Below are 229,523 nucleotides of genomic sequence, written 5' to 3' on the forward strand. Positions count from 1 at the left end.
AAAATTCGTATTCGACGCCACCGAGCGCCAACAGCATATGTACCGCACTCATCGTCGAGAGAGCACCAACCGGACCGAAGAGAATAGCGGCCAAGGCCGCGGACACGACGATAGCACCGTCCAACAGGGCAAGAACGGCGACGACCATCACCCCCGCTACACCCACCCGGATCATGAACTGTCTCCAGTGCCCGAAGCGGTCGTCGACGACACCGCCGGTCGTCATCGCGTTCACGACCGCTGCGGCGAGGATAGACGCGCGAACCGGCGCCATCGTCTCCCGCGGTTCTCCGTCCGGAACCGGCGGCAGCGACGGGACGGACGTGTCCCGCTTTACGCGGGGATTCGACCGTTCTTGGGGCCCCGCTCCGTCACTAGACTCGGACGTGGCGGCTGTCCCCTCGTCGTCGGGAGGAACACGCGACACGTACCAGCCGTACGCGAAACGCGACACGATCAGCACGGCCGCAGAACTCGTCATCCCGGCGCTTGCGGTCTCCGGGCCTTCCTGTGAGAGTGTCCTGAGCGTCCACTCCGAGGCGAGCCACAACGATCCACCGTAGACGGCGAACACCAGTATCCGTTTCCGGGGAGTGACCGCGGAGGCGGGGGTGACCTCGTGTTTCCCAGAGGCCACGTACGATTTCAGCGCCAGCCACGATTTCGTCGCCGCTGCGACGAGCCCACCACAGACTAAAAGCGGTGTAGTCGGCGAACGCCACAGTTCTCCGGGGACGTCGACAGCCGCGACGTACGCCGTCGTGGTCGCCGAAAGGGTCAGTATGAACGCCGCTCCCCAGACCCCTGGAACGTTTCGCAGATAGATATCAGGAAGGCGGTCAGTCACGGTGACCGACCCACGCTTGTGGGCTAGGAGCCGGAACGGACGCTGAAAAAGGTCGAACGACGGTCCGTCTCGGGCCGGGAGAGCAACTGTTGGACCATCGTTCGGAGCGTCAGAAAGAGCAGGTCGATCCAGTACAGGACGGCGACGGCTAGCAGCGAGAGGTGTCCGTACGACAGGGCGGCTACCCCGGCGACGGTCTCGACACAGACCGTCCCCACGAGTACTCTACGATCCCCGATCAGACGCATGGATTCCGTGATTCGGGACGCTCGAAGCCGCGTACGGATCCGTTTTGGTGGGCGACGTATGAGTCGAGCGTAACGCGCGACATCGGTCGAACGCACGACCGCGTGGCGGAATCGTTACTCGAACGCGCACCGAGAGACGCGTCGTCCGTGAAGGGGGTCTCCACACCTGCGACAGGGGCACGAAACGATACAGCGATACTGTACAGCCAGCCGAGGGTGACGAACGCTACCGGTGACGTATGCACGTCTCGCACGGACAACTACACATCGACGACATGGAATAAGTGCGGGGGGCGTATTTCGCGGCCCGAAACGCGACAGCGACCGAGTGACCGAACCGTAGCGGTATGTCTCGGCTCGGCGCCGGTTTCTCGCGTGGAAACAGGAGCCCGCATTTATTCACGGTCAGCCGGACGTTCGAGTATGGTCACCGCTGGCGAGGACCCCGCCCGTTCGAGCGGCGCGAAGACACGGACTGCTGTCGCAGTCGTCGCCACTGCTCCGCGAGGCAGGGGACCCGGTACGTCAGCGACGTGGTCGATAAATCGGGGGCGTTCCTGACTGATGCTGGCTGGCAACTGGACTCCCATCACCAGCTGGTCGGAAGCGCTGTCACGGGAGCAGCAATCCATGGTTCACGGGTCGCTCTGGTTCGTCGTCGTTTCGGTGACAGCGTTTTTGCTCACCGGGAGAACAGGTGTCGAGGCTCTCTCGGTCGGAGCGGTAAGTGGCATCCTGTACGCGGGGGTGGTGTACGTATGGAACCCGTACTGAGCGGGAGCAGCCGACCTGTCGAACCGCCCACCTTCGAACCATGACCGAACGCGCACCCAAGGTAGCACTCCCCGTCGCCGGCCTGTTCGGGGCGGTGAGCGGTGCCGTCGTCTACTATTTTCTCCTTCCGGATTGGTTCCCGGCACTCGCCACGGCAGCAACCTACGCCGGGGCGTCGTATTTCTACCTCGCGTTCGACATCCCCCTTCTCGGGACGCACGTCAAGTTCACCGACCGCACAGACAGGGTCGGTTACGCAGTCGGACTGTTCGGGGTGAGCGTCGGGCCGTTGGCGCTCAGCGAGTACGCCGGACTGTCCAGCTCGGCGGTGATCGGCGTCGTCGCGTGGCAACTCGGGCTGCTCGCGTTCCTGCTCCTGTCGGCGACCGCTGCTCACAGGGCGTCCTGAATCGACGGGGCCACACCGTTCGGATGACTGTTCGATCCGGCTCGAATCCACGGGAGACGGCCGCCCAGATGCGTCTCAGCTCGCCGTATAGAGGAGTTGTACGAGGACGGCGGTCATCCCGGTGGTGATCAGGAACGCCCAGCCGGTCACGCGGACGCGCCGTCCGTACTCGGGTAACTCGTCGCTAGCCGTCCCGAGTATCGTAACCAGCCGATTCGGGTGTGTGAACGGACTCGGCGGCCGCGGCTCGGGGAGCCGCCGCCGAAGCCGTCGGTACCGACTGAACGACTGGACGCCGTACAGACACAGCGAGAGGATCATGCCGACCCAGAACCCGGCCGCCGCGAGCAGCGGGATGCCGACCGGTCCGAGGAGGTCGGCCTCGACCGGCCGTGCCGACCCCTCGCTGAGGCTCAGGATGCCGAACGCCAACCCGACCATCGAGAGCCAGAACGCCACGAAGCAGACGAGGAGTGCCCATTTCGACAGCCGACGAAGCCGCTCGTCGTTGCGTTCGACCCACGTTCGGGACGGCGGCGACCGCACCTCGCGCTCCGGGCGGAGCTCGTGTCGGCCCGGGCGTTTCGCCCCCAGTCCGGCAAGCACGACGAGGCCGAGCAGGACGCTCCCGACGGCGAGCGCTCGCGTCGGCCACGGGGTCCGCTCCCTGATCAGGAACGCGTTGCTCGGAGCCGATGGCCGCACGTACGCTTGGACCGTCGTCCCCGGCTCGTACGACCGAACGACGGACTGTGCTTCCGACCGATCCGAGTAGGTTCGAATGGTCGGCCCCGGGAACACCTGCTCGCTGGTGTACGTCTCGCCCCGATACTCGTACGTATACTCGATCTCCGGTTCGTAATCGATGCTTCGCCGGCTATCTATCCGCTCCACTTGTGCGCTGTCGACCGTCGCCTGGACGGTGACGGCGTCGTCGACCGCCTGTCCTTGCTGGACGTAGCTGTACCCACCGGCTCCGACGAGGGCGACCGCCAGGACCAGCAGGTACACGCTCTTTCGTGAGAGGTGGAGGGTCGTGATTCCCACGGGGAGTTTCATTTCGGTCGCGAGTATGGCAATCCAACAGTATGAGAGTGATGTCTGCCGCTCGCATATCCGATCCTCAATCTACTCTGCGAGCGGCAGCCTCGGCCGCGAGTGCGGTCAGGGTAAACGCCACCGCAGCATCGAGGAGACTCCCGTCCCGTCCGGAAACGACGATCAACAACCCGACGTAGACGACGAAGGTGGCGGTACACGCGGCGCCCGTGCGGACGACCGCGGAGGCGAACCGTGTCCCCAACAGGCCGTGTGACGTGAGCGTCGTCGGCGTCGAGACGCCGAGAACGATCAGCCCGAAGAACGCGGCGACGCCCGTACTGACACGGAGTTGGATCACGTACGCGCCGACGACCGAGAGGACAATAGCGACGGTGATACCTACATTCTCCGGCGTGAGGAGTCGGGTTCGAACGTCGCGGATGGAGGGCACGTCCCGGGCTTCGTGTGACGCATTATAAACCCTGTGCGGTGCGGGTCGCCATCGTAGGGTTCGGTCGGGATTCGTTGCTGTCACCGGGCATCCCACGGGTCATCGCTCCCGTGCGCTGACGCCGACGGATCAGACGGTCAGGTCGTGGGTAGTTCCGCGTGAGGAACCGTAACGAAATTCCGCAGCGATATCTCGGATTGGGTGGCTGTCACGGATCCGGATCGCCGGCCGCGGCCTCGACGTCGCCGCGCTCGCTATGCTCCTCGTGGGGGCCTCGTTACAGACGGTCGGGTACGGGCCACGGCGTTCGTGCTCGTCGCGGTGTGGCTCCTCCTCGGTCCCGTCGTGGTGAGCCTCGGTCACGCACACGAAGCGGACCGTCTCCTACACCACCTCACGTTTGCCGCCGTCTTCGTCGCAGCCTCGCTTTTTTTCAGACACTCCCCGCTGATCCAACAACTCGGCGTATGCGGACTGCATACCAGTACCCCCTTGCGTTTGTGATTTGAAATACGGGTCGTGGACGCCCTCCAGAAGAACTGGAAGACACCGACACTCTCTGAGTCGAGCATTGTCCTGATTGGTCTCCTCTTAGCAATTGTTGGTCTTGCATTCCGAGATACAGTCGGCGTTACGTCGCTGCTCGTTGCAGTAGGAATCGGACTCATGATTGCTGGAACGGTCTATCTCGCTGTTGAGGGGCGCGAAGTCCTCCGGTTATCGCTGGCTTTTATCGCACTCCTTGCGCTACCGCTGTTTGCCTATGGTGGTATTGTTCAGTGGATTGGCGGATTCATGACTGGTACTGTCGTCGTTGGTGTGCTGTACAGCCGGGTCTCGTGGGAAACAATCAGGACACGTGTTTAGACAGCGTTGCGCCAATCGTATTTTTGAGAGTCATATACTGCAGATATGCACCTCGCTAGCAGTCAAGTAGACGAAATCGAGCGTCCATAATTACCAACTGCCAGTCGATCCCACGACCGAATCACGATCCGATTACTTCGTTTTCACGATACTATCGGCGTCGGGCACCGAGAATTTCTTCGATACGATTCGTCAGAAGTCTCAATCAGCAATAGTACGGTGTCTCGTGACCAACCACTCCCAGCTCTCGATGCTGCTGGGGTCCAGTTGATTGCAGCCGAGAGACATCAACGACCCAATGATTAGCGGCCACGCGCCACGCCGTAGCGGTAGCGAACCACGGGACGGACCCGCTGTTGTTCGGACTCGTTCAGTGACCGAACGAAATCAACGGCGGTGCACTCAGAGCCGATGGTCCCGGCGTCCCATCCGCCGTTGTCGTGCGATTATGATCGAGAACTCGGCGATGGGCGCTGCAGGCGCTCAGTCGATGGGCGAACGAACTCCCTTGCTGGGACTGCGACGGTCGAAATCGAGGGGTCCGGGACACACCAAAAAACACAGTATTCTGTGATCCAATAGGTTTCTGTATGCCTTCGCTCACGGTCAACGTGGACGACGACCTCAAAGAACGGATGGAGGAGCACCCGGAGATCAACTGGAGTGAGGTCACGCGACAGGCCATCCAAGAGAAGATCGACGCGCTCGAAGTGATGGACGAACTCACAAGCGAGAGCGAACTCACCGAGAGCGACGTGCGAAACATCGCCGACAAGATCAACGAGCGCGGACGCGAGCGCATCGACGAGGAATCGGCGTAGGCGACCTACCAATGCCTGATCTTCCAGAACGCCTGTCCGATATTCAGCTCTCTCGTCGGGATCGGATTGTCGTCTATTATCTCACCGGGCTAGCTGCACTGATTGCCGTGTACACGGTCACGTACAACGTTGCACTGGCACGGTTGGAGGGCGTCCATCAGTCGATATTCGCTTCGTTCGAGTTCGTCGTCCAGACGATGACCACGACCGGATACGGACAGGACTCCGGGCTGTGGAGTCATCCGCTGATGTTCTTGTTCGTTGCTGGAACGCAGATCTCCGGTATCGCGATCGGGTTCTTCACACTCAGGCTCATCATCATCCCGTTGTTCACGGGGGCCGAAGTCAACCTCGACAACCGGCTCTCTCCCAAATCCGACCACGTCATCATCTGTGAATACCGGCGTGACTCCGCCGTACTCCTCGATGAACTCAGGGAACTCGATATCGAATACGTCTTGATTTCCTCGTCCGAAGAGAACGCCAAGGAACTGTCCGACGACGGGTATTCAGTCATTCACGGCTCTCCACAGGACGCGTCGGCATTCGAACGAGCCAGCATCGAGACGGCACGAGCAGTCATCACGGATACTGGGGATGCAACCGTCGACACGATCCTGACCATACGGTCACTCGATTCGGATATCGACATCATTACGCTGACCGACGACAGTGATATGCGAGACATCTTGTTAGATACGGGTGCGGATACCGTCTTGTCCCCGCATGGAGTGCTCGGACAGCGACTCGCCGAGAAAGCAGTCTCTTCGTTCAGATCGGAGTTGACGGATACGATCAAGCTCGGGGGTGAATTAGAAGTTACAGAGGTACCGATTCAGCAGGGAAACCGACTGATCGGAACACGAATCCGCAACTCGAAAATCAGAGAAGAAACGGGAGCTAACATCATCGGTGCATGGATCCATGGGGAACTACAGCTCCCTCCCGATCCGGACGCAGTCATCCGCTCGAATACGGTACTGCTCCTCACAGGCGCACACGATGCGTTGGAGGCGTTCAGTGACTTCACTCAGCCGTCCCGCATGCTCCGGGCCCACGAGCGCATCATCGTTGCCGGACAGGGAGAAGTCGGTGAAGCCGCACGGGAGTTTATCTCCGAGGAGGAAATCGATGTCGTGACCGTCGATATCGAAGACCGCGAGGGCGTGGACGTCGTCGGCGACTCCAGATCGGACGAAATCTTGAAAGAGGCAGGGATCGAAACTGCCGGTGCAATTATTATCGGACTTCCGGATGATTCTGCAACACTACTGACAACAGTGTTAGCACGGTCGCTGAATGGCGATATCGAGATTCTCGCCCGAGTGAGTGATACCGGTGCGACCCGGAAGGCGCTGAGTGCTGGCGCGGACTACGTGCTGTCCGTTCCACGGGTGAGTGCTCGAATGGTCGCCAGGGAACTCCGCGACGAGGACGTCCTCGCACCAGCGAGCCAGATTCGGCTCCTCCGCGCCCCAGCAACACCGATTTCGGGGTCGACACTTGCCGAGTCAGGCATCTACGAAAAGACGGGGTGTCGCGTCATCGCCATCGAAGACGAATCCGGGCTCACCACCACGGTTGACCCACAGCGGGAGTTCAAGGGGACCGAGCACATCGTCCTCGTCGGCTCCGACGAAGCGATACAACAGTTTAGAAAACAGTTTGATCTCTCACCGATCGAGTCCGAGAGCTGACCGGCTGGAGTTCGTCACCCCCTCATCAGATTCATCACTTCGTCGGCAACGTCCGGTTCGACGGCAACGACGTAACGGTTGCCGGGGGTCAACGTCGTGTCGGGGCGGGCGATTCGATGGCCGTCGTCATCGGAAACAACTAACGTTCCGGCCGGAAATCGGACTTCAGTCAGTTGTTTGCCGGCGGCCGGGGCCCCTTCTGCGACGCGAACGAGCATAATGTCGAGGTCGCCGGTCACGTCTGCCAGCGTCTGGACATCGCTGCCGACGATCTCGTTTGCCGCCACGCGCGCGCCGGCCCGCTCGGGAAAGAGCACCGCGTCGACGAACCGGGTGTAGGCCGTACCGGCCGCCCGTTCGATGCGAACTATCGTCCGAATTCCGGGATTCAACTCCGAAGCGGCCAGACAAACCGCGAGATTCAACCCGGTTTCACCCGTGAGGGCCGCGATCGCGTCGGCTCGCTCGATGCCAGCCTGTTCGATGATGTCGGGGTTGGTCGCATCGCCTTGGATGACGGTCGCGATCCACTCGTCGGCGATTTCCGAGACAATTCCCTCGTCGCGTTCGATGATTGTTACGTCGTGGCCACGGTTGGCAAGTATCTCGGCTGTCTGGAAGCCGACTCGCCCGCCGCCAGCGACGATGATGTCGAGATTGCTGGTCATGTGTTTCAGTCTTCAGCCTCCGGTGTCATTTCGGTGTCGGCGTCTGTCGGGCCACGATTCGGTTGCGCTCGCAGTCGGTTGAGTGCGAAGTAGGCGATCCCTCCGAGCAGGATCCATGCCGCGCTGAGGACCAGCGCCAGTGGATCCGTCCGGATCAGGTACTCTACGAGCACTCCGGCCAAGATCAGGTTGAGAGCGACGCCGATCAGCGGGGGTGCCGGGTAGAACGGCATCTCGTAGGGGCGGTTCATATTCGGACGCTCGCGGCGAAGCCTGATCACGGCGACGTTGACGATGATAAACGAGAGCAGGAAGAACAGGCTCGACATGTTGCCGGCGCTCTGGGTCGGCAACGCCACCGACCCGAGCATGACCACCGCGCTGGCGAGGATTGCCACGAACGGCGTCCCGTAGCGGTGGTGCAGTTGACCGAACGAGGGCAACAACTGTCCTTCGCGTCCCATCGAGAACGCCACCCGCGAAGAGGCAATCACGACCGCGTTCAGCGCAGTCAGTGTCGAAAAGACCGCCCCGAAGACGATGAGCGCGCCCCCGTTCTGGATGATCGGCAGTCCGGTCGGCATGAACGACGTCGCCGCCGCGGCGATCCCCGCCTCGCCGGCATCGGCGAGTCCGTCGGCTCCAAGCGTTGCAATAGCGACTGTCACGACCGCCAAGTAGACAATCACGGTCACGATGAGGCTCAAGAAGATCGCTTTCGGAATGTTCTCACGTGGATTCTTGACCTCCTCGGTGACGGTGGTGATGAGGTCGTATCCCTCGAAGGCGATGAACGTGAGCCCCATCGCTGGGAGTATCGCGGCCGCCCCGCTGCCTCCGGGGAACAGTGGCTGGAACTCGGCGCTGGAGAACATCGGCGAGGCGAGCCCGAACGCGACGAACACTACCAAGATGCTCACCTTGATGATCGTAAAGATCGTCTCGACGCTACCGCTGGCAGCCGTCGAGACGGCGTTGAGTGCCACCAGCCCGAGGACCGCCACGAACGCCAGCAGGAAGGCGAGTGGTACCGCCGCATCGATGACCGGCAGCGCGACAGCACCCACCTGCCCCGGCGGTGGGACGATCCCATAGACGTGCAGCAATTCGAGGAAGTTCGGCGCGAAACCGAGCGCGTACAGGGCCCCCGCGATCATATAGGCGAACCAGAGCATCCAGCCCATGATGAACGAGGAGAGGTCGTCGAAGATCTCCCGGACGAAGGCGTACCCGCCGCCGCTTTTGGGGATCGAGGCAGCGAGTTCGGCATACGAAAGACCGGTGAACGCGGTGACGACCCCGTTCAGGGCGAAGACGAGAATCGCGGCCGGGCCAGCGATCTCGGCAGCCAACCCCGTCAAAACGAAAATGCCGGCTCCGATCATCGCCCCCATCCCGATCATCGTCGCGTCGAGCAGCCCGAGTTCGGCCTCTGGAGCGCGAGTCTGACTCCCGCTCATTACTCCCAACCGCCGTTTCGCTCGTTGTACATCGTACGCTTCCGGTGATCCGTGTGACTCACTTTATTACCGGGGTGAGTTCCCCTAGTGCAGGAATTGCACTGGCATTTGATAAGTCCTTACAAGAGTTCTCGATGGCGCCCGGCAGCCGCGTTCCAGAGACGAAAGAATCGAGGCGACCGTTGAAACCAACGCGGTCCGAAGTAGCAAACTATGACCGAAACCAAACGGTTCGTAATCGCCGGTGGGGGACGGGTTGGCCTACAGACGGCCGAGAACCTCACGGACCAAGGCCACGAGGTAGTGTTGATCGAATCCGACGCGGAGCGTGTCGAAGAACTGTCGGATGCTTACCTCGGTCCCGTCATCCATGGCGATGCCACGCGCCCCTCGATCCTGAAACAGACAGACCTGAACCGAGCTGATGCTATCGCGGCACTCACCGACGAGACGGGAACGAATCTGGCAATCTGTATGGAGGCTCAACAACTCGCTCCATCAGTTCGAACGCTCGCCCGCGCCGAGACACAGACCGGTCACGAATACGGCGAGGTGGTTGATGCAACCGTTCTGCCACAGCATCTTGGTGGCGACCACGCGGCGGATATGCTCACCGGTGAGGACATCCGAACACTGATCTACCCGACCGCCGACCTCGACATCATCGAGGTAACTGTCGCCGAATCGTCACCCGTTGCGGGGCGACGTCTCGACGAGGTTGCCCTTCCAACGGGCAGCCTCCTAATCTCGACCGCAGAGCGTGAAGCGCTCGCGGGAGCCGATACGATTCTAGAGCCGGGCGAGCGCTACATCCTCGCCGTCGAATCCGGTGTCGTTGACGAGGTATTGAATCTCATGCGCGGGTAGCACCCGCACGTCGATTCCGGTGGTCGACCGACCTGTCTTCCACGAATCCAAGCTAACGATAACCTCTATCACGATTCTAACGGTTCCCATCCGAGTGCGGTACGCCCCTACTAGACGGGGTAAAGGCGCTACGGTACCCGAAAATTCCCGATGAAACGGGAGTGGCCCCGGTGTGAATCCGTGACCGGGCGGTCTTATTACACCAGCGCAATGAACGTTGGACACGAACTCCAATGGCAGATCCGGATCCGTTACGAGTCGAGTACACCACAGTGAGAGAGCTGACTGATTTTCTGATGTATGCGGTCGAGGACATCAGCCTTCGCTTCGACCGGTGGGAGGAAGAGCACGTCCGCGGTCCAGGATCGTATTTCGTTATCGTAACTGGAGTCCACTCCGGAGCATATGCTGACTCGCTGGGCGAGAATAGATGGCCAACCGAAACCTGTCGAGTCGTATCGGAAGATCTGGATAGATTCGTTGAGGCGGCACGTACGGTTGCGTTCACACGCGATGGTGCCGTTATCATCAGCACGGACGGTACCATCCAAGAGCAGATGGTCCGGATCAAAAGCCAGAGTGACGTCGGGGAGGGCAATACGATCGAGTATGCCGACTGGATGGGGACGAAGCATCTGAGCGCCATCGAGGTCTCGGTTCGTTCAGAGGTGGTCGCGGCTGTCACACTCAGCGAGGAAAATGGCCGCGTGTCGATTTTTCAGGATGGGAATTACGAGGACTACAAGCGCAACGAATTAGGTGGTGTGTGGCGCCCATCGGAGTGAAATAGTGGATACTTCCGATCAATTCTCAACCGAAGAATCGGAGAAAACCTTCGAAAGTCGTGGGACAATAGCCCCCTCGATCGGAGTCGAATACTGCATCAGCATCGTTCCGACGATACTCATGACTAGGACGTAGCCGACGGCAAATGCATAGATCGTCTGGGCGACCGTCTCAGTCAGCGTGGTTCCCGAACCGGATAGTGCCAGCGTCGCGATGATGAGCGAGAACTCGCCTCGGGTAGTCATTCCGAGTCCAACCCGCGTCGACTGACGGATATCCAGGTCGTATATCCGACCGCCGAGATACCCGCTCACCAGCTTCGTCGGGACTGTTACCACGACCGCAACGAGGATGAGCGTGAGAACGCCAGCGAACACCAGCGGGTCGGTCACGAGACCGATCCAGACGAAAAAGACCGCAGCGAAGAGGTCACGAATCGGCTCGAGGAGCCGCTCCAGTTGCTCGATGTGCTCGGTCGAGGAGAAGGCCATTCCGATGAAGAAGGCGGCGACCGCTTCACTGACGCCGAGCGCGAGTGCTGCACCGGCAGCGAGGACGGTGATTCCGACGGCTCGAAGGACGATAAATTCGTGCGAGTCAGCGTCGAGTACTCGCTGGAAGAACGGCGTCCCGAACCACACGACTGCCAACAAGACGAGAATGACGCCCAGTGCGACCCCGATCGACTGAACAGCGGCTCCGAGATCGCCACCCCCCAGCAACAGTGCCGAGGCGACGACGAGGTACACCGCGATTACGAGGTCCTCGTAGACGAGCGTGCCAAGCATCGGCTCGGCCTCGTCGTTGGCGATCCACCCGAGGTCAATGAGGGACTTCGTGATGATGGCTGATGAGGAAATGTAGACGATTCCCGCTACCAGAAACGCTGGCAGGAACGCCCGAAAGAGGACGAATCCAAGTACCATCCCACCCCCGAAGTTGACGACGAGGTCGACCGTCCCGGCCTTGCCGATACGACTCCGATTGGCTAGCAGGCGGTTGAGGTTGAACTCGAGTCCGAGAAAGAACAACAAAAACACGATGCCGAGTTCAGCACCCAGTTCGACGAACTCGGTCGCTTCGAGCGCGTAGGGGGTGAGTCGGCCGATGACGAACGGACCGAGCAGGATGCCCGTTGCAATATAAAACGGGATGACCGACTGACGGAGGTGACTGGCGATACCACCGACGAGTGCAGCCGCGGCAAACAACACCCCGAGTTCGAAAAGCGCCACCTCACTCGCCACGCCACGTCACCTCCAGTTCGTTCGCCATGGAGTCACTCGGGAGTACCCGCGTCGTTGGAGACGAGTACATCGAACTCGTTCAAATCCTCCTGAGAGCCGATGACCACGAGTGTGTCACCAACCTCGATAACCGTATCCGCCTGTGGTGATGGCACGACGGACCCGGCTCGTTCGATGGCGGCAACCGACACACCCGTCCGCTCACGGACACGCGCGTCTGCTAGTGTGTGGCCGGCAATCTCCGATCCATCTTCGACGTTGTACCACTCTAGGAACGTCCCCTCTGCGAGCATCGTCTCGACCTGTTCGGATTGCACCGGCTGGAAGTACGCGCCTTCCAGAATAGTCCCGACAGTACGAGCTAGGCGGTCGGGGAGTTCGAACAGTTTCTCGGAGTCAGCACCCTCAGAGGTCTTGAGAAACACTTCCCGTTTGCCAGTGTTGTGCGTGACGATGACGAGTCGCTCTTCGTCCCCGATTTCGATTTCGAATTTCTTCCCGACACCGGGAAGGTCACTCTCGTAGACGGTCATACTGGACTCGTGTTTAGGAAGCGTATTAAAAGGGCCGAGCGCACCCTGAGAACCAGACTGGGCGCTCTGTCGGTGTCGCCGGACGGGATAGACTGGCGTCTCCCCGTACGCTATCCGGGACGGGATACATACTCTTAACAGATAGTACAAGAATCACCCAGTATGAGCAGTGAGTCCGACGACGAAGACATCCTCACCCACGTGCTTCTTCCCGTCGCTCACGAAGCCGACGCGTTAGCGACGGCAACCGCGCTCGAACCCTACGGGCCGGCCCACGTGACCGCCCTTCACGTCGTAGAGAAGGGGGGTGGCGTGCCGGACAAGACTCCGGTCGAGCAGTCCGAGGACTTGGCCGCGGAATCGTACGCCGCCGTCCGGTCGGTGTTCCCTAACGCCGACGAACGCACTGCCTACGGACGGGACGTGGCCGCCAAAATCTTCGAAGCGGCCGACGAGGTCGATGCCAGTGCCATCGCGTTCCGCTCCCGCGGCGGGAACCGACTCATGCAGTTTCTCTCCGGCGACGTTTCGCTGAAACTGGTGACCGGAGCAGATCGCCCGGTCATCGCCCTCCCCAGTGAGGGCGAAACATGAGCGAGGAAGAACTCGCCAAGGACCTCGGACCGCTCGCGGCGCTGACCATCGGCGTCGGGACGATGATCGGCGCGGGTATCTTCGTTCTGCCGGGCGAGGCCATCCTCAAGGCCGGGTCGCTGGCGTCCGTGGCGTTCGTCTTGGGCGGCGTCATCGCCATGTTCACGGCGCTGTCGGCCAGCGAACTCGGCACCGCGATGCCCCGATCGGGCGGGGCCTACTACTACGTCAACCACGCGCTGGGGCCGATGTTCGGGTCGATCGCTGGCTGGGCCAACTGGCTCGGGCTGGCGTTCGCCAGCGCGTTCTACATGGTCGGGTTCGGTCGGTACATCGCCCGCATCTTCGGTCTCTCGGGCAGTGTCGGTGCCGGCCCGGTATCGATCACCGTCGTGAAGATAATCGCGCTCGTCGGTGGTGCATTCTTCATTCTCGTCAACTACGTGGGCGCGAAGGAGACCGGGCGACTCCAGAACGTCATCGTCGCCCTGTTGGTCGCGATCCTCACCGTGTTCACGTTCCTCGGGACGCTCCGAGCCGAACCGTCGAACCTTCCGGCCGCGACGGACGTGGTCACCACCTTGGAGACGACGGGCCTCATCTTCGTCTCCTATCTCGGCTTCGTCCAGATCACGAGCGTCGCCGAGGAGATCAAAGATCCCGGCAAGAACCTTCCGCGGGCGGTCATCGGTAGCGTCGTAATCGTGACAGTCATCTACGCGTTTGTCCTGGTGATTATGAGCGCGGCCGTCCCCCCGGGATTCATCGCGGATATCATCAGCTCGAATGCCGAGAACCCCATCGCCGTCGTCGAAGTGGGCGATTACATTCAGGGTGCCGTGATGGGCGGTGCATTGCTGTTCGGTGGCCTCCTTGCGACGGCCTCTAGCGCGAACGCCTCCATCCTCGCCTCCTCGCGGATCAACTTCGCGATGGGCCGTGACCGTATCGTCACGCCGGCACTCAACGAAATCCACGAGCGGTTCGGAACCCCCTACCGCGCTATCGGCATCACTGGCGGGCTCATTCTCTTGTTCATCGTCATCGGCGACTTGACGCTGCTGTCCGGGGCCGCATCGGGATTGCACCTCATCATCTACGGCCTGCTGAATTTGGCGCTCATCGTGATGCGCTACGTCGCTCCCGAGGAGTACACCCCAGATTTCGTCGTTCCGTTGTACCCGCTGCTGCCCATCTTAGGCGTCGTGCTTTCTTTTGCGCTACTGATCTTCGTCGCCAGTGACGCACTGATACTGTCGTTCGGCATCGCAATCGCGGCGATACTGTGGTATTTCTTCTATGCTCGAACCCGAACGGAAAAACAGGGAATCCTCTCGAAGCACATCATCTCACGGTCCGAAGAGATGCCCGACGCTGCCGTTAGCGCAGCTACCGGTGTTCAGCCTGATGGCGGGGAGTACCGCGTGATGGTGCCATTGGCCAATCCCGCACACGAGCAGGAACTCATCACGCTCGCCAGTGCCATCGCCAAACAGCGCGGTGGCACCGTCGTCGCCACCCACATCATCACGGTGCCCGACCAGACGGCGCTGGCGGCCGCCGCCGACCGATCCGACGACATAGACGAGAGTTCACAACACCTGCTCGACAACGCCCGCGAAGACGCCGAAACGTTCGGCGTCGACGTCGAGACACACACCATCCTGTCGCACAAATCCTACGAGGCCATTTTCGATGCGGCCCGAACCCACACGGCCGACCTCGTCGTCATGGGTTGGGGACCTGATTCGCATGGCTCACCCGGGCGAGCGGAGTCGGCGATCGACGAACTCACCGAGGCAGTCCCCTGTGACTTCCTGATTCTCCGCGACCGTGGGTTCGATCCCTCGCGGGTTCTACTCCCGACGGCCGGCGGCCCGGATTCGGAGCTCTCGGCCACCATCGCGAGATACCTCCGCTCGGAGTTCGACGCCGAGGTGACCTTGCTCAACGTCGCGGAGGACCGCGAAGCAGGCGAGCAGTTCCTCAGAGAGTGGGCAGTAGACAACGGGTTGGAGGACGCTGACCTGCTCGTTAAATCCGGAGATGTAGAGACGGCTATCCAGAACGCTGCGGACGATGCGACGCTTCTGCTCCTCGGTGCGACCGAAGAAGGGCTCCTTCGCCGCCTCGTCTCCGGATCGATCGTATTGGACGTTATCGACGACGTGAAGTGTTCGGTCCTGCTTGCGGAGAAACACCGCGACCGTGGCCTCCTCGAACGGCTGTTCTGAGGCGGGAAGTCCCGCTACCCCTTCGGGGTTCTCCCTCTCGAAAATCGTTCTGCCACTGGGGCGAATTCGGGACCGCTCGTGGAAGACCCGCTGTCTCGATCGTCGTTATAGTCCCTGAACTCACACGCCGACGAAACACGTGTTCCCACCGTGGTCGGTCCGGTCCCCAACGGCAGTGCGGAGTTCCCGTAACCGAGGTCCACCAACTCCCGATTTGCTGGGGACAGTCGACCGTGATCGGGGGACGTTCAATGGGCCAACGATTAGCGGCCGTGCACCACGCCGTAGCGGTAGCGAACCAGAGGACGAACCCGCCGTCGATCGGAATCGTTCAGTGACCGAACGAAATTAACGGTAGTGCACTCAGAGACGGTGACACCGACGATTATCCCGCCACTGTCGTGCGATTAGGACCGAGAAATCGGCGATGGGCGCTGCAGGCGCTCGGTCGGTGAACGGAGCCCCTTGCTGGGCTTGAGACGGTCGAAATCGGAGGGTGCAAAATACACCGTATTCTGTGATCACATAGTATCCTGTATGCCTTCGAGCATAGACCACTCAAACTTTTGACCGCCTCGTTCCTTATCGCAACGCTACCTATTGAAACCTTCAATCAGTGATAGATTCAGGAAGCCGTGCTGAATACAGCGTGCGAATCTGTCATAATGAAGTTCCCGATTGAGAGCTACGGAGAGCATCAATACGACCTAATTCAGCGGTGTAGGGGATGACCAGATTCAGGCCGCAGTAGATTCCTCGTCGTCGTCAGTGCAACATCATCTGATAACGTATTAGTACACCGATAGCTACCGAGTGGAGATAGCTACTCCAGTAAACGGACTGCGCCTGCAATTTAACCGAGCAGAACGTCTATGTGATCGGCTGAACCCAACCTGGATGGATCCCCCATGCAGGATTGTTCGGCTCGCCAGCGTCCGAAGTGAAGGTCAGAGCATAGAAGTCATACCGAGTATATTGGCCCATTAACCAGCGATTAGAATAATTTATACAGAATTTAAATGCAATAAAAGGGAGTTAACTAATGGATGTTAGTTGCGTGTAACACAGTATTCCACCTCATCAGTGGAAAGCAACCATGCAAGACGACTTCGAGCTTTCGCGGCGAAAGGCACTGGCTGCACTCGGTACGATCGGGGTCGCGTCGGCGGGCGCTGGATTGGGGACGAGCGCGTACTTCAGTGATCAGGAAACGTTCGAAAATAACCGGCTGATGGCCGGAACGCTCGATATGAAGGCTGCCTATTCGGCTCACTACTCGGACTGGTCGACGGACGAAGACGGGGGGGATACGGACTCTCCGGACGACGACGTGGACGTCGTCATGTGGGACGGACCCCCTGGCTCGACCGGCGGTCCGACCGACGCGCCCGTTTCCGACGACTACACGGGACTCCCGTCGAACGACGCGTGGCTCATCGCGGTCGACGATCCGGATCAGTTCCTCGCGAATACACAGACCAACTCGGCTGGCAACACGAGCTGTCCCGACGGCACGGACGCCGAGGATCTCGCCCAGCCGGTGATCGACCTGTCGGACGTGAAGCCGGGTGACTTCGGCGAGGTAACTTTCGACTTCACGCTCTGTGACAACCCCGGCTACATCTGGCTGCAGGGCGAACTCGTCTCGTGTGCCGAAAACGGCACGACCGAACCCGAAGAGGATGACCCGGACGAGGCGTCGATGCTGCCGCTGGCCGCGGTGGGTGGTGCGTCGGCATCCTCGCTGCTGGACACTGACACCCGACAAGAGGTGGTCGAAACGGTCGGAGAAGCGATCGAAGGTGACAGAATCACTCGGAAAAGCCTCCTGAAGACAGCCGGTGCCGGGGCGGCGGGCGTCGCCAGCGCGGGAGCGATGACGGGGACCGCGGCAGCGGCACCGGGTGACAACTTGGGAACGGTGAGCTTGAGCAACGGGACCGGTGTCGGAATGACCTTTACCGGTACGTATGTCATCACGCCACGAGGTTTCAGCTCGGACGTCGTCGATATCTGGGAACCTCCCACCGCTCCGAATGGATCGGCCACTCTCGTTGCGAGCAAAACGCTTCCCAGTAGTCTGCCCGGCGAAGGCACCGACACGATTAGTGGGGTCGACTGGGACCCCGACCGACAGGAACTATGGGCGACGTACGACGGCGACCCGTTCCTGCTCATCGACCTCGGCGATTTGACGGTGACCGAGACCCTCGACAGTGGCGACGTTTCCAACGAATTCAGTGCCCCATCCGATACCACCGGCTGGCCTGCGGACGGCGTCGCTTACGATAGGCGCGACGACACCATCTGGTGGTCGTCGGACGCGTCGCAGGAAACGGTGCAAATTAACACCGATGGGACGGTAGCGAACAGGATTACGCCGGAAGTCAACGCCGCCGGCGATCTGTTCGACAACAACAGTGGAATCGCCGTCGGGGGCGATATGGACGGTCGAAAGACGCTCTATCTGGGCAACAACCCGTCGGACGCGAATGGAGGTGTCATCCGGGTCTTCGCCGACACCGGTGAGTACATCTCCGACTTCGCCACGGGAACCGGATTCCGGGTCGAAGCACTCGTCTGCGACCCTGTGACGTACGATTTCGAGGCGCTCTTGATTATGGACGCTGACACTAACGAATACCGAGTCTTCGAAGCACCCGCTGGAATCTGTCCGATCGGCGGCGATCCGGATCCCGAACCGGAACCGGAACCGGACCAATGCGCCGATGTTGAGCTTCTGGACGCTGTCGAAGCCGCCGCTTGGGTTGACGACGGCAACAACTATCAGAACGACGGCGAGTCGTTTGTAGTCCGCGGATCGCTCCGTTCTGTACTCAACGAACTGAGCAGCGGCACCGGCGTTACACTACCGGGCACCATTCCGGCCGAGCAGGGTGGTGGAACTGGCTCGCAGGGGTGCTTCCCGGCCGAGACGACGGCCTCGGTCGCGTTCGCATGGTGGGTTCCCACCGACCACGGGAACGAAATCCAGACCGACTCCGCGACGTTCAACCTGAATTTCTACACCGAACAGTGCCGTCACAACGACGGCTCCGGAATGAACAACGCGATGGTGAACGACGACGAAATCGACGACTCGTAGCGGAGCGATCCACTGGTTCAATCCATCTACCTCAATCTTAATGAACCGATCAGCGAACTTCCACTGCCAACTCCGTATTGAACGATGGTACTCACAGTTTGATATTCCGCACAGAGTGATTACGCAGACTCACTGAACCAGCGAAATACATGAACGGGCTGTGCTGAACTTATCCTCTACATTCGGCACGAGGTTCCTGACAGCCTCGGGGTAGATTTCACGGGCCGTGCTGCATAGAGGGCGCGTATCTCCCACGGTGCGCGTCCGGAAGCTCATTTTTTCGAGCAAGGAACGAAGCACATATACCCGGCACCCACATATGTAAATCGTGGATAAAATCAACGTTACTGACATTGCGGACCAACTGGCCGAGGACGGGGAGATGGAAACCGAAGCGATGCGTGCAGTGTCGTTCAGCCTCCAAGTGATGCGGTTTGAGCCGGGCGACGAGGACCCGATGCACGCGCACGCCGAGGAAGAGATTTACCGTATCGATATGGGCGAGGCGACGCTCGTGACCGACGACGAGTCGGTGGCGGTCGAGCCGGGTGACGTTGTCCATCTCCGTCCCGGGACAGACCACCAGTTCACCGATTTCGACGGCGAGTTCGTGGTCACGGTTATGTACGCACCCGCCGAAGGCTCTCAGGCAACGTAACGACAGGTCGCACCCTACGCCTGTAGTCCCGTCGAGTACGACCTTTCTGCGTCGTTCCGAACGGCCAGTTCGATCCTATCTACCGAACCAGAGCCGACGGTCTACTGAGTACACCCTCTATATGCAGCAGTCAGTTCCTCTCGGAATCACGGACAGTCGCCCCCCTCTTGTGAAATGGTGAGGCTTCGCTCCAGATTGTGAACGATACACTTGATGACGAGTTCGCGGAACTGCTTCCATCAAAGGCGTGACCGAATGCACCGAACTTCTGTTTGATCGCCGCGTTGACTGTCTCGTTCATGTTCCGCCTGTGGTATAGATCGCTGTCCAGTCGCGCATTCCACGATTTGTGGAGAGGGGTAAACTCCCGATGCTTGATGAGTGGTCGAATATCGTGGTCATGGGTGAGCCGCCGGAGTTTCTGATCGTCGTATCCCTTGTCACCGGTCAACACCGAGATGGACTGTCCGTTCCGTTTCACTATCTGCGGCGCGATCTGCGTATCGTGTTTCCGCGTTGTCGTCACGTGAACATCGAGAATGGCGTTGGTCGCTGTATCGACCAACAGCGTGGTCTTCAACTGTTGGATGGTGAGGTTCGTTCGCTTCGTGTAGTGAGTTGAGGCATGCGCCCGCTCAAAGCCGGACGCATCGATACCGGTGACACCGTTCAGTGGTAAATCCGCGAGTGAGACGTTCAGTAACACCCGCCAGACGGCCATCTCCAGGCGGTCGAACGCCTTGCAGAGGAGGGGGCAGGGATCGAATCGAGGCCGATAGCATCACGGATGCGTGGCATCTCGATGAGTTCGTCAACGAGGTCGCGGTACGTCGTTGTCTTCACCCTTCGGACAGAGCAAGACGACGTGTTGGCGGAGCATGAACCGCTTCCGTGAATAGCGAGTCGAAAACCGAGAAACAGCACGACGAGCCAACACGATAGCACGTTCAACGAACTGGAGGAGGCGTGACTTCGGAAGGGAATCCATTCTGTCTCGTGCTACTCATCAGTCGTGTTTGTCAGCAAGGGTTTCAACAAGGCCGAATATTTGAACGCGTTACTGCTGCCCCTCACAACAGGAACGTCGGCACGACTGGCTGATCGCCTCCAAAGCGCCCGCTGCCTACTGCAATAACGCTCTAGGCCCCAAACGAGGGTGTCATAGAAGGATTCACAAGATGTTGTTTCCACTCAAATCCCCTGTGAATTAGCCGATACGTGAGTATACGAACGTACCGTCCACCTACGAAGACTCGGGATTTTCCAAGTGATAGAGCAGTTCGTAGTCACCGACGTTTTCTCCGCTTTCGAGCACATCAGACAGTACCTGCTTGTGTTCTTGATCGATGTCGTGCGATGAGTCCTCGAACGATTCATACACCTGTTCGATGCTGTCCGCTTTCATATAGTAAATCAAAAAGTCGCTCTCCTCCGTATGTTCGATAAACGCAGTCTCCGAATGCATTCCCTCGCTCTTGAGTGTTTCAACCGCCTCTGCTTCTCTCTCGGTGATTTCCTCCATCCATTCCCTGAGCCGCTCCGTCTTCCCCCTCTCTATTTTTTGCTTCGCCAGCACTATTTCGGCCATATCTCGAAATGATATGTTGGAAGATTAGTTCTATCGTCCGTCTCTACCGATAGCTCGGACTCGAAACCGTCGGTGTGTGAACTCTTCTATGACACCCTCCCCAAACGCGTAAATTATCAACTGTAGTGTATTGTGTATGGGCTTAGTGAGGGGCAGTTCCTACTCTGCGAAGTAACTGATAATCCGGGTCCCGGGTGTCTCCCCACGGGATTATAATCGACCACAATCACATCCTGTCCCTCTGAGGTGCTCGATCGGCTCTGCCCTTTTGAGTTCTTCCCCATCCGTTCTGTCGCTCTAATCGATTTTTTGACTCTCCCTACCGCGTCACGCCTACTCTTCGTCGCGGAACACATGATACCAGACTAAGATAATCGATCCCAGTCCTGATGCGATCGTGCCCAATTTTGACCAGGGAGTTAAATTGAACAGCCAGGTCAGCGGACCGGATCCAGTACCAGGGGCCGGGGTCGAGTTTTGGTTCTTTGGGAGGGACGGATCCGCAGTTCCCGGCTGCTCAGTCCCCCCAGATCCCGCCGACGAGTCGGACGATTCGTTCGATATCGAAGACTCGGCCTGTTGGGGGCCGAATGAAGCGATCCAATTGCCGTCATTTGAGCTCCCGCCCACAATGTAGTGGTCGCCAACCTGAGTCGGCTTCGTGAAACTGTAGCCGCCGACCCCGCCACTAAGCAGGTTCTCCGGCTCGCTGAGCGGTACCTCCCACTCGAAAGCTTGCGTTTCGATGTCTCTGGATCGAATGTACCCGTCGCCACTGTCACGACCGATTACGACCAACTCCGTGCCAAACACGTCGAAGGAGAGCTTTGTCGCCTCAAAGTTCAGTTGCCACTCGATCTCACCAGTCGTCTCTCGCATCGCATTGATGCCCTCCGAATCACCGATGAAGAACAGCCCTGCTGCGGGACCACAGGAGCTGATACCGGAGCCAGTGTACTGGAGTTGTCGCGTGGTGCCAGCCTGCAAATCAAAAATATAGGCCGCATTAGAATTCCGCTCAACGACACAGGCAGTGGTATTATTATTACTAATCGTCCCGGTCCACTGTCCAAACGCCCCTTGGTAGACCGCAGTTTGGGTTATCTCTTCGAGGACGGTGCCGTCGGTCGGATCAACAAAAAGCAACCGGCCACCACTCTGTGTGATCACAAGTCCATTCTCGCCTGCGAGCGGCGTTTGTGGGTTCCGAGCCCGACCGTAGCCGAGATCCTCTTGCCAGAGTGGTTCCGGGCCGCTGGCATCGAATTTTTTCAGTGTCGCATTCGTATCGACGACGTAGAGATACTGGCCAAAGCTGGTCATTCCAGCGGGCTGTGCGCCAATGGGAAATCGGCCGACTGGCTCCTGTGTTGCCAGATCGAAAAACCGGACACTCCCAGATTGTAGCGTGACAGCGAGGATCGAATCCGCCACAGTGAGCCCGTAGGCTGTAATACTCCCATCCACGCTCTGCTTGAATTGTGACTCGCCGGAGCTGGCGTCATAGCCGAAGATGTTCCCATCTGAGTCGGCGACGTACGCGACCCCATCATGCGCGACTGGCCACGTTGGTGAGCCATTCAATGGCCGATACCACGCCGTTCCAATGTCGTTTGACGTGGTCGCGGATTGGGCGTTACCCCGCTGTGAGGTGGCCCCAGCCACTCCGGCCCCTGCGATCATCGACAGTGCCGTACGACGGCTCACGGCGGGCACCCCCGGCGGACGGTTATCCGATGTGTGGTTTGGTACCATACAGACTACTTACAAATATGACAGTATTGGCTAATAATTTGCGTTGGTGACGACTCGTCGCGGTTGATCGGCTGCTGGCTCTGTGCGTGAGGCTAACGTATGGAAACCAGTCACCCCGCAATCGGCATGAGGACGTGGCGTAGCCTCCCTCCGGCCGATAGCCGATAGCGGGGTCAGCCGCTGGTGTCGTTTACCACTGTCCTGTTCGACTCGTTGAGGTTGATGGTGATGTTCTTCGTCTGGGCGGTCGTGTTGTCGGCCCCAGCTGAGCTGTCTTCGTCAACCATCTCAATATTCGAGTCATCGATCTGTAGTTCGACCCACGAGTGCACGACGGTCTCCGCGCTGAGATCGACGGTCAGCATAACTGTACTTCCGTTCCCGTCGGGGCGCTGGAGTTTGATGTCGACGTGGCCGTCAGCGGTTGCCTCCGTGACCGTTGCATCCAACTCCGTGGCGTCGAGGTGCGCCCGAACGTTATAGCTCGTCTGCTTGTCGGACACGACGAGACGCTCGATCAGCTCCCGGTCGGCCTGGTCCAGTACTCCCATATCGTCGGTGTAGTTCAGGCTTACCGCCTGGACATCCGGACGGACTGTCTGGACCGTCACCGACTCGTTAGTGTGGTTTACCGTCCCCCGAACTAATGGGAGGCAATCGTCAGCCGGTCGAACGCGAATCCCCGCGATATCCAGCGGTTTGTCGCGGGCTGTGGATTCGTAGTACTGATTGATTTGTATCTCAAGCTGGCGGTACTCACTGAGGCCGGCACGAGTACCCACCTTTGTAACGACGAGTTCGGCAAGCCGCTGGCGTCCGATCTCCTCGATCACCGCTCCATCATGATGGGTGACCAACGTGACAGTCACGTTTCCGACCCGATGGGTGGTGCTGTTGCGCGCCGAACTGTTGAGGCGGAGGGCACCACTACAGGTGCGCTGGGCTTGCTGCAGGGTGTACTTGCCCTGGTCAGTCCGGGTCTGTGTCACGTTGAACTGCTGATCTGCCTCTAGTTGTGTCGTGTTGGTTCCGTCAGCGGGGCTGGCTATCGGATCGGAGGGTAGACTGGCACCTGCGATGACGACGACGCCACTGGCTACAAGCAGGACAGCCGAGATGCCGAGGGCGTACAGTGCGAGTCTGTAGTCACGTTGCATGGTTCTTGCTCCCATCATATCGAGTGTGTTGTCTCATCGGTTGCTCCAGCAACAGCCGGGCGGGGACCAACGGGCGGCCACGAGCACCGTGGAGCCGGATCGCAGTCGATTGTGGGCAGCCGGCCGACTGCTGCACTCGTGGCTTGCAGGAAAGTCCTTGTAAATCACCGTTGGAAACGGCTATGAAACACGACTGAAACGCGCCTGAAACGCGTTTCAGCCGCTGAAAATACTGAAAATCATCAGATACATACTGTCGATGTGTCGAGAACGAACTATGCCCTTGGTCCCCCCATCCCGACTGGCACTGGTCCTCTCGCTGGTCGTCCTCGGCAGTAGTCTTGCGGTGTTTGGCAGCGCTGCCGATATCGTCACCAGCGACCCCCACGAATTCACAATCAAGGACGGTGCCCTCGTCGCTACGACCGATGGGAGCCAGCAACACGTACTGGTCGAAGACGTACGCACAGTCACTCGCATCGAGATCAGCCATCAAGACCGCTATTATGCGATCCAAACGGTCACCCGTGGGCCTCCACCAGTGGATACGCAGACACGCCTGCGTGCACAGCAGGCTGTCACGTCCGCACAGACCGTCGGCAGTGACATCCCAGCGCCAAGCAGTGCCGCGTATGCTGTCCGTCGGATCCCAGCCCGTCTCTCCAGCGACCGCGCAGCGGCCATCGGAGCCACACCGAACACGTCGCTGCAGACGGCGCTTACCGCCAACGCGTCCGCCTTCACTGTCCGACAGCACGACGATACGATCGTCTTTGCACGGCGTGAATCACGGTGGAGCGACGATCGCGTACTCGTCGTCGTGACACCACACGCGTCTGGTGTCCAGTACAGTGCCGTGGTCAATCTTCGTACCGAGACCGTGGAATCGCTCGTTCGACTCGATAGGAGCGGCCGATGAAAGGCGGCTGTTCGCTCCTCCATCGGACTCATATCCGTACTCGGACGTGGGTGCCATCCCTCCGCGCTGTCGCCCCGACTGACCTCCGAGGGCGTCTGAGACACTGGTTGTACGACATGCATCTCGGTGATAAGCCATGACACAGCGACGCTCCCGCCCACGCTTTGAGCTACTCGCTGCCGGGATTCTCGTCACTGCCATGGCGGTCCTCGTCGCCCAGTTCATGAGCGCCACGCCAGCTATCGTCGTGGTCGCCGACGAGAGTACGCGAGTTGGGACCTTTGGCTGGCAGTTCACGTTTCACGATGTGGTCGTCATTGCCGTGTCAGCATGTTCCGCCGGAGCGAGCGCGACGGTCCTCCTCGATAGAGCAGATTCAATGTCGGCAATCGCAGTGGATATTGAGCGCCTGGACTCGGATGCACAGCAGCCCACCGGCGAGTCCAGCAACGAGCTACTGCAGGCCCGCCGGCAGGAGTGGGCCACCATCTCAGAACGGCTTACGAGCAACGAGGAACTGGTCTATCAGACGGTACTCGAAGCTGACGGCGTCCTTCCACAGAGCGAGATCGTTGACCAGACAGATCTCTCGAAAGCGACTGTCAGCCGCACGCTCGACAGTCTGGAGGCCAAAGATCTCGTCGAACGCAAGCGCCGCGGAATGGGCAATACCGTGTTGCTCACGTAACGTGTGTCGAGTGTAACACGTCATCTTATATCGGCCTCTCGAAGGGCTACGTGCTACAACGAGCGGTCACGGCGCCCACTGTGTTCTTTCTGTGGTTGGCGTTCGCTGTCGCAACGAGCTCACAAGGAGAGTCAACTCGGAGTGCAGTCGCAGTCGGCGCCGGCGACGACCGATGCAACACAATCGAGTCCACATTGGCAGTGAACGAGACTGCAACGCGCGTTACAGCTTCCGGAATCGATTTTTCGGGGTGCAGGCTACTGTTGAGTGCCCCTGCTGTCCTCCCCGAGACTGGCAGGGGCTGCCATCCCCCTCCGCGTCAACACGTTGCATGGTGCCGCCCATCCAAGGGCGGCAATTCGTCCCTACCGTGTTACAACGTAGGTGCACACCACCCCGCCCTGGCGGTGACGCGCAGCCTGATGACTGCGCTACTGCCGTCGCCATCTCAGTAGCGAACCTGCAGATCAGTTGGAGTGGAAAAGATCCAGAAGCAGGGAGGTGTGATCGTTATCGCTCCAGCTTCGATAAGCTGGCTTCAGTCTTGCTATACTGTGAGGTCGAATCGCCTCGACGAGAGCGGATGCTGCAGACATTGCGCGTACGTGCCACGGTATGCCTGAGGCGGCCTGACCCGTTCTATAGAGGAGTGTGTGACCGATCTGCAGTATCTTCTTGCGGGACTTCGCCCCGCTTCGTATCGAAATTTCTGCCTTTCGTGACGACGTGTTCGTCTCTGTCCCACTCGAGTACTCTTCTCGTCTCCAATTCCCGAAACGAGTGGTGGGAAAACCAGAGATGGAGCCTCGCAGCAGCCCCACTGCGACTCCCACGCCGGTGCATCCGTATCCAAGTCGGTGAAGTCGCTCGTTGGATGGTCATGCTGGGTGCGGGCCGCTCGCTGGCATGCTTCAGTTCGTTGCTGGCGTCCTTGCTCCATCGCTCGGCCGCAACGCGTCCGCTACCTGCTGCAATAACGCTCCAGAGCCCCCAAACACGTAAATTATCAACTGTATTGTATTCTGTATGGGGCTTCCCGAGTGGATCGGGTCGGTCCGCAGGGCGCTGCGTCGCCGGTTCGGTCGTGACCGCGACCCCGACACTCGCACGGTGGAGACGACCGATCTTGAGCTCAGCCTGTATTTTCGCGTTGACCGAGTCCGGTTCGAGTCGGCTGATCAGAGTCCGAGTGCCCAAGCCAGAGTTGAAACCTCGGAGCTAACCACCGAGTTAGCCGACGATCCGCACATCCGAGAGGTTCGGACGGATCGCTACTGCCCGACGCCGTCGCTGTCGCCTGTGTTTGGTGATGTTGTTGAGATGGCGTTCACCACGGGCACGACGATCACACTCGGCGCACTTGCGAACCTTCTGTACGACTATCTGAAGCATACTTCAGGGGTGCGGTACATCGAGATTGGAAGCGTCCGCATTCCATTCTCTGAGGAGATGGATAAAGAAGAATTCAAACAGCGACTCGATGACGCGTGGGATCAATTGGACAAGTAACGACGGGTCGCGGCGGGTCCCTGGTGATCCACTCGCCCGGGGATACATGTCGGGTGTCATCGGGTGCTGTTCCCTTTCTGGAGTGAGCGTGACGGCGCTGTTGAAACCCTCTGCAATTGATAGATACAGCGTCCGAGATACAGAGGTTGCACCTCGCACAAGGGGCTCAGCATGGTACGCGGTTCAAATTCCTCGATGCAGTCGCTCGACACACCATGATATCGGTCCCGGGTGGCCCGACGAATAACTACGGCCGTCGGTTACCGGCCCGAGGACCGTCAGGATGATAACCGTCGCGGTATATGTCATTATATGCCATGTAGGATCCGCTGTAACGAGTGTGATCTTGATCGATGGCTGGAGGATTGTGTGATCGCTCACAAACAGGCAAAGGAACACGAGGCTCGGTACACCGACCACTGGATCACCCTTCACAACCCACCCGACTACGGTTCCGATTCGAGCGGTGAATAACCGACGTGTTCGGGACAGCTGTTACGGTCGATCGAAGCGCTTCGGATTATCGGTTACTGTCCCGACGACTCCTGATTTGTACCGACTGGTAAAGATGGACCGTGGAGTACGCTCTATCCGAACGAATCCAAGGAGCGTGCCAGCCTCCCCGAATTCGTCGTCTGACGGACGTTCGGCCACGGACGAGAGCGCCCGTAGCTCGGGTGTCGCATGACATCCGCGATCCCGTTCGTGCGAGAGGAGCGCTGTGTATGCAGCAATGCTGTTTGGAACCACTTAGTGTCCGATAGTCGCTACGTGACCGATACAGAGAGAACATCGGCCGGTTCGTATTCAAAATAGACAGGATTTGATCCATATTAAATAAAATTAAGGAAGTAATAATCCCATTAGTATTAATAACAGAGCATTTTTGACTCCGAACGTGTACGTGTAGTTGAGGCGGTCGGGGTTGGCGGGCGCTGGGAGTGGGTAACATCCACGTTTGCGACATGCCATACGTGACAGGAACTTCACAACCCGTCCACGAAAGCCATGTTACCGCCTCATTGCCTCATCAGGGATAGTAAACTACCCTGGCGAGGTTGCTTTGTAAGATATGTGCTCTACATTCAGCACGCAGTTCGTATCAACTGCTGAGGGTTTCAACAGAGCCATGTTGTCCTATGAATTGTTAAACGCTGGGGAGTCAGCCTGCCACGGTCGCGTGGTTTGGCTCCCAGTTGTCGGCTTCATCCCACGGCTAAAGCCGTGGGTTTTCGCTTCGCACTTTCTATCTCATTGGAACTGATTACGTTCGTCTCTCACCGTTCTACGCCTCAATCGGTGCATTCCTCATCACCGACCTTGGAAATCTCGCCTGGCTCTCCATACGAACGCGCAACTAACGATCCAATCAAGCGTACCCACCTAGTATTCGATCCCGGACGTACGAATGCCAGGACGATCATCCCCGTCACGAACACTCCAATTCGTTGGAGCCATCACGGCCGTCGTTGCGCTGATCGGATACATCGTATTTGGCTGGCGATTCGGTGACACTAACGCATCACTCCCGTTCCTCCTCGGTGCTCTCTGTGTCGTCATCGCCGTTGGATGGGAACTCTATCGACGGTCCTGAAACCAGACCCCACTCGGAATCGTCTCCACCCAATCAGAACTCCTCGTCGATCATTCCGCGTAGGTTCCACCCGCCGTCAGTATCTCCTCTGAGGATCAGCCTGTATGCGAGGGACTAGTTGATGTGCGTAAGAAAATGCTCGTTGACAAATCCTCGACCATACTGTCTCATCGCTCGAAGCAGTGGTTGTGCGGACACGCGTTTGAGTATCGATTTATCTGGCGGGGTACTGCCGGCGAGCGACGTCTCCCAGCCGGTACGCGCCTGCAGGCGCTCACGCTCTCGTGTCGCGGCTGCACGAACGGCCTCGACGTCCATCGATGTGACCGATTGCTCCTCCATGAGTACCTCACCGTCGACGACAACCGTTTCGATATCTCCCGCAGTCACCGAGTTCGCCAGCACCGACGGGAGGTTGCTGAATGGCTGGAGACGTGGCGTATCGACGTCGATGACGAGTAGGTCGGCGCGTTTGCCGGGTTCGAGACTGCCGATTTGATCCTCGATCCCGAGTGTGCGTGCGGCGTCGATGGTGAGCATCTTGAGGAGATCATACGAGGACCACTGCTGGGCTCCGTACTCGAAATTCGACAACAATCGAGCGTGTTTGGCTTCCTGGAAGAGATCCCAGGAATCGAACCAGAACGGATCATCGAGGCCGATGACGACGTTCGCGCCGAACTCCTGGAGGGCCGGAAGCGGAAACCAGGTTCGCTTCCCAGCTTGGAAGTAACTGTACACAGTCGGGCAGTGAAGCACGTGCGCACCGGCCTCGGCGATGCGTCGTGCATCTTCCCGATCTGCATAGAGGAGATGCGTCAACAGCGTCCGTTCGTCGAGCAGTCCGTAGCGGTCTAACAAGTCGAGCGGATCGTCAGCACCGCTTCCAGCCGCCATCGTATCGGCTTCGGCCGAGTCATAGAGGTGGGTGTGGAGTCGCAAGTCTGGATAGTCATCTCGGAGTTCTGCAACACCTTCCCAGAGTTCTCGCGAACACCCAGCCTCGCCACCCGGTGCGATGCTCGCCATGATACGGCCATCGTACGTGTCGTGGTGGGTTTCTATGAACTCACGTGCGTCTGTGAGCTGTTCGTCTGCGGACGCGGGGTTGAGAAAGTCCGCGAGTTCGGGACCGATCACACCACGTAATCCGGCCTCGCCGATGGCTTCTGCTCCGAGTGCTGGCGTGAAGTCCATCGCGTTGACCGTCGTGACGCCATGTGTGAGCTGCCGGAGGCAGGCGAGTTGCCATGCGGCCTCGAAGAACGACTCGCCGAGTGCCGGCTCAGCTGTGTGGTACAACGCGAAGGCTTCTTTCAGCAGTTCGGTTCCGTCGAGTTCGCTGAATAGGCCTTGGACGAGGGTGAAATCGGTGTGGCGGTGGGTGTCGATGAGGCCGGGTATCACGACCTTGCCGCTGGCATCGATTACGTGCTCCGCAGTTGAGACTTGGTCTCCAGGCTCGGTCGTTTCGACGGCCGAAATGGTCCCGTTTGTCACCCGAATAGAACCGTTTTGTAGAATCTGGTTCTCTTGGTTCACCGTGACAACGATTGCGTCGTGAATTAGGAGATCAGTCATTATTCGATGGGCAGGATTTAAATCGGGAAAGCAATTCGGGGGAATGACTCCCCTGTAGGCGAGCAGTAAGTCTATCTGACCGTTGAGAGATCGTCAACATTGCGTCAGGCAGCCTGAGGTGACCACGTGTTCAGTCGGTAGATCATTCGTAGCACGTCCAGTACAATCACGCCTCCGACTAGGGCGCCAAGATACGATGGGGTATTCATCAGAGATATAAGTGTACCAACGACAAAAGCGGCGATACTGATGCGGAGGGTAGTGTTCAGATTAGCTGGTTCCATGCGAAGGCGAACGCCTGAAGCCAATTTTCGACAGTGTCTGCTTCGGCGTGACTAAAACAATTTGAGAACTGATTTGTTCGACGTTTTAGTTCTCGAAAGACACGTTCGACGGCATTCCGATTACCATGCTTTTCGTATCTGTAATCGAGGCCATGTCGGTGAAGCGCCGCTTGCAGCCACGGTGCAGAATCGACGAGAAAGAGCGCGTCGTCGACGAGATGTTTCTTGCGGAGTTCGGAAAGGAACATCTCGGTAATCGCTTGATTTCTCGTCGGAGAGAGCTTCACATGTAGCAAGCGGTTCGTCTCAGGGTCGACGGCAGCGTACAGCCAGAACCGTTCGTCATTGAGCTGGATCACAGTTTCGTCGACCGCAACGTGATCCGGGTCGGCACCATCGGTGGGCTGTAAGTCAGCCTTCTGCACCCAGTTGTGAACGGTGGATCGACAACGCTCGACACCCAAACTATCAAGAATCGAGATGGTATTCGAAAGTGATAGTCCAGCCAAATGGAGTCGAATACCGAGCTTCATCGCTGGCTCGGGTGTCGACTCGCGCTCCACAAATCCTAACTCGAAGCGGTTGCTACCGTCGCTGAGGCGTGCGATTTCGAGCATTGACCACTCAAAAATCGCACCGCCTCATCCTTCATCCTTATCTGAACACCGCCGATGCGGAGAACGGTATTCCCTGCTATATTCTGTATCACGTCGTCTGGGACGGAAGCAGACTCGTCGTAGCCTGCGAGGAGAAACAGCCACCCGCGGGACCTGATTAGTACGCCGAGGATCAACAGGAGGATTCCGGCGGCGAACCATAACAACGTCCCTGAGGATAACTCTATCATCGTTCAACACCCCGGTCAGGAGTCATCTCGAAGGTAGTGATCGTACCGAACAATCCCGTTGTCGTTTTTCTGACTGAGAGTCCTGCTGCTTTGACGACCTCGCTCGGTTCTTGTGTCCAGCGACAGCCACTTTTCGCGTAGTGGGCATCAGCGCGCCATTCCTGAAACCGAGCAATAGCTCCCACGTCACTCCGACCGTGTTCGACGAGGCGGATCGTCCCGTCCGGTTTGCAGACTCGTTCCATTTCCCGTAGTGCAGCAATCGGGTCGGGGAACGTACACGTCGACAGTGCGGAGATCACCGTATCGAAACTGTTGTCGGGAAATTCGAGATTCTGTGCGTTCATCTCTCGAAGAGTTCCATCCATACCTAACTTGGCAAGGCGCTTCTCAGCGTTTACCAGCATGTCCGGGCTGATATCGATGCCAACGAGTTCAACAGGATCGGGCAGATACCGGAAGTTCGTTCCGATGCCGCATGCGACATCGAACAATCTTCCGTCAACGTCTCCAAATTGCGCTTGACGGTAGCGACCGATGAAGAGACGGTCAACCCATTCAAACCGGTGCATTCGGTCAGCGTACTCAGCGTACCATTCCTCGATCTCCGAGACCGACATCGGGTGGTTCGATACTGGATCGGTATCGTTTCTGTGGTGTTGGTGGTTGGATTTCATCTGTTTCGATTTCTCAGTTGAGGCCCGTGTTGTCGGCCGTCAGTTCGCAGTACTGTCTGAGGAACGTCTTGTGGTCGGTTCGGCCGGCGTCGGCCGCCACGAGCGTCTCCTCCAGCCCGTCTCGGTTCTGATGACAGCAATCCCGGTGACAGGGTTTGCAGAGGTACTCAAACGTCTTGTCCTCACGGCTCCAGCGGTCGCCGTGTTTGTCGTACTCACGAGCATCCTCACGGGCGACCTTCTCGCCGCAGGCAATACACGTTACCTGCTGGTTAGAGTTGCTCCCCAACAGTGTCGAGACAGTCATGGTCACCGATCCACCTCTCCTATAATAGTGTCGAGACTCCCGAGGGTCGCGACAAGGTCGGGAACGTACTCACCCTCCGCCATTGCCGACAGCGCTGACAGATTCGAAAATGACGGCCCGCGGATCTTGAACCGGGCAGGGGTCTCGGTGCCGTCGGCACGGATGTAGATCCCGAGTTCGCCCTTGGCCCCTTCCACAGCTTTGTAGCACTCGCCAGGGGGCTTCAGCGTTCGCGGAACGTTAGCTTGTACGGTACGCTCCTCGTTCGGCCAGTCTTCGAGAAGATCCACGCACTGTTCCACGATGGCTGCTGACTCCTCGATCTCCCGCAGGCGGACGAGTACGCGGGCGAAGTTGTCGCAACCGTCCTCGGTGACGACGTCCCACTCTAGCCGGTCGTAGTAGCCGTAAGAGTCGTCTCGTCTGAGATCGTAGTCGATGCCGGAGCCGCGAGCGACTGGGCCCGTGCAACCGTACTGCTTTGCAACCTCCGGCAGTAACTTACCGGTGTCGACACAGCGGACCTGGAGGACTTCATTGCTCGTCAGCAGGTCGTGATACTCGTCGAGCCTCTGTGGAAGATCGTCAATGAAAGAGCGCACGTTATCAAAGAACTCCCCGCGGGGTTCGGGGATGTCCCAGACGACGCCGCCGACCCGGGAGTAGTTGAACATCATCCGTTGGCCGGTGAGGTCTTCTAAGAGGTCCTGAACGATTTCCCGGTCTCGGAAACCGTACATAGAGGTAGCGTTGAACTCGCCACTGACGTCTAGTGCATACATCGCAGTGAATAGCAAGTGCGAGAGGATGCGTGACAGCTCGGCGCTCATCGTCCGGATGACCTGCGCGTACTCGGGGACTTCGATATCGGCTAGGTCCTCGATGACGCGGGCGTAGGCCCACTCGTTGAGCAGGCCCGCCCCACCCCAATCCCATCGGTCGGGGTACGGCATAATCTGGTGGCGGTAGGTACCCTTCTGGCACATCTGTTCCTCACACCCATGGATATACCGGATATCCGGCTCGACATCGGCCACCTGTTCGCCGTCGAGAACCACCTCAAGGTGAAGCACGCCGTGGGTGGACGGATGGTGGGGCCCGATGTTGAGGAACATCGTGTCTCCCTGCTGAGTATCATCTTGAACAGGGTTGGCGTGCTCGCGCAGCGTCACGATCTGCGGCTGGGCCTGATCGTGGTCGTTCTGGAGCGGGTGCCCCTGCCACGTCTCTGGGAGCAGAATGCGCCGGAGGTTAGGATGGTCTTCGTATTCGATACCCACGAGGTCGTAGGCCTCCCGTTCGTGCCACTCCGCTGTCCGGTAGACCGGCGCAGCGGACTCGCTGACTGGGTTGTCCTTCGTCGTCGGAACGATGACCGATAACTCACGCGCCCGGTCATCGTAGCTGGTAAGATGATACACCGTCTCGAAATGGTCGTCGTACTCCTGGGCGGTTACACACGAGCAGTGGTCAAACCCGACTTCCGAGCGAAGCGTCGAGGGTGCCTTCTGGACGTGATCGGCTCGAATCACGAGCGCGGGGGCGTTCTGGTGTGAGTCACGGTTGACGATGACATCGTCGGGGAGGGCTGTGACCGCCTCGTCCACGAGGCGGTTGGCGGTCGAGGACTGTTGCTGTTGCATCGTCCTTCGGCTGTCAGTTCTCAGTATAGTTCCGTAGCCACGCTGCCTCACTAGTGGTGTGATTTAAACCTAGATCAGCGAGGTATTTTATTGCGCGCAGTTTTGGCTGACGCTATGCGATACCTCACCGCGTTAGTCAAACCAGATGGAGGGGCAGCATTCCATCCACTCGGAGAGGAACTGACGGATGACCCGTCGATCAGGCGGCGGGCTATCCATCATCTTGAGCTTCTTGAAGATGATACTGTCCTCCTGTTTGCCGAGGCAAGCGGCAGTAAGGAACGGTACAAACAGATTATGGAGGATTCATCGTATGTCCTCAGTTATCTTACTGCGGGCGAAGATCGGTGGATGGCTGTGAGCCAATTCGAACCGACAGAAGCGGTTCACCGATCCCTTAAACTGCAACAGGAATCGCTGCTGGTGATCGAGACTCCGATTCATTTCACGTCTGAGAATCATCTTAAAGTCACCTACCTTGGAACTGACGAAACGTTCAGTAAATTATACGAATACGCCGAGGAGATGGATCAACTCACGTTCGAAGTCCTTGGGATGGGTGATTATGAGTCCGACAAATCATCGCTCAATAGGATGATTACACCGAGGCAGGAAGAAGTGCTTGAGGCAGCCGTTGATTTAGGATATTATCGTGAACCCCGCCAAGCGTCGCTCGAAGACATCAGCGAGATTGTTGGGATTTCTCCCGGAACAGTCGGTGAGCACCTTCGGAAAGCTGAAGAACGCGTGTTCAGCGAACTCGTTCACTAATCGTAGCGTCGGTGAGATCCTCACCGTACAGTAGACAGAAGCTTCGGGATATATAAGCAGCCACACCCATGCGGCAGTCCTCGTATTCAGCTTTGTCGCGTATTTCCCTCCACGGGAACACGATGTCTACGACGAAACCCAGACCCATAACCACAGAGGCGGTTACAAAGACTGATGCATCGTTGTTCAGTGGGCACGATGTCGAATCGACCTATCGTAACATCAACGGCGTGCAGTTACAGTTGTTCAAGGCGAAAGCCCACGGCTTTAGCCGTGGGATGAAGCCGACACGATGGGAGACAAACCACCAGATAGCCTGACGGGAGTTGTGTCCCGAATTGTTAAGTTCGGCCCTCCCATACTATGTGGTGACGGCGTTCCCCAGTTGTGGCATGGGGTCTTCGACCCCAACGGACGCTTCGCGTCCACAGCCCGCCGGGTAAGAAAGCCGAAGAACCACACCACCACGTCCCGGCCTACGGGTCGGACGCGACTGGTGGTACCCAGTCGGCTGAATACCCGACCGTGGAGGAACGGACGGTATTCCGTTCCACCGAAGCGCTCGGCGCGTCCGGGTGGGAAGGCCCGTTTGACCGGGCTGTACGCGCTGAAAAGCACGCTCGGGGTCGTAACCGATCGGCCACCGTCGAACGCCCCACGCGAAAGCGTACTTGAGGGCCGAGGAAACGCGCAACCTTGAACTCCCCTTCGGGGAATCCCACCCCTTCAGGGGTGGGAGGAGGTCAAACGTCGTCACTGCCGGTGATTCCGACGCACCTCTATAGTAGCGATTGAAACTGTTTGCACAGCCGACCGTACGCAGTACTGCGATCGGCTGTGTAATGACTTTCAATCGCTACTATAGTTGTCCTTCTGCACGGACATCCCGATTTCTGGTACGGCTGGCGTGATCAGATCCATCCGCTCGTTGAGGCCGGCTTTCGTGTGGTTGTTCCGGATCAGCGAGGCTGTAATCTGAGCGACGCACCTGATGAGGTTGATGCCTATCGACAATCGAAATTAGTCGCTGACGTGCGCGAATTGATTCACAGCGAGGGACGCGACTCGGCCCACGTAGTCGGACACGATTTCGGCGGGTTCGTCGCTTGGAACGTGGCACTCCGCCATCCATCTGTCGTTGACCATCTTTCAATTCTAAACGTACCACATCCAACGGTGTATCGAGAGACCTTACGGTCTAGCCTCGAACAAATCGTCCGGAGCTGGTACGTCTGGTTCTATCAGGTACCGAAGCTCCCCGAGTGGATGCTGCGTCGGAACGATATGGCCAATATGGTTGACTCGCTTGAAATAACTTCGAACAAAGGAACATTCGACGAAGAAACGATTAACCGCTACAAGGCGGCTTGGCAGCATTCAGGCATTGAGCCGAGGATTAACTGGTATCGTGGATTCCGTCGGTCGGAACGCTCATCACGCGACACCGTTACCCAGCCGATGCTGATTTGTTGGGGAGAAGATGACATCGCACTTCGTCCCTCGATGGCCGAAAAAAGCCTTGACTACTGTGAAGACGGTCAGTTAGAGATGTTTCCTGACGCATCACATTGGGTACATCATGAGCGTGAAGAGGTTACTGATGCGCTAGTCCGTCATCTCACGGGGAACAACAGACTCGAATCAACCGAGTCGGTGAAACCGCACTATTAGTCTCCGACGGGAGCGACATTCGCTCTGTTGGCGAAGTCGTTCTCGATCACAAAGCAATTTGAGATCCGTATGCATTGAAACTACCAGCCTCAACTTTGGTTATCCTGTGAGGTTGAGACTACAGCGGGATTAGCAGGGCTGTGATGCGTGGTTTCGGCCGAATCGATGAGCAGAAACTGGTTCAGATCGCTTTCTGAACGGCCGTTATTGTTGGATGGTCAATTTATTCGGGGTGTTTCCGAGACCGCGGATAGTGTAGCCACTCAGACGCCGCTTTACCACGGGTAAAGACCCTCGCTATCCGATTCCAGTTCCCTTCTTCAACAGCGTAAGAGTGTTGTCGGCCGTCACGATCGGCGAATGGTCATATTCACCGGTCAAATCGACCTGTACCAGCAAATCGACCGCTCGCCAGATAGAGTACAGCAGACAGGCAAAGGCGAAGTAGAAGAATCGAAGTCCGAAATCCTTCGACGTCGTCGCCGCCATGAATCGCTTTATCGACTTGTAGCCGCTCTCGATCTCCCATCGGTAGCCATACTCGGTGAGGTGACCACTCCCGCAATTCGACATGAACACCGAATACTGCCGGTGATCGTCGTGCTCAGAGTCTTCTTTCCGGCGGTAGATCAGCGTCGTCTCGTGCCACTCGTTCTTGCCGAGGTGGAGCTTCCGGTCGGTCTCGTACCGATCCTGGTCCCGCTGGAGCAATCGCTTCGCCTGGGCTTTCTCGCTGGTCTGCATCCGCTTGGGAACGACGTAGGGGTGCCCGCGCTGGCTGATCATCTTTAGGACGTGCTGGCTATCGAACTCCCGGTCCATCAGCACGTTATCGACGTGAAAGAGGTCCTCTGCCGAATCTAGCAAATCCTCGACGATTTCCAGTCGTGTCTCCCCCTTTTGGACGGGGCGCGCGTCCAGCACGATTGGGACGGCATTCCCGACCAGCTGCACCGTCGCCCACTGGTAGGCGTATTCGTCGGTCTTCTCCTTCGTCCCGATGATCTCATCCTCGTAGTCCGTTCTATCGCCTGTGAAGGGGTCAGCTTCGGTAATGTTGATCGCGACGATCCCGGCGCGGAAGAACTCCTTCGTCCCCCCGACCTCGTCGATGAGTTGCCGGACCGCCTGGCGGTACATCTCGCGAATTTGCTCGATAGGGAGATCACGAATCTTGTCGCGATGCCCGTGCCCGAGTGGTGTTCGATCACGCGTCGACTCGTGGATGAAGCTCCGAGCGCCCTCGTTGGCGGCCAAGTTCTCACGGAGCCCTAAGTAGGTCTGTAAGCCCCAGTAAGCGTTCTCGGAAATTTCACAGCCCTCGCACGATCGAGCGAGAAAGCGGGGAACACGACGCGACTGACGTGGTCAGTGATCCTCCCTGCCTTGTCGAGGAGGGCCTGATCGTCAGAGTCCGATCCGGTAGCGTGGGGGCCTCGATCCGGGAGGTTCCGTTCTGGTTCGCGTGGTACGGCGACATCCGCGTTTTGTGCTTTGATCAGGATCGTTCGAGCTGCTTTCTGGACCGTCTCGCGGATATCTCGCGTGAAGCGCTCGTTCCAGCTGCGCCATAATGTCGACTGATCGGGCACCATCTCCAACTCTAGGCGTTCGCAGAGTGCGGGATGGCTATCGAGGTAGTTGAGGGGTTCTGTTTCGTGCTCCCATCCGTAGAGTTCTTTCAGCACGAACACGCGAAAGAGAGTGTCCATCTCGTAGCGTGTCGACCTTCCACAACAGTCGTGAGCCTCGAATCTGAAGGAGGCTAGCGGGAGTACGCAGACGAACTTCTCAACGGAGTTGTGGCTCTCGTGGTCAAACCACGCCTCTGAGACTGTCCGCATATCTGATTCCAGTCCAGCGAGCGACGTTCGATCGTACAGCGGTGTCGAATTATATACCGGTCACTCAACATTGGACCGACGCGAAATTTTCCGGAAAACAGTACGATGAGACAACTCATTTACTCCCATGAGAATTGGTGGAGTAGGCATGCCGCAACGCGCCGGTCTCGGTCTGACGAGGAAGCGGCGCAAGATACCGGGGGTGGGCCTCAGTTGTGTCCGCGCCCATCTGGAGAGGGTATCTGCGTGGTTTCCAAGTTGCTGGCTTCTGTGAGGAGCGCCACCAGATCCGCTTCCGTCACTGGCTGTGCGGTCGTCCCCAGCCCTGCATCGCGAGCCACACGGACCGCACTCGGCGGGTGAAGGTTCGCGTCCGACAACAGCGCGTCGTCGTAGAACACCGCTTTGGGCGTTCCACTTCCGACGACGTTGCCGTCGGCCATCACGCAGACTCGGTCTGCGACTTCAGCGGCAAATTCGAGGTCGTGCGTCGACAGGACGACGCTGATACCGTCCTCGTGAATCTGCTTGATCCGGTCGGCGACCAGTTGGGACCGCTCGGGGTCGAGCCCTGCGAGCGGTTCGTCCAGCACGACCACGCTCGGTTCGAGGACGAGCACGCCGGCGAGGCCGACGAGGCGTTTCTCGCCACCGCTCAGATAGTGAGGAATCCGGTCTTCGAGGTGGCCCGCGTCGACAGTCGCGAGCGCCTCACGAGCGCGTTCTCTCGCTTCGTCACCGGGGACGCCGTAGTTCTGGAGGCCGAACATCACGTCATCGAGGACCGTGGGCGCGACGAGTTGCGTATCGGCGTCCTGGAAGACGAACCCGACTTCCCGCCGCGCGTGTGCCTTGTTGTCTTCGGTGATCGGCGTGCCGTCGACGACGAGTTCGCCGTCGTCGGGAACGAGCGTCGCGTTCAGGTGTTCGAGGAGCGTCGACTTCCCGGCACCGTTGCCACCGACTAAGGCGACGACTTCGTCGGGGTACACCGAGAAGTCGACGTCGTGCATGCCGACCGTCCCGTCGGGGTAGGTGTGGGCCTCACACCGCAGGTCGACGAGCGGTGAATCGTCTCGACTCACAGTCTCACCCCGTAGACCGCGACCGCTGCGTAGCCGACGACGGCGACGTACGAGCCGGCGACGACGAACAGTTCGTGGATCGGTGGCCGCGAGACGTCGCCGTACAGCGTGATGTCGCCGTTGTAGCCACGGGCTTCCATCGACTTGACGAGTCGTTCTGACTGTTCGATCGCCGACAACATCGTCATGCCGAGGATTCTCGCGTACAGCCGTTTGTTCGACCAGAACTCCGAGAAGTTCGCACCACGGGAGAGTGCGGCTTTCACGAGGTCCTCGAGCGTCTCGATCATGACGAACGTGAACCGGTAGGTGAGCAACGCGATCTGGTCGATTGGCCGCGGGAGTAGTCGTCCGAGCATGTACGCGACGTCCGTGTATTTGGTCGTCATCGACGCCGTCAAGGCAAACGTGACGACCGTGAGTGATCGACAGCTGAGCTCCCCGAAGAGCACGAGCCCTGCCCACGTGACAGAAAGTTCACCGAGCGGTGTCGAGAGCGCGCCACCGATCGGTGTCCCCGGTTCGAGGAACGCCAGCGGCCCGGCGACCGAGACGATGAACAGCATCGGGAGCGTGTACCAGCCAGCGAGTCGTCGGTATGGCAGTCCTGCGAGTCCGTAGACCACCAGTACGGCTCCGTACAGTCCGGCCAAGAGCGCAAGGCGGTCGAACACCGTGACGGCGAGGACGAGTGCACCGACGACGCCGACCTTCGTCCATGGGTTGACGCGGTGTAACGGTCCGTCTCGCCGTTCGGCGAACGCCGTGATGAGCCGCGGATCGGGAACGTGGTTCGAGAGTGTCGTCACGGTTACCGAGCCGGGCGTTCTCCGTCCTCGAAGCCACCGTAGCGGTCGACGTAGACGTACAATCCGATACCGAGGACAACCAGTACGAGGACGATCGCGCCGAATTCGAGCATCATTCCGCCCTTCCGAATGGGGCCGGCCACCACGATACCGCGGCCGAAGTCGACAAGCGAACCGCCACCCTCCTGCACACCGCGCTGGAGTGCCTGTGCGGAGCGTTTGGCCCACGGCAGTGCGCCGCCGGTTGCGGTGAAGCCCCAGTACCCAGCGGCGAGAAAGGTAACGAAGAGGCCAGCAAGACCACCGTACTGCTTCCAGCGCTGCATCAGGCCGTCACCCCGGTCGGCTCCTCCTGGGTGTCACGGTCGGCGAGGCCGACGAGGTCGGGGCGGACGGACGCGAGGAACTGAACGATGAAGCCCGTCAGGATACCCTCGATGACGGCGACGCCGAGGTTGAGTCCGACGAGACCGGCGACGGCAATCGTCAGATCACCGCGCGGCAGCGCGCTCCCGTTCACGCCGCTGATGACGATGATCGCCCCCATCAGGAACGCGCCTGCGGAAAGGCCGAGCGTCGCGGCACTGGCGCTGGCGGGGAAGACGTCCCAGTCCATTCCCATCAGGGTCTTGAACGCGTAGTAGGCGACGATAGCTTCGCTCGCGTTGACGAGCGTATTCGCGCCGATCAGACCGACCGCACCGTGCCCGAGCGCCGCCGAGAAGATGTTGACGACCAGCGCGATCAACGCACCGAGCAGCGGCCCGGCGAGAATCCCAACGAGGCCGGTGAGGTTCATGTGGATGCCACCCCAGACGGGGATATTCAGCTGGAAGATTGCGAAACTCGCTGCCGCACCGATTCCGGCGAGTGCGATCTGGTGGGTCTTGATTCCGCCCTTGCGGATCCGATAGACGACTGCACCGACGAGTGCCACGCCGAGGGTCGTCCACAGCACAAGTGCCCACAGGGGGAACGAGCCTTCACCGAGGTGGATGTGTGCCATCGTGTTATTAATAACAATAGCTGTTATATTAAATCTGGCCATATCTAATCTGTCAGTTAATATCTCGGCGGATAGCTAATATGAGAGCTTAGTAAGGAGGGCATATTGACACGGACACTCTCGACGAATCGGATACTGGCCAAGACCTGAACGCTTGCAGAAAATGACGACCATCTCACCGTAGGTTCGCTTAGTGGTTCTTGGACTCAATCGATCTCGATGAGATCGTATGCATTCAGAAGAAGAGTCGCAACTTTTCACGACAGAAAGACGACAAGGCAAATCCGCCCGGCTACCGGAAACATGGCGACGAACGACCACGTTCCACGGTTACGTTCAAAGAAGACGGGTTCAAACACGACTCCGAGAACAATCGAGTTCGACTCTCGAAAGGCGCGAACCTGAAGAAACACTTCTCGGACTTCTTGCTCTGCGAGTACCAGACTCGTCCTGACGTTGACCTCTCGGTGCAGAACGTTCGTACGGTCTGGAACGATGACGAGTGGGAACTGCACTTCGTCTGTAAATATAATATATATTTGGGCCGTATGCATAAATTTGATTTCTAAATTTAATGTATTTTCCAGCTGCATCCCATTCTCAGACGTTTATTATATTAAGTACGTTAATATCAGAAAATATTGTTTGCATAAGTCACCGAGTCACTATCATAATCCTCTGTAACGACCGATTTGTTCAATCGTCTACTGGCCCGAAGTCGCTGACCGATACGCGCTCTATATTCAGCACGACGACTGAAACCCCACAACGAATGAGAATTTCAACGAAGTAGCCGACGTGTTGCGAAGATAGAGGGTGTCATAGAACAGTTACCACACCAAAGAGCAGGGTGAACGCTGAGTTGGAATGAGTTCAGCGACCCTGCAAGATGATCCTTCGGTAGAGTCGTTCTTCAATGTCGCGGAGACCGAGACGTTAGCGTTGTTTGAGCATCTTTCCTTCGAGTTTCTCGAAGAGTTCGACGTGTTCGCCCCGGCGGAGACGGGGCGAACACGAGATCACGAGCCACCAGAGTTGATGCGCGGCTTCCTCCATTGCTACTACCACGGTGTCTATCGACTCCGTCCGGTTGAGCGGGAGCTTCGGAACACGGTTGTCTGGCTTAGCTGCGGGTTCGATCGACCGCCGTCGAGAGACGCGGTCGATCGCCTTCTCACCGATCTTGAACACGTCGTTTACGAAGTGTTCGAGAGACTCGTCGAGCAGGCCGCGCCGGGCGGCCTGCTCGACTTGACGTACTCCATCGATTCAACCGATGTGAGAGCGATGGCGGCCGATCCAGACGCGTCGACATGCTACGATCCAACCGCTGAAGAGTACTACTACGGCTACGGCTGTACAATCGTCTCGACCGGACAAAAAATCCCGATTGCAGCCGAGTTCACTGAGAGCAAACAAGCGCTGGAAGAGACGGCGATGCGCGTCACGCGTGACGCACTCGCCGTCGCCAGGCCGGTGTGGATGCTTGGAGACAGCGCCTACGACACGCTCGACTGGCACGACCACCTGCTGGCCGCAGGGGTCGTGCCAGTCGTTCCGTACAACCCACGAAATACTGACGCCCCGAAAGACATCGAGTACAGGGTCGAAGACCGCATCAACGAACACGGTGAGGATGTTCAGCTGAAGCAATCGATCTTAGACGAGACGTACAACCGGCGGACAGGAGTAGAACGAACCAACGAAGCAGTCAAAGACTGCGGCCTCGGGCGCACTCACGCTCGAGGCCGCGTCCACGCACGAGCGCAGGTGTTCCTTGCGCTGTGTCTTCGCCTCGTCGTCGCAATCACCAACTACGAACGTGGTGACAATCCGGGAAGTACCATAATCATGGTGTGAGAGGTCTTCTATGGCACCCTCTATACCGAATGAATGGTCCGAGACTAGCGTCGGGACGACGCCCACCACACAGACTTTCGGTCACCAACCCGAAACAGTACCCCCCATGCCCGCGGACTTCGAATCCCGCTTCGATGTCGACTACGAGGGTGAACTACCGGCGAGCCTCGACGAGACCGCGCTCAAGCGGATGGAGACGGTCGCGTATATACTCGACGAGAGTGTGCGCGTTCCCGGCATCGGTTTCCGCATCGGAATCGACCCCGTTCTGGGGGCACTCCCCGTTGCTGGCGACGTGGTGAGTGGCGCCTTCTCCTTGTACATCGTCGCCGAGTCGGCGCACCTCGGAGTCACCTTCACGACACTTGTGGAGATGCTCGCCAACATCACCATCGACGTGGCGGGTGGATCCATCCCCTACGTTGGTACTGTGATCGACGCGCTCTGGAAGGCGAACAAACGCAACGTCGCGCTCGCACTGGAGGACCTCGCCGAAGTGGTGGAGACGGACGGGTCCGGCGACAGGACAGGCGGCGGCGTCGAAATCCCCGTCGAACCTGACAACTGAGTGGGACCGCTGGGCTATACGTGCTCGTCAAGGAAACCGAACTGTAAGTTGCTACTACAAAATACGTTGCCGACCTCAACGACAAATACGCGATAACGCTCCCTCAGAGATAGAACCCAAACAACCCCACCGCGTCGTACGGCCTACCTGAGCGCGTTCAGCGCGTCCTCGTGCTCCCCCCATCCCAGTCACCGCTGTCGGACCGCAGGCCTGCGCCGGCGCGCACCGCGATGAACGCCGAGACTGCGACGAGGCGGGCGCCGCCACAGCGGCTCCGGTGCTGAGGGTTCGGCGGACATGGCACCACGTCTGCCGATGTCCTGCCTTTGAGCGGGTCGAGGGTCGGTTCTACGTCAGACCGCCAGGTGCCAGAACGGTCTGCTGAGGTATGCCAGGGGGTTCGACGCCCGGCGGCTTATCCGTCACGGGACGTGGACGCGTCCAGACCGACGAGTTCGTCGCCCGGAATTTTCAATCGTGAGCGGAATACGGACGGTATGAGCGACAGTGAAGGAAGTCGCCCAAGCGACACGATGCGGGAGCGCGTACCGGAGAGCAGTCGGAAATTCTGGCTACTGTTGAATGCGAACCGGTGGCTGGTCGCCGCCGGAATCTCGGGCGGCGTGTTCCTCGCACTTGCCATCGTTGGGCAACTCCACCCGATCGGGACGCTGGCGCTGTTCAGCCAGGCGGACCCCATCGAGACGCTGTTCCAGGGGTTGCTCACGTCCATCATCACGGCCGTCACGCTCGTACTCACGCTCAGCCAGCTCGTACTCTCCCAGGAACAGGGGCCGATCGGGGACCAGCGTGAACGCATGGAGGGTGCGATGGCGTTCCGGAAGGACGTTGAGGACGTCATCAAGGAACCCGTCAGTCCCGCCCAGCCCTCGGCGTTCCTCCGGTCGCTCGTGAAACTCACGAAGCGCCACACGGACGCCCTCCAAGACGCCATCGCAGACATCGACAACGACAACCTGAACGACCAGGTGGCCGCGTTCACAGAGAACGTGAAGAAAAACGCGGACGCCGTCCAGAATAATCTCGAAGGGTCCCAGTTCGGGGAGTTCGACGTGGTCTTCTCCGCGCTGAACTACAACTACTCGTGGAAGTTGTATGCGGCGCGCCGCATTCGCGCAGAGAACGAGGACCTGCTCACCGAGGAAGCGCACCACGCGTTCGACGAACTCATCAACGCGCTCGAACTGTTCGGGCCGGCACGCGAGCACTTCAAGACGCTGTACTTCCAGTGGGCGCTCATCGACCTTTCCCGGACGATGCTGTACGCATCCATACCCGCGCTCCTCACGGCGGTCGCGGGCATCGTCTACCTCGAACCGGCGCTGTTCCCAGGGACCGTATTCGGCGTGCGCACACTGGTTGTGGTGGTGAGCGCTGGCGTGGCCATTTCCCTGTTGCCGTTCGCGTTCCTATTGTCCTACATCCTCCGCATCGTCACCGTGACGAAGCGCACACTCTCCATCGGGCCGTTCATCCTCCGGGAGACTGACCGGTCCCGCGACCTCGACTGGGGAGAAACCGAAGCGAAGAGCGGGGAGAACTCGGGTGTCGGCGACAAGGGTGAGTAAAGCAGATGTCGGCCGTTCGCTCGGCTTAGTGATCCGTCAACCGAGGACTGACGAGTTAGTGATCACGTGGTTTGAACCGGCGTTTCGATGATAGAATGGCCGTCCATATCAACGGCACCGCGATGTCTCTCAGGAGACACAAGACTCGTCGAGACACGGGATCCCGAACTGAGTGAGCTGCCGGACCAACGGTCAAACATCGACACAGTATGTCCGTCGACCACTTGATTACTGTCGGGGAGTCGTGACCCATACAGAGTACGAATACGCGTAGCGGGACAGACTGCGGAGAGACTCTCCCGATGGAGAGAAGCACAGTCTCCGATTTATCGGTCGAGGAAAGAGGTCACCTCCGACGAGATCAGTCCCGGTGCTTCGCCGGGGCCGCTGTGACTAACACCGTCAAACTCGACGAAGCGGCTGTGGGGTAGCGTCTCGTGGACGTCGCGAGCGCTTTTCCGCAGAAAGGCCGGACCGTCGGTACCAGACATAACAAGTACGGGAGCGTCGATGTCGAAATGGGTGGGCAGTTCGTATCTTTCGACGGCGCGGTTCATTCGGACGACTTCTTCGGCGAGGTCGACGCAATCCGGCCAGACCGGCCATCCTGCCAGCCATCCCTCGAGATCGTCGATTCCATCCGGGTGGAGAACCGTCTCGATGTATCGTTTGACTGCTTCGCATCGCTGTCCATCCTTGATGAGTTGCTCCATTCGATCGGCGAGATCTGCCTGCTCGCGAAAGCCATCGGGGAGGATGGCCGGTTCGTAAGCGAGGACAGCCTCGACCTCTGCATCTCTCGCAGTCTCGAGTGCAGTCAGCGCGCCGAACGAGTGGCCGAACAGGATCGATTTGCCGTCGACAGCGTCGACAAGTGAGCATACGTACTCGGTTTCGCGATCAAGCACGTCAGCGGCACTCGTCGTCTCAAGACTGTCCAGACAGGTTCCGAACCCCGGCCGCCGAGGAAGAACAGCACCGAAGTCATCGAAGTGCGGCACGACTGTGTCCCAGTACTCTCGCGGAGCCATGCCGCCATGAAGTAGTATCAGCGGCCGACCGTCGCCACGACGTTCGTAGGCAACTTCTGTGCCATCTGCAGACTGTGTCATCGACATGTATCATCACGTTGCCGGAGGAGTGAGCTAAGACATTCTCTCAGTCATGCGGCTTTTTAAATAAGGGTGGCAATCTTGGGCCTATTTTCGAGCAGAGAGGAGCTAATCCCGAACGAGTTGTTGAGACTGGGAGGACACAACGAGGCTATCGTATATCCGGCGATTTTCGGCAGTCCCTTTAGCGTCCGCATAGAGGATTATGTATGGGCCTCGTCGCCGAATTCGAGATCCACTGCGAGGCACTTCCTCTGACTGGGGTCGCAGCGGATGTCTCCGAAGCGACATTGATTTTGGAGTTACAGTTCAACCATGGGAACCGGCCCCTGTTTCTGGTCACCGCGAGGGGCGGGCCCCAGAGAGACCTTGAGCACGCCCTCAGTGCCGCCCACGATGTAGAGAGATGGACGTTCATCGGTCAGGCCGAAGATACGCGCCGGTATCAGATACGGCCAGCACTGAGTTTCGAAGAACAGCTTGGAGACGAGATTGATGAACTCACTGGGCTCAAAGCACTTGCGACAGCTGAGGCCATCATCGAGCGGATCGAGGTGAGGGACTACGGATGGAACCAAACGGGTTGGTTCGCCAGTCGAAACGCGTTCACCGATTTCTCGCATTTCTGGCAGCACAACGCCAGTTTTCAATTGCGCCGTCTCACGCAGGATGGGGAGACTGAACCACCGGGCGAGGGACTCACTGACCGCCAACACGAGGCGCTCCGAACGGCCTACGAATTGGGCTACTTCGACATCCCTCGACGAACGTCTCTGGAAGATGTTGCCACAGAGTTGGATCTCTCTGCCTCCTCCGTCTCCGAACGACTACGGCGTGCTCAAACCCAACTCATCGAGGAGACGGTGGCACCGACGTGGCCACCACTCTCCACCTGAGGGCGAGACCCCGGCAATGAGCGACGTTATCGTGTCTATCCGCGCCGTTGTGGCACTGACCGAGTCGCCTGCTAGCCACCCGGAGAAAGCACCAATCACGAGCGACTTACAACAGTCAATCTCGACCGAGAAAACACTCGAGTTACTAACCAAACCGCAGCGACGACAGGTTCCAAGATCGGTTATTCGAACGAGAGCCTGCTAATGTCCACGTGTTGACGGTAGACCTATTGACTCAGATGTCGGAATCGGCATTGAATTCGAGCTGCCCGTTGAGGACAGCCGTGTGGTCGGGTGCCTCCGTCTCAATGAGTTCCACAGTGTTCTCGATGACGAGTCCGCGGGCTGACTTGGGCCAGTGGCTGATAGTGAGCGTAATAAACACACTTTCATCGGCGAGAGTACCGAATTCATCTACCTCCAAGACCGCGCCCCTCTCGTTTTGGGATAGTGATATGGGTGGATTCGGACTTTCATTATCCTCAGGAGGCTGAACTGAGAGTCGTATCGGGGTCCCGTTACTGTCCGGAGTCACGAACCGCTGTGTAAGTGACTGGAGACGGGTGTCTACACGGTGGGAGATGGATATAAAAAGGCTTCTCGGCGTGATATCCATATTGGGATCGACACCCACGATGGCGAATTCAGTGTTATCGCCGCGGAATTCGAGGTATTTCGCGTTATCGTGGTTGTCGTGTGTTACGGTCGGGTTCGTGTATTCATACGGATTATTGTAACTGGTTGCCGGTGGTTCGCCGGACCGTCTCGGCGAACCACCGGTAATGATTTACAATAAACAGTATCAGTCCGTAAGCCGGGTGAGCCACAACCCGCGATGATGGTGGAGGTTGCGGTCAAGCCAGTCGCGAGGAATGCACGGCGGCGCATAACTGTGAATTTGTTCGCGATATTCCAAAGTTCTCTTGGAAATCTGTTGTGAGCCGCGTGCTGGATACGCGCATTCAATTCAGCACGGAGGATGAGAGTTGATGGATGTTAGACCGGTTTCATCGGTGATGGACTTGCCGAAGAGCGTCAGCCGTGGCTCGTCCGGAGATGCGGATGTACTTCTGCGCTGTGGCCAAGTCGCTCCACCCCATGAGCGCTTGGAGTGGAACCGGCGCAACCCCTTGGTAGGCGTGGTAGCTGGCAGCGGTCGCACGGAGACAATGCGGATAGACCCGGCCATCAATGTCTGTTGCCTCGGCGGCAGCTGTCACTCTTCTATTGACAGTAGTACGGGATCGAGGGAACGAGTCGTACCGGTCAGTGAACCGCTCCAAACACAACTCCAACCGGAGCGACAGATCAATCGGTATCGACCGGGCGGAAGCAACCGTCTTCGGGTGCCAGCGAGTGTCCATCGCTTCTTCATGTGTGAGTTGCTCGTTGTGAGTCGTCTCTTGTGCTGCTTGCCGACGACAATAGCCGCACTCACAGGGTTCGTGTTGTGGAATGCGAAGCAGCATCCGATCCCAATCGAGCCAGTCTGCCCGGAAGTGTGCGATCTCGCCAGCCCGGAGCCCGAGTCGGCCACCAGCTAGACACACGAATCGTGCCTGCAAGTCTCGCGGTTCCGGCAGTGAACTACACGCTTCCAAGAGGAGTTCGAACTCCCGGTCCGTGAGGACATCCTCGTGAGTGTGCCGCGTCGTCAGGGATTGTCGATGCTGCTGAGCCCATTCATTCGACTGCTGATAGTTGTCCGTCATCCACCACAAGAACGCTGTTCCCCCGAATTCAAAGGTGGCATATCAGTGACAAGTCAACAGAGTGCCCGCTGAATTAGAGGCAAGAGGCTGGCGGCTACATCGGGAGTCATACAACCTCAGAAGCCCCTATTCAATTACCTCGAAGTGTTGGCCTGATGGTACAGTGAAACCGCTACCTGAACACGTCTGTGTTCGCTAATCGAGTATGTCGGGGTCGTCTTGATCAAGTGGGTCTTCGACCTCACCAATAATGGTCTCTAGCAGGTCGGTGACAGTCACCTGCCCGACCACATCGCCCTCCTCGATGACGAGCGCGAGTTCCTGCCCTTCCGTCTGGAACTGATCGATCGCATCACTCACGTCGGTATCGGGTGAGAGCGTCATCGGCGGTGCTGCCAGTTCAGTGAACTCGCGGTCACCGGCGAACAGTTCTTCACGGTGGTTGAACAGCGCCGGACTGTAGACGACTCCACGGAAGTCGGTCAGGTTCTCACCAATCAGCGGATACCGCGTATGTGGGTGCTCTTCGAGTTTCCCGAAGTTCGATTCGAGATCGTCTTCAGTAGACAGTGCCACGATATCCTCGGGCGGAATCATGACCTCTTCCACCGATTGTTCGCCGATGGTCAAGGCGTTCATCACTTCCTCACGGCGGTCCTCAGCCACCTCGCCCTCTTTGAGTACCGATCCAAGCTGGTTCCGGAGGTCTGCACGGGTTTTGATGATTTCCTCACCGGTTTCTGTCCATGATTGGGTCATCTCGATGCCGAACAGGCCGAGTGTTGCCTTTGCAACCGAGTCACCGACCCAGATGGCCGGAGCGAGTATTTTGGCAAACCAGTACAGTGGTCGTGCTCCATACTGGGCGACCTGTTTGGAGCGTTCAACGCCGAGGTACGTCGGTGTCTGTTCGCCGTGGGTGAGATGGACTAGGTTGATAAGAAGAAATCCGAGGAGCGAACCAGCCCCGATCGATGCCAGGGTCGTGTTTTCGAACAGCGGTTCGAACAGGGCTGCGAGTCCGGGTTCGGCGATAATCCCCAGTGCAATACTGGTCCCGGAGATCCAGACCTGACACGTCGTCAGGTAAAACTCCAGGTCGTTAGTCATCTCCCATGCGAGTTCGAGTCCGGGTGTGTTGAGCTCCGATTTGGGGTACTGCCTGAGACGGGTCAGGGCGAATTCGATTGCAACAAAGTAGGCGTTCACCCCGATAAGAACGATTCCACCGAAAATCCGTAGTCCGACCTCGAGCGGTTCCATCATGGGACCGTACTGACAGTAGACAGAAAATAGTGTTCACATCGAGACAATGACGAAGACACAAAAAGCACGGTACACAGGCACAACCAGGTCACAAGATACGCGCCCTGTATTCAGCACAGACTCAACAAACTATCAGTGAGCGAGGGTTTCAACAGAGCCGGTCAAGCATATCATCCTCCTTGGTGGAGGGCTATTTTGTCTCTCAACGATCGTCGGAGCACTCACAATCCCATCACTCACGTTCTTCTCTATTCTCCAATTACTCTTCTTTGGAGGCATCATAGCCACCGCCCTTCTACCATACGGTCTGCTCAGAAGAAAACCCACACCCCACTTCTCCAGAACCGGCATAGGAATTCATTTTCAAACATCCCAGCGCTTCACGAATGAGGTTAAGATAGTAGACGGTGGGTCGGGTGTAACAGACCGTCCTACACCCCAACCGTCGAGTGTGAATCTGCCAAAATAGGGCGTTACAACTCTCATTGCTACAGATCTATTTTGGCCGGAGGAGAACCAACCGTCGAATGAATAAAATAGTCCCGCTAGGACAGATACACCCCGGCCGTCGAGTGTAAATTCGTCCAACTCAGCTGTCACAAATCTTCTTACTACAAATGTCTCTTTATGAGACATCGACCGGCCGTCTAATGTATATCATTGTTTTGTTGGTCTACGCCCCGCACAGTAGTTGAGGCTGGCCGTCTCAATTTATAGGACATCTGGCGGAGTTCATAAATAGTATGAAGACGTACTCTGGGATAGAACGATGGGACGAATCACTGGTTCCTATCCTGACGACCTCGACCTCCTCATTGAGGGCGCTGTGGAGGCTGGTGTGTTCGGAGGCAAGAGCGACGCGCTGCGCGAGTTCGTGCGCGAATATTTCGAGGACCACGAAAACGAACGCATCGCTGCGGCAGTCGCCCTCTACGAACGCGAACGAATTACGCTCGGTGATGCTGCACGACTCGCTGCTGTCGACCGCTGGACAATGCGGGATATTCTCCGTGAGCATGGTGTGGAACTCCGGCTCGGGCTCGTGGATGAGGAGGATGCGGCCTACGAAGCGGAGACGGCGACAGAACTCGAATTCGATGATGAGCCTGCTGATAACGAGACATCGGACTCGCAATGACGACTGCCGATATTCCAGCGGACCCAAGCGTTCTCAATACGACTGTTCTATCAAACTTTGCCTACATCGACCAGTTGTGGGTAGTAGCTGGACTCTCAAGAATCTGTACAGTACCGGTCGTTCGCGAAGAACTTCACAATGGTGTCGACGATCATCCCTACCTCCAGTCGGCATTGGACATACTAGATAATGAGATCCCGGTCACGACGATCTCGGACACTGTTGCAAATAGAGAAGCGGTTGTCAGCGACCATCTTGATCCCGGAGAAGCACAGGCGTTTGCACTTGCTGACGCACACGATGGTCGGTTACTGACGGACGACGGTCCACGTGACAGACGAGGGTGAGAACCTTCGGATCGACCGCATCACGTTCGACGTGAAGTTCGATACCCAGAAGCCGACACAGTACGTTAGCGCGTACGCAGTACTGGACCACGCACATTTCAACACGATGCACAGAGACCCGACGCTGGGCGGACAAGTTCCGATCGAGGGGTCCGGTACCGTCGAACTCCACGGTGGCACGGTCTCCTTGCCGCTTGACAGTACGATCTTGAAACTGATAGTGATGCAGAACGCGCCGCTGTACGTCGAGCACAGAGATATCCGAGAACTTCTATAGTCGCCACGTCCACAGACTCCTTGCTAGCGGGGAAAACACCTCACAATCACGTTCTTGCTGGTGGTCGAACGTGTCATAGAATTTGGTTTGGGTGAACACACGCCCGTTATTGGCCCCAGTGAAAGCGGCCCCAAGTTTCCGTGTCCGACGAGTGTTGCTCGTGTCGGAACCGAAAAGCAAACGAGGCGAGAGTAGTTCGCATCGGCTTCGGCGGGTATACTATGAGTACTCATGAAAGACGAATAACTAGTATCACCTTATTGTCAGTAAGCAGTCCGTCTACAGGTCGAGCCGATGGACTGCCATCTGCATAACAGAATTTTTTAGTTTGCTCTTACGAGCGGTCGATATGGAACGACGTGAATACGCGACACTGCTCGCTACTATGGGGATCGCACCTCTCTCGGGGTGTGGAGCAATCGAGGCGGTTCTGGGAGGCAAAAGTGAAGAGCAAGAGAGAATCGAGCGAATCAAAAACGAAGCCAAATCCCCCAGTTGGAGCGAATTAATGGAGAATATGGACGAGTGGAAAGGCGAGCCAGTCCATTATTCGGATGTCGACATCTCCGCGATCGACGAGACGAACAATGGGTCATACCACATGTCCGTCGCCCATCCAGACCATGGCGGTTCTGGCGATAAAGTGCTGCGATGTACCTGGTTTGGAGATCAGGTCGACATCGAGAACACGTTCGACATCTGGGGCACCGTCGAAGGGACTCATACCTACTCTTTCGGTGAGGAGAGAACGGTCCCCGACATCAGGTTGGTCGAGATACAACCGAGTGAGTAACGCTACAGAGATTTATGCTATCAGTGGTTGAGTTTTCGGGTTTCAGTCTTCAAAACCTCAGCCATAGCACTCACTCAACTCAGCAGCCGCTCAAAACCCATAGAGCGTGTCATAGAACCCTTCTATGACACGCTCTATATGATCTATAGTCAGTAGCGGGTACAGCCCAATCCGACTTATCCTTTGGATTCCTGTTCAGCCAGTCGGCGTTTGATGAGATAGCCCGCAGTCCCAAGTGTCGCGATGCTACTTGGAATCCCGAACCCCGGCCCTGTCGTAGATGTTTGGCTATCACCCGTCTCCAGCGGTCCGGTCACACGCGAACCCTCACTTGACCCGCTGACGCCGGCATCAATTGCATAGAGATTGCCATCCCAACTCCCAACGAAGACAGTGCCATCGGCGACGATGGGTGACGAGTGAACTTCATCGCCGGTCTCGAAGGCCCACTGTTTCTCCCCACTCTCGGCGTCCACTGCGTAGAGATGTTTATCATCACTCCCGACGAAGATGGTTCCATCAGCCACCGTCGGCGACGACTCGACAAAATTGTCAGTTTCAAAGGCCCACTGTTGGTCGCCGCTCTCGACGTCGACCGCATAGAGGCTGACGTCGAGACCCTCTTCGAGATCAGTGCCACTTCCGACAAAGACGGTTCCATCGGCAACCGTCGGGGAAGAATAGATTGCGCCCGCTGCTTCGAAGGCCCACTGTTTCTCACCGCTCTCGGCATCAATTGCGTAGAGATGGCTGTCAGCACTCCCGACGAAGACGGTGCCATCAACTACCGTCGGCGACGAATAAATCATCTCGTCGGATTCGAAGGCCCACTGTTTCTCGCCGGCATCTCCGAGGAATCCGGTATCGGTACCAATCGCGTAAAGTTTGGTACCACCCCCGACGAAAACGGTGCCATCAGCCACTGTCGGCGCCGAATATTTATTGGTAGAAATGGTGTCGATGCTCCACTTTTTGTCACCACTCTCGACATCTACCGCATAAATCGAGTCGTAGCCGCTTGAAACGAAGACTGTGTCATCGACTACCACCGGCTTCGAACGATATTGAACACTGACTGATGAAGGGAAACTCCACTTTTGTTCGCCACTCTCAGCATCAACTGCATAGAGGGTGCTGTCACCGCTCCCAATAAAGACGGTGCCATCGGCCACCGTCGGCGACGATCGAATCTTCCCACGGGTCTCAAAGATCCACTTTCGCTCTCCACTCTGTGCATTGACAGCGTAGACATTTTCATCGTGACTCCCAAAGAAAACGGTGCCATCGGCTACCGTGGGCGACGACACAACACGGTCCCCAGTATCGAATGCCCACCGTTGGCGAGAAGTCGATGAGGTATTCTGCGCTGCTGCGGGTGTCGTTGCCAGTATTGATGCCCCAATCGCACTACCGCCGATTTTGAGTGCTTCTCGACGAGTAGAAGTAATGTCTCTGGGCTGCCCACAGTCGTTTGTATTCATCAGGAAAACACAGATTTTTCCTCTTGTAAAAATCTTCTAATCATGTTGGCCTTTCCTGACAGCCACTACGTGGACTCTCTGTACTGAGCGCTTCGTGGGTCTCCTGTCACTATCTCACGATTCGTCTGATGACTCATGGGTGGGCGGTATCGAGCAGTTAGATGAATTCTTGACCCTCTCGTGGCCACTCTCCTCCCGTGGCCCTGACACGTGAGTCTCGCCGCACTGTCTTCCGGCAGATCGCCCAGCGATCTTCCGCCGACGGGCCCACCTACGAGTCGAGCCCGCTGTTCGATCGCTCATCCCTCCCAGCGCTGGAATCGGACGTTCGCCTCGTTGCGGAACCATGGTTCCAGCATGACGATCACGAGGCCGTCGAACCATTCGTCCACGCAGTGCCGCTGGCATACGTCCAGTTCGATGCCCACGACCGATACACAGGCTCAACGAGCTACGAGATGGAGACGCTGTTTCGCCTGTTCCTCCTGAAAGAATGCCATGGCTGGAATCACGAAACCGCGCTCGTCGAGTCCCTCACCAAACATCCCAATCTCTGTGATCAACTTGGCTTGGAGTCGGTCCCCGATCAGTCAACCCTATGGCGCAGTTGGCACCATCGCTTCACTGCTGAACTCCAAGCTACAGTCGAGACCGCAGCGCGAACGATCCTCATCAAAGCACAGAACGCAGGTGTAACAGTCCCGCGCGAACCAGACCGACAGAGCCGCAGACACCATGACGAAAATAACGAATCGGACCCCGATGATCAGACCGTATTAGAGCAGGCCGAGACCCTCACTGATCGCGTCAGCGACGCTGCGTTCCCTGCGTTCTCACTGGACCGAGGCGAGGGCTGTGAGATCCACGAGAACGCCTACTGGGACCTCCAGACCTATCTCGGGCTTCGAGAGAACTTGGCTGTCAACGAAGGCGCTCGGAGTTTCATTCATGAGTCCAATAGGGAGCGGACACCACTTGGCCACGCACACCGTGATCACCTCCGTGATCTCTCGGTCAAGCAGATACGCGAGATGTATCGACAGGCGGTGAGTCGACTGCTGGACCGGGTAGCAGAGACAGAACAGTTCTTCCGAGCCGGCATTGTCGCGATCGACATCACTGAATCTAGCCCCTTCACGGGCGATCGAGCCGGCCACGAAGACGAGATTATTGGGACAAAGGAGAAAACCGATGAATACGCCTACCAGTGGGCGACCGTCCAACTGGTTGGGACAGAAGTTGAGATCGATCTTCTCAATGCATATGGCTCGTCTCTCGGTACGTCCACGGATTAGTGAGGCGGGGAAAGAGTTATTTATGAATAACAGAGACAATATGAATAATGAGTAAGTCAGAACACTCGAATACCTCTGAGAAGGAAGTCGTTGCTGTCACCAAGCATGGTCAGGCGACTATTCCGAAGCGGTTCCGCGAGAAGCTCGGGATTGAGGCTCCCGGAAAGGTGCTGTTCCGGGAGACCGAGGGCGGCGAGGTGATCGTCGAACACGTCCGCTCGCCGGGTGAGATGCGCGGCTTTGCCGCCCGCAGCGAAGCGTCCACCGACAGGCCCGCGACCGAGATCCTCCATGAGAAGCGCGAACAGGATCGGGAGGGACGTGACGCGCAGTTCCCTTCGGAGGAGTGATGGTGGTCCCTGACAGCGTCGTCTTCGACGCTGAGCCGCTGATCGCACACGCTGATGATGAACCCGGGAGCGACGTGGTTGAGGAATATCTCGACGCAGTCGCCGTCGAGGACACCGCCGGCTATGCCAACTGCGTGAACCTCGCCGAAATCCGCTATACCATCGCCCGGAAGTACGACCGGACCACCGCTGACGAGTATCTCGACTGGCTCACCGATATCGGAATCGAGACCGTGGAGGTCGCTGACTCCTGGCAGGAGGCCTCAGAGTACATCCTTAGGTACAACCCGGCGCTCGGCGACTCCTTTGCGCTGGCGACCGCTGAAGAGGTTGGGGCGACGCTTCTGGTCGGCGGTGACGACGACTATGACGAAGTCTCGGATGTCCCATTAGAGCGGTTCCGTGACGGCTCTGCATAGATGACTGAAGACGTCGATCCTGAGGCTCCCCGACCCGAGAGGCACTCCAAATCGCTCGGGGCGCGGAGTGGCACTAAGTGACTGACGACTTCGCGGAGACGATATCACTCGGCCCGGCGACGGACGGCGAACCCGACGACGATTGGGTCCTCCCGTCCACGCCTGAAGATCGGATCGGAAGTTAAGACCAAACGTCCCAAGTAAAGTCGCTCAGCCATTAAGAACCGTGAGGAACCAAGCGATTATCTCTGACGTTGTATCTTCAAGCTGTAGCAGTAGTTGAGACTGGCTCTCTCAATGCATATGGACTCCGTATTCAGTTCCCTCGGCGAATTCCATCTTGACATTCTTGAAGCTGTTCGCGGCTTTGTCCGTCGCCATAAGATATGCGAAGGCGATAACGACACACCCAATCACAGCGGCCCAAACCGCGATTACGGTCCTGCCAGTCTGTGCTGACGTGAGTGCGAACTGTTCGATGTACAGTCCCGCCACGGACAGGCCTGCTGAGCCGAGTCCGAACACGACGAGTTCGAGTAGTTCCGGGAGGACCTCGAGTACTGAGCTCATAATTGATTTTGAATCCGGAATCAGTGGGCTTCACTTTTTCCAAACAAAAATCTACATGCCGCTGAGGAAATGACTCACGGATATGCATGGACGATACGGTAATCTCGACTACTCACGGCTCACGAAGCTGATTTTCTTAGTCGGCGTCGGGATGTTCGTGGTAGATGAACTCGGTGAGTTCGGGATTGAAAAAGCCGGGATGTCCGTTCCGGCCTGGGAACACAGCCTGTTGATGACGATGGCGGCGATCGGCGTTCTTGTCGCGCTTCTCTCGCCGTTTGTGTTCGGTATCGTGCTCCCCCTGACCGAGTAGACAGCCCGACGCGATCACCAGCCGTCTCCCGTTCAATATTCCTTCTGATAGCGAGCTACATCTGCTCGTTCGCGGGTCGGGGCTCACTGTCGAAGGCGTTGACGAGTTGCTCCGGGAGCGTTTCCGGCGAGAACACCGATACAAGATCACCCGGCTTGATTTGGGTATCACCATTCGGTGTAATGTGGGTGCCGTCCCGCTCGATCCCCACGACAAGAATCTCATCCGGTAGCAGACCCTCCTGATTGGCAGCTTTGAGTGTCAGCCCGGCGATGTCTGCAGTCTCCGAAACGGTAAACTCCACGACTTCACCACCACCCACGACGGTCTGGAAGTCGGTCACTGCCGAGGGAGCCCGATCCTCTTCGGGAGCGAACTCGTGGTACGGTTGGAACGTTTCATCGAGGACGATGTCCTCGCGTTCGATCGTCACACCTGCTGCCGAGAGCTGCTGGGCGATGCGGTTGATGTCGGTTGTGTCCTCACCGACAGCGGTGATTACGAGGTTTTCCTGCCCGGCGAGGAGTTCCCGGACGTGAATTACCCCCGGGGTCGACAGCGCCTCGTTAGCGAGCGCTGAGCGCTTGCTGACGGGAGCCGTACAGGTGAACTGTGTCGTGACCTTGCCGTTGGAGTTCTCGTAATCGATGTCGGCATGATAGCCCCGAATGATTCCGTGTTCTTCCAATCGATTGATGCGGTTGCGCACCGTCGCCGGGGTGACATCCACCTCTTCGGCGATCATCGGAGCGGACGTGTCTCTCGCGTTCATTCCGAGGTAGTAGAGGATCCGCCGATCAATCTCGTCGGGGCGGTAGGTCATGCCTCTAGTTTCTGGCTATCCGGGCAAAGACGTTGTGCCCTCCACTCGATATTGATGATTTGCGAACTGATTTTGAACACACGCTTCTAAGCACTCTTGAATACTGATTCGATAATATAGTGGGTCACTTTTTTGTTCTTCGAAAGAATATTGAGTAGTATGACAGCGAATGGTAGCCGCTCCCCGTTCGAACGGCTCAAAGAGCATTACGACCACGAGGAGTTAGTCTGTCGAGAGTGTGGATTCGAAGACGAAGACGGCACGTGGGATGCTGAGGCCGACGGTGCCGACATCGTGTACACTCACACCTGCCCTAGATGTGGTGCGAAACGGGAACACGCATTAGGGCTTTCGGACCGCGAAACTGCACAGGAGCACGTACAAGAACAACGGTGAAATCCCGTCAGTATCTGTTGAGCGAGAGTCCCTCTTCAACGATCAGCTCTCCTCGTGTGACTCTCCCAGATAGGTCCAGTGGGTTTCTTCGGATCCGTCAGGCCGTGCTTCAAGCGTAATTAGATACGTCTCAACGATTCCCTCCTGTTCGATTCGGCAACGATTCCGCCGGCCTCGGCGTCCCGGAGTTCAAACGCTGTAACGTCCTCTCGTTGTTCGAGGTCAGCTCGCACGAGTTCTTCGAGCTCTTGGCTCCGAGCCGACTCATCTTCGCCCGTCATCGAATCCGCCTCCGTTTGATTCGGTCTCGTGCTTCCGTCTCGTCTAAACGACACTGACTGGCACAGTGAAGATGCTCAGTCGTCAGGCGTCCGGATCGTACGCTGTCTGTCACGGACCGCTTCCATCGCTGACCGCGTCGCTGCTGCGTCGTACCATCTATTGGGTGTTTGCGGGACATTTCCTGTGTTGATGTGGTTAGTCGGCCTCCATCGAGGATCCGTCAGCGGATGCCTCTGTACGCTGGCGACCAGTCAGTGAGCGGTAGATAGGGTAGAGGTAATCCTCGATCGGCCCCTGGACGCCGCGAGCGCCGGCATAGACGATGACGGGGACACCGGCCCCATCTGCGAGGTCGATGACACGGTCGGGCGTACTCCCGAATACCCAGCGTCTGAGTCTGCGGGTCCGGGTCGCACCGATAACGAGGATGCCCCCGTTCGAAGCAGCCGTCTCGACCAATCCCTCCGCCACGGTCGGTGCCTGCACGTTGTGGACCTGTACTTCGGGTGTGTCGGAGAGTCCAGCAACGGTCGCGTCTGCGGACTCCGCACGGCCGCCGCCACCGTTGGGATCGACACTAATGACGTGGAGTTCTGCGCCATTCCGCCCGAGCTGCTCAACCATCGGCAGCAACGCCTTGTGGTGGGGGCCACCACCCGCGCCGACGTTGACGACCGAGGTGTCCGTCTCGTCGGTGAACCCGCGAACGAACATCACGCCACAGGGTGTTTTGTATTCGATTGTCTCGGCGACGTCGGTGTGCTCCTCGGGATATCCCATAAGAATCTGATCGACGTCACCCTCTCGGGCAGTCTGCAGGATGTCGAAGGCGATGTTCTGGCAGATGTGCCCCTCGACGGTGTAGTCAGCTTCGAGTTGCTGTTCCGACAGTAGTTCCTGGATTCGAGTGACGCGCCCCTCCGCGGTCTCACGGACTGCCTCCGACGGCGTCTGCTCCGGGATCTGTGTGACGTTCAGCACACGGATGTGGGGATCGTCGTGTTGCAGCTTCCCCAAGGTATCAGCGAGCTTGATGTAACGCGCGGCCCTGTCCGGTCGGGCGACCGCGACGAGCACCTGATATCGGTCTCCCTCGCTCTCCTCGGCATCGCTACCACCACCTGTTCCCTCGGTAGTCGCTGGTTGTGGTTCGACGACCTGTTCGAATAGTTCGTCGACAGCCGGCGCGCCGCCCCACGCCAAGTACGCTACCAGCAACACACCGACGAGGAAGACACCGACCACGACACCCTTCAGTGGAAGGTTGTAGATCAGCGCGAGGTTCGCGAGAATGCCCACCACCGGCACGACAGGCACCCCGGGAACCCGGAAGCCGCGCTTGATGTCCGGGTAACGCCGGCGCGAATAGATGAGTGCGAGGTTGACGACCGAGAGCGGCAACAGGAGGTTCAGCGTCGCGAACCCGGTCAGCGTCGTCAGTCCCAGCTCAGTGAGCGTTAGCGAGCCAACTATGGGAGCGGGAACGGTGACCTGAAACGGGAGGATGCCCCCTTCAACCGGGAATAGCATGATGAATGTGACGATCAGGAGGACGATGGTGCCGGTCGCAGTGGCGACACTCCAGAACGGGGTGTTGTACTGCGGATGAATTCGCGAGAACGGCCGTGGGGCCTGTCCCTGCCGGCCCATCAGCGAGCCGATTCCGCTGGCAGCGAGAATCGACGCGTTCGAAGCGCTGACCATACTGAAGATGGCGCCGGCGACGATGAGCGACCGCCCGATGGGGCCGAGGAAGCCGGCAGCGACACGCCCCATAGCGGTTTCGCCCTCGCGGGCGATGACCTCCGCGGGCACCGGCGAGTTGACCATCGCGACGATCACCAGCGCATACAGCACGGTGACGGTGATGATGGAGGCGGCAATCGCCCGCGGGACGGTGCGCTTCGGTTCGATGATCTCGCCGGCGCTGGCGGCGATTGCGGAGAAGCCAAAGAACGTGATGAACGCTAGCGCGGCGATGGTGACGATGCCGACTAGGTCCGTCGAGAAGTTCGTCGCAAACGTGCCCACCGCCGTCGACGGCCCTCGGAACGACAACGCGCCGCCGATGAACGCAAACAGCACCGCCACCTTCGCACCGGTCACGAGCAGCTGGAAGGTGCCGCTTTCCTCGGTCCCCCGGGCATTCAGTGTGCCCAGCAGGAGGGCAGCGAGTACTCCTGTCGTCCCGTGGGGTAAGACGTGAAGTGGTTCGGGGAGCACGAACCGGAAGAACCACTCGTCCATCGTCGCGAGATAGAACGCCGTCGTGCCAGTGTATCCGAGGAACAGCATCGCGCCGATGGCATAGACGAGTGTGTCGTTCTCGAACGTACGCGAGGAGAACAGGTAGCCACCACCGTTCTCAGAGTAAATCGAGGCAAACTCGGAGTAGCCGGCGGCGGTGATGCCGGCGACGATGGCTGCGATGACGAACGCGATGACTGCACTGGAGCCGATCGCCGCGACAGCAGTCCCGGAGAGGGAGAAAATACCAGCGGCGATCATCGTCCCTAAGCCGATAGCGAAGGCGATCTTGAAGTCCAGCGTTCGGGTGTGCTCAACCATCGGTGTTAAAAGGGGTTAGTAAAACCAGTTGTCCGCGTCGGCCAATCGTAGCGGGTTGTGGTCTTGTCTCTATTCCGGCGAACATTCGTACCTCTTCGTCCGCCCCCCAGAAACAAAATAACCTTTGATTCTATTTATGTATGGGGCCTCTATGTGGGGGCTAAATTATCGAATCAAAAATAACGAGGTAGTCCAGTAGTCAAGCTCTTTCAGTGGCACCGACCCAGGAGTCTCGGCAAACTGTTTTTCGACGGATCGCTCGATGGTCGTGCACGGAGTGGCCAGTGTACAATTCGACGCCGCTATACGATCGGAGTTCACTCGCTGGGCTGGAATCAGACGTTCGGGTTGTCTCGGAATCGTGGTTCGAACACGTCGCTTACAACTCGGTTGATCAGTTCGTCTACGCACTCCCGTTGGCTTACTTTGATTTCGATGGACACGACAGTTACTCAACTTCCACACGCTACGAAATGGAGACTCTCTTTCGGCTATTCCTGCTGAAAGAACTCCACGGGTGGACCCACGAAACGGCCCTTGTCGAATACCTCGAAACCTCGCCAAAAGTACATCAGAACCTTGATTTGAAATCGGTTCCCGACCCGTCGACATTTTGGCGGAGTTGGCACAAGCGGTTCACCACTGCCCTCCGTGAGACAGTGGAGACGGCGGCTCGAACGATCCTCATCAAAGCCCAAAATGCGGATGTCGCTGTGCCACGCAAACCAGAACGAAACCTGCAGGATCGAGGCCACGACGCTACTGAATCGGACCTTGACGATCAGGCCCTCCTCGATAAGGCAGGGACGGTTACCAAGCACGTCAGTCGCGTTGTTTTCCCGCGTTCTCGCTCAATCGTGGCGAGGGCTATGAGATTCCCGAGAACGCCTACTGGGGCTTACAGACCTACTTGGGGCTCCGTGAGAACTTGGCCGCCAACGAGGGCGCTCGGAGCTTCGTCCACGAGTCGACGCGTGATCGAACACCACTCGGACACGGTCATCGCGACCAGATTCGTGATCTCCCTATCGAGCAGATTCGCGAGATGTACCGACAGGCAGTCCAGTAACTTATCAACGAACTCGCGGAGACAGGGGAGTTCTTCCGGGCGGGTATTGTCACCATCGACATCACCGAGGCCGATCCCTTCACGGGCGACCGCACCGGCCATGAGGACGAGATCATCGGAACGAAAGAGAACACTGACGAGTACGCCTATCAGTGGGCGACAGTCCAGCTGGTCGGGAACGCTGTCCCACTCGTCCTCGATGCCCGCCCGGTACGAAAAGGCGAGAGTCGGAAGGAGATCGTCGAGGACTTGCTCGATTCGGCTGAAGAGCTCGTCCACGTCGATAACGTGCTGATGGACCGGGAGTTCGATAGCCAGCACGTCCTAAAGATGATCAGCCAGCGCGGGCTCTCCTACGTTGTTCCGAAGCGGATGCAGACCAGCGAGAAAGCCCAGGCGAAGCGATTGCTCCAGCGGGACCAGGATCGGTACGAGACCGACCGGAAGCTCCACCTCGGCAAGAACGAGTGGCACGAGACGACGCTGATCTACCGCCGGAAAGAAGACTCTGAGCACGACGATCACCGGCAGTATTCGGTGTTCTGTCGAATTGCGGGAGTGGTCTCCTCACAGAGTACGGGTTTCGCTGGGAGATCGAGAGCGGCTACAAATCGATTAAGCGGTTCATAGCGGCGACGACGTCGAAGAATTTCGGGCTCCGATTCTTCTACTTCGCCTTTGCCTGTCTGCTGTACTCTATCTGGCGAGCGGTCGATTTGCTCGTCCAAGTCGAGTTGACCGGTGAGTACGAACACTCACCCATTGTGACGGCCGACAATACGCTCACGCTGCTGAAGAGGGAGACCGGAATCGGATAGAGAGATACGCTGTCCGGGGCAATCCGGATTCCTGAGTGGCAACGCTGTCGGAGATCTTGAAAAGTCACTGGTCTAGTTGGTAGTACGACATGAGAAGACTATCGAGAGTAGATCCGAACCAGCTTCGTCTCGAAAATTCGCCCGAAACCACGCATCACAGCCCCGCTAAACCCACTGTAGTCTCAACTTCACTAAAGCCCACAATAGTTGAGACTAACAATCTCAATGCATGGACGACAGGGCGCGTCTGAGTACTAGCCATCCCTCCTATTGTGACATCACGAGCTCGAACCGCGCCCCGCCCTCTGGCCCGTCTGTCACAGACACCGTCCACCCGTGAGCCTCTGTGATCCGTTTTACGTCGCCGTCAGTGAGTACTGGCGCGAGATTCGTCTGCCAGATGTGTGCCTCCTCATCGATTTCTAGCTCTTCCTGATACGAGATCGGCTCACGAGCCTTGGCACACCGGTGATAGTTCGCTTCGAGTTCTGCTCCCGCTTGCTCACCGAATACATCACGAGGCGTTTCTCCCCGGACCTCTTCGGTCGTAAGGCCGGTCTGTCGCTCGTATGCCGGGCTGATCCGGTCGAATTCGAACGTAACGTCGCCGTCTGAAGCGTCGACATCGACGAAGAAGATTGCGTCCTCTGTATTGTTGAGGAGGGCCTCGTACTCTCCAGCCAGTTCGCGGAGTTCGCGTTCCTGTTCTTTCCGCTCGGTAATCTCCCGGCTGTTGAGTAGAATACCGTCGATGACATCGTCTTCGAGCCGGTTCCGCATCGTGGCTTCGATCCAGCACCACGACCCGTCGGCGTGTTTGAATCGGACTTCGACGGTCTGGGGTTCGTCCGGAGTCTCAAGAACAGCTTCGACCGCCTCGGCGTTTTTCTCCCGGTCGTCGGGATGGACGTATTCGTAGCCAGAGTTCCCGACTAACTCCTCGGAATCGTAGCCGAGCACTCGGGTGACCGCGGGGCTCACGTATGTCATCGTTCCGTCAGTGTCGATGATCGTGGCGAGGTCGTTCGACTCTTCGACGAGCATCCGATACCGATCCGCCTGATTCTCGCTCCGTGTGTCCGAAGTCGCAGTGTCTTCCATTGGTCAGTGGTGTTCGACGGGCGTTCCCCGAACGGATGAGTCTGCGGACATCCGAGGAAGGTTCAATACGACGCCTGTTCCACGCGGTGAGTTATCCACGAATGTGACTTCGCCACCGTACAGCGAGACAGTCCAGTAGACGATCCAGAGCCCGAGTCCGGTCCCGTGCTGGAGCGGCGTTTCCTCGCCCTGTTTGATCGTCTCCAGTTCTTGGTCCGGGATGCCCGGTCCGTTATCCACAATTTCGATGTCGATCCACTGTTCAGACTGCTTTTCTCTGGACGGTCTGGTGGTGACCGTCACCTCGGGTTTGGGTTGGTCGTTGTGGACGACGGCGTTGTCCAGTAGTTCCTTCACTGCCATCTTCAACTGGCTATCCGCTCGAACGTAGAGTGGGTCAGAATCATCGACATCGAATGAAGCGGTCGAATACTCTTCAGAAACGGTGGTGACGACATCGCTAACTAACTCCGTCACGTTGGTAGCGGTCTCAGCGGACACTTCGTTTTCGAACAGCGAGCGCACAGTTCCGGCTTTGTCACCCAGCGTCGCCAGAGCGTCCGCCCGTTCTTCGATCGCCCGGACGTCCGCCCGATGTTCGTCATCGCCCAGCGATTTACGGAGTAGTTCTGCCCGGCCCTGAATAACATTCGTTCCGTTCCTGAGATTGTGGCGCAAGACGCGATTGAGAACGTCGAGTTGCTGTTTGCGCAACCGACGATTCGTCACGTCGGACTCGATCGTGACGAAGTGCGTAATCTCTCCGTCGCCGTTCGCGATGGGCGAGATCGTCTGGTCGACGTGGTACAGCTCCCCGTTTTTGCGCTGATTGATGAGATTTGCATTCCACTGCTCGCCCGAAAGGATCGTCTGCCACATCCGGTCGTAGAACGCCGCGTCCTGTTTGCCCGACTTGATGATGCGAGGGGTTTTACCGACAGCTTCCTCACGAGTATAGCCGGTTCGGGCTTCGAATTTCGGATTCACGTACTCGATAGTGCCCTCCCTGTCAGTGATGAAGACCGCATGTCCTGCGCTCTCGACGGCTTTTTTGAACAGCTGTAAGTCCATTTCGCGCTCTTTGCGCTCGGAAACGTTCTCCTGGAACCCGACGTAATTCTCGACGGTTCCGGCGTCGTCTCTCACCGGCGCGATACTGACGCGGTTCCAGAACTGACTGCCGTCCTTCCGGTAGTTCCGGAGTTCCACGGATACCGGCTCGTCCTTCTCAACTGCCTTCCGCATTTCGGCGACTGGTTCCTCCCGAGTGGCCTCACCCTGGAGAAACCGACAGTTGCGGCCGAGCGATTCCGACTCAGAATACCCAGTCAGCGCTTCGAATCCCTCGTTTACGTAGATCATCGGGTTATCATCTCGGTTGGGATCGGTGATGGTGATCCCGACGGGCGCTTTGTCCATCGCCTGGGATTTCAGTTCGAGCTCGCGGGCGTACGTTTTCCGGTCTGTCACGTCGCGTGCAGAGAGGATTATCGGTGACTGGTCGGAATCCTCAAGCGTCGCAGCCGACACCTCCAACTGTCGCGTTTCTCCTTCCTTCGTCTGACACGTGAGGTCGTCGGTCGATCCCTGCCCCGCCTCCTGTACCTGCTGGAGGAAAGACCGGAACCGCTCGCGATCGTCGGCGTGGATTGTCTGGGTCGGCGAGATAGAGAGCAATTCGTCACGTGAGTATCCCACGAGGTCACACGCCGCGGGGTTGCACTCGGTGATCTCGTCGCCAGATGGAGCAACAACGAAGATTGCGTCGTTCGTCGAATCGAACAGCCGCTGAAATCGAATCTGCACGTCCTCGTAGCGCGTGGACAACTCCACCGACTGCTCACGCCTCGCCAACAAATTCCCCACACGACGAAACAGGGTCGTCCGGTCGACAGGTGCTGACACCACTTCGTCAACGAGCGGTGGCCCGTTGCCGTTCTGCTCGGACGGCAACGGGACCGTTCCCCTCGACCCTTCCTGTTGAATCAACAGGACGGGCGTGAAGGTCGGGTGGGCCTCTTTTTTGTGCTCTCGCAACGCGTCGCGGTACGTCGGTACCATCTGTTCACCAACGACATAACAATCGACGGGCTGGAGGGTGTCATCGGCGACGACGTCGTGCCGTTCGTCAAGAAATTCTTCGAGCGCTTCCCGGTCGTTATCTCCGTGTATCAAGAGTTGTATGGTGTGTCGCTCACTCACTTCGCGACTCGACTGGGCGGTCATGATTGGTCCGTTGTCTGGTGGGACTCATTTGGAACGCGATGCGTTGAACTACCCTGCATGATCCCCCGAACGGTATCGAATGGTCCTTCGATAACCAGCCCCTCGCCGGACTCGATCGCGAACCGGTGGAACCGGCTGTCGAAATCCCCGAGTCGCTTTTTCACGACTCCGATCGCTCGGTCCAGTTCGCCGTCGACTTCCACATAGGTGAGAAACACGATGTTGTCCGCGATGTAACTGGTGTTCGTGCTCGTGGCTTCCGGGATGCCGGTGAGGCGGTCCGCCTCGTCCGTGATAATGACTGCAATACCGCGATTCTTGAGAACCCTGGTGAGGCCGTGTAACCGGCGAACAAGTCGCTGGTCGTCGCCCTGGAGCGAGATCTTGTAGCCCGAGAGCCCGTCGACGAACACTGCGTCCGGCGCGTGCTCGTCGACCTGGTCGAGGACGTGCCGATCGAACTCCTCGGCCGAACGCACGAGCGGTTCGGTCTCTGTCAGCGCCAGTGATCCCTGCGCCCGCATCTCCGAGATCGGGAGTCCGAGTGTTTCCGAGCGATGGACGAACTGGTCGATCGACTCCTCGAAGAGGTATCCGAGCGCTGTCCCACCGTCTTCGACGATGCCCGAAAGTATCTGTGCGCCGGTGGTCGATTTGCCGATGCCGGTCGGCCCGCTGATAAACGAGACGGTCCCGCGTTCGATCCCGCCACCGAGGAGTCCGTCGAGAGCTTCGTGTCCGGTCGGGATCAGTTCCGGGTCGAACGTTCGGTTCTCGTGTTTCGGGATGGTCTGTGGATAGACTTCGATCCCATGCTCGCGGATTTCCAGTCCGTGGGTCCCGTCGCTCTGGCCGAGACCACGGTGTTTCGGCACGGCGATCCGGCGCTCGTGCTCGTCGAGAGACAGGTTGACGACGCCGTCGCTCAACGATTCGAAATCGTCGTGTCTGGTCTCGCGAGTGCGCTCCCTGTCGAGCGTTCGCGTCGCGACTGTCGTGACCTGTCGGTCCCGAAGGAACCGGATGAGCGACTGCAACCGCTTCCGGTACTGGTATTCGTCCCGTTCCACGTACTGGAGTTGGGTGATCGGGTCGATGAGAATCCGGGCCGGATCCACCTCCTCGATTACGTGTTTGATATCCTGTGTGAACTGTTCGGATTCGACTTCGCTCGCTTCGACCAGGTTGTAGGACTTGTCCTCGGCGAAAAAGTCCGTCCCGGGCCCGATGTCTAAAAACTCGGCGTCCCGAATGTCGACGTCGAGCCGTGCTGCGTTGACGAGAATGTCGTCTCTCGACTCCTCGCCGTGGATGTAGACGACTGTCTCGTCGGCATCGAGTCCCGCTCGCAGGAAGTGCTGACCGAGCAGCGACTTCCCCGTTCCCGATGCGCCCTGGACGAGGTACGTACGGCCCCGAACAAGCCCTCCGTTGAGCAGTTCGTCCAGTTCGGGGATACCCGACGCTACCAGATCGATTTCCTCGGTCGCCGGATCGCGAGAGTGATCAGACATCGTGTATCATGTCTTGTCAACCGGCCCCGAGGGAGATAAGACGACAGTCTAGATAACGGGATTCGGCGGAGAAGCTAAAAAATGGGTTCGCTCAATGTGCGGTTTTGATGCCGATAATCTCGAAGCGGGTGCCGCCGGTCTCGCTGTCGGTCACGCGGATTTCCCAGCCGTGTGCCACCACGATCTCCTTGACGATTGCGAGGCCGAATCCAGTGCCATCGTCAGCGGTCGAGTAGCCAGCCTCGAAAATATCGTCGCGTTTTTCGTCGGGAATTCCCGCTCCATCGTCCGCGACGTAGAACCCGTCAGCTATCTTTCCGACGGTCACCGTTACCTCACTGCCTCCGTGGTTGACGGCGTTCCTAAAGAGATTCTCGAACAACTGCTGAAGTCGGCTCCGATCAGCCGATATCGTCAGATCGGTTTCGACAGCGAGCGTTGCGTCCGCACTCGGCGTCGTCCGCCAACACTCCTCAGCCAGTTCGGACAGGGTGACCGGTTCCGTCGTTCCGAGTGAGTTCCCACTCCGAGCAAGCGCCAATAGATCATCGATGAGCGCCTGACAGCGATCGACTGCGTCACCCACTTCATCTAGGTGAGGGGAGTCACAATCGGCCTGTGCCAGTTCGAGGCGGCCCTGGGCAGTCATGAGCGGATTTCGGAGATCGTGGCTGACGATGCTTGCGAACGCTTCGAGACGGGCGTTTTGCCGTTCAAGTTTCCGTGCACGCTCTTTGCGCTCTGTGATATCTCGGAGTGTCCCGACTGACCCGTCGAACTCGTCACCTTCGTAGGGAAGGACACCTATGTGATCCGCACAGACGATCGGGTCGCCGTCACATGGCTGGATCGACACTTCGAATTGTACCGTCTGCGGGCCGTCACTCGACAGCAACCGACCCAAGTGGTGTTTTGCCCGTTCGACGGCATCCTCGTCCTTGATGAGTGACGGCGTGCTTCCGAGAATGGTTTCCCGGTCGTAGCCGACCAACTCGACGAGTTCGTCGCTGACAAATGTGAATCGCCCCTCCTCGTTGAGCACGTACACGGCGTCGGTCAACGCCTCGATGATCGTCTCGTACTTTTCGAGTTCCTGCCGACGCTCCTTGCGGTCGGTGATATCGTGACCCGCTCCACGGAGTTTCGTTACCCTCCCACCGGATTCTACGACGGGAGTGATCGTCATTTCTATCAGACGCTCGTCGCCGTCCCCTGACTGAAGTCGCCACGTGTTGTGCAGTTCCTCGCCCGTCTCGAACGCCCTGGTGAGTGTGTGCCGAATGTCTTCGCGGTCGTCCGGGTGGAACAGTGCTATCGCCTCCTCCAGAGGGATTTCGGCTTGGCCAGGGCGGCCGACCGCTCGCTGGGCGCCGGCCGTCAGCAGGACAGTATCACTCCCTCGATCCAGTTCCCACCCACCGGTGTCGCCGACGAACTCCGTCAGTCGCATCAGTTGTTGCTGTCTGTCGGCCCGCCGTGCCTCGCGTCGTGTCCGGACGGCGTTCCGGATCCGGTTGGCCAAGAGGTCGTACCGGTCGGTGGCGGACCCCTTCTGGAGGTAGTCGGTAACGCCAGCAGAGAGTGCTTCGCTGGCGATGGTCTCGCTGCCCTTGCCAGTAAACAGGATGAACGGAAGGTCGGGATACCGCTCTCGGACAGCTTCGAAGAACTCGAGGCCGTTCATGCCGGGCATATTGTAATCCGAGACGATGCAGTCGGGTCGACGCTCGTCGATCCTCTCCAATCCACCGTCGGCGCTACTCGCCGTCTCGACGGTGAACCGGTCGTCCGCTCGCTCGAGGAACGTCGCAGTGAGATCGGCGAAATCGGCTTGATCGTCCACGTGAAGAACCTGTATCAACTCTTCAGTCTCGATCAAGGCCTTCGCCTCACTCATGCTTCTGCCGAGGTCGGTTCCGGATCCGTTCCTCCGAACAGTCGACAAGGTCGCAGACAGTTCCCATACCGATAGCGTACCGCCCTCCCACGAGCGTGGACTCGGGAACGTGACGTGCCCTCATCGGCTTACGTTTCTCCATCGTCCTCCGGCGTTCGAGCATCGCGCTCGGAGATGTGGTGTCCGCCGTCGGCCGCGGCCGCCGATCCCGCTGTCGCCTTGGCTCCTGCACCGACACCTGATCCGGTGTCGAAATCCGACACTTGGTCGTGTAGTTCCTCAGCGAGCGCGGACAGTTGTTGCACGTTCTCCGAGGCCTCGGACAGTGAAGCGGTCTGCTCTTCGGTCGCGGCGGAGACGTTGCTCGCCTCGGCCGCCGTCTGCTGGCTGACGCTGGAGACTTGGTCGACCATCGACACCACCTCTTCCGACGAGGCCGCCTGGTCGTCGGTGGCGTCGCTGATTTCCCGGATGCCGCTTTCGGCCTCTTGGACGGTATTGGCGATTTCGTCGAACATCTCGATGGCGTCTTCGATCGTGTCGGAGCCGCGTTCGACGCGATCGCTCATCTGTTGTATGCCCTCGACGGTCTCGTCCGTCGTCGCCTGGACCTCTTCGATGCGCTGTTCGATGTCGGTGGTCGCCTCGGCTGCCTCCCCTGCCAGGGACTTTATTTCATCTGCCACGACACCGAACCCCTCGCCCGCTTCTCCAGCCTTCGCGGCCTCGATCGAGGCGTTCAATGCCAGCATGTTGGTCTGTTCGGCGATGTCGGCGATCATCTCGACGACCTCGCCGATCCGGTCCATCTTCTCGTCGAGCGCCTCGACCTGTGTGGCCGCTTCGTCGGCCCGCGTTTCGATCGACTGGATCTCATCGGTCGCTTCCGAGGCGTACTGTCGGCCAGTCTCGCCGCGCTCGACGGCCGTACTGGCGGTTGTAGCCACCTCCTCTGCCGAGGAGGCGATTTCCTCGACGGTCGCCGACATGTCGTTCATCTCGCCGGCCACCTCGTCGAGGTTCTCGCTCTGTGTGTCCGCACCGCGCGAGATCTCTTCGACGGACTCCGCGACCTGCTTGCTGGCCTGTTCGATCTCTTCCGAACTGCTCGCCACGCTCTGACTCGACGTTGCGACGTCGTCCGCGATGGACTGGACACGTGCGACGCTCGTATCCAGCTGCTCGATTCCGTTTTCGAGGTCACTCAGTGTCGATCCGAACGTTCCCGGGTAGTCCGTGTCGACGACCTGATCGAGTTCCCCGTCCTTTAGACCCCGACTCACGGTCGATATCTGTGCGAAGCTCTCCGATAACTGGGTCGTCCCGGTCGCGAGATCGGTGAGCACTTCGCCGTACTGGCCGGGGCGGTTCGCATCGACGTCTCCGTCCAGAACTCCCTGCTGGAGGTCGTCACTCACACCTCGAATCTCGTCGAAACTCTCCGCGAGTTCGTCGGCACCCGCTTCGAGATCGGCGACGGTTTCGCCGTACCGACCGGGATAGCTGGACTCGAACTCCCACCCGAGGTCGCCCTGTCGCAAGCCACGGCTGGCGGTTCCGATCTGCGAGAATACGCCCCGGAGGTTCGTCTGCATCTCGGTGAACGCCTCGATCATCCGGCCGAGTTCGTCGTCTTCGACGTGGGCCTCGAGGTCGTTGTCGAGGTCGCCGGCACTGACGGCCTGTGCCGTTTCCTCCAACTTGGTGATCGGCGGGATGATCCGTCCCGCGACGAACAGCCCGAGAGCGATAGCCAAGACGAACGACCCAGCAGTCAGTCCGAGAAGCAACCACTGAACCGTCGACGTGGTGCTGTCTGCCGACGCGACCGCTGTTTCCTTGTCCTCGACGGCGCGTTCTTCGAGCGTGTGTGCGTCCTCGCGCATGTCGGTCAGTATCGGGTCCAGTTCCGCCAATCCTCGTCTGGCACGCGCCGTCTCACCGGCCTCCGCCGCGTCGAACACCTCCTGAGCGACGGCCGTGTACTCCCGGTGTCTGGACCGCAAATCGGCGAAGGCTTGCTGTTCTTCCTCGCTCAGGTCGGTACCCTCCATCCGCCCTGCCCACTCTTCGAAGTGGGAATTGGCTTTCTCGAAGTCGGCTCTGGCATCGTCCTCACCGAGCAGGGCTGCTTGGACTGCCACCTGCTGTTCCTCGACGGCGACCAACATCTCCATCGACGCGTCGATCTTGTCGGCGTCCTCGGAGATGACGTGGGCCTCGCCGTCGACGGCGCCGACCGCTTGGTATCCCATCAGTCCCGTCGCACCCACCAGCAACGCCACGAGCACGAAGGCTAGGATGAGTTTCGGCCGCAGGTCGAACCGATCGAGTTTCACCTGTTCTAACATGGACTATTCTCCCGTGGCAAACCCAATAACTGACCATTCTAGATAACAGTATGAGTATCGCAGCTGAGAACCGGCGGCCGTCTCGCTCGCTTCGCTGTTCGAACCGTTCCTGAGGGACGCCATCCGGGGTATGATTCCGGGCGTCTCCCGTTATCTAGATGGGTGACTTATCTTCTCCGTCAGTGTTTGTACGTCTATGCCCGATTCGACCCAGCACGACGGAAATCGTTTCCGACAGGAAGAAATCGACGGTGACCCCCCCGTTCGGTCGCTGACGTTCGACGCCAGTGAGGAAACATACGTTGCGGAGTTCGACGGTGGCGACGTGTCACCGAGTGTAACGGTTATTTTGGTGGTTGCGAAAATAACCGGACAGTCGGCGACTGATCTCCGACCACTGCACCACGTCGTCGACCCGGACGCTCTCGACCGAATCGTGAGACACCGTCCGTCCGGACCATCCCGTAACGAACGGCTCGTCGAGTTCACTTATCAGGGGCTCACGATCCAGCTCTCGAGCGGCGGCGTGATCGAAGTGGGCCTTCCGCGTGCGGGGAATACGGAATAACTGGATGATCAGAACGGACGACCGGCTCGATATCCTCTTGTGCCCGAAGGCGCAGGAATCCCGAACGGTGGGATTTTCGAGATTACCACTATAGCTCAGGTTTCATTTCGGGGATCCTCTTTAAGCCATCGCGAAACGGTGCCAAACCGCCAGTGCTCCTATGGTCGGTGTTGTCGACTCAGCTGTTTTTGTTATGCGGGGTTCGTGGGCACGATTCCGTGCCGAAATCGAGCGTTTCGGTACGGAAAGCTGACGGACACTGGATCGCAGGGACCGGCGTGAGCGTCCCGAAACACGGTGATCAGCAACGCGTTATTTATATCTGGGTGAAAAAGTTCGACGTGCGATGGACGAACAGGATCGGCAGGAGAACGATGGAGGGAGCCGTTCAAGTCGCGCCGACTCCGTCGAAGCCGATCCCGGTGCGTCCCGCGACGGTTCCGAGTCAGACGCGCACACGCCGGACCAAGACGACGGGGCGGACGAGAACCCCGTGTACGGAGAGGGGGCCGAGGGAACACTCCAAGAGTGGACGAGTGCGCTCAACGCGCTCGAACGGGCAAGTGAACTCTTCGTCGGCCTGCCTGACGATGTTGACGACAGTGTTCGGACGTACGTCTCGGAACTGCCACAGTGGTTCCGGGACTCGCAAGCGATCGAGGCCAAGATTCGGGTGGGAGACGACGTGTTCGAAACCGACAGCTTCCGCCCGACACTAGACACCCTGAATGCGAAGGCTCACACACGCATCGGAACAGCCGTCTCGATGACAGTCGTCTCCACGGACCGGCGACCGGGCACGGGCCAGCGAGCGTGGCTCGCAAGCGAACGAGAACTAGCCGAGACGACCATCTCACTCATTACATCCGCCATCGAACGATGGGAGATAGACAGTCTGAAGCGCGTGTCGGACGGCGTTGCCGTGCTTGATGACGACCTCGCGTATAGATACGTGAATCAGCAGGCCGAGCAGCTTCTCGGACGAGACAACGAGGAACTGCGTGGTGAGTCCGTCTGGGAGGTCTTTCCCGAAGCGGCTGACACCATTGCCGAAGAGAAAATCCGGACGGCTCTCGACACGGGGTCATCGACATCCTTTGACCGATACAACACACAGAAGGAACAGTGGGTCGAAGCTAGCGTCCACCCAAGCGACGATGGCGTCATCATCGTCTTCACCGAAATCACCGACTCGAAGGTTGCCGAACGAAAACTGGATCGCGTCTTGGAAACGGTGCCCATCGGCATCGTCCTCCTGACCCCCGAGGGAGAGATTACCCGCGCAAACCCCCGTGCAGAAGCGTTGCTTGGCCTGTCCGAAAGCAGGATGGACGGCGTGGCGTACGATCACCCGGACTGGGATATCTGGGACGAAGCGGGTAATCCGATTCCACGCGAAAACCATCCCGTCATGCACGTCCGCAGAACCGGCGAGACTATCCAGGGGTGCACCCACGGGATCACACTCCCGGACGGCTCCGAACGGTGGCTATCGAGCAACGTTGCTCCAGTCAAGGGTGAAGACGGATCGATCGAGCAAATCATCGTTGCACTGGAAGACGTGACCGTCCACAAACGGCTCGAACAACTCACCGAGACGTTCCAGCCGGTTAGCGAACTACTCAATAGCGCAACTGCTGACGAGGAGATCGAACGACCCATCTGTGAGTTACTGACGGACACGCGCGAATACCAGTACGCACGGATTTACGAGTACACCCCGGAAACGGAACTGACCGAATCGGATCTCGAGGAGGGGTCGGGGGCTGTCGCGGCCAACGAGTCCGTAACTCGTCCGATACAATCGCGGACTGAGGTCGCTCCGGCAGCGGTCGCTGTTGAAACGGCCGAGATACAGGCAGTTCGGAGGAATCAGTCGGACTCGCAGTTCGAGCGATGGCGAGCATACACACTGGAACAAGGGTTCCAGGGTGGCGCTATCGTTCCGCTCGCGCACAGAAGCCGCGTCTACGGGCTGCTCGTCTTGTATACGGACCGTGGAGAGGCGTTCGGGAGCCGCGAGCAGACACTCCTGACGACGCTCGGCGAGCGGATTGGGCAAGTTCTTCACTCACTTGCGACAGAGCGCATTCTCCATGCCGACAACGTGGCCGAGCTCACGTTCGAGAGCACTGACTCGGCGTCGTTTTTCGTCTCCGCTTCCGAACAGCTGGGTTGTACGATCGAGATCAGGGACACGATTCCGGCCTCGGACGAGATGCTCGTCCACTATGTGTCCGTTCAGGATGCTTCGTTGGATGCTCTGGAGGATATCGCGGAGAACGGAGATTGGGCCGCCCAGGTGCGACAGATCCGTCACACTGAGGACCCGCCAGGTGGAGAGGTCGAAATCGGACTGTGCCGGCAATCCTTGGCACAGACACTCGTTACAGAGGGGGCAGTCGTCACGGCGGATACGGTAACTGACGGCCGGGCCGAAGTCATCTGCGAAGTACCACTTGGCAACGATATTGGTTCGCTCGTGACGCGTGTCCAGGAGTCGTTTCCAGACACGACGTTGGTCTCGAAACGTGAATACACTCCCGCTGTGGAGTCGAATACACACACAGTCGGTCGGATGCTGGGAGAAATCTTCGAAACCGAACTCACGGACCGTCAACAACAGGTCCTGCGAGCTGCACTGTACGGTGGGTATTTTCAATCACCGCGACGAAGTACGGCAACCGAGATTGCCAACGCGCTCTCACTGACCCAATCAACCTTCTCCTACCATCTGCGAAACGCACAGCAAACACTTTTCGAGCAACTCTTCGACCGAATACAGCAGTAGTGAATAGCGTCCCGGCCGACATGCGTGATACCCTGAAAAACCAAAGAAACTCTCTTTTCACGATGACGACAAGTACACGTCTAGCTGACTGTTGTCACTGCTACCATCCCCGCCTCGACATTATTACCGCAACCGGAGGCTGACCTTCCAGTGGTGCAGATTCAGATTTGAACGCAGAGGAATGACGGCAAAGTTTGGATTAGCCCGTTGCGGACAGTGCCGCACATCTTTCGATGGACACGAGTCAGAGGCAGGGTGTTCTAGTGACCCCGAGTGACACTTCCCGTCGTGATGTCTTTCGACGAATCGCTCAACGCTCACACGTCAACTGGCCAGCATACGACTCAACCCCACTATACGACCAAAGTTCACTGACAGCGCTCACAGAGGATATTCGGACCGTCTCGGGGATCTGGTTTGAGCACGACGCCCACGACTCGGTTGAGGGGTTCGTCTGTCAGTATCCACTGTCCTATGTGGAGTTCAATTCTCACGACCAGTACTGCGGTCCGACTCGATACGAGATGCCACAGCTCTTCAGAGCGTTCCTGCTGAAAGAAGTGTACGGCTGGGGCCACGAAACCGCGCTCGTCGAGTATCTCCGGCAACACTCAGAAACTCGTTGCTCGCTCGGGTTCGATGCCATTCCCGATCAGTCGACACTCTGGCGCAGTTGGAACAAGCGCTTCAGTGCCGACCTCCGTGAGACAGTCGAGAGAACTGCTAGAACGCTCCTCATCAATGCACAGAACGCCGGTGTTGCGGTTCCTCGTGACCCGGAACCGAAGCTCCAGTACCATAATGACGAGCCTAGTTCGACCGATCCGGACGACCAGACTGTTTTGGAAGAAGCAGCGAAGATCACTGACCACGTCAGCCGCGTCGTCTTTCCGGCGTTCTCGCTGGACCGTGGCAAGGGCTGTGAGATCCACGAGAACGCGTACTGGGACTTACAGACGTATCTCGGACTTCGCGAGCGGTTGGCTGCGAACGAAGGGGCCCGCAGTTTCGTCTACGAGTCGACCCGGGATCGAACACCGCTGGGCCACGCCCACCGTGAGCAGATTCGGGACCTCTCGGTTGAACAGGTGCGAGCGATGTACCAGCAGGCTATCACTCGGCTCCTGAACGAAGTTGCCGAGACAGAGCAGTTCTTTCGAGCCGGAATCGTCGCGATCGACATTACCGAAGCTGACCCGTTCACAGGTAACCGCACGGGCCACGAGGACGAGATCATCGGGACAAAGGAGAAGACCGACGAGTATGCTTACCAGTGGGCGTCCGTCCAGTTAGTCGGCAACGCCGTCCCGCTGGTCCTCGATGCCCGCCCCGTCCGAAAGGGGGAGACACGACTGGAAATCGTCGAGGACTTGCTCGATTCGGCTGAAGAGTTGGTCCACGTCGATAACGTGCTGATGGACAGGGAGTTCGATAGCCAGCACGTCTTGGAGATGATCAGCCAGCGCGGGCTCTCCTACGTCGTTCCCAAGCGGATGCAGACCAGCGAGAAAGCCCAGGCCAAGCGATTGCTTCGACGTGATCAAGACCGCTACGAGACCGACCGGAAACTCCACCTCGGCAAGAACGAGTGGCACGAGACGACGCTGATCTACCGTCGGAAAGAAGACTCCGAGCATGACGACCACCGGCAGTACTCGGTGTTCATGACGAATTGCGGGAGCGGTCACCTCACCGAGTATGGCTACAGGTGGGAAATCGAGAGTGGGTACAAGTCGATCAAGCGGTTCATGGCGGCGACGACATCGAAGGACTTCGGACTCCGCTTCTTCTACTTCGCGTTCGCGTGTCTGCTGTACTCGATCTGGCGGGTAGTTGATCTGCTCGTCCAGGTTGAATTGACCGGGGAATACGAACATACGCCAATCGTGACGGCAGATAATACGCTGACGCTGCTGAAGAAGGAAACTGGAATCGGGTAGTGAGGAACTCTGTTCGGGTTAGCGTGCCGTCTGAGTGGCTACGCTGCTGGAAGTCTCGAAAATTTGCCCATATAGTTGGATGGATGACAAGAATAGCCGCTTGGAGGGCCATCTGGGGCAGTACCCACTGACCGAATCGGTCAAATTCACGCATCACAGCCCTGCTAAACCCACTGTAGTCTCAACTTCCAAAAGCCCAATTTTGGTATAGCGATATAAAATTTATAGAGGCCGAATCTGGACCATTGAGACTGCTAATGCCGGAATTCGCCATTTCGTACGAACGGCAATATGGCCGTGATTACACCAATAATCACGACCACTTTGAAGTACCCCGGCGCCGTCGGTGAAGCACGAATGCTGTAACCGTCTCACGACGCCGATTCCCCCAGGGTAGAGCCGCCAAGACCGAGGTTCGGGATTTCTCTGAGTCTCCTCAGCTGAACTCGGGACGATACCGAGGAAAATTCGATATAGGACTAATGGCCTCAATCTATATTAAGACGCAGCTCGAACGATGTTGTATGACCGAAGATGGATCGAACTCCGAGAGCCTGATGGAACGCCAGACTACGGGTGAAGACCGAGTTCGGATGACCGCCCGGCAGCTGTCGGAGCCGCGGACGGCAAACTGGATCGCCTCCGAAGCGGGCTGGTCACACGAACCAACCAAGCGCGTCCTCGAACGGCTCGTCGACGACGGTATTCTCCACCGTGACGAGAACGGCACCCACACGACGTACTACCCTGATTACCGCCGTCAGGCGATACAGGAGGCGATGCGTCTTCGGGACAGCGGGCACACTGTCGAGGAGCTCACGGACCGTCTCGCCGATATGAAGACGCAGATCCGCGACTGGGAGGACGAATTCGGCGTTGAGTCACCGAACCAGCTTCGCGGGACGCTCGCTGACGAGGCCCTTGACGCTGACGAGGAAGACCGTCGCCGTGAGATTGCCCGTGAGTGGGAGCACCTTCAGCGACGTATCCAGATCGTTGGCTTCGCCATCCGCGAATGGGACTTCCTCGCTCCGACGACAGAACCTGCCGAGGCCAACAGCTAACGGATGTCTGTCCCGCATCCAGGTGGTGATCCGAACGCGAACCTCTATGCGCAGCTAAAGCGGGATGTCCTCGATCGTGTACCACAGATCACGGCGGTCGAGTTCGTTCCGGATGATATCGAGGCCAAGCAGCTGCGAGCGATTTTCGATCCGGGCCGTCTTGCTCCCTCGACAGGCCCTGATTCACCGGAACTCACCATCAAGTGGTGTCGACAGGATCCAGACGATTGGTTCCGTATCAACTACACGGATCCGAACACGGGCTTTCACGCCGGCTGGCACCAGGATGAGCACCATCCCGGTCTCGGACAGGCGCATTTCCAGTACTCAACCGCTAGTACGGAGGACCGCTGGGAGATTACATTCGAGCACGAGACCCCATCCCTGATCCTTTGGGAAGTCATCGAAGAGCTTCTCGAGGACGTCCGTCCGACCTACCAGTACGCGAACGAAGAATCATGACTCCGGGTACACCTCGAAACCGTTCCGATCAGACACTTGCGGGTTCCTTCGAGCGCTACCTCCAGGACAAGGGGAAAGGCCGCGGTGGGGACGGCGGGAACTATCGACGAAACGCTGCGCGTGAGCTTGAGCGGTTCGCCGAGTGGGCCGCCGGCAACCGCGGCGACGACGACTGGACCGGAATCGTCCCCGACGACGTCGACCGTGACCCCACCTTCGAGGACCTCGACGAACGTGTCTTCCGCGAGTACGCCCGCCACCTCGCCGGCGACCGCGGACTCAAGCAGAACACGGTCCGGACCTACTACGCGTACATCTCTGCGTGGTGTGGCTGGTGTGTCAACGAGGGCTATCTCGAAGCCCATTACGCGCAGCGGGCGAGTGCGATGGCGCCGCTGCCGGAGGACGACGGCCGCAAGCCCGGTGACCAGCAGGCTTGGACGTCCGAACAGCGCCACGCCCTCACCCGCTACGTCGACGAACGGGCGCGTGAGGCCATCGAGGGCTACACCACCCTTTCCGACGTGGACCCGCTCGACGAGCAACGAGCCAAGTATACGGCGCTGAAGGCGGCTCGTGACCGGGCTCTGGTGTTCGTCCTCGCGTACACAGCTGTCCGCGTCGGGGAACTACTCCGAGATCCTGACGACCCGCGCCGGCGCGGCGTCCGGTGGGAGAACCTCTCGCTCGAGGACGGAAGCATGGACGTCTATCGGAAGAAACAGCAGTGGGACGCTGCGTCCCTTCCCGATCCTGTTATTGAGCAGCCATCCGTATCGAGGCGAGTCGGAAGGACTCGGTGAAGCTGCCCCCGTGTGCGATATGAATTTGGCGAGAGGGGGTGGACGAACCATCCGAAGAACTCGGGATTCGGGGATGTTCCCCTTCGAAATCCATTCTCCGTTCGACGGGGAACGCCGACTCCCGTTGGTTCGTGACGTTCGACGAGCACCCTCACCCGAAGCCCTCAGCGTCGTCGATACGACGCAGCCCATCGAGGTCCGCCACGAGCGTCGCCACGACGTTCAACACCGGGTACGTCCACGACTGGTCGCGATAGAGATACTCGTACAACCCGTCCGGGGCCGAGCGAAACTGGGCCCGAAGGACTTCCTGACGCTCGCGGGCGACGTCGTCACATCGTCGCCGTAGCTCATCGATCCTCGGGGACGGTGCACTGCCGTCCCGTGGGACGGTGTCGACGACATCGCCGAGCGTCTCTCTGGCAGCGGTCAGCGACTCCATCTCCGTCCGCAGGCGTTCCAAGAACCGCTCACGTTCCGCCCGTGCATCCGTGACCGCATCGTGGAGTTTGGACTTGAAGGCGGGTGAGAAAGGGACACCTCCACGGAGCGCCGTCGCGAGGTCGGCTCCGAGTTCGGTCGCGGCGTTTTCGAACAGGGATTCGTCGTAGACGGCGTCGTAGTGGTCGACACGCATCACCGTCTCGCGGTAGGCCCGTCGCAGGCGCTCGGACGGGTCGACGTCAACGGCGGAACCGACGGACGAGACACCGACGCCTTTCACGGTGGTGCCGGCGTCGTGATCGGGTGCCATCGGCGGCGAGCGAGCTGGACAATCCGCGATCCGATCGGCCAGCGCCGCGAAGGCGTCGCGTTCGGCGGCGACTTCCGACCGCTCGTCGCGGACGACATCCATCGCCGTATCGAGGGGCGCGAGCGTGTGAGTGTGCATCCCTGCGTCGGCGAGATTACAGGACGATGCTCTTGCTGGTGACGAACTCCTCGACGGTGTGACCGAGACCTTCACGGCCGATTCCGGAGTCGCCGACACCGCCGAAGGGGATGTCGCCGAGGCCGTGACTCGGCGCCCCGTTGATGCGGACTGCGCCGGCCTCGACGGCCTCGGCAACCCGCATGGCCCTGTCGTGGTCGTCGGTGAACACCGCGGCGTCGAGTCCGAGGTCGTCCGCGTTCGCGAGGGCAAGCGCCTCGGCCTCCGACTCCACCTCGGCGATGGCGGCGACGGGCCCGAACTGTTCTTCGTGCAGGATGCGGGCGTCCTTCGGGACGTTCGACAGGACGGTCGGATCGAACCACCGACCGTCGCGGTCCCCGCCGGCGACGAGGGTCGCGCCCCGGTCGACCGCGTCGTCGACGAGCTCCGCGACCCACTCGGCTTGCGACTCCGAGATGAGCGGGCCGACGGCGGTGGACTCGTCGAACAGCGGACCGGGTTGCCACTCGTCGAGGCGAGCAACGAGACGGTCGACCAGGTCGTCGTGGACCGCCTCGTGGGCGAGTATCCGTCCGACGGCGGAGCAACGCTGCCCGGCGAACTTGAACGCCCCCTTCGCACAGGCGTCCGCGGTGGCAGCCAGGTCGGCGTCCGGGAAGACGATGGCCGGGGCGTTCCCCCCGAGTTCCATGTGGAGCCTCACGAGGCCGCTCTCGCGCGCGATGTGCTTTCCGGCGTCCGACGACCCCGTCATGGCGATGGCGTCGACCCTGTCGTCGCCCGCGATGTAGTCCCCGATGGTCGACGATCGGCCGGGGACGACGTTGAAGCCACCGTCCGGCACGTCCGTCACCTCGTGGACGAGGCGGGCCAGTATCGCCGAGCAGACCGGCGTCTTCGAGGAGGGCTTGAGGACGACGCTGTTGCCCGCCGCGAGCGCCGGCGCCACCTGGAGCGCCGTCGTCGCCAGGGGGTAGTTGTAGGGGGCGATACAGGCGACGGTGCCGACGGGACGTGGCTGAACGACGGCGTTCCACCCCTCGTGACCGGCCGTCGTCCCCTCCAGATACTCGCCCTGGAGGTCACGTGCCTCGGCGACGGCCCGCCGGAACCGCTCGGCGGCCGCCGCCACCTCGCTCCGGGCGCTAGCAACGGGTTTGCCCGCCTCGTGGACGATAGTCTGCGTCAACGTCTCGGACTCCGCTTCGATCGCTTCCGCGATGGCCTCGAGCCAGCGGGCCCGTTCGACCACGGTGGCGTCGGCCATCGGCTCTTGGGCCCGTTGGGCGGCGGCCAGGGCCCGCTCCGCCTCTCGCTCGGTGGCGGCGGCCACCCGAGCGAACGTCCCACCGTCGGCCAAGTCGTCGACGGTGAGAGACCCTCCCCCGTCGACCCAGTCGCCGTCGATGTAGAGCGCGTGGTCGTAGCTCGTCGTCGTCGCTGTCATGCCACCACCTACCAGGCCCAGTGAAATAAAATTTACTCTGATGTGAAAACCAATTTCTCGAGGTGCATCGAACGCGGACGGCCGGCGTGTGGGACATAGTCTCTTATGCGAGGGCGTCGAACCGGGCGGGTATGCCATCGGACGAACTCCGGTCGTCGCTGACCAGCCTCGACGACCGCTTCGATTTCGGCGAGTACGAAATCGAGACCTACTTGGCGGTGCTGGAACACGGGAAGCTCTCGGCGGGGGAGATCGCCGACCTGACGGACGTCCCCCAATCCCGCGTCTACGACACCGCCCGGGCACTGGCCGAGGACGGGCTCGTCGAGATTCACGAGACCCGGCCGATGCAGGTCGTTGCCGTCGACCCGACGGAGTCCCTAGCCGGGTTTCGGTCGGCGCTCGACGACCTCATCTCGGCCCTGCAGCGCCAGTACACCGAACCGGCACGGGATACGGAGGCGATCAGCCTGGTCAAGTCCAAATCGACCATCCTCCGGTATCTCTCCGAGATCCTCGAATCCGCGGAGTACGAACTCTTAGCGTCGCTGTCGCCGGAACTCGTCGGGCAGTTCGAGACGACCCTCCGCGAGCAACGCGAGGCCGGTATCGCCACCGAACTCCTCGTCTCCCCCGCGTCGGACGTGCCGGACCCGTCGGAGTTTCCCTACACCGAACTCGCGTCGACGACCCGCGAGCGCCGGGGTGTGACGACGCCCATCGTCGCCGTCGCGGACGGGGAGCGATCGGTGTACACGACCCGCGAAGCCCTAGCCGACGACGGCGACCGGTACGGAATCATCTTCAACCGCTCGGATCTCGGGTTTCTCGTCTCCGCGTTCCTCGAAACGGTCATCTGGACGTCGGGGCGGCCGCTCGCGACGGCGAACACGACCACGGAGTTCCCCCGGCAGTACGGAACGATCCGCCGGTGTGTCGAGGATCTGCAGGCCGCGGACGGCGGCGACTTATACGCGGCCGTCTGGGGACGAGACGTCGTAACCGGTGACGATCGGAGGGTCACCGGGCGCGTGGTGGAGGTGACACTCGAAGGCGGATACGAGCGTGCGGCGTTGACCGTCGACGCCGGGGACGAACTGATCGAAGTCGGCGGCCGTGCGGCAGCCCTCGAGGACGTCGAGGCCGAGGAGATACACGTCGGCCGGACGCCCTTCGACGACTGGTCCGACTGGTGATCGATCGTCCGTCGCGGCGCGCCCCCTCCGGGCGACCGATCGACGAACCTCGGCTGGCGTCCTCGCACGGGGGGCGCGTCGACGGAGGCAGACTTTTGCGCTCGCGCTCGTACGGCCGGCATGACCGATCCCGGACTCCTGGTCGCTGGGGAAACGCTCGTCGACTTCCTGCCTCGTGGAGGCGGATCGCTCGCGGACGCCGAAACGCTCGACAGACGGGCCGGCGGCGCCCCGGCCAACGTCGCCGTCGGGTTGGCACGGCTCGGTTACGCGCCCTGGTTCTGGACCCGCGTTGGCACCGACCCGTTCGGCGACTTCCTCGTCGAAACGCTCGAGGACCACGGCGTCCCGCTCCGGTTCGTCGAACGGGATCCGACGGCGAAGACGACGCTCGCGTTCGTCGACGACGGGGCGGGGGAGGCGGCCTTTTCCTTCTACCGGGACGGGACCGCCGACACCCGCCTCGAACCCGACGGCGTCCCCGAGGAGACCGTACGGGCCGTCGACGCCGTCTACGTCGGGAGCGTCACCCTGGCGAGCGAGCCGTCCCGGACCGCGACGGTGGATTTGGTCGAACGGGCGCACGCGGCCGGACGGACTGTCGTCCTCGACCTCAACTTCCGGCCGGAACTGTGGACCGACGGTGCGTTCGAGCGGGTCGTGACCGACCTCCTCGCGGACGTCGACGTGGTGACGGCGGCGCGGGAGGACCTGCGGACGCTCTCGTTCGTCGATACGACGGCCGACCCCGAGACGTTGGCCGCCACGCTTTGCGAGCGGGGACCGTCGACTGCCTTCCTCACCCTCGGCGAAGCGGGGGCGTCCGCGCTGGCACGGTCGGGCGCCCCGTTCGCGGCGGGGACCGCGACCCACGACGGATACGACGTCGACGCCGTGGACACGACCGGGGCGGGCGACGCCTTCACCGCCGGGATGCTCGCGTCGCTGGCCGAGGGGACGCGTGACCTGTCCGCGACGCTGTCCTTCGCCAACGCCGTCGCGGCGGCGTCGACGACGGCGACGGGCGCGATGGCCGCCCTTCCGACGCGGACCGACGTCCGGTCGGTCGGGGGCGACGGGACGTGACCTGTCAGTTGCCGCTCGTCTGTCCGTAGTTCCGGAACCGGCGGGTGAGGGTGTCTATCTCCTCGTCGGGGAGCAGCGTCGGTTCGCCGATGTTCCGTGCCTGGTAGTGGATCCGTGCACAGTACTCCACCATCAGCGACGTCTCGAAGGCCGCCTCGGGGGACTCGCCGACGGCGATTGTCCCGTGGTTTCGCAACAGGCAGGCGTCGTACTCGTCGCCGAGCGTCTCGACCGCGAGGCGGCCGAGTTCCGCGGTTCCCGGACGGTCGTAGCCCGCGACGGGCACCTCGTCGCCCGCGAAGGCGATGAGATAGTGCGACGCCGGGATGGGTTCGTCGAGGCTGGCGAAGGTCGTCGCGTACGGCGAGTGGGTGTGGACGATCCCACCGACGTCGTCGCGCTCGCGGTAGATCATCGTATGCATCGGCGTCTCGCTCGACGCCGCGAGTTCGCCCGCGACCTGTTCGCCCTCCAAGTCGACGATCGGGACCGTCTCGGGGGTGACCTCGCCGTAGGGGACCCCCGAGGGGTTGATCGCCACCCTGTCGCCGTCGCGGGCGCTGACGTTGCCGCCGGTGCCCTTCGTGAGACCCTGTTCGAGCAGCTCGACGCCGAGGGTGGAGACCGCTTCGCGCCCGTCGGCCAACTCGTCGGCATCGGGGGCGGGAGCGACGGGGTCGACGTCGTCCTGGCTGCTCTGGCCGTAGCTCTCGAACATCCCACGGAGGCGACCGATCTCCTCGTCGGGGAGCAGCGTCGGTTCGCCGATGTTCCGCGCCTGGTAGTGGATCCGCGCGCAGTACTCCACCATCAGTGCGCGCTCGAACGCCGCCTCGACGGTGTCGCCGACGGCGATGGTGCCGTGGTTTCGCAACAGGCAGGCGTCGTACTCGTCGCCGAGGGCATCGATGGCCAACTCGGCGAGGTCGGCGGTTCCGTAGGTGGCGTACCCCGAGACGGGGATCTCGTCGCCGACGAAGGCGATGAGGTAATGCGACGGGCGAACGGGCTCGTCGAGGCTGGCGAAGGTCGTCGCGTACGGCGAGTGGGTGTGAACGACGGCACCCACGTCCTCGCGTTCGCGCAGGATCGTCGCGTGCATCCGGCGTTCGCTGGAGGGGACGCGGTCCCCCGAGACGTGGTCGCCCTGTAGGTCGACCGTCGGGACGTCCTCGGGATCGATCTCGTCGTACGGCATCCCGGAGGGGCTGATGGCGATCGTATCCCCCTCGCGGGCGCTGATGTTCCCGCCGGTACCTTTCGTGAGACCCTGTTCGAGCATCCGTCGCCCGAACACACTTATCGCGCGTCGCTTTGCGTCGAGACTGGACTGTTGTGACATCGTTGGCTCCGTCTGTTTTCCGCGCGTCGTCGGTGTAACGTCACGACGCCAGTCGCGGGACGGGCGTGTGACGAGTTCCCGAGAAGGCCGTGACGCCCCCCGTTAATAACTGCTGGGGTTACCGGTCGCCCCGGGCCGGCGAATCGACGATATCCGGGAACGGGCCGGACTTGGCGGCGGCGAGACGGTCGAACTGGTCGTCGGAGAGGGAGACGTCGGCGGCGCCGAGGTTCTCCTCCAGTTGGTCGACGGTTCGGGCGCCGACGATCGGTCCCACGACCTGGTCGTGGTGCAGGAGCCACGCGAGCGCGACCTGTGCGGGAGTGGCGTCGACCTCGGACGCTACCTCTCGGAGGGTGTCGAGGACGGCGAAGTTCTCGTCGGTGAGGTACTTCGATTCGAAGCTGTCGTCCTCGGCCGCCCGGGAGTCGACGTTCGAGACGTCGTCCCGGTCGTACTTGCCGGTCAGGAACCCCTCACCGAGTGGGCTCCACGGCACGACGCCGAGGTCCTCGCTCTCGCACATCTCCAGGAACGGCCCCTCGATCTCCCGATCGACGAGGTTGTACCGGGGCTGGACGACGGTGAACGGTTCGTAGCCCCGTGTGTCCGCGATGGCGTTCGCGCGGACGACCTTCCAGGCGTTGGGCCAGAGCGTCGAGGCGCCGAGGTGGTTGACCCGGCCGGAGTCGACGAAGCCGTCGAGCGTCCGCATGAACTCCTCGACGGGCGTTTCGTCGTCCCAGCGGTGGACGTACAGCAGGTCCACGTAGTCCGTCCCCAGGCGGTCGAGGATCGCGTCGATCTGTCGCCGGAGATGCTTCCGACCCAGTCCCCGTCCGTTCGGATCGTCACGGGTCGGCCAGTATATCTTCGAGGCGACGACGAAATCCTCCCGGTCGCGTTCGGCGAGCCAGTTGCCGATCCACGTCTCGCTCGTTCCCCCGCCGTACATGTCCGCGGTATCGATGAACCGACCACCGTGAGCCTCGTAGGTATCGAGGAGTTCGTACGCCCGCGTCTCGTCGATCTCGACCGATCCTTCGTCCGTCTCGCGGCCGAACCGCCACGTGCCGAAGGGCAGTTCCGTGACCATCGTCCCCGTCCGTCCGAGGGATACCCAGTCCATGGACGACGCTGTGTGGCGTCGAACGTAAAACTACCCGCTCAGTCGACGAGCGTCGCCATCCGATCGACGGCCTCGGCCCACGCGTCGCGGTCCTCGGGGTCGTACGCCGTGAGGTCGGCCGTCTCGCGGATCAGCCGCCGCCCCTCCGCGAGGTCCGCGATCGCGTCGGTGGCGTTCATCTGTACGAGGAGGTTCCCGATCGACGTCGCCTCGACGGGGCCGGCGACGACCGGAAGGCCGGTCGCTCCCGCCAGCATCCGGAGGAACGGCTCGTTTCTGACCCCGCCGCCGACGACGTTCAGCTGGTCGCTCTCGACGTCGGCGGCCCCTTGGAGCTGCGAGAGGGCGTACGCCGTCTTCGCCGCGAGGCTTTCGAGCAGACACCGGGTTATCTCTCCGACCCCCTCCGGGACGGCCTGTCCGGTCTCCCGGCAGTACTGGCCGATCTTCTCGACGATGTCGCCCTCCAGCGTTCCGGCCATGAACAGGTCGGCGTCCGGATCGATGAGCGGACCGAAGGGGTCGACCTCGGCCATCTCCGAGAGGATGGCGTCGTACTCGTGGGGTCTCCCCTCCTCGCGCCACTTCTCGCGGGCGTATTCGAGGAGGTTGAAACCGGTGACGTCCTTCAGGAACCGGGTCGTCCCCTCGGCACCGTACTCGTTGGAGGCCTCGACGGCGAAGGCCTCGTCGGTCACGCGTGGGGCGTCGAGTTCGATGCCGACGATGAACCACGAACCGGTGCTCAGGAAGGTCCGGTCGCCGGCACCGAACGGCGTCGCCGCGACGGCACACGCCGTGTCGTGGGTGGCCGTCAGGAGGATATCCGGGCGACTGTCGAGGCCGGGCGCGAACGACCCGTCGAGCGTTCCCACCTTCGTGCCGGGTTCCTCGAGGTCCGGCAGGAGGTCGGTCCGGAGGTCGAGCGTCTCGAGGAGGTCCGTCGCCCACGTCTCGGACTCGATGTCGAACATCTGTGTCGTCGAAGCGATCGATTTGTCGGGGTTGACGCTGCCCCCCATCGCGTGGCTGAGTACCTGCGGGAGCATCACCAGCGTATCCGCCGATCGGACGACCTCCGGCGAGGCGTGGGCCTGGTAGTGATACTGCCACAGCGAGTTGGGAACGTTCCAGTGGTTGATCCCCGTCCGCTCGAATATCTCGCGTTTCCCGGCGCGTTCGAGGAGGTCGTCGAGCGTCGACGTGACCGACGGATCGCGGTAGAAGTACGGATCACGCATCGGTTCGCCATCGCGGAAGAACGTGAAATCGAGGCCGGTCGTCTCGACGGCGAGGGTCGAGAGGGAACCGTACTCCCGTTCGGCCGCGAGAAGGCCCGCCTCGATTTCCTCGAGGAGTTGGTCGATGGCCCAGACGTACCGGCCGTCTCGCTCGACGGGGCCGTTGTCGAACCGATACACCTCCCCGACGTCGAGACTGTCGCCGTCGCGTCGCCCGACCCAGATGGTGCCGCCGTTGGACCCCACGTCGATCGCGACATGGTTTGTCATGCTACGAGATAGGACAGAGGGTGCAGATAAGCCTCACGCCGACGGCCACGCCGGAGGCCCGTTCCATCAGGAAAATAATTATGTATGATGATGGTAAACTGTGCAAAGACATGTCACGGGAGACCATTGACAGGCGTCGGTTTATTCGAGCGACAGGTGCCGCGGCCACCGTCACGGCCCTCGCGGGCTGTTCGGGCGGTGGCGGCGGTGGCGGTGGCGACGGTGGCGACGGTGGCAGCGAAAGCACACCCCCTGGAGAGGACGTGGAACCCGCCGACAGTATCCAGTACGTCGGGGAGAACACCCCGCCGACGAAGGCGCTGCGGTCCATCACGGATCGGTTCACCGAGGAGACGGGCATCGAGGTGGAGTACACGCTCCAGCCCCTCCTGAACTACACGGAGACGGTCGCGAGCGACCTCACCAGCGAGGCGGGCAACTACGACGCGATGTACGTCGACCCGTACAACATCGGGGCGCCGTACTACACCGACCTCGAACCGCTCAACGCGTACATCGAGGACAACGACTACGACTACGAGGACCACATCGAGATTCACCGCATCGCGTGCTCGGAGTACGAGGGCGACGGGACCATCAGGGGACTCCCCTACGACTGCCCGACCATCCTGCTCGCCTACCGCGGCGACGTCTTCGACGAGTACGGCGACCAGGCCACCAGCGACCTCGGGTTCGAAGCCGAACCGAACCCCGACATGACCTGGTCGCAGTACATGGAGGTCGCGAAGTGGATCAACGAGAACGTCCCGGACGACGTGGTCGAGTACGGGACGGGCCACATGGCCAAACAGCACCAGTCGCTGGCTAACGAGTTCGAGATGATCCAGTGGTCCTTCGGCGGGACGCAACTGGAGGGGTTCGACGGCAAGGATCCCATCCTTCCCGACGACATCTCGGCCGGGTTCACCGACGACGCCTCCATCGAGGCCGCCGAGTTCTACCAGGAACTGGTGACCGAGGTCGCCGCCCCCGGGAGTACGACCTGGAACTGGTCGGGGGTCGCCGAGGCCTTCGCCGGCGGCAACCTGGCGATGGCCCCGGAGTGGCACGAGTTCAACGGCATGTTCGCCGACCCCGAGGCGAGCGACGTGGCCGACTCGGTCCGGTGGACGCTCGCCCCCACGGGGCCGGCCGAGAACCGGAACGTCCAGTCCCACTACGGCGGGAGTAGCGTCGGCATCAACCGACACATCAGCCCGGAGAAGAAGAAGGCCGCGTGGATGTTCATCGAGTGGGCGACCTCCGAGGAGGTTCAGACCGAACTCCTCAAGCAGGCCGGCGGGACGCCGACCCGGCAGTCGGTCTACGACCGGAGCGAGGTCGAGGAGGCGAGCCAGATGCCCGCCTCCGAGAGCCCGATGCCCAACGTCGTGCCCCCCATCCTGGAGGGCTGGGACCTCGACAACGTCGGTCAGCGGCCCCACCATCCCGACTGGCTCCAGCTGGAGGAAGTCATCTACTCCGAGGGCTCCGCGATGGTCTCCGGCGACCAGTCGGCGGAGGCGACGATGCAGGACTGCGCCGACGGCTTCAGCAACATCCTGTAGTCGGCCGGCATCGGGACGACCAAAACACTCAAGTCGGTATTTTTTTCATTAGATTACACACCACCTGGAGGAGATACGATAATGGCCCAACACAAACAGGCGATGGAGGTCTCCGGCGTCCAGAACGCGTACGTCGGAGAGGAGCCGGACGAGTCCGGCGGCTCGATCCTGGAGTCGCTTCCCGTCTCGTTCGAGATGCTGTTGCTCCTACCGAGCATCATCACCCTCGCGGTACTCAGCATCATCCCGCTGGTCGTAATGATCTACCTGTCCTTCCACGAGGTCAACTTCACCCCCGTCGAGGAGCAGATCTTCATCGGCCTCGGGAACTTCGCGGAGATGGCTGCGGACGGCGGGTTCTGGAACTCGTGGAAGGTGACGGCCATCTACGTCGGTGGGTCGCTCGGCCTGCAACTCGGGCTGGGGATCTTCATCTCGGTGATGCTCCACCGGGTCATCAAAGGCGAGAACGTGTTCACGAGTATCATCATCATGCCGATGATGATCGCGCCCGTGGTCGTGGGGTTGATATGGCAGTTCCTCCTGGATCCCTCGTTCGGACTGTACACGTACCTGCTGAACCAGGTCGGACTGTTCGTCAACCAGCCGATTCTCGGGGACTCGACCAGCGCCATGGCCGCGGTGATCCTGATGGACACGTGGCAGTGGACGCCGCTGATCGTCCTGATCGTGCTGGCGCGGTTGAAGAGCATCCCCGAACACCTCTACGAGGCGGCGCGCGTCGACGGCGCGACCGGCATCACGCAGTTCCGGCACGTGACGCTCCCGCTGTTGCGACCCGCCATCGCCATCGCCCTCCTGTTGCGCTCGATGGACCTGATGCGATACTTCGCGAAGGTGTTCATCACGACCGGTGGCGGTCCGTCGAGTTCGACCAAGATCGTCGGGCTCTACGTCTACGAGCAGGCGCTCCGGTTTTACAACCTCGGGTACGGCTCCGCTACCGGCATCGTCTTGCTGATCGTCACCATCCTCATGGGCCTTGCGTTCGTCGAGACGATCATGGGAGGTGCCGGCGACGATGAGTAGTTCCACACGAACGGCACTCCCGAAACCGGTCCGCCGATACGGACCGGTCGTGGCGCTGGCGTTGATCTCCGTCTGGACGCTGCTCCCGCTGGCCTGGATGGCGCTCTCGTCGCTGAAGATCCGGCGGTCGATGTTCGAGTTCCCGCCGACGATATTCTTCGACCCGACGCTTCGGTATTACCAGGAGATGTTCCTGGGCGCGAACCCGGTGACGCCCTTCCTCGTCAACAGCGTCATCGTCGCGCTCGGCACGGCCGTCCTCTCCGTGGGACTGGGAACCGTCGGGGGGTACGGTCTCTCGCGGCTCGACCTCCAGGGCAAGAAACATCTGGCGTTCTGGATCATCAGCACCCGGATGGCGCCCATCGTCGTCGTCGTCATCCCGCTCTTTTACATCTACAACGCGCTGAACCTGCTGAACACCCACATCGGGCTCATCATCGCCCACACGACGTTCAACCTCCCCTTTGCCATCTGGTTGATGCGCTCCTTTTTCGACGAGGTGCCCGAGGCCTTGGAGGAAGCGGCGCGTATCGACGGCGCCACCAAGTGGGAGGCGTTCCGGAAGGTGTCCCTCCCGCTCGTGTTGCCGGGGATGGGCGCCACCGCCATCATCGCCATCGTCTTCTCGTGGAACGACTTCATCTTCGCGCTGATCTTCACCAGCAACGCCACGCAGACGATGCCCGTCGCGGCGTCGCAACTGGTCACCCAGACCGGGACGCTCTGGGGGCGGGTGATGGCGACCGGCGTCGTCATCCTCCTGCCGATGGTCACCTTCGGCGTCATCGTCAAGCGATATCTCGTGAGCGGCCTGACGATGGGAGCGGTCAAGCAATGACCCGTTCGCCTCGCGGTGGCCCCGCCTCTCGCATCGACCACCGACAACCGTATTCTCGACAGTAACCATGGCACAAATCGCACTCAATCACGTGAGCAAGACGTTCAACAACGGTAGCATCGTCGCGGTCAACGACCTGTCTCTCGAAATCGAGGACGAGGAGTTCCTCGTCCTCGTCGGCCCGTCGGGGTGTGGGAAATCGACGACGCTCCGCATGATCGCGGGCCTCGAGGACCCGACGGACGGCGACATCTCGATCGGGACGACTCGCGTGAACGGCCTCGAACCGCGCGAGCGGGATATCGCGATGGTGTTTCAGAACTACGCCCTGTACCCCCACATGAACGTGCGGGAGAACATCGGCTTCGGACTCCGGCTCTCCACCGACCTCTCGGACGCCGACATCGAGGAACGGGTCGAGGACGTGGCCGACCTGCTGGAGATCGGCGAACTCCTCGAGAAGAAACCCAAGTCGCTGTCCGGCGGCCAACAGCAGCGCGTCGCCCTCGGGCGGGCCATCGTCCGCGACCCGGAGGCGTTCCTGTTCGACGAACCGCTCTCGAACCTCGACGCGAAGCTTCGCAAGCAGATGCGGACGGAGATCTCCCGGATCCAGGAGCAGCTGGGCGTCACCTCCATCTACGTCACGCACGATCAGGAGGAGGCGATGACGATGGGCGACCGCATCGCAGTGATGAACGACGGTGCCCTCCAGCAGATCGGCGAACCGAACGACGTGTACAACCACCCCACCAACCTGTTCGTCGCCGGCTTCATCGGCAGCCCGTCGATGAACACCGTCGAGGCGGAAGTCGTCCGTCGCGACGGGCGGACGCTCCTGGAGTCCGTCACGGGCGATGCCTTCACGTACGACCTGGACGCGACGGCGGACGCGAACGCGGACCACCCGGTCGAGGCGGGCGATCGGGTAACCGTCGGCGTCCGGCCGGAGGACGTGGTGCTGCGCGCCGAGGCAGCGGCGTTCGAGGGCCAACACCACACGACGACCGTCGACGTGGTCGAACCGCTCGGGAGCGATAACCTCCTGTATTTCAACGTGGGCTCCCGGACGTGGACCGCGCGCGTCTCACCCGGGTTCGAACCCGAGTCCGGGACCAGCGTTCACTTCGGGTTCCCGCGCGAGGCGCTGTACATCTTCGACGAGGAGGGGACGACGGTCGAGTCGCGCAACCTCGCCGACCCCGCCGAGGCACGACAGGTGACCCACGGCGACGGCGACGGCGTCGTCAACACGTAGCGTCGCGACCGCCGTCCCCCCACGATGACAAAGTTGATTTGAGTGTGGGTGAAACCGACGTTCGATGCAAGCGACCCGACCAATCGTAGGTGTAACTATGGGGGATCCGGCAGGTATCGGGAGCGAGATAATCGTCAAATCCTACCCGCAGGTGTGTGACGACGTTCGGATGGTCGTCCTCGGAGACGTGGACGTGATGCGAAACGCCGTCGCGGCCTGCGACAGCGACCTCTCGATTCGGGACGTCGACGCCGTCGGCGACGCCGACTACGCCGACGGAACCCTCGACGTCGTCGACTTCGACAACGTCGACGAGGTGGCTCGCGGTGAACACCGGGGCGACTACGGCCGGGCGAGCCTCGAGTACGTCGAGCGCGGTATCGAACTCGCGCTTGCGGGCGACATCGACGCCATGTGCAACGCGCCGATAAACAAGAAGGCACTCGAACTGGGCGGGAGCGACTACGCGGGGCATACGAACCTACTCGCCGACCGGACGGACACCGACGAGTATTCGATGCTTCTCATTCAGGACGGGCTGCACGTCACCCACGTCACCGTCCACATGTCGCTCCAGGAGGCCATCGACACCATCTCGACGGAGCGTGTCCTCGAAACCATCGAGGTGACCGACGAGGGCCTCCGTGATTTGGGTATCGAGGACCCCTCGATCGCCGTCTGTGGGCTGAACCCCCACGCCGGTGAGGACGGCGTCCTCGGCACCGAGGACGGGGAGGAGATCGAACCGGCGGTCGAGCAGGCCCAGGAGGCAGGTATCGATGCATCGGGGCCCTGGGCACCGGACAACATCTTCAACCAAGCTGCAGTCGGTCGGTTCGACGGCGTCGTCGCGATGTACCACGACCAGGGGCACATCCCCGTCTACATCCACGGCGTGTTGCCGAGCGGCGGCGTCGCGGGCGTCAACATGACCATCGGCCTCCCGATCATTCGGACGAGCACCATGCACGGCACCGCGTTCGACATCGCGGGCGAGGGTATCGCGGACGCGGACAGCATGATCGACGCGCTCCAGGCGGCGGGGCGGGCGGCGGAGGCGGGCATGGCGGCGACGCCCCCTTCGACGGAGTAACCGACGCGCACGAACCCCGGCGACACGTATAAGTCCCTATTCTCGAAGGATAGGGGTATGCACGTGACCGGCTACGAACTCTTCTCCGTACCACCGCGGTGGTTGTTTCTGAAACTGACGACCAGCGACGGGACGGTGGGGTGGGGAGAGCCAGCCCTCGAGGGGCGCACCCGAACGGTTCGGGCGGCGGTCAGCGAACTGGTCGAGGACTTCCTCCTCGGCAACGACCCGATGGAGATCGAGCGCCACTGGCAGCGCTGTTATCGTGGCGGTCACTACCGCGGTGGCCCCATCCTTTCGAGCGCCATCGCGGGCATCGACCAGGCGCTCTGGGACATCAAGGGCCAGCAACTGGGGGTTCCCGTCTACCAGTTACTCGGCGGCCGGGCGCGGGACCGAATCCCCCTCTACCAGTGGGTCGGCGGCGACCAGCCGGCGGAGGTGGCCGCGGACGCCGAACGCGCCGTCGACGACGGCTACTCCGTGGTCAAGCTGACGATGACCGCGCGCTCACACGCACGGAACAGCGAGGAAGTCGTCGAAATCGCGGAGGACCGCGTCGCGGCGGTCGACGATGCCGTCGGCGACGAGGCCGACATCGCCGTCGACTGCCGGGGGCGTATCAGCAAGGGTCGTCTCCCCCGCCTCGCGAGCGTGCTCGAACCGTACGGCGTCCGGTTCCTCGAGGAACCCGTCTTACCCGACCAGAACGAATCGCTCGAACGGCTGTCGCCGGCGGTCGGCGCTCCCATGGCGACGGGCCAGCGGATGTACACGCGCTGGGATTTCAAACGCGTCCTCGGCAACGACGCCGTCGCCATCGTCCAACCCGACATCTCCCACGCAGGCGGCATCTCCGAGGTGAAGAAGATAGCCGCCATGGCCGAGGCGTACGACGTGGACGTGATGCCGAAATGCCCCGTCGGCCCGATATCACTCGCCGCGTGTCTCCAGATCGACTTCAGCACCCCCAACGCGGTCCTCCAGGAGCAGAGTATCGGCGTCCACGAACCGGCGGGCAACGAACACCTCCGGTATCTCGAGGATCCAGCCGTCTTCGAGTACGAGGACGGCGACCTCGAACCGCCAACCGAACCGGGGCTCGGCATCGACGTCGACGAGTCCTACGTCCGAGAGCAGTCCGAAAAGGAGATCCGCTGGCAGACGCCGCTCTGGCACCACGAGGACGGCAGCGTCGCCGAGTGGTAGCGGGTTTACCGATGCTAAACGATTAGTGAGAGAAGCACGGAGAGGGTGGCATGGACGTCAACGCCCGCAACCCGGTCAAGACGACACGGACGACCCTGCACATCGTCGAGATGCTCGTAGCCCGCGATGGGGCGTCGGTGACGGAGCTGGCGGCGGCCACGCCGTTCACGAAGGGAACCGTCCACAACCACCTCGCGACCCTCCGTGAGAGCGGGTACGTCACCAAGGACGGGGATATCTACCACGTCGGCCTCCGGTTTCTGTACCCGGCCCGGCGGGCGACGGAGCGGACGAGACTCGCGACCGTCCCGAGGGACGCCCTCGTGGAACTCGCCGAGGCCACGGGGCAGCGAATCGACCTGGTGGCACGCGAGGAACACCAGGCGGTACTCGTCCACAGCGAACAGGGTGAGAAGTACGCGGGACCGGACGGTGTCGCCGGCGACACCCTCCCGCTTCACTGTTCGGCGGCCGGGAAGGCGGTTCTCGCCAACCACGACGGCCTCGACGCGTCCGATGCCATCGACATCGCCGATCCGGTCGAGCGGACGGACCACACCATCACCGACACCGAACCCCTCCGTCGGGAACTCGAACACGTGCGCGACGAGGGGCTCGCCTACGATCGGGGCGAACTGTACGCCGGGGTCCAGGGCATCGCCGTCCCCATCGTCCTGTCGGGCACCGTCCGGGGCGCCGTCGGCGTCCTCGGCATCGACGAACACATGCGCGGGAAGACGTTCCAACAGGACATCCCGGGCCTCGCCATCAGCGCCGCGGAACGACTGACACAGCGCCTCCGCGACGCCGGTGTTTAGTACTTCTAAACGATCCTCGCAGTCCCCGATCTAGTGTGAACGTTAATGATGGTTCCGGGGGCGCCACGGGGGATCCGTGGGGGGCGCTGGACGCCATCGTTTAGTAGGGCAAAACAAGGGGGTCACCGACGCCACGGAGACACGAATCGAGCGACGTTCGAACGGCTGTATCCCGGACGATATCGTGGAAGGGTCTCACCCGTCGTTACGCTCGCTATACGCCGTCCGCGGCGTCCTGCCAGGCGTCCGCCGGATCGGCGTTCCGATGGACGACGGCACCGAGCGCGGCGACGACCCGCTCCGGGTCGGGCGTCTGCCAGATGGACCGGCCGATGATGGGCCCACGGGCGCCCGCCGCGACGGCCTCGGACACCGTTTCCAGCATCGACTCGGTACGGCCCGAGGAGGGACCACCGAGGACGGTGACCGGCACGGGTGAGGCGTCGACGATGGGTTCGAACGTCTCCCGGTCGCCGGTGTACGGTATCTTGAGCACGTCGGCGCCGTACTCCCACGCGAGGCGGCTCGCGTTCCCGACCAGCTCCGGATCGGTACTCCGGTCGTCCGGGACGTGACGGCCCCACATCACCGGTTCGACGACGAGGGGGATACCCGTGTCGTGGAGTTGCTCCGCCAGTTCACAGACGTGGGCGACGTTGCGTTCGAACACCCGTGGGTCGTCGCGGCCGAACACGAGGGCGACCTTGATCCCCTTCGGGTCGAACTCCCGGAGGAACGACGTCGAGAAGGCCGGCGTCCAGATGTCCTCGCCCGTCCGGGCGCCGGGGCGTGCCGAGAACAGCGCCGCGTCGGCGGTGAGCAGGACGTCGACGTCCGACGATTCGAGCGTGTCGGCGAACCGTCGGGCGAAGTGCGGACCGACGAGGACCCCGTCCGGGTCGCCCGCCAGGACGGCCCGGAGCGTCGACTCGGGCCGTTCGAACCCATCGACCGAGCCCATGTTGAGGCCGTGGTCCAGGGCGACGACGACGGCGTTTCCCGACTGCGTATCGAGGAGGTCGTATGTCTCAGTCATGCGACTTCGTCCCTATCTCGGAGACGGGGATGTAAAATTCACCGGTCGCTGAAGGCGTCGAGGTAGCCGTCGAGGAACGCCCGGAGGGCCGCCTCGTCCGGCGGCGCACCGTTCCGGACGAAGTGACCGGCGACGACGTTGCCCAGACAGACGGCCGCCGGATCCGAGAGGCCGACCGCGAGGCCGAGCAACAGGCCGACGTTGAAGTGATCGCCCGCACTGGTCGTCATCGCCGGGTCGTCGACGGTGGGGACGGCGACCGACGCTATCCCGTCGGGGCCGGCGGCGACCGAGACGTCGTCGCCGTGGGCGACGGCACGACGCAGGCCGAGGCCGTCCTGGACCGCCGTGGCGGCCGCCGACAGCGACGACGACTCCGTGCCGACCGCCGCCGCCAGCCGCCCCATCTCCGCGCGGTTCGCACTCAACGTCACCGGCGCGACGTCCGCGAACGCCCGTATCGGATCGATGCCCTCGGCGAGGATGTCGTCGGAGAGTTGGCGAACGTCGCCGGGGTCCAACAGCACCGTCTCCGGCGGGTCCGCGAGCGTCGGCCACACCGACTCCCTGAGTCCGGTCAGTACCGACGGGAGTTCGGGGATGACCACCCAGTAGCCGATGCCGAGCGCGTCGGCGCCGTCGAGGGCGTCGGCGAGCGTCTCGACACCGACCGCGTCGGTGAGCGTCTCCCAGTCCAGCGTCCGCGTCGCCCCCGTCTCCGTGACGAGGAGTTTGCCGTCGTCGAACTCGACGGCCTCGGTGTAGTTCGGGGCGCCGAACGAGTGGCGGGTCGCCGTCGCGAACTCGTCGGCGAACACGTCGAGTTCCGGATTCCCGTACGCCCCGATCATCACGGGACTGGCCCCGAGTCCGATGAACGCGCGGGCCAGGTGACAGGTGAGGCCGCCGGTTCGGGTGCCCTCGCGCGTCCACTCGACGGTGATGGAACTCCGATCGTCGGCCGACGCCGCGATACGCTCGCCGAACGCGCCGAGTTCCGTCATCGGTTCGAACGATTCGGCGGTGGTGCGCTCGTCGATCACCCGCCGGACGTTGTCGACGAAGCCGTCGAATCCGAGGACCGTTCGGGGCGGCCGCACCGACGCCGGGAGTTCGCGCCGACAGGCCGCCACGGCGTCGCGGGTCGCCTCGTCGAGGCTCGTTTCCTGACTCATCGGTGCTCCCCTCTGTGAGGGCCTCCGTAATAGGGATTGTCGTCGGGTAACGCTTTAGTGGGTCATTCGCGTGGGTCCCGGTATGCGAAGCGCCGTACTGACCGAACCGGAGACGTTCGAGTTCGAGGAACGCCCCCGTCCGGAGCCCGGACCCACCGACGTACTCGTGGCCGTGGGACGGGTCGGTATCTGCGGGTCCGACGTCCACTACTACCGTCACGGGCGCATCGGTGACTTCGTCGTCGAGAACCCCCTCGTCCTCGGCCACGAGAGCGCGGGCGAGGTAGTCGCCGTCGGGGCGGACGTCGAGGACGTGGCCGTCGGGGATCGGGTCGCGCTCGAACCCGGGGTCCCCTGCCTCGACTGTGATGCCTGCCGGCGGGGGGAGTACAACCTCTGTCCCGACGTGCGATTCATGGCGACGCCACCGATCGACGGCGCGTTCACCGAGTACGTCGCCTGGCCGGCCGAGTTCGCCTATCCACTCCCCGAGAACGTGTCGACGCGGGCGGGCGCACTCTGTGAACCCCTGAGCGTCGGCCTCCACGCTGCCCGCCGCGGAAACGTCGACGTCGGCGACACCGTCCTCATCACGGGCGGTGGACCGATCGGAATGCTCGCCATGGAGGCCGCCCGCGTCGCCGGCGCCTCGGAGATCATCCTCAGCGACGTCGTTCCGGAGAAACTCGAGCGGGCCAGGGCACGCGGTGCCGACGCCACCGTCGATCCGTCCCAGGAGGACCTGGTCGAGCGGGTGGCCGAACTCACCAGCGCAGACGGTGTCGACGTGGTCATCGAAGCGTCGGGCGCCGATACCGCCATCCGGTCGACCACCGAGGTCGTTCGCCGCGGCGGCTCCATCGCCCTCGTCGGCCTCGCCGGCGAGGGGGAGATCCCGCTCGACACCCACGACATCATCAACGACGAACTCGACGTCCACGGCTCCTTTCGCTTCCGGAACACCTACCCCGCAGCCATCGACCTCCTGGCGAGCGGCGACGTCGACGTCGAAGGAATCATCGACTTCGAGATGCCGCTCTCGGAGTTGACCGCGGCCTTCGAGCGGACGGACGATCCCTCGCTCGTCAAGGGGATGGTCACCGTCGGCGACTGATTACCGAACGGTGAACCCGCCGTCGACGAAGACGACTTCGCCGGTCATGTAGGAGGAGGCGTCCGACGCGAGAAACACCGCGACGGGTTTGAGTTCCGCCGGCCGACCGAGCCGACCCATCGGCGTGTCCGCCAACCACGTCTCCTCCATCTCCGGATCCTCGGCGAGCGTGCTGTCGACCATGTCCGTTCGCATGTATCCGGGCGCGATGGCGTTGACCCGAATGTCGTCCGCCGCCCACTCCGAGGCCAACGATCGGGTGAGGCCGGCGACGCCGGATTTCGAGGCGTTGTACCCCGCCTGTGGCTGGGGGTGATTGGCGATGTGCCCCGACATCGAGGCGATATTGATGATCGATCCCGCCGCATCCCGTTCGAGCAGCCGTGCGCCGACGTGTTTAGCACAGCAAAATACGCCGGTCAAGTTCACGTCGACGACCCGCTCCCACTGGTCGAGGGTCATCTCCTCCGCCGGCTCGTTCTCGACGATGCCGGCGTTGTTGACGAGGACGTCGACCGGGCCGAGTTCCGACTCGACGTGATCGACCATCGCCTCGACGTCGTCCTCGCTGGTGACGTCCGCCCGGACGAACGTCGTCTCCGCACCGGTGTTCTCGGCGATGGTCGCCGCTGTCTCGGTACCGGTATCGGCGTCGACGTCGGCGATGGCGACGTCGGCACCGGCCTCCGCGAGACCCGTCGCCATCCGCCGACCGAGGCCACGTCCGGCCCCGGTCACGAGCGCTGTTTCGCCGTCGAGTCGAAACGAGTCCATGACAGACATGCGCGTGGCGTCACGTCGGACGCCCATAAATCCTCGGTCGACGGTCACCGATCCGCGGCGGACTCCGGGCTGTTGTAGGTACTCGGATCGGGCGTCGGAATGCTGATCTCCTGGCCGTCGAGTTCGATCCGGTTGATGGACGAAAACCCGACGCACGTAGACGTCGTGACCGAAAACCGGGTTCCGAATCCAGCGCGTTCACCCGGACCGACGAACCCGATGATCGCCGAGAGCGGATCCACCGTGTGGCGTGTAAGCCGCGACACCGCCGTGCGCTCCACGGTCGAACGACCGCGATTTTCATAACAACAGTACTGTTGTTATGCATTAGTGCATGGGATCCCCAACCGCCGCGGCGACGCGAACCCGGCCGGGGACCGGGACGCCGGGTCCCGCCACCGTTCGACACCGTTCCGGCGCGCCGCCCGCCCCGGTCGCGGGTTCCGTCAGTTCGTGCGCTGTGGCGGCGGGCGGGGGCCGTCGGTCCACACGAACCGGTCGCCGACTGTGGACGCGGGAGCACGTCCCTCGCTCGCCGGGTGCGCAAGCCCTGGAGGTCGCGTTCGAGCCGTTCGGACCGTCCGCGCCGTTCGCGACACGCGGACGAACTCGTGAGGACCACGGAACACGACTTGCCCACCGATCCGGAACGACGGGCAGGTGTGAACCCACGTTCCACCTGTGAGGGTGCGAGATCGCGGCGATTATATCACTTTCTTATACAGTATAGAAAGTTGGTAGGTCGACGGCGAGCGTCGTCGGCCGTTCGAACGGACGGATGCGGACATCGATCCACGGGAGGATGGTCCCGATCGTATCGAGTGGAACCCGGTTTTTGTAGTCGGCTCACTGTCAACCCGTTCGCATCGGGAAAATCCCGTTCCACGGACACGGATTCGCCATCGTCTGTCCGTAGATGGATATATTTGTAAACCGAGTTGATTTGACACCTATACGCGTTCTGATTACTCCGATGGGGACGGACGTCTTCGGGATCCGGGCTCACCGGGTACGCCCTACGGTTCCACGACCGCCCAGAAGCGAACGCTTCCGGGGACGGTCCACAGCAGTTCGGGTAGGTCGCTGTCGGCCGGATCGACGCCGTCCGTCCGGTGGTGTCGGGGTTCCAGCAGCCGTCGGACGACGAACCCAGCGTCGTCGAGGGCGTTGTGGATGTCGGCGACCGTTCGATCGAAGACTACCAAGTCGGCTTCGTAGTCGTCGTCGATCTTGACCTCCTCCCACGGCTGAAGCCGTGGGATTCCTCCGTGGGTAATCCAACCAGTCGATTACCCCGGCTGCCAACTTGCGGGTTTGCTGAGGCTGGGTTGGTCAACTGAACGCGACTGTTCCCCAAAGTCGGCGAGTATCCAGTCGTGTTCGTTCCACTGCCAGTACGCCCCCTCTTGGGGTGCGTCCCTGCCGCGTTCAGCAGACAGGGCAGCAGGCCGGGCCATCGGCCCAACTTCAGACTGCAAGATGTTCCACGCTCCTGCCACGTCACTATGATCATCCAATTCACAGTCGTGACAGCGGAACGAATCGCCATTGCGCGTCACGTCACTACTTGCACACTCGGGGCACTCGCTACTCGAATCGGCTTCGCTTACTTCTGGAACTACAATTCCAACATCACCGAGTGTCAGTTGTATCCGCTCCAGTAGCTGTCGGTGTGACCAGAAGGCGTGAGTCTTCTCGTTCACATCAGCACTCCAATGAGTGTCCAGTACATCGGCCAAGTCACCAACATACACCGTGTCAACATTCCGCTCAAGCAGCCAATCAGTAACGTGTTTCACCGCCGCGTCACGGCTGTGATTGCGTTTTCGTGACCGCTCATCATACAGCCGCTTGATGCGATGGCTCGTATATTCTTCTTCTGGAAGTTCTGACTGGAGTGTGGCGATCCGCTCGGAATGGCTCTGGAACCGATTAAACTCTGGGCGAGCATGGTACACAGCGGTTTCACCGCCTTCGGTGACAACAGCCAACGTGTTGTTCGCACCTACGTCGATAGCAGCTGCCTGCGTCGTGTTCTCGGAGTCGAGTGTGTGAGTGAAAGCATCCTTCCGCTGTTGTTGCAGATTGTCTGGTCGAATGCGAACGGGATGCTGGACACGAAGCTGGGCAGCGTGTTCATCGTAGATGAGTTCCAAGCGGCTATCGTCACTGTCCCACTGCGGGTTGCCCCGAACTTCGAGCGTGACACGCTCGTTGTGCTCGAAATCGTAGCGGTCTTCGAGTACGTCACCGACGCCAAATTCGAGTGTACTCCGGTTTTCGTCCCAGTCGAACGTGTAGAGGTCATTGCGGACGAGGCCGTGCAACTCGTAGCCCTCATCACGAGTGCCCCAGTACCCCGGTGGTGACGGTTTCTCGGTCACTGTCGGGCCGGAGTCGTCGTGGTACTTGTCAAGCAACCGGAAGTGACTGCGCCACGCTTCGCTGTTCTTGCGAGCGATCTGCTGGCACGTTGCTTTCCCAAGGATGGGGGCATACTCGTCGTACAGGTCGGTGTAGTCAGCGTCCCACACGTCGCCATCGTCACTGAAATAGGCTTGGCGGCGTCGGTAGGTGATCTGATTCCAGAGCGGGGCGTGGGCGGCCAGCCAGTCGAACAAACACTGCCGATACCTGTTGCTGGTTGCTTCAGCAGTGTAGGTATTCGTTCGCTGTGGCCGGTCGCTCACACAGTACATTATGTGATAGAATATCCTAAATGTTGGGATTACAACCTGCCTATGTCCTGTGGTTTGTGGCATATCATGTCGGCTTCATCCCACGGCTAAAGCCGTGGGCTTTCGCCTCGCTACCGATGTAACTCCGTTCGAAGGTCTCCGCCTCCAAGTCGACCATCTCGCGGATCGGATGGGGTACGCTGACCACGAAGACGCCGTCGTCCCGCAGGATTCGGCGGACTTCGCGGAACGCCTCCCCGAGGTGTTCGATCATCTGGTACACCACCTCCGAGGAAGCCACGTCGAAGCTGTCGTCGGGAAAGGGCAGGTTCGTCACGTCGCCCTGCAGAAACCGTGCGTCGACGCCGTAGAAATCCCGCAATCGCCGTGCGTGTCGGAGTTGTTCGCCGGAGAGGTCGACGCCGACGACGGTGTCGGCACCCAGGTCGGCGGTGCCGACGCTCGCTTGTCCACCGCCACAACCCAGTTCGACGTACTCCAGTCCGGCTACCGAGTCGAGGACGTCGGGTTGTGGCCCGCCGGGAGCATCATCGACGAACGGCGAGGGAGCCGGCGGGAGGTCACCATCCGCCGTGTCGGCGTTCCACAACGCCTGAAAGTCGTCGCTCCACGCGTTCCAGAGTCGCCGGTTTTCGCGTCGGTGATCGGTCATCGGTCGCCGTTCACGTGACCGAGTCAATAGGAGTTGGGGGTCCACGCTCGAATGCAATCACTCGCCCACGACGAGGGTCACGATGGCGTAACCGATGGTTTCGCCGGCTGGAAAGGGCCATCGCGGCACGAAAGGGAGTCGTATTAACCAACAAATCTATGACCGTCGCGGTACGTTGGTTAATACGAGGCGACAACCGATGCCCCGCGAACCACCGACACCGCCGGCGGCGCTCCCGACGGAGTTCGCCGAGACGCTCGACGAACGGACGCCGGACCAGCTCCGATCCGTTGCCCGCTACGCCGAATCGTTGGCGGAGCACAAGGCCCGAGCGGCCCGTCTCGAGGCGGAACCGGACGAGAATGGCGAGACGGAATCGGACGGTGACGGGAACGACGAACGTCTCGACGACCGGCCCGAGGACGTCCCGTCGAAGGCGACGATCACTGTCAAGGAGATCAACGACAACCGCTACTACTACTGGCAGTGGCGGGACGGCGAGACGGTGACCTCCAAATACAAAGCGCCGGTCGATCCGGACGAATAGCTTTCGCCCACGCCACGACGGCCGACGATACACATCGATAGGAGGGTGTACGGATAGCCACCGCGTGAACACATCGATAGGAGGGTGTACGGATGGCCCCCGCGTGAACACATCGATAGCGGTGTGTGTCCTGCAGCGCGAACGGGGGTGGACCGACCGTGGTCAGGACGGATCGACACGAGCGCCGTCTCTAGTCGGTCGGAGGGCAGGCCCACCACCGTGATTCAGCCCCCAACGCGATCGGAATCCGACGTCGCCGGGTTCCGTCGATGGCGGGTCCGTGGCGTCGAAAACACATCGATAGAGGTGTGTGACGTGCGTCCGACGCGGAGGAGCGTCGTCCCGTCGTGAGTCGACCTCGGTATCGGAGTGTGAGTTGGTACCACTCATCCGATACACATCGATAGAGGGGTGTCCCCCCGTTGCGCAACCGAGTGGGAGTCCGCACTCAGGTTTCGCTTCGGATCTGTGCGTTCACGACCGATTCGACTTCCTCGGACGAGACCATATCGATCCGGGAATCTTCGCGAAGCGTTTCGAGGATCGTCTCCGGGCGTTCCCCGAACTGAAACTCGAGGAACATGCCCGAACTCGGACCGTGACTCCGCCGTTCGAAATCGACGAGCGAGTACGTCGTCAGTTCTTTCATCTTGTTGACGTAGGTCTCCTGGTAGTACTGATCGGCGTCGATGGATTCGGTGAGGAACTGATAGACGCGGTAGCCGGTCGTGCTCCGGGCGGAGCCGTCCGCGGTTTCGGCGGCGACGGCGGCCGTCGCGTACAGACAGAGTTCCTTCTGGGTGCTGATGCCGCGGACCACCTCGAGGACGCGGTTCTTTTCGACCTTGTCCTGGGCTTGGCGCACGTGTTCCTCGCGAACGCGTTCGTCGCCCTCGCGTTCGGCGAGTTCGCCGGCGACGCGCATCAGATCGATCGCCTTCCGAGCGTCGCCGTGGGTCTGGGCCGCGAACGCCGCGGCGAGTGGAATCACGTCGTCGTCCAAGACGTTCTCGTGAAACGCGTCCCGTCGGCGCCGGAGTATCGCCTGGAGTTGGTTCGCGTCGTAGTCGTCGAAGTGGACGTCCTCCGGCGTGAACGAACTCAGGGCTCGACTCCCGACGGACTCCATCATCCGCGCGTCGTTGGAGATGGCGACGACGGAGATGTACGCGGCGAGTTCGTCGTTGGCACCCGCCCGCGAGAGTTGGTACAGCAACCGCGAAAACGCGGGATCCTGTTTGTCCCGACGCCCCACGAGCATGTCGAGTTCGTCGAGGACGAACACGACGGAGTCGAAGTTCTCGTTGACGATGCGGTAGAGTTCGTCCCACTTCTCCTTCGTCGCGACGCCGTGTTTCGGGACGTCGACATCGACGCCCGCCTCGTCCGCGGCCTGACTCGCGAGTTCGTAGACGGCGACGCCGAGGGTGTCGAGATCCTGGCAGTTGACTTCGATCGTGCCGAATTTAATGTCATGCGTCTCACAGATCCGGCTGATGTTGTTACAGACGGCCTTGGTGATGAGCGACTTCCCGGTCCCCGACGGCCCGTACAGAAAGAGGTTCGGCGGTCGGTTGTCGCCCAGGGCGACCCGGAGCATCTTCGTCACCTCCTGGAGCTGTTCGTCGCGGCCGACGATCCGGTCCTCCTCGACCACGTAGTTCGGATCGAGCAGCGATCGGTCCCGGATCAGGCCCTCCTGCTCGTCGAATTCGAGCAGCATCTCCTCGATGGAACGGGATGCCTGCTCGGAATCGGCCTGCTCGGACTGCGGGTGGCCGTCGGTGGCGCCGTCCGTCGACCCGTCGTCCTCCGAAGGCCCGCCGGCGGAACTCGACGGGAGATCGGCCTGCGTCGTCGGCTCGTCCTCCGGAGCCCTCGGGTCGGTTCGGGACTCGTCGGAGTCGTCGGAACCCATGCCGGACAACAGACCGCCCGGCATTAAAAAAAGTTCTCCCACCTCTATCGGTCGTGTTAACTTTGGCATCGATTCCACCAGACAGCGAGGGCTTGGAGCCACGATTCTGCTGTCGTCGGCTCCACGTGGCTAAACGTATTTGAAAACGAAGAGGTTCGTCGTTTTATCTCACGAAATAGACGTTCGACGGCATTCCGATTGCCATGGCGTTCGTATCTGCAATCGAGGCCGTGTCGATCGAGGGCAGTTTGGAGCCATTGAGCATCGTCGACGAGAAACACGGCGGTTTCGACATCGTGTTTCTCGCGTAATTCGCTCAGGAAGATTTCGGTTAAACCAGTCGTATACGTGCTAAAAAGCCGTATGTGAAGGAATGTGTTTGTTTCAGGATCGATGGCGGCGTACAGCCAGTATTGCTGATCGTTGATTCGAATCACGGTTTCGTCAAGCGCAACCTGATTCGGGCTCGCACCGCCTTCGGGCTGTAGATCGGCCTTCTGCACCCAGTTGTGGACGGCCGTTCGAGAGCGTTCGACACCCAACCTTTCAAGAATCGAGATGGTATTCGAAAGTGATAGTCCAGCCACGTGCATCTGAATACCGAGCCGCATCGCGAACTCGGGTGTCCGCTGACGCTCCACAAAATCTAATTCGATCCAGTCGCTACAGTCGCTGAGGCGTGTGATTTCGGGCATAGACACTCAGAAATCAGCACGCCTCACTCTTCACGCTTAACTTGACACGACTCCTCTATCGAAGTGTGATCCGTCGAGTTAGTCGCCCAAAGTCGGAGATACGGAGATTCAGATCGTGAATAGCGTCCTACCAGGGTAGCGAGCGACGAAGTGTTTGGCGCAGTGTCCGGCGCCGTGTTCGGTCCCCCGTTGGAGACACACCCCTCTATCGATGTGTTCCGGACATCGAGGGGAGGGGAATACGAACGGAGAAACCGGAGGGGCGCGTTGGCATCGAGCACGGACAACCGTCTCGAAGCTTCAGACAGTCGAAATCGGTGGGATCGGAGACAGCGGATCACGCACACGTCCGGACGGGACGACGAGAGCAGAACACGGCGGGTCGGAACACATCGAACACATCGATAGAGGGGTGTGTCCCCACATCGTCGTCTCCGATCGATATCGTGACGCTCCGTATCGACTCCCCCCGCGTCTCGGCTTCCCGCACGGATACACATCGATAGCGGTGTCTCGTGGACGGTCCCCGTTCCGTTCGTCCGCCGTATCACGTCGTTGGAGGCGGGCAACTACTCCTTCGGCCCCGTCGACTCGACCGTCGGTTCCCCACACGCCGGGCAGTGCTCGTGTTCGCTGTCGAACGGCTCGTCACACTCGGAACACCGGTACCTCTCGGTACGACTCGCCGCGTTCGTCGCCGTCCGCTTGAACTCCTCGACATTCTATCCGAGGAGGCCCTGACGGCGACCGAGGTCCACGGGCGCCTCGAGGACCGCGGCGTCGACCGGACGGAGAACACGGTCCGCCATCACATCAACGAGCTCCGGGACGCTGGCCTCGTCGACGTCGTTCGCTTCGAGGAAGGGCGCGGTGGCACCACGAAGTACTACCACGCGAACACGATCGTCCTCTCGTACTCGCTCCCCGATTCGGCCGACGCCGCCGTCGAGGAGATGACCGACGCTATCCAGCCCCGGATCACGGACGCACTCACCACGCTCACGGACGAGTACGACGATGCGATCGAGGGGGTCGTCGCGGACATGCAGCCCTGTGAGCACTGCCGGACCCAGAAATACGAGACGTACGTCCTCCTGACTATCCTGCGGCGTGCGTTCGTCCGTTCGCACCGACGCTGAGAACTCACCAACTACTGCCCCCTGGCGATCCATCCGGCGGAAACCGACCGAAGAAACGTGGATTCGACGATCGGACGCCAACCGTTTTCCCCGCTCTTCCCGACTCAGGGAACGGGACCACGACATCGTGTCCGCCGGTCCGGTGGGAACTCCATGCAATCGGCACAACTCCTCGAGCTCGCCCGGCTTCTCGAACAGTACGTCAGCCTCGGCGTCTTCCTGGTTGCGGCTGCCCTCGGCGCGGTCAGCTATCGCGCGTGGCGCCGCGAACGTGACCCGCGAATGCGGATCGTTGCAGTGGGGTACGGCCTCTTCGGCCTCTACGGGCTCGTCGTGTTCCTCGAATACCTCCTGCTCCCGTACTTCCCCTACGCGACCCTCGAACTGCTCGAACACGCCAGTGCGCTACTCATACTAGGCGGCCTGCTGACGTTCTTCGTCGCCCTCGGCAAACGGTGAGCGATGTCGGAGCCTGATCTGGAGCTGGCGTCCCGCCGGGCGATCTACCAGTACGTCGCCAACAATCCGGGTGTTCACTTCCGCCGGCTCCTCGACGAACTCGAGTACGCGCAGGGGACGCTCCAGTACCAGCTCCGGTGGCTCGTCGACGAAGGGCTCGTAGAGGTGTCCGACGACGGCCAGTACACCCGCTACTACCCGGCCGCCGAGTTCGACGAGGCCGACCGGACCGTAATGAACGCCCTCCGGCGCGAGTACAGCCGTCGGATCCTCGCCCATCTCCTCGCGGACGGGCCGCTCACGACGAGCGAACTGAGCGAGCGGCTGGACAAAGCCCGGTCGACCGTCTCGTGGCATCTGTCGAAGCTCTTCGATGCCGGGCTCGTCACGAAAGAGCGGGACGGTCGGTGCGTCATCTACGAAGTCATCGATGCGGACCGCGTCACGTACCTCTACACGATACACCGGCAGTCGTTCACGGACCGCGTCGTCGACCGGCTGTTGGATCTCTGGGAGGGTTACTGAGCGGACCGCCCGACCGTGACCGTTCCACGGAGCACGACCAGCCGCAACAGGAGCACGTACACGAGAAACATGATCGTCGGCCCGAGGAGCGGGACGACGAGACCCGCCAGGTCGGTGCCGACGGCGGCCGCATGAACCGTAGCGAACACGAACCCGCCGTAGGCGAACGCGTGAACGACTCGGGGTCCCCACGGCTGGTCGAACCGCGTCGCCTCCGTGAATCCACGAACGGCGACGACGAGCAGTAGGAGTGCTCCGACGCCGACGGCCACCCCTCCGAGGAAGTACGACAGCGGGTACGCCGGCGCCGGAGCCTGCCCGGTGACGATGAACAAGGTGTCGAGGAGTCCCACGCCGGCGTGGAGGAGGGTGACGAGCATCGCAAACACCGAGAGTTCGACGTGAACGCGTTGGGACGCTCGCTGAAGAATCCCGAACGGTTCGATACTGTAGAGGATCCCGGTGAGCACCGCGAGATACAGCGCCGGATACGCGATCAGGGCAGCGCCGCGGTCGAGGAGCCAGACGAGTTCGGACATCAGGAGGCCCCCGTCGTCGCGACGACGTCCGGACAGCCGTCCGCGTCCTGAAAGCCGTTGTCCGTTTCGGGCCGCGTCGGACACCGGTCCCGGGCGTCGGGGATGCCGTCCCCGTCGTAGTCGTCGGGCGCCTGACGCGTCGCGACCGTCCGGTCGACGAGCGTTGCCTGTTTCTGTTCGGTCGCCCCTGTCGCCCGGACGTCCCCGATCTGCCAGAGCACGGGCACGGAGACGAGCAACACGAGGAGTGCGGCGACCGTGATGCGTTGTTTACGTGTCCAGGACATGGGTGTCGAAGCCGTCGGTCGTGTGGAAAACCCCGTCGTGAACGATGAGCGCCTCGAGTCCATCCCAGTCGTCGGCGAGTGCGTTGGCCTCGTCGAGCGGGAGTGCGGCGAGCGTCGTCGCGAGTGCGTCCGCTTCCATACAGTCCCGTTCGGCGAGGACGGTCACCGATTCGTGTCGGGAACCGAGCCGTCCGGTCGCGGGATCGTAGATGTGGTCGGTGCCGGCACGCTCGCGACGATAGGTTCCGGAGGTGGCAACGGCCCACTCCGTCTCGAGGGTCTTGAGCGGCTTCGCGTCGCCGTATGGACTTTCGACGGCGACCGGTCCGACTGGGGGCGACATATCGCCACCGCCGCTGACGAACCCACGTCGGCCGAGTCCGGCGAGCGTCTCCGCCGCTCGATCCACGATGTAGCCCTTGGCGAGCCCGTTGAGATCGAGGGGGACGTCGGTGCTGACGTGGTGGCCGCTGATACTGACCGTCCCGGTATCGAACGTTTCCGGGACGGTGTCGTCGTCGCCTCGTAGATACGCCTTGAGGGACTGCTCGACGCGACCCTGGTGAATGTCGAAGACGTGATCGGTTCGGTCGTAGTATTCGAGCCCCCGATGCACGAGGCGAGCGACGTGTTCGTTCTCGACTGCTCCGTGGCTGTTGAGTCGACAGACTGCGCTGTCGGCGTCGAACGCGTTCAACTGGTGTTCGAGCGCCGTGACAGTGCGCCGGGCGGCGTCCGCCGCAGCGGCGGCGCGAACCCCCTTCACGTCGACGCGAAACGACGTGTCACAACTCCGGAACTCACGGTGCGTGGCTCCTACTCGTTCGTACGCTGTTTCGAGCGTCGCCATTATCCGCACTCACCCCGCCTCGTCTTTTTCGTCGTCGTCTTCTTCGTCGTCTCCGTACTCCTCGCCTTCGTACTCCTCGCCTTCGTACTCCTCGCCTTCGTACTCCTCGCCTTCGTACTCCTCGCCTTCGTACTCCTCGCCTTCGTACTCCTCGCCTTCGTGCTCCTCCTCTTCGTGCTCTTCGCTCTCGTGGTCCTCGACGTCCCCTGACTGTGTCCGCACGGCGGGCGTAAAGCCCTGATTGGGTGTGGGAGCGTCGGCACCGGCCTGTGGTGATCCGCTCGTGTCGTCGCCGACCGGCTCGGACGGCTGTCCGAGCCCGAGGCCAGGGAACGCGAGTCCCCCAGCGACGAGCGTGGTTAGCAGTGCGCCGACGAGGGTGAACGCGACGAGTCGGTCGTTCGGAACGGGAAGACGCATTCGTGATCGACCGGAGACAGGCGGTAGTAAAGGCCGTTCGCGTCCAGCCATCGAATCGTCGTACGGTCGTCGAATAGTCCGGTTGGTCGAGTCCGGCCACGCTCCCGGAGTCACCGTCCCGTCGCTCGAGCGCGACGAAGATCGTACGCACCCGACCCCGCCGGGATGACACTCGACCGTCACGAGTCCCGAATACTCCATCCACCCCTCACATACCGCCCCGCACACGTCCGGGGGTTCGGTGGCAAACCTCTTTGTACCGAGATGGTTTTATGGTAAACAACCTATGCATCGGTATTCCGCGGCGGGCTACCGGCAGCACCGGTGGCGAACTCGAACCGACACCCAGCGAACCACTCGCCGTCTCCGTGTCGTCGAATGATGGGCGCTTCCTCGGCCGTCGTCGATTCGTCGACGGTGTTGCTCGTCGGATCGGACGACTGGCTCGGGCGATTCGCCGCCAGGCTCGAGACACGGACGCAAGCGACCGTGTATACCGTCGGGACCGAGACGGAGGCGCTCGACATCGTCCGAGAGGGGACCACGGACTGTCTCGTCACCGAGTACGCGCTCGAGGGTTCGACCGGCCTCGATCTCCTTCGGGCGGTTCGCGAGGAAACGACCGCGCTACCGGTCCTACTCGGTACCGCTGCCGGGAGTGAGACCATCGCGGGCGAGGCCATCGAAGCCGGTGTCACCGATTATATCGCACTCACGGAACCGGTCGAGGGGATGATCGACGAACTCGTCGACCGAACTGAGCGCGCCATCCGCTCCGCTCGGCGGTCGGCCACCCAACGGGAGCGGGCCAGGCAGTTCGACGCGATATTCGACGATTCGCGGACAGCGACGTGGGTTCTCGATCCGGAGGGCGCACTCGTTCGCGTGAACGAGACAGCCCGGGAGATGATCGATGCAGACGTCGAATCGATCGTTGGCGAACCCTTCGGGACGCTTCCGTGGTGGGCCGCGCCCGATGCAACGAACCCGGACGTCCAACAGATGGTGGCGAACGCACGCGATGGCAGATTCGGCAATGCGGTCGTCGCACAGCCGCCACACCTCGCAGACCCACGCGTCGTCGACCTCTCCGTGCGCCCGGTCGAGAACGAACGTGGAGCGCTCGTTTCGATCGTCGTCGAAGGCGTCGATATCACCGAACGTGTCGACCTCGAACGCGACCTCCGTCGATCGGAGGAGCTCCATCGTGTGACGCTGAACAATATGACCGATACGGTTCTCATCACGAACGAGGACGGCGAGTACACCTACGTCTGTCCCAACGTTCACTTCATCTTCGGCTACACGGCCGACGAAATTCACGAACAGGGGACGATCGACGACCTCCTTGGAGCTGACCTCTTCGACCGTGACGAACTCGCGACGGATGGCGTTCTCAAGAACATCGAGACGACCGCGACGGACAAGGCGGGTCGCGAGCACACGCTCCTAGTCAACGTTCGCGAAGTCTCGATTCAAGACGGGACGCTCCTGTTTAGCTGCCGGGATATCACGAAACGCAAGCAACGCGAAGAGGCGCTCGCGACCCTCCAAGAGACGGCCCGAGATTTCCTGTACGCTGAAACCCATCCGGAGATCGCCCAACATGTCGTCGACGACACGTCCGGTGTCCTCGATCTGGATGCGAGTGCCGTCTATCTCTTCGATGCCGATGCCAACGACCTCCGGCCGACGGCACACTCGGCCACGATGAGGGAACTCAACGGACCGCTTCCGACCGTCCCTGCCGACGGGGAAACGCTTCCGAGTTACAGTTTCGTCGAGGACGAAGTGTTATTCTTCGACGATGTCCACGAATCGGACCGGCTCGAAAACCGGGCGACCGACCTTCGTAGTGTAGCCTACATTCCACTGGGAAACCACGGCGTGTTCGTCGCTGGCTCGAACCGGGTTGGCGTCTTCGACGACGTAACCCGGGAGCTGGCCGATCTGCTGGCTGCAACCGCCGAAGCCGCGCTCGACCGCGTCACACGGGAGTCCCAACTTCGCGAACAGGATCGAACGCTCCAGCAGCAAAACGAACAGCTCACCGCCCTGAATCGGACCAACGAGACGATCCGTGAGATAGATCAGGCGCTCGTCCAGGCCGAAACCCGGGAGGAGATCGATCATACGGTCTGTGAGCTGTTGACCGCCGACGACCGGTTCGGGTTCGCCTGGATCGGCACGGTCGACCCGGCGACCGAAACCGTCGAACCACGGGCCTGGGCTGGCGCCGAAGATGGCTATCTGGATAGTCAGTCGTTTGCCGTCGACGGAGCGGATGCGGAGCCGGCCGGCCAAACCGCGGCCACCGGCGACGTGACGATGGTGACGAACGTCGCTGCCGGGCTCCGTGACAACCAGTGGCGCAAGGATGCGCTCGCTCGTGACTACCTCTCCGTACTGAGCATTCCCCTCGTCTACAACGAACTCACACACGGTGTGCTGACGGTCTACGCGCCGACCCAGGATGCCTTCGACGACACGACGGAGGCCGTCCTGGCCGAACTCGGCGAAACGATCGCGTCCGCGCTCAGTGCCATCGAGCGAAAGAACGCACTGCTCACGACGTCGATGACGCGGGTCGAGTTCGCCGTCGACGATCCGGCGTTCGTCCTCTCACGGCTCGCGCGGGACGCGGGATGTACGCTCTCGTATCAGGGAGGGGTCCAGCAATCGACGGAGGGGAGCTACGTGTTCGTCACCGTCGAAGGCGCCCCGCTAGAGGACGCCGTCGAAGCCGCCTCGCAGCTCGTTGCTATCGACGACGTCCAGACGATCAGTCCCGGGGACGACGGCGGTGTTTTGCGACTCCGGCTCACACAGCCGTTTCTCGCCCTGGAGCTGGCCGATCACGGTGCCGTGTTCCGCGAAGCGACCGCCGATCCGACCACGACGACGCTCGTCGTCGATATCCCGGACAGTATCGACGTCCGAACGATCACGCAACTCGTCCGGGAGACGTTCTCCGGCGTCGAAATCCGTGCCAAACGGACGCTCGATCAGACTGCTGCACGCGACCTCTATTCGCGGGTCCTCGACAAGCTCACCGAGCGACAGCTCGAGGTGATCCAAACCGCCTACTACAGCGGGTACTTCGAGTCACCGCGCGAGAGCACCGGTGAAGATGTCGCCGCGACCTTGGGTATCTCTCCCCCCGCCTTCTATACGCACGCTCGGACCGTCCAGCGCAAACTGTTTGCGACGCTCTTCGAAGAGCACAACCGGCCCGTCGCCGCTTCGACCGAGATGGTTGAATAACGAACTCCTTTTTCTCAAAGCGGTTCGGTGACAAACAGCCGAATATTCCCTTATACACTTATTATCCGTAACCAGAGTGCCCCGGTCCGCGTGTCGGCACTCGTGAACTCACATGACAGACATCGACCCCAAATCCGACGAGGAAACCCCGTACGAGTGCTTCGACTGTGGAAATATCATCGTCGCGGAGACCAGCCCCGGCCAGTGTCCCGACTGTGGCGGACCGATGCGAAATCGTCGAATCCCGATCGAGTGACTATGGCCTCACAAACCGATAGTGCCCACGACGAGCTCGAAGAGCCGACCGAGTCGGGATCGACGCTCGACACGGCCCGTCGCCAGCTGCACCACGCTGCCAACCATCTCGATATCGACCCGAACGTCGTCGAACGACTCGAACACCCCAAGAAGGTTCACGAGGTAACGATTCCCATCGAGCGGGACGACGGAACGGTCGAGGTGTTCACGGGCTATCGGGCCCAACACGACAGTGTCAGGGGGCCGTACAAAGGCGGGCTTCGGTACCACCCCGACGTGACCAGGGACGAGAGCGTCGGCCTCGGCATGTGGATGACCTGGAAATGCGCCGTCATGGATCTGCCCTTCGGCGGGGCCAAAGGCGGTGTCGCTGTCAACCCGAAGGAACTGAGTTCGGCGGAAAAGGAACGACTCACCCGCCGATTCGCGCAAGAACTCCGTGACGTCATCGGCCCCAAGCAGGATATTCCCGCCCCCGACATGGGAACGGATCCACAGACGATGGCGTGGCTGATGGACGCGTACTCGATGCAGGAAGGTGAGACGACGCCGGGTGTCGTCACCGGCAAGCCGCCGGTCGTCGGCGGCAGTAAAGGGCGCGAAGAGGCCCCTGGTCGGAGTGTCGCCATCGTCACGCGGTTGGTCTGTGAGTACTACGACCGTCAGCTCGCGGAGACGACGGTCGCCGTCCAGGGCTACGGGAGCGTCGGGGCGAACGCTGCCCGGTTGCTCGACGACTGGGGAGCGACCGTCGTCGCGATCAGCGACGTGAACGGGGCGATGTACGATCCGGCGGGAATCGATACGGCCTCTGTCCCGTCACACGACGAGGAACCGGAAGCCGTCACCACGTATGCGAACACGGTGATTTCGAACGACGAGTTGCTCACGCTCGACGTCGACGTCCTCGTTCCCGCAGCGCTGGGTAATGTGATCACCGAGCGGAACGCGGATTCGATCGCCGCGCAGTTCGTCGTCGAAGGCGCGAACGGCCCCATAACCTCGCCGGCGGATTCGATCCTCGCAGAGCGGGACGTCGCCGTAATTCCCGATATCCTCGCCAACGCCGGCGGTGTCACCGTGAGCTATTTCGAGTGGCTTCAGGACATCAATCGGCGGGCCTGGTCGCTCGAACGGGTGAACGACGAACTCGAAACGGAGATCCAGACCGCGTGGCGGGCCGTCAAGACGGAGTTCGAACGCCGCGACGTCACCTGGCGGGATGCAGCCTACATCGTGGCACTCTCGCGCATCGCCGAGGCTCACGACGCCCGGGGGCTTTGGCCATAGGCATGACCCTTCCCCCCACCGAGCGGACCCGAGAGCCGGCTACGCCGCTCGAACGTGGGGCCTTACGACTGTTTCGCCTGTCGTCGCTCGGCGGACGCGTGATCGTCACCGGGTTCCTGGGATATCTCGTCCTTGGCACCGTCTGTCACTGGACGTCTATGACCCCGGATTTAGGGTCATGAGTTTCGACGACCCCGTTTTCACCGTTCTCGGTGTGTCCGTCGGGGTCGTCGTTTGTCTCATCTCCGGGTCTCTGACGGTGTCGACTCGTCTTTTCGGAGGGACGAACGGGCGAGTTTCGTCATACTCCCGAGTTCGATTGCGTTCGGATTCGGTGCTGCGACGCTGCGAGTGACTGCCGGTCCTGCTCGGACGTGTCTCGCCGAACTACTCCGACTGTAGCGAACTCGCTGGCTGACGGCGCTCGCCATCGGGGGAACACGACTGTTTTCCGCATCGACCGGGGTACGAGTCGGCCGCTCTGCTTTCTCCCCCGGGAGACTGCCTCGTTCGGTGAACCGGCTACCGTCGCTCCATCCCAGTCGAGGGCAACAGTCGGGACTACCCCGGAAGCGATGCGGCACAGTGGCGTGCCGTTTTGGGACGCCACCACCGACAGCAACACGTCGGTCGCCTCCGCGACTGGACAGTCTTCGACCGGGAACTCCGAGTTAACCAACAAACTCGTATTGCCTCGATACCGTCGGTCAATACTCGCCGATCTCGGTGAGGACGGCCACGCGCGCCTCCCGAGTTCCGGTGGTCTTTCGTCGGATCCCAGTGCGATCCCAGCCGAGCGGTGACAAAGAACGCTTGGAACCAGTTTTCGTCGGTGCTCGGTTTGGCGTCGTTGAAAGTATTTAGAAACTAGCAAGTTTGATATTTTAGACTATGAGGAATACGTTCGGACGCGCTCCGATCTTCGTCGCGTCCGTACTCGAATCGGCGTCCGAAGCGGTGGCAGGCCGCCTGAAAACAGGGTTCCCGACCGACGAGATAGCTCGCGTCGCCGACGGGACGGTTCTCGCGGGGTTCGCAGCGGAATATCTCGGCCAATGCCCCCGTTCTCGTCGGAAACCGGCGGAGCTGGTGGGACGATTGATGTCGGACTCGACAGTGCTCCATACCCAAATTATAAAAAACAGATATTGTTTTCGAAAGTGGTAGTTTGGCAAGTTGGGGACGGACACCGAACGTCATCGCTGGTCCGGGTGTCGACCCCCGCTCCAGAAACCCTTATTCGAACAGCTGCTATCGTCGCTGAGGCGGTCGAACGAGAGCGTGAACCGCTCGACCTTTTGACCGCCTCGTTCCGCATCGCAACGCCACCACGACACACGAACGACGCTGTTATACTGCGAACAGTTGGATCAGTAGTTCAGATACACCGTCTTGGAGATGGTGTAGAAGTCGAGTCCGGCGTCGCCCTGCTCCCGGTACGTCTCGCTGGAGGAGTCTTTCATTCCACCGAACGGGACGTGGAGTTCGAGTCCGGTCGTCTTCTCGTTGATTTTCACCACGCCGGATTCGGAGTCCTCGACGAAACTGTGCGCCTCCGAGAGGTCCTGGGTCACGATACTGGCCGAGAGGCCGTACGGGACGCCGTTCGCGACGGATACCGCCTCGCCGTAGCTACTCACCGGAATGACCGAAAGCACCGGGCCGAAGATCTCCTCCTGTGCGATTCGCATGTCCTGCTCGACGCCCGAGAAGACCGTCGGCTCGACGAAGAAGCCGTCCCCGGCGTCGACCTCCTCGCCGCCCGTCTCCAGGGTCGCGCCCTCGTCGATCCCGACATCGACGTATTCAAGCGTGCTTTCGAGTTCGCTTTGGCTGGCCTGTGGACCCATGTCGGCCCCGTCCAGCCCCGGGCCGATCGTGATCGACTCGGCCGCTTCGACGACCCCCGCCACGAACTCGTCGTAGCAGTCCTCGTGGACGATGGCGCGGGAGGTGGCCGTACACGCTTGTCCCGTGACGCCGAACGCCCCTCCAGCGGCGATATCCACCGCGTCGTCGACGTCGGCGCTGTCCATCACGACGACGGGGTTCTTCCCCCCCATCTCCAGTTGCACGCGCTTGTTGGTCTCTTTGGCCTGGTCACCGACGGTTTCGCCGACGGCCGCGCTCCCGGTGAAGGAGACGGCGTCGACGGCGTCATGAGTCGAGAGCGTCTTCCCGACCGTGCTCCCGGGGCCGGTCACGAGGTTGAGGGCACCGTCCGCGAGACCGGCCTCGTCCAAGCACTCGACGAGTTTCCGGGCGATGTTCGGGGTGAGCGACGCCGGTTTGAACACGACCGTGGTCCCGGTCGCGAGCGCCGGGGCGATCTTCCACGCCGGGATGGCGATGGGGTAGTTCCACGGCGTGATGAGCCCGGCAACACCGATCGGTTCGTCGACCGTGTAGAGCGTCGTATCCCGGCTGCTGGACGATTTGACGTCGCCACCCAGGTCGCTGGCCTTCGCACCGTAGTACGCGAAGATGTCGATAGCGCGCTGGACCTCCCCGGCCGCTTCGGGGCGTGCCTTCCCCTCCTCACGAACGAGCGTTTCGGTCAGTTCGTCCTTCCGAGCGTCGAGCTTCCCCGCCACCTTCCGCAGGACTGCGCCGCGCTCCGGAGCGGGGGTGTCCGCCCACGTCTCGGTTGCCGCTGCCGCAGCTTCCACCGCGCGCTCGGCGTCCGTTTCGCCGGACTGTTGGAACACCCCCACCAAGTCGTTGCGGTCTGCCGGATTCCGGCTCTCGAACGTCTCGCCCGTCTCCGATTCGGTCCACTCGCCGTCGATGTAATTTCGATATTGTTCGCTCATCGAACCGACCAAGACGATCCGTATAAGAGAAGCTTTTGATGTACTGATTCCACCGGAACCAACAAGACCCTCCGGTGTCCACGCCGATGTATGCAGTACTACTGTGTCAGCGAGGGCGGCGAGCCGCGGCTCATCGCTCGTGACGGGGACGAAGCGTACGACCTGACTGCGGCCCGCGAGCGTGTGACCTCCTTCGACGACCTCGCACACGTCGCCGATATCGCCACCGAAACCGTCGACGAGGTCGCCGCTCGCCTCGTCGACGAGGCGGAGCCAGTCGACATCCCGGACGAGACGAACGCGGCCGTTCCGGTGGCCGTCGACGAGGTGTGGGCCGCCGGCGTCACGTACGAAATAAGCGAAAAGGCCCGCGAGGCGGAGAGCGGGATGCCGGAGATGTACCTAGACGTCTACGATGCTGACCGACCGGAGCTGTTCTTCAAGGCGACGCGGGACCGCGTCGTCGGCCCCGGTGAGGCGGTCGGGGTCCGTGAGGACTCGGAGTGGAACGTCCCCGAACCCGAACTCGGGATCGTCCTCCACCATGGCGACATCACCGGCTACACCATCGGAAACGACGTGAGCAGCCGGTCGATAGAGGGCGCGAACCCGCTCTACCTCCCTCAAGCGAAGGTCTACGACAGGTCCTGTTCGCTCGGTCCCTGCGTCGTCAGCGCCGAGTCCGTGGACGATCCCCACGACCTCGCGATGCGGATGACGATCGAGCGGGACGGCGAGCAGCGTTACGAGGGCGAAACCGCCACCAGCGAGATGGTCCGCTCCTGCGAGGAACTCGTCTCCTTCCTCACCAGGCACAATACCGTCCCAGAGACCGCAGTGTTGTTGACGGGGACGTCGCTGGTACCGGAGGAAGGCTTCACTCTCGAGCCCGGTGACCGGATCGACATCGACATCGAGGGAATCGGGCGCCTCTCGAACACGGTCACGAGAGTCTGACTGGCCGCCGGACAGCGGAGCTGATTCGGACGCGCACGGCGGACGGGACACACCGAACCTGCCGCCGTGCGTCCTCGTTCCCGGCCCGCTCCACGTCACTCCTCGGCGTCGGCCCGGAACTCGAATCTCGTTCCGTTCCCGAGAGTGGTACCGCCGTTGACCGCCTCCACGTGGAGTGTGACGTCTTTCGTCCGGCCGCACCCGTCGTTGACATTGACCTCCCACTCGTCGCCGACTGCGACGCGCCCCTCCTTCGAACGTCGAAGGAACTGCTCGAACGACTCGGCACGGAGCGCGTCCCCGACGTCGTCACTCCCGGGCGAATAGCGGATCCGGATCCCGTCGGCATCGGTCATACTGCCACCGACGGGGGCGACTGACAAAACCCCTCCTCCGGGGTCCCGCTGGGTGATCACGACTCGCGCCCCCGTTGACGCGACGGGGTGGCGTTCTTCACCCACGCATCGTGAGGTTAATTATTTACGAACGCATAAGATCACTGTATATGTGCCGACCGACCGGATCGTAGCGAGATACAGAATCGAGACTCCGGTTTCTCTCGACGAGGCGACGGAAGCGATGGTTAGTGAACAGTCGACGGGGACGTTCACGGACGTACCGCTGGAAACCGAAGCCCTCCGAAGGCGACACGCGGCGGCCGTCGAGGACGTCACCGTACTCGGGGAGTCGGACCGGGCGACGCTCCCAGGCGCGGTGACGCCGAGTCCCCGCGGCGAGAAGGGGACGTACACGCGAGCGGAAGTAGCGGTCTCTATCCCGCTCGAAAACGTCGGGCATTCCATCCAGAACCTTCTGACAGCCGTCGGCGGGAACCTTTTCGAACTGCGCCATTTTTCGGGGATCCGGTTGGTCGACCTCGACGTTCCTGCACCCCTGGCGGCGGCGTACCCCGGTCCACAGTTTGGGGTCGAGGGCACGCGGCGTGTCGTCGACGTCTGGGATCGGCCGCTCATCGGGACGATCGTGAAACCCAGTGTCGGGCTGTCTCCCGAGGAAACGGGTGACTTGGTTCGGGAACTCGTCGATGCGGGTATCGATTTCGTCAAAGACGACGAGTTGATCAGCGACCCGCCGTACTCGCGAGTCGCCGACAGAGTCACGGCGGTTATGGCTGCCATCGACGAGCACGAGGCGACGACCGGGAAGGAGGTGATGTACGCCTGCAATATCACCGGCGACGTGGATGAGATGCTGGAACGGGCCGATACCGTAGCCGAAGCGGGCGGAAACTGTCTCATGGTGAGCATGAACAGCGTCGGTCTCTCGGGGTTGACGAAACTACGACGGGAGGTCGACCTACCGATCCACGCCCACCGGAACGGCTGGGGTGCCCTCTCTCGGTGCCCGCAACTCGGATTCGACTATCGTGCCTATCACAAGTTCTTCAGACTCGCCGGGGCCGATCACATCCACGTCAACGGCATCCGGAACAAGTTCGCCGAATCCGACGAGTCAGTCGTCGAAAACGCACGGGCAGTGCAGTCCCCGATCGCTAGCGAGGACGATATCGCGATGCCGGTGTTCTCTTCGGGTCAGTGGGCCGGCCAAGCACCGGAGACGTATCGGGCGCTCGGAAACACCGACCTGTTGCATCTCGCCGGGGGTGGCATACTGGGTCACCCCGACGGTCCGGCGGCCGGCGTCGCTCATCTCAGACAGGGATGGGACGCCGCGATAGCGGGCGTCTCGCTCGAAGAATACGCGGCGGACCACGAGGAACTCCGCGTCGCCCTCGACCACTACGGAGGGTCCGATGGCTGAGCCGGACCTGCTCCTGGCGTTCTACGGGGACGATATCACCGGATCGACGGACGCGTTGGAGGGATTGGCGCGGAACGGCATTCCGAGCGTCCTGTTCGTTACAGTTGTTCGAGGCGAAAGCCCACGGCTTTAGCCGTGGGATGAAGCCGACACGGTGGGGGGACAATCCACGGCCCACCAGCCAGCCGGGAGTTGTGTCCCGAATCGTTAAGTTTGGCCCTCCCGTACTGTGTTGTGACGGCGTTCCCCGGTTGTGGCACGGGGTCTTCGACCCCAACGGACGCTTCGCGTCCACAGCCCGCCGGGTAAGAAAGCCGAACCCAGTCCACGGCGTAACACGCGAGGTGACGCGACCCGTGGTACCCAGTTGGCTGAATACCCGACCGTGGAGGCCCGAACCGGTATTCGGGCCGTCGAAGCGCCCGGCGCGTCCGGGTGGGAAGGCCCGTTTGGCCGGGCTGTACGCGCTGGAAAGCACGTTCGGGGTCGTAATCGAACGGCCACCGTCGAACGCCCCACGCGAAAGCGTACTTGAGGGCCGAGGAAACGCGCAACCTTGAACTCCCCTTCGGGGAATCCCACGGCTTCAGCCGTGGGAGGAGGTCAAAAGGTCTGTTCTACGTTCGACTCCTCGCCGGAGGTGGGAAGCATCGGGAAGGCGATCGATATCGGTCAGTCGGTGTACGACTCCCCGTTCGTGCCCGTCTCACAGGGGACGACTTCGCCACATGGCCGGTACGTCGTCTTCGGGAACCTCTTCGCTGAACAGGGCGGGAAGCCCTACCGCCTCGACCGACATCCGACGATGCGTGCGCACCCGCGGACCCCGATGCACGAGAGCGACATCCGCCGCCACCTCGGCGAACAGACCTCGCGTCCCGTCGGCCTCGTCGACATCCGGTACGTCGATAGCCGCGAGGATGTCGCCTCGTCGCTCGAGCGAACCGTCAGCCGGGGGGACGAGATAGTCGTCTTCGACGCCCTCGATACGGGCCACTTGGAAACGATCGGCAGCGTGCTCTGGTCGGCGGCAACCGAACGACAGGGCGTCCTATTCTGTGTGGGCTCCTCCGGCCTGGAACACCACGCGCTGCCGGCACACTGGGAGAGAACCGGCGAGATTGACACGGACGACGAATGTTTGAAACATCGACCCCCAGCTGATCCGATCCTCGTCGTGTCGGGGAGCGTAGCGCCGACCACCGCGTCCCAGGTGGAGCGCGCAGCGGCGGAGGGATTCGAGACGATACGGCTCGATACGCCCCGGCTGATCGACCCGGCCGAACGGGACGCCGAACGGCGGGCTGTCGTCCACGATACGGTCTCAGTCCTGGAATCGGGGACCGACGTCGTCCTCTATACGGCGAAGGGGCCGGACGACCCGGCGATCGAGCGAACCCGTCGTCGGTTCGAAGAACTCGGCCCCCCGGGCGTCCTCGGCGACCGTCTCGGTCACCAGCAGGGGCTCATCGTCAGGGAGATCCTCCGGAAAGTCGGTCTGGAACGTGCCTGTGTGGCGGGCGGTGACACGAGCGGCGCGGTCATCTCGGCGCTCGATATCACGGCGCTCGAAGCGATCGCGGTCGCGGCTCCGGGGGCCCCGATCTGTCGCGCGGTCGCCGACAGGTCCTTCGCGGACGGGCTGGAGATCGCGTTCAAGGGCGGTCAGACCGGAGGGGACGACTACTTCGGCGTCGTCAAATCCGGTGGTGTCCCCCTCGATTGATCTACGGTCGTCACCCGGCTGTTCCCGATGGATGCAGGACGGAATACGCCGGGGAGGGCGAGCGCGGCGCGCCATCACGTCGTCCTCGGCGGCTCGAGGAGTCGGGCCTCACTCAAGCACCGCGTGGACGACATCCGGGTCGAACTCCTCCCCGGGGATCTGTTCGCGGATCGCGGTCTCGGCTCTCGCGACCGGGTACGAGTGCGTGTTGATGGATTCGATGTCGTCGGAGCGTCGTTTCAGGATCGCCATCGCTCGCTCGACGTTCAGCGCCTGTCCGCGGCCGCCGAGGAGCGTGATCTCGTCCACGACGAGGCGGTCGGTATCGATAGGGACCTCGTCGCCGATGAGGCCGGGGAGAACGACACGACCCCGTGGTCGGACGATGTCGATGGCGAGCGACAGGGCCGGCGCCGCTGGGGCGGTCACGACCACCAGGTCGGGACCACCCCCAGTCAGGTCCCTCGTGCGCTCCGGGGTGTCTTCCGCGTCGCTGTACAGCGTGTTCGTGGCACCCAGCTCTGCTCCCAGTTCGAGGCGGTCGTCGTCCGACGGGAGTCCCAGCAGGATGACCGGGTCGGCCCCCGCCTCGTCCGCAACAACGGTTGTCGCCAACCCCTGGGCACCGGGGCCGACGATCGCCACGCTGTCGCCGGGTGAGAGCCGACCTTTCGTGAGCGCCCACCGGACGCCGTTCCCGACGACCGACCCGAGACATCCCGCCCTCGACGATACGCCATCGGGGAGGGTGTGGACTCGGGTGTTCGGATGAAGGTACATGTACTCGCCGTAGCCGCCCCAGAGGTGTGGCGGTTCGTCAGCGGATATCGACACCCCATAACACCGGTCCCGGTCACACATATGGTAGTTTCCTGTCTGACAGTGCTGACACTCGTAACACGGAATGTATGGTTCTGGCATCACCCGCTCACCGATCTCGACGCCCCAGCTGTCCAACGTCTCCCCGGCTCCGTCGACGATCCGACCCGCGACCTCGTGTCCGAGTACGAGCGGTAGCGATTCGAAGTGGCTTTCTCCGCGGTACAGGCCGACGTCCGTTCCACAGACGGACGTCGCTTCGACCCTGAGGAGGGCACCGTCACCGACATCAGGTATCGGGAACTCCCGTGGTTCCAGGCGTCCCTCGCCGGCCAGTACCATCGACGTGGTCGCGTCCGATGGCGCCATACGATAGTCATATCGACGCTCGGAAATTAAATCCAGCGTGCGCCGGAGTCGCTGGCCGTCGCCACCATCACTTATACTTGCCCACACCCGGGTGTCTATCCCATGACGGAGGAGCGCCTTCTGAGCGACGAGGTCGCGATAGTCACCGGTGGAGCGAGCGGAAACGGCAGAGCAGTCGCCCTCGAGTTCGCCCGGCGTGGCGCAGACGTGGTCGTCGCCGACATCACCGACACGCCACGTGGCGGGGGACAGCCCACCCATCGCCGGATCCGCGAGGAGACTGACTCCGACGCGCTGTCAGTCCGCTGTGACGTGACCGACGTCGACGACCTCTCCGACGCCGTCGGCGCCGCCGAGGATTTCGGCGGGGTCACCGTCATGGTGAACAACGCAGGGATAACCGAGAGCAGACCGTTTCTCGAGACGACCGAGGCGGAATACGACCACCTGACCGACGTCAACCTCAAAGGGGTCTTTTTCGGGTCGCAGGCGGCCGCGACGTCGATGGTCAGGGGCGACCGTTCCGGGTCGATAATCAATATATCGAGCACCTCCGGAGTCCGCGGGCGCGGTGACGGGGTTGCGTACTGCGCGGCGAAAGGCGGTGTGACGACGATGACGATGGCGTTGGCCGACGCACTGGCCCCAACATCCGCGTCAACGCCGTTCTACCGGATTTGACCGAGACGGAGATGGCGGCCACGGACCTCGGTATGGTGGGAACGGAGTCGGGCGAGGAGTACGTCGACCGGAACATCCCGTTGAACCGGGCCGGGCGACCCGAGGATGTCGCGAACGCCGCGGTGTATCTGGCGAGTGACATGGCATCGTACGTGACCGGGCACTCGCTGACCGTCGATGGCGGAGTCACGGCGACGAAGTGAACGCTGAGGTCCAGACCGGGACCTATCGCACCAACGGCACGGCCCGACGTCCGTTCCCGGCGGCCCACGGGGGGCGTGGGTGGACACTCAGTACCCCAGCCCGAGGGCCCGGTTCCCGACAAGTAGTCCGAGAGCGACACCGAGCAGAGCGACTAGCGCCCCGAACGACACCGCCCAGCCGAAGAGGTCGGCGAGGGTGCCCACGACGACCGAGCCCCACGCCGCGACGAGCATGTAGGCCGTCCGAATCACCCCGAACCCGGAGCTCTGTTCCGACTGGGAGAGGTGATCCATGAATCGCGGGAAGACGGCTGCCGACCATCCCATTCCCATCCCGAGCGACAGGAGACCGGCGACGACGAGTTCGATTCCCGTGCCGAACACGAGCGTTGTCAGACCGGCGATACCGGTGACCATACACAGTGCCGTCCCGATATCGCGACCGAAGTAATCCGCGACGCTGCCGACACCGACCTGTAGTATCCCGTGGGCGACGAAGTACAGGGCGAACAGCGTACTCGCCGTCGTTCGGGAGTAGCCGTGGTACTGGACGAAAAACGTCGGGAGAAACGATGCCAGCGCCTGCCACGTGAAATCCGAGATGGCGGCGATGATCGCGGTGAACGCGACCGTGGGTCGGGACAGTAGCGAAACGATCGGACCGAGGGCAAACCGCTCGCGCATCGGCTGGTCGGGACGTCGCGGTTGGACCGAGCGGACTCGCCACCAGAACAGCCCGCCGACGAGCGCGGCGGGACCCGCGAACAGACCGAGGGCCCCCCGCCACCCGTGGGCCCCAGCGACCCACGTGATGGCCAGCGGGGTCACGAGCCCCGCGGCCGGTCCGCCGGCGTTGTGCAGCCCGATCGCCGTGCCGATGTCGTCGTAGGTCCGGGTGATGAGTCCCGTCGCGACGCTGTAGTGGAGGCCCGCAGCCGCCCCGAGGAACACCGTCCCGAGGACGAAAACGCCAAACACCGGCGCAGCCCCAATCAGGAGCACGGTGGCCCCAGTCCCGACGACCGACACGAGGATGACGACGGGTTCGCCGAACCGGTCGGCAAGCACACCACTGGGAAACTGGACGAGCGCGTAGGTAACCCACATGGCCGTCAGCGCCCCACCGATCGCGGCGTTCGAGATACCCAGGTCCGCCGAGATATCCGGGATGATCGGACTTAGTGCTAGTCTCCCGGTCATCGTGATAAAAAAGGCTGCCGTACAAAGCGTCAGCACCGTCTCCGAGTAACGCCAACGCATCCGATATCGACCAACAGCCGGAAGGTGAAAAAAGGCCTCCGTCTCGTAGCGAGTGACCCCGCCAGCCGGGAGTCTCAGGTCTGCGTGCCGCTGCGCGACACCCCTTCTACCAGTCGTGCCGAACAGGGCATCGTACCATATTTTGGAGTAGCGGAACTCGCCGACGGCTACGGGGACGCGAAACGCGAGGGGTACGGGTTCGTCGCGGGCAACTCGACACACCCCGACATCGTGATCGGCCTCGTCAGCGGCGCGACCGGCGACTCCGACGTCGTGCTCTCTCCAATCGTGAACGGCCGAGTACGTCGGCGGCGGCGACCTCAGGGCGGGGATAACGGTCGTCGATTCCCACCTCCGGGCGCTGAGCGAGACCGGCGATATCCCGGCGACCAACACCGGCGAGAAGCCCACTCACCGGGTCGACCGTCCATCCGGCGATGGCGCCTCCAGGGTGGCGTAGAACCGCGTGACACCGGTGAGCACCGGGTAGGTCCACTCGGGGTCCTGATAGAGGTACTGACAGAGGTCGTGCCCGTCGGCACCGGACAGTGGGAACCCCCGGTGGAGCTCCGTCTGACGCGCCCGAGTGACTTCCTCAAGTCGGTCCTCGATATCACTCTGGCGTCGAGCCCTTGGCGGCCAGTCAAGCGAATCGAGCGTTTCGATCAGCGTCGCCCGGTGGGTCGCGATCGCGTCACGTTCCCCATCGAGATGGTCACGAATCGTCTCGCGTCGGTCGGCCGCGCTATCGACCGCATTCATGAGCGTCGCCTTGTACAGGTCGGTGAACGACTGGCTCGTCCCGGGCCCGAGCCCCACGGCTACCTCCGGGGAGAGCTCCGCCGCGGCGAACTCCTCGAGGGCCTCGCCGTACACCTCGCTGTAGTGGTCGACACTCATGACCGTCTCGCGGAAGGCCACGCGTACGCGGTCGAGTGACTTCGTGGACCGTTGTTCCGGCGCGGCCACGAGCGTCGATCCCGTTGAGCAGCGCGACGGTGTGACGGTCTCGACGTCGGCAACGCGGTCGCGAAACCGGACGAACGCCCGCCGCTCGGCCTCGACTTCTTCGCGTTCCGCCTCGATGATCCCTCCGGTCCTGGAGAGCGGTTCCAAGACGTGCTCCCGGAGCATTGCGCTAACCGGCCCGGGTAGCTCCCGTGTCGGAGCCATCACCGTGTGATACGTTCTCATGAGACATAGGTGTTACCCATGGGTTCACGCCGACAGGCGGACCTCCTCGACCGAACGTCCGGCCACCAGGATCGACGGCGACCGGATGTCATACGGATTATTGTAACTGTTCACCGGTGGTTCGCCAGGACAGTCCGGCGAACCACCGGTACTGACTTCCAATGAACAGTATCAGTCCTCCAGTTGCTCGCGGGCGCGTCGCAGCGCCATGACGGTTTCATCGCGGTCGTGGGTGACCTCCTCGGGGCTACGGTCGTAGTCGTAGAACCCGGCGCCGTCGTGGATACCGCCCCGTCCTTCGTCGAGGTACTCATCGAACAGGTGACTCGCCTCGTCGTCGTCGGCGAGGTGCGGGCTCAGGTTATCCAGCACCGTCCGGACGAGGTCGAGCCCCGCGATGTCGATGGTCTCGAAGGGACCGATCGCTGCGGTCCGGAGTGCGTAGCCGTCTCGGATGGCGCGGTCGATGTCCTCGAAGGAGGTGACACCCTCCTCGACGAGGTGGAGGCTCTCGCGGAAGATGGCCATCTGGATGCGGTTCCAGACGAATCCCGGGACGTCGCGTTCGACCATGACGGGTTTCCTGTCGACGGCGTCGAGGAAGCCCTTGACACGATCGACCGTCTCGTCGGTCGTCTCCTCGCCCCGGACGACCTCCACCGACGGGAGCAGGTACGGCGGGTACCACCAGTGACACCCCACGACACGCCCGGCGTGTTCAGGGATCGCGTCCGCGATGTCCGTTATCGGGATGCCCGACGTGTTCGAGGCCAGGACCGCAGTGTCGGGGGCGTGTTCGGCGACCTCCCGGTAGGTGTCCTGTTTGATCGACAGGTCCTCCGGAACCGACTCTAGGACCAGGTCGGCGTCAGCGACCCCGGTCGCCACGTCCGTCGTGAACTCGATTCCCTCCACCACGGCGTCGGGGTCGCGGTCGGTCTCGCCCTCGGCCCGGAGAAAGGAGACCACCTCGTGGATCCGTTCGGTCGCGTCGTCCAGGTTCGACTCTCGGTGGTCGATTAGCGTCACCGTCTGCCCTTTCACCGCGAACAGCGTCGCGAACCCGTGGCCCATGTCACCGGCACCGATAACCGCGACTGTGTGTTGTGCTGTCATCCGTCGGAAAAGCGTTCGACCAGACGCGTTATTATTTTTTCCCCAACCCCGGATGTCACCGCTCGTCGGGTGCGTCGCAGTGGCACGGGCAGGCGACCCAACTACGCTTCGAGGAGTTCCACGACGTTGCCGTCCGGGTCGAACACGTAGGCGACCTTCGCTCCGTTCGAGAGCCGCTGTGGCGGGCTGAGGAACTCGACGGTCCCGTTCAGGTCGTCGTGTACCGCCTCGATGTCGGGGACCTCAAGACAGACGTGAGCCGCACCGACGTCGTTGTTTTCGACGCCCTCGTTGGCGTCGCCACCTGGCGGGGCCGCGTACTCCAGCAACTCGACCGCCCCCCCGCCCGCGTCGAGGAACGCGATGTCCACGTCGACACCCTCGACGCCGACGAACGTACTGAACTCCTCGCTCGCGAATGAGAGGCGCTCGCTCACCGCCAACCCGAGCGAGTCCCGGTAGAAGTCGAGCGATTCCTCCATATCCGATACGGTAACACCGTAGTGGTGTAACTCCCCGATCATCGTCCGTTACGGGGTGTGTTCGTCGGTATCCGGCTTGATGTTTGTGGTCCCGGACCTGGCGGTGCTCGCCCTGGGAATCCGAGTCGCGGGAGGCGAGAGGGAGTCCGTGACGGTGCCGTGTCGGCACCGCGCTTCACCCGACCCCCGCGGTGGCGGACGAAATTATTTATATCTATCAGCATAATTACCCCTGACGATGGAGCTATCTGCCGACCAGGGCGAGTCACCCGTCGAGACGGATGGTCGCGAGGAAATACTTGCCGCGGGTCAACACCTCGGACACATCGTTGAGTCGACGTACGGGCCCTACGGGATGGACAAGTTACTCGTCGACGCCGTCGGCGACATGTCGGCGACAAATAGCGGGAGCAGGATCCTCGAGATGGTGGAGGTCACCGACCCTGTCGCCCGGATGGTGCTGGAGGCGTGCACGCCGGCCGGGGAGGGTGGCGACGGATCGACGTTCAGCGTGCTGCTGGCGGTGGAACTCCTCGACGAGGCGACGGAACTTATCGACCGGGGGGTCTCTCCCGTGACGGTCGCCGACGGGTACGTCCGGGCAAGGGACCGTGCAGCGGCCGCGCTCGAAGAGGTGTCGGTGGACGTCTCGCCGGAACGCGAGGAGCGATACGCGATAGCCAAAACGGCGACGGCTGGGCGGTTCACGGAACTCGACAGGGAACACCTCCGGCGCGTGGTCCTCGACGTCGTGGACGTGCTCCGGCCCGAAGACGTTTCGACCGAAGCGCTGGCTTTCGAGGAAGATATCAGACTCGGGATCGACAGCTCCCGCACCGTCCGCGGCGCGGTCGTCCGCAGCGAGGTCGTCGGGGAGGCCGCCCCGGACACGGTCCGCGACGCATCGGTGCTGCTTCTGGAGGAGGGAGTGGTGCCGGTACGCGACAGGGGCGACGACGAACGACTACTCACCGTCGACGACCCGGACGACTACGAGGCGTTCCTCGAGTACGACCGCGAGACGGTCGTCGACCGTGCCCAGCAGGTCATCGATCTGGGTGCCGACGTCGTGGTGAGCACGGGACACCTCCACGAATACGCCACCGACCACCTGAATAGGGCGGGCGTACTCGCGGTCCACGAGCTCCGGAACGAGCAACTCGATCGGATCCAGCGAGCGGTCGGGGGGGAGACGACGGTCTCCACGGCGATTCCCGGGACCGCTCTCGGAGGGGCGGGGCAGGTCACCGTCTCCGAGATCGGTTCCGGGACGCGCCCGGCCGTCGTGTTCGGCGACTGTGACTCCACCAAGATCGCCACTGTCATCGTCAACGGCGGGACGACCCGTGTCACCGCGGAAGCCCGACGAACCATCGCCCAGGGCGTCGCCGCGGTCGCCGCGACGTACACCGACCCCCGAGTGGTTCCCGGAGGGGGGGCCGCCGAACTCGAGGCAGCTAGGCGGGTCGAGGCGGAGGCCGAGGGCGGCGTGGGATCGATGGCGGTCCGGGCCTACGCCGACGCGCTGACGGCCCCCGTCGCCACGCTGGCCGCGAACGCAGGGTACGACCCGATCGATGTCCTCGCGACGCTGCGAGCGCACCACGACGACGGCGCAGTCGACGCGGGGGTCGACGTCGAGACCGGGGGCACGATGCGCGCTTACGAGATGGGGGTGATCGAACCGGTCCGCTCGAAACGGCGAGCGATCCGCCGGGCCACCGACATCGTGACGACACTTCTCCGGATCGACGGGATACTCCCGATGACGGGCGGTGATGTCATGGATACCCTGGGAGCCAAGGAGGCAGCGGACGCCGACCCCGGGGACCGGCCCGACCTCTCGTCGGGAAGCAAGGGCGGACTCGGACTCGGGTGACTCGGGACGACCCGGGATGTGTTCAGCCGGGAATCGGTCGGTGTCGGTCCGTGGCTACGTCCGTGCCTCGCTGGCCGTCGGGCGGGACCTGTACCCTCGCTGGACGCCCCACAGGATCAGGACGATACCGAAGAGGACGAACGACCCGGACACCCACGCCCGGGCGTTCCCGACGACGGACGCATAGGCGAACGCAATCGACAGGACGCCGGCGACAACGGTCGTGATGTCCACCTCTTGGATGTTGGGAGGCATACCCGTGGTTTGTCGGCACTCAATAATAAAACGCCGGGGTGAGTACGATCCGGCCCTTCCCGGAGCGAGTCACTCCCGCTGGACGGTCAGCGTTTCGAACCGGTTGTAGCGGCGCCACAAGTAAACCGGTCCGAAAAAAACTCCCGAGAGGGCGACGGCGACCGCAACGAGCACGGGGAGCAGGTCGAGCGTGAGCGTTCCGGTGGCTATCGCTGGGGCCAGAACGAGAGCGAACGCGGTGACCGCGCCGGCGCCGATGTACTTCCAGACGGCTGGCTTCCACTCGGTGTCCGCGAGCGCGACCAGTCGAGTGTCCCGGTAGAAGCAGTACAGCGAGACGACACCCACGAACAGGAGCAGTGGCACGAGCAGTACAAACACGACCGGTTCGAGTCCGAACGCGAACGCGAGAGCCGTCGACCCGACGAACGCAACGAAGGCAACACTCGGGGCGGCGATCCCCAGCCACCAGGATGCCTCGGGTCGGGTGGGTGGATCCATGGTTGGCTACGACTGCCGGGCTCGCCGGTTCGTATCGATGTTTCCTGTCGCGGCCCGCCGGCTCGGACCGGTGGGGGTGCTGCATCCGTTCCGATGGGTCGATCCCTGCCGCCTCGTGCTCCGGTGCATGTCGGATCCGATCGATCCGCTGGAACATAAATACCGGAGGTGCCGGCCGCGCCTCGACGCGGGCCGGCGGGCTGGTCGGAGTTAGTCCATCGGAGTGGACGCCGGTTCGATACACGAGAGACCCGAACTCTCCCGCCGGCCCCGCGCGAACCGGTCCCCGGTCTCGGCGTTGAACAGGTAGAGAGCCGACTCCGGGAACTGGACGCTGATCTCGTCGCCTTCGGACGGCGCCTCCATGGCAGGCATGACGCTCCGGATCTCTCCCTGTGGCCCGTTCATGTAGAGGTGGATGTCGTCGCCGAACGGTTCGACCAGGTACACGTCCGCCGGGATCCCCTCGCTCGATTCGCCGATGGTCACGTGCTGGGGTCGACAGCCGATAACGAGGTCCTCCGACGCCCGTTCCGGATCGTAATCCTCGACCTCGAACTCGATCCGTGTCCCGTCATCGGTCCGCACGACGGCCCGATCGTCGTCGATCGTCTCGAGCGAGCCATCGAGCGTGTTGATCTCGGGCGAGCCAATGAACCCGGCGACGAACAGGTTGTTGGGGTTGCGGTACACCTCCTCGGGCGCGCCGACCTGCTCGATGTGCCCGTCGTTCATCACCGCGATCTTGTCCGACATCGTCATCGCCTCCCGCTGATCGTGTGTCACGTAGATAATCGTCTCACCGAGCTCCTTGTGGAGGCGGCCGAGTTCCTTGCGCATCTCCCGTTTGAGTTTCTCGTCGAGGTCGCTCATCGGCTCGTCCATCAGGAACGCGACCGGGTCTCGGACGATCGCGCGGGCGATCGAGACGCGCTGTTGCTGACCACCGGAGATGTCGCCGGGGTACTTGTCGAGCATGTCCGCCACTTGGACGAGTTCGGCCGCCTCTCTCACCTGTTCGTACCGCTCGGACGCCCCGATCCCTTCGAGTTTGAGCGGGTACGCGATGTTCTCCCTGACGGTCATGTGTGGGTAGAGAGCGACCCGCTGGAACACCATCGCCAGATCCCGACCCTGGGGGGCCGTGTTCGTCGCGTCGGACCCTTCGATACTGACGGTGCCGCTGGTCGCCGTCTCCAGTCCGGCGATACACCGGAGCGTCGTCGTCTTCCCGCAACCGCTGGGGCCGACAAGCGTGACGAACTCCCCTTCTTCGATGTCGAGGTCGATGTCGTCGACGGCGACCTCGACGCCGGACATTACGTCGAACTCTTTGCGGAGATTTCGGAGCGAGATGTGGTCTCGCGGTGTGGTTGCCATATCAGAGTCCTCCTGTTTTGAATCCTTCCAGAATGCTTTCTTGAAGTTTGTACACGAGCACGAACGGCGGGATAGATATTAAAACTGATGCGGCCATCATCTGGCCCCAGAACACGAAGTTCTGCTCTTGGAACGTCTGGATGGCCGGCGGGAGCGTCTGCATCCGGGGCTCGGGCAGGAGTATCGTGGCCATCGTGAAGTCGTTCCAGCTGACCGCGAAGGTGAAGATCGCGACCGCGACCATCCCGGGCCAGGCCATCGGCAACGCGACGTCTTTGAACGAGTGGAACCGCGTCCCCCCGTTCATCCAGACGGCCTCCTCGTAGGCGATTGGGACGGTCTGGAAGAACTTCCACATGGCCCAGATGGAGAAGGGAAGCGCCAGCGCGATGTGTGCGATGGCGATCCCCCAGTAGGTGTTCAGCAGGCCGATATCCTGCCAGATCTGGAACTGCGGGAATGCCAGCAGGATCGGCGGGAACATGTAACTGAACAGGATGAGCCGCGCGAACATCTTCCGTCCGCGGAACTTGACGCGAGTCAGACCGTATCCCGCCAGCGTGGCAGTGGCGACGGTCACCACGATCGAGATGCCCGCGACGAGCAGGCTGTTGAGATACCACCGCGAGAAGTTTCGATCGGTGAACACCCGCACCCACGACTCGACGGTGGCGGCCGACAGGATCTCCCAGGGCCAGTACAGCGGGCTCTTGATGATGAGGTCGTTCGACTGCAGACTGGCGACCAGCATCCAATAGATTGGGAAGAAAAACGCAAAGATGGTGACGCCGACCACGACGTACAGCGACACGCGCTGGAGGCGTTTCTTCTCCTGGTAGCCTATCCGGTCCGGGCCCAGCAGTCCCGAGGCCCGGGTCGCCAGGCGGTCGAGCAGCGTCATCGCTGGACCTCCTCGGCGGGTTTGAACCCGGCGAAATACACGATGGCGGCCAGCCCCAGGAACGCGAACAGCGTGCCGGAGATTGCCCCTGCCATCCCGAGGTCGAAGTTGATGAACGCGACCCGGTAGATCCGGACCGGGAGGGTCTCAGTCGTCCGCCCCGGCCCACCCCCGGTCACGATCCAGATGATGTCGAACTTGTTGAACATCCACACGCCCCGGAGCAGGACGACGAGCAACAACACGCCCCTGATCTGGGGATAGGTGATGTCCCTGAACTTTCGGAGGGGTCCGGCCCCGTTCATCGTCGCGGCTTCGTAGAAACTGTCCGGAATCGACTGCAGGCGAGCGAGTACCATCATCGTGATGAAGATGGAGAACTTCCAGCTGTTGAGCACTATCAACGACGGCATAGCGAGCGAGGGTTCACCGAGGAAGGCGATCCCTTCGTCTATGATCCCGACGTCCGTCGCAACGATGTTGATGATCCCGAACTGTTCGTTCATCATCAGCCTGAATATCATCCCGACGACGACCGTCGGGATGAGGTAGGGGAGAAAGACCAGTGCGCGGGTCAGGATGACGCCCCTGAACTTCCGGGTCAGGAGCAGTGCCGTCACCAAGCCGACGACGAGCTGGAGTCCGACGGAGCCGAACCCGAACACGAAACTCGCACGGAACGCCTCCCAGTACATGCTGCTGCCGAAGAGGCTCAGATAGTTCCCGAAGCCGATCCACGTCCAGTTCGGGTCGAGCGCCCCCGCCTCGTGCATGCTCAGGTACAGCGCCCAGACGACCGGGATAGCGGCCGAGATGGTCATCAGCGCCACCGCGGGACCGACGGTCAGGACCACCAGCATTCGATCGCCTTCGAACAGACGCGAGAGGACGCTCTCCGACCGTTCACGGGTCTGGTCGACTCCACTCCAGAGAGCGTCTCTGACAGTGCTCATACGGGCCTCACCTCGTGTATCTTGCCGAACATAATTCATCGAAAATACGGATCTATCATAAATGTACCGCCTGTTGGCGCTAGTTCAGTCCTTCCTGCATGACGCTGATCCCCGACTGGATGGCGTCGCTCTTCGAGGCGCCGTTCTCCAGGTACTGGAAGGCCATGTTCCCCAGCCCGAAGGTCATGTACACGTTCCCGGCGATGAAGTTCGTCGGGTCCGTCTCGCTCGCGATAGGCTTGCCGGTTGGAATCTGGTCGAGATACACCTGCAACTGGTCGTTGGTATACCCATCGTTGACGATATCGACGTCCCACAGCGGGTGGTCGGTCTGTCGCATCGACTCGGGTAGTGGGGCGTTGTGGACCGGCGACTTCTGGAGGAACTCGACGTGTAAGTCCTCGTCCGTCATCATCATCGACACGTACTCCTTGCCCAGTTCGGTTTTCTCGCCGCCCTTCATGACCCCCCATCCGGAGGGGAACGTGAACCCGCGCTCCTCCTCATCTTGGACGGGCGGGACCTCGCCGGGGACGACGTCCAGACCGTACTCGCCTTCACGCGTGACCGACTGGGTCTTGTGGCGCGCACCCAGGTAGAAGGCCGAGGCGACGTCCGCGTTGGCGAACCCGTTGATCATCTCCGTCCAACTCCAGTTGCCGGTCGAGGGCGCGTACTGATACGCGTCCTCGAGGTCGTCCAGGTACGACTCGAGGTTCGAGCGAGGTTCGAGGTTGAGACTGATGTTGTCGCCGGATCGCTCGGTGAGTTCGACGCCACGCTCCAGAACGTCACAGTAGATGTTGCTCTGTGACCCAAGGGTCTCGGCGGCCGGGACGTACCCGCCGCGGAGTTCGTTCCCGTACGAGTCCTCGACTTGGTCAGTCGCTTCGAGGAACTCCAGGTACTCGTCGTAACTGGCGGGCGGTCTGACGGTCTCACCGTCGGAAATCTCGATTTCCGGTCCGCTTCCCTCGAATCCTTCCTGTTGCATCAGGTCGCCGCGGTACCAGTAGAGTCCCGACGAGACGAACGAAGGGTGCCAGATGTCCTCGCCGCCGCTCGTGAGTCGGAACTGGTCCGGGAACGGGAACTGCTCTTGGAACTGGTTGGTGATATCGGTGACTGGCGCGAGCAGGTCGTCGAGGACGTACTGAGCGACGTTGAAGTCCTCCAGGTTTATTACGTCCGGCGGGTCGCCGGCCTGAATCAGCTCCGCTATGCGCTTGTTGTACCCGACGTCGAACGCGTACGTGACGCTGACCGACGTGCCGGTCTCCTCCTCGAACATCTCGGCCGTCTTCTGCCAGTATTCCTTGAACGTCGGGCTCTGTTCTAGCGACAGGTAGTGGACCGATCCTTCGGTGACCGTGTTCTCGCTTTGCGTCGGCGTCGACTCGGCTCCTCCGTCTCCGCCATCGCTCCCACCACCGCCACCGTCACCGCTGTCGCCACCACCGTCACCGCCGCCGCCGCTGCAACCGGCCATGAGTGTCGACCCCGAGACGGTTGCCGCCGCGACTCCTTTCAGGAAACTCCGCCGTTCTGGCTCGTCCGGTTCGTCCGCTGGACTCCGCTCTTCGTGTGAGTTGTTCTCTGTCATGTTTGTCTGGTTGTGGTCACCGGGCCGTTCGCTCAGGGTCGCTTTCTCGAACCCTGACGAAACTGTATATATTCATGTATATTAAAAATTGTGTATATTTTTATGCTCTTCAGCGTCGAACCGTGTGTCGACGGTCAGCTCCGGCGGCCGGAGCAGCCAGATCAGCGGGGTTCCAGCGGGAGCACGCAGGGCGGCACGACAGGCCCGTGGGCGACCGTCCGTGACGCGGTCATAATCCGGTCTCGTCTTGGAGCTGTCGGAGGTTGTAGATGAACGTATCCTCCTCGAGGCTCACGTCGTCGTACGTGACGACCTGGTTCCTGTCGAGGGAGGTTTCGACGACCGCACCGTCAAGCAGTTCGAAGGGGACGTGACCGTTCGCCTCGGCCCTCTCTGCCGTTTCGATCCGACCGTAGACGGTGTACCCGCCGCCGCCGTCGAGCTCCGTTCCGGAGCTGAGAGCCTGCTTGGTCACTCCGACGACCTCCGTGTGCTGGCTCCGTGTGGCGCCGGTCGGTTCGTTGTTCAGCGCGGCGTTGGCGACGCTGATGCCCGTCTCCAGACCAGGGAGGTGGTGAGGCCGGTAGAACACTTGGTACTTGCCGTCGCTCGCGGTGTGCCATCCCGCGCCACTGTACTGGGCCAAGTACTCCTGGACGCGTTCCGTCGGGGTCGATGTCACGGCGAACACTCCCGCACTGATGTCTTGCTCGACCGTGGAGCCGTCCTCGTACACCGTGCTGATCGTGTCGACGACACCGGTGTTCTGGAGCAGCCCTCCCTCCGCTTCCGGCCGGAGCTTCTCCGGAATCTCGGGAATCTCTGCAGTCGGAATATGCATCCCGGGAACGTCCGGTTCCAGTCCGACCGCGTTCGCGACGGCGCACATCTCGACGGAGACCTTGGTGCCGTCGAAAAACGAGTTGAACATCCGGGGGTTGAGGTTGTGGCCCTCGACGAACTCGTCCTCGAACCCGATCCGGTCGAACACGTCGTCGGGCGTCCCGAATCGGTATTCGTCCCGATAGGGATTACCCTTCCCGACGGCGACGATCTCCATCCCGACCGTGCGCGCCCAGTCACACAACTCGACGATGCAGGCCGGCTGGTCGCCGTAGGCCATCGTGTACGTCACGTCGTTCTGGTCGGCGTACGACGAGAGGATCGGACCGACGACCGTGTCGGCCTCGACGTTCACCATGACGACGTGCTTTTTCTCCGTGATCGCTTCGTACGCATATTTCGCCCCGATGTTGGGGATCCCTGTCGCCTCGACTACGACGTCCACACCCGTCTCGATCAGGTCCATCCCGGCCTCGACTACGGCACGGCCCCCCTCTGCCCGTACCGCCTCGGCTTCCGTAGCACTCTCCGCGACGGTGATCTCGTCCGACGGAACGCCGGTCTCTCGGAGCGTTCGGACCGCCTTGTCGGTATCGATATCGGCTACGACCGCGGTCTCGAGTCCAGTGACCGGTTCGATCTGGTCGATCAGGTTCGTTCCGAACAGCCCGGAACCGATGACGCCGACCTGTACTGGTTCCTCGCGTGCAGCTAACTTTGATGGGATATTTAGCATTTGTCTAGCGTCAGTGGCGTGCTTGAATTTTATTTTACATAAATGTGTGGGTCCGAAGACTGGGGATGCGGTCTCGTCGCGCCGTGGCTCGACAGGTGTTCCACGGATAGTCGATGTGGAGGTCCTCCCCGTCCCCGCCGCGTGGAACCGTTACGTACCCTCCTTTTTGTCGGCGAATATTAGCTGAAACCGAATCGCCTGTCGGCAGCAGGGGGGTGGTCGATGCTCAAATTCGGCCTCGACCGTGGAACGTTTCGCGGAGTTGTCGCGACCACCCGTGTCGTTTCTTCGGTCATGTCGAACTATCGTATTTTATTGGCGAAGATAGCGTTTGCTTCGCTGAACTTGCTACCGGATAACAAACGAGGAATGTTAACGTAGCTATCGGTTCGAATTTCAGCGAACTCCGACCGGCGCGTAGACGTTTGACTACTTCGGCGGTCATCTATCATTTTCGTCAATCCCGGAATAGGCTGAACCGCGCCGGATCTGCCGGGTCGAGGGGCCCAATAGTTCGACATCGCCGAACGAACGCTCGTGCACGACGAATTAAGTATATGTAGCTATGTTTGGCATACGCACCCATGACAACGGATGACATCGCGGCCCGCGGGGTGAAGGCGACGGCCACGACTCTCGAAATCGTAGAGCACCTCTACGAAGCCGACGGGAGTCGCCTCCACGAGATCGCCGACGAACTCGGGCTGGCGAACAGTACCGTTCACCAGCACCTGAACACGCTCACCACGGACGGGTACGTCGTCAAGGAGGGCAAACAGTACTACGTCGGCCTCGAGTTCCTCCACGTGGCCAGTTACGCCCGACGCAGGAAGAAGGCCAACCGCATCTCCGCGGCGATCGTCGAAAAAGCGTACGAAAAGACCGGCGAGCCGATGTGGTTCATCGTCGAGGAGAACGGTCGAGGCTACCACGTCTACCAGTACCCGCAAAGACGGGACAGCGTCATCGACACGCGGCCGGGCAAACGTATCTATCTACACGCCAATGCCGCCGGGAAGTCGATCCTCGCCCATCTCGACCAGGAACGGGTCGACGAGATTATTGACCGCTGGGGAATGCCCGCGATCACGGAGAACACCATCACCGACAGGGACGAACTGGCCGCCGCGCTCGATCGCGTGCGCGAGCGGGGGTACGCTTACAACAGGGAGGAACACGTCCCCGGGTACGGAGGGATCGCGGCACCAGTCACGAGACAGGACGGGACGGTCGTCGGAGCGCTCGCGACCGGTGCCCCAATGCAACACCTCCAGGGAGAACCGATGAATGACGAACTCCCCGAACAGATGCTTAAGATCGTCAACGAATTCGAATTGCAGATCAAATTCGCCTGACTGCGTGGTGTGCAAAAACGAACGCCCTCGGGCACGCGGCCCTCGAGATTACGGATATCCACCGCCGAACCCACAACTCGCTACGGTCCGATATCGACGGAACGGCTACTGTAGAGTTCGGTGACGCAAACAGTGATCTGCCGCATGTGAATCGTTTCACATCCGAATCCGCGACCGATCGGTGTCCAACAACGGTCCAGTCGCTCCGGGGACGGGCTATGTAGCAGATCAAATAACAAAATTATGTTTGTTATTTTGCCGTTGGAGAAACGTCTCGTATCTTGATCGTGCCCGCACTCTCGTAGTGTGGACACGTCACCCGATCCGGACACCAGTGATCGTTCTCCGCGTGGGATCCGTGGTTGCTCTCGACTGAACGGCTCCACTAGTGGTCTGTCGTCTCTCCCACCACGGAACGCTCACCGCACAGTTCCAGGGTCCACATATTCGATAACGGCGAACGGGATCAAAAGTCGTCACTGACGGATTTCGGACGAACGAACCACAAGCTATCAGTCTGGCTGCGGTGGCCGACATCGAATACCAAGCATTCGTTCGTTATTCGAAGGGATGATTCGAATCGAACGCGGCGCGCACTGCGTTTTCGAAGTCCAAACAGCCATGTCGTCGATGACGACGGTCTATGGAGCAAAGTACGGTTATTCGCGGAACTACCGTCCTCTATACGGAGTATGAAAGCGTTTGTTAAATACGAACGATGAACGACAGCGATCCTCCCAGTTGGTACTCCGCCGCGCCGATCGAGAGTCGTGCAGTCACTTACTGACGGTTCGGCTCCCAGTCGGGACGGTCACGGTGGATGAACTCGCCGTGACCCGGATCACCGACGATTTCGCCGTCGTCGGCGATGAGTTCTCCCCGCACGAACGTTTTCTTCACTTGGCCCGTCACGTCCCGACCCTCGTAGATGGAATAATCGGCGATGGAGGCGTTGTCCGCGGCGCTAATCGTGTACTCCTCGTCGGGATCGAAGAGGACGATATCCGCGTCGGTTCCGGGTTCGAGGGTACCCTTCCCCGGAAGACCGAACGTCCGGGCCGGATTCGTCGACATCACGCGTACGAGGAAGGGGTACGAGAACCCACGGTCGTTGACCGCCTCGTCGTGGAAGACGGGAAGGGTGGTTTGGAGACTGTTGACACCGAACGAACTGTCCCACCAGTGTTCGACCTCCTTGTCCGCACGCTCGAATGCGACGTGGTCGGTGGAGACGACGCTCAGGGCACCGTCGTGCAGGTGTTCGAACATGGCGTCACGATCCGCGGGAGTCCGCAATGGAGGTGCCTGAATCGCGAGGGTTCCCTGTTCGTCGTAGGCGGATTCGTCCAGGGTAGCGTAGTGGGTGCACGTCTCGCCACGGACCTCGCTTCCGTCGGCTTGGAAGTCATCGAGAACGTCCGCTGCTTTCTTGCAGGTCGTGTGGATCCCGTAGTATTTTGCCCCCGCCTCCTGTGCCATCCGAACCGCGTCCTCGGCTGCCATGGCCTCCGTGTAGTCCGGGCGAGCGCGGGGATACTCGCTGGGATGATTCGCCCCTTCGGTCTTGAGCCGTTCGGTCAGGTGATTACAGACCGATGCGTCCTCGGTGTGGAGGACGGCGACGATATCGTGTTCGGCGATTTCCTCGAAGACACGATCCATGAACCCGTTGGAAAGGCCGATCTCGTAGGCCGTGAACATCTTGATCGATGTCACACCCTCCCGGATCACCGCCTCGAGTTCGTCGAAAACGGCCGGGTCTTCGCGTGTGATGACTCCATGGAGACCGAAGTCGATCAGTGATTCCTCGCCTTTCCGCTTCTGACGCTCCACCGCCTCCAGCAGCGTTCCCTCCTCTTCCCAGACGCTGAGATCACCGATCCAGGCTTCCCATGCGAAATTGACGCAGGAAGTCACCCCACCGAGCGCGGCAGCGCTCGTTCCCGTCTCGTAGGTGTCGTTCGACAGATACCCGTCGATGTGGACGTGGGGATCGACGACGCCGGGCATCACCAACTGCCCCGAGGCGTCCACGACTTCCTCGGCATCCGGCATCGTCTCGGCGTCACCAACGGCGGCGATGACGCCATCGTCGACAGCGAGATCCGCTTCGAGGAGGCGCTCGGGCGTTACTACCGTCCCGTCGCTAATGACCAAATCAGCGGTCATAGGCTAGCTCTGTACATCAGGTATCTTAACTGTGGCTATCGCTCCCATGCCCACATGTAATATTTCCAATCGATCGTCACATTTAATATCTATGATGATCGCGTGTGAATCGGAGCCATGTTAGCACCATCCCAGGAGCAGAGCCATGACTGAGGAGTCGGCCGCCGAAGACCTGACTCCGACATCGCTCGACAACCGGTCGATGAAACTCTCCCAGTACGTTCCGCTCTGGTGGGCGGCCGTCATCGTCGTCCAGTCGATGGCGGTGGCGTTTTTCGCCATTCACCCACAGGGAGAGCTCAACCTCGTGCAGGTTATCGTCGCCTCCTTCCTCGGAACCCTCATCTTGGGGATGCTCTTTTTTCTCAACGGATTTCCGGGCTTCGAGGAGGGAATCCCGTTTGCCGTGCAGACACGGTCAGCGTTCGGGGTTCGTGGGTCGATCATCCCGAACTACCTCCGGGCGGTGCCCGCGATCATCTATCTCGGGATCGGAAACTGGATCGGAGCGCTCGCGATCAACACGATCACGACCACGCTGTGGGGATTCGGTAACCTGCAGGTGTATTTCGTGCTGTTCGGCGTGCTGAACCTCGCCCTCGCGTGGTACGGCATCGATTCGATCAAGTGGTTCGATACCCTCTCCGCGGTCGTCATCGTCGTCCTCCTGGCGTACACCGGATACGTCGTCTTGTCGACACAGGCCATCCCCTCGGAACCGATCAACCATCCCGGATCGTGGGGGCTACCCTTCGTCGGCTTCATCGCGGCGGTCGGCGGTCAACTCATTACAGCCGCGCTGAATATCTCCGATATCACCCGACATCTCGATACGGAACGAGGGGCCGCGAATCTGGCGGTCGGCAATCTGCTGGGTCTCGTTCCGGCGTATCTCTTCATGTTACTGATCGGCCTCCTGTTCAGCGTCACGACCGGTATCACGAACCCGGTCGAAGCGATCATGGCGGTGGCACCGAATCCGGTCCTCGGTGCAGCGATGCTCCTGTTCGCGATCCTCGCACAGATCTCCACGAACCTCGTGAACAACCTCCTGCCACCAACCCACGTGTTCCAAGACTCCCTCGACGTCTCTTGGAAACAGGGACTCTTGATCACGACCGTGCTCTCGTTCCTGTCGTTCCCCTGGATGCTCTTCACCAGTGCGCTCTTCTCGACGTTCATCCAGATCTATTCGGCGTTCTTGGGACCGATCGTCGGGGTCCTGCTCGCGGACTATTGGATCGTCCGGCAGCGTGACACCGACGTCGACGCGCTGTACGACGACAGCGAGGAATCGGCGTTCTGGTTCGTGGGTGGGTTCTCCGCGACGGGAATCATCAGTATGCTCCTCGGCGTCGTGGTCAGTCTCCCGATCCTGGATCTCTCCTGGGTGATCGGACTGCCGACCGCGTTCGTCGCCTACGCTGTGCTCTCGAAGGCGAACTTCAACCAGCACGTCATGCGGTCGACCAGCACGCAGGGTGCCAAATCCGCCAAGGGGGACTGACACCATCGCCCGTGCGTCGCTCGGACGGCGTGCCGTCCACGCGACGGACGCAACTTTTATTCTCCATCCGATCGACCGCAAGCACGTGACACAGATAGAGTTCGACATCGACGGCCAAGTGTTCGTGGCCGACCTGCTGGAGGACGAGGCACCCCAGTCGGTCGAAGCACTCCGGGAGTTCCTGCCGCTCGAATCGGAGCTGATGCACGTCCGCTGGAGCGGTCACGCGACGTGGGTCAACATCGACGAGATCGATCTCCCGGAGATCCCCCGTGAGAACCACACGGTCTACCCCTCACGTGGCGACATCCTCCTCTATCCGGGCTACCGGAACGAACAGGAGATCCTCGTCCCCTGCGGGCCGACGTGCTTCAAGAGCCCCGCGGGTGAACTCGCTGGCAATCATATCGCGTGTCTCGACGCGTCGCGCGAGGAACTCGCCGAACTGGAGGAGGAGACACTCCAAAGCGGCGCGAAGGAAATCGTCGTCAGGGAACGGTAGCGACCCGACGCGTGTCGGTTGTATCGTCGGGGATCACCCCGTGATTCGACCGGGCCGGGAAGGCCCTCACCTCTCCGGTATCTTCAAATCGGAGGGACGAGTTTGTGATGTCAAGCATGAGCACACCAGAGTCCGCACACCAGTGTGTGAGCGAGCAGCGTCTCCGCGACGACATCTCGCGGACAGCGGAGTTCGGTGCGATCGAAACCGATCGGGGCCACGGTCGGACGGTCCTGACGGGCACGGAAGCGAACCGCAAGGCACGCGAGTACTTCGTCGACCGACTCGAGGCCGCCGGACTGGACGTCCGTGTCGATGCGGTCGGGAACATCGCCGGTCGGTGGGTCCCCGAGGGTGCCGATTCGACGGCATCCCCCGTCGCGTGTGGCAGCCATCTCGATTCCGTGCCTGAAGGGGGTATCTTCGACGGTGTCCTCGGTGTCTACAGTGGGCTGGAGGCCGTGCGGGCGCTCCAGCGGGTCGATGCCGACCTCGATCGACCGATCGACGTCGTCTGTTTCACCGAGGAAGAGGGTGCACGCTTCTCCAATGGCGTCCTCGGATCCTCGGTAGCTAGCGGGCGGCAGACCGTCGAGGATGCCCTCGCGCGGGAGGATACCGACGGTGTGACGGTCGAGATGGCGTTGAGCGACATCGGATTCCGTGGGAGTGGCCGCCTCGACGCGAGCACGTGGGATTCGTGGCTCGAACTTCACGTCGAACAGGGTGAACGCCTCCAGGACGCGAACGCGGCCGTCGGCATCGTCTCGGCGATCACGGGAACCGTTCGGTGTGCAGTCGGGATCGAAGGGGAGGCAAACCACTCGGGATCAACGACGATGGCGGAGCGGACGGACGCGTTGACGGCCGCGAGCGAGCTCGTCCTGGAGGTGGAACACGCGACGGAGGCGGTCGTCGCCGACCACGGCGACACCGTCGTCGGGACGGTCGGAAAACTCGACGTCTCACCGAACGCGATCAACGTCGTCCCCGGTCGGGTCGAACTGGGTATCGATATCCGTGATGTCCGCTACGAGTCCATGGAACGGATCATCGACCGCCTGACGGAGCGACTTGCTCAGCTCGAAACCGAGCGGGGCGTCGAGACGACGTTCGAGCGTCCGTACGATATCGCACCGAGCGAGATGAGCGAGCGGTGCACATCGGGCTTGGAACGTGCCGCCGAGACTGTCGGCGTCCCGTCGCTGTCGCTACACTCCGGCGCGGGCCACGACACCATGCACGTCGCAAGCGTCACCGACACGGGAATGCTGTTCGCACCCTCTCACGGCGGCTTCTCGCACAGTCCCCGTGAGTGGACCGACTGGAGTAGCTGTGCGACGGCGACGCAGGTGTTAGCGACCGGACTGGCGGATCTGGCGGGCGACTGAACGGGTCGCTGACAGAGGGGTTTGTTGAATGGAAACGGAGTGGTCGTCGGGTAGAGCCACACCTACGAATCCGATCCGTGGGTCGCCATGTTGATGTTCACCTCGATGACGTTGGCCGCGCGCTGGACCTCCTCGGGGAGTTCCTCGTCGAACGCCTCGCCTTTCAACCGGCTAGTCGGCCCAGCGACGCTCAACGAACCGAGAACGTTGTCGTCGCGGTCGATGACCGGCGCCCCGACGGCACGGAGACCTTCTACTTCCTCCTCGTCGTTGTACGCGTAGCCCCGGTCGCGGACCGTGGTCAGTTCCTCGAGGAGTTCGTCCCGGTCCGTGATCGTGTTGGCCGTCCGTTCCGGGAGTCCGTGCAGATCCAGGATGTCCTCACGCTCGTCCTCGGGCAGGAACGCCAAAATCGCCTTCCCCGTCGCCGTGCAGTGGAGCTGATCGGGCCGCTGGAGTTTCTCGGTCTGGTAGCCGCTTCCGACGGCGTCGCTGCCGCGGACCTTGTAGAGATTGATCCCTTTGCCGTGCTCTTCGGTAAAGAGGTTCGCGTACTCGCCGGTCGACTCGGCCAGTTCCTCGACCTCTTCCCTCCCGTACCGGTACAGGAGGTTGCGGTTTCGGACGTACTCCCCGGAGAGCAACAACTGGAGGCCGAGTTCGTACTGGTCGCCTTTCTTGACCACGAACTCCTCCTGTCTGAGGGTGGTCAGGTAGTGGTACGCCGAACTCTTCGACATACCGAGGTGATCGGCCAACTCCGTGACTCCAGCGCCGTCCAGCGTCTCGAGGGCCTCGATGATCCGGGTCGTTCGCTCCACCGTTTTCAGCGTTCGCGGTGACGCCTCGGGATTCGAATCAGGTGGCATAGCTCCGTGTAGAATGGGACGTCACTTAATCGTTCACCTCTCGAAAACGGTCGAGCAACGACTCGGGACGACACGTCCGTTCGTTCACGCGTGAACACGTCCACGCCGCCCGATCGTCGTGTTCTGCATAGATCCGCAATCCCCCGTGACGGCACCGCGTTTCACGCCGAAGTGTTTTCGAAATACAAACGCAAACGGGTGTCTCACCGACGGCCGATATAACAATAGTATGTTTGTTATGGAAGTCTGGCCTCGCCGTTCACGACAACGCTTTTACCCTGTCAGTTCTACGTTGACGGTGATGGAAACGGAATTGCTGGGACGGACGGGCCGGATCGAAGTCCGGAACGTCGGCGGGATCGACGAGACGAGCGTCGAGTTCGAACCCGGGATCACGGTTCTGACGGGGCGGAACGCGACGAACCGGACGTCGCTGCTCCGATCGATCATGGCGGTCATGGGGAGCGACGACGCCTCTCTCAAAGCTGACGCCGACGAGGGGCAGGTCGAATTCACCGTGGGCGACGAGCGCTACCGACGGACGTTCACACGGACGAACGGATCCGTAACGATCGGCGGCGAGCCGTTTCTCGACGATCCGGAATTCGCGGACCTCTTTGCCTTTTTGTTGGAATCTAACGAGGCCCGCCGTTCCGTCGCGAGGGGAGATGACCTGCGGGAATTGATCATGCGGCCGGTCGACACCGAAGCTATTCGAAGCGAGATTCGCGAACTCGAGCGCGAGAAATCCCGGATCGACGACGATCTCGACTCCCTCGCCGATCTGAAGGGGGACTTACCGGAACTCGAGCGGAAGCGTAGCCGTCTCGAAGACGATATCGAGACGAAGCGAGCGGCGCTCGAGGACAAAGAGGCGGAGATCGAGGCACTGGACGCCGACATCGACAAGACACGGGCGGAGAAACAGGAACTCGAATCGCGGCTCGACGACCTGCGCGAGAAGCGGTCGGAGCTTGAGCGAGTTCGCTCGGACATCGATCTCCAGCAGGACAGCATCGAGTCGCTCACGGCCGAGCAGCGGGAGATAGAGACCGACCTCGAGGAGCTCCCCGACGAGCCGATGGGTGAACACGCCGAACTCGACCAGGAGATCGAGCGACTGCGGGAGCGAATCGGGACACTCGAACGCGAGGTGAGTGATCTCCAAGACGTCATCCAGTTCAACGAGGATCAACTCCAGGAGACCGGGGTAGTCACGGAACACTTGGACGACGAGGATGGTGCCGTGACGGACGCCCTCGTCGACGAGACGGTGGTCTGCTGGACCTGCGGTACCTCCGTCGAGACCGATCGAATCACGACCACGCTCGACCAACTTCGGGAGATCCGACAGGAGAAACTCGAGACGATCCGGACGCTCGAATCCGAGCTGAGTCAACTGAAAGAGGAACGCGAGACGTACCGGGAACAACAGCAGCGCAAGGAAACCCTCGAGCGAACGCTCGACGACATCGAGGTCGAAATCGAGGATCGCGAAACACAACTCGAGACGCTGCGGGAGCAACGCGACCAACTTAACGGCGACATCGAGGACCTCGAAGCGGAAATCGAAACCTTGGAGACCGAGGACTTCGACGATATCCTCGGACTACACAAAGAAGCGAACCAGTTGGAATTCGAACTCGGTCGACTCGAATCCGACCTCGAGGATGTGACGGAACGGATCAGCAGCATCGAAGACCAACTGACCGAGGAAGAGCAACTCCGTTCCCAGCGCGACGAGATCAACACGGAGCTTCGAGAGCTCCGGACGCAGATCGATCGGATCGAGGAGAACGCCGTCACGGAGTTCAACGATCATATGGAGACCGTGCTCGATATCCTCGGTTACGAGAACCTCGAACGAATCTGGATCGAGCGAGTCGAACGCACCGTTCGCGAGGGTCGTCGGAACGTCGAGAAAACCATGTTCGAACTCCATATCGTCCGGAGTACGGACAGCGGCGCCACGTTCGAGGATACGATCGATCACCTCTCGGAGAGCGAACGCGAGGTAACTGGTTTGGTGTTCGCGCTCGCGGGCTATCTCGTCCACGAAGTGTACGAGACGGTGCCGTTCATGCTGTTGGACTCGCTGGAGGCGATCGACTCCGAGCGCATCGCCACACTAGTCGAATACGTTGCCGATTACGCGGAGTTTCTCGTCGTCGCCTTGCTCCCCGAGGACGCACAGGCGCTCGACGACAACCACACGCAAGTGACGGAGATCTAGCTATTCTTCGTCGGGGTCACAGTCACAGCCGCCCCGTTCGAACAACTCGACGACGCCATACTGGGCCCCACACTCCTCACAGAGGACATCCACGTCGACGAACAAGCGGAAGCGACCGAGCGTGAGTCTGTCAGTCGAGCGCAATCGTTCCAAACCTTCCTCGGCGATAGATCGCAGTCGGGACTGAAGACGTTGGATCGTTTCGATGACGGAATCGGCTCGTTCGCTCTCGGACGGTCGTTCGTACTCCGCATCCCGATACTCGGTCAGATAGGAGCGGATGGCTTGATACGTGACGAAATCCCGCTCGAGCCGTTCGATATCGACGCCTTCGCGTTCGAGGCGTGTACGTGCTTCCGTCCGCATCCCGCTGCTCACGTCGTCGTCGGTGAGGAGGCGATAGAGGTTCTCGAGTTCCCCGTCGACGGTCGACGCGCCGGCGGCCTGCAGGTTCGTCTCGAGGAGCCGCCGATTGAACCGATCCGCGAGATCGCGGAGACTCTCACGTTGGTCACCATCGGCGGTCCACAGCCGTTCGAGTGTATCACCGAACGAGTCGCCGAGGCCGTACTCGTCGATCAGCCGGGCCACTTTGCTCGATTTCCGTTCCGAGTCGGAGTGCTCGTCGTCAGTCACTGCACGCGAGATGCGTGATCCAAGTATATAAAATAAATGCAACATGCCTCGGTAGCCCGATGGTACCGAACGAGACGATCGCGGCTTGAACGTCCATCCTATTCGCGTGTCGGACGAATCGAACGATCTATCCGGCTTATTGTTCATCACTCCGAATCATATCACCGTGAACGGTCGGACCGCATCGCTGGATTCCGACCACCCACAATAGCTCGACCCTCACACATCGTGTCCGTTGCTCGGAACGCTACCGAAAATCTACGATATATATCCCCGGAAATGTAAGTTGAGAATGATTTGATTATACCGAACCCCGCTGAAAATACCCTCCGACCCATCGACGGGAACCACGACCGATTCGATCCGTGTTTCCCTCGCGGTTCGTCGAAGGAGGGTCCGATGAAATCGGGCCTCGTGGTTACCCACGTTCCGAACGGGGTCCTTCGATCGGTTTCGGAATCCCGGCAGCGTACCGAAACTGCTGTTCGTCGCTGCGAATCACCGTTTCGGCAACCGTGGTCCGATTCGGCTCTTTGCCGCTGACCGGTCTTCCGTCCCCGATCATGGACCGTTTCTCGCGAACGAGTGATGTTCGAATTATCAACATCTGAGGTAGTGTATCAACGTGATAACGTAGCCAAACTCATCCGAATACCGAGCGTCATCTCGGGGCCGGGTGTTCGCTCTCGCCCCACACTGGTTTCGCGCGCTCCACTAGCGTGGTGTGTCACCCGGACGTCACCCGCCGTCGTTCCGGATGCTCGAAATCGAACTCCTCCGACTGGATCATTTCCAGGATGTCCTCGATGGACGGACGATCCCCCCAAAATGTTCCGTAATACGCGAAACGGACGGTTCCGGTCCGATCGATGATGATCGTCGAGGGACGGTTGATATACCCGGCGTGGACGGCGTACGCCGTCGGATCGACGCCGTACTTCGCACCGACCGCTCCCGCACGGTCGAGGAGGTGGGGCCACCAGATCTGCTCCGCGTACGACTCGGTGAACGACACCTCGGCGAACCAGTACTCGGGTTCGAACTCCCGGCCGACCATCACTCGGCTGCGATAGCGGCCGTGACATTCGATCGTCGCCACGTCGATGTCCGCCTCCACCAGCTCATCGCGACGTTCGATCAGTTCGTCGAACTCGCGGTGGCAGACGGGACACCAGTCGGCGAATACCCAGATCAGGACTGTCCACCCGTCGTCTTCGATTGCGTCCTCGAGGTTCCACGTCCCCCCGTCAGTATCCGGCAGTTCGAACGGCGGCGCGGCCTCACCGACTGCCAGCTGTTCGAAGGTGTCCTCATCGAGATTTCGATACGCAGCCTCCACCTCGCGTTCGGCTACTGCGCCCTTTTCGATGCGGTCGATCGAGAGTTCGGCTCGATGGCGGACCTCTTTCGAATCGTCGTTCGCGTACCGGTCACGGAGTAGATCCAGTGACCGGGTGGCACCGATCTGTCCCAGCGCGATCATCGCCTGCGACCGCGCCAGCGCGTTCGGATCCTGACGGGCCACCCGTTCGAGCGACTCGATCGCGCTCCGGGCTCGCAGAATCCCCAGTGCCGTTGCACACACGTAGCGTACCTGCACGTCGTCGTCCTCGAGCCCAACGGCGATGTCGGACGCGTTCGTGTCGCCGACTCGGACGAGGTCGCGGACGGCGAGTAGTCGGACTCGCCAATCGTCGTCGTCGAGATCCGCTATACCGTGCTTCTCGAGCGTCCGATCGACCGTAAAGTTCGTTTCATCGACGGGATGGAACTCGTGTGTTCGAACACGGTCGAGTACCGCCTCTACGGACGGTTTATCGGGGGGACTCGGTTCGGTATCGTTCATACACATACGAAGCGACCGACCCGGAAAAAGATACGCGACGACGTTGTCGGGTTCCTTTTGTTATCGGTGCGTCGAGATGCGAGCTCTCTCACTCGCCGAACGTTGGCGAGGAGTCCCGTTCGCCACGACAGGCACGGGGTCGGTGGCCCGCCGCTCCTTGCCGGTCGGGTTCTCGGTCCCACGCGATGCCAGTTTGCCGACGAGTGTCGCCAGTTCGTCGTCGATGCGGGATCGCTGTGCCGTCATCTTCGCCGTGGTGGGCTTCCGAGGTGTCGGTCGACACGGATTCCGCGCGATCCCGGCCTTGGTCGCACCAACCCGTCTGTAGCGTCATATCGAGAACGATCACACCTATCAGATTAGCAATCAGTTGGCTTGTATGACAAGTCGTCGCGCTCACCTCGCTACGGCGACGAACCCCGTCTGCGGCTTCGTGGGATCGGACGGTTCGGACGACACGAGGTGGCTCCTCATACGGATTATTGTAACTGTGTACCGGTGGTTCGCCGGACCACGCTGGCGAACCACCGGTAACGACGTACAATAAACAGTATCAGTCCTCGGCCGTGGTGATAATCTCTCGGGCCGCGTCTTGGAGGATTTCCAATCCAGTTTCGGCCTCGTCGATGTCGAAATGTTCGTCGTAACGGCCACACTGGGCACTGTCCCCCGGCCCCCACGTGATCGCTGGCACGTCGGTGTGGTTGATGAACCAACGCGTATCGGCCGCCCATGGACGCCCTGCTGGCTCCGTCGAGACGCCGGCGGTGTCGCTGGAGTGGTTCCGAAACACTTCAGCAGGGTACGAATCGACCGGTGCGTCAGTCGATTCGTACGAACTCACGCGTTCCCACTCGATGTCGAGGTCGTTGTCGGCGGCGATCTCCTCGAGGAGGGCGCCGACCTCCTCGTCCATCTCTTCGACCGTCTCGCTCGGGAAGAACCGACGCTCCATGCGCAGCGTCATCTTCTCGGGGATCATGTTGCCCGTCAGGCCACCCTCGATCTGTGTCAGGTTGGCGTATCCCGGCCCGACCAATTCGTGATCCTGGTCTCGCAGTTCCGCGTCGTACTCCAGTAGTCGTCCGATGAGCGGGTGTGCCTCTTCGATCGCGTTGACTCCGGAGTCCGGGCGTGCGGAGTGTCCCGGCTCGCCGTTGACCGTGATATCGTACCAGGCGAGCCCCTTGTTCGAGGTGACCGTCTCCATCTGGGTCGGTTCCAACACCACTGCATAGTCCCCGGCGTACCCCTCCTCGATGAGCGCGAGCGTTCCCGGATCCCCGGTCTCCTGTCCGATGGGCGCGTGGACGATGATCGATCCGTCGAGCTCTCCCGACTCTATCTCCGGTTTCAGGTTCTTCGCGGTGAGCATCGCCAGGGACAGACCCAGTTTCATGTCGACGCTCCCGCGACCGTAGAGTTTCCCGTCTTCGATCTCTGCCCCGTACGGATCGTGGTCCCAACCCGACCGATCACCCGCCGGATAGACGTCGGTGTGTCCGTTTAGCACCAGCGTGGGGTCGCCAGAGCCGACCCGCGCGACGACCTGTGGACGGTCCTCGAACGGCTTGGTGACCGTCTCCACTTCGATACCCTCCTCCTCGAACCAGTTTGCGACGAACTCGGCGGCCGGTTTCTCGTTTCCCGGTGGGTTCTCCGATTCGATGCTGACCAGATCGGACACAAGCTCGACCAACTCGCTACTCCGCGCTCCGGTTTCGGACATACACGTCAACGGATACCACGGCAGGAGTTAAACCTTTCTCCGAGACCACGACACGACGTGCCCGATATCCCGGGTCCAGGGACGAACCAGTCGGCCGTGAGACCCACCCCTGTATAGGGAGTGGTGACGGAGTGGATGGCACACCGTGTGGCCGCTGCGGTTTAGCTTTGATATACTCAAAAAATGTTGTAATTGTTACGAATACCCGCAGGGCAGTACGGTCAACTCGAATAACCGTTCGTATGACCCGGTATGATGCCCTACGAACCGAATGAATCTAACAACCAAATGTTCGTTATTCCCGACGAGCGAAATCGCCGATTCCGATCGTGCCATCGGCTCTCTCAGCGATTTTGCGGCGATATCCCTACTCCTCGTTGACGTCCCTGGCCTGCAGTTCCACCTGGATTATGTTGGCTTTGTTCATAACGTAGTTCGGAAGTTCGTCGTAGAACCGGTCGTCGGGGAGTTCCGATTTCGGAGCGGACAGACTCACGGATCCGAGTAACCGCTCCTGTTGATCGTGAATCGGTGCAGCAACCGCCCTGAGCCCGGATATCTCCTCCTCGTCGTTCAACGCGTACCCTTGTTCCCTGATTCGTTCGAGTTCCGTAAACAACGTCTCTTCGTCGGTAATCGTGTGTGGTGTCCGTCGCTGCAGGCCGTTTTCACGGATGACGCTTCGTACCTGTTTCTCCGGAAGGTGAGCGAGAATCGCCTTCCCGGACGCGGACCAGTGGAGTTGCCACTCCAGTTTGGCCTGGTGCCAGATGTACAGGTCGGTGCCGACGGAATCCTCACCGAAGGACTGGTACAACGTCACCTCTCGCCCGTTGTGATCGGTGATGAGGTGGGCGTTGTACCCCGTTTCGTGTGCCATGTTGTCGACCACTTTTCGGCCGACGTGGTAGAGTGGGAGCGTGTTCCGTACCTGTTCGCCGTAAATGAGAAACTGCGGGGCGAGACTGTACGTTCGGCTCTCCTTCACGACGAATCCACACCGACAGAGCGTGTTCATGTACGTTTGGAGCGAGCCCAGCGAGAGATCGATGTCCTCGGCCAAATCCGTCAACGTTACTTCCCGATCCTGGTGGATCTTCTCTAAAATCGCGCAGGCTCTCTCCACCGATTGGATCGTTCTCGGCGTTTCGTTGTCCATCACTCCCCTAGAGACCCCGATACGATGTTATACTTTGTTATAACCAAACTTATATTTCGGCGAGCACTGTGAGGCGCTTTTCGGTACCGTCGGCGTGCCCCCGTGGGAATCGCTGCCGACCGGATCCAGCGCCGAACGTGCTCTCCCGGGGCGCGCCGGCACGTGGTCCCGTTCGGACAGCGGCAACAAACTTATCCGACCGTCACTCGGTAGCAGTAGAGGATGGCGTTGTCGTTCACACTGTCGACGTTCGTTCGTCCGACTGTCGAAGCGACGGGCAAACGGGATCGCGGCCACGACGGGATCATCGCCGATGATTGATCCGCAGTCGGTTCCGCGATTCGCCGGTGTGGCGACGTTTATGCGGAAGCCACACGTTTACGACCTCGGGGGGACGGAGGCAGACGCGGCGTTTCTCGGCGTCCCGTTCGACGACGCGACATCCTATCGGCCGGGCGCGCGATTCGGCCCCAGATCGATCCGGGAGGCCTCGACGCTACTCAAACCGTACAATCCCGAAACGGACACCGATCTGAACGAGTTCACGATCGTCGATTACGACGACGTGCCGGTCGTGCCGGGATACATCGAGGACACGTTCGAGGCGATAGAGGAACGGATCGGGGCCGTTCTCGATCACGGGGTCATCCCCGTACTCGCCGGTGGCGACCACTCGACGACGCTTCCGGTGCTCAGAGCGGTCGCGGAGAAGTACGGCCCCGTCTCGCTCGTACAGTTCGACGCCCACTCCGATCTGTGGACGGAGTACTTCGGACGCGATCACAATCACGGGACGACCATCCACTACGCGATCGAGGAGGGACTGATCGATCCCGAGACGTCGATACGGATCGGCGAGCGAGGGGGACTCTACGGCCCCGAAGACGTCGAACGGTTCGAGGCCGCTGGAATCGAATCCTACACGGCTACCGAGGCGACGACCCTCGGATTAGACGCCCTGGGTGATCGGATCGAGGAGGTCGTCGACGGACCCGTGTTCGCTACGATCGATATCGATTCGGTCGACCCGGCGTACGCGCCCGGCACCGGAACGCCGATGCCGGGGGGCTTCACCTCGCGTGAGATCCTCACGCTCACCCGCCAGCTTCACGCAGTGGATCTCATCGGGTTCGATCTGGTCGAGGTGGCGCCCCCGTACGACGACCAGTCGGGATCGACCGCGATCCTCGCCGCGAACGTGATGTTCGAGGCACTCTGTGCAGCTCTCGACACATCGACGACGGACACGGGTCACGACGCATGAAATCAGTACATATCGAAGCGAAATCCGGCGCGGCATTCGAACTTGCGGCCGGCGAATCGTTCGACGTTATCGACACCCACGGCGGACAGGCAGTCGACGTGACCGTCTTCCCGAAGTCGGACGACGATACGGCGGCGTTCTCCTCGAAGTACACCTATCGACGAACGGGAAAGGTCCGTTTCGAGGAGGGAGACAGCCTCTATACGACCGACGGGGAACCGATCGCGACACTCGTCCACGACGACTGTGGAATAAATGACCTCCTGCTCGCTCCCTGCAACGCGTGGATCGTCGACGAGTACTACGGGCAGGACGACGAGATCGGCTGTCGCGGCAACCTTCAGGAGGTCTTGGAACCGTACGGGATCGACCCCGCTCGCGTCCAGGACGTGATGAACCTCTTCACTGCGGTGACGATCACGGATCACCGCTACTTGGATTTCCGCGAACCCCCATCCGAGCCGGGCGACACTGCAGAGCTTCGTGCGGAGCGCGACGCTATCGTCGGCGTCGCACCGTGCACCGGTGATTCGATACTCAACGAAGGTGGACCAACGGGAATCGAGATCCGTGTCCCCGACGGCGTGCCGGTCGGGACCAATTTCTGAGCGCCTACGTAATCGACGCTAGTTTTTGGTCGGCACTCGAGACGATTTCGCCCCCGTCATCGGTGACGATGACGATCTGCTCGGACATGAAAAACGCCTCGTCCGTCAGCACGGCCGGTTCGATACAGAGCACCATCCCCGGTTCGAGCGTCGTTTCGTCGTACCCCGTCAACTGTGGCGCTTCCGAGAGCGTGAGGCCAATGCTGTGTCCGATCTTCGTCTCGGATGTCAGCCCGAGCGTGGAGCCGAGGCCGCGAGAGCGGTATTCGGCCCGACAGAGATCCACGATGTCGGCCGGTGTCGTTCCCGGTTCGACGGCGTCGGCGAGTTCGTTCGTCACCGCGGCGGCCATCCGGTTGTGCTCGATCTGTTCGGCCGAGGGCTCTCCCACGACGGCCATCCGGTTGTAATCCGAGTGGTACCCACCGACGGTCGCCCCGATGTCCAGAAAGAGCGTGTCACCCGGATCGAGCGTCACGTCGGGGCGAGGGAGGATCTCGAACGGATTCGTACACGCGAGCGTCCAGACCGGACGCGCACCGTGTTCGCTGACGAGTCGATTACAGATGGCGACGACGTCGGTCTCGCTCATTCCGGGTTCGATCTCCGCGAACACGCGTTCGAAGGCGGCGTCGATCGCGGCGGTGGCACGACGGATACAACTGCGTTCGGCGTCGGTCTTTGCCATCCGAACCGATCGCAGTACGTCGCCCGCGTCGAGAAACTCGGCGTGTGGGAGTCGCTCCTGGATCGCCTGCATCGCCCCCAGCGGCACACCGAGTTTCAGATCCGTGGTGGTCCCCGCCCCGATCTCGATGCCGACGTTCGGCACTGCCGGGCAGATATCGGTCAGCGTGTCGACTGTCGGCGGGACGTACGACCGGGCCTCCCCCTCGTAGTACGTTCGAAGCTCACACGCTCCATCGGTCGCCTGTCGGACGACGTCCTCGAAGACGTTGTGTACGATCAGCGTCGGGACTCCAGTCTCCGGAACGACGGCGATGGTTGGGAAATCGATCGATCGAGAGAACTGACGGTACCACGCGAGATCCAAGCCCGCGCCGGCACCCAGATATTCGACGGTTTCCGGATTCGTGACCAGCACCGCGTCCATCCCGGTTTCCCGAAGCGCCGTCCGGAGGCGCTCGTATCGAGCTTCGAACTCCGACCTACCGAATGTCATAATCCGAATGTGTACTGGCAGGGATAAAAAGATTCCACCGCGACAGCCGGCTACTCGAAACAACCGATACGACGCTCTCACTCGTCTTCGAGCGGGGGTATCGATAGTCACGCTCGCGAGGCGGTTCAGGTATGTGACTCCAAACCGGGGTTAACTATAACACGGTAGAGCGTAGCATATGTATCGAAGTTATGAAGCAATCACAGATCCGGCGCTGGTGGGTCGTGTTCATACTGATAAGCAACGCGGCGTTCCTGGGCTACCTGTACTACTACCAGTCCCCGGCGGGGCTGATTATGGGTCTCCCGGTGACCTGGGTCGTACTGCTCGGGATCATGATCGCCGTGTTCGCCATCAACAGCACCTTCGCGTGGTACTACTTGGAGAAGCCGAACCTCCGGGAAGTGTTCGGCGCCGCCGGCCAGGGGGGTGATCGGTAGATGGTAACGACGGCGTGGATGTACGCCGGCCTCGCGGTGACCGCCATCTACCTCATCGTCCTGTTGGCGCTGGCCGAATACGGCAGCAGACTGACGGAACTGTCCGTCAGCGACTACTTCGTCGCGAGTGGGTCGCTGAGCAGTTTCGTCGTCTTTTTGACGATGATCGCGTCGGCGTTCTCGGCGTTCACGTTCCTCGGTGGTGGCGGCATCGCGTACAGTTCCGGCATTTCCGGCATCGTGCTTGTCGGCAGCGTCGCATTCATCGACCTCCCGGCCCTCGTCATCATCGGCGAACGGGTCTGGCGGATGAGTAAACGCGGGAACGACTACGTGACGCCGGCGGACTTGCTCTGTGAACGCTTCGCCGACAGTTCGTCGTTGCGCGTCCTGATCGCACTCATCTCGATCGGGTTCACGGTGTTCTACGTGACGATCCAGTTCACCGGGATGGGGTTGGTGTTGAACGTTCTCACCGAGGGCATGATCTCCCGCGAACTCGCGGCGGTAATCATCGGTATCGTGATGGCCGTCTACATCGCCATCGGCGGGATGCGCGGTGTCGCCTACAGCGACGCACTACAGGCGATCCTGATCTGGGTCGGCCTCATCGTCGTCTCGGCGTACGTCCTGTGGACGACGCCGACGAGCGTGTTCGGGCGGGTTTCCCGGACCGTCGAATACGCGAACCAGTTGACGATGGACCCGCTGTACCTCTACACGGCCGCCGTCGGGTTCGGTCTTTCACAGTCGGTCTGGCCGTTCATCTGGCAGCGGTACTACTCGGCGAAACGTGTCTCCGGGCTCTGGGGCATGGGATTCGGCTCGTCACTCGCGGCGATCGGACTGCTCACCTTCTTCCCGATGATCATCGCGTACGCGGGACTGATCGCGTTCCCGGGGCTCTCGAACCCCGATACCGTCATTCTACAGTACATCCTTGAGATGCCAGGTCCCCTCTTCGGGCTTCTGATGGCCGCGGCGGTTGCAGCCGCGATGTCGACCGCCGACTCGATGATCCTCATGATGGGCTCGATCGGTGCTCGGGACGTCTACTCGGAACTCGTCGGCACGGACTACCCCGAGAAGACGATCTCGCGGTACTCCAAGGTGCTCTCGGGGATCTTCGGCGTCGTCGCCCTCGGGATTTCGCTCATCGATCTGGGACTACTCGTCGAAATCGCGGTCTCGCTCGCAGTTCCGGGTTACGCACTGCTCGTCCCCCCGGCCTTGGCCGCGTTCTTCTGGCCCCGTGCCAACTGGCAGGGTGCCGTCAGTGGTCTCGCAGCCGGTCTGGTCGTACTCATCTACTACAACGTAGCCGATGCGGCCGTCCCGTTCGGCCTGTGGGTCGGCGTTCCGGGACTCGTCGCCTGTACCGCCGTTATGATCGGCGCCTCGCTCGTGACGGAGAAACCCGATCAGGATCGTGTGCAGGAGTTCGTGTACGATCTGCAGGATCGGGAACTCGCTGATCTCGAAGGGACCTACCAGGAACGGAATGAGGTACAGGCCGACGACTGAGTCCGGTCGAGCCCCCGCATCGTCCACGAGGTAGCGTCGCTGTTTTACGGCTCCTCCACCCGTTTCGAACGCGTCGTCGGAACTTCGAACACCCCCCGGGCGCTCACGAGAGCGGTGACCGCGTCGCGACCACCGGGATCTGACGGGCATCTTACCTCCCACGAGCGCACACGTCGGTCGAGAAATCGCCCCTTGAGACCCGATACAAACTGAACAACACAGCGAGGCGGTGTTCGGATAAGGTTCAAGGATAGGGCGAGGTGAATTTCGACAGCATGGAAGAAACCGTCCGTCTCATCGGTAGTAACGACCCCCTTCGAGTAGGGTCTTCCCGAGCGTGAGGCGACACCCGAGCCGGCGATGAATCCCGCTCCGTTTGGCGGAATTACCATTCTCACATACATTATTGATTTTTTAAGAGTCGGTGCCGAGCGTTGTCGTTCTACCACTCACGGCTAGATGCAGAAGCCTGATTTACGGCCGACGGACGGTGCTGATCCGAATCATGTTACGGTTGCTGAAACGGTGATGAACGATATTGGCTGTACGCCCCCGTCGACTCCGACACCGATCGTCCGGCTCCGCATCCGACTAGTTCCGACGAGATCACGGGCGCTACCCGAGATATTCCCCCCTGAACTTCACGGGAAACACGTCGTCGACGCGATCGTTTTCGTTGATCAAGTACCGTGGTTGCTTGCCACCGCTCAGGGCTCCGATTCCAGTATGAACGCCGCGGGCATCGGCATGCCGTCGAACGTGTCCTTTGTAAAATAAAATAAAGAAATAATCAAATTTCAAATACGTCCGATCACGTCGAACCGAATACCGCCGAAAGCTGGCCACGAGCATCCGCCTTCGCATGGAATCAGCGACTCTGAACGCTACCGCAGCTCGAACGTGGTTTCCTCTCACCGAACGACCACCCTTCTAGCGGATCGTTCGGTGCTGTTTAGCTGGATATAGGCGCTAAGCCCCTACCCTCAAGGAGCGAACGGCGAAAGCCGTGAGCGAGTAGGGTGGGGTAGTTCACACTGTCGGAGAGGTGAAAACGGGTGTCGGGTCAGTAGGCCGGGTGCCGTCACACACGCGGATACACCCATCGTCGCGGATAAAGACATTCCAGTTCTTCATCTTGAAACTGAGGACGGTCTCGGTAGTACCGGAACCACCCTGATGCTGGAAGAGTTTATTTAGAGCATCGGGTTCGACGCAGTCGTGCAAAGGTGGCAGTTCCAATGGATCAACATCGGCCGCTTCCGCTACGGCTTCGACGACTGCCTCCGCCGGCGTTCGTGATCCGTCTTCCTCGTAACGAGAATCGAGAACTGGCGTACACCCGCGATAAATAGTTAGATTTCCTGGATTCATACTTCCTTCTGAGGGATGATAGCTTATTAGAGTACTGTGTGAAAGACCGACATGATCCCGATTGGTTCCGTAGCATGTCGCCCGTCCGTGCTACTCCCCACCGACCCCGTGTTGCATTCGCGCGCTGTATTCAGCACGCCAGTTCGATCAGGTTCCAAGGATTTCAACGGAGCCACTGAACCATGAAACTACATCTCTCCGACATATGTAGGTATGGGGGTACTCCCAGTACTGGGGAAGCATCATCGGCGTTGGTTTGACGTTCTCCCGACTTACGAACCGCAATGCAACGGTCCCCAACCCGCAGACACATCCTCCGTAGTACCGCTATCGCTGGTATCGTAGCGGTCGCCGGTTGTAGCACAACAAATCGCAGAGCAAACACTCCGAACACCACATCGCCGACAAGTACGACCACTCCCGAAACCACGGCGACGACCGCCACAGAGGCGACTCTGACGCCACCCGAGTCGACCGACGACTGGCTGACGAATGCCAACGGGTACCGAGAAGAGACGCCTCGATACGGGCCTGGCGCCCAACCGACCATCGACGTCGGCCACCCGGTCGAGGACGGGTTGTCGTTCGATCCCCCAGTGATCGAAGTCGCTCCCATGACGAAGGTGACCTGGGACTGGACCGGTCACGGCGGCCTCCACAACGTCGTCGCGCTTGGTGGGACGTTCGACAGCGGTCGACCGAACGCCCAACCGGGGACGGCTTATCACTACATCTTCGAGGAACCGGGAACGTATCCGTTCGTCTCGGAACCGCACCGGGAGGAGGGAATGCGTGGCGCCGTGATCGTTCGAGAACCGCCGTCGACGGGGAACCAGACCGTCGACATGTGGGTCGTCGACAGCAGTAACTTCGACGGCACGGTGGTCGATCGAACCGGTTCCGACGTGGCGAGCGTCACCGTCGGGTCACGAGGCAACAGGGGGCATCTCGCCTTCGACCCGCCAGTCCTGAAGATCTCGACGGGCACGACGGTCGAGTGGAAGTGGACCGGAAGCGGCGGGGGGCACAACGTGGTGTTCCTGAACGCCGACATCCACTCCGGGCAGGTGACCCACGAATCCGGTGTCAACTTCCAACACACGTTCGAGCAGTCCGGAACGTATCGCTACGCCTGTCAACCCCACAGAGCACTCGGCCAGAAAGGAGCGATTATCGTCGAATGACTGTTGCCATCTCATCGAGACAGGGACGAGTGAGACGGCACGGGAGTTTCAACTGATACGGTAGCGCGGAATCCCCGTCTTCGAACGTAGCGAGCGTCGGGGCGGGGTCGTTGACTATGAAGGGTTCAGGCTCCCCGTCGATAAAGATCCCAGCCGACGGCGATCAGCCCTAGCATCGGGACCACTCGACGGGGAGGCACACGGCGGCTCTACAAACTCGTCACGGCCCCGGAATTCGATGGGCGAACCGGTACGTACGTCTCCGGTGAGGGAGTCACGTCTTCGTCGACGAAAACGACCGATCCAGCGGATCGAGATAGGTTCTGGAAGACCAGCGCCGCCCTCTTCGGCGTCTATCCTGGCCCACCGTAGTCTGTAGCTCGATTCATGACGATATGACGCAGAACTACTCCGAATAGATCGGAAGCCCTCGGACATTAATGAAACGCTCGGCCGTAGGATTCCTGAGGCTGTTCTTCGCTTCCAGCGGTCTCCTCCGGTCGATCGATATCGATATCCAACTGCTGGATGGTTCGGTTGAACGCTTTTCGGCTGATCTGATCGAGTTCAGCCAGTGACTCGTCGAACGCTTTCGCGCCGAATCCGTCCTCGAACACATACAGTGGCTTGGTCGTCTGGTATCCGTCGAAATATTCGACTCCCGTCGATTCGTCAGTTTTAGTCAAGTATTCGATACGGATATTGGCCGTTTGGAGTTCGTCAAACAGGTCCGTCAGTTCGTTTTCGACGTCGACGATGGGTTCACTACGCGTGATGTCGAAATCCTCGATATTCGAAAGTTTTCGGATCGAGATCGCTCGGAAGTATCCATCGTTCGGCGACGTTACCAGCGTGAACAGGCCGTTCCGGTGATTGACTTCGATCAGTTGTTGGCCATGCTGGTTCCGAAACCCTCGAAACCTCGCTCCGACGGCCGAACAACACGCCGCAATCCGTCCGATTGCTTGATCGTATTCTCGCATATGTCGGCATGGTGACCACAGCTATAAATTAGTGGCTCGTCGTTCTATCGTCGGGTTCACATCCCTCAAAGAACGAGCTGGTGCGAGCCACGCCGTTTAATAGCTATCTCCCGGTAACTCGGGCACGCAAGAATGCGGGAACGTACAGCAGGTCTCACGATCGGGGTGCTCGCAGTGGTGTGTTTCGGGCTCGTCCTGTCCGTCCTGTATCCGTTCACCACGTCTTCACCAGACACGGCGAACTCCGCTGGCGAACGCTTCACAGTCGGCGATGCGGACGCGTTCAGCGCGACAGGACGCATCGCCGTCGAGGGGGAGACACGGCTCGCGTTCGATGGCGCCGTGACCACCGACGGTGCCTGGTATCAAAAGGTGGTCGACGACGGCGTCGTCTCCGAAGAATATCATCCCCCGAGCGGGCCGATTTACCGGCGGCTCACCGTCGAGGGAGTCGATGCCGCCGAGCAGCGTCGAGCGCGACTCACCGAGGACGAGGATCGGACCATCCTCCGTGAATCCCGGGCGGGAAACTGCGTGACGTTCGTCACCACGTCCGAGACGACCTCCGCGTCGGAGCCGGTGTCCGGAACGGCATCGGTCTTCGTCAACAACCTCCGGGTGGCCGCATACGAGACGACGGAGACGGACTCGACGGGCGTGACGACGTACGAGCCACAATCCGGCTGGTACGAGAGTCGCGTCGTGTACCGGCTCACCGACGCCTCGGGGACCGTCCGTGTCGATGACGAGACGGGGACGGTCACCTCGGCGAACGTCTCGTGGACGGAGACACGGGGCGAGACGTATGCTCACTACGTGCTATCCACGGTGCTGCACTCCAGTTCGACGGAGTCACGAACGACGTTTGCCTTCGACGACACTTCCCCGTCCCTCGAGCGGCCAGCGTGGGCAACCGACGAGGAGACGAACGCAACGGGCACGACGAACGCCTGCTGACGGTCGTGGCGACTGGCGGCGTGCTCCAACTACCGCCTACAGCCAACGTGTCTCCACCCGACTCCCTCGGATAGTCAAACGAGCATTATATTCATCTGAAAATACTTTTAGCCGTCGTCACGACACGACCTATGGACCGTCGCAGGTATCTCGCACTCTGTGCGGCAGGTGTCGGATCCCTCGCTGGCTGTGGCACCGAGTCGCAGAACGCGGGGACCAACACCCCGACGGGAACAGGTCCCACAACTACCTCGCCTTCGGGTGAGCTAGCCCCCCTCAACGGAACCTGGCGGGAGTATCAGCACGACGCGGGTAACACCGGTGCCATCGACGACCCGGGACCGATCCACGAGCCAGTCGAGTACTGGACTCGCACGACGACTGCCGGAGCGCCTGCGACCGCACCAGCGGCCGCTGCCGGTACGTTCGTCGTCGTGACGCGAAGCGGGACCCTCTACGCCCGGGATGCTGAGGACGGCAGGGTCCTGTGGAGCGGATCACAGCGCGTAAACACGGACGTCGCCCCGGTAGCCATGGCGGAAACGATCGTTGCCGCCGCCGACCAGAAGTTGCTCGGGATCGGGGGCCAGACCGGCGAACGACGCTGGACTCTCCCGCTCGAAGACCCAGCGGTCGGACTCGCAGTAGATGACGGTCGGGTCGTGGTCGCGACGGAGTCTCGGATTCGAGCGATTCTGCTCGGGGAGGGGACGACAGCGTGGCGACAACCGCTGGACGAACCTGCGGTGACACCCCCCGGCGTCGGTGAGGATGTCGTCACAGTTGGCCTCGCGTCGGGGAGCGTGATCGCCTTCGCCGCCCAGACCGGACGGCGCAAGTGGCGTGCCTCCGTCGGTCCCGAGCCGACGTTTGCCCCCGCTCTCGGACACGGGAACGTCTATCTCGGCGTGGGGACGCGTGTTGTCGCACTCGCCGCCGACGGTGGGGACCGACAGTGGCAGCGTCAAACGGACGCCCCGGTCGCTGCGTCGCCGGAGGTGACACTCGACGCAGTGTACGTTACCACCCTCACCGACGACGCCGGCCCCCGAACCGAGACGCCACGTTCGGAGAGCACCGACACGCCCACTGCAGTACCGACGGATACAGAACGGTTCACTGCTGCTGTACTATCCCTGGCGCCCGCCGACGGGAGCGTGGAGTGGCGAACTGGGATTACGGAAACGTACAACTTCACCAGTGGGCCGCCCCGACATATCCCCCTCGTCGTCGCGGACGACGACGTCGTCGTCGGCCTTGGCGGACCACTCCACGCCTACGATGCCACAACCGGTGATCGTCGCTGGGCGACGGACAGCGGTGGCGTGACCCCTGCGGTGACGGACGGGGTGGTGTCGACCGGTGTGACGGGACTCGATCTGGTCGATGGCTCGGTCAGATGGCGGTTCGGAACCACCGAGAACGTCTCGCCGCCAGCAGTCGTCGGCAACACCGTGTTCGTCGGCAGCGACGACAACTACCTCTACGCACTGGCGGCCAACACGGGAGCAATCCGCTGGTCCGCTCGAACGGATGGGCACATTCGCACGACGCCGGCAGTCGACGAAGACACCGTCTACGTCGGGACCATGGAAGGAACCCTGTACGCGTTCGACGTGTCCGACGGGACCGAACGGTGGACGTTCGACGTCGGAGGGCAGGTTCAGTCGCCGACCCTCCATGGCGGAACCGTCTACGTCGGAAACTTCTCGCCGACGCTAACCGCCGTCGACGCCGCCGACGGGACGGAGGCGTGGCGCGCCGACGTCGAACAGGCCGGTGGGACACGATTCATCGCCCTGAAAACCGCGGCCGACGACGCCGCCGTATACACTGGCGCAAACGGTGATCTCAGGGCATTCGACGTGTCCGACGGAAGCGAACTGTGGCAGGTCACATCCACCGAGCAACGGGTCGTCCAATCTCCACCGATACTCGTCGACGGCACCGTCCTCGTTCACATGGGATCATCGTTGCGGGCGTTCGATTCGGCCGAGGGAACGGAACAGTGGGCCACCCCCACTGGCGAGTCCAATCGGCCACCTGTCGCCCGCGAGGGAACGGTGTACACGTCCGGGGACGATACCGTCTACGCGTTCGACGCGAGCGATGGAACCGGACGCTGGCAAACTGCTGTCGGCGGGGACTTGCTCCTGGTCATCGGTGACGAGATGCTCTACGGAATCGGGTACGAGACGGGTCTCCTCGCACTCGACCCGAGTGATGGAACTATCTCGTGGACGTACGATGCACCGTTGACGACGCCGCCAGCGATTGCTGACGACTACCTGTTCGCCGGCGGGGAGTCCGGGACCGTGTACGCCCTCGGTCCAGCGCCCCAGTGAGGTACGTCACCCTGTCAGCAGCCCCGTGTCGAGCGGTGATCGTCCCCTAATCAACTCGCGCGCTGTATGCAGTAGCCCTCCACAATCGTATCAGACACCGAGAAGTTCGATTCGGCGAATCGGCACTGATTGCTGGTCGACCGCAGACTCGTATCTACTAGTCGGTTCTCGATGTGGAACGCCGTTGTCCCTCTCCGGCCGTGCGGTCACCACACCCGCAAATCTCGAACAGTTGCTCGGCGAAGAAGTTTTGATCCGACGACATGAAGCCGCGGTATCGATCGCGGTCGTGCCGCCGAGTTTGGTTCCGTCGGAGCCGTCGGCGTCGTCCTCATCTCTCTTGGGACCGTTGGCCTGATGGGATTGGCTTGGGCCGAGAGGATCAGTGGCTCCGACGGAATAGCCGTCGGCACCGTAGTGATAGTCGGTATCGCCGGGACAGCAGTTACGATCCTGTTCTTGTTCGTGGTGTGACACTGTATCGTGGCGACAACGAAAATCAACTGGGAGCGATGTAGCGGTCTCAGTATCGTCCGACAGCGACTATCGTACCCGCGGCGCTATTGCCGTGCTCTCTAACTCCCTCTCCCCATGGTTTTACACATCGATGACGGGGAGGGTGACCGTGAATCCATGTTGAAATCACTCGCTGCGCGGTCACCCGAAATCGGTTAGCTCCGGCTCACAGACCCCCGAGAGTTCCTGTTGAATGTCCGTTCGATCCCACCCAAACGGAGAGAGGAGACTCCCTATCGCCCGGACGAGTTGCGTCTCGTAGTACGACGCATCGTACGACCCGATCTCCTCGTGAACTAATGCAACCCGCTCTCGCGAGGTCTTTTCGTCGTCGACGACCACGTACTCGATATCCTGTCCCGGGTGGACGGCGAGGTCCTGCTCCCGAGCCCGCTTTAACGCGGCCACGTTCCGCGTGTTCTGCGTATACCCCTCCAGCGGCTTGGAGACACGATTCCGTTCGACGAGTTGCTCGACCGGCACCGTCCCAGCGTGGAGGCGCTTGATCGCGTCCTGAAGACGGTCGAGTACGGCGTCCGGGGATCGAGTCGCGTCGAGCCGTTCGAGACAGTCCCGCTGGACCGCCTCGACGAACGGTGGGGTCGAGCGCTGCCGGGCTTCGATCCCTCTGATCTTGAACCCGCCGTCGCCAGCCACTTTGCCGAAGTACTTCGTCAGCGCGCCGGCGTCGCTCTCCCGTCGCGGCACGAACGCCACCCAGTCGTAGTGGGCTTCGTGTTCGAGTCGAATCTCGACGTCCTCCGTGATCGCCGTCGCGAGCATCTCGAGGTCATCGCGGTCATCGTCGTCGACGTCAGGGTCCGGGGTCACCCAGATGGAGTCGACGATGCCGTGGACGACCCGCCAGCCGCCGGCTTCCAGCCGCCCTTTCGCCGTCAGCAGAATCTCGCGAGCGAACGCGTTGATTGCCTCGTGGCACTCGATGCGGCCGAACTTCGCGTTGCTGAATCCCTGATACCCGAAGCAGGCGACGAGGATCCACTTCAACGCTCCCGACCGCCCTTCGAGTTCCGTCAGTCGATCCTCGTCGGGGTCGTCCCGTTCCTTCTCGCGACGGATGGCCGCCTTGATCTCGTCGCGCGCGTCGATGATCGGCTGTAGCACGTCGACGAGGTAGCCCCGCTCGTCGCAGATCGAGTATCCGAGCCCGGGGACGTCGTCGCGGTCGCTGTGGCAGTCACACCGGATGACGTCCGGCGAGACGTTCCGGGTACGAATGATGTTCGGATACAACGAGGAGAAGTCGAGTTCGTGGACGTTCTCGTGGCGGCCGACCTCGGGCGCGAAGATGAAGCCGCCGCGGTCGGCGTCGTGGAGCGTCCCCATCGGCTTGTAGAACTCGTGGCGCCAGGAGTTCCAGGGGACGAGGACGCCGCGGTCGTGGGCCTCGCAGATCTGGATCGCCGTGAGGACGTTCCCGATCGATGCCCACGCGAGCTCCTGGACGGGCTTTTTCGAGCGCGACACGAGGTCGAGGACGCCGTCGAGGTTCGTCTCCCCGTAGAAGAACGTGTTCGACTCGTCGACGATCACGCGGCCGGGTACGTTGTACCGCGCCGGAGAGTGACCGACGCGACCGTAGCTCGAGTACGTCGACCGGCTCGCGAGCTGCTGGTAGTCGACGTCGGGCCACCGGCTCAGCGAGAAGTCGTCGACACCGGCCTCGGTCGCCATCTCGTACAGGGTCGGAACGATTTCGCTCGTCGAGCAGACCAGGACGTCCGGATCGTGTGCGTCGAGCACCCCTTGGACGGCGGTCAGGATATCCGTCGGCGAGCCGGTGACGGTGTCGCCGGCGACGGACACCTCCCCGTAGACGTCGTCGCTCGTTTCGGTCACCGGGACGCCGAGCCGGAGCGTCGACAGTTCGCTCGCCGGCGTCGGATCGACGCCGGTCTCCAGACAGTACCGGAACTCCCGCGAGAAGTCGACGTTGAAGCAGACGAGATCCCCGACTGGATGGTCCGACAGTTGGCGCGCTTGCCGGGCGAGTGGGGTGACGCGGTCGATGTGGGCGACGTCGACCGCGAGAACGGTCTCCTCGTCCCGTCGAAAGCCGGGGCGTCGCGTAACCATCTCGGTCGTGACGACGTCCGGGTGCTGGTCGTACACGGACTGGATGGTCGTGAGGTCGAGGTCGGCATCAGGGTCGCGAGCGGCGACGTAGAAGCGTGGCGTGTAGTCATCGCGCTCGGTCACGACGGCGCCGTCGGCGGTTGCCTCCCACTCCAAGACGCGGTCGTCGTCTAAGATATCGATTGTGAACGGCATTTGGGATTGTCACGTCTCGATTGAACGAAACGGTTCAGTCCTAGATAAGCCGTGGCGTGGTGTTTCCATAATTCAGAGGACGACTTCGAAGACATCGCTACCGGGGTATTTGTCCTATTTTGCGTGTCTGTGGTCTTTTCCAAGATGACTTCCGGAATCTCGGCTTAACCAACAGTTCTGGAATAGTCGTATTTGTTGGTTAAAATGGTTGGTGAAGACACTCCGTGTTCCGATGGATTACAAACCAATATACTGGCCCGAGAATTATTATACTTGCCTTCCGTGGGTTAGCATATGATGTCTGAGGAGACGACCCCACCCAACCGAGTACGTCCTGACGGCGGTGCCGAACAACGTGACATAAACGACGTGGTCGAAGAGGAATGGGTTGAGGACACGACGCCCTTCGAACGAGTCTATGGAATCATTCGCCGGACTTACGATCCGACGTCTGCAGCACAGATTGCTGATCGTGCTCGTGTCTCGCCGACGACCGCACGAAAGCACCTGCGGACGCTCATGGATTCCGGTGAAGTGACGACAGCACAGGACGGCCAGACGACGCTGTACCGCCGGTCAGAAACGGGTATCGTCACCGAGCATGCACAGTCGCTACTTGCGGAACGAACACCCGAAGAGATCGCATCTGGCATCGCCGAGCTGAAAGCACAGATTCAGGACTGGCGTACCGAATACGATGTTGACTCACCCGAGGAACTCGCTCGGGAACTGGACATCGAAGACACCGACAGCGACCAAGGTGCGCTGCTCAGAGAATGGCAAACCACTCGCCGCAACCTCGCCTTGGCACAAGCGACACTCGCGATTGCTGAGGCAACCCGCACCGGTCATCTCACTGGCACCAATACTGACGACGATGGTAACAGTGACTCATCGATCGTCGTATGACCGGCGACGAGGATGTGGAACCTTCTCAGGATAGTCAGCCAGCCGAACAGGCAGAGGTGTTCGGACCGATCGATGCCGGAGCGTTACGAGAGATCCGAGATCTGGTCATCAATCAAGAGCCGCTGGTTGAGGAGGCTTCACTGGACGATCCCCTGAACCCACAGACGCTTTCGGTTGACCTGTCTGACGGCGTTGAAGCGGCATCAACAGCGCGTATAGATATTCGGTGGAGCTTGGCTGGGAACTACGCTGTGCACTACACGGACACCCAGGGGCGGGATTTTCGATTCGACTGTCATCCGAAACCGGATGCACCGACACGACACTTTCATCCACCACCTGATGCTCCAAGTCGTCCTGTTGAGCCATCTTGTATCACTGTGCGTGAGGCCCCACTGGTCACGCGAGCGATTCTCCAACGGTGGCGCTACGCCTACACGAACGGAAGCTTCGAAGGGCTCAACGACGCAGAAAATCCGCCGTAGACGAGAATGCAGGGAAGAATCCTACACTTCCAACCCGGCTACAACGCATTTCGCAACCTACAACGGTACGGTGAACTACCCCACCCTACTCAGCCGCTGACGCGGCTTCCTTGAGGGTGGGGCTTCCTGTTTCCACGACGCGCTTTACATCCACAACCTCGGAAGTGCCCGACGATGTGAACATAGGGAGCGCAGTCTCCACAGGCGTTGTGTCTTCGGACTGTCCCAGTCCTAGCTTCTCGAAACCGCGCGACAAAATGTTGATCGCGGCATTTGCATCTCTATCCATCCCGAACCCACAGGCAGGACACGAGTGTTCACGCACCCACAGTGGTTTATCTGACTCGACACCACACGACGCGCACTCTTTGGTCGTGCCTGTTGGCTCTACCTCAACAAAGTGCGTGCCCTCACGGTTGCACTTGTACGCAAGCATCGTCGTGAACGTATCCCACGCTGACGATGCAGTATTCCGACTGTTTCCAGACGACTCCAGCATTGACTTCACGTTCAAATTCTCGACGGCCACCAAGTCGTACTCGGTGGCGTAATAGTTCGAGAGTTTGTGCAGGAAGTCGTGGCGTTTCCGCTTGACTCGCTGGTGACACTCAGCTACTCTCAGCCGTTGTGTCTCCCAGTTGTTCGACCCGTGCTGTTTCCGTGAGAGGGACCGTTGTTCGCGTGTGAGGCGTTCTCGTTCGTCTTGGAGGTCGAGTGAGCCGACAGCACGCCCGTCCGTGTCGTGAGCGTATTTGAGGATGCCCACGTCAATCCCGACACAGCGGTCAGGATTAGCTGGTTTCGGTGGCTCTTCTTTGCCTTCAACAGCGAAGGAAGCGTACCATTCACCAGTCCGTTCTTTCTTGATGCAGACCTCTTTGATGGTGACATCCTCGGGAATTTCGCGGTGGTAGCTGATTGGAATGTCAGCAAGTTTCGAGAGTGAGAGGACGGTCTGGCCGTTCTTCTTGTCGAACTCGAAGCCGGATTGAATGTACGTGAAACTCCTGAACTCGCTGGGTGCCTTCCAATTGAGACTCCCGACGTTGTACCCGTTCTGTTTGAGTTGTGAGAGTGCTTTGATGCTATCTTCGATTCGCATCACGGCAGCTTGTGCGACAGTTGAGTACAGGTCGGTAAGCTCGTTCCACCAGTCTTTGAGGTTGGGTAGTTGGTCGCGGACTTGGCGCACTCGCTGGTTGAGCGTTCCTGCTGAGTCAGGGATTTGCTCGAACTCGTTGAGCGCGTGGTTGTACAGTTGCCGACAGGTATCGCGGTGATAGTCCAGCGTCTCTCGCTGGGCTTCTGTAGGGTGGAGGCGATACCTGTAGGCGTAGTGCATTGATTACTCGTTGGGTTCCGTTGTTCGGACGATTTTCACGTCTGCGCCACGCCAGTCCTTTGGGACAAGCACGTGAGCACCGTTACCAGTGGCTTTGACCTCGCCTTCGATGACTTCGTGGCCTTCGATTTCGTGTCTATCCATCACCAGAGTTTAGACATTGTTTCAACATGAATGTATCGGTCGTGGGCCTGTGGGCCTGCAACAGGACAGTGTATACGATATGATGGCGGCGCTGTATCCCCGCCCTACTCGCTCCCTATGGTCACCCCTTGAGGACGGCGGCTTAGCGACTAATGACTGCTAAGGACCTACGATGGGTCCCACAGAACGGAACAGACCGACACTCGAGTAGGGAACCCAGTTAGAACGACGCAACAGATCCTACGAAGCTGATCCTCGAACTCCTTGCTTGAGTCCCACATACTCCGGTTGGGCTTATACCATGGCCTGACGTATTCATCACCATGCCTGGTGAGGTGTATCGTGTCCAAGAGAACACTGGCAATCCAGTACATCCTTTTATTGAAGAAGTCGTATCCCTCGCGCTTGACCGAGCTGCTGATCCACGGCCATCTGGCCACCAAGATAGTCACTTCGACGAGTACGTTCGAGGCGCCGTTGAATACGCCGGTGAAGCCGCCGTCAAGGAGGCTATCCGTCTATCACTCACCAAGGGAGTAACCCATCGAATGGCTGGTCGAGAGGCATTCGGCGACGATGACTACGTCTACGGAATCCACGTCGGTGTCGCCGCAATAGCATATCTCTGCGAGCTCAACAGCGAACCACAGATTGACCCCTGACTAAGCAATCTCCCAGTATGTGGATGTAGATCGCAGCAATGGTGAGCGCATCCAGCTGGTGATACATGTCTGCAGCGCTACTCTACTAGTAGACTCATGATGTAGGCGTTCATCAGCGTGGTCGTCCCTATTGCACTCCACTCCATCACCGCAATCAGCGAGAAGAGTAGGGTCGTTCACTCGCGACCTCAAACGATTGGCTCGAGTGACTTCATCGAGAAATCCGATTTCGAGCAATATCGTTCTGCGAGTTCCATCAGCGCTCTTGTTCGTCGGATATCGGCGACGTTGTGCGTGAGAAGGCGTTCATACGCGCCTTCTTCCCAGGCTGTGACTGCCGTTCCACTATCGTCGAATGGATCGAGGTTGTTCAACCGTGAACCAATCAGTTCGCCATAGACGCCATCCAAGGTATCCTCACTGGTATTGAAGCGTGTCTCGAAGACGTCCATCACGTCGACGTATGGCAACGTGCCAAACGGCCACTCGATCCCGTGCGTACAGAGCCGTGTGCGAAGGAACGGAAGGTCGAACCCTCCGTTCCACCGCTCCCCGTTGTACGCAACGAGCTTTGCATCACGTTGGGTGAGTGTCGATGTGACAAACGTCGCCAGTTCGTTCAGGAGTTCCTGTTCGCTGTCATGGTGTGAGAGCTGTACCGGTGTCCGGAGTGTGTCGTTGAGCCGATCTGCGAGGCCTGTTTGTGGTGCCGTTTCGGTATGGAGAAACACTCGCGACGAGACCGCCGAGTCGAACCCAACTACTGTGAGTTCATCATCGGCCTGAAATCCCGTCGTTTCGATATCGAAGGCAATCGTCGTCGACCCGGTCATTCCACACCTCCTGTGTCACCGTCGGCGGACGATTGCTGCTGTTCGCCCACAGGTTCCGAAAGCCGTTGCTCGAGCTCCACCAGGCGTTCCTCGTGGTCGTCGAGGCGAGCCTCCTGTTCGATATCGATACTGAGCAGCGCCGGCAACAGCGGGTTCTGGTGGTTCATCAGCCCGCTCGCGTCGGCGTGCTCGCGGGCGTACTCGAACAGCCGGTCGAATCGCGGCTGGTCGCGACGCCGCAGTGCCCGGCGGAACGCCGCCCAGCGCTCCTCGATGGCCCGGAGGGCGTCTCGGTACGTCGGGTTCGTGCGCCCCATCGCTACCGCCCTCCCGAACCGCTCGCCGTCCACGCATCGAGCAGGGGGTCCGCGGTGGCCGACACGGTCTCATTCTCGGCTGTGACGCCCGTTCCGACGCCCTCCGGGGTCGGCGCCGGCGTCGTCGGTTCCACGCCGACCTGCGCGGCCCGCGCCGCGAGCAACCGCCGCCAGTACGCGAACGTCGTCTGGTAGTACGCGCCGTCGTCGACGGGATAGACGAGCGTCTCGAAGTCCTCGCCGACGATCCGCGGCCCCATCCGGGTCTGCTCGCACTCCAGGTGGTGGTCGGCGACCGTCGCGACCGGTTCGGTGAAGCCGTCGCGCTGCGCCCGGGTGACGAGCACCGGAACGTCGTACCCGTCGGCGTAGGAAGCCAATCGGGTGAGCGTTCGAGCCTGGAGGGTTTTGGCGTGGGTCTCGCCGAGGGTATCGTCGGCGCGGTACTGGGTGTCGACGGCCGGCGCGACGATGAGGGCGGGCGTGTGGTGAGAGGTGTCCTCGTCACGACTCGGGTCTCCTCGACCGGCCGCCCCGGCGTCGGTGGTGGACATCTGGATCGACTTGTTCACTGCCGTCGGGAGATCACAGACGGCGCCGTAGTGCTGGTAGGCGGTAAATCCGCGTGCCACGCGGATTCGGTCGAGCAACCGCTGGCTAGGGGCGATCTGGGCGAGTGTCGTCGTCGTCGCGTGACTATTTGCGTCGACCCAGAAGGCGGGCCCGTTGTGCAGGAGGAGATGGTCGAGTACGAGCGACTGCAGGATCGGGACGCCGCGCCCTCCCTTGACGTCGAGCAGCGTGATGCCGTCGTCGAGGGACGGCAACAGCATCTCGTCCGTAGCCGGATCGGCCTGGTCAGCAAGGGACCGATTGCGGTCAGCGCCCCGTGTCGGCTGATCCACCGCCAATCGGTTCGACGTTGCGTGTTCACCCATACTCGATTAGTCGTCCACGGTCCCGATAAGCCGCGGCGTGTCGCTTCCGCGTTTCAGGGAAGACATGAGACAGATACTGCCCCATCCTCTGTCGTCGACTTTCTGCGGCTGTTCCGACTGTTTCCGAGAACGTTTCTAGGGACCGGGTTCAGACGGCGCTGGTTACTTAACCAACAAACTGGTGCTCCGTGTCGCCTGTTGGTTAATATCTTACAGTTGATCTCGCTGCTCGGACAGGAACGAAACAAGGTTGTTAATCGCGTCTGCTGGCAGCTCTTCTTGTCGGAAGACACCTTTGAACGAGTCTTCGAACTCCTCCTGCTGGAGTCGATCCAGCACCATTTCGATCTGCCTCTTGAGCTTCTCGGGGTCGCCACGATGGACGTGTCGCTCAATACGGTTGAAGTCCGCACGCAAACTGATCACGACCAGGTCACGGCTATCGGCCTTCCGACCGCTGTGGAGTTTCATCGCGAACAACAGTGCCGGTTCCGGGATTCGCCCGTCGAGGCCTTCGGCGACATCGAGTGATTCGATCGTACTGTGTTCGTGGAGATAGCGATATGACCACTCTGCGTCCGTCTGTCGACACCCCATCGCATCCACGAGTGCCTCGAACTTGACTTCGTTCTCTCCGACCGGTTTCGCGTACTGGATCATTCGACCATCGTACTCGTTCGAGACATCCTGCTCGAACTGTTTCTCGTATCCGAGGTCACGAAGGAGAGTGTCGTAGTCGTCGAGTGTAGTGTCCGGGATCACGGTGTCGATATCGGTCGTGAACCGGGTTTGGAACGCGGAAACTGCCCAGCCGCCAACGAGAACATACGGCAGTTCGGCGTCCTGTACCGCGCGGTGTGTGTCGATAAGTTCGGATTGGCGCTCGGCAAGACTCATTTCATCGCCTCTGTTAGGTCGTGCCCATCGCGCTGTGGTGCGACGCACCGATATCCCTGTCGTACTCGTCGGCGATAATCTCCAAGGCGGGCTCGTACGCCGGGCGGTTCTCCATCATCTGGTCGATGGCGTCGTCCACCGGGATGGCGGGGTTGCCGTCGACCCACTCGGCGTCGATACCGTTGGTCTTCGGGAACAACACATAGTGAACATTCCCGTTGACGTCGCTGGCGTCCGGGCGCTCGTTGATCGTCGTGTCGACGCCAAACTGCTCGAAGAACGCAATCCACCGTTCGATGTCACGGTCGTGCACTTCGATGAACACCGGATAGTCGTCGTGGCTCCGTGCGATTTGAAAGCCGCCGTGTGTCCAGACGTATGCCGCGTCAATTTCCGTGTACGCGAACTCCATTCCGGCGAAGTGTGGAATGACGTACGCGTCCTTCTGAGCGATGGTGTCGCGGCTGTACAACGCAGCCATCATCTCGGCGTACTGCTGGCGCATCTCGTGATCAACGATCTGGATTCCATTATCGGTATTAGCGATAACCTCCGCATCATCTAACCGCTCAACCCAGTCGTACACCCACGAGTACGAGACGTCGATCTTGCTCGCGATACGGTTGATAGAATCGCCACGCTGGACTGCTAACACAATTTTCGCAGCGGTGGCATCCATTAACTCATTCATTATTGAAATTGCCTCTTACTCGCGCTGTCGTTTTTCGCTTCTAGCTATCTCTATCAAGATACCAATACATAGAACTTCCGCCTAGATTGACTACCTGCGGGATGTGTGTACGCGACCCTTTCCGGTCACTGCATCGGCGACGCCGCTGCCGAATCGACGAGCGAGTACTCTCGATCCCGACTCGTTCCCTCCGCTTCGAGAAGGTTGTACTGTGCCATCTTCGAAAGGTACGTCCGAACAGTCCGTTTCGTCCGGGGGTCATCGACCTCCTCGGAATAGCGCTCGTGGATCTCGCTCGGCCCGACCGGACCGTGCTCCCGCACGATATCGTAGACGACGCGCTGGTGCGGCGTGAGCGAGTCAAGACTCTTCTGCTTGATCTGGGCTCGGGCATTCTCGGCGGCGTCTAGGAGGATGCCGTCGGTGATGTGCTCGTGGTTCTCGCGGTCGGCCTTGCTGGCAGCTGTTCGAAGGATGCCGATTGCGAGGCGAGCGTCGCCGGCGGCTGCATCGGCGATCCGGTAGAGCTGGTCGTCGGTGATGACGTCCTCGTCGAGCCCCCATTTCGCACGCGCACTCAGAATGTCGAAAAGTTGCTCGTCGTGATATTTGTCCATCCGGACGTGTTCGCTCGAACGGAGCCGACTCACGAGGCGGTCGTCGACGCGGCCGAACAGCTCCTCTTCCTTGTTCGCGATACAGATGATTGCGAACTGTGGGAGGCTGTGCAGATGGTAAATGACGCTGGGGTCCTCCAGCTGGTCGACCTCGTCGAGGATGACCACCGTTCGCGGGCCGTCGTGCTGCTGAAGCCGATCGACGAGTTCGTCGTGGGGCGTCGACTGTCGGTGGATGTCAATGGTGGCGCCGAGGTCGTCGAGAATTTGGTAGAGCGTACGGAACCGGGTGTAGTTTCGCCAGCAGTTGACGTAGGTCGTCTGGACGTCGAGGACCTCCTCGCGGAGCCGTTCAGTGACGAACTTCGAGATGCAGGTCTTGCCGGCGCCGCTGGGCCCGGTGACGATGGCTGTGTCGGCTGGTTCCCCGTTCGTGATGGGCTCGAGAACGCTGGAAAGGTGGTTGACTTCGGCGTCGCGATGCTCGACTTCTCGAGGGACGAACCCAGCCCGGAGGACGCGAGCATCGTGGATCATAGACGAGAGAGGTTTTCGATGCGATCCACAAAAACGTGTGCGGGTGGTTTCCGGAAGCACCCGTTATACCATCGTGCCGTCATCAAATACTGCTCGTTAGGAACTCAATTCACGGAATTTGTGGATCTGGGGAGAGGGGGGCTTTTCGGAAGTTCCGGAAATACCGCGGCGTCTTTAACCAACAGATGGCGGTGGTAATATCCATTGTTAGTTAACACCGAGACACAGCTCTATCGATGTGTTTCGACGAGTGGTAACCCTCTACATTCGATCCTGGCTTCTGACACCCCCGTCGATCGTTCGGAGCAGATAGGAACCGATACTGCCGTGTTCCGCGCGTCAACAGTTTCTCTTTCGTTCACGATGCGGATGATCGCGAACTGTAGGAGGTACTCGGGTCTGTGCGCTGTTCTTTGGGACGTTACCTTGCTCGTCCACGCAAGAAAGGTACCTTCAAAACCGTAGACCGTTTTTAATCGTGCGGAGGGATACCGTCGATGATGGAGTTTTTAGATTCGTTGCTGTGCATGTTCACCAGTCGGGTAACGGGCCGAAATGGGTCGTACACCTTGGAGATCCCAGAGCAGGAAATCGAGGTAGGATCGTTGGAGGAGGGGAAGAGATACAGAGTGGCGTTGTTCGACGCTAGCGAGGTCGGAGCCGTCGAGGTAGGTGGCAATTCATCCGGTGTTACGGGTCACGTGTCGGGGACACAGCAGCAACCGAATAACAGTGAGGTGTTGGATCAGCCACCTGTAAATGAAGGCGAGATCCGAGAAGTCGAAATCGAGGATATCGGTGAGAAAGGGGATGGTATCGCACGGATTCCTCCTGGCTACGTCGTATTCGTCGAGAACACCAGTCCAGGGGACCGGGTCCGGATCGAAATTACTGAAGCACGGGATAACTTCGCGTTCGCAGACGTCGTCGGCCAAATCTAACGCTCGTGCCGACTAGCGAGGCTATAACGCTCATCCAGACCTCCTTGTTTCATCTCTCCGCGGCTGAACTGATACTTCAGCAGGCCTGCGAATGGAGTCGTGGTACCTCGACCCTCGGAAAGGTTATACCGTAGCCGCCCCTCCGTTCGTATGTAATGGCAAACGGTACGGTTGATTTCTTCAACGACACAGGCGGTTACGGTTTCATTTCGACTGACGACGGCGACCTCGACGACGACGAAGACGTCTTCTTCCACATGGAGGACGTTGGCGGCGAGGACCTCACGGAAGGTACCGAAGTCGAGTTCGACATCGAGTCCTCACCCAAAGGGCCTCGCGCGGCGAACGTCGTCCGACAGTAATACCGAGATACGGCTGTCGTTCACAGCGACAGACAACCATCTCGATTTTTTCGACAGTTACGGATCCGAGCCGACGCTATCCCCACACTCAGTCCGTGACCTACTGGTCTTCAGCAGAGTCGCCGAAGCCCATCCAACTGGCACCGCATACGACCTCACCCGACCGAGTAGTACCGAAAACGGTTGACGGACTTTACTCAGAACGTTCCCGAACGCTCCCAATAGTAGTCCGCTCGACTCACGAACGGACGCCCCACTGTACTGAATGACTTGATCGAATAGTTATATTATCTCGTTCATTAGAATAGCTATACCTTATAGTCGTATTGTATAGCTATACCATTTAGCTATACTTCCTAGCTACACCGTCTGACTTAGTTTTATAATCTACCCGTTGCTTGCTACGCTCATGTTAGCCTACACGACATACTCGGAGGCCGGTGGGGTGGGCAAATCCACGCTCGCGGCCAATCTGGCAGTCGCCGACGCACGGGACGGTCGGGACGTGCTCGTCGTGGACCTGGATCCACAGGAGGCATCGGTTTCGCACCTCTTGGACGTGGGCGAACATAGGGACGATCCCAAAGCCGACTCGCTGGTTCGGCATATGGTCGAACGGAAGCGGGGCCCCTTCGAGGACCTCATCGAATCCAGTGAGGAGGTCGACGTCATCCCCGCTCACAACAGCCTCGAACGTCTCAACAAGCATCTCGCCAGGCGTGAAGAGGAGGCCAACGACTTCGGCGAGAACTGGAATCGGAACGTCCAGTTGCTTCGTGTCCTCCGAGAGAACGACGTCCACGAACGATACGACACACTGATCGTGGACCCACCAGCGACGGCGGACGTTAAATTGTATAACGCTATACACACCACGCGGTCGCTCCTCGTCCCGTTCGAACCGTCCGGGAAGGGGCGCAAGTCGGTCGACGGACTGGAGGATCTCGTCCCCGGGCTCGAGGAGAACCTCGACATCAACGTGGGCGTGCTTGCTATCGTCCCAAACCGATTCAAAGGGACCAACGACCAACAGGACATGCTCGACGAGCTGCGCTCACGTGAGTACGACATCCCGGTGATACTGAAAGAGCGTGGGTCGCTCTTCGAGGGGTGTTGGCGACAGCAGTGCTCCGCGTTCAAGTATGTCGAGGAACATCGGGAGAGACGGAGGGACTACGAACTAGAGACGCTGGAGCGCTTGGAGACACTCGCCGATCACCTGCGAAAGACCGTGGAGGCTCCAGCATGAAGTCCGGTGCTGGCGACGATCCGTTTGCAGACGACAGCCCGCTGGACGAGTCCGACGAGATGCCCGACGGAAACGACGCGCCGGCAGACGACGAGAAGCCATCCCAATCATCGACTGCGGAAGAGAGGGAGACAACGCCCCGACCGCAGACCCAGACTCAGACGCTCCCTTACAAATACCGGCGCGACTCGGTCAAGCAGGGTCGAAATCAGCAACCAGTGTTCCTCCAGTCCGCTACGGAGGAGTTGATCGAAGAAACGATGGACAGTGTCGAAGATCGATTCGACGAAGCCATCTACAAGACGGACGTCGTCGAGGCAATGTTGGTAGCCGGCGGCGAGGGGACGACTCCGGAGGCTGTGCTCCAGCGATGGGGATACGGGATGAAGAATCGATGAAGAAGCTCGTATCTCCCTTGTCGGAACGATCGATGGGGCTCGTCGGCAGTCACCACCCCAGAGCGACCCCGAGCCGTTCGATATTCGCACCAGAATACTGGTATGAATCGTGGCGCTAGCGGAACCTGTCCGGACGCGTGCCGCCCCGGGCAAGGTGCGTGTGATCCCCGGTCGCTACCATCGTCGCACCCCCTGCCAGTCTCTCCCTGGACACGCACTTTCTGTCGGCACGCCATCCCGGACGTCCGAATCCGTCCCTCATCGCAAAGGATCTACTGAGAGATATCGATGGAAGTCGTCAGCTGTTGCTGTGTTTCCAGCCCCGATTGGAAGCGATTGAAAACTTCTGTTTGGTGCTGTGGGCAGGCCATGAGGGCGACTGCTCCGGTTTGGATCGGGATTACTGGTTGATGGGGATTGTAGTGTGTGAGCTGACAGCTGGGGCAGCGGATACCTCCGGCCGGTCGATGCGCTATGATATCTGCTCTACCAGTAGTAGTGAGCCCGCAGATAGAAACGAACTGGTCGACGTGGTCCCCGCAACCGACGATAGGGATGGTAAGCTGATCCAGAAGCAGGAACGAAACACTGTGGTCGTCGTGGCTGTGGAGAGCGGATTCACACTCCTCGCACTGGATCGGTGGATGGCCTTGTGTGTCGTCGGGAGCCGGTCGAGTAGCATCTACTGGAGACATACTGAGAGGATACAGAACGGTTGAGTCGCCAGACAGGTAAGTTATGGGAACAGGAGGATCACACGGCGTTCGGAAGTAACTCTCCAGATTACTGAATCGCTCTTGACGTGACAGGACACCCACTCATACTGTTTATTGTAAGTCATTACCGGTGGTTCGCCGGACCGTCTCGGCGAACCACCGGCAACCAGTTACAATAATCCGTATCAGTCCACGAAAGCCATGTCACCGCCTAATCCGATAGCAGGGTTCCAGATGCTCTTCACGAACGACGAGCCGAGCGCCATATTGGAGCGCCGCCGACTGTGACCCGAAGACACCATCCTCGACGAGCCTGTCGAGACGGGCACCGAGTTCCGACCGGAGAGAGACCGAAACGGACTGTCGGTCACGGCCCACACCGCAATACAGTCTATGCGATTGTACGAATATTTCCCAGTCATCGCTCGAGTTCGGATACTATCTTGGGACCGTCGCCCCGGGATTTCACATGAATAATCGTTGCAACCTTCGTTAGACCCCCCAGAAAACGGCGATCCCGAGCGTCGTGACGACGGCCAAGATCACCTGGAGGGGCCCGCCGACTCGGATGTAGTCACCGAAATCGTATCCACCGGGCCCGTAGACGAAGAGGTTGGTCTGATACCCAACCGGCGACATGAACGCCGTGCTGGCGGCGAACGTGACTGCAAGAACGAAGGCAAATGCGTTGGCGTTCAACTTGGGGTCGCGTTAACTTTGGCATCGATTCCACCAGACGGCGAGGGCTTGGAGCCACGATTCTGCTGTCGTCGGCTCCACGTGGCTGAACGTATTTGAAAACGAAGAGGTTCGTCGTTTTATCTCACGAAATAGACGTTCGACGGCATTCCGATTGCCATGGTGTTCGTATCTGCAATCGAGGCCGTGTCGATCGAGGGCAGTTTGGAGCCATTGAGCGTCGTCGACGAGAAACACGGCGGTTTCGACATCGTGTTTCTGGCGTAATTCACTCAGGAAGATTTCGGTTAAACCGGTCGTATACGTGCTAAAAAGCCGAATATGAAGGAATGTGTTCGTTTCAGGATCGATGGCGGCGTACAGCCAGTATTGCTGATCGTTGATTCGAATCACGGTTTCGTCAAGCGCAACGTGATTCGGGCTCGCACCGCCTTCGGGCTGTAGATCGGCCTTCTGCACCCAGTTGTGGACGGCCGTTCGAGAGCGTTCGACACCCAACCTTTCAAGAATCGAGATGGTATTCGAAAGTGATAGTCCTGCCACGTGCATCTGAATACCGAGTCGCATCGCGAACTCGGGTGTCCGCTGACGCTCCACAAAATCTAATTCGATCCAGTCGCTATCGTCGCTGAGGCGTGTGATTTCTGGCATAGAGCACTACGAAATCATCACGCCTCACTCTTCACGCTTAACTTGACACGACCCAACTTGGCGGCCGCGTCGACAGCGACGGGGATGAGCAACACGACGCTGGCCTGGTTGCTAACGAGGTTAGTAATCGCAGCGGTCAGCAGATAGAACAGTCCGAGGACGGCGATCGCGGGCAAGAACTCAGCCGTCGAGACGACGAGCGTACCGAGCAGGTTGGCACCGCCCGTCTCCGAGAGTGCTCTGCCGAGCGGGATGACGCCGGCGAGGAGGAAGATCACATCCCACTGCACGGCCTCGTAGGCCTCCGCTGGCTTGACGATCCCGGTTACGATCATCACGAGGACGCCGCCGAGCGCGGCGACCATGACCGGGAGAATTCCGAGGGCTGCCAAGCCGATGACTGAGAGTACAACGCCGACTGCGAGTGGGAGTTTCGACGACCGGAACTGCTGGAGGGCGAGTTCGCCAGCCACGATCACGTTCGGATCGTCGGCGAGTCGGTCGACAGTGTCCGGTTCGGACTCGATGAGGAGCAGGTCGCCCGGACGGATTCGATACTCCGTGAGGCGTTCGTAGGCGGTCTCACCGCCACGGCGGATGGCCAGCACAGCCGTCTGATACTGGTCTTGAAACCGTGACGACTCGACCGTTTCGCCGACGAGATCCGACCCGGCGGTGACGACGATTTCGCTGAGCGTTTGCCCGGGGCCGAGCGCATCGAGCCCACCTGGCGGCATGACTTCCGGAACGAACTCGATCCCCTCTACCTCGTGTAGCGTCCGTAACGCGTCTTCCGTGAGCCGGATCGTGAAGGTGTCCCCCTCCCGTATCGTCATCGACAGTCTCGGCTCTCGATGATAGGTACCAGCACGAATCAGTTGAGTGACGTTCGCTTCGAAGTCGACCTCTTCGAGCGCTTCCCGGATCGTCGAGCCGATGAACGGTGATTCTTTCCCCACGATCACCTCGGTGAGAAACTCCTCTTTTTGTGTTGTTTCGAGCTTGCTTCGGGGCGTCACGTGGGACGGAGCAAGCCAGTACCCGACCGTAAGGAGGTACAACCCGGTGACGAGAAACACCACGAGCCCGAGGTGGGTGAACTCGAACATCGAGAACGCGTGCAAGGAGGGATAGTCGGCGGCGAGTCGACTCGCCACGTCGCTGGCCAGAAGGTTTGTCGATGTTCCAATGAGCGTGAGCATCCCACCAGCCATCGACGCGTAGGAGAGGGGAATGAGCAACTTCGACGGCGATGTCCCGTTCTCGTGAGCGAGATCGCTCACCATCGGCAACAAGACGGCCACGGCAGCGGTGTTGTTGATAATTCCCGAGAGCGGGCCGACGAGCCCGACCGTTGCGCCGAGTTGCTTGTGTTCGCTCTCGCCCGTGTAGGAGGCGACCGTCTTTTCGAGACGCTGAATCGCACCCGTCCGCCGGACGCCTTCGCTCAGGATCATCATCGCGAGAATCGTGATCGTTGCGGGGTTCGAGAAGCCGGAGACGCCCTCGCGCGGCGAAACGCCCGTCCACGGACCGAGTATCATCAGCGTGACCATGATCCCGATCGCTGTGACGTCGATCGGGACCGGCTCGGTGACGAACAAAACGAAAGCGACGAAAATAATCAGAAAGATGAGGAGCGTCCCAACGGTCACTGCGGCCATCGATATATGCTAACAATCATGGTGGTAGTTGGATGTACTGGTCGATGATGCGTCTCGCCAAACACATCGTCGCAGCGCCCAGCATTAGTGTATGCGCCGATAATACGTAGTGAGATGCGACTCAGTCCAGGACGGGCGGTCCGCGGACTCTATAGACGGCTCAACCCAATGACGCTCACACCAGCGACAATACGCGAATACGATGCACAGGCGGCCGACCGGGAGACGACTGACACGGCGACGTTCGGCCTCGGGTGTTTCTGGGGTCCCGATGCGCGGTTCGGTGCCATGGACGGCGTGGTCCGCACACGCGTCGGGTACGCTGGTGGGACGAAGCCCGACCCATCCTATCACTCGTTGGGAGATCATACCGAGGTGATTCAGGTCGACTTCGATCCGGACATCGTCACGTACCGTGATCTCGTCGAAGACGTGTTTCAGCAACACGATCCGCAGACACAGCCACGCAAAACGCAGTATCAAAACGTCGTGTTCGCGTCGACGGCCACCCGACGGACGGCGGTCGACACGGTACTCGCGGCGAGCGGGTACACTGCTGACGGCGTCGAGACGCGTCTCGAGCGGCTCTCACGGTTCTACCCGGCGGAGGACTACCACCAGAAGTACAGGCTTCGCTCGGCATCGTCGTTCCTGAGTGCCTTCGAGGAGGCTGGATACACTGACGAGGAGATCCGTGAATCCCCCATTGCGGCAAAGCTGAACGGCTACGTGGCGGGACACGATGTCGACATTGAGGTGGATCTGCCAGCCCCCGACCAGCATGCATCGGGGTGACCCGGCTGCGGGCGGATTCGGGACCACCCGCGACATCGCCGTTCGGGGCGACCTCCAGCGTAGCGAGGACGCCGTCGAAGCCTGCACCGGAACCGATATCGAGCACCGTCTCGCCGGGCCGCATCTCGGCGAACGCCGTCGGTGACCGACGCGACACCGGCCGCATCGTAGCCGAGGCGGCGTGGCGTCGCGGTCCGGCCGATAGTAGCCTTTGTAAGTCATCTGACACCTGATCGCACGCTGTCATGCGATCAGGTGTGCGGACAGTTACAAACGCTACTATACTATCCGATCATCGACCGGAGCGGGGTTCGGACATCACGCTTTGGCGTCGGCCCCACTGTCGTCGGGAGTCCCGTCCTCGGCAACCGTCATCTCGATGTCATCGATCGAGTAGTCTTTGCGACTGAGACGTTCGGCGATCAGCCACTTCCGGAGGCGGTCGAGTTGTTCCCAGTGGAGGTGTGCCGGCGGGTCCGCAGCCAGCGCATTGAATCGCTCGACAACGACGGTGTTGACGAATCGATCGAACTCGCCGCACACCGGGCAGGTCCGAGACAGATGTGACACGTCGAACTCACGCATAACAGTCTCCTCCATACAGCCGATGCATCGGTATTCCGAAGCCTGACTCACACACTCCATTGGGGGGCAACGGCCTTGTATTCAGGGATCGGACCGCTGTGACTGGACGGGGCCGGCGTTGCGGCGTACCGTCCACGTTGCACTCGACGTGGACAGTACTGACGCAGCACTGCGTCAACTGCCCCGCGCACGGTGGCGCGGGGCTTGTCAGTGAACTCGACCTCTGCCGGCGTTAGTCGGACGGGACGAATCCCCGATTCGGCGTCACCGTTCCTGACTTCAGGGCGAGTTGACTGTCGCCCGTCCGCCGCGAGGACTGTAGCCCGCGACAGACGTACCGCCACCCAACGTTCTTCGCACCCACGTAATCTGCATTCTGAGTTGCACCGCACGATTCACACTCGAACTCCGCCTGTCGCACTCGGTTCCCCTTGCTCGTATGCCCGCATTCGGGACACCGCCGACTCGTGTTTTTCGGGTCTACAAACTCGACGCTAATCCCCTCGGCTTCCGCTTTGTACTCCACGAGGTCAACGAGTTGCCGGTGCGCCCACTGGTGGAACTCTTTGACGGGCGGCGCACGCTCCCTGATGTGTTTCAGATTCTCGAAAGCGATGTACTCACAGTCGTGTGTTCGTGCTTCTTCGAGAATCTGGTTAGCGACTTGATGGAGGTGGTCACGGAGATACCGTGATTCCCTACCGCTCATCTGCCGAATTGTCCGATGGGCGGATTGTGTACCAGTCTGCTGGAGATTACCGCGAATCCGCTCGAACTCTCGATGTCGGTGCCTGAGTTCTCTCCCTGATGCGAAGTGCGCTGTGCTGGTGGTAGCGATGTTGACGATACCGAGGTCAACGCCGAGAACTGTCCTGTCCTCGTCGTCACCCTGTGTTTCAACCTGTTTCTCGGGCTTGTCTTTGCGAAACCCGAGGTGCAGGTAGTATTCGCCATCACGCTTTGATAACGTAGACTCTGTTACTTCCCACTCGTCATCGGTGAGGTATTCGTGTTGATACCCGTCTTCTTCGTCGGGAAGGTTCAGGTCACACCGAATCCGACCCTCGACGGTAGAAAGCGACACAGACCCGTCATCGAACAGCGTCATCGTCCGGGTATCGTATTTCACCGTGTTACTGGTGAACTCCGGTCGGGACGTTTTGTAGTGTTCATCAAGGTTTTCGATTGCGTCGACACCATCGAGTGCGGCTGCAGCCTGATGGGTGGCGAGAATTGCGTGCTGACTCCCGAGGTGTGTCTCCTCCAACACCGTGTCGTAGGCGAGGTCTTGGAGGTAGGTTTTCCGCGTCTCACCTGTGTCCCATCCGATGCGACTGCTGATGTTACAGGCATCTTTCCACTCGTTGATGCTGACATCGAGCAAGTCCTGTTGCTCGTCGGTGAGGATAGGACGGGTGATTGCGGTACGCCTCAGGTAGCCGTCTGCCACGAGTTTCAATAGATAGTAGAGGTACTTAATAGTCCGTGGATTGTGGCAGCGAGTGTCGGCTTCAACCCCGCCCACGGTGGGGCGGGGAATCCGCCTCGCTACCTAGTCTGAAAACAGCGTTGATACGTTCCTCTGGTCGGCGCAGTACGTTGTTGACCACGCGTTCAAAGGCGAGTACGTCACTACCAGCAAGACGACGCTGGATGAGGAAACCTACGATGACGTGCGCTTGAACAGCGGGACGTTGAACGTGAATGGAGGCTACTCTCCTGCCGCAACTGGGGTCAGAACGGGAGTCCACGCTGAATCCCACCGCTTCAGCGGTGGATAGCTCAATTGCAGGGGTGTTACTGCTCGGGGTCGTCCGCGCCGAGTCGCCCGTGGATCAATCGACGACAGCGGTCACGTGATACGAGGTGAGAAAGTCCGAGCACCCGGTCAGAACACCACGGGAGCCACCATCCCGGCCCACGGGGGGATTTCAGTGAGTGAGATCCCCCAGATCAACGGGAGCCACGTCATTGCCAGTAGGATCACGAGGAAGATCCCTATGATGTTGAGTCCGAACCCGGTTTTGGCCATCTGTGGCATGGAAATGTATCCCGTGCCGAAGACGACGGCGTTCGGAGGCGTCGCAACGGGCAACATGAACGCAAAGGAGGCGGCGGTCGCGGCGGCGATCATGATCCCGTACGGGTGAACCGAGAGTCCGACCGCCAGCGACGCCATGATCGGCATCAACATCGCGGTCGTCGCGGTGTTTGACGTGACTTCGGTCATAAATATAGTCAATAGGACGACGACGGACATAACTAGCACGATCGAGACACCCTCAAGACCGCCGAGTTGGCCACCGATCCACTCGGCGAGGCCGGTTTCCTGGAACCCGGCGGCGATCGAGAGCCCGCCACCGAACAGGAGGATGATCCCCCAAGGGATATTGACGGCGGTCTCCCAGTCGAGCAGGAAAGTAAAGGAGCCGTCCTCCTCGCGAGCGGGGATCAGAAAGAGCACCAGCGCGGCGGCAATCGCGATCATGCTGTCGGCGATACCGGGAATGAAGGGTTGGAGGACGAACGATCGTGAGATCCACGCAGCCGCCGTCCCGGTGAAGACAACGAGAACGAGTTTCTCTTCGCGCGTCATCGATCCGAGCGCGTCGAGTTCCTCGTCGATGACATCCATACCCCCGGGGAGGCTGTCCATCTCCGGAGGGATGATGAACCGAGTGACGTACACCCAGATGATCCCGACCCCGAGGGCAGCAATCGGGACGCCATAGAGCATCCACTGGGCGAACGTGATCGTCTGATTGAACGTCTCGTCGATCGCACCGACCAGCACGAGGTTCGGCGGCGTCCCGATGATCGTCCCGACGCCACCGACAGAGGCCGAATAGCCGATACAGAGCATCAACGCTGTACCGAACTTGAATTCGCCTTGTGCGGTCGGGACGTCCCCGCCGGTCCGGTCGATAATATCGCTCGTCTGGAGGATCACGGCGAGCCCGATGGGTGTCATCATCATCGTCGTCGCGGTGTTAGAGACCCACATCGAGAGGAACGCCGTCGCGACCATGAACCCGAGAATGATGCGCTCCGGGCCGGTACCGATCACCCGGATCGTCCGGAGCGCGATGCGCCGGTGGAGATCCCAGCGCTGCATCGCCATCGCAATAAAGAACCCACCCATGAACAGGAAAATCAGATCATTAGCGTATGGTGCGGTAGCCGCGTCCACGTCGAGTGCTCCGGTAAGCGGGAATAACACGATCGGCAACAGTGATGTCGCCGGGATCGGGATCGCCTCGCCGATCCACCACACTGCCACCCACGCCGTGGTCGCGGCGACTGCTTGCCCGCCTGTCGATAATCCCTCGGGGGTCGGCACGAGCATGATCGCCACGAACAACAACGGGCCCAGGACCAACCCGATCTTCTGCCGGCGGCCGTACTGGCCGCCGACATCGAACGCCGACCCGTCATCACCATCGTCATTACCCCCGCCACCCTCGCCGCCGGCCGCCTGTTCCCCCTCGTCGCGACCGCCGTCGGTGGCGAGTCTCTCGGCCAACTCCCGCTCCTCCGGCGTCAGGTCCGAATAGTCGAGGAGTGCGGTCGGGCGCATCCGGAGAGCGTTCCTAGTGTGGCGGTCGAGTTGCCAACAGTACTCCCATACCCGTTCCAGAAGCAATCGATCTTTCATGATGATTACGTCAAACGACGACTAATTAATTTTTGTGCCACGAGTCACCCGCTCTGTTGGGTAACCTATCGGGTAGGTGGTCCCACTTCGGGCAATGAGTATTATGAACTATACAATACGGATATATTGTATAAAAATTTCTCGTCGTAATGTATATCTTACCCTGTTAACACGTAACACGATATGACCAAGCGACGGGTTTCACTCTCTCCCGAGGTTCAGGGACGAATCGATCAGTTCGTCGAGAGCGTCGATACACGCCTCGCCTCGAACGAGGATACCGCAGCCGTCGTCCAGGAAGTCCTCGCCCGACTCCACGGTGACGGTGGGGTCTACGACCGATGGCAGTCGGGAAACCAAATCTCGACTGACGAACAGGTCAGGCTCGACGCCTACGACCCCCGTCGCGTGACCGTGAAGGCCGACCACTGGGCGGAAACAGATGCCGAACAGTTCCAGAAATCCAAGCCCCTCCAGTGGCTCTGGAAGGGATTCGACGTGTCTCCGCTGGCCCGCGACCTTGCTATCGGAATACCATTTAGGCAGATGATCGCGAACCACCTGTTCGCCGAAGCGGGTGAGGATCTTCAGCTGTTCCATGGTATCACGTTCTCTTACGGCCACAACATCGAGATGGGGGACAGGACGGTCGTCCATGGAGATGTCCTCCTCGACGACCGGGGGGAACTCGAGGTCGGCAACCGTGTCTCTATCGCGGAAGGGGCGACCATTCACAGTCACGGCCACGATATCGTCGACCAGACCGACGTATCGATCTACCGTACCGTTATCGAGGACGACGCCCGTCTTGCGTCCGACTCGATGATCGGTGCTGGCTCTCGCGTTGGTCGCAACGCCATGGTCGGCGCCAAATCGGTCGTCCACGGTAACGTGCCAAACCATCATGTCGCCGTCGGGACGCCGGCAAAGAGCGTCAAGGTCAAACCAGGCTGGGAATCCGTTACTGACGACCCCGGGACTCTCGAAGACGACCGTGAGGAGCGCCACATCGAGTACACGCTCTCGGATGACGTCGAACGGATCGACGAGTTCCAGCGGAACCTCGCACCACCGGACACGGACGACATGCCCGACTCCTAATACGGAGTATCACAACGGTTTCCGGATGGGTCGCCGGACCGTCTTGGCGAACCACCGGTACTGATTTATAAACCGTATCGTTCGGCTCAGTATCACGACTGTGTTACCCAGACCGCCGACTGTGTGTGCTCCGGGTCGTAGTCGTCACTCCGTCGATTTCGTGCACGCTCGCGTCTAATACTCGAAGTTTCGTCTCCGGATCGGAGCGGTCCTGCTACGACTCCGACGCGTCCTTGGGTACCAGCGTCACCGGCCGATCACTGGCCAAAATCACTGCCTGCGCGACGCTGCCAAACAACACCTTGCCGACCGGTGATCGGCCGCTCACGCCGAGGGCGATCACGTTGCTGTCACGCTCCTCCGCAAACTCAAGGATTTCCACGGCTGGCTCGCCACTCCGCTCGTGAACGGTGAACGTGATGTCGCTCCCCTCGAGGAGATCGACAGCGGTTTCTACCGCCGAGGGAATGCGATCGACGTTGCGAAGCTCCTCGGCCATCTCCTCGGTGAAAGTATCGCTGAAGCCCTCACCGGCGGCCCACTGGGCGTCACTTGTCGGCGTCTCCTCGTGGACATGGACGATATCAACGGCGATGTCACCGGCGGCCACTGGGATATCGAAAACGGCCTCAACCTGTGCGCGTGCTCGCACTTCGCTCTTATCGATCGGGAGCAGGACACGGTACATACCCGATTATTCTAGCTTGAATAGTAAATATGTTCATCTTTGTGGATTGACCTCTTCCCACCCCTGAAGTGGTTGGATTCCCAAGCGCTGGGATATTAGGGTTTGCAGTCCCCCGGTTCTCTCGGTGTGAACCGTCCGCTCTCGCGGTCAGACAGGAAGACTCCGGGCCGGGCCAACCAGCCGTTACTCATATCCCCCGGTTGGTGAGCCTATTGAAAACATCGTGGACGAATATACAGAATCGTAACCCTGACTCAATGGGTGTTCGTGGCTCTGCTGAAATCCGACAAAGCTGCTAAAACTGGTGTGCGAGATACACGCGCTGTATTCATGGGCTGACCAAGGTCCCCGATCGCTATCAGTAGCGACGCGACCAATTTAGAGGCTGAGTTCGGCAGTTGTTCGCGGGAGCAGATTAGCTCTTCAAAGCCCTTGGCCGAGGACGGAGTCTTCCGCACTCGCAAAGACGACGAGGGCCGTGATTTTATCTTCGATGTCAAAAAAGTCGTGTTCGGCTCCCTGTTCCACATAGACCACGTCACCCTCGTCGACAGCATACCGCTCATCTTCAACGTGGACCATCCCCGACCCGGAGATGATGAAGTAGAGTTCGTCAGTTTTGTGGGTCGTCTTTGGCTCAGGATTGGGGTACTGCGCAAGTTCGACGCTCAGCGCGTCCTTGCTCAGTACTTCCAAGTAGTTCGTGTTTTCCTGTTCAAATTTGTCGACTAAGTCGCTCGTCGAAACGTGGGTCATCAGGAGAAGTTATACGTTCCATATCCGATGAATACTGTGATTTCTTGCACAAGCCGTCGCTGTCGAGATTGTCCCCTCGATCCGTCACAATCGTATTGATCGCTCCATTCCGTGTCAGAAGCGGCGTACAAGATGTAGAGGATACAGTCGGCAGAAAACCGGGAACGGTTCCTAGACGGCTGACGTTTGATCGTCCCCCACGACCACCACGAGACACATATAGCCTCGCCAGTCTCTCTGTAGCATGGAGAAGATCGAGGGAATCGTCCTCGCTGGGCAGTCGTTCGAGCCGATCCACGGCCGGGTCGTCGTGGAGGGAGGTCGTATCACGGCCGTCGATGAGATACCTGAGCGCGACGGCGACCCGAGCCGCATCATCCTGCCGGCGTTCGTAAACGCGCACACCCACATCGGGGACTCGGTCGCTAAAGAAGCAGCCGTCGGACTCGGCCTTGAAGAGGCGGTGGCCCCGCCCGACAGCCTGAAACACCGACGGTTGGCGGCGGCCGATCGCGAGACGCTGGTCGAGGCGATGCATCGCACGCTCCGGTTCATGGAACGAACTGGAACGGCCGCCTTCCTCGACTTCCGCGAGTTCGGCGTCGAAGGTACCCGGACGCTACGCGAGGCCGCCGAGGGCCTCGACATCGAGGACTTCGTCTTCGGAAGCGAGAACCCTGCGGTCCTGGATATAGCCGACGGATTCGGTGCTAGCGGGGCTAACGACGGCGATTTCACCGACCAGCGAACGGCCGCGAGAGAGCGTGGCGTCCCGTTCGCCATTCACGCCGGCGAGCCTGACGCCACCGACATCCATCCAGCGCTGGATCTGAACCCGGATCTGCTGATCCACATGGTCCACGCCGAAGTCGATCACCTGGAACGGGTCGCAGACCAGGGAGTCCCAATCGCGGTCTGCCCCCGTGCGAACCGTGTCCTCGGGGTCGGCCGGCCGCCGGTCGAGACGCTGCTCGAGTACACCGACGTGGCGCTCGGGACGGATAACGTGATGCTGAACGGGCCTTCGATGTTTCGCGAGATGGAGTACACCGCGAAGACGTTCGACCTCCCCTCGCGGACGGTGCTTCGGATGGCGACGGCCGCTGGAGCCGACGCAGTCGGCCTCGACTGTGGCGTCATCGAGCCGGACCGCCGCGCCGCGCTGCTGGTGCTCGACGGCGATTCGGACAACCTCTCTAGCGTTTCGGATCCGGTCGATGCGGTGGTCCGACGGGCGACAGCGCTCGATATTCGGCGCGTTATCTGCTGAACGGCAAAACGGTCCGATCCTCGTATCCCCCTCCGGCGCGAACCCCGCATACACGCCCTCTATGCAGCACGCCGTTCAGCCGCAGAGGATTTCAACAGAGGCGTCTAATTGTAGTTCAATCCGTCTCGCGAATGGTCTCTGACCACAGAGGCCCGTCCTTTCAGCTGGATTTTTGAGGTCAATAGCCGGGCCAGTTATGTTCCAAGCACGGCGTTTGACTCCCCTCTCGAAGGCATATCAGCAGTAACCACAATGTGGGTAGTGTGAGCTAGGCCCGTGATCCCGACGATGCTGGCAACGTGACACTTACCCTCGAAGATGAGTGGTGCGTCGCCCGCGACGAGGAGACGGGTGTTGCGAGTCAAGGGAAAACACGGGCTAAGGCCCTCGCAAATCTCGCTGAGGCGCTCGAACTGCATGAGCGCCCGGTCCCCGAGGACGAAGATGTCGACGAACCATCGACGGCACCGTGGTTGTAGCGAGGAACAGCGCTTAGAAGGGCCCCCCTTCTAGCGGTTTTTGTTTCCAGCAGGAGTTGTGTCTGGTAGTGGCGCGGCGTACCTACTTCCCATCCCGGAAGGCCGATCGGATTACCGGGCAGGGCGTTCGGTATATGCTCCACGCGGTCGCTGAGGCCGTCGGCGTTCAGCCGTGGAAGGTCCGACGGGCGTCGAGGCGATGCAGATGGTGTGACACCCCACGCGCTCCGTCACAGCGTCGCCTACCGGATGCTCCACGAAGAGGCGGGACACACACTCTACGATGTCCGAAATCGGCTTAGACACCGGAGCCTCCAGACGACCGAACGCGTCTACGACCACTTCAAGAAAGTGTGATACAAGTTGTACATCAAGACGAAGGATCTCTCAGCTGTCCAGCGAATGCACGGTCATTGCCCGGACGAGGCGACGAAAATCGGTGTCCAGTGTGTGTTAAACGAATTCTTCACGGATTCGATGCAAGTCGATATCCTCAGACAGATCGCCGAACTCCGGATCCGCTCCAACGACAAGCGTTGCCTCCTCCTCGAGCGCCAGCGCGGCAGCGTACGAATCACCGAGTGAGATGCCTCCTGCACCTTTGATCCGGGCGACAGTACTCCAAGAAGGCGTCTCGATCGTCACCCCATAGCCGCGGAGAATGCGCAGGTCCCCCTCCCCGGTGTCGAACTCGTCGTTGCCAGGCGGCGTTTGGTTCGGGTCGCCTGTTTCGAGACGCGCGATTTTGTACACCACTTCGGTAGCCGTGGCGTGGGAGATCACGCCGCTCGCCTCTTCGATTTCGATTGCCTGAAGCCGCTCGGTTACGTCCGCAGCGCCGGGTTCGTCGTAAAAATACGCGATGAGCGGCTCTGTGTCGAACACGTAATCCGTCATTGATGCCGCTCGGGTCGCTCATCGCGCTCACGTTCGAGCTTCTTGTCCTCGTCGTTCATCTCCCGGAGGTGCTCGAGGACTTTCCCCTTCTCGTAGCGACCAGCGTGGACGCCCTGCATCTCTTCGACCGAGGGGAGGGGTTCGACCACGATCTTTCCGTCCTCTTCGTGGATGAGTACCTTTCCTGGCGTGTCGATACCGAACCGTTCCCGCAGCTCCTTCGGGATCGTCGCCTGTCCCTTCTTGGACACGCGGATGACTTCCCCCTCGTCAGTATTACTAGACATTTCTGTATTACAGTTAGAATTTGTACTACTAAATATCTTCCGTGCTACCTATCTTCCCCGACTGAAGTAGTAGTTCCCGAATCCGTCAAAATCTCTCGTAGACGACTGGACGGGAGAGTCGAGCACTGTCAGTGATCGTCACGTAGCCGGGCGGTTCGGAGTAGGTCACCATTTGGGGGATAACAACGATTATCCCCCAACAGTGGTACCACCAGCCCCGGATTGGCACGGTCGACCCTATAGTAGCGATTGAAACTGTTTGCACAGCCGACCGTACGCAGTACTGCGATCGGCTGTGTAATGACTTTCAATCGCTACTATAGTTGGCAGCGACCACCTCACCTTGGAAAAGACTGATTGCTAAGGGTAGAGCGCACACACTCGTTGAACAATCAGCGATATCGAACGGATCCAGGCCACGAGGACATCGATTTCTGGCAGGGTCGTCTGGCGGATGATATCGTCGATAACGCGACGACTGCTCTCGTCGAAGAATTACGGTAGCTACGTTCCAGCACTCACGTCTCTGCGCGTTACACCTTCTTCTGAACGAAGTCTCAACTTCCACAGCCCACAGTAATTGAGACCGGTCGTCTCGATGCATACGGTTCTCTCTACGGATGCCTGCCAAGCGCGAATCAGTGAGTATTCGGCTCGAAACTATTCACGCCCCGGAATCAAATGTATCGAATCTTGTGGAATCCGTACTTGTACCCTTGAGCCATTCTCAAGCGCTAGTCGTTCGAACGTCGGCGGACGAACGTTCGCCGTGAGAGTGATCGATCCCGTTTCAGTCTCGATATCGATTCGGTATTCGCTCCCCTCATTCAACCAGCGAGCAACTGTTCCTGTGACCGTATTTTCCGTTCGGTCACCGTCGGCAATGTAGGGGGCTTCGATTTCCACCCGCGATGGATGAATACAGACCGTCACCGTCGATGTATGGATATCCGACGCTGTCGTCTGGAACTGGATCTCACCAAACCGAACCGTTGCTCCGTCTGTTGTTTGGTTGATCACCGTCCCATCAAAGAGGTTCTCGTTCCCGGTAAAACGGGCGACAAATCGGTTCGTCGGTCGAGTGAGCACCGTCGACGGCGAGCCTACTTGTTCGAGGTCACCATCCCGAACGATAGCGATTCGATCACCGAGTGCCGTCGCCGTCCGCTGGTCATGCGTGACGTAGAGAATCGGAATTTCGAGCGATTCGAACAGACTGTGCAGTTCATCTCGAAGCCGTTTCCGAATCGGCGCGTCGAGACTCGACAACGGCTCATCGAGGAGTAGCACGTCCGGGTCAGTCGCCAACGTTCGTGCGAGTGCCACTCGTTGTCGTTCTCCACCGGAGAGGGTCGGAGGCTTTCTATTGAGCACGTCCTCTAATTCGAGAAGCGTCGCGAGTTCGTCGACGCAATGGCTGGCTGTGGCCGCGTACTCGATATTTTTCCGGGCGGTCATGTGTGGGAAGAGCGCCCCCTCCTGGAAGACCATCCCCACGTGTCGATCTTCGGGCGGTAAGCCCACCAGTTCTCGCCCATCCAGTTGAATCGATCCCGAATCGGGACCGGTGATCCCGGCGATTAGCGAGAGGAACGTCGTCTTTCCACTGCCAGACGGTCCCAAGACGGCGAGTACTTCTTCCTCGACCGTCAGGTTCACCGGGCCGAAGTCGAACTGGCCGTAGACTTTGCGAAGTCGGGAGAGTTCGAGTGTCATTCCCATGGGTTCGAGGCAACGGTATTGAGAATCAACAGGGCCGCGGCAGCGATCAGTACTAACAGTATCGCCACCGGATAGGCGTTGTCCAAGCCGAGTTCGATAAACGCCACCCAGATCTGGACCGGCATCGTCCGGGGATAGTACGCCATCATCATCGTCGCGCCGAACTCGCCGATAGCCCGTGCGAAGGCAAGCGTTATGCCAGCGAGAATCCCCGGGCCAGCAAGGGGCAGCGTCACATTACGGGCGGTCGTCCATCGGCTCTTTCCGAGCGAGCGAGAGGCGTATTCGAGCGTCTGATCGACGCTTTCGAACGCTGCTTTCGCGGTGACGACCACGAACGGCGACGCGACGAATGTCTGGGCCAGTACCACCCCAGCGAGCGACCGTGTGAGTGGGAACCCAGCAGCAACCGCGGCTTCACCGAGCGGCGAGCTGGGGCCGAAGACAGTGAGCAACACGATTCCGCCGACCGTCGGGGGGAGCACCAACGGGAGGATCACGACTGCGAGAACTATCTTCGTTACGGCCCCGTCGGTGCGTGCGAGCCAGTATGCGAGTGGCAAGCCGAACAGGGTGGCGATGACTGTGCTAATCGACGCTGACATAACCGATGTCGTCGCCGAATCCACGACGGTCGGATTGTTCATCCGAGCAAGAATCTCTCCGGCCGGTACCGAGAGAAACAGCGACACTAGGGGCACAGCGTAATACAGGAGTAGCACGCCCCCGAGGACGAGCGCAACGCTGAGCCAGTCGAACCCGAACGTCCCCGTTCCCGATCGATCCGAGTGTGAACCTGTCGCCATTCAAACCAGGACAGTGATTTCCGAGACCGTCGACGATAATGCTTGGTTGGATCCGCCGAGCCGGGATTGATTTTCGCTGGATTGGTCGGTTGTCTGTCTGACACGCTGGGGTACGTCACCCGTATAGGAAGGGAATTGATCGCGCAGGAGGAATCCGTGCTCTTCGAGATAACTCCCGGTCGTATGGATGTCGAACACGGAAACGGCAGCGTCGCTCATGTGCCGAATGGTCGAGCCGTAACTGATGAGCCCGCCCTGTATTTCCTGGCCGCTCGGCAGTGTGTGCGAGGTTGTTGAGTACCAATCCTCGGCATACTGCGGATTACTCAGATTGATCTGGTCCGGCAACTCGATGTACTCGTAATCGCGTTCGACAGCCATGTTGCGGTAGGCGATTGCGGCGTCGATGGAACCAGTCTCGAATTGACTGATCAACGATGTTTCGGGATAGATTTGCTCTTGTTGGAGGATCTGTTCTCCGAGACGCGATGCGTCGTCGTAGTAGCGTGAGGCGAGTTCGAGCATGAAGAGTGCACGATATCCAAGCGGGTCTTGATCGGGGTCGGTTCGTCCGATGTTCACGTTCCCGTTGACCATTGGTTGGTACCAACTCTCGGTTCCGGCGTTGGCCAGGCGCGCCCCACCATCTGTATCTGGATTATACGCGATGACGACTGAGTTGCTGGTAAACAGGGAATGCCACGACGGTGAGAGTGGCTCTTCAAAGAGCGCCACGTCGGCGACCGAGACGATATCGGGATCGCGTTGCCCTTCATCGATCATCCGAGCGATCGTTGCAGAGCCGTGCGCCTCGATTTCAACTGGGACATCCACAGCAGGCTTGAGTCCGTTAGCTAATGCATTCTGGAGGCTGCCAGCTGCGAGGATGGCAACCGTCGTCGGTTGGCTACTATCTCGACTGCTCCCACTTGTACAGCCCGCAATACCAGCGACGGCCGCAGTGCCAGCAGTCAGGAGAAATCGTCGTCGCGCAGTAGGAGATCCCTCAGTCATCCATACGAGATAGAGAAACGTTTGAGAAAAAAGCTTATCTCAAACACATCTATTTGACTCTATATGGCCTCTGCAGAATCGACGACATTGACTGAGCGACAGGTGGAGGTACTCGAACTCCGAGAGCAAGGGCAGACACAGCAGGAGGTTGCGGACCGACTGGGGACAACCGACTCGAACATCAGTGCTATCGAACGAGCGGCAGAACAGAACATCGAAAAAGCTCGTCGAACATTAGAACTCGCCCGGACGATTCGGTCGCCGATCCAGTTTTCCGTCTCTCCGGGGACAAGTTTCGATAAGCTGGTTGCCAGCGTCTATTCACACGCAGACGAAGCTGGTATCAAAATCGCTTACTGTCGTCCAGAGCTCTATACCCATCTCTATGGGGTTCTTGAAGAGTGTACGAACCAGAACGAACTGAAGACGACTATTGATGTCGGAATTACTAACGAAGGCGAGGTGAGGGTTTTCACCGAGGATTTCTGAGTGTGGCGTCGGCTCGTAATTCTCAGCGAACCGTTTTTCGACGTGTCGCTCAGCGTTCGCACGCTGAGTGGCCCGTGTACGACTCGACACCGTTGTACGGTCGGACCTCGCTCGCTGGGCTGGAATCGGACGTACGCGTCGTATCAGAAACCTGGTTTGGACGCGAGGAACACGACTCGATAAGAACGCCCGTTTAGAACGCGATCCGAAGCAGTTTCGGCTACCGGATTCGGTCGAAACCACGCATCACAGTCCCGCGAAACCCGGTGTAGTCTCAACTTCCACCAGCCCACAGAAGTTGAGACCGGCGTTCTCAATGCATATGGAACTATCTTCCTTCGATGGCCCCAGCTGGAGTGTCTGCTCGACAAACTGCGACACAATGCGGTCCTCGGCAGTCCGAAGCCGATACGCTCTGTTGCGTTCCAGTTGCCGGCACTGGCGATGTGTGACACCGAGAGTGATACACTATCGCGAGGACATGATTCCATCATATCGTACACATCCCCGATCGGAGAGTCACCAGTACCGAGCGGAGAATGGAACGACGAGAGGTTGGTGGGGTTACCCCCCGTAGCCCCCACCCTCGATTGGGCCGCTAAACACGCCGTAGAGGAACTTGAAGTACCACAGTACCAACAGCAGGACCGGAAACCCGAGGACGGTCACGAGATTCAGCGCTAGTGGCGACACGACCGCTTCTCTAACCAACAGCCCGGTCAGCGGATAAATCGTCGGGTACAGCAGAATTGCGACCAAGGTCGTCAACAGTGTGGGCAGCGCCAGCGCGCTCGCGAGCCAGGCTCGGTACCGGCCGCGTCTGGCCAGTACGCTTCCGCCCAGCCCGACTGCGATCGAGAGAGCGACGACTGCAGCGACGGGCAGCGAGAGCACCGCGTCGGCAGCGCCGCCCGAAGCGGTCAGGACGACGGTTCCCAGCAGCACGACCACACCGCCAAGGTACGCCAGTGTCGCACCGATGCCGTACGGTCGCAGTTCCGATGCCAGACCGGGCTCGGTCTTGGCTGCGAGGAACGCCGCCCCCGTGACTATCGAGACGGCGACCAGGCCGACGCCAGTCAACGCCACTGGTAGCGTCGCCCCGCCGAACAGCCAGCGACCCGCGAGCATCCCCAACAGGAGCGGCGCAAACACGCTCCCGCCGATGAAAGCGTAGTCGGTGTAGCGCTTCCAGCGCTCGTCGTCGCGCTGCTCGCGGAGTTCCGGACCGAGTCCGCGGAACACCAACGCGAGGACGAACCCGAGCGCGAGCAGATAGTTGTCCGCCAGCAAGCGCGAGTACACGCCCGGGAACGCCGCCAGCAGCATCGTCCCGAAGGCGACGATCCACACTTCGTTCGCGTCCCAGACCGGTCCGAACGCCGCCAGGAATGTCTCCCGCTCGCGTTCGTCCGTCCGGGTCGCGTACAGCATCCCGATGCCGAAGTCGAACCCGTCGAGGACGACGTACATCCCCAACGAGAACAGCACGGCGCCGAACCAGATCTCCGGCAGGGACTTAACGAGGTACGCATCGACGGGCAACAGCGGGTCAGTCATCGCTACTCACCCACGGAATCGGGCCGTGCCAGCGGTCGCCACTCGACTCTCGGAGGCCGAGTGACCGGAGTTCCTCCCGGACCAGCCACTTCAGGATGTACAGCGCAGTCAGTATCAGCCCGACGTAGAGCACGACGAACGCAACCAGGGTCAGTGTCGCCTCGGCCCCGGTGAGCGTCGATGACACCGCCTCGCTCGTCTTGAGCTCGCCCTGGATGACCCACGGCTGCCGGCCGATCTCGGTGACGTACCAGCCGGTGAGCAACGCAGCGTAGCCGAACGGCGATGCAGCGATCATCGCCTTCAGGTAGCGTGTGCTGTCGGACAGCCGCCCGCGGTACATGAGGTAACCGCCCCACAGTGCCAACCCGATGAACAGGAATCCGAGCCCGACCATGAAGCGGAACGACCAGAACACGAGTGCTACCGGGGGGTTCTCCTCGTACTCGTTCAGTCCGATGACCTCGGCGTCGAAGTCCCCGCCGCTGGCGAGGAACGACCCAACTGCGGGGAGGCTCACGGTGACGAGGTTCTCGGCTCGCGGGTCGGTGAGTCCCTCAGGTGACTTCGGAAACGCGAGCAGGTGTAGGTCGGCCTGCCCCGTCTCGTAGTGAGCCTCCATCGCGGCAAACTTCTGTGGCTGGGTGTCCTCGACGTGGCGGCCATAGGCGTCGCCGTGGACCGCTTGGAACGGTGCGGAGATGATCAGGAGTACGACAGCCAGCTTGAGTGCGGTGTTCCAGGCTTCGGTGTCGGGCTTTTTCCAGACGATGTACGCCGAGACGCCCGCGACCAGCAGTGCGACCGAGATCACCGACGCGTTCATCATATGGACGTACATCCAGGGCATTCGCGGGGTGAGGAACGCGGCGAACGGATCGGTTAGTTTGGCGACTTCCATCCCGTTGCGGGTGACCATCTCGTAGCCCCGTGGGGTCTGCATCCAAGCGTTGACGATCAGGATCCAGAACCCCGACAGCCAGGCGCCGAAGCCGACGAGCACTGATGAGAGGACGTATGTCCGGTCTTTGACGCGGTCACGGCCGTATAGCAACACGCCGAGGAAGACGGCCTCTAAGAAGAACGCCATCTTCGCTTCGAAGGCCAGCGGGCCGCCGATCAGTTCACCGGCTACCTCGGCGAACTGTGGGAAGTTTGTACCGAACTGGAAGCTCATCGGAATCCCGGTGACTGTACCCATCACGAAGCCGGCGGCGAACACCTTCACCCAGAACGAACGCAATCGCGCATACCGCTGCTCGTTCGTCCGCACGTCTTTCCAGGTGAAGTAGATAATAAACGGTGCGAGCCCGATCGAAAGGGACGCGAAGATGATGTGAACGGAGATCGTCCATCCGAACTGTATGCGGCTCGCGAGTTCCGGTGAGAGGAACGTCACCAATCCTGGGTCGATGGCACCCAGTAGTGTGATTGGACCCATCGATCTTCCGCTACGGCACAATAGCTTATGAGTAGCCCCACGGATCCCACGTTGGAGCATTCACCACAACAGCTTTGATTACTAGACCCGTAGTTTTCGTACACCTCAGAGGAAGCTCGTTTTCTTTATGTTGACTTTAGTTTGGTAAACGCTAACCCGACAGAATTGGGTGTGTGAACCGCCTCGGGGTCAAGCCCCGAGGCACTCGCCTTGCTCATCTGTAGAGGCGACGATTACTATATTATGGCGAGGAAATGGATTACATCGACGCTCTTGTGGCGTAGATTGTTGGTTGGGATCTCGTACATCGGGTGAGTCCCCTGAGATTCCTCGGTCAACCGGTTTCGCCACAGTTCAGGATCGATCGCGTAGTTCAGCTCTTACAAAATCATCAGGCTGCTCTCCACCAACAATCCTCTATCTAAATGCGAAGCCCAGAATGCGGGTGTTGGGATTCCGCGTGAACCGACACGAAAACTCAGATACCACTAGAACGAACCTGGTGAGTCAGAACCGGACGATTGCTACGTGGCTCGGGCTGAGACCGATCAATGCATATGGAGCTATCTCCCTTCTATTGCCCCCATTAGAGTGTCTGCTCGACAAACTGCGACACAATGCGGTCTTCGGCAGTCCGAAGCCGATACTGGACCGTCGAACGAGGTTCGTCGAGTATTGACGCCAGATCGGAGACGGACACTTCCCGCGGTCGTTCGTAGTAACCATGCGTGACTGCGGTTTTCAACACTTGCCAGTGCTCCGGCGAGAAGTCCGTGGCGATCCGCTCGGTGGCGTTCCAATTGCCGGCACTGGTGATGTGCGATACCGAGAGCGATACTCCATCGCGAAGGTGGGATTCCATCGTGTCATACACATCACCGATCGGATAGTCGCCAGGAAAGAGGACGCGCCAGCGGTACTCGTCGCCGACGCGGCGGGACTCGAACACGGTCCCCTCTTGGACGTGATCGAGAACAAAACGTGGGAGTGAGTGACATTTCTTGATCTCCCGACGGAGGGTGTAGATCGTTCGACTCGTCTCCTGGCGATCAAGGACCTGATACTAGCGCGCCGTATCACAATTGTCGACATCAAAGCACTCGTTACAGCGGGTCTCGTCGAGGAACACCCCGTCGAACGCGCTCAGCGCTTCGTCGGTTCCCTTGGCGTGATCGAGTCGCCACATATGATTGTCATTCACGAAAATCGCGGACGACCACAGTGAGAGACTCTCGTACTGCCGGAAGATGTCCATCAACTCGTCGGTCCCCGACTCGAACTGGAGGACGAACTCGAACTCACGGGTCTCGTCGATCCTCACGGCCTCACCGGTCATTTTCATCTAAAGCTAATCACTTCTAAGACAAAAACACCGTCATTTCGGACTCAAGTAACTATTTGATACAGATAGTTGGTTATTGCTAAACCAAGTTTGATTGCTACTCCCGGAGTACGTAGGAATGCGATGTCCGACGGGAAAGAACACGGCAGCGGTTCGGTGGAACCGGGCGACACGAGCAAACGAGTCGGGGCCGAAGTGATTCGCGAGCGTGGTGTCGACCCCGAGGAACTCCGCGAGAAACTGATCGATGCCATCGGGGCGGAGTTCACGACGTACTACTACTACACGAACCTCCGGATGCACCTCGCCGGCGAGGAAGACTACAAGGAGATCACCGAGGACGCCCGTCTCGAAGATCGAGCCCACTTCGAGCTGGTCGTGCCCCGGATCTACGAGCTAGAGGGATCGCTTCCGAACGACATCCGTGACTTCGCGGATCGCGCGTCCTGTCCCGACGCTGAAGTGCCGACGCCGATGGACGACAACGGCGGGTTCGACACGTCCGACCTGGAGGTCGAGGATATTCTGGAGGTGCTGCTGGAGGCAGAGCGGTGTGCCATCCGGACATGGAGCGAGATCTGTGACATGACTCGCGGTGCCGACCCGCGCACCTACGACATGGCCCAGCGAATCCTCAACGAGGAGATGGACCACGAAGCCTGGTTCATCGAGCTACTGAGCAAGGAACGGGACGACGAAATCAACCCGGCCGGTCACTTCGCCCGCGGCGAACCGGGCGACGCCCCCTACTCGACGAACAACCGGTTCAACGACTCGGCCTGATCCCGGTCGTCGGCGCTCCCAACCCCATCTTCCCCTGTGATGACACGATCGTCGAACGAAACGTGGACTGTCACGATCGTCGTTCCCGAGGATTCGTCGCTGGACGAGGCCGGTGAGACGTACGACCTCGAAGTCGGCGCGGACGAGACGATCCTCACGGCCGCGCGTTCGGCGGGTGTGTGGCTGCCGGCCGACTGCCAGCAGGGCTGGTGTACCACCTGTGCCGCCCGCCTCGTCGACGGCGACGTTGTCCACCCGAACGCGCGTCGGTACTACGACGAGGACGACGAGGCTGGCTACATCCTGCCCTGCACTGCGAAGCCACGAACCGATACGACCGTCGTCGTCGACCAGTACGACGACTTTCTGGAGTTCAGGGCGGCCAACAACCGGCCACCCGGCAACTCAAAATTGGACTCGTAGACAGATCATGAGTACGAATGATACACAGTCGACTGAAACGGTCGACACGGATCACGCAGAGCCAGCCTACGAGGCAGTCCTCATTTTTGATGGGGAGTGTCCTTTCTGTTCGGCAGCAGCGACGGCACTCCGACAACTCCCCGAAATTGGCGTCGTCAAGTGGAACAACGACGCTGCACAGCAGCTCCTCGCGGCCCAGTTCGACGATCCGCCGTTCGCGCTGGTACTTGTCGACGGAAGGGCGGACCGGCTGTGGATCGGCCCGGCCGCTGCAGGCGAACTGTGTGACCGTGCTGGGATCCCGACGCTCGTCCAGGATATCGTCGCGGACAACTTCGAGCGCGTCGGTGACGCGGTGCGGGGCGTCGCCGGTGCGAAGCGGGAGCCAGCCAATCTCGACGGGACGCGTTCGCTCAATGCTGCTGCTGCCGAGTATCAGACGCTCGCAGCAAACGCTCGACGGATCCACAGGACTGGAGGATCCCACTAAATAGCCCTGGAGGACACAGGATATGCCAGTCTGTGAAACCTGTGACGAACACGTTTCCGAGCAGTTTGCGCGAGTGTTCGGTGACGAAAACGGACGTGTATATGCCTGTCCCAGCTGTTCCGCGAATGCTGGGATCGCTGAGGTGACGCGTGAGCGACGGCCCGATCACTGAGAGCGGCATCTCCATCCAGTACAGCAACGTTCTGACCGGGGCTTCGAGCGGACTCGGACGGTAATACCTGTAGTCAGGGAGTAGTTTGGGTGTACAGATACCCAACACAGACTGCGACAACGAGTTCTGCAACTTTCGAGCCGACAGCCATGTGATTAAGCGACTTACCCATGTAGAATGCATCAAGGCTAACGCCCTGGAAAGCAAATAGCGCGATAATCGTGATAATGGCGTAGCCGGCGGCTACGAGATACAGTTCTCGACGCCAGTACGATGTGACGTACAGTGCGATCCCACCGAGGAACCCGAGCCCGTTCAGAATAAACAGGATTCCCATCAGTTGACTGAATCCCATCACGCGTGGTCCTAACAGGAGGTGGATTACGCCCGTCACCAACGCCGCGAGAATCGCAAGATATCCGACCGGATCTGCCGGCTGGGTTGAAATACGATCCATCGCGCTCTGTGGTCGACTGAGCGGTCACATAGATCAAGGATGCCAGACTAGTAATGAATGCAAGATACTGCCCGCGAATGCAGTACGCCGCACATCAAAGCCAGGTTCGCCTGATCCGGCCAAGACAATAGATACTGGTGGACGAATACCCTCGAAAATCCAGGTAATAAAACGTTACGGCGAAAATAGGATTTTGAAGACGATAATATATATTTACATTTTCACAACTTACATTAGTTAATGCAATGGTAGTAGAAACAGCAGAGCTACAATCGGAACTCGATGCAAAGGGAGAACTGATGCTCGCAGTCTCAGAATTCGACGAACCACTGGAGATGCATCTCCATGATACGGAGATTGAAGAGGGTGTCATCACGATCGAATTGACCGATGGTGTCCTCACGTTCGATGTCGATGAAGTGGTGGCCTTCTGGCATCACACACACTCGCTCGCAGATTTCGGACTGGAAGACTGAGTTCGGCGGCCGGTGAGTTACAGTCCGGCAGATTCAGTGTAAAGCCAAGATATTCGGCACACTACGCATCCAGATGTGGTGTGCCGGTCTATACACCACTCGGCCACGCCCATCGCGAGCATGTGCGAGACCTCTCCATCGAACAAATGCGGGAGATGTATCGCCAAGCCGTTGGCCGACTGCTGGACCGGGTCGCGGAGACTGAAGAGTTCTTTCGTGCCGGCATCGGTCGTGTCAAATTAAGCGTGAAGAGTGAGGCGTGATGATTTCGTAGTGCTCTATGCCAGAAATCACACGCCTCAGCGACGATAGCGACTGGATCGAATTAGATTTTGTGGAGCGTCAGCGGACACCCGAGTTCGCGATGCGACTCGGTATTCAGATGCACGTGGCAGGACTATCACTTTCGAATACCATCTCGATTCTTGAGAGGTTGGGTGTCGAACGCTCTCGAACGGCCGTCCACAACTGGGTGCAGAAGGCCGATCTACAGCCCGAAGGCGGTGCGAGCCCGAATCACGTTGCACTCGACGAAACTGTGATTCGAATCAACGATCAGCAATACTGGCTGTACGCCGCCATCGATCCTGAAACGAACACATTCCTTCATATCCGGCTCTTTAGCACGTATACGACCGGTCTAACCGAATATTTCTGAGCGAATTACGCGAGAAACACGACGTCGAAACCGCCGTGTTTCTCGTCGACGATGCTCAGTGGCTCCAAACTGCCCTCGATCGACACGGCCTCGATTGCAGATACGAACTCCATGGCAATCGGAATGCTGTCGAACGTCTATTTAGAGAAGTAAAACGACGAACCTCTTCGTTTTCAAATACGTTCAGCCACGTGGAGCCGACGACCGCAGAATCGTGGCTCCAAGCCCTCGCCGTCTGGTGGAATCGATGCCAAAGTTAACGCGACCATTCAGTTCGTCCGGTACTTTTTCAGGGCCGATACAGCTCCCAAAACTGAAATCATAGCACCGATTCCGGCGGCTATTAGCGGCTGGTTCGACGTTTTGTTCTTCAAGAACGCGTGATCCGGGTCTGTTGAATCGACATACGCGGTGACGGACTCCCCTTCTTCATACTCGTCGATGACTGCCTCGGCGTTCGACTTGTCGTATTCGGGGTTGATATCAGCGGGAAAGACGTTCGTTCCGGTGTATGTCGTGCCCTGATATTTGTACCTGAACTCGACCCGAGGCTCGTAACTGATTTCGCCTCCTGCTGCTCCACCAACGGAGCTTTCGGTTACAACATCCACCTCGGTGATGGTGGCATCAACTTCAGCGGCATTCCGCATTGCATCGGACTGCTGAACATAGTCGTACGCACCGTAACCGGTGATCCCAAGGCCCACAATAAAAAGTATCAACGCACCCCGAAGCGTGTCTGGCCCATCAATACTGAAGCTGGAGCTCTCGGTCATAGCAGCCTCCCGTTCATCGGGTGCCAACTAACGGCGATTTGTAAAATTCACGAAGTCGGTTGGCGCACAACGCACTACACAGCTTTCCGTATTGGCCGATTCTTCCGATCTGTTCTGATCGCAGTAGTGTGCGAGATACGCGCTGTCTATGTAGCAGAGCCTTCGTTAATTACTCGATTTCTGCCAATAACGAGTTGACCGATATAGAGCGTCTATTCAGCAGTCAGTCATCACTGGACCACGTCAGACCAGTATGAGCTATAGTAGCGATTGAAACTGTTTGCACAGCCGACCGTACGCAGTACTGCGATCGGCTGTGTAATGACTTTCAATCGCTACTATAACTATTACGCTCGATCCACGCACAGAATTCTTCGAAATCCTTTGCGCCGGCCTGCTCGGCGATGCTCCGCAAGGTCCCCATATCGACCTCGTCATGCAGCGGGACCGGAACAGTGCGCGCGTCCGAATCGTGGTCTGCGGGCGGTTCCCAGCGGAGAATCGCGTGGTCCCCGTTCGTTCGGTCCCACTCGTAGATACCGCTGTTCACCATCACCTTCACGATCTCCTTGCCGGAAAACGGTCCGTGTGCCATGCGGTCACTGGAACACGTCAGACTCGTCCAGCGACCCGGAGGTGTTCTGTTTCGGGTCAATCCCCATCGCACGGAGCTCCTCGTCGCTCGGTGACTCTCCGGCACCGTGATAGCCGACAACGGCCTCGTCAAGGTTTTCGAGCGCGGCCTCTCGGGTCTGTCCTTGTGACGTGACACCGGTGTCTTCGTCACGAGCGACCCACATGTCGCCGCTCTCGCCAAGCGATAGTGAAATGTTGACCGGTAGTGTGGGCTCCTCGTCGCCGGGGTCGTCGATGTCTGTACTCATATCACCAGAGAGACTTGGGAGTCGAATAAATCTGGTGTGTATAGTGGACTCCGTGCTGCATTCGCGCACTGTATGCAGCGCCGCCGTTCCGATCTCCTCATCGTCTGCCAGTAGAGGCGTGACCGATACAGAGCGTCTATGCAGTACACGCCAATTTGAACCTCTCTAATCGATCGATGATTAATATTTCCAAAGACAAGATTCTTGAAGCAAGCAACATGACAACATATGAAATCAAATGGTCTTTTCATTTGATACCACTTACAAGGATTTAGACTCGAACCTCTATTCGAGAGTAACGCCCAAAAGTATCGCTAATCCCAAAATTTTGTTTCTTAATGACGGGCTATGTGCTGATCTTGGATTGGATATAACGAAGCTCAATGCTAAGATTCTAGCAGGCCAGGACCGTTTGGAAGAACCAATCGCCCAAGCATATGCAGGCCACCAGTATGGAAGTTTTACCGTCTTGGGCGATGGGAGAGCGATGATACTCGGCGAACATGTGCACGATGGTAATAGATACGATATTCAACTGAAAGGATCCGGTCGAACGCCGTACTCCGGAAGAGGCGATGGCAACGCAACTGTCAGCTCGATGCTCAGAGAGTATCTGTATTCATATGCGATGCAGAATCTAAACATCAAAACATCGAGAATTCTGGCAGTCGTCGAAACTGACGAAGCAGTCGAACGACGACAGACAGAACCTGGAGCCACCCTTGTCCGAGTGATGAACAGTCACATTCGATACGGGACCTTCCAGTACGTTGCAGGCCAGGCATCCGACGAACTACGGCGATTCACTGACTACGTTATTGACCGGCACTACCCGCAATTAAATGAAAAAGATCGTACGTACCTAGAGTTCTTCGATGCAGTCATGCAGTCGTCGATCGAGATGGTCGTTGACTGGTTACGTGTCGGATTCATTCATGGCGTCATGAATACGGACAATATGAGTATCGATGGAGAAACATTTGATTACGGACCCTGTGCCTTCATGAATTACTATAATGAGGAGACGGTGTTCAGCTCAATCGATAAGCACGGGCGATATGCATTCGGAAACCAGCGACCCATCTTGCGGTGGAATCTCGAACGGTTCGCAGAGGCACTCCAACCGCTGTGTACACAGTCAGCGCTCACGTATGATGAAATCGAAGGCAAACTAGACGAGTTCGAGGATCGATTTGACGCGCAATACTACACGATGATGCGGAGGAAACTGGGGATCAACTCAGATGGCGAGAAAGAACTCGTCGATGAATTCTTGGAGTGGCTTCGCAAATCGAACGCAGACTATACCAATACGTTCCTCGAATTAGAGACGCCCGGTACGTTTGATGACCCAGCGTTTGCAACTGCAGAATTCGAACGGCTTAGGAATAAGTTGGCTGCTGTCGGCCTGGATGAGGAGTTGATGCAGGAAGCCAATCCGCGGTATATCCCCCGCAACTACCTAGTTGAAGAGGCACTGGATGAGTATCTCGAAACCCGGTATCTATCCAAATTCAAGAGGTTACTGACCGTGTTGGAAAACCCCTATACATCGAAGGACATGGGTCCACAATTCCAGCAACCACCGCCACGAGAGTTCGATGCAGAGTATACAACGTACTGTAATACTTGAGCGGATATTACGGAAAATCGAGGCGAAAGCCTCGTCCTTCAGGACGGGGATGAAGCCGACCAACAGTATTCAACCGCCAACGATGGCATAGACGGGGTTCCAACGCAATCTTCAATCTGTCCGACCGTGATAGTATACATAGATGGTGAAGAGTACCCGTCACGCGAAATACGAACTCTACTACCACATAGTGTTCGTGCCAAAATACCGATGTTCGAACCTGACGGGGAAGACGAAGGAACGTCTCGAAACCATCTTCGCGAAAATCTGTGAAGACAAAGACCTCGAACTGGCCGAGTCGGAGGTCATGCCCGACCACGTACACTTGGTCATCGGGAGTCCACCCAAGAACGCCCCGTCCCTCATCGTCAACTGGGTCAAGGGCATCTCCGCGCGGAAGTACAACCAACGCTACGCCGACCGCGTGAAGTGGACTGGCTCGTACTACGTCGGAACAGCGGGAAGCGCCTCGAAGGGAGCTGTCGAACGCTACATCGCTGAACAGGAAGGTGGGGACGCATGAAGCGCGTCAACACCTTCGAGGTCGTTCCACAGTCCGAGAACGACAAAGAGTGCCTCCTACGGCTACTCAATGCCTCCGCCTCCCTGTGGAACGAACTGACCTACGAACGCCGTCAGAACTACTTCAGAGACGGTGACGTGTGGGACACGTCCGAATACCGAGGGCGCTACAACGGTGTCGTCGGAAGCGCGACTGTTCAACAAGTCACGCGCAAGAACAGCGAAGCGTGGCGGTCGTTCTTCGCTCTCAAGGAGAAAGACGAGGACGCCAACCCGCCGTCGTACTGGGGCAACGAGGCGGACGAACGCGAACTCCGCACCTATATTCGGTGTAACCAGTACACGGTTCAGTGGGGGAAGCGTAGTCGTCTCGAAATTCCTGTCGGGCAAGAACTGAAAGACGAATACGGACTCGGCTACCACGAACGACTCCGCCTCGAAGTCCGAGGCAACCCGAAGTGGGACGGCAAACAGGGTCGTCTGGAACTTGAGTACGACGAGGTTAGCGGCACGTTCAGGGCTTTTCAACCAGTCACCGTACCTGATTCTCGACTGGATTCACCACTGGCTTCGGAAGAAGCCGCCCTCGACGTTGGCGCGAACAATCTCGTCGCCTGTACCACCACGACCGGCCAGCAGTACCTCTACGACGGTCGAGAATTGTTCGGACGGTTCTACGAGACGACAGACGAAATCGCCCGCCTACAGTCGAAACTCCGCGAGGGGCGCTACAGTTCCGAGCGGATTCAACGCCTGTACCGACAGCGAACGAAGCGCCGTGACCACGCACAGAACGCGCTGGTGCGCGACCTCGTTGAACGACTGTACGACGAGGGCGTGGCGACAGTGTACGTGGGCGACTTGACCGACGTGCTGGAAACGCACTGGTCGGTCAGGGTGAACGAGAAGACGCACAACTTCTGGGCGTTCAAGAAGTTCGTCCACCGTCTCGCGTGCGTCTGTGAGGAATACGGGATCAGCCTTGAAGTCGAGTCGGAAGCGTGGACGAGTCAGACGTGTCCCGAGTGTGGCGACCACGAGGAGACAGTTCGCCATGGGGATACGCTGACGTGTCCATGCGGATTCGAGGGACACGCAGACCTCACGGCGTCAGAGACGTTCCTTCGAGCAAACAGCGATACGGAAGTCAGGCCGATGGCACGGCCCGTGCGATTCGAGTGGGACGATCACGACTGGTCGGGGAAACCACACCCTCACGAAAGTCCCAAAGAAGTGCGCACAAACCCGCAAGTTGCCTCTGTGGGCCAGTAGCCGAACCCCCAACAGAGGAATCCTCGCCCTTTAGCGCGGGGAGGATGTCAACAGCGTCGAGTTCACCAATCGGTGACGAGCGGGTCCGACACGACTGTCAGAGCTAGGTGTCGATGCTATCTGGCTGTCAATTCCCGACCGGTTGGCCAGTGTGGCAGCGTGGCGCGGCCTGGCCGAGTGCGTACTCACTGAGCGATTGATTTTCTGGCGGCTGTGTGTCCTGTCCCCGAACCGGGGAACGCGAATCACAGCCGGCGAAGACTCCCAACACAACCCGTAACGAATTCTACGCGAATTCAGTAATGCTATGCTGAGTAGGTAATAGCGCCTCTAAAACACCCAGAAAGAGTGGATTCAGCACGGGCATCGGTTCATTTTCATATCGTCCAGATCTACTGCTATCTGGTGATTCTCCTGGCAGGAACAGCCAGCGTCGAGTCTACTAGTAGTTTCTGAATGTGGAACACCCGTAATTAACAACTGCCAGTTGATCCGACGATCGAACTACGACTGGGGTACCTCGTTTTCAGGTACTATCCCAAGTATCTCCGATCCCCTACGTCGAAACCACCACTCGGCGACAGTATGGAGTTCCGTTACCAACCACTCCCAGTTCTCGAAGTTGCTGGGACCCAGTTGCTCGTGACCGAGTGATGGTCAACGACCCAATGATTAGCAGCCATGCGCCACGCGGTAAAGGCAGCGAACCAGAGGAGAAAATAACCGCCGATCGGAATCGTTCAGTGACTGAACGAAATTAACGGCAGTGCACCCAGAGACGACGACACCAATGTTCACCCCGTCGCTGTCGTGCGATCACGAACGAAAAATCGGCGATGGGCGCTGCAGGCGCTTGTACGCTTGACGAACGAAGTCCCTTGCTGTGCCTGAAACGGTCGAAATCGAAGAGCGCTGAACACTGAAAATCACTGCCGGGAAGATGTCACAGTCGTACGATAGCCCTCCACGCGCTCGTAGAAACCTGATGTCAGTGACGACTCCATCTCAACAAGACTTATTGCAATTTGCGTGCAATTTGCTACTACTGATGGCGACGAGAGAAGCAAACTGGGATACTCCACTCGATACTGGTGGCGAGGTGTTCGCGCTCCTCGGGAATCCGCGAAAAGCGTGGATCTACACCTATATCGACCATCATCCGGCGACGACGATCCAGGATGTCGTCGGGACGCTCGATCTCCCACAGCGAACGGTCTACGAATACGTCGACGACCTCGAAGCCGCGGGCTTCGTCGAACAGTCGAACGACGGACGGCCGGCGGAATATACGGCTCACGAGATCGACCTCCAACTGGTCGCGGGCGATGCCGAACGACGAATCACGCCGGAGCTAGTCGAGGCGACCGCCCGTCGAATGCGGGATGACGACGTCGATACGTACATCGACCGCCACGGGCTCGACGGGCTCGCCGTCGCACTCGACTACGCCCGCGAATACGCCGACGGGTCCGTCACACACCGGATTATGGCTCGTGAACAGGAACTCTCTCCCTTGGAAGCAGGCGTCATTCTGGATGCACTCCGCCCCGTCGTCGAGGACTGATCCGGTATGGAACGCGACGGAGAGGTCGTCTTCGTCGATTCGTCGGTTCTCATCAGTTGCGGTCGACGTGACAGTACGGGGTTCCAAGCACTCGCCCGCGAGGCCCGTCAGCGTGATGCGATCTTCCGGATCTCACCACAAGTATATGCCGAGGTGACTGGTGATCCCGCACTCGACGCGTATTCTCCTGATCGGTCTCCTGTCGACGAGGCAGTACAGGAGGGGTGGATGAAGGTTACCGAAAGTCCGGCCTATTCGGACTCGGACGTCTCAACGGTGATGGATCGGGCACGGAACTTCATCGCGAACTCCAGTGATCGATCGGAGGACATCGTCGAGAAAGCGGATACGGAAATCGTGGGACTGGCGCTCGAAACCCTGCTTGATGGGGCTGGCGATCGAGTTCTCGTCGTCACGAACGATATCCCACTCGGCGAAGCAGCCGAATCGCTACTTCCGAACTACGGATTCGACGACGAGCAAATCACCTGGCTCACTGGTAGTGAACTCGCTGCCGAACTCGCAGAGGATTTCGTCCCCGAGTTCGACTGATTCGAGGGCAGGACGACCGAGCGTGTTCTATACTCGTTTCCATTAATTATGTAGTGTCGCGTTCCCGTGACCAGCACCGCCCGATTTTGTTGGGACCCAGTTGCTCGTGACCGAGTGATGGTCAACGACCCAATGATTAGCAGCCATGCGCCACGCCGTAGAGACGGCGAACCAGAGGACGAAACCGCCGTCGGTCGGAACCGTTCGGTGACCGAACGAAATTAATGACATTGCACTCCGAGAGGGTGATATCGACGATCACCCCATCGTCGTCGTGCGATTACGACCGAGAAATCGGCGATGGGCGCTGCAGGCGCTCGTTCACGCGGTGAACGAAGTCCCTTGCTGGCCCTGACACGAGGGAAATCGGCGTTCTGAGAGCAGCAGTTTCACCCTATAGTTCTCATCCGCGGACACGAGTTTCGAGCCAATCCCATCAGGATCCGCGGTAGAAAAGTCCCCGTCCGACGAGGAGAACACTGTCACCGAAGTGACGGCCTACGTGTACCGATCCCGTTTTGGCTACGTCGTTCGGTGGTGCAGTGCACAAGGGGAGCCACGACGGTTCCATCCGTTCCCGTCGGTTCCGTATGTGCGGCGAACGAGTGTTCGAAACAGACACACGACAGACGAATGCCTATCAACGCGGTCATTGAAGGCCGGCTATGACCGTTCAGGAACCCGTCGAGACTCCAATAACGGAGATCGAATTGGAGGTGCGGGACAGAAACTGTTTTTTCGTTCGTCTCTCGGCCGAAACCGACTGTCTCATCCGACTCGAGGAGTTGATCCATCGCGCGGATGGGGATCTGCTTCAATACTTCAGCGTCCGTGAAACGCCTCCGGAGGACGTCCTCGACATGGCTGCGAGCGAATCTGCAATCGCAGAGGCTCGTCTCGTCAGGAACGGTCCCGACGGCAATCTCTTCCAGTTCGTCGTCTCTGGGCCGTGTGTCACCGCGACGCTCGCCGATACCGGAGCGATCACTCGTGACGTTTCGGCCGCGGGCGGCGTCGGCCGTGTCGTCGCAACTGTTCCAGCTCACGTCGCCGTTCGAACCGTCGTCGAGACGTTTCGGACACGCCATCCGGACTCGGAGTTTCTCGCCAAGAGAGAACGTGACCAGTCTCCACCCGTTCGAACGAAATCGGGCGTCCATACCATCCTCGCAGACCGACTTACCGAGAAACAGTACGAAGTACTTCGAACGGCGTATCTGAGCGGCTACTTCGCGTGGCCGCGCGAAAGTGCGGCGCAAGAGTGTGCCGACGCGTTGGGAATCGCTCAGCCGACGTTCAGCCAGCACCTCCGGGCGGCTCAATCCAAGGTGTTTACGGCTCTCTTCGACGCCGCCGTCGACGACACGTGATCGGACCGTCGAGTCCGTCACTACAGAATGGACGGCGGTCGTGATACCTATCCCTATAGGCAAGAAGCGTTTGTCGGCAGAACTGGAATGTACCGATGGGTGATTCAGGATGCCAAGCTACGCGGGGTGGACTGCAGCGCAGGAGACGGCGACCGTCACGGTCGACGGACACGAACTCGACGTCGCCTACTACGACGAGGGATCGGGCGATCCCGTCGTCTTTCTCCACGGGATTCCGACGAACTCCTACCTGTGGCGGGACGTGATCGGGCCGATCGCGGCGGAACGCCGCGTCATCGTGCCGGACATGATCGGATACGGCAACTCGTCGATGTTCGATGGGTTCGATAGATCGATCCGCGCACAGGAGGAGATGATAACGGGACTGCTGTCGGCGCTTGATGTCGAAACCCCCTCGCTGGTCGGTCACGACCTCGGTGGCGGCGTGTTCCTTCGATACGCGGCCCACCATCGGGATGCTGTCGACGAGCTTGTCCTGTCGAACTCCATCGCGTACGACTCCTGGCCGATCCAGTTGATCACCGACTTGGGACTTCCCGAGACGGCCCGAGAAACCGGCGTGGAGGAGTTGCAGGCGATGCTCGACGACCTCTTTCGAGATACGCTCTCCGGGTCAGAGCACAGCGACGCGTTCCTCGATGGCATGACTGCGCCGTGGAACTCCGAAGCGGGTGTAACCTCTCTCGTTCGAAACGCGATCTCGACGAACACGAATCACACGACCGAGATCGATCCGGAAACGATCGAAGCCCGGACGCTCCTCCTGTGGGGGGCGGACGATCAGTTCCAGTCCATCGAGTGGGCCGAGCGCTTGCAAGCGGATATCCAGGCGGCCGAACTGATCGGGCTGGACGACGCAAACCACTGGGTGATGGAAGATCGGCCGGACGCCTACCGCGACGAACTGGCCGACTTCCTGCGCTAATCAGGTCGAACGTCCGGCGGGCGACGGCCACGACCCGAAACGTCCGACCGCAGAGGCACCCTCTAACGCCGGGCCGTCCGTCGTGCCTTCCCTCGATTTCTCCCGACGCACGCTACCAACATAAATAGGTTACTCGTGTTGGAAGTCCCTCTTCACACTCACAGAATAGTAAGGAGTTCCCGGTCGAGTTGTACAGCCGTGTACGACAGTTCGTGTATAACTCGTCAGATTCACCGGCCGAACCCCGACCACCGATAACGGGTCCTCACAGACACTCATGAGTACACACTCGGAATCGAGTGAGACGAAATCGACATCGGTCGTTACACCGAGCCAGTCACAGGAGACGCTCATTTCCATGGCAAACCTGCTTGGACGCAAGTGGCACTTGGTCATCCTCTACCAGCTGCTGACGGAGGGAGCAATGGGATTCGGCGAACTGAAAGGAGAGATCGATCACATATCGTCGAAGGTCCTGTCGGACAGCCTCGATCGACTCGAGACGGAACACGAACTCGTCGAACGCCACATCGTGAGCGAGAAGCCGGTGCGCGTCGAGTACGCGGTGACGGACCGCGGTCGTGACTTCGCCCCCATCGTCGACCGCATCCACGAGTGGGGCGTCGAACACGTCGTGAGAGAGTAGATGCGGTGAGGTCGGGGTAACGTATCAACCAAATGGTGATCGAGTGACGAATCGGTTACTACCTTACAAATGTGATACAGATGAAATATAATAGTGGTGTGTGACGTGGTATTGTGGCCCAATACGTGCAGAGTCGGGCCACGCGGAGCAACCAATGGATCGACGCAACACACTCAAGACCATCGGAACGGTCGGTATCGCGGGTGCGCTCGGACTCGGCACGAGCGGAACCGTGAGCGCCGATCGGGCCGATGCTGCCGGCGGCGGCGACAGTAACAATCCCGGACGGATCGGGAACTACGGCGGTGCGAAGACGCTGACTCCACCGAATCTCGGCGGATTCGACCACGTACTGGTCTATCTCGCCGAACCACTCGTCGAGGGCGACTGGAGCGTCGTCGAGAACGCGGAGCGCTTCCAGCGCGAGATCATGGGGCGAGACGAGGAAGCCATCGACGCGGATCGGCGAGCGGCAGAGGCGTTCTACGAGGAGCGCTTCGGACTGACGTTCGAGGGAGACGTGGGCCTGTTCGAACCGGAGGAGAGTACCGACGGTTCGGCCGTGCTGAATCCGTTCTACCAGGATCCCGACGTAGGTTACAACGCGTACGTGGTGTCGGGGCGAGCGATGCCGAACAATCACGACGACGGGGCGACCAATCGCGACGAGATGCTGGCCGGGAAAGTCAGAGACGGTGGCTGGATCGTTTCGATCACCGAAGACACGACGCTGGGCGGGAGTTACGGCGGGAGCGACGGCTTCGATATCGGAGCCGGCGGCACGCTAGCCTACGGCCACTACAACATCAAGATGGGAGACAACGAGGACCCCATCGTGATCCGGTACGAATCTGAACACCCAATCCTGCCACTGGACATGCCGGTCGCGTTCAACTGTGACCTGTTCCACGACGAGTGGGGTGAAGGGCAGGTTCGCGGAGTTACCGGTGCGCAGAGCGGTGGTATCCGCAACGTGCTCACGTTCCCCCCGTCGCTGTAGTCGAACCCTGTCCCCCATTTTTTGTCCCAGCGAGGATCACCAATCCAGCTAGTATCGGCTGATCCGTTGCCTGCTCAGCCATCTCGGAATCAAATCACGGCACGTTACCTGATTTCTACAGGTAACTATTATATTATCCCCGCCCGTACGAGGTGGACATGAGCAACGAGACAAAAGAAGGGGCTGCTGCCAAACAGCTCGAGGTGTGGTGTGCCGGCGAGGACTGGTGTCCAGTCACGACGACGGCGTCTCTCATCTGCAAGAAATGGCACCCAGTGATCGTTCACCGACTGCTCGAACACGGCCCCAGCGGGTTCAACGAACTCAAAGCCGACGTCGACGGCATTTCGAGCAAAGTGCTTTCGAGTAGCCTCGACGACCTCGAAGAGAAGCAACTCGTCGACCGCGAGATCATCAGCGAAAAACCCGTACGGGTGCAGTACTCGCTCACGGATCACGGTCGCTCTCTCGAGCCGGTGATCTTCGCGATGCGCGACTGGGGCCTCGAACATCTCACGGAACCCGACGACGAGTCGTCGGTCGCATAGGAATCTCCGGAGCTACGCAGACGGGGATAGTCGAGTCATGCCCGACACAGTCGGTCGTTTCTTTCCGCATTCTTACCATCCACGGTGATCGGCCACTCACCGGGTTACACGTGCGTTACTTGCTGAGCCCGCGGTTGTCCGAGATTCATTACGAGAAGAAACTAAGTTTCGAATAGTTATGCTAATCAACGACATCGACCGACGCACGCTCCTCCGTCTCGGTGGGGCCGCAGCGATCGGCGCACTAGCGGGTTGTAACAGTCAGCAAGGCTCAGATGCCACCTCGACGGCGACGACGACTCCCACGTCGACCGCAACGTCGACGGCCACGGCGACGGAAGCGTCCGGAACCAACCCCCTTGGTGCGGATCAACTCGGGGGACCCGACGACCTCCAGTCGTCGGCGACGGTGGAGGCGACGATGCTTTCGTCCGACCAGGGCGCCGGCCAGCACGTGAACACGCCGGCCGTCGTCTGGGTCGAACAGGGCGCGACCGTGACGTGGAACATCGCCGAGGGATCGCACTCGATCACGGCGTATCACCCCGACTTCGACCGGTCACTCCGGATTCCAGAGGGGGCGACTTCCTTCGATTCCGGGATTCTTTCCGCAGGAGAATCTTTCGAACACACCTTCGACACACCGGGCGTCTACAACTACTTCTGTCGCCCGCACGAGGGACTCGGGATGGTCGGTCTCGTCGTCGTCGGTCAGCCACAGGGTGGGCCGGGAACGACGGCCGTCGACGACATCGAACTGAGCGCCGCCGCCCAGTCGCTCACCCGACTCCTCGACGTGGCGGGCATCGTCACCAGCGAGGGTGGGGGGGCGAACGCGTACGCGTGGCAGGACGCCACCTGGGACTCCTACTGGTACTCCCTGTACAACATGAGTACCAACATCGCCATGAGCGGTAACGGCGTCCAGTTCCCGCACAACGAGGAGCAACAGCAGGCGTTCGACCAGCGAGTGCCGGGGATGCTCCAGCATGCGGACGTCGACAAGCCGCCGATCAAGAATCCCAACCTGAACATGGCCGCGTTCACGGAGGGCGACCCCCACTTCACCCAACAGCCCGTCTTCGATTCCGGCGATGGGCGACCCGACGCCGCGACGCTGACGTGGGACATGTCGAAGTCCTCGAAGGTCGTGAGTCCTTCCTCCGTCGCGTGGACGCACCTCAAGGGTGTGACGTGGGCGAAGAACTTCCAGAAACACTTCGAGACGCTTCCACCGGGAATTGCGGCGAAGTTCCGCGCGCAGATGCTCACCACCCTCGCCCAGATCGGGACGAACGCGACACTCATCGCCGGCGGCCCGGACGGCAACGGAGCGCTCACGAAAGGCGACTCACTCGAACTCGTCTCCGAGTTCCGACCGAGTGACGGCACGGTCGTCGACGAGACATCCCGGCCCAACCATCATTCGGCGATGCTCTGGTTCCTGTCGGATCTCACGAGCCTCGCGGGGAACGGGTGGTTCGGCTACGTGAACCCGGAACCGCTGATTCCGAACGGGAAGATCCAGCAACTGACCGACGGGATGGCGCAGACGACGATGAACCTCTTCGATCCCTCGGATGTCGTCGAGATGGGATCGACGCGGGATCTCGGCCAGATGCTCGGGGCCGTCGGCTGGTACGGAACCCACGCAGGAGGCGACGACCTGCGTGCTGCCGCCGCGAGCTACGCCGACGATCTGGCGGCTGAGGTCGACGCCCACCTCGAGGGCAACGGATACGTGGCCGACGGCGCGGCCAACGGAGCGGCGACGCAGGGCGCGGTCGGACAGGGGCTCCTCTGGGCTTCCCAGATCGACGGCGTCGATCACCGCGACACCGCGGAGAGCGTTCTCGGCTACCTGCTCGACGAACTCTGGGACGAGGACGCGGGCACCTTCGCCACCAGTCCCGACGCCTCCACCTACCGAATCACGTCGCGTGACGCGGGCGACGTGACCGGCGGTCTCAACGCCGCCGACGCACTCCTCGATCTCGACGTGCAGGCGGTGTACGCCCGCTACTTCAACGAGACGTTCAACCGCGGGCGACTGCAACGGGCCGAACGCCCGAACAGCCGCGACGAGGGTGCCGAGTTCACGCTCCCGCTCCCGCCGGCCGCCGGCGGCGAGTACGGACAGGCCGCCGTGTACAACGACGCCGTCGAGTACGACACCGGCGCCGACGAGTGGACGGTCGTCGACGACACGTTCACCACGGCGTGGGCGCTGTACACGTCGAATCAGGACATCTGGATCGGCAACTGGGCCGGCGACTTCTTCCAGGGCCGCGGCGTGCCCGGCCGGAGCGACCAGCCGCCCGAGGGGGCCTGATCGCGATGCTCCCCGAAGGCACCGCTGCACCGGAGTTCACGTTGCCCGGAACCGCGATGGATCGAGACGCGAGCGAGATGTCGGAGTACTCGCTTGCCGACGCGCTCCAGCGAGGGCCGGTGATCATCAACTTCTACCTGTTCGATTTCCACCCCGAATGTACCGAACACATGTGCTCGCTCCACGATCTGCTGTGGTTCGACCTCGACGACCGAGTGACGGTGTTCGGTATCTCCACGGATCGCTCGTTCAGCCATCGAGCGTTCGCGGAGACCGAAGAACTGACCTTCGCCCTCCTCTCGGATAGCGACGGGAGCGTCGCCGAATCCTACGACGTGTTCTACGAGGAGTTCAACGGCCACAAACGGATCGCGAAGCGTTCGGCCTTCGTCGTCGACACCGACGGGACGATTCGGTACGCGTGGAGCACCGACGTTCCCACCGTGCAACCGGACTTTTCAGCGGTCAAGGACGCACTCGAAGGGTTGCAGACCGTCCACTCCGACGACTGATCAGGGGTCGGTCTTGACCTTTTCGAACCTGTAACTCAGCGAATAATCAGTCTCCAGTCGCCAGTTCGATCCACCACTCTCGGCCGAACGGGTCGTCGTACGCGATGTCGAGGCGGTCGTACACGACCCGCGGAATGCCGATGTCGGCGAGAACGAGCTGTCCCGGACAGGTTCGGAGTCCCGTCTTCGGTAACGCGAGCGTGACCGTCGTCTCCGGGTGGACGGCTGCCCCGAGTGTCTCTCCGGTCGTGGCGTCGATACCGGAGGGTACGTCGAGGGAGACGACTCTCGATCCGCGTCGGTTCGTTTCCTCGACGAGGCCCCGTGCCGGATCGCGGAGCGGGCCGTCGAGGCCGTAACCGACGAGCGCGTCGACGACGACGCCGATCCGATCGAACGCCGCCAGTTCCTCGACTCCGATCTTGACCGGGATATCCGTGGCGTCGAGAATCCGATACTGCTGTGCCGCGGCTCCGGATAACGAGTCGGGGTCGCAGTCGAGGACGACAGCCACTCGAAAGTCGTGGTTGTGGAGGTGTCGAGCACACGCCAACCCGCCACCGCCGTTGCCGCCGTTTCCGGCCACGACCACGGCCGGCTCCTCACCTGTCGCAGCGACTCGATGGGCCAGCGTTCGGCCCGCGTTCTCCATCATCTGGAGTAACTGTAGTCCCACGCCCTCGACGGCAACCCGGTCGACATTGCGCATCGTCTCCGCCGTCACGGCCGGAACGTGCGTCCCCGTCGCCGTCACGAACGCGTCAGTGGTCATATCGGTTCTTGGACTCTCAACCACCATTGCTGTGTGCCGTTGCGATCGCCGACTAGGGGTTACCCACGGGTTAGCTGACGCTTTTGGTAGCTCAAGTAGTTACCATTCGATACCTACTATGGTATCCCGAAAACACCGAGTGCTGTTAGTGATCGCGCTGGCCGAACTCCTCGCCATGTCTCTCTGGTTCAGCGCGACCGCTGCGGCGCCGGAGTTGGCGGCTGAGTGGGGGCTCACCGACGGCGAGACGGCGTGGTTGACTATCGCAGTGCAGTTGGGCTTCGTCGCCGGTGCGCTCCTCTCCTCGGCCCTCACGCTCGCGGACGTGATCCGACCCCGCTACCTATTTGCGGCGTCGGCCGTCGCCGGCGCAGTGTTCACGGCCGCAATCGCTGGATTCGTCACGTCGGCCGTGCCGGCCATAGGTCTCCGATTTTTGACCGGCGTCGCCCTGGCCGGGGTTTACCCCACCGGGATGAAGATTCTCGCCGGCTGGTTCGAGGAGGGCCGCGGATTCGCAATCGGCATGCTGGTCGGCGCGCTGACCGTCGGCTCGGCGCTTCCGCACCTGCTCCGTGCCGTCGGCGGCGTCGGACAACCGCGGGTCGTGCTGTACGGGGCCGCGGGCCTGTCTGTACTCGGTGGGCTGTTGGTCCTCCTCGTCGAGCCCGGGCCGCATCAGGCACCGGCGGCCCCGTTCGATCCGAGCGCGATCGGTCGCATCCTCCGGGACCGGGGAACGATGCTGGCCAACGGTGGGTACTTCGGGCACATGTGGGAGCTCTACGCCGTCTGGACGTGGATCCCCGCCTACCTGATCGCGAGCGTCGCGGCGAACGGCGGGATCAGTGACTCGTCGAGTCTCGCCTCCCTCTTGGCGTTCGGGACTATCGCCATCGGTGGTGTCGGCGCCGTCGTCACCGGCTCGGCGGCCGATCGGTTCGGTCGAACGGGGACGACGAGCGCGAGCATGGCCATCAGCAGCGTCGCCTGTATCGCCGCGGGATTCGTCTTCGGGTCGTCGTTGCTCGTTCTCGTCCCCTTCGTCCTCGTGTGGGGATTCGTCATCGTCGCCGATTCGGCCCAGTTTTCGGCGGCCGTCTCCGAACTCGCCGAAGGGTCCTACGTCGGGACGGCGCTGACGCTCCAGACGGCCATCGGGTTCCTCCTGACGACCGTGTCGATCCAGATGATCCCGATGATCGTGGATCTGGTCGGCTGGCGCTGGGCGTTCGCGCCGCTGGCTCTCGGCCCGATTCTCGGCACGCTGTCGATGCAGCGGCTCCGGAACCTCCCCGAGGCGACGAAGCTCGCCGGCGGTCGCGGATAGAACGTCCGCTTCCGCGATATCCGTCGGAGTGCTCGTCTAGCGGCCGTTTTCGAACCTGCGAGACTGGCTGCCGGGACGCTAGCTGGCGATGGCTGCCACGTTTTCCGCGGAGCAGTTGTAATCCGATTGCACGGTCGCCGAAGCCGTATGTAACGACAGCGACGATATCGTTCGGAGGCCACCCGTGACACACCCCCTCGATCCACAGCGTTCGGACGCGAGTCAACCGGACAGCGTCGACCACGGACAGCGCCTCCACGTGAGAGACCACACCTGTGCGGTGTCGAGAGCAGTGGTGCCGAACGATACCCTCGTCAACGACGAAATTATGGTTCTCCTCCGATGAGGACGATACACGAGCCGAGAGTCGCGCGACGTCGTCGAGCGCCGAACGAGCAGAACGAAGAATGTCAGTAACCCGTAGGGACGTGTTGGAGGAACTCGAGAGACAGAGCGACGCCAGCACCGGGAAGCGAACGTCGGTCGAATCGCTCGCGGACGCGCTCGCCGCCGACGAGCGAACGGTCCGCGAACAGCTCGACGGACTGGAATCGTGCGCGCTAGCTGACATCGACGCCAACGGGCGGGTCAGAATAACCGTAACCGGTGAAGAACTCCTCGCGCTCGATCTCGACGAGATGATCGTCGTCGACGCGGAGGTGACCGATCGTGGGTGAGCGCACGGGGCAGACTTATGGATTCCGCCGTCGTCTCTGGGTACGAATGCTGGGAGTGGCCACCGATGTCTGAACACGACACGAACGAGGCGACCGAGGCGGTTCAGTACGATCCGTCATCCAGCAGGTACGACGTCTTCGAGTGTCCCGACTGTGACAACGTGGTTCTCGCGCTCGGCCGCGACGACCCACCGATGTCCTGTCACGGAGAGTCGATGCAACGCGTGACCGACTGCGATATCACCGTCAAACCACCCGACGTCAGACAGGTCCTCCTCGACGCGTTCGGCCTCCCCAAAGCCGGCCTCGACATCTGTCTCTGTGTCATCGGTGAGGGTCCACTCTCGGCGAACGAAGTCGCCGAATCGCTGGGCTACGACCGGAGCACGGTGACGCGGTACCTGAACAAACTCGTCGACATCGGTCTGCTTCGCCGATCCGAACTGAACCGTGAGGCAGGCGGCGTGGTCAACGTCTATCACTCGGTCGACCTAGAGCGGATGCGCCGCGAGACGCTGATCGGCTTCTACATCTGGGCCGGGGAGGCGGCCGCACTCATCGAGGAAGCCAACGTGACGAAACAGGACTACATGGCCGAGAATCCGGACCGCGAACTCCCGGACGTGTTCTGGGAATCGTTCCCCGACGACTGAACGAGACACGCCACCTTCGGTGGTCGTGCAACGCCGTTGCGGAGTCGCTACCCCTTATTTGATTCCGCCCGGCGTATCCCGAGTCACATGAGTGATTTCGACGTGCTCGTCATCGGCGGGGGAACCGGAAACAACGTCGCCTCGGCGGCGGCGGACGCGGGACTCGACACGGCGCTCGTCGAACCGGGACCGCTGGGCGGCACCTGTCTCAACCGCGGGTGCAACCCCTCGAAGATGTTGATTCAGGCCGCGAACGCCGTCGAACACGTCCACGAGGCCGAGCGCTTCCACGTCGACGCCACGCTCGACGACGTGGATCACGCGGCCGTCGTCGACGAGATGGACGACCTGCTAGGCGGCATCGCCACGGACATGGAGGCACGGTACCGCGAGCGGCCCAACCTGACGCTGTTCGACAAGTACACCGAGTTCGTCGACGAACGGACGGTGGCACTCGGCGGCGAATCCGTCACCGCCGACAAGGTCGTCGTCGCGACGGGAAGTCGCCCGGTCGTCCCACCCATCGACGGTCTCGACGACATCGCGTACCTCACGAGCCAAGACGCGCTCTACCGGCGCGACCTCCCGGACAGTCTCGTCATCATGGGTGGTGGCTACATCGCCGTCGAATTAGGGTACGTGTTCGAGACGATGGGCACCGACGTGTCCATCGTCGAGATGAACGACCGGCTGGTCCACCGGGAGGACGGCGACGTGGCGGACCTGTTCACGGAACTCGCCGCCGCCCGCCACGACGTGTACACTGGGCATCGCGTCACGGCCGTCGAGGCGTCGGGCGACGGCTACGCCGTCCACGCCGAAACCGAGGCCGGTGACGAACTGACCGTCGACGGGAGCGAAGTACTCGTCGCGCTCGGTCGACGACCGAACTCCGACTCGCTGAACCTCGACGCCGCCGGCATCGAGGTCGACGACCGCGGATTCGTCGAGACGAACGAGTACCTCGAGACGAGCGCGGACAACGTCTGGGCACAGGGCGACGTGGCTGGAAACGCGCTGTTCAAACACTCTGGAGACTACGAGACGCGACACACGGTGGCGAACGTCGTCCACGCCGACCGACGGGCGCTCGACCTCTCGGCGATGCCACACACCATCTTCACCGAGCCACAGATCGCCGGCGTCGGGAAGACCGAGGCGGAACTCGACGGTCGGGAGTACGTCGTCGGCCGGGCGGACTACGCCGACTCTGCGATGGGTCGCGCGAAGAAACTCGACGACGGCTTCGTGAAAGTGCTCGCGGCGACCGACGGGACTATCCTCGGCGCGCACGCCATCGGCTACGAGGCGTCGACGCTGCTTCACGAGGCCGTCGTCGCGATGCGACACGGCCTCACCGTCGAGGACGTCGGCGAGACCATCCACGCCCACCCGACGCTGAGCAAGGTCGTCGAAGCGGCGTTCAGAGACGCAGCGAACTGATTCGGGCGTCTACTCGTCGTCGACGATAGCCTCTGTTCCGAGGCGCCGAATGCAGTCAGCCACGGTCTCGGTGCCACTGCCAGTCGAACACGGGAACACGCCGACGAGTCGGTCGCCGGCGTAAACCGCCAGACACTGGAGCGGGAGGCGAATCACCTCCCGTCGCTCCGCCGAGACCATCGTCGACCGTTCACACCGCCCGAAGGCCGGTTCGAGGGAGTGGCCTTCGCGGTCGGCCCACGCCTCGAACTCGGCGATTCGGGTCTGGATCGGCCCCTCCTCGCTTGCGGGAGCGTCGGAAGGCGGATCGACGTACCGTCCCCAGACGCGAACCGACACGTCGTCGACGGCGCCGTCGGCTTCCAGTTCACGGAGCCGGTCGAGCACCCTCGAACGAGGACCGTCCGGCGGCGGCGCGTCTCGCATCCAGACCACGACGCGGACGGGACCGGACCGGTCCATCGTCGATCACCGCTCCTCCCTGAACTCGGCCCCCCGCCGTTCACCCAGTTCCATCAGTTCCCGGATGAACGACGGCCGTCGGTCGACTTTGGTCGAACAGTGGTACGCCTCGCCCATCTCGATCCGATGAATCTCCGTCCGTTTGAACTCGCTCTCGGGCAGGTATCCCTGATCGATCCAGTCGTTCACCCGCTCGATCACCCGCAGTTCCTGATTCAGCGAGATGTTGCCCGAGAGTTCGTTGCGGCGGTCGGCGATCTCCTCGAGCGAGGAGGGTTCGCCCTCGCGCACCTGCGGGTTGATCTGGATCACCCACAATTCGTCCGGTTTGCGGGACGCCTCGACGGCCATCAGGTCGTCGATGGGTGGGTTCTGCGAGAACAGTCCATCCCAGTGATAGTGGCCGTTGATCTTGACGGCCTCGAACAGATTCGGCACAGCGGCGGAGGCGAGGACGGCCTCCGGCGTCACGTCCTCGTTAGTGAACGTCTCGAACGTACCGGCGTTGATGTTGACCGTGCCGACGACGAGTTCGGGCACGTCACGCCGACACAGATCGGGAATCTCCTCGAAGTCGATGTGGCGTTCGAGCGTCTCCCGGATCGCGTCTTTGCCAACTTCAGCGCCGGGAACGTCGTACGGGCTGACCTCGAACATCGGGACGCCGGCGCTCGCGAGCCGCGACAGGCCGACGACGAACTCGTTCATGAACTGGTCCGAGAGGTCGGACGCCGACAGATCGTCCCAGATCGCGTCGAGAAGGTCGATCGACCGCTCCGCGTCGGCAGTGACGAGACCGTACCACGTCGCCAGGGCGTTGAACGCCCCGCCCGAGGTGCCGCTGATCCCGACCAGTTCGTACTCGTCGTCCCACTCGCGGAGCAGTTCCTTCAGGACGCCGGCGGTGAAGGCCGTGTGACTCCCACCGCCCTGACAGGCGATGGCGACGTTCGTGGAGTCACTCATAGGTCGTGGTGTAGCCGCCGTCGTGGAGCATGTCGCCGCCGTTGAGGTGTTTGCCGTGGCTGGAGAAGCCAAAGACGAAGAGATTCGCCACCTCGGCGGGCGTCATCATCTCCTTCGTCCGTGCCTGGCCGAGCATCACGTCCTCGACGACTTCCTGCTCGGAGATACCCCGCTCTTCGGCCGTGTCCTCGATCTGGTTCACCATCAGCGGCGTCAGCACGTAGCCGACGCTGACCGAGAAGCCCCGCAAGGTGCCCTCACCCTCCGCGGCGATGGCGCGTGTCAGACCGGTCAGCCCGTGTTTCGCCGTGATGTACGCGGGTTTGTCTTGCGTCGCGTAGTGACCGTGGACCGAGGACATGTTGCCGATTGCGCCGACGCCATCGTCGGTCGCCCGGATGTGCGGCATCGCGAGCTTCGCAGTGAGGAACGGCGCGCGGAGCATGATATCGAGCAGGAGGTCGTACTTTGCCATCGGGAAGTCGGGGATGGAGGCGATGTGTTGCATCCCGGCCACGTTGGCGACGTACCGGAGGTCGCCAGCTTCGGCTGCAGCGTCGACCATCGCCTCGACCGCGTCCTCGTCCGTGAGATCGGTCGGGACGGGATGGACGGTTCCGGGGGCATCCACGTCGTCGGCGAGTTCGACGGTACCGTCGAGGCCGTCCTCGTCGATGTCGGCCCCGACGACCGTGAGACCGTTCGCCGCGAGCGCGACAGCCGTTGCACGACCGATTCCCGAGGCCGCGCCAGTGACGATGGCGACCGTCTCGGGGGCGAAATGCTCGTCGTCGAGGACGAGCAGGTCGGCAGCGGTCAACTCCGGTTCACGGAGGTCGAATTCGTCGGTGGACATGTGTTCATCCGAACCCACTCCACGAAGCCGTATAACCACACCTCGGCTGTGCAACGGACGGACAACGAACGTTGCTCGTTCGTGACGATAGCCAGATATCGCTGGAATCGATGCACTACGGCCCCGTTCGACGCTTTCACTCGTCCACCGACGATTCGAGCAGGTCCAGTAGCTCGCGATTGCTGTCGTCGATCCCCTCGACTTCGTCGAGTATCATCTCCGTCTTCCGATTGGCCTCGTCGGCCATCATGGCGAGTTCCTCGGTGCTTCGGGCCTGTTGATCCGTCGCCGTCGCCACGTCCGCCATACTCTCCGACAGTTGGCCGTTGACCTCGTCAATCGCTTCGAACGTCTCGACGGCTCGAGCCGCCTCCTCACGCCCGGCTTCGGTCTGTTCGTGGACGCTCTCGATGTCGTCGACGACCCCATCGACGGCGCCGTCGATCGTCTCGACCAACGCTCGAATGCGTGCCGCCTCCTCCTGACTCTCCTCGGCGAGTGATTTCACCTCGTCCGCAACGACAGCGAATCCCTCACCCTCGTCGACGCGTGCCGCTTCGATCGAGGCGTTGAGCGCCAGCAGGTTCGTCTGATCCGCGATGTCGTCGATCGTATCCACGAACTCGCCGATGTCCTCGGTGTGATCGGCGAGCGTTCCCACAGCCTCGCGAACGCCCGTCGCTCGCGTATGAATCTCTTCGATCCGTTCGCTGAGTTCGCTCGCTCTGGCACAGCCCTCCTCGGCGAGGGCGGCCGCGTCGTCGCTCTGGGTGTCGATTTCGTCCACGGAGGCGGCGATCTCCTCGACGGCCGCGCTGATGTCTCCGACCTCTCCACTCAGGTCGTCCATGTTCGACGCCTGCTGTTCCGTGAGGGACGCGATTTCCGCGGAGCGGTCGGTTACGTCCGCCACCTGCGAGTGAACCTCGTCGATCACTTCGGCCCCTCCGCGATCCGACCCGGCGCTGCTCGCCTCGGCACACGCCGCACTGATCGCAGCGATGTCGCGGCTCGTTAGTCGCCGAAGCTCGACCGCGTCGACCGACTGGAGTCGTTCCCCGCGTTCGATCAGCTGAGACTGTATCGCCACCAGTAGCTTCGAGAGCGTCTCGGATCGGACGTCGTGTTCGACACAGTACTGGGCGAACTCCCGTCGCGTTCGGTCGGTCCCGTCGGCGAGAACCGACGTGAGATACTGGGTCACGGCGGAGTCGAGGAGAGCTTCGGATACACGACCCTCGCGCTGTAGTTCCCCGGACAGTACCTCGGTGACGAACGCCTGCCGTTGCTCCGGATCGTCGGGGACGAGCGTCGACAGGCCCGAGCGGTCGCGTTCGGAACGAGTCGTGGAACTCATCTCAGCCGTAGGTGCGTTCGAGGTGGGTCACGATGGCGTCGCTGTCGGCGAGCCAGCCGTCGTCGAGCGACGGATCGAACAGCACCGGAACGCCCCGTTGTCCGGTGCGTTCGTGAACCTCGTCGCGGTCGGTGTGCTTGTCCGGCACCACCGTCTCGTCGTAGTCGACGCCCAGTTCCTCGAGTTTGTCCCGCACCTTCTTCGAATACGGACAGTCCTGCCTGTCGTACAGTTCCAGACGGCTCATCACGGCACGACCTGCGGTGGGAGTTTCATTAACGATACCGTGGGTGTGTGAATCGATTACACGAGCCGGCGTGCGAGAGACAGAGCCCGAGAGCACTCGAACACCATATCGAAGCTCACGCGAGCAGTTCGCTCGCGAGGACGATCAGACCGACGCCGACGAACACCACCCCGAGTGCCCGCTCCATGAGGTCGCTGGGAAGGTACTTGCCGATCCGGGTTCCAACCGTCCCGCCGATGAGGACGCCGGGGATCGACCACGCAACGACGTACCAGACCGGCGTCGCCGCGAGTGCGTGAACGATAGCCCCGGCCAGCGCAGCGATAGCGAGGACGAACACGCTCGTCGCGATCGCCACGCGAGGGGGAAGTCGACACCGGACGATGAGTTGTGTCGTCGTGATCTCGGGAAGCCCGGCGCTGATGAGGCCCGTGACGAACCCGCCGACGGTGGCCAGCATGACTCCGGGCAGTCGCCAGCAGGTATCGTAAGTG

Annotated in this window: 210 protein-coding genes and 14 pseudogenes (2 of these 224 cut by a window edge); 111 read left to right on the plus strand and 113 right to left on the minus strand. The window is 60.6% G+C overall.

Going from position 1 to position 229,523, the window contains the following annotated elements; genetic code table 11:
* Together EI982_RS02410 and EI982_RS02415 are read right to left on the minus strand one after the other, a co-directional pair.
* A protein-coding gene (locus EI982_RS02410) for a hypothetical protein (protein ID WP_157687970.1) crosses the window boundary here: on the minus strand, nt 1-847 show its 5' portion. 251 nt of this gene lie to the left of the window's left edge; only the first 847 of its 1,098 coding nucleotides appear in the window; the start codon lies at nt 845-847; its stop codon lies off the left edge, out of view.
* Between the two features lie 23 nt (nt 848-870).
* Nucleotides 871-1,095 (minus strand): hypothetical protein, encoded by a 225-nt coding sequence (locus EI982_RS02415; RefSeq protein ID WP_157687971.1) that lies wholly within the window; start codon nt 1,093-1,095, stop codon nt 871-873.
* 564 nt (nt 1,096-1,659) lie between these two features.
* Here EI982_RS02415 and EI982_RS02420 point away from each other — a divergent pair.
* A complete protein-coding gene (locus EI982_RS02420; protein WP_157687972.1) occupies nt 1,660-1,869 on the plus strand; it encodes a hypothetical protein in 210 nt (69 codons plus the stop codon).
* A 40-nt stretch (nt 1,870-1,909) separates the two neighbouring features.
* The gene (locus tag EI982_RS02425; RefSeq protein WP_157687973.1) at nt 1,910-2,278 is read left to right on the plus strand and encodes a hypothetical protein; all 369 of its coding nucleotides are present in this window, start codon (nt 1,910-1,912) and stop codon (nt 2,276-2,278) included.
* Between the two features lie 75 nt (nt 2,279-2,353).
* Here the strand turns inward: EI982_RS02425 and EI982_RS02430 are convergent, their stop codons facing one another.
* Both EI982_RS02430 and EI982_RS02435 read right to left on the minus strand, forming a co-directional pair.
* Nucleotides 2,354-3,337: a DUF3592 domain-containing protein gene (locus EI982_RS02430; protein WP_157687974.1), complete on the minus strand. Its 984-nt coding sequence runs from the start codon at nt 3,335-3,337 to the stop codon at nt 2,354-2,356.
* A 64-nt stretch (nt 3,338-3,401) separates the two neighbouring features.
* Complete coding sequence (locus EI982_RS02435; protein WP_157687975.1) at nt 3,402-3,770, minus strand: hypothetical protein; 369 nt, start codon at nt 3,768-3,770, stop codon at nt 3,402-3,404.
* Between the two features lie 519 nt (nt 3,771-4,289).
* Between EI982_RS02435 and EI982_RS02440 the strand changes: the two genes are divergently transcribed.
* The 3 genes from EI982_RS02440 to EI982_RS02450 all read left to right on the plus strand — a co-directional run bounded on the left by EI982_RS02440 (nt 4,290) and on the right by EI982_RS02450 (nt 7,155).
* On the plus strand, nt 4,290-4,637 hold the full coding sequence (locus EI982_RS02440; RefSeq protein WP_157687976.1) for a hypothetical protein: 348 nt from the start codon (nt 4,290-4,292) through the stop codon (nt 4,635-4,637).
* Nucleotides 4,638-5,227: 590 nt separating this feature from the next.
* The gene (locus EI982_RS02445) at nt 5,228-5,458 is read left to right on the plus strand and encodes an AF_0619 family ribbon-helix-helix protein (protein WP_157687977.1); all 231 of its coding nucleotides are present in this window, start codon (nt 5,228-5,230) and stop codon (nt 5,456-5,458) included.
* Nucleotides 5,459-5,469: 11 nt separating this feature from the next.
* Nucleotides 5,470-7,155, plus strand: a complete 1,686-nt coding sequence (locus EI982_RS02450) for an NAD-binding protein (protein WP_157687978.1) — start codon at nt 5,470-5,472, stop codon at nt 7,153-7,155.
* A 14-nt stretch (nt 7,156-7,169) separates the two neighbouring features.
* Here the strand turns inward: EI982_RS02450 and EI982_RS02455 are convergent, their stop codons facing one another.
* Nucleotides 7,170-7,823 (minus strand): potassium channel family protein, encoded by a 654-nt coding sequence (locus EI982_RS02455; RefSeq protein ID WP_157687979.1) that lies wholly within the window; start codon nt 7,821-7,823, stop codon nt 7,170-7,172.
* 5 nt (nt 7,824-7,828) lie between these two features.
* On the minus strand, nt 7,829-9,283 hold the full coding sequence (locus EI982_RS02460; RefSeq protein ID WP_157687980.1) for an APC family permease: 1,455 nt from the start codon (nt 9,281-9,283) through the stop codon (nt 7,829-7,831).
* A 213-nt stretch (nt 9,284-9,496) separates the two neighbouring features.
* On the opposite strand from EI982_RS02460, the gene EI982_RS02465 reads away from it, so the two are divergent.
* Entirely contained in the window at nt 9,497-10,150 is a 654-nt protein-coding gene (locus EI982_RS02465) for a potassium channel family protein (protein ID WP_157687981.1), read from the plus strand.
* Between the two features lie 233 nt (nt 10,151-10,383).
* Nucleotides 10,384-10,935, plus strand: a complete 552-nt coding sequence (locus tag EI982_RS02470; RefSeq protein ID WP_157687982.1) for a diadenylate cyclase — start codon at nt 10,384-10,386, stop codon at nt 10,933-10,935.
* 18 nt (nt 10,936-10,953) lie between these two features.
* On the opposite strand, the gene EI982_RS02475 is transcribed toward EI982_RS02470, so the two are convergent.
* On the minus strand, nt 10,954-12,183 hold the full coding sequence (locus EI982_RS02475; RefSeq protein ID WP_157687983.1) for a cation:proton antiporter: 1,230 nt from the start codon (nt 12,181-12,183) through the stop codon (nt 10,954-10,956).
* Between the two features lie 32 nt (nt 12,184-12,215).
* Nucleotides 12,216-12,716: a cation:proton antiporter regulatory subunit gene (locus EI982_RS02480; protein WP_157687984.1), complete on the minus strand. Its 501-nt coding sequence runs from the start codon at nt 12,714-12,716 to the stop codon at nt 12,216-12,218.
* 162 nt (nt 12,717-12,878) lie between these two features.
* Here EI982_RS02480 and EI982_RS02485 point away from each other — a divergent pair, with 162 nt between their 5' ends.
* The 4 genes from EI982_RS02485 to EI982_RS02500 all read left to right on the plus strand — a co-directional run bounded on the left by EI982_RS02485 (nt 12,879) and on the right by EI982_RS02500 (nt 19,308).
* On the plus strand, nt 12,879-13,310 hold the full coding sequence (locus EI982_RS02485; RefSeq protein ID WP_157687985.1) for a universal stress protein: 432 nt from the start codon (nt 12,879-12,881) through the stop codon (nt 13,308-13,310).
* The gene (locus tag EI982_RS02490; RefSeq protein ID WP_157687986.1) at nt 13,307-15,544 is read left to right on the plus strand and encodes an amino acid permease; all 2,238 of its coding nucleotides are present in this window, start codon (nt 13,307-13,309) and stop codon (nt 15,542-15,544) included. The genes EI982_RS02485 and EI982_RS02490 overlap by 4 nt, the downstream gene beginning before the upstream one ends.
* 1,096 nt (nt 15,545-16,640) lie before the next feature.
* Nucleotides 16,641-18,650: a SipW-dependent-type signal peptide-containing protein gene (locus EI982_RS18635; RefSeq protein ID WP_233255269.1), complete on the plus strand. Its 2,010-nt coding sequence runs from the start codon at nt 16,641-16,643 to the stop codon at nt 18,648-18,650.
* A 328-nt stretch (nt 18,651-18,978) separates the two neighbouring features.
* Complete coding sequence (locus EI982_RS02500) at nt 18,979-19,308, plus strand: cupin domain-containing protein (RefSeq protein ID WP_157687987.1); 330 nt, start codon at nt 18,979-18,981, stop codon at nt 19,306-19,308.
* A 146-nt stretch (nt 19,309-19,454) separates the two neighbouring features.
* On the opposite strand, the pseudogene EI982_RS02505 reads toward EI982_RS02500, so the two are convergent.
* From EI982_RS02505 to EI982_RS02520, 4 genes and pseudogenes are all read right to left on the minus strand, one after another.
* Nucleotides 19,455-20,296, minus strand: a pseudogene (locus EI982_RS02505) (IS5 family transposase).
* A 255-nt stretch (nt 20,297-20,551) separates the two neighbouring features.
* Nucleotides 20,552-20,896: a DUF6176 family protein gene (locus EI982_RS02510; RefSeq protein WP_157687988.1), complete on the minus strand. Its 345-nt coding sequence runs from the start codon at nt 20,894-20,896 to the stop codon at nt 20,552-20,554.
* A gap of 333 nt (nt 20,897-21,229) precedes the next feature.
* Nucleotides 21,230-22,603 carry a BamB-related PQQ repeat family beta-propellar protein gene (locus EI982_RS02515; RefSeq protein WP_157687989.1) on the minus strand — a complete coding sequence of 458 codons (1,374 nt, stop codon included), beginning with the start codon at nt 22,601-22,603 and terminating at the stop codon, nt 21,230-21,232.
* A 221-nt stretch (nt 22,604-22,824) separates the two neighbouring features.
* Entirely contained in the window at nt 22,825-23,808 is a 984-nt protein-coding gene (locus EI982_RS02520; RefSeq protein WP_157687990.1) for a hypothetical protein, read from the minus strand.
* 277 nt (nt 23,809-24,085) lie between these two features.
* Here EI982_RS02520 and EI982_RS02525 point away from each other — a divergent pair, with 277 nt between their 5' ends.
* From EI982_RS02525 to EI982_RS02535, 3 genes are all read left to right on the plus strand, one after another.
* Complete coding sequence (locus EI982_RS02525) at nt 24,086-24,727, plus strand: hypothetical protein (RefSeq protein WP_157687991.1); 642 nt, start codon at nt 24,086-24,088, stop codon at nt 24,725-24,727.
* 136 nt (nt 24,728-24,863) lie between these two features.
* Nucleotides 24,864-25,415, plus strand: coding sequence for a helix-turn-helix transcriptional regulator (locus EI982_RS02530; protein ID WP_157687992.1), 552 nt, complete (start codon nt 24,864-24,866; stop codon nt 25,413-25,415).
* 1,026 nt (nt 25,416-26,441) lie between these two features.
* Entirely contained in the window at nt 26,442-26,924 is a 483-nt protein-coding gene (locus tag EI982_RS02535) for a hypothetical protein (RefSeq protein WP_157687993.1), read from the plus strand.
* 1,708 nt (nt 26,925-28,632) lie between these two features.
* Here EI982_RS02535 and EI982_RS02540 read toward each other — a convergent pair.
* The 5 genes from EI982_RS02540 to EI982_RS02560 all read right to left on the minus strand — a co-directional run bounded on the left by EI982_RS02540 (nt 28,633) and on the right by EI982_RS02560 (nt 33,857).
* Nucleotides 28,633-30,099, minus strand: a complete 1,467-nt coding sequence (locus EI982_RS02540; RefSeq protein ID WP_157687994.1) for an amidohydrolase family protein — start codon at nt 30,097-30,099, stop codon at nt 28,633-28,635.
* A 265-nt stretch (nt 30,100-30,364) separates the two neighbouring features.
* On the minus strand, nt 30,365-31,000 hold the full coding sequence (locus tag EI982_RS02545) for an IS6 family transposase (RefSeq protein WP_157687995.1): 636 nt from the start codon (nt 30,998-31,000) through the stop codon (nt 30,365-30,367).
* A gap of 226 nt (nt 31,001-31,226) precedes the next feature.
* Nucleotides 31,227-31,850, minus strand: coding sequence for a class I SAM-dependent methyltransferase (locus tag EI982_RS02550; protein ID WP_157691046.1), 624 nt, complete (start codon nt 31,848-31,850; stop codon nt 31,227-31,229).
* A gap of 70 nt (nt 31,851-31,920) precedes the next feature.
* Nucleotides 31,921-32,214 carry a DUF7562 family protein gene (locus EI982_RS02555; protein ID WP_199243704.1) on the minus strand — a complete coding sequence of 98 codons (294 nt, stop codon included), beginning with the start codon at nt 32,212-32,214 and terminating at the stop codon, nt 31,921-31,923.
* Between the two features lie 2 nt (nt 32,215-32,216).
* Entirely contained in the window at nt 32,217-33,857 is a 1,641-nt protein-coding gene (locus EI982_RS02560) for an NADH-quinone oxidoreductase subunit D-related protein (RefSeq protein WP_157687996.1), read from the minus strand.
* Nucleotides 33,858-33,971: 114 nt separating this feature from the next.
* On the opposite strand from EI982_RS02560, the gene EI982_RS02565 reads away from it, so the two are divergent.
* The gene (locus EI982_RS02565; RefSeq protein WP_157687997.1) at nt 33,972-34,628 is read left to right on the plus strand and encodes a helix-turn-helix domain-containing protein; all 657 of its coding nucleotides are present in this window, start codon (nt 33,972-33,974) and stop codon (nt 34,626-34,628) included.
* 852 nt (nt 34,629-35,480) lie between these two features.
* Nucleotides 35,481-36,299, plus strand: a complete 819-nt coding sequence (locus EI982_RS02570) for an alpha/beta fold hydrolase (RefSeq protein WP_157691048.1) — start codon at nt 35,481-35,483, stop codon at nt 36,297-36,299.
* 297 nt (nt 36,300-36,596) lie between these two features.
* Here EI982_RS02570 and EI982_RS19090 read toward each other — a convergent pair.
* From EI982_RS19090 to EI982_RS02595, 5 genes and pseudogenes are all read right to left on the minus strand, one after another.
* A pseudogene (locus EI982_RS19090) lies at nt 36,597-38,272 on the minus strand (transposase).
* Nucleotides 38,273-38,352: 80 nt separating this feature from the next.
* Nucleotides 38,353-39,156, minus strand: coding sequence for an energy-coupling factor ABC transporter ATP-binding protein (locus tag EI982_RS02580; protein WP_199243791.1), 804 nt, complete (start codon nt 39,154-39,156; stop codon nt 38,353-38,355).
* A 68-nt stretch (nt 39,157-39,224) separates the two neighbouring features.
* Nucleotides 39,225-40,037 carry an energy-coupling factor transporter transmembrane component T family protein gene (locus EI982_RS02585; RefSeq protein WP_157687999.1) on the minus strand — a complete coding sequence of 271 codons (813 nt, stop codon included), beginning with the start codon at nt 40,035-40,037 and terminating at the stop codon, nt 39,225-39,227.
* 2 nt (nt 40,038-40,039) lie between these two features.
* The gene (locus EI982_RS02590; RefSeq protein WP_157688000.1) at nt 40,040-40,363 is read right to left on the minus strand and encodes a cobalamin transport operon protein; all 324 of its coding nucleotides are present in this window, start codon (nt 40,361-40,363) and stop codon (nt 40,040-40,042) included.
* The gene (locus EI982_RS02595; protein ID WP_157688001.1) at nt 40,363-41,043 is read right to left on the minus strand and encodes an energy-coupling factor ABC transporter permease; all 681 of its coding nucleotides are present in this window, start codon (nt 41,041-41,043) and stop codon (nt 40,363-40,365) included. Before EI982_RS02595 ends, EI982_RS02590 begins: the two co-directional genes overlap by 1 nt.
* A gap of 260 nt (nt 41,044-41,303) precedes the next feature.
* Here EI982_RS02595 and EI982_RS02600 point away from each other — a divergent pair.
* The 4 genes and pseudogenes from EI982_RS02600 to EI982_RS02615 all read left to right on the plus strand — a co-directional run.
* Nucleotides 41,304-41,579: pseudogene (locus tag EI982_RS02600) on the plus strand (RNA-guided endonuclease TnpB family protein); the annotation flags it as partial.
* 331 nt (nt 41,580-41,910) lie between these two features.
* Nucleotides 41,911-42,903, plus strand: a complete 993-nt coding sequence (locus EI982_RS02605; RefSeq protein ID WP_157688002.1) for a transposase — start codon at nt 41,911-41,913, stop codon at nt 42,901-42,903.
* A 106-nt stretch (nt 42,904-43,009) separates the two neighbouring features.
* Nucleotides 43,010-43,471, plus strand: a complete 462-nt coding sequence (locus tag EI982_RS02610; RefSeq protein WP_157688003.1) for a DUF4112 domain-containing protein — start codon at nt 43,010-43,012, stop codon at nt 43,469-43,471.
* 497 nt (nt 43,472-43,968) lie between these two features.
* A complete protein-coding gene (locus EI982_RS02615) occupies nt 43,969-45,060 on the plus strand; it encodes a DUF7972 family membrane protein (RefSeq protein ID WP_157688004.1) in 1,092 nt (363 codons plus the stop codon).
* Nucleotides 45,061-45,386: 326 nt separating this feature from the next.
* On the opposite strand, the gene EI982_RS02620 is transcribed toward EI982_RS02615, so the two are convergent.
* Nucleotides 45,387-46,178: an alpha/beta fold hydrolase gene (locus EI982_RS02620; protein WP_157688005.1), complete on the minus strand. Its 792-nt coding sequence runs from the start codon at nt 46,176-46,178 to the stop codon at nt 45,387-45,389.
* A 203-nt stretch (nt 46,179-46,381) separates the two neighbouring features.
* On the opposite strand from EI982_RS02620, the gene EI982_RS02625 reads away from it, so the two are divergent.
* Nucleotides 46,382-47,068, plus strand: a complete 687-nt coding sequence (locus EI982_RS02625; protein ID WP_157688006.1) for a helix-turn-helix domain-containing protein — start codon at nt 46,382-46,384, stop codon at nt 47,066-47,068.
* Nucleotides 47,069-47,303: 235 nt separating this feature from the next.
* Here the strand turns inward: EI982_RS02625 and EI982_RS18640 are convergent, their stop codons facing one another.
* The 4 genes from EI982_RS18640 to EI982_RS02645 form a co-directional block, all read right to left on the minus strand.
* A complete protein-coding gene (locus EI982_RS18640) occupies nt 47,304-47,684 on the minus strand; it encodes a DUF8121 family protein (RefSeq protein WP_233255270.1) in 381 nt (126 codons plus the stop codon).
* A gap of 391 nt (nt 47,685-48,075) precedes the next feature.
* The gene (locus EI982_RS19095; protein ID WP_157688007.1) at nt 48,076-48,780 is read right to left on the minus strand and encodes a tyrosine-type recombinase/integrase; all 705 of its coding nucleotides are present in this window, start codon (nt 48,778-48,780) and stop codon (nt 48,076-48,078) included.
* Nucleotides 48,781-48,975: 195 nt separating this feature from the next.
* Complete coding sequence (locus tag EI982_RS02640) at nt 48,976-50,043, minus strand: CNNM domain-containing protein (RefSeq protein ID WP_394352057.1); 1,068 nt, start codon at nt 50,041-50,043, stop codon at nt 48,976-48,978.
* Between the two features lie 135 nt (nt 50,044-50,178).
* Nucleotides 50,179-50,397 carry a hypothetical protein gene (locus EI982_RS02645; protein WP_157688009.1) on the minus strand — a complete coding sequence of 73 codons (219 nt, stop codon included), beginning with the start codon at nt 50,395-50,397 and terminating at the stop codon, nt 50,179-50,181.
* Between the two features lie 418 nt (nt 50,398-50,815).
* On the opposite strand from EI982_RS02645, the gene EI982_RS02650 reads away from it, so the two are divergent.
* The 4 genes and pseudogenes from EI982_RS02650 (at nt 50,816) to EI982_RS02665 (ending at nt 52,601) form a co-directional block, all read left to right on the plus strand.
* The gene (locus EI982_RS02650) at nt 50,816-51,184 is read left to right on the plus strand and encodes a UPF0175 family protein (protein WP_157688010.1); all 369 of its coding nucleotides are present in this window, start codon (nt 50,816-50,818) and stop codon (nt 51,182-51,184) included.
* Nucleotides 51,181-51,510 (plus strand): annotated as a pseudogene (locus EI982_RS02655) (twitching motility protein PilT); the annotation flags it as partial. The gene EI982_RS02650 and the pseudogene EI982_RS02655, both read left to right, overlap by 4 nt.
* A 4-nt stretch (nt 51,511-51,514) precedes the next feature.
* Complete coding sequence (locus tag EI982_RS02660; protein ID WP_157688011.1) at nt 51,515-51,808, plus strand: hypothetical protein; 294 nt, start codon at nt 51,515-51,517, stop codon at nt 51,806-51,808.
* Between the two features lie 349 nt (nt 51,809-52,157).
* Nucleotides 52,158-52,601, plus strand: a complete 444-nt coding sequence (locus EI982_RS02665) for a hypothetical protein (RefSeq protein WP_157688012.1) — start codon at nt 52,158-52,160, stop codon at nt 52,599-52,601.
* A 176-nt stretch (nt 52,602-52,777) separates the two neighbouring features.
* Here the strand turns inward: EI982_RS02665 and EI982_RS02670 are convergent, their stop codons facing one another.
* The gene (locus EI982_RS02670; RefSeq protein ID WP_157688013.1) at nt 52,778-54,082 is read right to left on the minus strand and encodes a BamB-related PQQ repeat family beta-propellar protein; all 1,305 of its coding nucleotides are present in this window, start codon (nt 54,080-54,082) and stop codon (nt 52,778-52,780) included.
* Between the two features lie 197 nt (nt 54,083-54,279).
* Here EI982_RS02670 and EI982_RS02675 point away from each other — a divergent pair.
* The 3 genes and pseudogenes from EI982_RS02675 to EI982_RS02685 all read left to right on the plus strand — a co-directional run.
* A pseudogene (locus EI982_RS02675) lies at nt 54,280-55,335 on the plus strand (transposase); the annotation flags it as partial.
* 89 nt (nt 55,336-55,424) lie between these two features.
* Entirely contained in the window at nt 55,425-55,727 is a 303-nt protein-coding gene (locus EI982_RS02680; RefSeq protein ID WP_157688014.1) for an AbrB/MazE/SpoVT family DNA-binding domain-containing protein, read from the plus strand.
* Entirely contained in the window at nt 55,727-56,146 is a 420-nt protein-coding gene (locus EI982_RS02685) for a PIN domain-containing protein (RefSeq protein WP_157688015.1), read from the plus strand. Before EI982_RS02680 ends, EI982_RS02685 begins: the two co-directional genes overlap by 1 nt.
* A 294-nt stretch (nt 56,147-56,440) precedes the next feature.
* Here EI982_RS02685 and EI982_RS02690 read toward each other — a convergent pair whose 3' ends face one another.
* Nucleotides 56,441-56,716 (minus strand): DUF8151 family protein, encoded by a 276-nt coding sequence (locus EI982_RS02690; protein ID WP_394352058.1) that lies wholly within the window; start codon nt 56,714-56,716, stop codon nt 56,441-56,443.
* A gap of 82 nt (nt 56,717-56,798) precedes the next feature.
* On the opposite strand from EI982_RS02690, the gene EI982_RS02695 reads away from it, so the two are divergent.
* Nucleotides 56,799-57,029 (plus strand): DUF7860 family protein, encoded by a 231-nt coding sequence (locus EI982_RS02695; RefSeq protein WP_157688016.1) that lies wholly within the window; start codon nt 56,799-56,801, stop codon nt 57,027-57,029.
* Nucleotides 57,030-57,084: 55 nt separating this feature from the next.
* Here the strand turns inward: EI982_RS02695 and EI982_RS02700 are convergent, their stop codons facing one another.
* Complete coding sequence (locus EI982_RS02700; protein WP_157688017.1) at nt 57,085-57,852, minus strand: Lrp/AsnC family transcriptional regulator; 768 nt, start codon at nt 57,850-57,852, stop codon at nt 57,085-57,087.
* A gap of 159 nt (nt 57,853-58,011) precedes the next feature.
* Here EI982_RS02700 and EI982_RS19005 point away from each other — a divergent pair, with 159 nt between their 5' ends.
* Nucleotides 58,012-58,248, plus strand: coding sequence for an HVO_0649 family zinc finger protein (locus tag EI982_RS19005; RefSeq protein WP_332908348.1), 237 nt, complete (start codon nt 58,012-58,014; stop codon nt 58,246-58,248).
* Nucleotides 58,249-58,367: 119 nt separating this feature from the next.
* Here EI982_RS19005 and EI982_RS02705 read toward each other — a convergent pair whose 3' ends face one another.
* Entirely contained in the window at nt 58,368-58,529 is a 162-nt protein-coding gene (locus tag EI982_RS02705; protein WP_157688018.1) for a hypothetical protein, read from the minus strand.
* Nucleotides 58,530-58,725: 196 nt separating this feature from the next.
* Nucleotides 58,726-61,098 carry an amino acid permease gene (locus tag EI982_RS02710; RefSeq protein WP_157688019.1) on the minus strand — a complete coding sequence of 791 codons (2,373 nt, stop codon included), beginning with the start codon at nt 61,096-61,098 and terminating at the stop codon, nt 58,726-58,728.
* A 212-nt stretch (nt 61,099-61,310) separates the two neighbouring features.
* Between EI982_RS02710 and EI982_RS02715 the strand changes: the two are divergent.
* Nucleotides 61,311-62,985: pseudogene (locus tag EI982_RS02715) on the plus strand (transposase).
* Between the two features lie 267 nt (nt 62,986-63,252).
* On the opposite strand, the gene EI982_RS02720 reads toward EI982_RS02715, so the two are convergent.
* The 5 genes from EI982_RS02720 to EI982_RS02740 all read right to left on the minus strand — a co-directional run bounded on the left by EI982_RS02720 (nt 63,253) and on the right by EI982_RS02740 (nt 72,074).
* Entirely contained in the window at nt 63,253-64,029 is a 777-nt protein-coding gene (locus EI982_RS02720) for a PAS domain-containing protein (protein WP_233255273.1), read from the minus strand.
* Nucleotides 64,030-64,089: 60 nt separating this feature from the next.
* Nucleotides 64,090-66,312 (minus strand): PAS domain S-box protein, encoded by a 2,223-nt coding sequence (locus EI982_RS02725; RefSeq protein WP_157688021.1) that lies wholly within the window; start codon nt 66,310-66,312, stop codon nt 64,090-64,092.
* Nucleotides 66,309-67,826: an ATPase domain-containing protein gene (locus tag EI982_RS02730; protein WP_157688022.1), complete on the minus strand. Its 1,518-nt coding sequence runs from the start codon at nt 67,824-67,826 to the stop codon at nt 66,309-66,311. The genes EI982_RS02725 and EI982_RS02730 overlap by 4 nt, the downstream gene beginning before the upstream one ends.
* 91 nt (nt 67,827-67,917) lie before the next feature.
* Nucleotides 67,918-69,723: a hybrid sensor histidine kinase/response regulator gene (locus EI982_RS02735; protein WP_157688023.1), complete on the minus strand. Its 1,806-nt coding sequence runs from the start codon at nt 69,721-69,723 to the stop codon at nt 67,918-67,920.
* A gap of 128 nt (nt 69,724-69,851) precedes the next feature.
* Entirely contained in the window at nt 69,852-72,074 is a 2,223-nt protein-coding gene (locus tag EI982_RS02740; RefSeq protein ID WP_157688024.1) for a HAMP domain-containing methyl-accepting chemotaxis protein, read from the minus strand.
* Between the two features lie 196 nt (nt 72,075-72,270).
* Between EI982_RS02740 and EI982_RS19100 the strand changes: the two genes are divergently transcribed.
* From EI982_RS19100 to EI982_RS02765, 6 genes and pseudogenes are all read left to right on the plus strand, one after another.
* Entirely contained in the window at nt 72,271-72,642 is a 372-nt protein-coding gene (locus EI982_RS19100) for a HalOD1 output domain-containing protein (protein ID WP_199243707.1), read from the plus strand.
* A gap of 346 nt (nt 72,643-72,988) precedes the next feature.
* Nucleotides 72,989-75,433 (plus strand): PAS domain-containing protein, encoded by a 2,445-nt coding sequence (locus tag EI982_RS02745; protein WP_157688025.1) that lies wholly within the window; start codon nt 72,989-72,991, stop codon nt 75,431-75,433.
* Nucleotides 75,434-75,666: 233 nt separating this feature from the next.
* On the plus strand, nt 75,667-77,373 hold the full coding sequence (locus EI982_RS02750; protein WP_157688026.1) for a transposase: 1,707 nt from the start codon (nt 75,667-75,669) through the stop codon (nt 77,371-77,373).
* 482 nt (nt 77,374-77,855) lie between these two features.
* Nucleotides 77,856-78,437, plus strand: a complete 582-nt coding sequence (locus tag EI982_RS02755; RefSeq protein ID WP_157688027.1) for a DUF7342 family protein — start codon at nt 77,856-77,858, stop codon at nt 78,435-78,437.
* A 3-nt stretch (nt 78,438-78,440) separates the two neighbouring features.
* Nucleotides 78,441-78,899 carry a hypothetical protein gene (locus tag EI982_RS02760; RefSeq protein WP_157688028.1) on the plus strand — a complete coding sequence of 153 codons (459 nt, stop codon included), beginning with the start codon at nt 78,441-78,443 and terminating at the stop codon, nt 78,897-78,899.
* Nucleotides 78,896-79,660, plus strand: a pseudogene (locus EI982_RS02765) (phage integrase SAM-like domain-containing protein); the annotation flags it as partial. The gene EI982_RS02760 and the pseudogene EI982_RS02765, both read left to right, overlap by 4 nt.
* Before the next feature lie 193 nt (nt 79,661-79,853).
* Here the strand turns inward: EI982_RS02765 and EI982_RS02770 are convergent.
* On the minus strand, nt 79,854-80,594 hold the full coding sequence (locus EI982_RS02770) for a DUF7260 family protein (RefSeq protein WP_157688029.1): 741 nt from the start codon (nt 80,592-80,594) through the stop codon (nt 79,854-79,856).
* Between the two features lie 16 nt (nt 80,595-80,610).
* Entirely contained in the window at nt 80,611-82,044 is a 1,434-nt protein-coding gene (locus tag EI982_RS02775; RefSeq protein WP_157688030.1) for an aldehyde dehydrogenase family protein, read from the minus strand.
* 131 nt (nt 82,045-82,175) lie between these two features.
* On the opposite strand from EI982_RS02775, the gene trmB reads away from it, so the two are divergent.
* A complete protein-coding gene (gene trmB, locus EI982_RS02780) occupies nt 82,176-83,240 on the plus strand; it encodes an HTH-type sugar sensing transcriptional regulator TrmB (protein ID WP_157688031.1) in 1,065 nt (354 codons plus the stop codon).
* 120 nt (nt 83,241-83,360) lie between these two features.
* Nucleotides 83,361-84,326 (plus strand): carbohydrate kinase family protein, encoded by a 966-nt coding sequence (locus EI982_RS02785; RefSeq protein WP_157688032.1) that lies wholly within the window; start codon nt 83,361-83,363, stop codon nt 84,324-84,326.
* A gap of 4 nt (nt 84,327-84,330) precedes the next feature.
* On the opposite strand, the gene EI982_RS02790 is transcribed toward EI982_RS02785, so the two are convergent.
* The 3 genes from EI982_RS02790 to EI982_RS02800 form a co-directional block, all read right to left on the minus strand.
* Nucleotides 84,331-85,608: a class II aldolase/adducin family protein gene (locus EI982_RS02790; RefSeq protein WP_157688033.1), complete on the minus strand. Its 1,278-nt coding sequence runs from the start codon at nt 85,606-85,608 to the stop codon at nt 84,331-84,333.
* Nucleotides 85,609-85,786: 178 nt separating this feature from the next.
* On the minus strand, nt 85,787-86,797 hold the full coding sequence (locus EI982_RS02795; RefSeq protein ID WP_157688034.1) for an aldo/keto reductase: 1,011 nt from the start codon (nt 86,795-86,797) through the stop codon (nt 85,787-85,789).
* 38 nt (nt 86,798-86,835) lie between these two features.
* Nucleotides 86,836-88,308, minus strand: a complete 1,473-nt coding sequence (locus EI982_RS02800; protein ID WP_157688035.1) for a rhamnulokinase — start codon at nt 88,306-88,308, stop codon at nt 86,836-86,838.
* A gap of 110 nt (nt 88,309-88,418) precedes the next feature.
* Between EI982_RS02800 and EI982_RS02805 the strand changes: the two genes are divergently transcribed.
* The 7 genes from EI982_RS02805 to EI982_RS02835 all read left to right on the plus strand — a co-directional run bounded on the left by EI982_RS02805 (nt 88,419) and on the right by EI982_RS02835 (nt 96,145).
* Complete coding sequence (locus tag EI982_RS02805) at nt 88,419-89,876, plus strand: extracellular solute-binding protein (RefSeq protein ID WP_157688036.1); 1,458 nt, start codon at nt 88,419-88,421, stop codon at nt 89,874-89,876.
* An 81-nt stretch (nt 89,877-89,957) separates the two neighbouring features.
* Nucleotides 89,958-90,926, plus strand: coding sequence for a carbohydrate ABC transporter permease (locus EI982_RS02810; protein ID WP_157688037.1), 969 nt, complete (start codon nt 89,958-89,960; stop codon nt 90,924-90,926).
* The gene (locus EI982_RS02815) at nt 90,919-91,767 is read left to right on the plus strand and encodes a carbohydrate ABC transporter permease (RefSeq protein ID WP_157688038.1); all 849 of its coding nucleotides are present in this window, start codon (nt 90,919-90,921) and stop codon (nt 91,765-91,767) included. The genes EI982_RS02810 and EI982_RS02815 overlap by 8 nt, the downstream gene beginning before the upstream one ends.
* Before the next feature lie 67 nt (nt 91,768-91,834).
* Nucleotides 91,835-93,025, plus strand: a complete 1,191-nt coding sequence (locus tag EI982_RS02820; protein ID WP_157688039.1) for an ABC transporter ATP-binding protein — start codon at nt 91,835-91,837, stop codon at nt 93,023-93,025.
* Nucleotides 93,026-93,122: 97 nt separating this feature from the next.
* Entirely contained in the window at nt 93,123-94,118 is a 996-nt protein-coding gene (gene pdxA, locus EI982_RS02825) for a 4-hydroxythreonine-4-phosphate dehydrogenase PdxA (protein WP_157688040.1), read from the plus strand.
* Nucleotides 94,119-94,175: 57 nt separating this feature from the next.
* Complete coding sequence (gene dgoD / locus EI982_RS02830; protein ID WP_157688041.1) at nt 94,176-95,327, plus strand: galactonate dehydratase; 1,152 nt, start codon at nt 94,176-94,178, stop codon at nt 95,325-95,327.
* A 50-nt stretch (nt 95,328-95,377) separates the two neighbouring features.
* Nucleotides 95,378-96,145, plus strand: a complete 768-nt coding sequence (locus EI982_RS02835) for an IclR family transcriptional regulator (protein WP_157688042.1) — start codon at nt 95,378-95,380, stop codon at nt 96,143-96,145.
* 214 nt (nt 96,146-96,359) lie between these two features.
* Here the strand turns inward: EI982_RS02835 and EI982_RS02840 are convergent, their stop codons facing one another.
* Nucleotides 96,360-97,181: a class I fructose-bisphosphate aldolase gene (locus EI982_RS02840; protein ID WP_157688043.1), complete on the minus strand. Its 822-nt coding sequence runs from the start codon at nt 97,179-97,181 to the stop codon at nt 96,360-96,362.
* 38 nt (nt 97,182-97,219) lie between these two features.
* Nucleotides 97,220-98,356 carry a hypothetical protein gene (locus EI982_RS02845; RefSeq protein WP_157688044.1) on the minus strand — a complete coding sequence of 379 codons (1,137 nt, stop codon included), beginning with the start codon at nt 98,354-98,356 and terminating at the stop codon, nt 97,220-97,222.
* A gap of 82 nt (nt 98,357-98,438) precedes the next feature.
* Here EI982_RS02845 and EI982_RS02850 point away from each other — a divergent pair, with 82 nt between their 5' ends.
* A complete protein-coding gene (locus EI982_RS02850; protein ID WP_157688045.1) occupies nt 98,439-99,470 on the plus strand; it encodes an NAD(P)-dependent alcohol dehydrogenase in 1,032 nt (343 codons plus the stop codon).
* On the opposite strand, the gene EI982_RS02855 is transcribed toward EI982_RS02850, so the two are convergent.
* The 4 genes from EI982_RS02855 to EI982_RS02870 form a co-directional block, all read right to left on the minus strand.
* Complete coding sequence (locus EI982_RS02855) at nt 99,471-100,253, minus strand: SDR family NAD(P)-dependent oxidoreductase (RefSeq protein WP_157688046.1); 783 nt, start codon at nt 100,251-100,253, stop codon at nt 99,471-99,473. It lies immediately after the preceding gene.
* Nucleotides 100,254-101,269: 1,016 nt separating this feature from the next.
* Entirely contained in the window at nt 101,270-101,458 is a 189-nt protein-coding gene (locus tag EI982_RS02860) for a hypothetical protein (protein WP_199243708.1), read from the minus strand.
* Nucleotides 101,459-101,542: 84 nt separating this feature from the next.
* Nucleotides 101,543-102,943, minus strand: coding sequence for an RNA-guided endonuclease TnpB family protein (locus EI982_RS02865; protein ID WP_157688047.1), 1,401 nt, complete (start codon nt 102,941-102,943; stop codon nt 101,543-101,545).
* Nucleotides 102,944-103,016: 73 nt separating this feature from the next.
* Nucleotides 103,017-103,604: a class I SAM-dependent methyltransferase gene (locus tag EI982_RS02870; protein WP_157688048.1), complete on the minus strand. Its 588-nt coding sequence runs from the start codon at nt 103,602-103,604 to the stop codon at nt 103,017-103,019.
* 199 nt (nt 103,605-103,803) lie between these two features.
* Here EI982_RS02870 and EI982_RS02875 point away from each other — a divergent pair, with 199 nt between their 5' ends.
* Nucleotides 103,804-104,151: a hypothetical protein gene (locus EI982_RS02875; protein WP_157688049.1), complete on the plus strand. Its 348-nt coding sequence runs from the start codon at nt 103,804-103,806 to the stop codon at nt 104,149-104,151.
* Between the two features lie 448 nt (nt 104,152-104,599).
* Here EI982_RS02875 and EI982_RS02880 read toward each other — a convergent pair whose 3' ends face one another.
* Both EI982_RS02880 and EI982_RS02885 read right to left on the minus strand, forming a co-directional pair.
* Nucleotides 104,600-106,069, minus strand: coding sequence for an orc1/cdc6 family replication initiation protein (locus EI982_RS02880; RefSeq protein WP_157688050.1), 1,470 nt, complete (start codon nt 106,067-106,069; stop codon nt 104,600-104,602).
* Nucleotides 106,070-106,125: 56 nt separating this feature from the next.
* Nucleotides 106,126-106,764: an IS6 family transposase gene (locus EI982_RS02885; protein ID WP_157688051.1), complete on the minus strand. Its 639-nt coding sequence runs from the start codon at nt 106,762-106,764 to the stop codon at nt 106,126-106,128.
* 620 nt (nt 106,765-107,384) lie between these two features.
* Here EI982_RS02885 and EI982_RS02890 point away from each other — a divergent pair.
* From EI982_RS02890 to EI982_RS02900, 3 genes are all read left to right on the plus strand, one after another.
* Complete coding sequence (locus EI982_RS02890; protein ID WP_233255274.1) at nt 107,385-107,903, plus strand: ArsR/SmtB family transcription factor; 519 nt, start codon at nt 107,385-107,387, stop codon at nt 107,901-107,903.
* A gap of 153 nt (nt 107,904-108,056) precedes the next feature.
* Nucleotides 108,057-108,362, plus strand: coding sequence for a hypothetical protein (locus EI982_RS02895; RefSeq protein ID WP_157688052.1), 306 nt, complete (start codon nt 108,057-108,059; stop codon nt 108,360-108,362).
* A gap of 3 nt (nt 108,363-108,365) precedes the next feature.
* Nucleotides 108,366-108,887, plus strand: coding sequence for a winged helix-turn-helix transcriptional regulator (locus EI982_RS02900; protein ID WP_157688053.1), 522 nt, complete (start codon nt 108,366-108,368; stop codon nt 108,885-108,887).
* On the opposite strand, the gene EI982_RS02905 is transcribed toward EI982_RS02900, so the two are convergent.
* Genes EI982_RS02905 through EI982_RS02920 form a run of 4 tightly spaced genes read right to left on the minus strand, consistent with a single transcriptional unit; the run spans nt 108,881 to nt 110,983 of the window.
* On the minus strand, nt 108,881-109,426 hold the full coding sequence (locus EI982_RS02905) for a DUF8596 domain-containing protein (protein ID WP_157688054.1): 546 nt from the start codon (nt 109,424-109,426) through the stop codon (nt 108,881-108,883). The two genes, EI982_RS02900 and EI982_RS02905, sit on opposite strands and share 7 nt — an antisense overlap.
* Nucleotides 109,426-109,713 (minus strand): hypothetical protein, encoded by a 288-nt coding sequence (locus tag EI982_RS02910; protein ID WP_157688055.1) that lies wholly within the window; start codon nt 109,711-109,713, stop codon nt 109,426-109,428. Before EI982_RS02910 ends, EI982_RS02905 begins: the two co-directional genes overlap by 1 nt.
* Nucleotides 109,697-110,563 carry an FAD:protein FMN transferase gene (locus EI982_RS02915; protein WP_157688056.1) on the minus strand — a complete coding sequence of 289 codons (867 nt, stop codon included), beginning with the start codon at nt 110,561-110,563 and terminating at the stop codon, nt 109,697-109,699. Before EI982_RS02915 ends, EI982_RS02910 begins: the two co-directional genes overlap by 17 nt.
* 9 nt (nt 110,564-110,572) lie before the next feature.
* Nucleotides 110,573-110,983, minus strand: coding sequence for a hypothetical protein (locus tag EI982_RS02920; protein WP_157688057.1), 411 nt, complete (start codon nt 110,981-110,983; stop codon nt 110,573-110,575).
* A 381-nt stretch (nt 110,984-111,364) separates the two neighbouring features.
* On the opposite strand from EI982_RS02920, the gene EI982_RS02925 reads away from it, so the two are divergent.
* The 3 genes from EI982_RS02925 (at nt 111,365) to gdhB (ending at nt 115,795) form a co-directional block, all read left to right on the plus strand.
* Entirely contained in the window at nt 111,365-114,247 is a 2,883-nt protein-coding gene (locus tag EI982_RS02925) for a bacterio-opsin activator domain-containing protein (RefSeq protein WP_157688058.1), read from the plus strand.
* A gap of 112 nt (nt 114,248-114,359) precedes the next feature.
* Entirely contained in the window at nt 114,360-114,503 is a 144-nt protein-coding gene (locus EI982_RS02930; protein ID WP_157688059.1) for a rubrerythrin-like domain-containing protein, read from the plus strand.
* A 2-nt stretch (nt 114,504-114,505) separates the two neighbouring features.
* The gene (gene gdhB, locus EI982_RS02935) at nt 114,506-115,795 is read left to right on the plus strand and encodes a glutamate dehydrogenase GdhB (protein ID WP_157688060.1); all 1,290 of its coding nucleotides are present in this window, start codon (nt 114,506-114,508) and stop codon (nt 115,793-115,795) included.
* 1,370 nt (nt 115,796-117,165) lie between these two features.
* Here gdhB and xacF read toward each other — a convergent pair.
* Nucleotides 117,166-118,608: a 2,5-dioxovalerate dehydrogenase gene (gene xacF / locus EI982_RS02940; RefSeq protein WP_157688061.1), complete on the minus strand. Its 1,443-nt coding sequence runs from the start codon at nt 118,606-118,608 to the stop codon at nt 117,166-117,168.
* A gap of 90 nt (nt 118,609-118,698) precedes the next feature.
* On the opposite strand from xacF, the gene EI982_RS02945 reads away from it, so the two are divergent.
* Entirely contained in the window at nt 118,699-119,565 is an 867-nt protein-coding gene (locus EI982_RS02945) for a fumarylacetoacetate hydrolase family protein (RefSeq protein WP_157688062.1), read from the plus strand.
* 95 nt (nt 119,566-119,660) lie between these two features.
* Here EI982_RS02945 and EI982_RS02950 read toward each other — a convergent pair whose 3' ends face one another.
* Complete coding sequence (locus EI982_RS02950; RefSeq protein WP_157688063.1) at nt 119,661-119,921, minus strand: DUF7968 family protein; 261 nt, start codon at nt 119,919-119,921, stop codon at nt 119,661-119,663.
* Nucleotides 119,922-119,973: 52 nt separating this feature from the next.
* Here EI982_RS02950 and EI982_RS02955 point away from each other — a divergent pair, with 52 nt between their 5' ends.
* Nucleotides 119,974-121,347 (plus strand): ribulose-bisphosphate carboxylase large subunit family protein, encoded by a 1,374-nt coding sequence (locus EI982_RS02955; RefSeq protein ID WP_199243709.1) that lies wholly within the window; start codon nt 119,974-119,976, stop codon nt 121,345-121,347.
* A gap of 592 nt (nt 121,348-121,939) precedes the next feature.
* The gene (locus EI982_RS02960) at nt 121,940-123,073 is read left to right on the plus strand and encodes a four-carbon acid sugar kinase family protein (RefSeq protein ID WP_199243710.1); all 1,134 of its coding nucleotides are present in this window, start codon (nt 121,940-121,942) and stop codon (nt 123,071-123,073) included.
* A 108-nt stretch (nt 123,074-123,181) separates the two neighbouring features.
* Here EI982_RS02960 and EI982_RS02965 read toward each other — a convergent pair whose 3' ends face one another.
* Nucleotides 123,182-124,261: a zinc-dependent alcohol dehydrogenase gene (locus EI982_RS02965; RefSeq protein ID WP_157688065.1), complete on the minus strand. Its 1,080-nt coding sequence runs from the start codon at nt 124,259-124,261 to the stop codon at nt 123,182-123,184.
* Nucleotides 124,262-124,363: 102 nt separating this feature from the next.
* Here EI982_RS02965 and EI982_RS02970 point away from each other — a divergent pair.
* A pseudogene (locus EI982_RS02970) lies at nt 124,364-125,145 on the plus strand (SDR family oxidoreductase).
* A gap of 87 nt (nt 125,146-125,232) precedes the next feature.
* On the opposite strand, the gene EI982_RS02975 reads toward EI982_RS02970, so the two are convergent.
* From EI982_RS02975 to EI982_RS02990, 4 genes are all read right to left on the minus strand, one after another.
* A complete protein-coding gene (locus EI982_RS02975) occupies nt 125,233-126,405 on the minus strand; it encodes an MFS transporter (RefSeq protein ID WP_157688066.1) in 1,173 nt (390 codons plus the stop codon).
* 411 nt (nt 126,406-126,816) lie between these two features.
* Nucleotides 126,817-127,578: a DUF7260 family protein gene (locus tag EI982_RS02980; protein ID WP_157688067.1), complete on the minus strand. Its 762-nt coding sequence runs from the start codon at nt 127,576-127,578 to the stop codon at nt 126,817-126,819.
* A 192-nt stretch (nt 127,579-127,770) separates the two neighbouring features.
* Nucleotides 127,771-128,715, minus strand: a complete 945-nt coding sequence (locus EI982_RS02985) for a 3-hydroxyacyl-CoA dehydrogenase family protein (protein WP_157688068.1) — start codon at nt 128,713-128,715, stop codon at nt 127,771-127,773.
* A gap of 101 nt (nt 128,716-128,816) precedes the next feature.
* On the minus strand, nt 128,817-129,197 hold the full coding sequence (locus EI982_RS02990; protein ID WP_157688069.1) for a VOC family protein: 381 nt from the start codon (nt 129,195-129,197) through the stop codon (nt 128,817-128,819).
* A 238-nt stretch (nt 129,198-129,435) separates the two neighbouring features.
* Here EI982_RS02990 and EI982_RS02995 point away from each other — a divergent pair, with 238 nt between their 5' ends.
* Entirely contained in the window at nt 129,436-131,076 is a 1,641-nt protein-coding gene (locus EI982_RS02995; protein ID WP_157688070.1) for a TCP-1/cpn60 chaperonin family protein, read from the plus strand.
* A gap of 54 nt (nt 131,077-131,130) precedes the next feature.
* Here EI982_RS02995 and EI982_RS03000 read toward each other — a convergent pair whose 3' ends face one another.
* The 7 genes from EI982_RS03000 to EI982_RS03030 form a co-directional block, all read right to left on the minus strand.
* Entirely contained in the window at nt 131,131-131,331 is a 201-nt protein-coding gene (locus EI982_RS03000) for a hypothetical protein (protein ID WP_157688071.1), read from the minus strand.
* Nucleotides 131,332-131,400: 69 nt separating this feature from the next.
* Nucleotides 131,401-131,832, minus strand: coding sequence for a hypothetical protein (locus EI982_RS03005; protein ID WP_157688072.1), 432 nt, complete (start codon nt 131,830-131,832; stop codon nt 131,401-131,403).
* A gap of 210 nt (nt 131,833-132,042) precedes the next feature.
* Entirely contained in the window at nt 132,043-133,212 is a 1,170-nt protein-coding gene (locus EI982_RS03010) for an ABC transporter ATP-binding protein (RefSeq protein WP_157688073.1), read from the minus strand.
* 1 nt (nt 133,213) lies between these two features.
* Nucleotides 133,214-134,113: a carbohydrate ABC transporter permease gene (locus EI982_RS03015; RefSeq protein WP_157688074.1), complete on the minus strand. Its 900-nt coding sequence runs from the start codon at nt 134,111-134,113 to the stop codon at nt 133,214-133,216.
* A complete protein-coding gene (locus EI982_RS03020) occupies nt 134,110-135,066 on the minus strand; it encodes a carbohydrate ABC transporter permease (protein ID WP_157688075.1) in 957 nt (318 codons plus the stop codon). Before EI982_RS03020 ends, EI982_RS03015 begins: the two co-directional genes overlap by 4 nt.
* 79 nt (nt 135,067-135,145) lie before the next feature.
* A complete protein-coding gene (locus EI982_RS03025) occupies nt 135,146-136,669 on the minus strand; it encodes an ABC transporter substrate-binding protein (RefSeq protein WP_157688076.1) in 1,524 nt (507 codons plus the stop codon).
* A 229-nt stretch (nt 136,670-136,898) separates the two neighbouring features.
* Nucleotides 136,899-138,248 carry an NAD(P)H-dependent oxidoreductase gene (locus EI982_RS03030; RefSeq protein WP_157688077.1) on the minus strand — a complete coding sequence of 450 codons (1,350 nt, stop codon included), beginning with the start codon at nt 138,246-138,248 and terminating at the stop codon, nt 136,899-136,901.
* Between the two features lie 584 nt (nt 138,249-138,832).
* On the opposite strand from EI982_RS03030, the gene EI982_RS03035 reads away from it, so the two are divergent.
* Nucleotides 138,833-139,603 (plus strand): IclR family transcriptional regulator, encoded by a 771-nt coding sequence (locus tag EI982_RS03035; RefSeq protein ID WP_157688078.1) that lies wholly within the window; start codon nt 138,833-138,835, stop codon nt 139,601-139,603.
* Between the two features lie 780 nt (nt 139,604-140,383).
* Here EI982_RS03035 and EI982_RS03040 read toward each other — a convergent pair.
* Nucleotides 140,384-141,772: a dihydroorotase gene (locus EI982_RS03040; protein ID WP_157688079.1), complete on the minus strand. Its 1,389-nt coding sequence runs from the start codon at nt 141,770-141,772 to the stop codon at nt 140,384-140,386.
* Between the two features lie 145 nt (nt 141,773-141,917).
* On the opposite strand from EI982_RS03040, the gene EI982_RS03045 reads away from it, so the two are divergent.
* The 3 genes from EI982_RS03045 (at nt 141,918) to EI982_RS03055 (ending at nt 145,172) form a co-directional block, all read left to right on the plus strand.
* Nucleotides 141,918-143,279, plus strand: coding sequence for an NCS1 family transporter (locus EI982_RS03045; protein WP_157688080.1), 1,362 nt, complete (start codon nt 141,918-141,920; stop codon nt 143,277-143,279).
* A gap of 85 nt (nt 143,280-143,364) precedes the next feature.
* Nucleotides 143,365-143,781, plus strand: coding sequence for a DUF3830 family protein (locus tag EI982_RS03050; RefSeq protein WP_157688081.1), 417 nt, complete (start codon nt 143,365-143,367; stop codon nt 143,779-143,781).
* A 116-nt stretch (nt 143,782-143,897) separates the two neighbouring features.
* A complete protein-coding gene (locus EI982_RS03055) occupies nt 143,898-145,172 on the plus strand; it encodes a M20 family metallo-hydrolase (protein WP_157688082.1) in 1,275 nt (424 codons plus the stop codon).
* 62 nt (nt 145,173-145,234) lie between these two features.
* Here the strand turns inward: EI982_RS03055 and EI982_RS03060 are convergent, their stop codons facing one another.
* Entirely contained in the window at nt 145,235-146,041 is an 807-nt protein-coding gene (locus EI982_RS03060) for an IclR family transcriptional regulator (RefSeq protein WP_157688083.1), read from the minus strand.
* Nucleotides 146,042-146,339: 298 nt separating this feature from the next.
* Here EI982_RS03060 and EI982_RS03065 point away from each other — a divergent pair, with 298 nt between their 5' ends.
* The gene (locus EI982_RS03065; protein ID WP_394352059.1) at nt 146,340-148,274 is read left to right on the plus strand and encodes an archaea-specific SMC-related protein; all 1,935 of its coding nucleotides are present in this window, start codon (nt 146,340-146,342) and stop codon (nt 148,272-148,274) included.
* Here the strand turns inward: EI982_RS03065 and rdfA are convergent, their stop codons facing one another.
* The 4 genes from rdfA to EI982_RS03085 form a co-directional block, all read right to left on the minus strand.
* The gene (gene rdfA / locus EI982_RS03070; protein ID WP_157688085.1) at nt 148,275-148,910 is read right to left on the minus strand and encodes a rod-determining factor RdfA; all 636 of its coding nucleotides are present in this window, start codon (nt 148,908-148,910) and stop codon (nt 148,275-148,277) included. It lies immediately after the preceding gene.
* A gap of 727 nt (nt 148,911-149,637) precedes the next feature.
* The gene (locus EI982_RS03075) at nt 149,638-150,756 is read right to left on the minus strand and encodes a redoxin domain-containing protein (RefSeq protein WP_199243711.1); all 1,119 of its coding nucleotides are present in this window, start codon (nt 150,754-150,756) and stop codon (nt 149,638-149,640) included.
* A 553-nt stretch (nt 150,757-151,309) separates the two neighbouring features.
* On the minus strand, nt 151,310-152,485 hold the full coding sequence (locus EI982_RS03080; RefSeq protein ID WP_157688087.1) for a M20 family metallopeptidase: 1,176 nt from the start codon (nt 152,483-152,485) through the stop codon (nt 151,310-151,312).
* 367 nt (nt 152,486-152,852) lie between these two features.
* Nucleotides 152,853-153,644 (minus strand): IclR family transcriptional regulator, encoded by a 792-nt coding sequence (locus EI982_RS03085; protein ID WP_157688088.1) that lies wholly within the window; start codon nt 153,642-153,644, stop codon nt 152,853-152,855.
* A gap of 361 nt (nt 153,645-154,005) precedes the next feature.
* Here EI982_RS03085 and speB point away from each other — a divergent pair, with 361 nt between their 5' ends.
* On the plus strand, nt 154,006-154,908 hold the full coding sequence (speB, locus tag EI982_RS03090) for an agmatinase (protein ID WP_199243712.1): 903 nt from the start codon (nt 154,006-154,008) through the stop codon (nt 154,906-154,908).
* A complete protein-coding gene (locus EI982_RS03095; protein WP_157688090.1) occupies nt 154,905-155,516 on the plus strand; it encodes a DUF1989 domain-containing protein in 612 nt (203 codons plus the stop codon). The genes speB and EI982_RS03095 overlap by 4 nt, the downstream gene beginning before the upstream one ends.
* A gap of 4 nt (nt 155,517-155,520) precedes the next feature.
* Here the strand turns inward: EI982_RS03095 and EI982_RS03100 are convergent, their stop codons facing one another.
* A complete protein-coding gene (locus tag EI982_RS03100; protein WP_157688091.1) occupies nt 155,521-156,699 on the minus strand; it encodes a M24 family metallopeptidase in 1,179 nt (392 codons plus the stop codon).
* A gap of 191 nt (nt 156,700-156,890) precedes the next feature.
* On the opposite strand from EI982_RS03100, the gene EI982_RS03105 reads away from it, so the two are divergent.
* The 3 genes and pseudogenes from EI982_RS03105 to EI982_RS18645 all read left to right on the plus strand — a co-directional run.
* Complete coding sequence (locus tag EI982_RS03105) at nt 156,891-157,139, plus strand: hypothetical protein (protein ID WP_157688092.1); 249 nt, start codon at nt 156,891-156,893, stop codon at nt 157,137-157,139.
* Nucleotides 157,140-158,663, plus strand: coding sequence for a sodium:solute symporter family protein (locus tag EI982_RS03110; protein ID WP_157688093.1), 1,524 nt, complete (start codon nt 157,140-157,142; stop codon nt 158,661-158,663).
* Nucleotides 158,664-158,996: 333 nt separating this feature from the next.
* Nucleotides 158,997-159,544: pseudogene (locus EI982_RS18645) on the plus strand (IS6 family transposase); the annotation flags it as partial.
* Between the two features lie 148 nt (nt 159,545-159,692).
* On the opposite strand, the gene EI982_RS18245 reads toward EI982_RS18645, so the two are convergent.
* Nucleotides 159,693-160,034 carry a HalOD1 output domain-containing protein gene (locus EI982_RS18245; protein ID WP_199243713.1) on the minus strand — a complete coding sequence of 114 codons (342 nt, stop codon included), beginning with the start codon at nt 160,032-160,034 and terminating at the stop codon, nt 159,693-159,695.
* A gap of 614 nt (nt 160,035-160,648) precedes the next feature.
* Between EI982_RS18245 and EI982_RS18650 the strand changes: the two genes are divergently transcribed.
* Entirely contained in the window at nt 160,649-161,218 is a 570-nt protein-coding gene (locus EI982_RS18650) for a halocyanin domain-containing protein (RefSeq protein ID WP_233255275.1), read from the plus strand.
* A gap of 437 nt (nt 161,219-161,655) precedes the next feature.
* Here EI982_RS18650 and EI982_RS03120 read toward each other — a convergent pair whose 3' ends face one another.
* A complete protein-coding gene (locus EI982_RS03120) occupies nt 161,656-162,201 on the minus strand; it encodes a hypothetical protein (RefSeq protein ID WP_157688095.1) in 546 nt (181 codons plus the stop codon).
* A 132-nt stretch (nt 162,202-162,333) separates the two neighbouring features.
* Here EI982_RS03120 and EI982_RS03125 point away from each other — a divergent pair, with 132 nt between their 5' ends.
* A complete protein-coding gene (locus EI982_RS03125; RefSeq protein WP_157688096.1) occupies nt 162,334-163,158 on the plus strand; it encodes a hypothetical protein in 825 nt (274 codons plus the stop codon).
* A 131-nt stretch (nt 163,159-163,289) separates the two neighbouring features.
* A complete protein-coding gene (locus tag EI982_RS03130; RefSeq protein WP_157688097.1) occupies nt 163,290-165,503 on the plus strand; it encodes a BamB-related PQQ repeat family beta-propellar protein in 2,214 nt (737 codons plus the stop codon).
* 657 nt (nt 165,504-166,160) lie between these two features.
* Here the strand turns inward: EI982_RS03130 and EI982_RS03135 are convergent.
* A complete protein-coding gene (locus tag EI982_RS03135) occupies nt 166,161-168,311 on the minus strand; it encodes a type B DNA-directed DNA polymerase (protein ID WP_157688098.1) in 2,151 nt (716 codons plus the stop codon).
* A gap of 297 nt (nt 168,312-168,608) precedes the next feature.
* Here EI982_RS03135 and EI982_RS03140 point away from each other — a divergent pair, with 297 nt between their 5' ends.
* Together EI982_RS03140 and EI982_RS03145 are read left to right on the plus strand one after the other, a co-directional pair.
* On the plus strand, nt 168,609-169,220 hold the full coding sequence (locus tag EI982_RS03140) for a winged helix-turn-helix domain-containing protein (RefSeq protein WP_211249138.1): 612 nt from the start codon (nt 168,609-168,611) through the stop codon (nt 169,218-169,220).
* Entirely contained in the window at nt 169,217-169,705 is a 489-nt protein-coding gene (locus EI982_RS03145) for a toxin-antitoxin system TumE family protein (RefSeq protein ID WP_233255276.1), read from the plus strand. Before EI982_RS03140 ends, EI982_RS03145 begins: the two co-directional genes overlap by 4 nt.
* An 85-nt stretch (nt 169,706-169,790) precedes the next feature.
* On the opposite strand, the gene EI982_RS03150 is transcribed toward EI982_RS03145, so the two are convergent.
* Nucleotides 169,791-171,047, minus strand: coding sequence for an RNA-guided endonuclease InsQ/TnpB family protein (locus tag EI982_RS03150; protein ID WP_157688099.1), 1,257 nt, complete (start codon nt 171,045-171,047; stop codon nt 169,791-169,793).
* A gap of 3 nt (nt 171,048-171,050) precedes the next feature.
* Nucleotides 171,051-171,191 carry a DUF2080 family transposase-associated protein gene (locus tag EI982_RS03155; RefSeq protein ID WP_157688100.1) on the minus strand — a complete coding sequence of 47 codons (141 nt, stop codon included), beginning with the start codon at nt 171,189-171,191 and terminating at the stop codon, nt 171,051-171,053.
* Nucleotides 171,192-171,514: 323 nt separating this feature from the next.
* Between EI982_RS03155 and EI982_RS03160 the strand changes: the two genes are divergently transcribed.
* Nucleotides 171,515-171,853 (plus strand): DUF8158 family protein, encoded by a 339-nt coding sequence (locus EI982_RS03160; protein ID WP_157688101.1) that lies wholly within the window; start codon nt 171,515-171,517, stop codon nt 171,851-171,853.
* 188 nt (nt 171,854-172,041) lie between these two features.
* On the opposite strand, the gene EI982_RS03165 is transcribed toward EI982_RS03160, so the two are convergent.
* The 6 genes from EI982_RS03165 to EI982_RS03190 form a co-directional block, all read right to left on the minus strand.
* Nucleotides 172,042-172,686: a ribonuclease H-like domain-containing protein gene (locus tag EI982_RS03165; protein ID WP_157688102.1), complete on the minus strand. Its 645-nt coding sequence runs from the start codon at nt 172,684-172,686 to the stop codon at nt 172,042-172,044.
* A complete protein-coding gene (locus tag EI982_RS03170; protein WP_157691052.1) occupies nt 172,683-173,003 on the minus strand; it encodes a DUF8156 family protein in 321 nt (106 codons plus the stop codon). Before EI982_RS03170 ends, EI982_RS03165 begins: the two co-directional genes overlap by 4 nt.
* A gap of 2 nt (nt 173,004-173,005) precedes the next feature.
* Complete coding sequence (locus EI982_RS03175) at nt 173,006-173,941, minus strand: hypothetical protein (RefSeq protein ID WP_394352060.1); 936 nt, start codon at nt 173,939-173,941, stop codon at nt 173,006-173,008.
* 210 nt (nt 173,942-174,151) lie between these two features.
* On the minus strand, nt 174,152-174,838 hold the full coding sequence (locus tag EI982_RS03180) for a hypothetical protein (protein WP_157688103.1): 687 nt from the start codon (nt 174,836-174,838) through the stop codon (nt 174,152-174,154).
* Nucleotides 174,839-174,851: 13 nt separating this feature from the next.
* Nucleotides 174,852-175,517, minus strand: a complete 666-nt coding sequence (locus EI982_RS03185) for a helix-turn-helix domain-containing protein (RefSeq protein ID WP_157688104.1) — start codon at nt 175,515-175,517, stop codon at nt 174,852-174,854.
* Nucleotides 175,518-175,654: 137 nt separating this feature from the next.
* A complete protein-coding gene (locus EI982_RS03190; protein WP_157688105.1) occupies nt 175,655-176,683 on the minus strand; it encodes a Cdc6/Cdc18 family protein in 1,029 nt (342 codons plus the stop codon).
* 569 nt (nt 176,684-177,252) lie between these two features.
* Here EI982_RS03190 and EI982_RS03195 point away from each other — a divergent pair.
* The 5 genes from EI982_RS03195 (at nt 177,253) to EI982_RS03215 (ending at nt 180,352) form a co-directional block, all read left to right on the plus strand.
* A complete protein-coding gene (locus EI982_RS03195) occupies nt 177,253-177,624 on the plus strand; it encodes a TRAM domain-containing protein (RefSeq protein ID WP_233255277.1) in 372 nt (123 codons plus the stop codon).
* Nucleotides 177,625-177,779: 155 nt separating this feature from the next.
* Entirely contained in the window at nt 177,780-177,986 is a 207-nt protein-coding gene (locus tag EI982_RS03200; RefSeq protein WP_114587455.1) for a cold-shock protein, read from the plus strand.
* A 409-nt stretch (nt 177,987-178,395) separates the two neighbouring features.
* Nucleotides 178,396-179,235, plus strand: coding sequence for a ParA family protein (locus tag EI982_RS03205; RefSeq protein ID WP_157688107.1), 840 nt, complete (start codon nt 178,396-178,398; stop codon nt 179,233-179,235).
* A complete protein-coding gene (locus EI982_RS03210) occupies nt 179,232-179,633 on the plus strand; it encodes a DUF7970 domain-containing protein (protein WP_157688108.1) in 402 nt (133 codons plus the stop codon). The genes EI982_RS03205 and EI982_RS03210 overlap by 4 nt, the downstream gene beginning before the upstream one ends.
* 389 nt (nt 179,634-180,022) lie before the next feature.
* On the plus strand, nt 180,023-180,352 hold the full coding sequence (locus tag EI982_RS03215) for a hypothetical protein (protein WP_199243716.1): 330 nt from the start codon (nt 180,023-180,025) through the stop codon (nt 180,350-180,352).
* A 489-nt stretch (nt 180,353-180,841) separates the two neighbouring features.
* On the opposite strand, the pseudogene EI982_RS03220 reads toward EI982_RS03215, so the two are convergent.
* The 3 genes and pseudogenes from EI982_RS03220 to EI982_RS03230 all read right to left on the minus strand — a co-directional run.
* Nucleotides 180,842-181,048, minus strand: a pseudogene (locus EI982_RS03220) (SLC13 family permease); the annotation flags it as partial.
* A gap of 12 nt (nt 181,049-181,060) precedes the next feature.
* Nucleotides 181,061-181,699, minus strand: coding sequence for an IS6 family transposase (locus EI982_RS03225; RefSeq protein ID WP_157687809.1), 639 nt, complete (start codon nt 181,697-181,699; stop codon nt 181,061-181,063).
* A gap of 17 nt (nt 181,700-181,716) precedes the next feature.
* On the minus strand, nt 181,717-183,363 hold the full coding sequence (locus tag EI982_RS03230; RefSeq protein ID WP_157688110.1) for an SLC13 family permease: 1,647 nt from the start codon (nt 183,361-183,363) through the stop codon (nt 181,717-181,719).
* A 168-nt stretch (nt 183,364-183,531) separates the two neighbouring features.
* Here EI982_RS03230 and EI982_RS03235 point away from each other — a divergent pair, with 168 nt between their 5' ends.
* Nucleotides 183,532-184,158 (plus strand): peptide-methionine (S)-S-oxide reductase MsrA, encoded by a 627-nt coding sequence (locus tag EI982_RS03235; protein WP_157688111.1) that lies wholly within the window; start codon nt 183,532-183,534, stop codon nt 184,156-184,158.
* Entirely contained in the window at nt 184,145-184,303 is a 159-nt protein-coding gene (locus tag EI982_RS18895; protein ID WP_157688112.1) for a hypothetical protein, read from the plus strand. The genes EI982_RS03235 and EI982_RS18895 overlap by 14 nt, the downstream gene beginning before the upstream one ends.
* 173 nt (nt 184,304-184,476) lie before the next feature.
* Here the strand turns inward: EI982_RS18895 and EI982_RS03245 are convergent, their stop codons facing one another.
* Together EI982_RS03245 and EI982_RS03250 are read right to left on the minus strand one after the other, a co-directional pair.
* Entirely contained in the window at nt 184,477-184,743 is a 267-nt protein-coding gene (locus tag EI982_RS03245; protein ID WP_233255278.1) for an RNA methyltransferase, read from the minus strand.
* A gap of 232 nt (nt 184,744-184,975) precedes the next feature.
* Nucleotides 184,976-186,193 carry an RNA-guided endonuclease InsQ/TnpB family protein gene (locus tag EI982_RS03250; protein ID WP_157688114.1) on the minus strand — a complete coding sequence of 406 codons (1,218 nt, stop codon included), beginning with the start codon at nt 186,191-186,193 and terminating at the stop codon, nt 184,976-184,978.
* Between the two features lie 109 nt (nt 186,194-186,302).
* On the opposite strand from EI982_RS03250, the pseudogene EI982_RS19105 reads away from it, so the two are divergent.
* Nucleotides 186,303-186,470 (plus strand): annotated as a pseudogene (locus EI982_RS19105) (RNA-guided endonuclease TnpB family protein); the annotation flags it as partial.
* A gap of 161 nt (nt 186,471-186,631) precedes the next feature.
* On the opposite strand, the gene EI982_RS03260 reads toward EI982_RS19105, so the two are convergent.
* A complete protein-coding gene (locus tag EI982_RS03260) occupies nt 186,632-188,398 on the minus strand; it encodes an SLC13 family permease (protein WP_157688115.1) in 1,767 nt (588 codons plus the stop codon).
* Nucleotides 188,399-188,581: 183 nt separating this feature from the next.
* Here EI982_RS03260 and EI982_RS03265 point away from each other — a divergent pair, with 183 nt between their 5' ends.
* A complete protein-coding gene (locus tag EI982_RS03265; protein ID WP_157688116.1) occupies nt 188,582-189,499 on the plus strand; it encodes an acyltransferase in 918 nt (305 codons plus the stop codon).
* Between the two features lie 214 nt (nt 189,500-189,713).
* Here the strand turns inward: EI982_RS03265 and EI982_RS03270 are convergent, their stop codons facing one another.
* Both EI982_RS03270 and EI982_RS03275 read right to left on the minus strand, forming a co-directional pair.
* A complete protein-coding gene (locus EI982_RS03270; protein WP_157688117.1) occupies nt 189,714-190,187 on the minus strand; it encodes a universal stress protein in 474 nt (157 codons plus the stop codon).
* A gap of 423 nt (nt 190,188-190,610) precedes the next feature.
* Nucleotides 190,611-190,943: a cupin domain-containing protein gene (locus EI982_RS03275; protein WP_157688118.1), complete on the minus strand. Its 333-nt coding sequence runs from the start codon at nt 190,941-190,943 to the stop codon at nt 190,611-190,613.
* Between the two features lie 244 nt (nt 190,944-191,187).
* On the opposite strand from EI982_RS03275, the gene EI982_RS03280 reads away from it, so the two are divergent.
* The 3 genes and pseudogenes from EI982_RS03280 to EI982_RS19110 all read left to right on the plus strand — a co-directional run.
* Entirely contained in the window at nt 191,188-192,213 is a 1,026-nt protein-coding gene (locus EI982_RS03280; protein ID WP_157688119.1) for an amidohydrolase family protein, read from the plus strand.
* Nucleotides 192,214-192,512: 299 nt separating this feature from the next.
* Nucleotides 192,513-192,692: a type II toxin-antitoxin system HicB family antitoxin gene (locus tag EI982_RS03285; RefSeq protein ID WP_157688120.1), complete on the plus strand. Its 180-nt coding sequence runs from the start codon at nt 192,513-192,515 to the stop codon at nt 192,690-192,692.
* An 86-nt stretch (nt 192,693-192,778) separates the two neighbouring features.
* Nucleotides 192,779-193,049: pseudogene (locus EI982_RS19110) on the plus strand (tyrosine-type recombinase/integrase); the annotation flags it as partial.
* 96 nt (nt 193,050-193,145) lie between these two features.
* Here the strand turns inward: EI982_RS19110 and EI982_RS03295 are convergent.
* The 5 genes from EI982_RS03295 to EI982_RS03315 all read right to left on the minus strand — a co-directional run bounded on the left by EI982_RS03295 (nt 193,146) and on the right by EI982_RS03315 (nt 197,418).
* Nucleotides 193,146-193,589 carry a PIN domain-containing protein gene (locus tag EI982_RS03295; RefSeq protein WP_157688121.1) on the minus strand — a complete coding sequence of 148 codons (444 nt, stop codon included), beginning with the start codon at nt 193,587-193,589 and terminating at the stop codon, nt 193,146-193,148.
* On the minus strand, nt 193,586-193,876 hold the full coding sequence (locus tag EI982_RS03300; protein ID WP_157688122.1) for an AbrB/MazE/SpoVT family DNA-binding domain-containing protein: 291 nt from the start codon (nt 193,874-193,876) through the stop codon (nt 193,586-193,588). The genes EI982_RS03295 and EI982_RS03300 overlap by 4 nt, the downstream gene beginning before the upstream one ends.
* 660 nt (nt 193,877-194,536) lie before the next feature.
* Nucleotides 194,537-195,592 (minus strand): ABC transporter ATP-binding protein, encoded by a 1,056-nt coding sequence (locus EI982_RS03305; RefSeq protein ID WP_157688123.1) that lies wholly within the window; start codon nt 195,590-195,592, stop codon nt 194,537-194,539.
* Nucleotides 195,589-196,404 carry a molybdate ABC transporter permease subunit gene (locus EI982_RS03310; RefSeq protein WP_157688124.1) on the minus strand — a complete coding sequence of 272 codons (816 nt, stop codon included), beginning with the start codon at nt 196,402-196,404 and terminating at the stop codon, nt 195,589-195,591. Before EI982_RS03310 ends, EI982_RS03305 begins: the two co-directional genes overlap by 4 nt.
* Nucleotides 196,405-197,418: an extracellular solute-binding protein gene (locus EI982_RS03315; RefSeq protein WP_157688125.1), complete on the minus strand. Its 1,014-nt coding sequence runs from the start codon at nt 197,416-197,418 to the stop codon at nt 196,405-196,407.
* Nucleotides 197,419-197,481: 63 nt separating this feature from the next.
* On the opposite strand from EI982_RS03315, the gene EI982_RS03320 reads away from it, so the two are divergent.
* Nucleotides 197,482-197,907, plus strand: a complete 426-nt coding sequence (locus tag EI982_RS03320) for a Tfx family DNA-binding protein (protein ID WP_157688126.1) — start codon at nt 197,482-197,484, stop codon at nt 197,905-197,907.
* 564 nt (nt 197,908-198,471) lie between these two features.
* Here the strand turns inward: EI982_RS03320 and EI982_RS03330 are convergent.
* The 3 genes and pseudogenes from EI982_RS03330 to EI982_RS03340 all read right to left on the minus strand — a co-directional run bounded on the left by EI982_RS03330 (nt 198,472) and on the right by EI982_RS03340 (nt 202,244).
* Complete coding sequence (locus tag EI982_RS03330; RefSeq protein ID WP_157688127.1) at nt 198,472-199,467, minus strand: cytochrome d ubiquinol oxidase subunit II; 996 nt, start codon at nt 199,465-199,467, stop codon at nt 198,472-198,474.
* Nucleotides 199,460-200,908: a cytochrome ubiquinol oxidase subunit I gene (locus tag EI982_RS03335; RefSeq protein ID WP_157691054.1), complete on the minus strand. Its 1,449-nt coding sequence runs from the start codon at nt 200,906-200,908 to the stop codon at nt 199,460-199,462. Before EI982_RS03335 ends, EI982_RS03330 begins: the two co-directional genes overlap by 8 nt.
* A 586-nt stretch (nt 200,909-201,494) precedes the next feature.
* Nucleotides 201,495-202,244, minus strand: a pseudogene (locus tag EI982_RS03340) (helix-turn-helix domain-containing protein).
* Nucleotides 202,245-202,373: 129 nt separating this feature from the next.
* On the opposite strand from EI982_RS03340, the gene dps reads away from it, so the two are divergent.
* Genes dps through EI982_RS19210 form a run of 4 tightly spaced genes read left to right on the plus strand, consistent with a single transcriptional unit; the run spans nt 202,374 to nt 204,118 of the window.
* The gene (gene dps / locus EI982_RS03345; protein ID WP_157688128.1) at nt 202,374-203,033 is read left to right on the plus strand and encodes a DNA protection during starvation protein; all 660 of its coding nucleotides are present in this window, start codon (nt 202,374-202,376) and stop codon (nt 203,031-203,033) included.
* Between the two features lie 39 nt (nt 203,034-203,072).
* A complete protein-coding gene (locus EI982_RS03350) occupies nt 203,073-203,456 on the plus strand; it encodes a 2Fe-2S iron-sulfur cluster-binding protein (RefSeq protein WP_157688129.1) in 384 nt (127 codons plus the stop codon).
* A gap of 7 nt (nt 203,457-203,463) precedes the next feature.
* Complete coding sequence (locus EI982_RS03355; protein ID WP_157688130.1) at nt 203,464-203,946, plus strand: thiol-disulfide oxidoreductase DCC family protein; 483 nt, start codon at nt 203,464-203,466, stop codon at nt 203,944-203,946.
* 22 nt (nt 203,947-203,968) lie between these two features.
* A complete protein-coding gene (locus EI982_RS19210; protein ID WP_420191847.1) occupies nt 203,969-204,118 on the plus strand; it encodes a DUF7563 family protein in 150 nt (49 codons plus the stop codon).
* 73 nt (nt 204,119-204,191) lie between these two features.
* Here the strand turns inward: EI982_RS19210 and EI982_RS03360 are convergent, their stop codons facing one another.
* A complete protein-coding gene (locus EI982_RS03360) occupies nt 204,192-204,575 on the minus strand; it encodes a DUF7475 family protein (protein WP_157688131.1) in 384 nt (127 codons plus the stop codon).
* A 245-nt stretch (nt 204,576-204,820) separates the two neighbouring features.
* Here EI982_RS03360 and EI982_RS03365 point away from each other — a divergent pair, with 245 nt between their 5' ends.
* The 3 genes and pseudogenes from EI982_RS03365 to EI982_RS03375 all read left to right on the plus strand — a co-directional run bounded on the left by EI982_RS03365 (nt 204,821) and on the right by EI982_RS03375 (nt 205,969).
* Nucleotides 204,821-205,051 (plus strand): hypothetical protein, encoded by a 231-nt coding sequence (locus tag EI982_RS03365; RefSeq protein ID WP_157688132.1) that lies wholly within the window; start codon nt 204,821-204,823, stop codon nt 205,049-205,051.
* Nucleotides 205,052-205,131: 80 nt separating this feature from the next.
* Nucleotides 205,132-205,314, plus strand: coding sequence for a hypothetical protein (locus tag EI982_RS03370; RefSeq protein WP_199243717.1), 183 nt, complete (start codon nt 205,132-205,134; stop codon nt 205,312-205,314).
* 17 nt (nt 205,315-205,331) lie between these two features.
* Nucleotides 205,332-205,969: pseudogene (locus EI982_RS03375) on the plus strand (IS6 family transposase).
* Nucleotides 205,970-205,978: 9 nt separating this feature from the next.
* Here the strand turns inward: EI982_RS03375 and EI982_RS03380 are convergent.
* The 3 genes from EI982_RS03380 to EI982_RS03390 all read right to left on the minus strand — a co-directional run bounded on the left by EI982_RS03380 (nt 205,979) and on the right by EI982_RS03390 (nt 207,369).
* Nucleotides 205,979-206,485, minus strand: a complete 507-nt coding sequence (locus EI982_RS03380) for a DUF3592 domain-containing protein (RefSeq protein WP_157688133.1) — start codon at nt 206,483-206,485, stop codon at nt 205,979-205,981.
* Between the two features lie 328 nt (nt 206,486-206,813).
* Complete coding sequence (locus EI982_RS03385; RefSeq protein WP_157688134.1) at nt 206,814-207,080, minus strand: type II toxin-antitoxin system HicA family toxin; 267 nt, start codon at nt 207,078-207,080, stop codon at nt 206,814-206,816.
* A 4-nt stretch (nt 207,081-207,084) separates the two neighbouring features.
* Nucleotides 207,085-207,369 (minus strand): type II toxin-antitoxin system HicB family antitoxin, encoded by a 285-nt coding sequence (locus tag EI982_RS03390; RefSeq protein WP_157688135.1) that lies wholly within the window; start codon nt 207,367-207,369, stop codon nt 207,085-207,087.
* 238 nt (nt 207,370-207,607) lie between these two features.
* Between EI982_RS03390 and EI982_RS03395 the strand changes: the two genes are divergently transcribed.
* From EI982_RS03395 to EI982_RS03450, 12 genes are all read left to right on the plus strand, one after another.
* Nucleotides 207,608-209,002 (plus strand): protein adenylyltransferase SelO, encoded by a 1,395-nt coding sequence (locus EI982_RS03395; RefSeq protein ID WP_157688136.1) that lies wholly within the window; start codon nt 207,608-207,610, stop codon nt 209,000-209,002.
* A gap of 142 nt (nt 209,003-209,144) precedes the next feature.
* Entirely contained in the window at nt 209,145-209,525 is a 381-nt protein-coding gene (tnpA, locus tag EI982_RS03400) for an IS200/IS605 family transposase (protein ID WP_157688137.1), read from the plus strand.
* Nucleotides 209,522-210,796, plus strand: a complete 1,275-nt coding sequence (locus EI982_RS03405) for an RNA-guided endonuclease InsQ/TnpB family protein (protein ID WP_157688138.1) — start codon at nt 209,522-209,524, stop codon at nt 210,794-210,796. Before tnpA ends, EI982_RS03405 begins: the two co-directional genes overlap by 4 nt.
* Nucleotides 210,797-211,844: 1,048 nt before the next feature.
* Entirely contained in the window at nt 211,845-212,360 is a 516-nt protein-coding gene (locus EI982_RS03410) for a DUF7437 domain-containing protein (RefSeq protein ID WP_157688139.1), read from the plus strand.
* Between the two features lie 6 nt (nt 212,361-212,366).
* Nucleotides 212,367-212,912: a PIN domain-containing protein gene (locus tag EI982_RS03415; RefSeq protein WP_157688140.1), complete on the plus strand. Its 546-nt coding sequence runs from the start codon at nt 212,367-212,369 to the stop codon at nt 212,910-212,912.
* A 665-nt stretch (nt 212,913-213,577) separates the two neighbouring features.
* Complete coding sequence (locus tag EI982_RS03420; protein WP_157688141.1) at nt 213,578-214,282, plus strand: bacterio-opsin activator domain-containing protein; 705 nt, start codon at nt 213,578-213,580, stop codon at nt 214,280-214,282.
* 109 nt (nt 214,283-214,391) lie between these two features.
* A complete protein-coding gene (locus EI982_RS03425) occupies nt 214,392-215,228 on the plus strand; it encodes an alpha/beta fold hydrolase (RefSeq protein ID WP_157688142.1) in 837 nt (278 codons plus the stop codon).
* 358 nt (nt 215,229-215,586) lie between these two features.
* A complete protein-coding gene (locus EI982_RS03430) occupies nt 215,587-215,874 on the plus strand; it encodes a winged helix-turn-helix transcriptional regulator (protein WP_233255281.1) in 288 nt (95 codons plus the stop codon).
* 154 nt (nt 215,875-216,028) lie between these two features.
* Entirely contained in the window at nt 216,029-216,874 is an 846-nt protein-coding gene (locus tag EI982_RS03435; protein ID WP_157688144.1) for a hypothetical protein, read from the plus strand.
* Nucleotides 216,875-217,032: 158 nt separating this feature from the next.
* Entirely contained in the window at nt 217,033-217,422 is a 390-nt protein-coding gene (locus EI982_RS03440; RefSeq protein ID WP_157688145.1) for a winged helix-turn-helix transcriptional regulator, read from the plus strand.
* Between the two features lie 178 nt (nt 217,423-217,600).
* Nucleotides 217,601-219,754, plus strand: a complete 2,154-nt coding sequence (locus EI982_RS03445; protein WP_157688146.1) for a cupredoxin domain-containing protein — start codon at nt 217,601-217,603, stop codon at nt 219,752-219,754.
* A 5-nt stretch (nt 219,755-219,759) separates the two neighbouring features.
* Entirely contained in the window at nt 219,760-220,266 is a 507-nt protein-coding gene (locus EI982_RS03450; protein WP_157688147.1) for a redoxin domain-containing protein, read from the plus strand.
* Nucleotides 220,267-220,312: 46 nt separating this feature from the next.
* On the opposite strand, the gene EI982_RS03455 is transcribed toward EI982_RS03450, so the two are convergent.
* Nucleotides 220,313-221,038: an NAD(P)H-hydrate epimerase gene (locus EI982_RS03455; RefSeq protein WP_157688148.1), complete on the minus strand. Its 726-nt coding sequence runs from the start codon at nt 221,036-221,038 to the stop codon at nt 220,313-220,315.
* A 118-nt stretch (nt 221,039-221,156) separates the two neighbouring features.
* Between EI982_RS03455 and EI982_RS03460 the strand changes: the two genes are divergently transcribed.
* From EI982_RS03460 to EI982_RS03475, 4 genes are all read left to right on the plus strand, one after another.
* Nucleotides 221,157-222,368: an MFS transporter gene (locus EI982_RS03460; RefSeq protein WP_157688149.1), complete on the plus strand. Its 1,212-nt coding sequence runs from the start codon at nt 221,157-221,159 to the stop codon at nt 222,366-222,368.
* Nucleotides 222,369-222,775: 407 nt separating this feature from the next.
* Entirely contained in the window at nt 222,776-223,045 is a 270-nt protein-coding gene (locus tag EI982_RS03465; RefSeq protein WP_157688150.1) for a hypothetical protein, read from the plus strand.
* 65 nt (nt 223,046-223,110) lie between these two features.
* On the plus strand, nt 223,111-223,698 hold the full coding sequence (locus EI982_RS03470) for a helix-turn-helix domain-containing protein (protein ID WP_157688151.1): 588 nt from the start codon (nt 223,111-223,113) through the stop codon (nt 223,696-223,698).
* Between the two features lie 87 nt (nt 223,699-223,785).
* The gene (locus tag EI982_RS03475; protein WP_157688152.1) at nt 223,786-225,141 is read left to right on the plus strand and encodes a dihydrolipoyl dehydrogenase family protein; all 1,356 of its coding nucleotides are present in this window, start codon (nt 223,786-223,788) and stop codon (nt 225,139-225,141) included.
* A gap of 9 nt (nt 225,142-225,150) precedes the next feature.
* On the opposite strand, the gene EI982_RS03480 is transcribed toward EI982_RS03475, so the two are convergent.
* The 6 genes from EI982_RS03480 to EI982_RS03505 form a co-directional block, all read right to left on the minus strand.
* Nucleotides 225,151-225,603, minus strand: coding sequence for an HTH domain-containing protein (locus EI982_RS03480; protein WP_157688153.1), 453 nt, complete (start codon nt 225,601-225,603; stop codon nt 225,151-225,153).
* A 6-nt stretch (nt 225,604-225,609) separates the two neighbouring features.
* Nucleotides 225,610-226,569: a patatin-like phospholipase family protein gene (locus tag EI982_RS03485; RefSeq protein WP_157688154.1), complete on the minus strand. Its 960-nt coding sequence runs from the start codon at nt 226,567-226,569 to the stop codon at nt 225,610-225,612.
* Nucleotides 226,562-227,425 (minus strand): SDR family oxidoreductase, encoded by an 864-nt coding sequence (locus EI982_RS03490; protein WP_157688155.1) that lies wholly within the window; start codon nt 227,423-227,425, stop codon nt 226,562-226,564. The genes EI982_RS03485 and EI982_RS03490 overlap by 8 nt, the downstream gene beginning before the upstream one ends.
* A gap of 136 nt (nt 227,426-227,561) precedes the next feature.
* Entirely contained in the window at nt 227,562-228,782 is a 1,221-nt protein-coding gene (locus EI982_RS03495) for a methyl-accepting chemotaxis protein (RefSeq protein ID WP_157688156.1), read from the minus strand.
* A 1-nt stretch (nt 228,783) separates the two neighbouring features.
* Complete coding sequence (locus tag EI982_RS03500) at nt 228,784-229,029, minus strand: glutaredoxin family protein (protein WP_157688157.1); 246 nt, start codon at nt 229,027-229,029, stop codon at nt 228,784-228,786.
* A gap of 115 nt (nt 229,030-229,144) precedes the next feature.
* Nucleotides 229,145-229,523 carry the 3' portion of a sulfite exporter TauE/SafE family protein gene (locus EI982_RS03505; RefSeq protein WP_157688158.1) on the minus strand. Its footprint extends 608 nt past the window's final position, so 379 of the gene's 987 nt are visible here — the last part of the coding sequence; its start codon lies beyond the right edge, outside the window; its stop codon occupies nt 229,145-229,147.

The sequence above is a fragment of the Haloplanus salinarum genome (genome assembly GCF_009762275.1).
GTDB classification, from domain to species: domain Archaea; phylum Halobacteriota; class Halobacteria; order Halobacteriales; family Haloferacaceae; genus Haloplanus; species Haloplanus salinarum.

Excerpts from the sequence above, each read along its gene's own strand:
- EI982_RS02415 (WP_157687971.1), bottom strand. The coding sequence starts at position 1,095 with ATGCGTCTGATCGGGGATCGTAGAGTACTCGTGGGGACGGTCTGTGTC.
- EI982_RS02420 (WP_157687972.1), top strand. The coding sequence starts at position 1,660 with ATGCTGGCTGGCAACTGGACTCCCATCACCAGCTGGTCGGAAGCGCTG.
- EI982_RS02425 (WP_157687973.1), top strand. The coding sequence starts at position 1,910 with ATGACCGAACGCGCACCCAAGGTAGCACTCCCCGTCGCCGGCCTGTTC.
- EI982_RS02430 (WP_157687974.1), bottom strand. The coding sequence starts at position 3,337 with ATGAAACTCCCCGTGGGAATCACGACCCTCCACCTCTCACGAAAGAGC.
- EI982_RS02445 (WP_157687977.1), top strand. The coding sequence starts at position 5,228 with ATGCCTTCGCTCACGGTCAACGTGGACGACGACCTCAAAGAACGGATG.
- EI982_RS02450 (WP_157687978.1), top strand. The coding sequence starts at position 5,470 with ATGCCTGATCTTCCAGAACGCCTGTCCGATATTCAGCTCTCTCGTCGG.
- EI982_RS02455 (WP_157687979.1), bottom strand. The coding sequence starts at position 7,823 with ATGACCAGCAATCTCGACATCATCGTCGCTGGCGGCGGGCGAGTCGGC.
- EI982_RS02460 (WP_157687980.1), bottom strand. The coding sequence starts at position 9,283 with ATGAGCGGGAGTCAGACTCGCGCTCCAGAGGCCGAACTCGGGCTGCTC.
- EI982_RS02465 (WP_157687981.1), top strand. The coding sequence starts at position 9,497 with ATGACCGAAACCAAACGGTTCGTAATCGCCGGTGGGGGACGGGTTGGC.
- EI982_RS02470 (WP_157687982.1), top strand. The coding sequence starts at position 10,384 with ATGGCAGATCCGGATCCGTTACGAGTCGAGTACACCACAGTGAGAGAG.
- EI982_RS02480 (WP_157687984.1), bottom strand. The coding sequence starts at position 12,716 with ATGACCGTCTACGAGAGTGACCTTCCCGGTGTCGGGAAGAAATTCGAA.
- EI982_RS02485 (WP_157687985.1), top strand. The coding sequence starts at position 12,879 with ATGAGCAGTGAGTCCGACGACGAAGACATCCTCACCCACGTGCTTCTT.
- EI982_RS02490 (WP_157687986.1), top strand. The coding sequence starts at position 13,307 with ATGAGCGAGGAAGAACTCGCCAAGGACCTCGGACCGCTCGCGGCGCTG.
- EI982_RS18635 (WP_233255269.1), top strand. The coding sequence starts at position 16,641 with ATGCAAGACGACTTCGAGCTTTCGCGGCGAAAGGCACTGGCTGCACTC.
- EI982_RS02510 (WP_157687988.1), bottom strand. The coding sequence starts at position 20,896 with ATGGCCGAAATAGTGCTGGCGAAGCAAAAAATAGAGAGGGGGAAGACG.
- EI982_RS02520 (WP_157687990.1), bottom strand. The coding sequence starts at position 23,808 with ATGCAACGTGACTACAGACTCGCACTGTACGCCCTCGGCATCTCGGCT.
- EI982_RS02525 (WP_157687991.1), top strand. The coding sequence starts at position 24,086 with ATGCCCTTGGTCCCCCCATCCCGACTGGCACTGGTCCTCTCGCTGGTC.
- EI982_RS02530 (WP_157687992.1), top strand. The coding sequence starts at position 24,864 with ATGACACAGCGACGCTCCCGCCCACGCTTTGAGCTACTCGCTGCCGGG.
- EI982_RS02535 (WP_157687993.1), top strand. The coding sequence starts at position 26,442 with ATGGGGCTTCCCGAGTGGATCGGGTCGGTCCGCAGGGCGCTGCGTCGC.
- EI982_RS02540 (WP_157687994.1), bottom strand. The coding sequence starts at position 30,099 with ATGACTGATCTCCTAATTCACGACGCAATCGTTGTCACGGTGAACCAA.
- EI982_RS02545 (WP_157687995.1), bottom strand. The coding sequence starts at position 31,000 with ATGCTCGAAATCGCACGCCTCAGCGACGGTAGCAACCGCTTCGAGTTA.
- EI982_RS02550 (WP_157691046.1), bottom strand. The coding sequence starts at position 31,850 with ATGTCGGTCTCGGAGATCGAGGAATGGTACGCTGAGTACGCTGACCGA.
- EI982_RS02555 (WP_199243704.1), bottom strand. The coding sequence starts at position 32,214 with ATGACTGTCTCGACACTGTTGGGGAGCAACTCTAACCAGCAGGTAACG.
- EI982_RS02560 (WP_157687996.1), bottom strand. The coding sequence starts at position 33,857 with ATGCAACAGCAACAGTCCTCGACCGCCAACCGCCTCGTGGACGAGGCG.
- EI982_RS02565 (WP_157687997.1), top strand. The coding sequence starts at position 33,972 with ATGCGATACCTCACCGCGTTAGTCAAACCAGATGGAGGGGCAGCATTC.
- EI982_RS02580 (WP_199243791.1), bottom strand. The coding sequence starts at position 39,156 with ATGCACGACGTCGACTTCTCGGTGTACCCCGACGAAGTCGTCGCCTTA.
- EI982_RS02590 (WP_157688000.1), bottom strand. The coding sequence starts at position 40,363 with ATGCAGCGCTGGAAGCAGTACGGTGGTCTTGCTGGCCTCTTCGTTACC.
- EI982_RS02595 (WP_157688001.1), bottom strand. The coding sequence starts at position 41,043 with ATGGCACACATCCACCTCGGTGAAGGCTCGTTCCCCCTGTGGGCACTT.
- EI982_RS02605 (WP_157688002.1), top strand. The coding sequence starts at position 41,911 with ATGAGTTCAGCGACCCTGCAAGATGATCCTTCGGTAGAGTCGTTCTTC.
- EI982_RS02610 (WP_157688003.1), top strand. The coding sequence starts at position 43,010 with ATGCCCGCGGACTTCGAATCCCGCTTCGATGTCGACTACGAGGGTGAA.
- EI982_RS02615 (WP_157688004.1), top strand. The coding sequence starts at position 43,969 with ATGAGCGACAGTGAAGGAAGTCGCCCAAGCGACACGATGCGGGAGCGC.
- EI982_RS02620 (WP_157688005.1), bottom strand. The coding sequence starts at position 46,178 with ATGTCGATGACACAGTCTGCAGATGGCACAGAAGTTGCCTACGAACGT.
- EI982_RS02625 (WP_157688006.1), top strand. The coding sequence starts at position 46,382 with ATGGGCCTCGTCGCCGAATTCGAGATCCACTGCGAGGCACTTCCTCTG.
- EI982_RS18640 (WP_233255270.1), bottom strand. The coding sequence starts at position 47,684 with ATGGATATCACGCCGAGAAGCCTTTTTATATCCATCTCCCACCGTGTA.
- EI982_RS19095 (WP_157688007.1), bottom strand. The coding sequence starts at position 48,780 with ATGACGGACAACTATCAGCAGTCGAATGAATGGGCTCAGCAGCATCGA.
- EI982_RS02640 (WP_394352057.1), bottom strand. The coding sequence starts at position 50,043 with ATGGAACCGCTCGAGGTCGGACTACGGATTTTCGGTGGAATCGTTCTT.
- EI982_RS02645 (WP_157688009.1), bottom strand. The coding sequence starts at position 50,397 with ATGCCGGTTCTGGAGAAGTGGGGTGTGGGTTTTCTTCTGAGCAGACCG.
- EI982_RS02650 (WP_157688010.1), top strand. The coding sequence starts at position 50,816 with ATGGGACGAATCACTGGTTCCTATCCTGACGACCTCGACCTCCTCATT.
- EI982_RS02665 (WP_157688012.1), top strand. The coding sequence starts at position 52,158 with ATGGAACGACGTGAATACGCGACACTGCTCGCTACTATGGGGATCGCA.
- EI982_RS02670 (WP_157688013.1), bottom strand. The coding sequence starts at position 54,082 with ATGAATACAAACGACTGTGGGCAGCCCAGAGACATTACTTCTACTCGT.
- EI982_RS02680 (WP_157688014.1), top strand. The coding sequence starts at position 55,425 with ATGAGTAAGTCAGAACACTCGAATACCTCTGAGAAGGAAGTCGTTGCT.
- EI982_RS02685 (WP_157688015.1), top strand. The coding sequence starts at position 55,727 with ATGGTGGTCCCTGACAGCGTCGTCTTCGACGCTGAGCCGCTGATCGCA.
- EI982_RS02690 (WP_394352058.1), bottom strand. The coding sequence starts at position 56,716 with ATGAGCTCAGTACTCGAGGTCCTCCCGGAACTACTCGAACTCGTCGTG.
- EI982_RS02695 (WP_157688016.1), top strand. The coding sequence starts at position 56,799 with ATGCATGGACGATACGGTAATCTCGACTACTCACGGCTCACGAAGCTG.
- EI982_RS02700 (WP_157688017.1), bottom strand. The coding sequence starts at position 57,852 with ATGACCTACCGCCCCGACGAGATTGATCGGCGGATCCTCTACTACCTC.
- EI982_RS19005 (WP_332908348.1), top strand. The coding sequence starts at position 58,012 with ATGACAGCGAATGGTAGCCGCTCCCCGTTCGAACGGCTCAAAGAGCAT.
- EI982_RS02705 (WP_157688018.1), bottom strand. The coding sequence starts at position 58,529 with ATGACGGGCGAAGATGAGTCGGCTCGGAGCCAAGAGCTCGAAGAACTC.
- EI982_RS02710 (WP_157688019.1), bottom strand. The coding sequence starts at position 61,098 with ATGGTTGAGCACACCCGAACGCTGGACTTCAAGATCGCCTTCGCTATC.
- EI982_RS02720 (WP_233255273.1), bottom strand. The coding sequence starts at position 64,029 with ATGCTCGTCGAAGAGTCGAACGACCTCGCCACGATCATCGACACTGAC.
- EI982_RS02725 (WP_157688021.1), bottom strand. The coding sequence starts at position 66,312 with ATGACCGCCCAGTCGAGTCGCGAAGTGAGTGAGCGACACACCATACAA.
- EI982_RS02730 (WP_157688022.1), bottom strand. The coding sequence starts at position 67,826 with ATGTCTGATCACTCTCGCGATCCGGCGACCGAGGAAATCGATCTGGTA.
- EI982_RS02735 (WP_157688023.1), bottom strand. The coding sequence starts at position 69,723 with ATGAGTGAGGCGAAGGCCTTGATCGAGACTGAAGAGTTGATACAGGTT.
- EI982_RS02740 (WP_157688024.1), bottom strand. The coding sequence starts at position 72,074 with ATGTTAGAACAGGTGAAACTCGATCGGTTCGACCTGCGGCCGAAACTC.
- EI982_RS19100 (WP_199243707.1), top strand. The coding sequence starts at position 72,271 with ATGCCCGATTCGACCCAGCACGACGGAAATCGTTTCCGACAGGAAGAA.
- EI982_RS02745 (WP_157688025.1), top strand. The coding sequence starts at position 72,989 with ATGGACGAACAGGATCGGCAGGAGAACGATGGAGGGAGCCGTTCAAGT.
- EI982_RS02750 (WP_157688026.1), top strand. The coding sequence starts at position 75,667 with ATGGACACGAGTCAGAGGCAGGGTGTTCTAGTGACCCCGAGTGACACT.
- EI982_RS02755 (WP_157688027.1), top strand. The coding sequence starts at position 77,856 with ATGGCCTCAATCTATATTAAGACGCAGCTCGAACGATGTTGTATGACC.
- EI982_RS02760 (WP_157688028.1), top strand. The coding sequence starts at position 78,441 with ATGTCTGTCCCGCATCCAGGTGGTGATCCGAACGCGAACCTCTATGCG.
- EI982_RS02770 (WP_157688029.1), bottom strand. The coding sequence starts at position 80,594 with ATGCACACTCACACGCTCGCGCCCCTCGATACGGCGATGGATGTCGTC.
- EI982_RS02775 (WP_157688030.1), bottom strand. The coding sequence starts at position 82,044 with ATGACAGCGACGACGACGAGCTACGACCACGCGCTCTACATCGACGGC.
- trmB (WP_157688031.1), top strand. The coding sequence starts at position 82,176 with ATGCCATCGGACGAACTCCGGTCGTCGCTGACCAGCCTCGACGACCGC.
- EI982_RS02785 (WP_157688032.1), top strand. The coding sequence starts at position 83,361 with ATGACCGATCCCGGACTCCTGGTCGCTGGGGAAACGCTCGTCGACTTC.
- EI982_RS02790 (WP_157688033.1), bottom strand. The coding sequence starts at position 85,608 with ATGCTCGAACAGGGTCTCACGAAAGGTACCGGCGGGAACATCAGCGCC.
- EI982_RS02795 (WP_157688034.1), bottom strand. The coding sequence starts at position 86,797 with ATGGACTGGGTATCCCTCGGACGGACGGGGACGATGGTCACGGAACTG.
- EI982_RS02800 (WP_157688035.1), bottom strand. The coding sequence starts at position 88,308 with ATGACAAACCATGTCGCGATCGACGTGGGGTCCAACGGCGGCACCATC.
- EI982_RS02805 (WP_157688036.1), top strand. The coding sequence starts at position 88,419 with ATGTCACGGGAGACCATTGACAGGCGTCGGTTTATTCGAGCGACAGGT.
- EI982_RS02810 (WP_157688037.1), top strand. The coding sequence starts at position 89,958 with ATGGCCCAACACAAACAGGCGATGGAGGTCTCCGGCGTCCAGAACGCG.
- EI982_RS02815 (WP_157688038.1), top strand. The coding sequence starts at position 90,919 with ATGAGTAGTTCCACACGAACGGCACTCCCGAAACCGGTCCGCCGATAC.
- EI982_RS02820 (WP_157688039.1), top strand. The coding sequence starts at position 91,835 with ATGGCACAAATCGCACTCAATCACGTGAGCAAGACGTTCAACAACGGT.
- pdxA (WP_157688040.1), top strand. The coding sequence starts at position 93,123 with ATGGGGGATCCGGCAGGTATCGGGAGCGAGATAATCGTCAAATCCTAC.
- dgoD (WP_157688041.1), top strand. The coding sequence starts at position 94,176 with ATGCACGTGACCGGCTACGAACTCTTCTCCGTACCACCGCGGTGGTTG.
- EI982_RS02835 (WP_157688042.1), top strand. The coding sequence starts at position 95,378 with ATGGACGTCAACGCCCGCAACCCGGTCAAGACGACACGGACGACCCTG.
- EI982_RS02840 (WP_157688043.1), bottom strand. The coding sequence starts at position 97,181 with ATGACTGAGACATACGACCTCCTCGATACGCAGTCGGGAAACGCCGTC.
- EI982_RS02845 (WP_157688044.1), bottom strand. The coding sequence starts at position 98,356 with ATGAGTCAGGAAACGAGCCTCGACGAGGCGACCCGCGACGCCGTGGCG.
- EI982_RS02850 (WP_157688045.1), top strand. The coding sequence starts at position 98,439 with ATGCGAAGCGCCGTACTGACCGAACCGGAGACGTTCGAGTTCGAGGAA.
- EI982_RS02855 (WP_157688046.1), bottom strand. The coding sequence starts at position 100,253 with ATGTCTGTCATGGACTCGTTTCGACTCGACGGCGAAACAGCGCTCGTG.
- EI982_RS02870 (WP_157688048.1), bottom strand. The coding sequence starts at position 103,604 with ATGACCGATCACCGACGCGAAAACCGGCGACTCTGGAACGCGTGGAGC.
- EI982_RS02875 (WP_157688049.1), top strand. The coding sequence starts at position 103,804 with ATGCCCCGCGAACCACCGACACCGCCGGCGGCGCTCCCGACGGAGTTC.
- EI982_RS02880 (WP_157688050.1), bottom strand. The coding sequence starts at position 106,069 with ATGGGTTCCGACGACTCCGACGAGTCCCGAACCGACCCGAGGGCTCCG.
- EI982_RS02885 (WP_157688051.1), bottom strand. The coding sequence starts at position 106,764 with ATGCCCGAAATCACACGCCTCAGCGACTGTAGCGACTGGATCGAATTA.
- EI982_RS02895 (WP_157688052.1), top strand. The coding sequence starts at position 108,057 with ATGCAATCGGCACAACTCCTCGAGCTCGCCCGGCTTCTCGAACAGTAC.
- EI982_RS02900 (WP_157688053.1), top strand. The coding sequence starts at position 108,366 with ATGTCGGAGCCTGATCTGGAGCTGGCGTCCCGCCGGGCGATCTACCAG.
- EI982_RS02905 (WP_157688054.1), bottom strand. The coding sequence starts at position 109,426 with ATGTCCGAACTCGTCTGGCTCCTCGACCGCGGCGCTGCCCTGATCGCG.
- EI982_RS02910 (WP_157688055.1), bottom strand. The coding sequence starts at position 109,713 with ATGTCCTGGACACGTAAACAACGCATCACGGTCGCCGCACTCCTCGTG.
- EI982_RS02915 (WP_157688056.1), bottom strand. The coding sequence starts at position 110,563 with ATGGCGACGCTCGAAACAGCGTACGAACGAGTAGGAGCCACGCACCGT.
- EI982_RS02920 (WP_157688057.1), bottom strand. The coding sequence starts at position 110,983 with ATGCGTCTTCCCGTTCCGAACGACCGACTCGTCGCGTTCACCCTCGTC.
- EI982_RS02925 (WP_157688058.1), top strand. The coding sequence starts at position 111,365 with ATGGGCGCTTCCTCGGCCGTCGTCGATTCGTCGACGGTGTTGCTCGTC.
- EI982_RS02930 (WP_157688059.1), top strand. The coding sequence starts at position 114,360 with ATGACAGACATCGACCCCAAATCCGACGAGGAAACCCCGTACGAGTGC.
- gdhB (WP_157688060.1), top strand. The coding sequence starts at position 114,506 with ATGGCCTCACAAACCGATAGTGCCCACGACGAGCTCGAAGAGCCGACC.
- xacF (WP_157688061.1), bottom strand. The coding sequence starts at position 118,608 with ATGAGCGAACAATATCGAAATTACATCGACGGCGAGTGGACCGAATCG.
- EI982_RS02945 (WP_157688062.1), top strand. The coding sequence starts at position 118,699 with ATGCAGTACTACTGTGTCAGCGAGGGCGGCGAGCCGCGGCTCATCGCT.
- EI982_RS02950 (WP_157688063.1), bottom strand. The coding sequence starts at position 119,921 with ATGACCGATGCCGACGGGATCCGGATCCGCTATTCGCCCGGGAGTGAC.
- EI982_RS02965 (WP_157688065.1), bottom strand. The coding sequence starts at position 124,261 with ATGGCGCCATCGGACGCGACCACGTCGATGGTACTGGCCGGCGAGGGA.
- EI982_RS02975 (WP_157688066.1), bottom strand. The coding sequence starts at position 126,405 with ATGCGTTGGCGTTACTCGGAGACGGTGCTGACGCTTTGTACGGCAGCC.
- EI982_RS02980 (WP_157688067.1), bottom strand. The coding sequence starts at position 127,578 with ATGGCTCCGACACGGGAGCTACCCGGGCCGGTTAGCGCAATGCTCCGG.
- EI982_RS02985 (WP_157688068.1), bottom strand. The coding sequence starts at position 128,715 with ATGACAGCACAACACACAGTCGCGGTTATCGGTGCCGGTGACATGGGC.
- EI982_RS02990 (WP_157688069.1), bottom strand. The coding sequence starts at position 129,197 with ATGGAGGAATCGCTCGACTTCTACCGGGACTCGCTCGGGTTGGCGGTG.
- EI982_RS02995 (WP_157688070.1), top strand. The coding sequence starts at position 129,436 with ATGGAGCTATCTGCCGACCAGGGCGAGTCACCCGTCGAGACGGATGGT.
- EI982_RS03000 (WP_157688071.1), bottom strand. The coding sequence starts at position 131,331 with ATGCCTCCCAACATCCAAGAGGTGGACATCACGACCGTTGTCGCCGGC.
- EI982_RS03005 (WP_157688072.1), bottom strand. The coding sequence starts at position 131,832 with ATGGATCCACCCACCCGACCCGAGGCATCCTGGTGGCTGGGGATCGCC.
- EI982_RS03010 (WP_157688073.1), bottom strand. The coding sequence starts at position 133,212 with ATGGCAACCACACCGCGAGACCACATCTCGCTCCGAAATCTCCGCAAA.
- EI982_RS03015 (WP_157688074.1), bottom strand. The coding sequence starts at position 134,113 with ATGACGCTGCTCGACCGCCTGGCGACCCGGGCCTCGGGACTGCTGGGC.
- EI982_RS03020 (WP_157688075.1), bottom strand. The coding sequence starts at position 135,066 with ATGAGCACTGTCAGAGACGCTCTCTGGAGTGGAGTCGACCAGACCCGT.
- EI982_RS03025 (WP_157688076.1), bottom strand. The coding sequence starts at position 136,669 with ATGACAGAGAACAACTCACACGAAGAGCGGAGTCCAGCGGACGAACCG.
- EI982_RS03030 (WP_157688077.1), bottom strand. The coding sequence starts at position 138,248 with ATGCTAAATATCCCATCAAAGTTAGCTGCACGCGAGGAACCAGTACAG.
- EI982_RS03035 (WP_157688078.1), top strand. The coding sequence starts at position 138,833 with ATGACAACGGATGACATCGCGGCCCGCGGGGTGAAGGCGACGGCCACG.
- EI982_RS03040 (WP_157688079.1), bottom strand. The coding sequence starts at position 141,772 with ATGACCGCTGATTTGGTCATTAGCGACGGGACGGTAGTAACGCCCGAG.
- EI982_RS03045 (WP_157688080.1), top strand. The coding sequence starts at position 141,918 with ATGACTGAGGAGTCGGCCGCCGAAGACCTGACTCCGACATCGCTCGAC.
- EI982_RS03055 (WP_157688082.1), top strand. The coding sequence starts at position 143,898 with ATGAGCACACCAGAGTCCGCACACCAGTGTGTGAGCGAGCAGCGTCTC.
- EI982_RS03060 (WP_157688083.1), bottom strand. The coding sequence starts at position 146,041 with ATGCCACCTGATTCGAATCCCGAGGCGTCACCGCGAACGCTGAAAACG.
- EI982_RS03075 (WP_199243711.1), bottom strand. The coding sequence starts at position 150,756 with ATGAACGATACCGAACCGAGTCCCCCCGATAAACCGTCCGTAGAGGCG.
- EI982_RS03080 (WP_157688087.1), bottom strand. The coding sequence starts at position 152,485 with ATGTCCGAAACCGGAGCGCGGAGTAGCGAGTTGGTCGAGCTTGTGTCC.
- EI982_RS03085 (WP_157688088.1), bottom strand. The coding sequence starts at position 153,644 with ATGGACAACGAAACGCCGAGAACGATCCAATCGGTGGAGAGAGCCTGC.
- speB (WP_199243712.1), top strand. The coding sequence starts at position 154,006 with ATGCGGAAGCCACACGTTTACGACCTCGGGGGGACGGAGGCAGACGCG.
- EI982_RS03095 (WP_157688090.1), top strand. The coding sequence starts at position 154,905 with ATGAAATCAGTACATATCGAAGCGAAATCCGGCGCGGCATTCGAACTT.
- EI982_RS03100 (WP_157688091.1), bottom strand. The coding sequence starts at position 156,699 with ATGACATTCGGTAGGTCGGAGTTCGAAGCTCGATACGAGCGCCTCCGG.
- EI982_RS03105 (WP_157688092.1), top strand. The coding sequence starts at position 156,891 with ATGAAGCAATCACAGATCCGGCGCTGGTGGGTCGTGTTCATACTGATA.
- EI982_RS03110 (WP_157688093.1), top strand. The coding sequence starts at position 157,140 with ATGGTAACGACGGCGTGGATGTACGCCGGCCTCGCGGTGACCGCCATC.
- EI982_RS18245 (WP_199243713.1), bottom strand. The coding sequence starts at position 160,034 with ATGAATCCAGGAAATCTAACTATTTATCGCGGGTGTACGCCAGTTCTC.
- EI982_RS18650 (WP_233255275.1), top strand. The coding sequence starts at position 160,649 with ATGACGAAGGTGACCTGGGACTGGACCGGTCACGGCGGCCTCCACAAC.
- EI982_RS03120 (WP_157688095.1), bottom strand. The coding sequence starts at position 162,201 with ATGCGAGAATACGATCAAGCAATCGGACGGATTGCGGCGTGTTGTTCG.
- EI982_RS03125 (WP_157688096.1), top strand. The coding sequence starts at position 162,334 with ATGCGGGAACGTACAGCAGGTCTCACGATCGGGGTGCTCGCAGTGGTG.
- EI982_RS03130 (WP_157688097.1), top strand. The coding sequence starts at position 163,290 with ATGGACCGTCGCAGGTATCTCGCACTCTGTGCGGCAGGTGTCGGATCC.
- EI982_RS03135 (WP_157688098.1), bottom strand. The coding sequence starts at position 168,311 with ATGCCGTTCACAATCGATATCTTAGACGACGACCGCGTCTTGGAGTGG.
- EI982_RS03140 (WP_211249138.1), top strand. The coding sequence starts at position 168,609 with ATGTCTGAGGAGACGACCCCACCCAACCGAGTACGTCCTGACGGCGGT.
- EI982_RS03145 (WP_233255276.1), top strand. The coding sequence starts at position 169,217 with ATGACCGGCGACGAGGATGTGGAACCTTCTCAGGATAGTCAGCCAGCC.
- EI982_RS03150 (WP_157688099.1), bottom strand. The coding sequence starts at position 171,047 with ATGCACTACGCCTACAGGTATCGCCTCCACCCTACAGAAGCCCAGCGA.
- EI982_RS03155 (WP_157688100.1), bottom strand. The coding sequence starts at position 171,191 with ATGGATAGACACGAAATCGAAGGCCACGAAGTCATCGAAGGCGAGGTC.
- EI982_RS03160 (WP_157688101.1), top strand. The coding sequence starts at position 171,515 with ATGCCTGGTGAGGTGTATCGTGTCCAAGAGAACACTGGCAATCCAGTA.
- EI982_RS03165 (WP_157688102.1), bottom strand. The coding sequence starts at position 172,686 with ATGACCGGGTCGACGACGATTGCCTTCGATATCGAAACGACGGGATTT.
- EI982_RS03170 (WP_157691052.1), bottom strand. The coding sequence starts at position 173,003 with ATGGGGCGCACGAACCCGACGTACCGAGACGCCCTCCGGGCCATCGAG.
- EI982_RS03175 (WP_394352060.1), bottom strand. The coding sequence starts at position 173,941 with ATGGGTGAACACGCAACGTCGAACCGATTGGCGGTGGATCAGCCGACA.
- EI982_RS03180 (WP_157688103.1), bottom strand. The coding sequence starts at position 174,838 with ATGAGTCTTGCCGAGCGCCAATCCGAACTTATCGACACACACCGCGCG.
- EI982_RS03185 (WP_157688104.1), bottom strand. The coding sequence starts at position 175,517 with ATGGATGCCACCGCTGCGAAAATTGTGTTAGCAGTCCAGCGTGGCGAT.
- EI982_RS03190 (WP_157688105.1), bottom strand. The coding sequence starts at position 176,683 with ATGATCCACGATGCTCGCGTCCTCCGGGCTGGGTTCGTCCCTCGAGAA.
- EI982_RS03200 (WP_114587455.1), top strand. The coding sequence starts at position 177,780 with ATGGCAAACGGTACGGTTGATTTCTTCAACGACACAGGCGGTTACGGT.
- EI982_RS03205 (WP_157688107.1), top strand. The coding sequence starts at position 178,396 with ATGTTAGCCTACACGACATACTCGGAGGCCGGTGGGGTGGGCAAATCC.
- EI982_RS03210 (WP_157688108.1), top strand. The coding sequence starts at position 179,232 with ATGAAGTCCGGTGCTGGCGACGATCCGTTTGCAGACGACAGCCCGCTG.
- EI982_RS03225 (WP_157687809.1), bottom strand. The coding sequence starts at position 181,699 with ATGCCAGAAATCACACGCCTCAGCGACGATAGCGACTGGATCGAATTA.
- EI982_RS03230 (WP_157688110.1), bottom strand. The coding sequence starts at position 183,363 with ATGGCCGCAGTGACCGTTGGGACGCTCCTCATCTTTCTGATTATTTTC.
- EI982_RS03235 (WP_157688111.1), top strand. The coding sequence starts at position 183,532 with ATGACGCTCACACCAGCGACAATACGCGAATACGATGCACAGGCGGCC.
- EI982_RS18895 (WP_157688112.1), top strand. The coding sequence starts at position 184,145 with ATGCATCGGGGTGACCCGGCTGCGGGCGGATTCGGGACCACCCGCGAC.
- EI982_RS03245 (WP_233255278.1), bottom strand. The coding sequence starts at position 184,743 with ATGCGTGAGTTCGACGTGTCACATCTGTCTCGGACCTGCCCGGTGTGC.
- EI982_RS03260 (WP_157688115.1), bottom strand. The coding sequence starts at position 188,398 with ATGAAAGATCGATTGCTTCTGGAACGGGTATGGGAGTACTGTTGGCAA.
- EI982_RS03265 (WP_157688116.1), top strand. The coding sequence starts at position 188,582 with ATGACCAAGCGACGGGTTTCACTCTCTCCCGAGGTTCAGGGACGAATC.
- EI982_RS03270 (WP_157688117.1), bottom strand. The coding sequence starts at position 190,187 with ATGTACCGTGTCCTGCTCCCGATCGATAAGAGCGAAGTGCGAGCACGC.
- EI982_RS03275 (WP_157688118.1), bottom strand. The coding sequence starts at position 190,943 with ATGACCCACGTTTCGACGAGCGACTTAGTCGACAAATTTGAACAGGAA.
- EI982_RS03280 (WP_157688119.1), top strand. The coding sequence starts at position 191,188 with ATGGAGAAGATCGAGGGAATCGTCCTCGCTGGGCAGTCGTTCGAGCCG.
- EI982_RS03295 (WP_157688121.1), bottom strand. The coding sequence starts at position 193,589 with ATGACGGATTACGTGTTCGACACAGAGCCGCTCATCGCGTATTTTTAC.
- EI982_RS03300 (WP_157688122.1), bottom strand. The coding sequence starts at position 193,876 with ATGTCTAGTAATACTGACGAGGGGGAAGTCATCCGCGTGTCCAAGAAG.
- EI982_RS03305 (WP_157688123.1), bottom strand. The coding sequence starts at position 195,592 with ATGACACTCGAACTCTCCCGACTTCGCAAAGTCTACGGCCAGTTCGAC.
- EI982_RS03310 (WP_157688124.1), bottom strand. The coding sequence starts at position 196,404 with ATGGCGACAGGTTCACACTCGGATCGATCGGGAACGGGGACGTTCGGG.
- EI982_RS03315 (WP_157688125.1), bottom strand. The coding sequence starts at position 197,418 with ATGACTGAGGGATCTCCTACTGCGCGACGACGATTTCTCCTGACTGCT.
- EI982_RS03320 (WP_157688126.1), top strand. The coding sequence starts at position 197,482 with ATGGCCTCTGCAGAATCGACGACATTGACTGAGCGACAGGTGGAGGTA.
- EI982_RS03330 (WP_157688127.1), bottom strand. The coding sequence starts at position 199,467 with ATGACTGACCCGCTGTTGCCCGTCGATGCGTACCTCGTTAAGTCCCTG.
- EI982_RS03335 (WP_157691054.1), bottom strand. The coding sequence starts at position 200,908 with ATGGGTCCAATCACACTACTGGGTGCCATCGACCCAGGATTGGTGACG.
- dps (WP_157688128.1), top strand. The coding sequence starts at position 202,374 with ATGTCCGACGGGAAAGAACACGGCAGCGGTTCGGTGGAACCGGGCGAC.
- EI982_RS03350 (WP_157688129.1), top strand. The coding sequence starts at position 203,073 with ATGACACGATCGTCGAACGAAACGTGGACTGTCACGATCGTCGTTCCC.
- EI982_RS03355 (WP_157688130.1), top strand. The coding sequence starts at position 203,464 with ATGAGTACGAATGATACACAGTCGACTGAAACGGTCGACACGGATCAC.
- EI982_RS19210 (WP_420191847.1), top strand. The coding sequence starts at position 203,969 with ATGCCAGTCTGTGAAACCTGTGACGAACACGTTTCCGAGCAGTTTGCG.
- EI982_RS03360 (WP_157688131.1), bottom strand. The coding sequence starts at position 204,575 with ATGGATCGTATTTCAACCCAGCCGGCAGATCCGGTCGGATATCTTGCG.
- EI982_RS03365 (WP_157688132.1), top strand. The coding sequence starts at position 204,821 with ATGGTAGTAGAAACAGCAGAGCTACAATCGGAACTCGATGCAAAGGGA.
- EI982_RS03380 (WP_157688133.1), bottom strand. The coding sequence starts at position 206,485 with ATGACCGAGAGCTCCAGCTTCAGTATTGATGGGCCAGACACGCTTCGG.
- EI982_RS03385 (WP_157688134.1), bottom strand. The coding sequence starts at position 207,080 with ATGGCACACGGACCGTTTTCCGGCAAGGAGATCGTGAAGGTGATGGTG.
- EI982_RS03390 (WP_157688135.1), bottom strand. The coding sequence starts at position 207,369 with ATGAGTACAGACATCGACGACCCCGGCGACGAGGAGCCCACACTACCG.
- EI982_RS03395 (WP_157688136.1), top strand. The coding sequence starts at position 207,608 with ATGGTCTTTTCATTTGATACCACTTACAAGGATTTAGACTCGAACCTC.
- tnpA (WP_157688137.1), top strand. The coding sequence starts at position 209,145 with ATGGTGAAGAGTACCCGTCACGCGAAATACGAACTCTACTACCACATA.
- EI982_RS03405 (WP_157688138.1), top strand. The coding sequence starts at position 209,522 with ATGAAGCGCGTCAACACCTTCGAGGTCGTTCCACAGTCCGAGAACGAC.
- EI982_RS03410 (WP_157688139.1), top strand. The coding sequence starts at position 211,845 with ATGGCGACGAGAGAAGCAAACTGGGATACTCCACTCGATACTGGTGGC.
- EI982_RS03415 (WP_157688140.1), top strand. The coding sequence starts at position 212,367 with ATGGAACGCGACGGAGAGGTCGTCTTCGTCGATTCGTCGGTTCTCATC.
- EI982_RS03420 (WP_157688141.1), top strand. The coding sequence starts at position 213,578 with ATGACCGTTCAGGAACCCGTCGAGACTCCAATAACGGAGATCGAATTG.
- EI982_RS03425 (WP_157688142.1), top strand. The coding sequence starts at position 214,392 with ATGCCAAGCTACGCGGGGTGGACTGCAGCGCAGGAGACGGCGACCGTC.
- EI982_RS03430 (WP_233255281.1), top strand. The coding sequence starts at position 215,587 with ATGGCAAACCTGCTTGGACGCAAGTGGCACTTGGTCATCCTCTACCAG.
- EI982_RS03435 (WP_157688144.1), top strand. The coding sequence starts at position 216,029 with ATGGATCGACGCAACACACTCAAGACCATCGGAACGGTCGGTATCGCG.
- EI982_RS03440 (WP_157688145.1), top strand. The coding sequence starts at position 217,033 with ATGAGCAACGAGACAAAAGAAGGGGCTGCTGCCAAACAGCTCGAGGTG.
- EI982_RS03445 (WP_157688146.1), top strand. The coding sequence starts at position 217,601 with ATGCTAATCAACGACATCGACCGACGCACGCTCCTCCGTCTCGGTGGG.
- EI982_RS03450 (WP_157688147.1), top strand. The coding sequence starts at position 219,760 with ATGCTCCCCGAAGGCACCGCTGCACCGGAGTTCACGTTGCCCGGAACC.
- EI982_RS03455 (WP_157688148.1), bottom strand. The coding sequence starts at position 221,038 with ATGACCACTGACGCGTTCGTGACGGCGACGGGGACGCACGTTCCGGCC.
- EI982_RS03460 (WP_157688149.1), top strand. The coding sequence starts at position 221,157 with ATGGTATCCCGAAAACACCGAGTGCTGTTAGTGATCGCGCTGGCCGAA.
- EI982_RS03465 (WP_157688150.1), top strand. The coding sequence starts at position 222,776 with ATGTCAGTAACCCGTAGGGACGTGTTGGAGGAACTCGAGAGACAGAGC.
- EI982_RS03470 (WP_157688151.1), top strand. The coding sequence starts at position 223,111 with ATGTCTGAACACGACACGAACGAGGCGACCGAGGCGGTTCAGTACGAT.
- EI982_RS03475 (WP_157688152.1), top strand. The coding sequence starts at position 223,786 with ATGAGTGATTTCGACGTGCTCGTCATCGGCGGGGGAACCGGAAACAAC.
- EI982_RS03480 (WP_157688153.1), bottom strand. The coding sequence starts at position 225,603 with ATGGACCGGTCCGGTCCCGTCCGCGTCGTGGTCTGGATGCGAGACGCG.
- EI982_RS03485 (WP_157688154.1), bottom strand. The coding sequence starts at position 226,569 with ATGAGTGACTCCACGAACGTCGCCATCGCCTGTCAGGGCGGTGGGAGT.
- EI982_RS03490 (WP_157688155.1), bottom strand. The coding sequence starts at position 227,425 with ATGTCCACCGACGAATTCGACCTCCGTGAACCGGAGTTGACCGCTGCC.
- EI982_RS03495 (WP_157688156.1), bottom strand. The coding sequence starts at position 228,782 with ATGAGTTCCACGACTCGTTCCGAACGCGACCGCTCGGGCCTGTCGACG.
- EI982_RS03500 (WP_157688157.1), bottom strand. The coding sequence starts at position 229,029 with ATGAGCCGTCTGGAACTGTACGACAGGCAGGACTGTCCGTATTCGAAG.